Source organism: Amycolatopsis sp. NPDC104863 (genome assembly GCF_055582965.1).
The window spans coordinates 1407576-1628209 of sequence record NZ_JBVJOW010000001.1; the positions used below are offsets into that span (position 1 = coordinate 1407576).

General features: G+C 72.5%; 216 protein-coding genes and 3 pseudogenes. 110 read left to right on the top strand and 109 right to left on the bottom strand.

Features of this window, described 5'->3' with window-relative positions; translation table 11 throughout:
- Positions 1–136 precede the first annotated feature (136 nt).
- From ACZ63J_RS06150 to mptB, 4 genes and pseudogenes are all read left to right on the top strand, one after another.
- Positions 137–1108, top strand: a pseudogene (locus ACZ63J_RS06150) (ABC transporter permease); the annotation flags it as partial.
- On the top strand, positions 1105–2001 hold the full coding sequence (locus ACZ63J_RS06155) for an ABC transporter permease (protein WP_465304870.1): 897 nt from the start codon (positions 1105–1107) through the stop codon (positions 1999–2001). The pseudogene ACZ63J_RS06150 and the gene ACZ63J_RS06155, both read left to right, overlap by 4 nt.
- Positions 1998–3650 carry a nickel ABC transporter ATP-binding protein NikE gene (nikE, locus tag ACZ63J_RS06160; protein ID WP_465398309.1) on the top strand — a complete coding sequence of 551 codons (1653 nt, stop codon included), beginning with the start codon at positions 1998–2000 and terminating at the stop codon, positions 3648–3650. Before ACZ63J_RS06155 ends, nikE begins: the two co-directional genes overlap by 4 nt.
- 47 nt (positions 3651–3697) lie before the next feature.
- Complete coding sequence (gene mptB / locus ACZ63J_RS06165; RefSeq protein WP_465398310.1) at positions 3698–5233, top strand: polyprenol phosphomannose-dependent alpha 1,6 mannosyltransferase MptB; 1536 nt, start codon at positions 3698–3700, stop codon at positions 5231–5233.
- Between the two features lie 220 nt (positions 5234–5453).
- On the opposite strand, the gene ACZ63J_RS06170 is transcribed toward mptB, so the two are convergent.
- The 3 genes from ACZ63J_RS06170 to ACZ63J_RS06180 are packed head-to-tail and all read right to left on the bottom strand — an operon-like array spanning position 5454 to position 8670.
- Positions 5454–5855, bottom strand: coding sequence for a TIGR03668 family PPOX class F420-dependent oxidoreductase (locus ACZ63J_RS06170; protein WP_465398311.1), 402 nt, complete (start codon positions 5853–5855; stop codon positions 5454–5456).
- Positions 5852–6751: a S66 peptidase family protein gene (locus ACZ63J_RS06175; RefSeq protein ID WP_465398312.1), complete on the bottom strand. Its 900-nt coding sequence runs from the start codon at positions 6749–6751 to the stop codon at positions 5852–5854. Before ACZ63J_RS06175 ends, ACZ63J_RS06170 begins: the two co-directional genes overlap by 4 nt.
- Positions 6748–8670 carry a prolyl oligopeptidase family serine peptidase gene (locus tag ACZ63J_RS06180; RefSeq protein WP_465398313.1) on the bottom strand — a complete coding sequence of 641 codons (1923 nt, stop codon included), beginning with the start codon at positions 8668–8670 and terminating at the stop codon, positions 6748–6750. The genes ACZ63J_RS06175 and ACZ63J_RS06180 overlap by 4 nt, the downstream gene beginning before the upstream one ends.
- A 76-nt stretch (positions 8671–8746) precedes the next feature.
- Between ACZ63J_RS06180 and ACZ63J_RS06185 the strand changes: the two genes are divergently transcribed.
- From ACZ63J_RS06185 to ACZ63J_RS06215, 7 genes are all read left to right on the top strand, one after another.
- Positions 8747–9322 carry a DUF3090 domain-containing protein gene (locus ACZ63J_RS06185; RefSeq protein ID WP_465304883.1) on the top strand — a complete coding sequence of 192 codons (576 nt, stop codon included), beginning with the start codon at positions 8747–8749 and terminating at the stop codon, positions 9320–9322.
- 2 nt (positions 9323–9324) lie between these two features.
- The gene (locus ACZ63J_RS06190) at positions 9325–10140 is read left to right on the top strand and encodes an SCO1664 family protein (RefSeq protein ID WP_465339479.1); all 816 of its coding nucleotides are present in this window, start codon (positions 9325–9327) and stop codon (positions 10138–10140) included.
- Complete coding sequence (locus tag ACZ63J_RS06195; protein ID WP_465398314.1) at positions 10125–11009, top strand: aminoglycoside phosphotransferase family protein; 885 nt, start codon at positions 10125–10127, stop codon at positions 11007–11009. The genes ACZ63J_RS06190 and ACZ63J_RS06195 overlap by 16 nt, the downstream gene beginning before the upstream one ends.
- Before the next feature lie 51 nt (positions 11010–11060).
- On the top strand, positions 11061–11873 hold the full coding sequence (locus ACZ63J_RS06200; protein WP_465339481.1) for a DUF3097 domain-containing protein: 813 nt from the start codon (positions 11061–11063) through the stop codon (positions 11871–11873).
- An 84-nt stretch (positions 11874–11957) separates the two neighbouring features.
- A complete protein-coding gene (locus ACZ63J_RS06205) occupies positions 11958–12392 on the top strand; it encodes an NfeD family protein (protein ID WP_465398315.1) in 435 nt (144 codons plus the stop codon).
- Positions 12389–12877 (top strand): SPFH domain-containing protein, encoded by a 489-nt coding sequence (locus ACZ63J_RS06210; protein WP_465339482.1) that lies wholly within the window; start codon positions 12389–12391, stop codon positions 12875–12877. The genes ACZ63J_RS06205 and ACZ63J_RS06210 overlap by 4 nt, the downstream gene beginning before the upstream one ends.
- A gap of 16 nt (positions 12878–12893) precedes the next feature.
- On the top strand, positions 12894–14336 hold the full coding sequence (locus tag ACZ63J_RS06215) for an SPFH domain-containing protein (RefSeq protein WP_465398316.1): 1443 nt from the start codon (positions 12894–12896) through the stop codon (positions 14334–14336).
- 52 nt (positions 14337–14388) lie between these two features.
- Here ACZ63J_RS06215 and ACZ63J_RS06220 read toward each other — a convergent pair whose 3' ends face one another.
- The 3 genes from ACZ63J_RS06220 to ACZ63J_RS06230 form a co-directional block, all read right to left on the bottom strand.
- A complete protein-coding gene (locus ACZ63J_RS06220) occupies positions 14389–15735 on the bottom strand; it encodes an MFS transporter (RefSeq protein WP_465398317.1) in 1347 nt (448 codons plus the stop codon).
- 82 nt (positions 15736–15817) lie between these two features.
- Positions 15818–16267: a hypothetical protein gene (locus ACZ63J_RS06225; RefSeq protein ID WP_465398318.1), complete on the bottom strand. Its 450-nt coding sequence runs from the start codon at positions 16265–16267 to the stop codon at positions 15818–15820.
- Positions 16268–16750, bottom strand: a complete 483-nt coding sequence (locus ACZ63J_RS06230) for a MarR family winged helix-turn-helix transcriptional regulator (RefSeq protein WP_465398319.1) — start codon at positions 16748–16750, stop codon at positions 16268–16270.
- A gap of 76 nt (positions 16751–16826) precedes the next feature.
- On the opposite strand from ACZ63J_RS06230, the gene ACZ63J_RS06235 reads away from it, so the two are divergent.
- The 6 genes from ACZ63J_RS06235 to ACZ63J_RS06260 all read left to right on the top strand — a co-directional run bounded on the left by ACZ63J_RS06235 (position 16827) and on the right by ACZ63J_RS06260 (position 20842).
- On the top strand, positions 16827–17441 hold the full coding sequence (locus ACZ63J_RS06235; protein ID WP_465398320.1) for a TetR/AcrR family transcriptional regulator: 615 nt from the start codon (positions 16827–16829) through the stop codon (positions 17439–17441).
- Between the two features lie 79 nt (positions 17442–17520).
- Positions 17521–19050, top strand: coding sequence for an FAD-dependent monooxygenase (locus tag ACZ63J_RS06240; RefSeq protein ID WP_465398321.1), 1530 nt, complete (start codon positions 17521–17523; stop codon positions 19048–19050).
- Between the two features lie 26 nt (positions 19051–19076).
- On the top strand, positions 19077–19463 hold the full coding sequence (locus ACZ63J_RS06245; RefSeq protein ID WP_465398322.1) for a VOC family protein: 387 nt from the start codon (positions 19077–19079) through the stop codon (positions 19461–19463).
- The gene (locus tag ACZ63J_RS06250; RefSeq protein WP_465398323.1) at positions 19463–19783 is read left to right on the top strand and encodes a metalloregulator ArsR/SmtB family transcription factor; all 321 of its coding nucleotides are present in this window, start codon (positions 19463–19465) and stop codon (positions 19781–19783) included. Before ACZ63J_RS06245 ends, ACZ63J_RS06250 begins: the two co-directional genes overlap by 1 nt.
- Entirely contained in the window at positions 19780–20256 is a 477-nt protein-coding gene (locus ACZ63J_RS06255) for an SRPBCC family protein (protein ID WP_465398324.1), read from the top strand. The genes ACZ63J_RS06250 and ACZ63J_RS06255 overlap by 4 nt, the downstream gene beginning before the upstream one ends.
- Positions 20237–20842: a TetR/AcrR family transcriptional regulator gene (locus tag ACZ63J_RS06260; RefSeq protein ID WP_465398325.1), complete on the top strand. Its 606-nt coding sequence runs from the start codon at positions 20237–20239 to the stop codon at positions 20840–20842. Before ACZ63J_RS06255 ends, ACZ63J_RS06260 begins: the two co-directional genes overlap by 20 nt.
- Here the strand turns inward: ACZ63J_RS06260 and ACZ63J_RS06265 are convergent.
- Positions 20822–21598: an SGNH/GDSL hydrolase family protein gene (locus tag ACZ63J_RS06265; RefSeq protein WP_465439338.1), complete on the bottom strand. Its 777-nt coding sequence runs from the start codon at positions 21596–21598 to the stop codon at positions 20822–20824. The genes ACZ63J_RS06260 and ACZ63J_RS06265 overlap by 21 nt on opposite strands.
- 73 nt (positions 21599–21671) lie before the next feature.
- On the opposite strand from ACZ63J_RS06265, the gene ACZ63J_RS06270 reads away from it, so the two are divergent.
- From ACZ63J_RS06270 to ACZ63J_RS06285, 4 genes are all read left to right on the top strand, one after another.
- Positions 21672–22460 carry an LLM class flavin-dependent oxidoreductase gene (locus tag ACZ63J_RS06270; RefSeq protein ID WP_465398327.1) on the top strand — a complete coding sequence of 263 codons (789 nt, stop codon included), beginning with the start codon at positions 21672–21674 and terminating at the stop codon, positions 22458–22460.
- 8 nt (positions 22461–22468) lie between these two features.
- Positions 22469–23341, top strand: coding sequence for an alpha/beta fold hydrolase (locus ACZ63J_RS06275; protein ID WP_465398328.1), 873 nt, complete (start codon positions 22469–22471; stop codon positions 23339–23341).
- A 100-nt stretch (positions 23342–23441) separates the two neighbouring features.
- A complete protein-coding gene (locus ACZ63J_RS06280; RefSeq protein ID WP_465398329.1) occupies positions 23442–23921 on the top strand; it encodes a class I SAM-dependent methyltransferase in 480 nt (159 codons plus the stop codon).
- Positions 23922–24068: 147 nt separating this feature from the next.
- A complete protein-coding gene (locus ACZ63J_RS06285) occupies positions 24069–24773 on the top strand; it encodes an SRPBCC family protein (RefSeq protein WP_465398330.1) in 705 nt (234 codons plus the stop codon).
- Here the strand turns inward: ACZ63J_RS06285 and ACZ63J_RS06290 are convergent.
- Positions 24770–25279, bottom strand: coding sequence for a CGNR zinc finger domain-containing protein (locus tag ACZ63J_RS06290; protein ID WP_465398331.1), 510 nt, complete (start codon positions 25277–25279; stop codon positions 24770–24772). The genes ACZ63J_RS06285 and ACZ63J_RS06290 overlap by 4 nt on opposite strands.
- A gap of 26 nt (positions 25280–25305) precedes the next feature.
- Between ACZ63J_RS06290 and ACZ63J_RS06295 the strand changes: the two genes are divergently transcribed.
- Positions 25306–25476: a hypothetical protein gene (locus ACZ63J_RS06295; RefSeq protein WP_465304925.1), complete on the top strand. Its 171-nt coding sequence runs from the start codon at positions 25306–25308 to the stop codon at positions 25474–25476.
- A gap of 6 nt (positions 25477–25482) precedes the next feature.
- On the opposite strand, the gene ACZ63J_RS06300 is transcribed toward ACZ63J_RS06295, so the two are convergent.
- Positions 25483–26526 (bottom strand): site-specific integrase, encoded by a 1044-nt coding sequence (locus ACZ63J_RS06300; RefSeq protein WP_465339497.1) that lies wholly within the window; start codon positions 26524–26526, stop codon positions 25483–25485.
- 97 nt (positions 26527–26623) lie between these two features.
- On the opposite strand from ACZ63J_RS06300, the gene ACZ63J_RS06305 reads away from it, so the two are divergent.
- Both ACZ63J_RS06305 and ACZ63J_RS06310 read left to right on the top strand, forming a co-directional pair.
- Positions 26624–26968, top strand: coding sequence for a YciI family protein (locus tag ACZ63J_RS06305; protein WP_465398332.1), 345 nt, complete (start codon positions 26624–26626; stop codon positions 26966–26968).
- Positions 26965–28152, top strand: coding sequence for an RNA polymerase sigma factor (locus ACZ63J_RS06310; RefSeq protein ID WP_465398333.1), 1188 nt, complete (start codon positions 26965–26967; stop codon positions 28150–28152). The genes ACZ63J_RS06305 and ACZ63J_RS06310 overlap by 4 nt, the downstream gene beginning before the upstream one ends.
- A 3-nt stretch (positions 28153–28155) precedes the next feature.
- On the opposite strand, the gene ACZ63J_RS06315 is transcribed toward ACZ63J_RS06310, so the two are convergent.
- On the bottom strand, positions 28156–28539 hold the full coding sequence (locus tag ACZ63J_RS06315) for a RidA family protein (protein ID WP_465398334.1): 384 nt from the start codon (positions 28537–28539) through the stop codon (positions 28156–28158).
- Between the two features lie 288 nt (positions 28540–28827).
- Here ACZ63J_RS06315 and ACZ63J_RS06320 point away from each other — a divergent pair, with 288 nt between their 5' ends.
- The 7 genes from ACZ63J_RS06320 to ACZ63J_RS06350 all read left to right on the top strand — a co-directional run bounded on the left by ACZ63J_RS06320 (position 28828) and on the right by ACZ63J_RS06350 (position 40973).
- Positions 28828–30579, top strand: coding sequence for a non-ribosomal peptide synthetase (locus ACZ63J_RS06320; RefSeq protein WP_465398335.1), 1752 nt, complete (start codon positions 28828–28830; stop codon positions 30577–30579).
- 59 nt (positions 30580–30638) lie between these two features.
- Positions 30639–36695, top strand: coding sequence for an amino acid adenylation domain-containing protein (locus ACZ63J_RS06325; protein WP_465398336.1), 6057 nt, complete (start codon positions 30639–30641; stop codon positions 36693–36695).
- A 17-nt stretch (positions 36696–36712) separates the two neighbouring features.
- A complete protein-coding gene (locus ACZ63J_RS06330; protein WP_465398337.1) occupies positions 36713–37552 on the top strand; it encodes an alpha/beta fold hydrolase in 840 nt (279 codons plus the stop codon).
- Positions 37553–37563: 11 nt separating this feature from the next.
- Positions 37564–38730, top strand: a complete 1167-nt coding sequence (locus ACZ63J_RS06335) for an MFS transporter (protein WP_465398338.1) — start codon at positions 37564–37566, stop codon at positions 38728–38730.
- A 393-nt stretch (positions 38731–39123) separates the two neighbouring features.
- The gene (locus tag ACZ63J_RS06340) at positions 39124–40167 is read left to right on the top strand and encodes a hypothetical protein (protein WP_465398339.1); all 1044 of its coding nucleotides are present in this window, start codon (positions 39124–39126) and stop codon (positions 40165–40167) included.
- Positions 40168–40206: 39 nt separating this feature from the next.
- The gene (locus ACZ63J_RS06345) at positions 40207–40545 is read left to right on the top strand and encodes an ArsR/SmtB family transcription factor (RefSeq protein ID WP_465398340.1); all 339 of its coding nucleotides are present in this window, start codon (positions 40207–40209) and stop codon (positions 40543–40545) included.
- Positions 40542–40973 carry an SRPBCC family protein gene (locus ACZ63J_RS06350; protein ID WP_465398341.1) on the top strand — a complete coding sequence of 144 codons (432 nt, stop codon included), beginning with the start codon at positions 40542–40544 and terminating at the stop codon, positions 40971–40973. The genes ACZ63J_RS06345 and ACZ63J_RS06350 overlap by 4 nt, the downstream gene beginning before the upstream one ends.
- Positions 40974–40977: 4 nt before the next feature.
- Here ACZ63J_RS06350 and ACZ63J_RS06355 read toward each other — a convergent pair whose 3' ends face one another.
- Positions 40978–41910 carry an AraC family transcriptional regulator gene (locus ACZ63J_RS06355; protein WP_465398342.1) on the bottom strand — a complete coding sequence of 311 codons (933 nt, stop codon included), beginning with the start codon at positions 41908–41910 and terminating at the stop codon, positions 40978–40980.
- Between the two features lie 82 nt (positions 41911–41992).
- Between ACZ63J_RS06355 and ACZ63J_RS06360 the strand changes: the two genes are divergently transcribed.
- Positions 41993–42817, top strand: a complete 825-nt coding sequence (locus tag ACZ63J_RS06360; RefSeq protein ID WP_465398343.1) for a Rossmann-fold NAD(P)-binding domain-containing protein — start codon at positions 41993–41995, stop codon at positions 42815–42817.
- Positions 42818–42834: 17 nt separating this feature from the next.
- Positions 42835–43290: an anthrone oxygenase family protein gene (locus tag ACZ63J_RS06365; RefSeq protein WP_465339516.1), complete on the top strand. Its 456-nt coding sequence runs from the start codon at positions 42835–42837 to the stop codon at positions 43288–43290.
- Here ACZ63J_RS06365 and ACZ63J_RS06370 read toward each other — a convergent pair whose 3' ends face one another.
- The 5 genes and pseudogenes from ACZ63J_RS06370 to ACZ63J_RS06390 form a co-directional block, all read right to left on the bottom strand.
- Positions 43291–43776 carry a GyrI-like domain-containing protein gene (locus tag ACZ63J_RS06370; RefSeq protein WP_465398344.1) on the bottom strand — a complete coding sequence of 162 codons (486 nt, stop codon included), beginning with the start codon at positions 43774–43776 and terminating at the stop codon, positions 43291–43293. It abuts the gene before it with no gap.
- Positions 43776–44111, bottom strand: a complete 336-nt coding sequence (locus ACZ63J_RS06375; protein WP_465398345.1) for a YciI family protein — start codon at positions 44109–44111, stop codon at positions 43776–43778. The genes ACZ63J_RS06370 and ACZ63J_RS06375 overlap by 1 nt, the downstream gene beginning before the upstream one ends.
- 1 nt (position 44112) lies before the next feature.
- Positions 44113–44877 carry an alpha/beta fold hydrolase gene (locus tag ACZ63J_RS06380; protein ID WP_465398770.1) on the bottom strand — a complete coding sequence of 255 codons (765 nt, stop codon included), beginning with the start codon at positions 44875–44877 and terminating at the stop codon, positions 44113–44115.
- Positions 44878–44889: 12 nt separating this feature from the next.
- Positions 44890–46146 (bottom strand): annotated as a pseudogene (locus ACZ63J_RS06385) (RNA polymerase sigma factor); the annotation flags it as partial.
- Between the two features lie 63 nt (positions 46147–46209).
- Positions 46210–47253 (bottom strand): TetR/AcrR family transcriptional regulator, encoded by a 1044-nt coding sequence (locus ACZ63J_RS06390; protein ID WP_465398346.1) that lies wholly within the window; start codon positions 47251–47253, stop codon positions 46210–46212.
- Positions 47254–47339: 86 nt separating this feature from the next.
- Between ACZ63J_RS06390 and ACZ63J_RS06395 the strand changes: the two genes are divergently transcribed.
- Positions 47340–48509, top strand: a complete 1170-nt coding sequence (locus ACZ63J_RS06395; RefSeq protein WP_465398347.1) for a cytochrome P450 family protein — start codon at positions 47340–47342, stop codon at positions 48507–48509.
- Here ACZ63J_RS06395 and ACZ63J_RS06400 read toward each other — a convergent pair.
- On the bottom strand, positions 48492–49268 hold the full coding sequence (locus tag ACZ63J_RS06400) for a TetR/AcrR family transcriptional regulator (RefSeq protein ID WP_465398348.1): 777 nt from the start codon (positions 49266–49268) through the stop codon (positions 48492–48494). The genes ACZ63J_RS06395 and ACZ63J_RS06400 overlap by 18 nt on opposite strands.
- A gap of 79 nt (positions 49269–49347) precedes the next feature.
- Between ACZ63J_RS06400 and ACZ63J_RS06405 the strand changes: the two genes are divergently transcribed.
- The 4 genes from ACZ63J_RS06405 to ACZ63J_RS06420 are packed head-to-tail and all read left to right on the top strand — an operon-like array spanning position 49348 to position 54741.
- Positions 49348–50277 (top strand): ATP-binding cassette domain-containing protein, encoded by a 930-nt coding sequence (locus ACZ63J_RS06405; protein WP_465398349.1) that lies wholly within the window; start codon positions 49348–49350, stop codon positions 50275–50277.
- Complete coding sequence (locus ACZ63J_RS06410; RefSeq protein WP_465398350.1) at positions 50274–51056, top strand: ABC transporter permease; 783 nt, start codon at positions 50274–50276, stop codon at positions 51054–51056. The genes ACZ63J_RS06405 and ACZ63J_RS06410 overlap by 4 nt, the downstream gene beginning before the upstream one ends.
- Before the next feature lie 44 nt (positions 51057–51100).
- The gene (locus ACZ63J_RS06415; RefSeq protein WP_465398351.1) at positions 51101–53632 is read left to right on the top strand and encodes a DEAD/DEAH box helicase; all 2532 of its coding nucleotides are present in this window, start codon (positions 51101–51103) and stop codon (positions 53630–53632) included.
- Entirely contained in the window at positions 53629–54741 is a 1113-nt protein-coding gene (locus ACZ63J_RS06420) for an SWIM zinc finger family protein (RefSeq protein WP_465398352.1), read from the top strand. Before ACZ63J_RS06415 ends, ACZ63J_RS06420 begins: the two co-directional genes overlap by 4 nt.
- Before the next feature lie 260 nt (positions 54742–55001).
- On the opposite strand, the gene ACZ63J_RS06425 is transcribed toward ACZ63J_RS06420, so the two are convergent.
- Positions 55002–56216 (bottom strand): FAD-dependent monooxygenase, encoded by a 1215-nt coding sequence (locus ACZ63J_RS06425; RefSeq protein ID WP_465398353.1) that lies wholly within the window; start codon positions 56214–56216, stop codon positions 55002–55004.
- A gap of 76 nt (positions 56217–56292) precedes the next feature.
- Here ACZ63J_RS06425 and ACZ63J_RS06430 point away from each other — a divergent pair, with 76 nt between their 5' ends.
- Complete coding sequence (locus ACZ63J_RS06430) at positions 56293–56826, top strand: TetR/AcrR family transcriptional regulator (RefSeq protein WP_465398354.1); 534 nt, start codon at positions 56293–56295, stop codon at positions 56824–56826.
- Here ACZ63J_RS06430 and ACZ63J_RS06435 read toward each other — a convergent pair.
- From ACZ63J_RS06435 to ACZ63J_RS06445, 3 genes are read right to left on the bottom strand one after another with little or no spacing between them, the layout of a single operon-like run.
- On the bottom strand, positions 56823–58445 hold the full coding sequence (locus ACZ63J_RS06435) for an acyl-CoA dehydrogenase family protein (protein ID WP_465398355.1): 1623 nt from the start codon (positions 58443–58445) through the stop codon (positions 56823–56825). The genes ACZ63J_RS06430 and ACZ63J_RS06435 overlap by 4 nt on opposite strands.
- Complete coding sequence (locus ACZ63J_RS06440; RefSeq protein ID WP_465398356.1) at positions 58429–59034, bottom strand: TetR/AcrR family transcriptional regulator; 606 nt, start codon at positions 59032–59034, stop codon at positions 58429–58431. The genes ACZ63J_RS06435 and ACZ63J_RS06440 overlap by 17 nt, the downstream gene beginning before the upstream one ends.
- Positions 59035–59063: 29 nt before the next feature.
- Positions 59064–59324, bottom strand: a complete 261-nt coding sequence (locus tag ACZ63J_RS06445) for a hypothetical protein (protein ID WP_465398357.1) — start codon at positions 59322–59324, stop codon at positions 59064–59066.
- Between the two features lie 52 nt (positions 59325–59376).
- On the opposite strand from ACZ63J_RS06445, the gene ACZ63J_RS06450 reads away from it, so the two are divergent.
- Together ACZ63J_RS06450 and ACZ63J_RS06455 are read left to right on the top strand one after the other, a co-directional pair.
- Positions 59377–59805, top strand: coding sequence for a TetR/AcrR family transcriptional regulator C-terminal domain-containing protein (locus ACZ63J_RS06450; protein WP_465398358.1), 429 nt, complete (start codon positions 59377–59379; stop codon positions 59803–59805).
- Between the two features lie 108 nt (positions 59806–59913).
- On the top strand, positions 59914–60891 hold the full coding sequence (locus ACZ63J_RS06455) for an SDR family NAD(P)-dependent oxidoreductase (protein ID WP_465398359.1): 978 nt from the start codon (positions 59914–59916) through the stop codon (positions 60889–60891).
- Here ACZ63J_RS06455 and ACZ63J_RS06460 read toward each other — a convergent pair.
- A complete protein-coding gene (locus ACZ63J_RS06460; protein ID WP_465304977.1) occupies positions 60878–61519 on the bottom strand; it encodes a DUF1345 domain-containing protein in 642 nt (213 codons plus the stop codon). The genes ACZ63J_RS06455 and ACZ63J_RS06460 overlap by 14 nt on opposite strands.
- Positions 61520–61668: 149 nt before the next feature.
- Here ACZ63J_RS06460 and ACZ63J_RS06465 point away from each other — a divergent pair, with 149 nt between their 5' ends.
- The 4 genes from ACZ63J_RS06465 to ACZ63J_RS06480 all read left to right on the top strand — a co-directional run bounded on the left by ACZ63J_RS06465 (position 61669) and on the right by ACZ63J_RS06480 (position 64382).
- Positions 61669–62103 carry an SRPBCC domain-containing protein gene (locus ACZ63J_RS06465; protein WP_465398360.1) on the top strand — a complete coding sequence of 145 codons (435 nt, stop codon included), beginning with the start codon at positions 61669–61671 and terminating at the stop codon, positions 62101–62103.
- Positions 62100–62432 carry an ArsR/SmtB family transcription factor gene (locus ACZ63J_RS06470; RefSeq protein WP_465339542.1) on the top strand — a complete coding sequence of 111 codons (333 nt, stop codon included), beginning with the start codon at positions 62100–62102 and terminating at the stop codon, positions 62430–62432. Before ACZ63J_RS06465 ends, ACZ63J_RS06470 begins: the two co-directional genes overlap by 4 nt.
- Before the next feature lie 2 nt (positions 62433–62434).
- Positions 62435–62875 carry an SRPBCC family protein gene (locus ACZ63J_RS06475; RefSeq protein WP_465398361.1) on the top strand — a complete coding sequence of 147 codons (441 nt, stop codon included), beginning with the start codon at positions 62435–62437 and terminating at the stop codon, positions 62873–62875.
- A gap of 532 nt (positions 62876–63407) precedes the next feature.
- Positions 63408–64382, top strand: coding sequence for a tyrosine-type recombinase/integrase (locus ACZ63J_RS06480; RefSeq protein WP_465398771.1), 975 nt, complete (start codon positions 63408–63410; stop codon positions 64380–64382).
- A 209-nt stretch (positions 64383–64591) separates the two neighbouring features.
- On the opposite strand, the gene ACZ63J_RS06485 is transcribed toward ACZ63J_RS06480, so the two are convergent.
- Positions 64592–64978, bottom strand: coding sequence for a hypothetical protein (locus tag ACZ63J_RS06485; RefSeq protein ID WP_465339544.1), 387 nt, complete (start codon positions 64976–64978; stop codon positions 64592–64594).
- 66 nt (positions 64979–65044) lie between these two features.
- On the opposite strand from ACZ63J_RS06485, the gene ACZ63J_RS06490 reads away from it, so the two are divergent.
- The gene (locus ACZ63J_RS06490) at positions 65045–65827 is read left to right on the top strand and encodes a glycerophosphodiester phosphodiesterase (RefSeq protein ID WP_465339545.1); all 783 of its coding nucleotides are present in this window, start codon (positions 65045–65047) and stop codon (positions 65825–65827) included.
- Between the two features lie 10 nt (positions 65828–65837).
- Here ACZ63J_RS06490 and ACZ63J_RS06495 read toward each other — a convergent pair whose 3' ends face one another.
- Positions 65838–66506: a transglycosylase family protein gene (locus tag ACZ63J_RS06495; protein WP_465398362.1), complete on the bottom strand. Its 669-nt coding sequence runs from the start codon at positions 66504–66506 to the stop codon at positions 65838–65840.
- 244 nt (positions 66507–66750) lie between these two features.
- Between ACZ63J_RS06495 and ACZ63J_RS06500 the strand changes: the two genes are divergently transcribed.
- The 3 genes from ACZ63J_RS06500 (at position 66751) to ACZ63J_RS06510 (ending at position 69505) form a co-directional block, all read left to right on the top strand.
- Positions 66751–68151: an MFS transporter gene (locus ACZ63J_RS06500; protein ID WP_465398363.1), complete on the top strand. Its 1401-nt coding sequence runs from the start codon at positions 66751–66753 to the stop codon at positions 68149–68151.
- Between the two features lie 22 nt (positions 68152–68173).
- Entirely contained in the window at positions 68174–68932 is a 759-nt protein-coding gene (locus tag ACZ63J_RS06505; RefSeq protein WP_465398364.1) for a thymidine kinase, read from the top strand.
- A 225-nt stretch (positions 68933–69157) separates the two neighbouring features.
- Positions 69158–69505: an RNA polymerase-binding protein RbpA gene (locus ACZ63J_RS06510; protein ID WP_003081521.1), complete on the top strand. Its 348-nt coding sequence runs from the start codon at positions 69158–69160 to the stop codon at positions 69503–69505.
- A 93-nt stretch (positions 69506–69598) separates the two neighbouring features.
- On the opposite strand, the gene ACZ63J_RS06515 is transcribed toward ACZ63J_RS06510, so the two are convergent.
- Positions 69599–70210: an NUDIX domain-containing protein gene (locus ACZ63J_RS06515; protein ID WP_465304995.1), complete on the bottom strand. Its 612-nt coding sequence runs from the start codon at positions 70208–70210 to the stop codon at positions 69599–69601.
- A 48-nt stretch (positions 70211–70258) separates the two neighbouring features.
- Here ACZ63J_RS06515 and ACZ63J_RS06520 point away from each other — a divergent pair, with 48 nt between their 5' ends.
- The gene (locus ACZ63J_RS06520) at positions 70259–71008 is read left to right on the top strand and encodes a DeoR/GlpR family DNA-binding transcription regulator (RefSeq protein ID WP_465339550.1); all 750 of its coding nucleotides are present in this window, start codon (positions 70259–70261) and stop codon (positions 71006–71008) included.
- On the opposite strand, the gene ACZ63J_RS06525 is transcribed toward ACZ63J_RS06520, so the two are convergent.
- Positions 70941–71735: a PIG-L deacetylase family protein gene (locus ACZ63J_RS06525; RefSeq protein ID WP_465398365.1), complete on the bottom strand. Its 795-nt coding sequence runs from the start codon at positions 71733–71735 to the stop codon at positions 70941–70943. The two genes, ACZ63J_RS06520 and ACZ63J_RS06525, sit on opposite strands and share 68 nt — an antisense overlap.
- A 35-nt stretch (positions 71736–71770) precedes the next feature.
- Here ACZ63J_RS06525 and ACZ63J_RS06530 point away from each other — a divergent pair, with 35 nt between their 5' ends.
- The gene (locus tag ACZ63J_RS06530; protein ID WP_465398366.1) at positions 71771–72517 is read left to right on the top strand and encodes a class I SAM-dependent methyltransferase; all 747 of its coding nucleotides are present in this window, start codon (positions 71771–71773) and stop codon (positions 72515–72517) included.
- On the opposite strand, the gene ACZ63J_RS06535 is transcribed toward ACZ63J_RS06530, so the two are convergent.
- The 3 genes from ACZ63J_RS06535 to ACZ63J_RS06545 are packed head-to-tail and all read right to left on the bottom strand — an operon-like array spanning position 72504 to position 76539.
- The gene (locus ACZ63J_RS06535) at positions 72504–73271 is read right to left on the bottom strand and encodes a polyprenol monophosphomannose synthase (RefSeq protein WP_465398367.1); all 768 of its coding nucleotides are present in this window, start codon (positions 73269–73271) and stop codon (positions 72504–72506) included. The two genes, ACZ63J_RS06530 and ACZ63J_RS06535, sit on opposite strands and share 14 nt — an antisense overlap.
- A gap of 26 nt (positions 73272–73297) precedes the next feature.
- The gene (gene lnt, locus ACZ63J_RS06540) at positions 73298–74932 is read right to left on the bottom strand and encodes an apolipoprotein N-acyltransferase (protein WP_465398368.1); all 1635 of its coding nucleotides are present in this window, start codon (positions 74930–74932) and stop codon (positions 73298–73300) included.
- 11 nt (positions 74933–74943) lie between these two features.
- Positions 74944–76539 (bottom strand): amidohydrolase, encoded by a 1596-nt coding sequence (locus ACZ63J_RS06545; protein WP_465398369.1) that lies wholly within the window; start codon positions 76537–76539, stop codon positions 74944–74946.
- A gap of 131 nt (positions 76540–76670) precedes the next feature.
- Between ACZ63J_RS06545 and ACZ63J_RS06550 the strand changes: the two genes are divergently transcribed.
- Positions 76671–78059: a KamA family radical SAM protein gene (locus ACZ63J_RS06550; protein WP_465339556.1), complete on the top strand. Its 1389-nt coding sequence runs from the start codon at positions 76671–76673 to the stop codon at positions 78057–78059.
- 42 nt (positions 78060–78101) lie between these two features.
- Here ACZ63J_RS06550 and ACZ63J_RS06555 read toward each other — a convergent pair whose 3' ends face one another.
- The 3 genes from ACZ63J_RS06555 to ACZ63J_RS06565 all read right to left on the bottom strand — a co-directional run bounded on the left by ACZ63J_RS06555 (position 78102) and on the right by ACZ63J_RS06565 (position 84147).
- Entirely contained in the window at positions 78102–80924 is a 2823-nt protein-coding gene (locus ACZ63J_RS06555; RefSeq protein ID WP_465398370.1) for a type 2 lanthipeptide synthetase LanM family protein, read from the bottom strand.
- Positions 80925–81008: 84 nt separating this feature from the next.
- On the bottom strand, positions 81009–81203 hold the full coding sequence (locus ACZ63J_RS06560; RefSeq protein WP_465305013.1) for a DUF6229 family protein: 195 nt from the start codon (positions 81201–81203) through the stop codon (positions 81009–81011).
- Positions 81204–81387: 184 nt separating this feature from the next.
- The gene (locus tag ACZ63J_RS06565; protein ID WP_465398371.1) at positions 81388–84147 is read right to left on the bottom strand and encodes an ATP-binding protein; all 2760 of its coding nucleotides are present in this window, start codon (positions 84145–84147) and stop codon (positions 81388–81390) included.
- Positions 84148–84211: 64 nt separating this feature from the next.
- On the opposite strand from ACZ63J_RS06565, the gene ACZ63J_RS06570 reads away from it, so the two are divergent.
- The gene (locus ACZ63J_RS06570; RefSeq protein ID WP_465398372.1) at positions 84212–85684 is read left to right on the top strand and encodes an AAA family ATPase; all 1473 of its coding nucleotides are present in this window, start codon (positions 84212–84214) and stop codon (positions 85682–85684) included.
- Positions 85678–86316 carry a tetratricopeptide repeat protein gene (locus ACZ63J_RS06575; protein WP_465398373.1) on the top strand — a complete coding sequence of 213 codons (639 nt, stop codon included), beginning with the start codon at positions 85678–85680 and terminating at the stop codon, positions 86314–86316. Before ACZ63J_RS06570 ends, ACZ63J_RS06575 begins: the two co-directional genes overlap by 7 nt.
- 8 nt (positions 86317–86324) lie before the next feature.
- Here ACZ63J_RS06575 and ACZ63J_RS06580 read toward each other — a convergent pair whose 3' ends face one another.
- The 5 genes from ACZ63J_RS06580 to ACZ63J_RS06600 form a co-directional block, all read right to left on the bottom strand.
- Positions 86325–87524: a hypothetical protein gene (locus ACZ63J_RS06580; protein ID WP_465398374.1), complete on the bottom strand. Its 1200-nt coding sequence runs from the start codon at positions 87522–87524 to the stop codon at positions 86325–86327.
- Between the two features lie 187 nt (positions 87525–87711).
- Positions 87712–89295: an RNA polymerase sigma factor gene (locus tag ACZ63J_RS06585; protein WP_465439341.1), complete on the bottom strand. Its 1584-nt coding sequence runs from the start codon at positions 89293–89295 to the stop codon at positions 87712–87714.
- The gene (locus ACZ63J_RS06590; protein WP_465398376.1) at positions 89219–90340 is read right to left on the bottom strand and encodes an epoxide hydrolase family protein; all 1122 of its coding nucleotides are present in this window, start codon (positions 90338–90340) and stop codon (positions 89219–89221) included. Before ACZ63J_RS06590 ends, ACZ63J_RS06585 begins: the two co-directional genes overlap by 77 nt.
- A 47-nt stretch (positions 90341–90387) precedes the next feature.
- Positions 90388–90885 (bottom strand): hypothetical protein, encoded by a 498-nt coding sequence (locus ACZ63J_RS06595; RefSeq protein WP_465398377.1) that lies wholly within the window; start codon positions 90883–90885, stop codon positions 90388–90390.
- A 15-nt stretch (positions 90886–90900) separates the two neighbouring features.
- Positions 90901–92316: an amidohydrolase family protein gene (locus ACZ63J_RS06600; protein WP_465398378.1), complete on the bottom strand. Its 1416-nt coding sequence runs from the start codon at positions 92314–92316 to the stop codon at positions 90901–90903.
- A 133-nt stretch (positions 92317–92449) separates the two neighbouring features.
- Between ACZ63J_RS06600 and ACZ63J_RS06605 the strand changes: the two genes are divergently transcribed.
- The 5 genes from ACZ63J_RS06605 to ACZ63J_RS06625 all read left to right on the top strand — a co-directional run bounded on the left by ACZ63J_RS06605 (position 92450) and on the right by ACZ63J_RS06625 (position 97106).
- Positions 92450–93259: an IclR family transcriptional regulator domain-containing protein gene (locus ACZ63J_RS06605; RefSeq protein WP_465398379.1), complete on the top strand. Its 810-nt coding sequence runs from the start codon at positions 92450–92452 to the stop codon at positions 93257–93259.
- Between the two features lie 67 nt (positions 93260–93326).
- On the top strand, positions 93327–94487 hold the full coding sequence (locus tag ACZ63J_RS06610) for a CaiB/BaiF CoA transferase family protein (RefSeq protein ID WP_465398380.1): 1161 nt from the start codon (positions 93327–93329) through the stop codon (positions 94485–94487).
- Positions 94480–95274, top strand: coding sequence for a citryl-CoA lyase (locus tag ACZ63J_RS06615; RefSeq protein WP_465398381.1), 795 nt, complete (start codon positions 94480–94482; stop codon positions 95272–95274). The genes ACZ63J_RS06610 and ACZ63J_RS06615 overlap by 8 nt, the downstream gene beginning before the upstream one ends.
- 11 nt (positions 95275–95285) lie before the next feature.
- Positions 95286–96146 (top strand): dioxygenase family protein, encoded by an 861-nt coding sequence (locus tag ACZ63J_RS06620; protein ID WP_465398382.1) that lies wholly within the window; start codon positions 95286–95288, stop codon positions 96144–96146.
- A 48-nt stretch (positions 96147–96194) separates the two neighbouring features.
- Positions 96195–97106: a quinone oxidoreductase family protein gene (locus ACZ63J_RS06625; protein WP_465398383.1), complete on the top strand. Its 912-nt coding sequence runs from the start codon at positions 96195–96197 to the stop codon at positions 97104–97106.
- Here ACZ63J_RS06625 and ACZ63J_RS06630 read toward each other — a convergent pair.
- Together ACZ63J_RS06630 and ACZ63J_RS06635 are read right to left on the bottom strand one after the other, a co-directional pair.
- Positions 97103–97636, bottom strand: coding sequence for a carboxymuconolactone decarboxylase family protein (locus ACZ63J_RS06630; RefSeq protein ID WP_465305045.1), 534 nt, complete (start codon positions 97634–97636; stop codon positions 97103–97105). The two genes, ACZ63J_RS06625 and ACZ63J_RS06630, sit on opposite strands and share 4 nt — an antisense overlap.
- A gap of 104 nt (positions 97637–97740) precedes the next feature.
- A complete protein-coding gene (locus ACZ63J_RS06635) occupies positions 97741–99423 on the bottom strand; it encodes a glycosyl hydrolase family 18 protein (RefSeq protein ID WP_465398384.1) in 1683 nt (560 codons plus the stop codon).
- A gap of 332 nt (positions 99424–99755) precedes the next feature.
- On the opposite strand from ACZ63J_RS06635, the gene ACZ63J_RS06640 reads away from it, so the two are divergent.
- The 4 genes from ACZ63J_RS06640 (at position 99756) to ACZ63J_RS06655 (ending at position 104141) form a co-directional block, all read left to right on the top strand.
- Positions 99756–102338 carry an FtsX-like permease family protein gene (locus tag ACZ63J_RS06640; protein WP_465398385.1) on the top strand — a complete coding sequence of 861 codons (2583 nt, stop codon included), beginning with the start codon at positions 99756–99758 and terminating at the stop codon, positions 102336–102338.
- Positions 102331–103023, top strand: coding sequence for an ABC transporter ATP-binding protein (locus ACZ63J_RS06645; RefSeq protein ID WP_465398386.1), 693 nt, complete (start codon positions 102331–102333; stop codon positions 103021–103023). The genes ACZ63J_RS06640 and ACZ63J_RS06645 overlap by 8 nt, the downstream gene beginning before the upstream one ends.
- A complete protein-coding gene (locus tag ACZ63J_RS06650; RefSeq protein ID WP_465398387.1) occupies positions 103020–103706 on the top strand; it encodes an ABC transporter ATP-binding protein in 687 nt (228 codons plus the stop codon). Before ACZ63J_RS06645 ends, ACZ63J_RS06650 begins: the two co-directional genes overlap by 4 nt.
- 84 nt (positions 103707–103790) lie before the next feature.
- Positions 103791–104141, top strand: coding sequence for a VOC family protein (locus ACZ63J_RS06655; protein ID WP_465339581.1), 351 nt, complete (start codon positions 103791–103793; stop codon positions 104139–104141).
- A 4-nt stretch (positions 104142–104145) separates the two neighbouring features.
- Here the strand turns inward: ACZ63J_RS06655 and ACZ63J_RS06660 are convergent, their stop codons facing one another.
- Complete coding sequence (locus ACZ63J_RS06660; RefSeq protein ID WP_465439343.1) at positions 104146–105204, bottom strand: aldo/keto reductase; 1059 nt, start codon at positions 105202–105204, stop codon at positions 104146–104148.
- Positions 105205–105320: 116 nt separating this feature from the next.
- Between ACZ63J_RS06660 and ACZ63J_RS06665 the strand changes: the two genes are divergently transcribed.
- A complete protein-coding gene (locus tag ACZ63J_RS06665) occupies positions 105321–106160 on the top strand; it encodes a helix-turn-helix transcriptional regulator (protein WP_465439345.1) in 840 nt (279 codons plus the stop codon).
- Here the strand turns inward: ACZ63J_RS06665 and ACZ63J_RS06670 are convergent.
- Positions 106129–106974, bottom strand: a complete 846-nt coding sequence (locus ACZ63J_RS06670) for an oxidoreductase (protein WP_465398391.1) — start codon at positions 106972–106974, stop codon at positions 106129–106131. The genes ACZ63J_RS06665 and ACZ63J_RS06670 overlap by 32 nt on opposite strands.
- A gap of 96 nt (positions 106975–107070) precedes the next feature.
- On the opposite strand from ACZ63J_RS06670, the gene ACZ63J_RS06675 reads away from it, so the two are divergent.
- The gene (locus ACZ63J_RS06675; protein ID WP_465398392.1) at positions 107071–107973 is read left to right on the top strand and encodes a LysR family transcriptional regulator; all 903 of its coding nucleotides are present in this window, start codon (positions 107071–107073) and stop codon (positions 107971–107973) included.
- On the opposite strand, the gene ACZ63J_RS06680 is transcribed toward ACZ63J_RS06675, so the two are convergent.
- Entirely contained in the window at positions 107970–108599 is a 630-nt protein-coding gene (locus ACZ63J_RS06680) for an FMN-dependent NADH-azoreductase (protein WP_465398393.1), read from the bottom strand. The two genes, ACZ63J_RS06675 and ACZ63J_RS06680, sit on opposite strands and share 4 nt — an antisense overlap.
- A 62-nt stretch (positions 108600–108661) precedes the next feature.
- Here ACZ63J_RS06680 and ACZ63J_RS06685 point away from each other — a divergent pair, with 62 nt between their 5' ends.
- The 3 genes from ACZ63J_RS06685 (at position 108662) to ACZ63J_RS06695 (ending at position 111309) form a co-directional block, all read left to right on the top strand.
- A complete protein-coding gene (locus ACZ63J_RS06685; RefSeq protein WP_465398394.1) occupies positions 108662–109309 on the top strand; it encodes a TetR/AcrR family transcriptional regulator in 648 nt (215 codons plus the stop codon).
- A 46-nt stretch (positions 109310–109355) separates the two neighbouring features.
- A complete protein-coding gene (locus ACZ63J_RS06690; protein ID WP_465398395.1) occupies positions 109356–110165 on the top strand; it encodes an SCO4651 family lipoprotein in 810 nt (269 codons plus the stop codon).
- 64 nt (positions 110166–110229) lie between these two features.
- A complete protein-coding gene (locus ACZ63J_RS06695) occupies positions 110230–111309 on the top strand; it encodes a GDSL-type esterase/lipase family protein (protein ID WP_465398396.1) in 1080 nt (359 codons plus the stop codon).
- Positions 111310–111395: 86 nt separating this feature from the next.
- Here ACZ63J_RS06695 and ACZ63J_RS06700 read toward each other — a convergent pair whose 3' ends face one another.
- Genes ACZ63J_RS06700 through ACZ63J_RS06715 form a run of 4 tightly spaced genes read right to left on the bottom strand, consistent with a single transcriptional unit; the run spans position 111396 to position 113547 of the window.
- Positions 111396–111695, bottom strand: a complete 300-nt coding sequence (locus ACZ63J_RS06700) for a hypothetical protein (RefSeq protein ID WP_465305072.1) — start codon at positions 111693–111695, stop codon at positions 111396–111398.
- A complete protein-coding gene (locus tag ACZ63J_RS06705) occupies positions 111682–111906 on the bottom strand; it encodes a hypothetical protein (protein WP_465305073.1) in 225 nt (74 codons plus the stop codon). Before ACZ63J_RS06705 ends, ACZ63J_RS06700 begins: the two co-directional genes overlap by 14 nt.
- 46 nt (positions 111907–111952) lie before the next feature.
- The gene (locus ACZ63J_RS06710) at positions 111953–112408 is read right to left on the bottom strand and encodes an Lrp/AsnC family transcriptional regulator (RefSeq protein WP_247023285.1); all 456 of its coding nucleotides are present in this window, start codon (positions 112406–112408) and stop codon (positions 111953–111955) included.
- A complete protein-coding gene (locus tag ACZ63J_RS06715) occupies positions 112405–113547 on the bottom strand; it encodes a M24 family metallopeptidase (protein WP_465398397.1) in 1143 nt (380 codons plus the stop codon). The genes ACZ63J_RS06710 and ACZ63J_RS06715 overlap by 4 nt, the downstream gene beginning before the upstream one ends.
- Before the next feature lie 452 nt (positions 113548–113999).
- Here ACZ63J_RS06715 and ACZ63J_RS06720 point away from each other — a divergent pair, with 452 nt between their 5' ends.
- Positions 114000–114947 (top strand): 5'-3' exonuclease, encoded by a 948-nt coding sequence (locus tag ACZ63J_RS06720; RefSeq protein WP_465305078.1) that lies wholly within the window; start codon positions 114000–114002, stop codon positions 114945–114947.
- On the opposite strand, the gene ACZ63J_RS06725 is transcribed toward ACZ63J_RS06720, so the two are convergent.
- From ACZ63J_RS06725 to ACZ63J_RS06740, 4 genes are all read right to left on the bottom strand, one after another.
- Positions 114944–116161 (bottom strand): GNAT family N-acetyltransferase, encoded by a 1218-nt coding sequence (locus tag ACZ63J_RS06725; RefSeq protein ID WP_465398398.1) that lies wholly within the window; start codon positions 116159–116161, stop codon positions 114944–114946. The two genes, ACZ63J_RS06720 and ACZ63J_RS06725, sit on opposite strands and share 4 nt — an antisense overlap.
- Positions 116162–116211: 50 nt before the next feature.
- Positions 116212–117414, bottom strand: coding sequence for a GNAT family N-acetyltransferase (locus tag ACZ63J_RS06730; RefSeq protein ID WP_465398399.1), 1203 nt, complete (start codon positions 117412–117414; stop codon positions 116212–116214).
- A gap of 77 nt (positions 117415–117491) precedes the next feature.
- Positions 117492–118259 (bottom strand): DUF4333 domain-containing protein, encoded by a 768-nt coding sequence (locus ACZ63J_RS06735; RefSeq protein ID WP_465305084.1) that lies wholly within the window; start codon positions 118257–118259, stop codon positions 117492–117494.
- A 160-nt stretch (positions 118260–118419) separates the two neighbouring features.
- Positions 118420–121197: a DEAD/DEAH box helicase gene (locus ACZ63J_RS06740; RefSeq protein ID WP_465398772.1), complete on the bottom strand. Its 2778-nt coding sequence runs from the start codon at positions 121195–121197 to the stop codon at positions 118420–118422.
- A gap of 208 nt (positions 121198–121405) precedes the next feature.
- Between ACZ63J_RS06740 and ACZ63J_RS06745 the strand changes: the two genes are divergently transcribed.
- On the top strand, positions 121406–121987 hold the full coding sequence (locus ACZ63J_RS06745) for a hypothetical protein (RefSeq protein ID WP_465398400.1): 582 nt from the start codon (positions 121406–121408) through the stop codon (positions 121985–121987).
- Here ACZ63J_RS06745 and ACZ63J_RS06750 read toward each other — a convergent pair.
- The 7 genes from ACZ63J_RS06750 to ACZ63J_RS06780 form a co-directional block, all read right to left on the bottom strand.
- Entirely contained in the window at positions 121984–122865 is an 882-nt protein-coding gene (locus tag ACZ63J_RS06750; protein ID WP_465398401.1) for a diacylglycerol/lipid kinase family protein, read from the bottom strand. The two genes, ACZ63J_RS06745 and ACZ63J_RS06750, sit on opposite strands and share 4 nt — an antisense overlap.
- Positions 122865–123836 (bottom strand): twin-arginine translocase subunit TatC, encoded by a 972-nt coding sequence (gene tatC, locus ACZ63J_RS06755; protein ID WP_465398402.1) that lies wholly within the window; start codon positions 123834–123836, stop codon positions 122865–122867. The genes ACZ63J_RS06750 and tatC overlap by 1 nt, the downstream gene beginning before the upstream one ends.
- Before the next feature lie 86 nt (positions 123837–123922).
- Positions 123923–124219 (bottom strand): Sec-independent protein translocase subunit TatA, encoded by a 297-nt coding sequence (tatA, locus tag ACZ63J_RS06760; protein ID WP_465398403.1) that lies wholly within the window; start codon positions 124217–124219, stop codon positions 123923–123925.
- A 61-nt stretch (positions 124220–124280) separates the two neighbouring features.
- Positions 124281–124493 (bottom strand): bacteriophage holin, encoded by a 213-nt coding sequence (locus ACZ63J_RS06765; protein ID WP_465305092.1) that lies wholly within the window; start codon positions 124491–124493, stop codon positions 124281–124283.
- A 10-nt stretch (positions 124494–124503) separates the two neighbouring features.
- Positions 124504–125484 carry a helix-turn-helix transcriptional regulator gene (locus tag ACZ63J_RS06770; RefSeq protein ID WP_465398404.1) on the bottom strand — a complete coding sequence of 327 codons (981 nt, stop codon included), beginning with the start codon at positions 125482–125484 and terminating at the stop codon, positions 124504–124506.
- Complete coding sequence (locus ACZ63J_RS06775; protein ID WP_465398405.1) at positions 125481–126464, bottom strand: helix-turn-helix transcriptional regulator; 984 nt, start codon at positions 126462–126464, stop codon at positions 125481–125483. Before ACZ63J_RS06775 ends, ACZ63J_RS06770 begins: the two co-directional genes overlap by 4 nt.
- Before the next feature lie 10 nt (positions 126465–126474).
- Positions 126475–126906 (bottom strand): winged helix-turn-helix transcriptional regulator, encoded by a 432-nt coding sequence (locus ACZ63J_RS06780; RefSeq protein WP_465398406.1) that lies wholly within the window; start codon positions 126904–126906, stop codon positions 126475–126477.
- Between the two features lie 106 nt (positions 126907–127012).
- Here ACZ63J_RS06780 and ACZ63J_RS06785 point away from each other — a divergent pair, with 106 nt between their 5' ends.
- On the top strand, positions 127013–127915 hold the full coding sequence (locus ACZ63J_RS06785) for an NADP-dependent oxidoreductase (protein ID WP_465398407.1): 903 nt from the start codon (positions 127013–127015) through the stop codon (positions 127913–127915).
- A 20-nt stretch (positions 127916–127935) separates the two neighbouring features.
- Positions 127936–128634, top strand: coding sequence for an SDR family oxidoreductase (locus ACZ63J_RS06790; protein WP_465398408.1), 699 nt, complete (start codon positions 127936–127938; stop codon positions 128632–128634).
- On the opposite strand, the gene ACZ63J_RS06795 is transcribed toward ACZ63J_RS06790, so the two are convergent.
- Both ACZ63J_RS06795 and pafA read right to left on the bottom strand, forming a co-directional pair.
- On the bottom strand, positions 128631–129656 hold the full coding sequence (locus ACZ63J_RS06795; protein ID WP_465398409.1) for a WD40/YVTN/BNR-like repeat-containing protein: 1026 nt from the start codon (positions 129654–129656) through the stop codon (positions 128631–128633). The genes ACZ63J_RS06790 and ACZ63J_RS06795 overlap by 4 nt on opposite strands.
- 65 nt (positions 129657–129721) lie before the next feature.
- Entirely contained in the window at positions 129722–131080 is a 1359-nt protein-coding gene (gene pafA, locus ACZ63J_RS06800; protein ID WP_364567011.1) for a Pup--protein ligase, read from the bottom strand.
- A gap of 199 nt (positions 131081–131279) precedes the next feature.
- On the opposite strand from pafA, the gene ACZ63J_RS06805 reads away from it, so the two are divergent.
- The 3 genes from ACZ63J_RS06805 (at position 131280) to ACZ63J_RS06815 (ending at position 134790) form a co-directional block, all read left to right on the top strand.
- Positions 131280–132707: a phosphatase PAP2 family protein gene (locus tag ACZ63J_RS06805; protein WP_465339822.1), complete on the top strand. Its 1428-nt coding sequence runs from the start codon at positions 131280–131282 to the stop codon at positions 132705–132707.
- Positions 132708–132809: 102 nt separating this feature from the next.
- Positions 132810–133988 carry an alpha/beta hydrolase gene (locus ACZ63J_RS06810; RefSeq protein WP_465339611.1) on the top strand — a complete coding sequence of 393 codons (1179 nt, stop codon included), beginning with the start codon at positions 132810–132812 and terminating at the stop codon, positions 133986–133988.
- Positions 133989–134019: 31 nt separating this feature from the next.
- A complete protein-coding gene (locus ACZ63J_RS06815) occupies positions 134020–134790 on the top strand; it encodes a class I SAM-dependent methyltransferase (protein ID WP_465398410.1) in 771 nt (256 codons plus the stop codon).
- Positions 134791–134838: 48 nt separating this feature from the next.
- On the opposite strand, the gene prcA is transcribed toward ACZ63J_RS06815, so the two are convergent.
- The 4 genes from prcA to dop form a co-directional block, all read right to left on the bottom strand.
- Positions 134839–135642 carry a proteasome subunit alpha gene (prcA, locus tag ACZ63J_RS06820; protein WP_465398411.1) on the bottom strand — a complete coding sequence of 268 codons (804 nt, stop codon included), beginning with the start codon at positions 135640–135642 and terminating at the stop codon, positions 134839–134841.
- A gap of 54 nt (positions 135643–135696) precedes the next feature.
- Entirely contained in the window at positions 135697–136551 is an 855-nt protein-coding gene (gene prcB, locus ACZ63J_RS06825) for a proteasome subunit beta (RefSeq protein ID WP_465305113.1), read from the bottom strand.
- Between the two features lie 135 nt (positions 136552–136686).
- A complete protein-coding gene (locus tag ACZ63J_RS06830) occupies positions 136687–136881 on the bottom strand; it encodes a ubiquitin-like protein Pup (protein ID WP_013226725.1) in 195 nt (64 codons plus the stop codon).
- Positions 136882–136967: 86 nt separating this feature from the next.
- Positions 136968–138470, bottom strand: coding sequence for a depupylase/deamidase Dop (gene dop, locus ACZ63J_RS06835; protein WP_465305115.1), 1503 nt, complete (start codon positions 138468–138470; stop codon positions 136968–136970).
- A gap of 42 nt (positions 138471–138512) precedes the next feature.
- Here dop and ACZ63J_RS06840 point away from each other — a divergent pair, with 42 nt between their 5' ends.
- Positions 138513–139031 (top strand): NUDIX domain-containing protein, encoded by a 519-nt coding sequence (locus ACZ63J_RS06840; protein ID WP_465339615.1) that lies wholly within the window; start codon positions 138513–138515, stop codon positions 139029–139031.
- Here ACZ63J_RS06840 and ACZ63J_RS06845 read toward each other — a convergent pair.
- The 3 genes from ACZ63J_RS06845 to ACZ63J_RS06855 form a co-directional block, all read right to left on the bottom strand.
- A complete protein-coding gene (locus ACZ63J_RS06845; protein WP_465398412.1) occupies positions 139022–139621 on the bottom strand; it encodes a hypothetical protein in 600 nt (199 codons plus the stop codon). The genes ACZ63J_RS06840 and ACZ63J_RS06845 overlap by 10 nt on opposite strands.
- A gap of 67 nt (positions 139622–139688) precedes the next feature.
- Positions 139689–140618, bottom strand: coding sequence for an aldo/keto reductase (locus ACZ63J_RS06850; RefSeq protein WP_465398413.1), 930 nt, complete (start codon positions 140616–140618; stop codon positions 139689–139691).
- A complete protein-coding gene (locus tag ACZ63J_RS06855) occupies positions 140615–140953 on the bottom strand; it encodes a hypothetical protein (protein WP_465305123.1) in 339 nt (112 codons plus the stop codon). The genes ACZ63J_RS06850 and ACZ63J_RS06855 overlap by 4 nt, the downstream gene beginning before the upstream one ends.
- 47 nt (positions 140954–141000) lie before the next feature.
- On the opposite strand from ACZ63J_RS06855, the gene ACZ63J_RS06860 reads away from it, so the two are divergent.
- Both ACZ63J_RS06860 and ACZ63J_RS06865 read left to right on the top strand, forming a co-directional pair.
- Complete coding sequence (locus tag ACZ63J_RS06860; protein ID WP_465339620.1) at positions 141001–141339, top strand: ArsR/SmtB family transcription factor; 339 nt, start codon at positions 141001–141003, stop codon at positions 141337–141339.
- A gap of 67 nt (positions 141340–141406) precedes the next feature.
- Positions 141407–142291: a TIGR03620 family F420-dependent LLM class oxidoreductase gene (locus tag ACZ63J_RS06865; protein WP_465398414.1), complete on the top strand. Its 885-nt coding sequence runs from the start codon at positions 141407–141409 to the stop codon at positions 142289–142291.
- On the opposite strand, the gene ACZ63J_RS06870 is transcribed toward ACZ63J_RS06865, so the two are convergent.
- Complete coding sequence (locus ACZ63J_RS06870; protein ID WP_465398415.1) at positions 142268–143119, bottom strand: DUF3626 domain-containing protein; 852 nt, start codon at positions 143117–143119, stop codon at positions 142268–142270. The two genes, ACZ63J_RS06865 and ACZ63J_RS06870, sit on opposite strands and share 24 nt — an antisense overlap.
- Positions 143120–143217: 98 nt before the next feature.
- On the opposite strand from ACZ63J_RS06870, the gene ACZ63J_RS06875 reads away from it, so the two are divergent.
- Positions 143218–144144, top strand: a complete 927-nt coding sequence (locus ACZ63J_RS06875) for a DMT family transporter (protein ID WP_465398416.1) — start codon at positions 143218–143220, stop codon at positions 144142–144144.
- Between the two features lie 51 nt (positions 144145–144195).
- Here the strand turns inward: ACZ63J_RS06875 and arc are convergent, their stop codons facing one another.
- Positions 144196–145998, bottom strand: coding sequence for a proteasome ATPase (gene arc / locus ACZ63J_RS06880; protein WP_465305133.1), 1803 nt, complete (start codon positions 145996–145998; stop codon positions 144196–144198).
- A gap of 360 nt (positions 145999–146358) precedes the next feature.
- Between arc and ACZ63J_RS06885 the strand changes: the two genes are divergently transcribed.
- Together ACZ63J_RS06885 and ACZ63J_RS06890 are read left to right on the top strand one after the other, a co-directional pair.
- Positions 146359–147276 (top strand): hypothetical protein, encoded by a 918-nt coding sequence (locus ACZ63J_RS06885; RefSeq protein ID WP_465398417.1) that lies wholly within the window; start codon positions 146359–146361, stop codon positions 147274–147276.
- Positions 147277–147286: 10 nt separating this feature from the next.
- Entirely contained in the window at positions 147287–147736 is a 450-nt protein-coding gene (locus tag ACZ63J_RS06890; RefSeq protein WP_465305137.1) for a hypothetical protein, read from the top strand.
- 1 nt (position 147737) lies between these two features.
- On the opposite strand, the gene ACZ63J_RS06895 is transcribed toward ACZ63J_RS06890, so the two are convergent.
- Positions 147738–148568 (bottom strand): tRNA (adenine-N1)-methyltransferase, encoded by an 831-nt coding sequence (locus ACZ63J_RS06895; protein ID WP_364622923.1) that lies wholly within the window; start codon positions 148566–148568, stop codon positions 147738–147740.
- Positions 148569–148640: 72 nt separating this feature from the next.
- Positions 148641–149798 (bottom strand): site-2 protease family protein, encoded by a 1158-nt coding sequence (locus ACZ63J_RS06900; protein ID WP_465305139.1) that lies wholly within the window; start codon positions 149796–149798, stop codon positions 148641–148643.
- A gap of 251 nt (positions 149799–150049) precedes the next feature.
- Between ACZ63J_RS06900 and ACZ63J_RS06905 the strand changes: the two genes are divergently transcribed.
- The 3 genes from ACZ63J_RS06905 to ACZ63J_RS06915 all read left to right on the top strand — a co-directional run bounded on the left by ACZ63J_RS06905 (position 150050) and on the right by ACZ63J_RS06915 (position 152746).
- On the top strand, positions 150050–150952 hold the full coding sequence (locus ACZ63J_RS06905) for a RecB family exonuclease (RefSeq protein ID WP_465339631.1): 903 nt from the start codon (positions 150050–150052) through the stop codon (positions 150950–150952).
- Positions 150952–151743 carry a thioesterase family protein gene (locus ACZ63J_RS06910; RefSeq protein WP_465398418.1) on the top strand — a complete coding sequence of 264 codons (792 nt, stop codon included), beginning with the start codon at positions 150952–150954 and terminating at the stop codon, positions 151741–151743. Before ACZ63J_RS06905 ends, ACZ63J_RS06910 begins: the two co-directional genes overlap by 1 nt.
- Positions 151744–151807: 64 nt before the next feature.
- Complete coding sequence (locus ACZ63J_RS06915) at positions 151808–152746, top strand: ParA family protein (protein WP_465339634.1); 939 nt, start codon at positions 151808–151810, stop codon at positions 152744–152746.
- Positions 152747–152776: 30 nt separating this feature from the next.
- Here the strand turns inward: ACZ63J_RS06915 and hisG are convergent, their stop codons facing one another.
- The 6 genes and pseudogenes from hisG to metH form a co-directional block, all read right to left on the bottom strand.
- Positions 152777–153622, bottom strand: coding sequence for an ATP phosphoribosyltransferase (gene hisG / locus ACZ63J_RS06920; protein WP_465305147.1), 846 nt, complete (start codon positions 153620–153622; stop codon positions 152777–152779).
- Between the two features lie 33 nt (positions 153623–153655).
- On the bottom strand, positions 153656–153919 hold the full coding sequence (locus tag ACZ63J_RS06925) for a phosphoribosyl-ATP diphosphatase (protein ID WP_285996397.1): 264 nt from the start codon (positions 153917–153919) through the stop codon (positions 153656–153658).
- Positions 153920–153985: 66 nt separating this feature from the next.
- The gene (locus ACZ63J_RS06930) at positions 153986–154495 is read right to left on the bottom strand and encodes a methylated-DNA--[protein]-cysteine S-methyltransferase (RefSeq protein WP_465398419.1); all 510 of its coding nucleotides are present in this window, start codon (positions 154493–154495) and stop codon (positions 153986–153988) included.
- A gap of 16 nt (positions 154496–154511) precedes the next feature.
- Positions 154512–156015: pseudogene (locus ACZ63J_RS06935) on the bottom strand (AlkA N-terminal domain-containing protein).
- Between the two features lie 58 nt (positions 156016–156073).
- Positions 156074–156736, bottom strand: coding sequence for an HAD family hydrolase (locus ACZ63J_RS06940; RefSeq protein ID WP_465398420.1), 663 nt, complete (start codon positions 156734–156736; stop codon positions 156074–156076).
- A 17-nt stretch (positions 156737–156753) separates the two neighbouring features.
- The gene (metH, locus tag ACZ63J_RS06945; RefSeq protein ID WP_465398421.1) at positions 156754–160317 is read right to left on the bottom strand and encodes a methionine synthase; all 3564 of its coding nucleotides are present in this window, start codon (positions 160315–160317) and stop codon (positions 156754–156756) included.
- Between the two features lie 38 nt (positions 160318–160355).
- Between metH and ACZ63J_RS06950 the strand changes: the two genes are divergently transcribed.
- Positions 160356–161261, top strand: a complete 906-nt coding sequence (locus ACZ63J_RS06950) for a PAC2 family protein (protein WP_465339642.1) — start codon at positions 160356–160358, stop codon at positions 161259–161261.
- Positions 161262–161264: 3 nt separating this feature from the next.
- Here the strand turns inward: ACZ63J_RS06950 and ACZ63J_RS06955 are convergent, their stop codons facing one another.
- Positions 161265–162200, bottom strand: a complete 936-nt coding sequence (locus ACZ63J_RS06955) for a phosphotriesterase family protein (protein WP_465398422.1) — start codon at positions 162198–162200, stop codon at positions 161265–161267.
- A gap of 38 nt (positions 162201–162238) precedes the next feature.
- On the opposite strand from ACZ63J_RS06955, the gene ACZ63J_RS06960 reads away from it, so the two are divergent.
- On the top strand, positions 162239–162784 hold the full coding sequence (locus tag ACZ63J_RS06960) for a CGNR zinc finger domain-containing protein (RefSeq protein ID WP_465398423.1): 546 nt from the start codon (positions 162239–162241) through the stop codon (positions 162782–162784).
- Here the strand turns inward: ACZ63J_RS06960 and ACZ63J_RS06965 are convergent.
- Genes ACZ63J_RS06965 through ACZ63J_RS06975 form a run of 3 tightly spaced genes read right to left on the bottom strand, consistent with a single transcriptional unit; the run spans position 162779 to position 165422 of the window.
- Positions 162779–163612: a metallophosphoesterase family protein gene (locus tag ACZ63J_RS06965; protein WP_465398424.1), complete on the bottom strand. Its 834-nt coding sequence runs from the start codon at positions 163610–163612 to the stop codon at positions 162779–162781. The genes ACZ63J_RS06960 and ACZ63J_RS06965 overlap by 6 nt on opposite strands.
- Positions 163576–164838 carry an MFS transporter gene (locus ACZ63J_RS06970; RefSeq protein WP_465398425.1) on the bottom strand — a complete coding sequence of 421 codons (1263 nt, stop codon included), beginning with the start codon at positions 164836–164838 and terminating at the stop codon, positions 163576–163578. Before ACZ63J_RS06970 ends, ACZ63J_RS06965 begins: the two co-directional genes overlap by 37 nt.
- Positions 164835–165422 (bottom strand): ArsR/SmtB family transcription factor, encoded by a 588-nt coding sequence (locus ACZ63J_RS06975; protein ID WP_465398426.1) that lies wholly within the window; start codon positions 165420–165422, stop codon positions 164835–164837. The genes ACZ63J_RS06970 and ACZ63J_RS06975 overlap by 4 nt, the downstream gene beginning before the upstream one ends.
- 147 nt (positions 165423–165569) lie before the next feature.
- On the opposite strand from ACZ63J_RS06975, the gene ACZ63J_RS06980 reads away from it, so the two are divergent.
- Together ACZ63J_RS06980 and ACZ63J_RS06985 are read left to right on the top strand one after the other, a co-directional pair.
- Positions 165570–166049, top strand: a complete 480-nt coding sequence (locus tag ACZ63J_RS06980) for a MarR family winged helix-turn-helix transcriptional regulator (protein ID WP_465398773.1) — start codon at positions 165570–165572, stop codon at positions 166047–166049.
- A gap of 158 nt (positions 166050–166207) precedes the next feature.
- Positions 166208–167839: an ABC-F family ATP-binding cassette domain-containing protein gene (locus ACZ63J_RS06985; protein ID WP_465398427.1), complete on the top strand. Its 1632-nt coding sequence runs from the start codon at positions 166208–166210 to the stop codon at positions 167837–167839.
- A 55-nt stretch (positions 167840–167894) separates the two neighbouring features.
- Here the strand turns inward: ACZ63J_RS06985 and mshC are convergent, their stop codons facing one another.
- Both mshC and ACZ63J_RS06995 read right to left on the bottom strand, forming a co-directional pair.
- On the bottom strand, positions 167895–169133 hold the full coding sequence (mshC, locus tag ACZ63J_RS06990; protein WP_465398428.1) for a cysteine--1-D-myo-inosityl 2-amino-2-deoxy-alpha-D-glucopyranoside ligase: 1239 nt from the start codon (positions 169131–169133) through the stop codon (positions 167895–167897).
- A gap of 71 nt (positions 169134–169204) precedes the next feature.
- Positions 169205–169963, bottom strand: a complete 759-nt coding sequence (locus ACZ63J_RS06995; RefSeq protein WP_465398429.1) for a MerR family transcriptional regulator — start codon at positions 169961–169963, stop codon at positions 169205–169207.
- 127 nt (positions 169964–170090) lie between these two features.
- Between ACZ63J_RS06995 and ACZ63J_RS07000 the strand changes: the two genes are divergently transcribed.
- Positions 170091–171428 carry a hypothetical protein gene (locus tag ACZ63J_RS07000; protein ID WP_465398430.1) on the top strand — a complete coding sequence of 446 codons (1338 nt, stop codon included), beginning with the start codon at positions 170091–170093 and terminating at the stop codon, positions 171426–171428.
- 6 nt (positions 171429–171434) lie between these two features.
- Here ACZ63J_RS07000 and ACZ63J_RS07005 read toward each other — a convergent pair whose 3' ends face one another.
- Together ACZ63J_RS07005 and ACZ63J_RS07010 are read right to left on the bottom strand one after the other, a co-directional pair.
- The gene (locus ACZ63J_RS07005; RefSeq protein ID WP_465398431.1) at positions 171435–173399 is read right to left on the bottom strand and encodes a vWA domain-containing protein; all 1965 of its coding nucleotides are present in this window, start codon (positions 173397–173399) and stop codon (positions 171435–171437) included.
- Entirely contained in the window at positions 173396–174793 is a 1398-nt protein-coding gene (locus tag ACZ63J_RS07010; RefSeq protein ID WP_465339655.1) for an ATP-binding protein, read from the bottom strand. The genes ACZ63J_RS07005 and ACZ63J_RS07010 overlap by 4 nt, the downstream gene beginning before the upstream one ends.
- A gap of 100 nt (positions 174794–174893) precedes the next feature.
- Here ACZ63J_RS07010 and ACZ63J_RS07015 point away from each other — a divergent pair, with 100 nt between their 5' ends.
- Positions 174894–175691 carry a hypothetical protein gene (locus ACZ63J_RS07015; RefSeq protein WP_465398432.1) on the top strand — a complete coding sequence of 266 codons (798 nt, stop codon included), beginning with the start codon at positions 174894–174896 and terminating at the stop codon, positions 175689–175691.
- Here ACZ63J_RS07015 and ACZ63J_RS07020 read toward each other — a convergent pair.
- Positions 175688–176731 carry a ferrochelatase gene (locus ACZ63J_RS07020; RefSeq protein WP_465398774.1) on the bottom strand — a complete coding sequence of 348 codons (1044 nt, stop codon included), beginning with the start codon at positions 176729–176731 and terminating at the stop codon, positions 175688–175690. The two genes, ACZ63J_RS07015 and ACZ63J_RS07020, sit on opposite strands and share 4 nt — an antisense overlap.
- A gap of 87 nt (positions 176732–176818) precedes the next feature.
- Between ACZ63J_RS07020 and ACZ63J_RS07025 the strand changes: the two genes are divergently transcribed.
- Both ACZ63J_RS07025 and ACZ63J_RS07030 read left to right on the top strand, forming a co-directional pair.
- A complete protein-coding gene (locus ACZ63J_RS07025; protein ID WP_465339657.1) occupies positions 176819–177400 on the top strand; it encodes a TetR/AcrR family transcriptional regulator in 582 nt (193 codons plus the stop codon).
- A 67-nt stretch (positions 177401–177467) separates the two neighbouring features.
- The gene (locus ACZ63J_RS07030) at positions 177468–178628 is read left to right on the top strand and encodes a Cmx/CmrA family chloramphenicol efflux MFS transporter (protein ID WP_465398433.1); all 1161 of its coding nucleotides are present in this window, start codon (positions 177468–177470) and stop codon (positions 178626–178628) included.
- Between the two features lie 3 nt (positions 178629–178631).
- Here ACZ63J_RS07030 and fabI read toward each other — a convergent pair whose 3' ends face one another.
- Both fabI and fabG read right to left on the bottom strand, forming a co-directional pair.
- Positions 178632–179399 (bottom strand): enoyl-ACP reductase FabI, encoded by a 768-nt coding sequence (gene fabI, locus ACZ63J_RS07035; protein ID WP_465305190.1) that lies wholly within the window; start codon positions 179397–179399, stop codon positions 178632–178634.
- Positions 179400–179439: 40 nt separating this feature from the next.
- Positions 179440–180144, bottom strand: coding sequence for a 3-oxoacyl-ACP reductase FabG (fabG, locus tag ACZ63J_RS07040; protein WP_465339660.1), 705 nt, complete (start codon positions 180142–180144; stop codon positions 179440–179442).
- A gap of 184 nt (positions 180145–180328) precedes the next feature.
- On the opposite strand from fabG, the gene ACZ63J_RS07045 reads away from it, so the two are divergent.
- From ACZ63J_RS07045 to ACZ63J_RS07075, 7 genes are read left to right on the top strand one after another with little or no spacing between them, the layout of a single operon-like run.
- On the top strand, positions 180329–181645 hold the full coding sequence (locus ACZ63J_RS07045) for an MFS transporter (protein WP_465398434.1): 1317 nt from the start codon (positions 180329–180331) through the stop codon (positions 181643–181645).
- Between the two features lie 7 nt (positions 181646–181652).
- Complete coding sequence (locus ACZ63J_RS07050; RefSeq protein WP_465398435.1) at positions 181653–182321, top strand: response regulator transcription factor; 669 nt, start codon at positions 181653–181655, stop codon at positions 182319–182321.
- Positions 182322–182325: 4 nt separating this feature from the next.
- Positions 182326–183717, top strand: a complete 1392-nt coding sequence (locus tag ACZ63J_RS07055; protein WP_465398436.1) for a sensor histidine kinase — start codon at positions 182326–182328, stop codon at positions 183715–183717.
- Positions 183714–184658, top strand: a complete 945-nt coding sequence (locus ACZ63J_RS07060; RefSeq protein ID WP_465398437.1) for a TAXI family TRAP transporter solute-binding subunit — start codon at positions 183714–183716, stop codon at positions 184656–184658. Before ACZ63J_RS07055 ends, ACZ63J_RS07060 begins: the two co-directional genes overlap by 4 nt.
- Positions 184659–184675: 17 nt before the next feature.
- Positions 184676–185101 carry an acyl-CoA thioesterase gene (locus tag ACZ63J_RS07065; protein WP_465305202.1) on the top strand — a complete coding sequence of 142 codons (426 nt, stop codon included), beginning with the start codon at positions 184676–184678 and terminating at the stop codon, positions 185099–185101.
- A 3-nt stretch (positions 185102–185104) separates the two neighbouring features.
- On the top strand, positions 185105–185566 hold the full coding sequence (locus tag ACZ63J_RS07070) for a tRNA (cytidine(34)-2'-O)-methyltransferase (RefSeq protein WP_465398438.1): 462 nt from the start codon (positions 185105–185107) through the stop codon (positions 185564–185566).
- 23 nt (positions 185567–185589) lie between these two features.
- On the top strand, positions 185590–186099 hold the full coding sequence (locus ACZ63J_RS07075) for a hypothetical protein (RefSeq protein WP_465398439.1): 510 nt from the start codon (positions 185590–185592) through the stop codon (positions 186097–186099).
- 1 nt (position 186100) lies between these two features.
- Here the strand turns inward: ACZ63J_RS07075 and ACZ63J_RS07080 are convergent, their stop codons facing one another.
- The 5 genes from ACZ63J_RS07080 to ACZ63J_RS07100 all read right to left on the bottom strand — a co-directional run bounded on the left by ACZ63J_RS07080 (position 186101) and on the right by ACZ63J_RS07100 (position 190523).
- On the bottom strand, positions 186101–187081 hold the full coding sequence (locus tag ACZ63J_RS07080; RefSeq protein WP_395935926.1) for a VWA domain-containing protein: 981 nt from the start codon (positions 187079–187081) through the stop codon (positions 186101–186103).
- Positions 187078–188022 carry a DUF58 domain-containing protein gene (locus tag ACZ63J_RS07085; protein ID WP_465339668.1) on the bottom strand — a complete coding sequence of 315 codons (945 nt, stop codon included), beginning with the start codon at positions 188020–188022 and terminating at the stop codon, positions 187078–187080. Before ACZ63J_RS07085 ends, ACZ63J_RS07080 begins: the two co-directional genes overlap by 4 nt.
- A 7-nt stretch (positions 188023–188029) precedes the next feature.
- On the bottom strand, positions 188030–189103 hold the full coding sequence (locus ACZ63J_RS07090; protein ID WP_360181304.1) for an AAA family ATPase: 1074 nt from the start codon (positions 189101–189103) through the stop codon (positions 188030–188032).
- A 156-nt stretch (positions 189104–189259) separates the two neighbouring features.
- On the bottom strand, positions 189260–189802 hold the full coding sequence (gene mobA, locus ACZ63J_RS07095; protein ID WP_465398440.1) for a molybdenum cofactor guanylyltransferase: 543 nt from the start codon (positions 189800–189802) through the stop codon (positions 189260–189262).
- A 10-nt stretch (positions 189803–189812) separates the two neighbouring features.
- Positions 189813–190523 carry an SAM-dependent methyltransferase gene (locus ACZ63J_RS07100; RefSeq protein ID WP_465398441.1) on the bottom strand — a complete coding sequence of 237 codons (711 nt, stop codon included), beginning with the start codon at positions 190521–190523 and terminating at the stop codon, positions 189813–189815.
- Positions 190524–190583: 60 nt separating this feature from the next.
- Here ACZ63J_RS07100 and ACZ63J_RS07105 point away from each other — a divergent pair, with 60 nt between their 5' ends.
- Positions 190584–190985, top strand: a complete 402-nt coding sequence (locus tag ACZ63J_RS07105; RefSeq protein ID WP_465398442.1) for a DUF1801 domain-containing protein — start codon at positions 190584–190586, stop codon at positions 190983–190985.
- 7 nt (positions 190986–190992) lie between these two features.
- Here the strand turns inward: ACZ63J_RS07105 and ACZ63J_RS07110 are convergent, their stop codons facing one another.
- Entirely contained in the window at positions 190993–192315 is a 1323-nt protein-coding gene (locus tag ACZ63J_RS07110; RefSeq protein WP_465398775.1) for an NlpC/P60 family protein, read from the bottom strand.
- Positions 192316–192645: 330 nt separating this feature from the next.
- On the opposite strand from ACZ63J_RS07110, the gene ACZ63J_RS07115 reads away from it, so the two are divergent.
- Positions 192646–195477 (top strand): aconitate hydratase, encoded by a 2832-nt coding sequence (locus tag ACZ63J_RS07115; protein ID WP_465398443.1) that lies wholly within the window; start codon positions 192646–192648, stop codon positions 195475–195477.
- Positions 195478–195592: 115 nt separating this feature from the next.
- On the top strand, positions 195593–196324 hold the full coding sequence (locus ACZ63J_RS07120; RefSeq protein ID WP_465398444.1) for a dienelactone hydrolase family protein: 732 nt from the start codon (positions 195593–195595) through the stop codon (positions 196322–196324).
- Positions 196325–196328: 4 nt separating this feature from the next.
- On the opposite strand, the gene ACZ63J_RS07125 is transcribed toward ACZ63J_RS07120, so the two are convergent.
- Both ACZ63J_RS07125 and ACZ63J_RS07130 read right to left on the bottom strand, forming a co-directional pair.
- The gene (locus ACZ63J_RS07125; RefSeq protein ID WP_465398445.1) at positions 196329–197036 is read right to left on the bottom strand and encodes an MgtC/SapB family protein; all 708 of its coding nucleotides are present in this window, start codon (positions 197034–197036) and stop codon (positions 196329–196331) included.
- 203 nt (positions 197037–197239) lie between these two features.
- Positions 197240–198094 (bottom strand): alpha/beta fold hydrolase, encoded by an 855-nt coding sequence (locus ACZ63J_RS07130; protein ID WP_465398446.1) that lies wholly within the window; start codon positions 198092–198094, stop codon positions 197240–197242.
- Between the two features lie 90 nt (positions 198095–198184).
- On the opposite strand from ACZ63J_RS07130, the gene ACZ63J_RS07135 reads away from it, so the two are divergent.
- Positions 198185–198763: a TetR/AcrR family transcriptional regulator gene (locus tag ACZ63J_RS07135; protein WP_465398447.1), complete on the top strand. Its 579-nt coding sequence runs from the start codon at positions 198185–198187 to the stop codon at positions 198761–198763.
- Positions 198764–198809: 46 nt separating this feature from the next.
- Here ACZ63J_RS07135 and ACZ63J_RS07140 read toward each other — a convergent pair whose 3' ends face one another.
- The 7 genes from ACZ63J_RS07140 to ACZ63J_RS07170 all read right to left on the bottom strand — a co-directional run bounded on the left by ACZ63J_RS07140 (position 198810) and on the right by ACZ63J_RS07170 (position 206426).
- Complete coding sequence (locus tag ACZ63J_RS07140) at positions 198810–200414, bottom strand: alpha/beta hydrolase (protein ID WP_465398776.1); 1605 nt, start codon at positions 200412–200414, stop codon at positions 198810–198812.
- A gap of 142 nt (positions 200415–200556) precedes the next feature.
- The gene (locus ACZ63J_RS07145; protein ID WP_465398777.1) at positions 200557–200979 is read right to left on the bottom strand and encodes a nitroreductase family deazaflavin-dependent oxidoreductase; all 423 of its coding nucleotides are present in this window, start codon (positions 200977–200979) and stop codon (positions 200557–200559) included.
- Positions 200980–201025: 46 nt separating this feature from the next.
- On the bottom strand, positions 201026–202003 hold the full coding sequence (egtD, locus tag ACZ63J_RS07150) for an L-histidine N(alpha)-methyltransferase (RefSeq protein WP_465398448.1): 978 nt from the start codon (positions 202001–202003) through the stop codon (positions 201026–201028).
- On the bottom strand, positions 202000–202764 hold the full coding sequence (gene egtC, locus ACZ63J_RS07155; protein WP_465398449.1) for an ergothioneine biosynthesis protein EgtC: 765 nt from the start codon (positions 202762–202764) through the stop codon (positions 202000–202002). The genes egtD and egtC overlap by 4 nt, the downstream gene beginning before the upstream one ends.
- A gap of 5 nt (positions 202765–202769) precedes the next feature.
- Complete coding sequence (gene egtB, locus ACZ63J_RS07160; RefSeq protein ID WP_465398450.1) at positions 202770–204113, bottom strand: ergothioneine biosynthesis protein EgtB; 1344 nt, start codon at positions 204111–204113, stop codon at positions 202770–202772.
- Entirely contained in the window at positions 204110–205378 is a 1269-nt protein-coding gene (locus tag ACZ63J_RS07165; RefSeq protein WP_465398451.1) for a glutamate-cysteine ligase family protein, read from the bottom strand. Before ACZ63J_RS07165 ends, egtB begins: the two co-directional genes overlap by 4 nt.
- A gap of 121 nt (positions 205379–205499) precedes the next feature.
- A complete protein-coding gene (locus ACZ63J_RS07170) occupies positions 205500–206426 on the bottom strand; it encodes a LysR family transcriptional regulator (RefSeq protein WP_465398452.1) in 927 nt (308 codons plus the stop codon).
- Between the two features lie 121 nt (positions 206427–206547).
- Between ACZ63J_RS07170 and ACZ63J_RS07175 the strand changes: the two genes are divergently transcribed.
- Positions 206548–207747: a Glu/Leu/Phe/Val dehydrogenase dimerization domain-containing protein gene (locus tag ACZ63J_RS07175; protein WP_465398453.1), complete on the top strand. Its 1200-nt coding sequence runs from the start codon at positions 206548–206550 to the stop codon at positions 207745–207747.
- 35 nt (positions 207748–207782) lie between these two features.
- Here the strand turns inward: ACZ63J_RS07175 and pip are convergent, their stop codons facing one another.
- The 5 genes from pip to ACZ63J_RS07200 are packed head-to-tail and all read right to left on the bottom strand — an operon-like array spanning position 207783 to position 211949.
- A complete protein-coding gene (gene pip, locus ACZ63J_RS07180) occupies positions 207783–208724 on the bottom strand; it encodes a prolyl aminopeptidase (RefSeq protein ID WP_465398454.1) in 942 nt (313 codons plus the stop codon).
- A 51-nt stretch (positions 208725–208775) separates the two neighbouring features.
- A complete protein-coding gene (locus ACZ63J_RS07185; protein WP_465398778.1) occupies positions 208776–209504 on the bottom strand; it encodes an ESX secretion-associated protein EspG in 729 nt (242 codons plus the stop codon).
- Between the two features lie 34 nt (positions 209505–209538).
- Complete coding sequence (locus ACZ63J_RS07190) at positions 209539–210900, bottom strand: WXG100 family type VII secretion target (protein ID WP_465398455.1); 1362 nt, start codon at positions 210898–210900, stop codon at positions 209539–209541.
- 3 nt (positions 210901–210903) lie between these two features.
- Positions 210904–211539, bottom strand: coding sequence for a DUF3558 domain-containing protein (locus tag ACZ63J_RS07195; protein ID WP_465398456.1), 636 nt, complete (start codon positions 211537–211539; stop codon positions 210904–210906).
- Between the two features lie 14 nt (positions 211540–211553).
- Complete coding sequence (locus tag ACZ63J_RS07200; protein ID WP_465398457.1) at positions 211554–211949, bottom strand: hypothetical protein; 396 nt, start codon at positions 211947–211949, stop codon at positions 211554–211556.
- A gap of 185 nt (positions 211950–212134) precedes the next feature.
- Between ACZ63J_RS07200 and ACZ63J_RS07205 the strand changes: the two genes are divergently transcribed.
- From ACZ63J_RS07205 to ACZ63J_RS07230, 6 genes are all read left to right on the top strand, one after another.
- Positions 212135–212716: a TetR/AcrR family transcriptional regulator gene (locus ACZ63J_RS07205; RefSeq protein WP_465305244.1), complete on the top strand. Its 582-nt coding sequence runs from the start codon at positions 212135–212137 to the stop codon at positions 212714–212716.
- 22 nt (positions 212717–212738) lie between these two features.
- The gene (locus tag ACZ63J_RS07210) at positions 212739–213305 is read left to right on the top strand and encodes a TIGR03086 family metal-binding protein (protein ID WP_465398458.1); all 567 of its coding nucleotides are present in this window, start codon (positions 212739–212741) and stop codon (positions 213303–213305) included.
- A 214-nt stretch (positions 213306–213519) separates the two neighbouring features.
- A complete protein-coding gene (locus ACZ63J_RS07215) occupies positions 213520–214857 on the top strand; it encodes a hemolysin family protein (protein ID WP_465398459.1) in 1338 nt (445 codons plus the stop codon).
- Positions 214854–215897, top strand: coding sequence for a hemolysin family protein (locus tag ACZ63J_RS07220; RefSeq protein ID WP_465305250.1), 1044 nt, complete (start codon positions 214854–214856; stop codon positions 215895–215897). The genes ACZ63J_RS07215 and ACZ63J_RS07220 overlap by 4 nt, the downstream gene beginning before the upstream one ends.
- On the top strand, positions 215894–216775 hold the full coding sequence (locus tag ACZ63J_RS07225; RefSeq protein WP_465398460.1) for a 3-methyladenine DNA glycosylase: 882 nt from the start codon (positions 215894–215896) through the stop codon (positions 216773–216775). The genes ACZ63J_RS07220 and ACZ63J_RS07225 overlap by 4 nt, the downstream gene beginning before the upstream one ends.
- A gap of 503 nt (positions 216776–217278) precedes the next feature.
- Positions 217279–218895: a hypothetical protein gene (locus ACZ63J_RS07230; protein ID WP_465398461.1), complete on the top strand. Its 1617-nt coding sequence runs from the start codon at positions 217279–217281 to the stop codon at positions 218893–218895.
- On the opposite strand, the gene ACZ63J_RS07235 is transcribed toward ACZ63J_RS07230, so the two are convergent.
- Positions 218892–219668 (bottom strand): aldo/keto reductase, encoded by a 777-nt coding sequence (locus tag ACZ63J_RS07235; protein WP_465398462.1) that lies wholly within the window; start codon positions 219666–219668, stop codon positions 218892–218894. The genes ACZ63J_RS07230 and ACZ63J_RS07235 overlap by 4 nt on opposite strands.
- 52 nt (positions 219669–219720) lie before the next feature.
- Entirely contained in the window at positions 219721–220530 is an 810-nt protein-coding gene (locus ACZ63J_RS07240; RefSeq protein ID WP_465398463.1) for a helix-turn-helix domain-containing protein, read from the bottom strand.
- Between the last annotated feature and the right edge of the window lie 104 nt (positions 220531–220634).

The following is a 220634-nucleotide window of genomic DNA, read 5'->3' on the forward strand; positions in this document are numbered from 1 at the left end:
TATCCCCCCCCTCCCCCCCCCCCCCCCCCCCCCCCCCCCCCCCCCCCCCCCCCCCCCCCCCCCCCCCCCCCCCCCCCCCCCCCCCCCCCCCCCCCCCCCCCCCCCCCCCCCCCCCCCCCCCCCCCCCCCCCCCCCCGGGACCGGCACCGGCCGGTTCTTCCTCCGGAAGCTCCTCGAAGCCGTCATCAGCATCGTGCTGGTGGTCGTGCTGTTCTTCTTCCTCTTCCGCATGCTGCCCGGCGACCCGGTCGCCGCCATGACCCGCGACCGCGCCACCAGCCCCCAGCAGATCGCCGAGCTGCGCGAGAAGATGGGCGTCGACAAGCCCATCTTCGTCCAGTTCGGCCAGTACTTCTGGAACCTGCTGCACGGCGACCTCGGCGAGTCCCGGCTGCTCAACAACGGCCGCCCGGTCGCGGACATGATCGGCGAACGGCTCTGGCCGACCATCCTGCTCGTCGGCAGCGCCACCATCCTCGCCGTGCTCATCGGCCTGTGGCTGGGCATCCGCGCCGCCTGGCGCCGCGACAGCTTCTTCGACCGCGCCCAGACGGGGATCGCGCTGACGCTGTGGTCGGTGCCGCAGTTCTGGCTCGGCCTGATGCTGCTCGTGGTCACCGGCGGCCTGTTCCCCAGCCGCGGCATGCACTCCCCGGACGCCGCGCCGGACGTGCTCTCCCAGACCGTCGACGTCCTGCACCACCTGGTGCTGCCGTGCGTGACGCTGCTGGCGGTGTTCTACGCCCAGTACATGCTGATCATGCGGTCGTCGCTGCTGGGGGAGATGAACGCCGACTACCTCACCACCGCCCGCGCCAAGGGCCTGCGCGACGACCTCGTCCGCCGCCGCCACGCCGTCCCCAACGCCCTGCTGCCGACCACCACGCTGGTGTTCATGCAGTTCGGCCAGGTCGTCGCCGGCGCGGTCACCGTCGAAGCCGTGTTCAGCTGGCCCGGCCTCGGCCAGCTGACCTACGACGCGCTGCACGGCCCCGACCTGCCGGTGCTGCAGGGCGTGTTCACCGTGCTGGCGAGCGCGGTGGTGCTGATGAACCTGCTCGCGGAGCTGCTCTACCGCGTGCTCGACCCCAGGGTGCGTACCTCATGACCACCGCCGAGACCCCGCGGCAGATCGCCTGGAGCCGCCGCCGCGCGTCGCTCGCCCGGACCTGGCGCGAGTTCGCCTCCCAGCGCGCCGCGCTCATCGGGCTGGTCCTGCTCGCCGCCACCGTGGTCGTCGCCCTGCTGCTGCCGCTGATCAGCGACGAAAGCGGCCTCGACGTCACCAAGGCGGCCGGGCAGCCGCTCAGCCCGCCCACCGGCGACTACTGGCTCGGCACCGACAACTTCGGCCGGTCGGTGCTGCTCATGACGATCTGGGGCAGCCGGATCTCCCTGCTCGTCGGGTTCTCCGCGGCGCTGCTGTCGGTCGTCATCGGCACCGTCATCGGTATCACCGCAGCGCACTTCGGCGGCTGGGTGTCGGCGACGCTGCTGCGGTTCACCGACTTCTTCCTCGTCCTGCCCTCGCTCATCCTGGCGATCGCGCTCTCGGCGGTGCTGCCCAAGGGCGTCGGCACGATCATCGTCGCGATCGGCCTGACCGCGTGGCCCAGCACCGCCCGCCTGGTCCGCGCCCAGACGCTGACCATCGAGAGCCGCCCGTACATCGAGCGCGCCCACGCCCTCGGCGGCGGCCACCTGCACGTCATCGGCAAGCACGTCCTGCCCGGCGTGATGCCGCTTGTGCTGGCCAACACCACCCTCGTCGTCGGCAACGCCGTCATCGCCGACGCCACCCTGTCGTTCCTCGGGGTCGGCGACCCCAACTCCGTCACCTGGGGCCTGGTGCTGGAAAACGCCCTCAACAACGGCGCCATCAGCCGCGGCGCGTGGTGGAACGTGCTCCCGCCCGGCATCGCGATCGTCCTCGTCGTCCTCTTCTTCACCCTGGTCGGCCGGGGCCTGGAGACCGTGCTCAACCCGAGGTTGAAGAAGTGACCACCCCGCTGCTGCAGCTCGACGACCTGACCGTCACCTACACCGTGGGCGAGCAGGACATCCCCGCCGTCCGCGGCGTCTCCCTCGGCCTCGACCCCGGCGGCACCCTCGGCATCGCGGGGGAGTCGGGCTCGGGCAAGTCGACCGTCGCGATGAGCGTCCTGCGGCTGCTGCCCCGCACCGCGAAGATCACCGGCGAGATCCTCCTCGACGGCGAAGACGTCACCGCCATGAAGTGGGGCCGCCTGCGCGCGGTCCGCTGGGCGGAGGCGTCGGTGGTCTTCCAGGGCGCCATGCACGCGCTCAACCCGGTCCGCAAGATCGGCGACCAGATCGCCGAGCCCCTGCGGCTGCACCCGCCCGAAGGCGGCAAGGCGCTCACCGACGCCCAGGTCGACGCGCGGGTCGCCGAGCTGCTCACCCAGGTCGACCTGCCGCCGAGCCGCGCCGGCGCCTACCCCCACGAGCTGTCGGGCGGGCAGAAGCAGCGCGTCATGATCGCGATGGCCCTGGCCTGCTCACCCCGGCTGATCATCGCCGACGAGCCGACCACCGCCCTCGACGTCATCGTGCAGGCCCAGGTCCTCGACCTGCTCTCGCGGCTGGTCGCCGAACAGGACATCGGCCTGATCATGATCAGCCACGACCTGTCGGTGCTCGCCGCCACCTGCAAGCGCATCGCCGTGATGTACGACGGGCAGATCGTCGAGGAAGGTCCCAGCGCCGAGGTGATGGGCTCGCCCCGGCACGAGCACACGCGGGCGCTCGCCGCGGCGTTCCCGACCGTCGGCGACCCGGTGTCGCGCTTCGCCCCCGCCACCAGCACCCCGCTGCCGCCCGAACCGGCGGAACGGGTGGCGGGCGAGCCGCTGCTGGCCGCGGAGAACCTGCGCGTGTCCTTCCGCGACCGCACCGGCAAGCGCATCAACGCCGTCGCCGGGGTCGACCTCACGGTGGCGCGCGACGAGATCGTCGCCCTGGTCGGCCAGTCCGGCTCCGGCAAGACCACCCTTGCCCGCACCCTGCTCGGCCTGCAGAAACCCGACTCCGGCGTGGTCCGCTACGCCGGGGACTCGGTGCCCACCGGCGGCGCCGGGCTCAAGGCCTACCGCCGTCAGGTGCAGCTGGTCCTGCAGGACCCGACCAGCGCGCTCAACCCGGCCCACACCGTCTACGAGGCCGTCGCCGAAGGCCCCCGCATCCACAAGCTGGCCGACGAGCGCGTGGTCGTCCACCGGGCCCTGGAGGCCGCGGAGCTGCGGCCGGCGGAGAAGTACGCCGACCGGCTCCCGCACCAGCTCTCCGGTGGGCAGCGCCAGCGCGTCGTCATCGCCGGGGCACTGGCGCTCGAGCCGTCGGTGGTGGTGGCCGACGAGCCGGTCGCCTCCCTCGACGCGTCCGTGCGCGGCGAGATCCTGGGGCTGCTGCTGCGGCTGCGCCGCGAGCTCGGCCTCGCCGCGCTGGTGATCACCCACGACCTGGGCCTGGCCTGGAACATCGCCGACCGCGTCGCCGTGATGTACCGCGGCGAGCTCGTCGAAACCGGGACGGTGGAACAGGTCCTGCTCGACCCGCGGCACGAGTACACGAAGTCCCTGCTGGCCGCCCTGCCCGGCGGCACCGCCCAGCGCCGGACCGTCGAAACCTGACACTGCGGGAACCCCGCCCGAGCGCAGTGTGTAACCTCCGAACGGAAATGGCGACCACCACCGACCCCGCGCAGAAGCCCTCGACCGGACTGGCCGAGCGGCTCCTCACGCCTTCGCGATTCCCGTACCGCACGATCGCGATGGGCACGGTCGGGAGCACCCTGCTCATGCTCGCCGCCTTCGGCGCCGGCGGCATCCTGATCAAGGACCCCGTGCTCGGCCACGGCCCGATCTCGTGGATCCGCTACGGCCACGGGCGCATGCTCGCCAACGCCGTCCTCTACACCGGCTTCGGCCTCGTCGTCTGGGCCTGGGTCCGGCTCGGCCGCTACGTGCTGGCCGGCCGCATCGGCAGCCGCCCCATCCTGGTCGCCGCCGGCTGCTGGATGGCCCCGCTGCTGGTCTCGCCGCCGCTGTTCACCCGCGACGTCTTCTCCTACCTCGGCCAGGGCGCCCAGCTGCTCTACGGGCTCGACCCGTACGCCAACGGCCCCGCCGAGCTCGACGTCCTGCCGAACGTCGTGCAGAACGTCCACCCGCTCTGGCAGACCACCCCGGCGCCGTACGGGCCGCTGTTCCTGCTGATCTCCAAGGGCGTCGTCTCGGTCAGCGGCGACAACATGATCCTCGGCGTCATCCTCATGCGCCTCGTGCTGCTGGTGGGGCTCGCGGGCACGCTGTGGGCGCTGCCGCGGCTGGTCAAGCACCTCGGCGGCAAGCTCCCGGTCGCGCTGTGGCTCGCGGTCGCCAGCCCGATGATGGTCATCCACCTCTTCGGCGGCCCGCACAACGACCTGATGATGCTCGCGTTCCTCACCATCGGCGTCCTGGCCGCCCTGGAGCGCAAACACGTCGTCGCGGTCGTCCTGGTGACGATCGGCATGCTGATCAAGCCGACGGCCGCGATCGCGCTGCCGTTCATCGTCTGGATGTGGGCCAACCACATGGCGGGCGAGTCGAAGGTCCGCAACTTCCTGCGCGCCGGAGCGGCGTCGGTCGGGCTGTTCCTGCCGGTGTTCGTCGCCGGCACGTGGATCTCGCTCGGCTCGCTCAACCTCGGCTGGTGGTCCGGGCTCAAGGCCCCGCAGCTCATCGCGAACTGGCTGAACATCCCCACCGGCATCGGCGAGGTGTTCTACAACCTGGTCCACCTCGTGGTGGACGTCCAGGTGTCCCCGTTCGTCACGGTCGCCCGCGCGGCCGGCATGCTCCTGCTGATCGGCTTCGGCATCCGCCAGTGGTGGCTCGGCCGCGGCGGCGGCACCGAGGCCGTCTACCGCGCCGGGATCTCGCTGCTCGCGGTGGCGATCCTCATGCCGCCCACCCTGCCGTGGTACCTGACCTGGGGTTTTGTGCTCCTGTCGGCGTTCAAGTGGCAGCCGCGACACCTCGCGCTGGTGGTGGCGGTCTCGGTGTTCGTGACGCTGGTCTACTACCCGACTGGCGAGCAGGCCCTCTACGACTGGTGGTTCATCGCGCTGGTCGTGGTGGCGAGCCTGTACTCGGCGGCGTCCCTGCTGCGCCCGGACCCGCTGGGCCTGATCGACGCGTGGCGCCGGCCGGAGAAGTTCCTCCGCGACTGAGAGCCGGCCCGGCAGGTCGTTTGAGCAGCACGGCGACCTCGACGGCCTGCCCCTGGCCGAAGCTCGGGGCGAGCGTGGTGAAGGCCTCCCCAGCCGAGCCTGTACGTCCGGACCTGCTACTCCGCGAGTTCGTCATGTGATCAACTCTGGCCCAGCCGCAACGGCCTCAACGGTACAGCCCGGACGATGCCACACCGGTCCGCCGCGGGGACAGCCGATTTCAGGCGCCCGCCCAGCCGCTCCACTTGCGCACCCGCGTGACCACCACCGCGTGCTCCGGCGGCCTTTCCGCGTACTGCTCGTATTTCGCGACCAGCCACGAAACCGGCTCCGCGCCCGGCGGCAGGACCCGTGCCGAACCGTCCGCGCGGGCCCACCACAGCCGCGACCAGTCCTCGTCGTAGCCGTCGGCCAGGAAGCACACTGCCGGGTTCTCCGCGATGTTCGCGAGCCGCCGCAGCGCCACCGTCGACTTCGGCTTGTGGTCGACCGCGAACGCCACCTCGTCGCCGCGCACCGCGAATGTCACCGGCACCAGGTGCGGGATCCCGGCAGCCGAGACCGTCGCCAGGCGCGCCACCCGTGCCGCGGAGAACCGCTCCCTGGCTTCTTCGGGGGTCATGTCAGCGCGGGGGAGTCGAAGGTCAGCGTCCCCAGGTCCGCGTCCAGCGTCACCGGCACCCCCAGCGGCAGCGTCGGCGACGACGCCACGTGCCCGAACCCGAACTCCTCCACCATCGGCACCCCCAGCGGCCCCAGCCGCTCCAGCAACAGCGCCCGCACGTCCGACGGCGCGCCGCACGCCGCCCACGAACCCAGGACGATCCCTCGCACCCCGGTGAACCAGCCGCTGCGCAGCAGCTGCGTCAGCATCCGGTCCAGCCGGTACACGCTCTCGGTGACGTCCTCCAGCAGCACCACCGCGTCCCGCGCGGACCCCTGCTCCGGCGTCCCCAGCCCCGCCGCCAGCAGCGACAGGTTCCCGCCCGTCAATGTCCCCGACGCGCGGCCCGGCACCAGCGGCGAACCGCCGCGCACCACCAGGTTCCGCTCGGGGTCGAACAGCGACCGCCGCAGGTGCTCCACCGCGAAGTCGTCGAACAGCACGCTCGCCGGCATCGGCGAGAACAAACTGGACAGTCCCAAGTGGACGTTCACCGCCCGGTGCAGCGCGGTGACGTCCGACGACCCGGCCAGCACCTTCGGGCCCGCTTCCCGCAGCGCCGCCCAGTCCACCAGGTCCAGCATCCGCTGCACGCCGTAACCGCCGCGCGCGGCCAGGACACATCGGACACCGGGGTCGAGCCACGCCTCGGTGAACTCCGCCGCCCGGGCGGCGTCCGAACCGGACAGGTACGGCGGCGACCCCGGCTCGGCCGTCACGCACGGCCCGACCCGCACCTCGACGCCCCAGCCGCGCAGCACCGGCAACGCCTTCTCCAGCAGGTCCGCCGGCACCGGCCCGGCCGGCGCGACCAGCGCCAGGGTGTCGCCCGCGCGCAGGCGTGGCGGCCTCATCGCCGCAGCTCCAGCCGCGCGACGTCCGGCGTCTCGAACCCGAGCACCTGGCCGTAGAAAGACAGCTCCGCCGCCAGGGCCGCCTCGATCGTCGCGGCCTGCCGGAACCCGTGCTGCTCGCCTGGGAACCGCTGGTAGGCGTACGGGATCCCGAGGCCGGCGAGGCGCGCCACGAACCGGTCCGCCTGCTGCGGCGGGCAGATCCGGTCCTCCAGGCCCTGCTGGAGCAGCACCGGCCCGGCCAGGGTGGCGGCGTTGGCCAGCGGCGAGCGTTCGACGTACTGCTGTCTCGCCGCGGGCAACGGCCCGACCAGCCCGTCCAGGTAGTGCGACTCGAAGTCGTGGGTCTCACCCCCGCCGCCGGCCCAGTCGGCCAGGTCCAGCACCGGGTACATCACCGTGCCCGCCTTGTAGGTCTTCGTCGTGGTCAGCGCCGCCGCGGCGGTGAACCCGCCCGCGCTGCCGCCGCGGATCGCGAGCCGGTCACGGTCGGCCAGCCCGGCCGCCACCAGCGCCTCGGCCACCGCGGCGCAGTCCGCGACGTCGACCACGCCCCACTGGCCGCGCAGCCGCTCCCGGCGGGCCCGCCCGAACCCGGTCGACCCGCCGTAGTTCACCGCCGCGACGGCGAGGCCACGGCTGGTGAAGTAGGCGATCTCCAGGTCCAGCGTCGCGTGGTGCTGCCCGGTCGGGCCGCCGTGGACGTGCACCAGCACCGGCGGAAGCTCACCCGCGGGCGCCGCGAACTCCGGGTTCGCCGGCGGGTACAGCACCACCGGCACCGGCTCCCCGTCCGCCGCGCTGAACACCCGCTCCTGCGGCACCGGCAGGAACGCCGCCGGCAGCTCGGGCTGCGGCGTCAGATCCGTCAGCTCGCCGCTGTCGAGCGCGACGTGGACCACGGCGGACTCGCGCAGCGGACCGGCCGCGACCCCGGCGACCCCGCCGCCGTGCGCGGCGAACCCGGTGCTCGACCAGGCCGTCAGCTCCTCGGCGACCGGCGTCACCGAGCCGTCCGCCTCGTCGAGCACCGCCAGCCGGCCCGACACCAGCACCGCGTGACGGCCGCCGCCCAGCGGCACGAACCACCGCGAGCCCGCCTTCCACAGCGGCCCGCCCAGCTCCCGCTCCACCGGCGCCAGGTTCACCACCGAGCCGTCCAGCCCGATCCGGTGCAGGTTCCACCAGCCGTCCGGGTCCAGCAGCGCCAGCAGCGTTGTCGCCGTCTCCCACTCGACCTGGCACACGGCGACGTCCGGGCCGCCGGCCACGACGCGGTGCGGCCCGAACGATCCGTCCTCGGCCACCGGAGCCACGCACAGCTCGGTGCCGTCCCACGGCATCGCCGGGTGGTCCCAGCCGAACCAGGCGGCGTGCCGCCCGTCCGGCGCCAGCTTCGGCACGGTCAGGAAGTGGTGACTCGCGGCCAGCACCCGCTCGGCGCCGCCGTCCAGCGCGATCGACACCAGCTCCCGCTCGACGTCGGTGGGACGCGAGCCCACCGACCGCTCGCGCACCGCCCACACCTCACCCGGCCGACCCTCCCGGAGGTCGCCGTAGCGGACGCTCTGGGGCCGCGCGGGCTCCGGTGTCAGCGGCGCCACACCGGTTTCGCTCACCGCGTAAACCCGCTGATCCGCCCAGTGCGTGAACACCACCACACCCCCGGCGACCACCCACGGCCGGCCGCCGTACTCGTGCAGCCGGTTGCGGACGCTCCACGGCGCCGGCAGGACGTCCTCGGTGCCGCCCGGCACCGCCCGCACCAGGGCGACCCGCCCCTGCTCACCGGGCCGCGCCTCGGCCCACCACACCTCGTCCCCGACGACGTCGAGCCACTGCGGGCCGCCGCCGGCGGCGGCCACGGCGGCGGCGGTGATGGGCGAAGACCAGGTTCCGTACGGGGCGATCCGAGACACCCCCAGAGGCTAGCGGCCCGCGAAGGTGGGGCGGCGGATGCCGATCATGCGCCGGTGGCCTAGGGTCGTCGGTGCTATGTCTCGCGTAATCCACGTCTTCCGCCAGCCGGATCGGTTCGTCGCCGGCACCGTCGGCGAGCCCGGCGATCGCACGTTCTACCTCCAGGCCTCCGAGGACGTGCGCACCATCAGCGTCACCATCGAAAAGCAGCAGGTCGTCGTCCTCGCGGAACGCCTCAGCTCGCTGCTCGAGGAGGTCGCCAGCCGCTTCGGCGCCGACGTGCCCGAGGACGTCCCCGACGACCTCGTCGACGTCGACCCCCTGACCGTGCCGGTCGAGGAGGAGTTCCGGGTCGGCACCATGGGCCTGGGCTGGGACGCCGACAGCAGCGCCGTCGTCGTCGAGCTGCTCGCCATCACCGAGGGCGAGGTCGACGAGACGGTCGTGCTCGACGACACCGAGGAGGGCCCGGACGCCGTCCGCGTGTTCCTCACCCCGGCCGCCGCCCGCGCGTTCGCCGAGCGGGCCGACCGGGTCGTCAACGCCGGCCGCAAGCCGTGCCCGCTGTGCGGGGAGCCGCTCGACCCGGCCGGGCACATCTGCCCCCGGCAGAACGGCTACCGGCGCGACACCGACGCGGGCGAAGACTGACCATGGCCGACACCCCGGCGGACCAGCCGGACCCGGCCGACCCGGCGTCGCGCGAGCTGGTCACCCACGGCCGCATCGACGTCGAAGGCCGGCTCGTCGACGCCTCCAACGTCACGCTCTTCTGCGCCATCGAGCTCGACGGCGTCACCGGGCGCGTCGTGTACAAGCCGGTGTCGGGGGAGCGGCCGCTGTGGGACTTCCCGGACGGCACGCTCGCCGGGCGTGAAGTCGCCACCGCGATCGTCGCCGACGCCGCCGGCCTCGGCGCGATCCCGCCGACCGTGCTGCGCGACGGCCCGTTCGGCCCCGGCATGGTCCAGCTGTGGGTCGAGACCACCGAAGACGACGTCGTCGAGGTCCTCCCGCCCGACGAGGTCCCCGAGGGCTGGCGCGTCGTGCTGCACGCCCACGACCGGCTCGGCGAGCCCGCGGTGCTGGCCCACGCCGACCACCCCGGGCTGCGCGACCTCGCCGCGCTCGACATCGTCGTCAACAACACCGACCGCAAGGGCGGGCACCTGCTCCCGGGTGTCGACGGGCGCGTCTACGGCGTCGACCACGGCATCTGCCTGCACACCGACCCGAAGCTGCGGACCGTGCTGTGGGGCTGGATCGGCGAGCCGGTGCCGCCGGACACCGTCGAGAAGCTGCGCAAGCTGCGTTCGGAGCTCGACGGCGGCCTCGGCACGACGCTGTCCGAGCACATCACGAAGTTCGAGATCCGCGCACTGGCCGAACGCACCGACGTCCTGCTCGCCGAAGGCATCTTCCCCGAGCCCGGCGACGACTGGCGCGCCATCCCGTGGCCCCTGTTCTAGTCGACGACGCCGCCCGCGCCCGCCTGGTCGACCGCTTCGGCGCGGAACTGGCCGAGCCGTGGTGCGACACGCTCCCGGACCTGGTCGCCCGGCTCACGGCCACCTGGAACCTCGAAGTCCGCGAAGCGCGGCCGGGCAACACCGGCCGCACCCTGCTGTGCACCGGACCGGGCGGTGACCTGCGCGTTCTCAAGCTGACGCCGGACCCGGAAGTCGCCCGGCTCGAGCTCACCGGGCTGAGCGCGTGGGCCGGGTGCTCGCGGGTCGTCCAGGTGCTCGACGCCGACCTCGACGCCCACGCGATCCTCCTCGAAGGCCTGGTCCCGGGCACGCAGGTGGACGGCGACGTCCCCTGGGCGCAGCTCGGCGAAATGCTCGACCAGCTGCACGCGGCCGAACCGGCCGGGCAGGTCCGGCGGCTGGCCGAGGGCATCGACTTCATCTTCACGCTGTCGGAACGCCGTCGCCGCGAGTCCCCGGCCGCGGCGCACCTGAGCGCCGAGACGCTGCAGAAAGGCCGGGAGCGGGCGCTCGAGCTGGCCGGCAGCGGCCCGGTCACGCTCATCCACGGTGACCTGCACCCCGCCAACGTCCTCGACGCCGGACCCGCGCGCGGCGCCGTCGCCATCGACCCGCGCCCCGGCCTCGGTGACCCGGCGCTCGACGCCCTCGACTGGATGTTCGTCCCGGTGGCACGCGGCGGCACGATCGAAGACGGCCTCACCGCCCTTGCCCCGCACGTCGCGGGCTTCGACGCCGACCGCGTCCGCGCCTGGTGCGTCGCGATGGCCCCGTTGGTCGCCCTCGGGCCGCTGCGCCGCGGCGAACCGTCGCCGTTCACCGACGCCGTCCTGCAGATGGCGCGCTGACCGGCGTGGCGTCACCCGCCCGGGTCGCCCGGGCCACTAGCGTCGCTGGCCGTGCGCTCCCATTCCTATGACGACGTGCTCGCCGGCCCGCGCCGCAAGAAGGTGCCGGAGGTCCCCGCCGAACCCGGCCTGGTGGTCGAGGACCCGGCCAGCGGGTTCTGCGGCGCCGTGATCAAGATCGAGTACGGCAACGTCGTGCTCGAAGACGGCAAGGGCCGCCACCGCGTGTTCCCGCTGGCCCCCGCCGGGTTCCTGCTGGAGGGCAAGCCGGTCACGCTCGTGCCGGTCAAGACGGTGAAGGCGCCGGTCAGGCAGGTTTCGGCGTCCGGGTCGGTCAAGGTGCAGGGGCTGCAGGCCCGCGTCGCCCGCGACTCGCGGATCTGGGTGGAGGGCAAGCACGACGCCGAGCTCGTCGAACGCGTCTGGGGCCACGACCTGCGGGTCGAAGGGGTCGTCGTGGAGCCGCTGGACGGCGTCGACGTCCTGTCCGACCGGATCGCGGAGTTCGGCACCGGGCCCGGCCGGCGCCTCGGCGTGCTGGTCGACCACCTCGTCTCCGGCAGCAAGGAGTCCCGGCTCGTCGGCGCGATCCATGACGAGAACGTGCTGGTCACCGGCCACCCGTACATCGACGTCTGGGAAGCCGTGCGGCCCGAGGCGGTCGGCATCCGGGCGTGGCCGAAGATCCCGCGCGGCACCGAGTGGAAGCAGGGGATCTGCGACGCGCTCGGCTGGGGGCAACCTTTTGAAGGCTGGCAACGTGTGCTGAGCGGGGTGAGCAGTTTCCGCGACCTCGAGACCCCGCTCATCGGGGCCGTGGAACGGCTCATCGACTTCGTCACCGAGCCGGCGGAAGAGGCCTGAATGTCCGAATTGTCCAAGGTCACGCGTAGGTCACGTCGAGTCACTGCGCCGGTGCGAACCGGCGCGATCTGAGAGCATTAAGCCATGTCTTGGGCACTGGTCTGGTTGATCGTCGGCATCGCCCTGGTGATCGCCGAGGTCCTCTCCGGCGACTTCGTGCTGATCATGCTGGGCATCGGCGCGCTGTTCGGCGCCGGGGCCGACGTCATCACCGGGAACGTCTTCGTCGACGTCGCGGTGTTCGCCGTCGCGTCCGTCGGCATGCTGATGCTGGTGAGACCCGCGCTGAAGCGGCGGCTGCTCGCCGGCTCGTCGCACCGGACCGGCATCGACGCGCTGATCGGCGCCCGCGCCGTCGTCGTGTCCACAGTGGACTTCGAGGCCGGGCAGGTGAAGCTGGCCGGCGACGTCTGGTCCGCCCGCAGTCTCTCCGAGGCCCACGAGCCGATCGCGCCCGGCACGTCCGTCACCGTCGTCGAGATCTCCGGCGCCACCGCTGTCGTGTCGGCCGAGCCGTGAGCCTGGGCCTCGTCACCGTCCCCGAGGGCCGGGCCGCGGTGATCGAACGCGGCGGGCGGTTCCGCGCCGTGCTCGGCCCCGGCCGGCACTTCGTGCTCCCGTTCGCCGACCGGGTCCGCGCCCGCGTCGACCTCGGCGAGCAGATCCTGTCCGCCCCGCCGCACGCCGTCGAAACCGGCGACGGGCAGGAAGTCCACATCGGCTTCGAAGTCGTCTTCGCGGTCACCGACCCGCGCCGGGCGACGTACGAAACCACCAACCCGGCCATCGCGATCGAACAGCTGACCCGCACCGCGCTGCGGCAGGAAGCCGGGCTCACGACGGCCGAGCGCGCCGTCGCCGCGCCCGGGGACCTGCACCGTACAGTGTGGACGGTCCTGCACGACACCACCGGACGCTGGGGCGTCACCACGCGGGAGCTCAAGCTCGCGGTGCGCCCGCCCGCGGCGCCCGGACCGCCGTCAACCGCGCAAGAATGGTACTAGGTAAGGGGAAGAGCTCTTGACCGGATTTGTGATCGGCCTGGTCATCGTGTTGGCCTTGCTCGTGATCATCACGATCGCCAAGGCGGTCATGGTCGTGCCGCAGGCGCAGTCGGCCGTGATCGAGCGACTGGGCCGGTTCCGCACGGTCGCCTCGCCCGGCCTGAACATCCTCGTGCCGTTCCTGGACAAGGTGCGCGCCCGGATCGACCTGCGCGAGCAGGTCGTCTCGTTCCCGCCGCAGCCGGTGATCACCGAGGACAACCTGACGGTCTCGATCGACACCGTCGTCTACTTCCAGGTGACCGACTCGCGTGCCGCGGTGTACGAGATCTCCAACTACATCGTCGGTGTCGAGCAGCTGACCACCACCACGCTCCGCAACGTGGTCGGTGGCATGAGCCTCGAGCAGACGCTGACCTCCCGCGACTCCATCAACACGCAGCTGCGCGGGGTCCTCGACGAGGCGACCGGCCGCTGGGGCATCCGCGTCGGCCGCGTCGAGCTCAAGGCGATCGACCCGCCGCCCTCCATCCAGGACTCGATGGAGAAGCAGATGCGCGCCGACCGTGAGAAGCGCGCCATGATCCTCACCGCCGAAGGCCAGCGGGAGTCCGCGATCAAGACGGCGGAAGGCCAGAAGCAGAGCCAGATCCTCTCCGCCGAAGGTGCCCGCCAGGCCACCATCCTCGCGGCCGAGGCCGAGCGGCAGTCCCGGATCCTGCGGGCCCAGGGTGAGCGCGCCGCGCGGTACCTGCAGGCGCAGGGCCAGGCGAAGGCGATCGAGAAGGTGTTCGCCGCGATCAAGGCCGGCCGCCCGACGCCGGAGGTGCTGGCCTACCAGTACCTGCAGACGCTCCCGCAGATGGCGCAGGGCGACGCGAACAAGGTCTGGATGATCCCGAGCGACTACGGCAAGGCCCTCGAAGGCTTCGCCCGCGCGCTCGGCGCCCCCGGCGACGACGGTGTGTTCCGCTACGAGCCGCCGAAGGAAGATGACGTCCCGGCCAAGCCCGACCTCGAGGACGAAGAGGTCTCCAGCTGGTTCGAGACGAAGAGCGACCCGAAGGTCGCCGAGGCGGTCGCGGCGGCGGAAGCCGTGGCACGCCAGGAGGTCCCGGCCCTCGGCGTCGCGACCGGAACGCCGCCCGCGCGGCCGCAGATCCCGCGTCCGGCACAGCAGCAGCAGGCGCCGGAGCTGGAAGAGGCGGAGGAGGAGCGCGGCACCGAGGTCGCGCCCGCGCCGCAGCAGCCGTCGACACCGCAGAGCGGGCTGCCCCAGCCGCAGTCGCCGTCCCCGCAGCAGCCGCCGGCCGGCCCGCCGCCGGGTGGCCAGTACCAGGGCCCGCCGCCGCAGTCCCCGCCGCCGGGCCAGTTCGGCGGGCCGCAGCAGAACCCGGGCAGCGGGCCGTTCCCGCAGCAGCCCCCGTTCGGCGGCCCCCAGGGCGGCCCGCGCCGCTGACGTCAACGCCGTGAAGGCCTCCCACCACGCGGTGGGAGGCCTTCACGGCGTTTCAGGCTCGCTGATAGACGCTCGCGTCGTCGATGTCCACCTTGGACCGGTCCTTCAGCCAGATCACGCACAGGACCGAAACCACCGCCGACAGCACGATGTACCCCGAGATCGAGTACGGCGTTCCGGTCTGGTGCAGCAGCCACGTCGCCAGGAGCGGCGCCGGGCCGCCCGCGAACACCGACGCCAGCTGGTAGCCCAGCCCCGCGCCGCCGTAGCGCAGGTGCGTCGGGAAGCTCTCGCCGATCAGCGCCGCCTGCGGGCCGTACTGCAGCGCGTGCGGGATGAACGACACCACGACGATGACGAACACCAGCGCGTGGCCACCACTGGTCAGGACCGCGAAGTAGGGGAACGCGATCACGCCGGTGAGCACGACTCCGGACAGGTAGACCTTCTTGCGCCCGTACCGGTCGGACAGCTGCGAGAACAACGGGATCATCAGCAGCTCCAGCGCGGCGCCGACGAGCACCGCGTTGAGCACGAACGTCTTGCTGAACTCGTGCCGCGCCACGACGTAGATCAGCACGTAGCTGGTGAACAGGTAGAACGGCATCTGCTCGCTGAACCGCACGCCGGCCGAGAGCAGGATCTCGCGCCAGTGGTGGCGGATCGCGTCGAGCACCGGCGTCTTCGCGGTCTTGCCGCTCTCGACCAGCTTCGCGAACATCGGCGTCTCGAGGATCTTCAGCCGGATCACCAGGCCGACCGCGACGAGGATCAGGCTGGCCAGGAACGGCAGCCGCCAGCCCCAGGAGTCGAACGCCGCGGGGGAGAGGACCGCCGAGAGCAGCGTCATGCCGCCGGTGCCGAGCACCAGCCCGACCGGCACGCCGATCTGGGCGAAACTGCCGAGCAGGCCCCGTTTCTTCTGGTCGCCCCACTCCATTGCGAGCAGCACCGAGCCGCTCCACTCTCCCCCGATCGCGATGCCCTGGACCAGCCGCAGCAGCACCAGGATCAGCGGCGCGGCAAACCCGATCGCCGCCGTGCCGGGCAGCATCCCGACCACACCGGAGGAGATGCCCATCAGCAGCAGCGTGACGATCAGCGTGGTCTTGCGGCCGATCCGGTCGCCCCAGTGCCCGAAGATCGCGGCGCCGACCGGGCGGGCCGCGAAGCCGACCGCGTACGTCGCGAACGACTGCATCGCCCCCGCGTACGCGCTCGAAGCGGGGAAGAACAGGTGCGGGAAGACCAACGCGGCCGCGGTGTTGTAGAGGAAGAAGTCGTACCACTCGATGGTCGTGCCGATCGCGCTCGCCAGCGCCGCACGCCGTACCTGCACTCGCCCCGTCTTGCTGTCCGGCTCCACCTTGTGAGTGACGCCGTTGTCTCCCAGGACCATCTCGCAACACCTCCGGTGACTGATGTCACACAACAGTGTGACGCCCGTCGACGAATTCGGCGATCGATGACCGTGATCGTGGCTAACGCGTGAAGAACCGCCGGGCGGCCCGCGGCGCCCACAGCAGGCCCACGACGGCGACCTGGATCGCGCCGACCACTGGGATCACCGCGTGGAACATCGGCGACGACGACCACGAGTAGACGCTGAACACCACCGACAGCAGCTGCGACACCGTCGTCAGCCGGCGCGTCCACGGCCGTGCCCGGGCCAGCTTCACCACCAGCAGCAGGCAGACCAGCAGCAACAGACCGTGGAACACGGCACCGGAGACAACGGCGATGTCGGCCGAACGCGCCACCTCGGCCGCTCCGAAGTCCGGGTGCCGGCCGGCGATGACGTCCCGCAGCGAGCCCTCGCCGGCCGCCATGACGATCGGCACCACGAGGTGGCTGAGCGCGACGAGCACCAGCAGTCCGCGGGCCAGCTGGACGGCCGGCGGCACCCGGCGGCCGGTGGAAAGGGTGGTCATCTAGTCCTCCTCGATCCGGCGGGTCCGGCGCCACCGCGGCCCGGATGAGGGAGCCGGCCGCGCGGTGCGGCGGCCCCAGGCCTCGGTCAAGCGGGTGATCAGCACCCGTGCGGTCACGACGTCTTCGTCCGGCCAGTCGGCGACGACCTCCGCGAAGACCGCCGACCCGGCTTCGACGGCCGAGTCGAGCTCGCCCTGTCCCGACTCCGTCGCCCGCACCAGGAACGTGCGCTGGTCGGCCGGGTCCGGCTCGACGGCGATCCGGCCGGCCCGTTCCAGCGCGGTCAGGTGGCGGCTGGTGGCCGACGCGGTGAGTCCGAGCTCCGCGGCGAGCGTCGCCGGGCGCACCGGTCCCTCGGCCGCGACCGTGCCGAGGATCCGCATCCGTGTCAGGTCCAGGTGCCGCGAGATCCCCCGGTGCCCCTGGTCGATCAGCTCCATCACGGCCCGGGCCAGCTCGGCCCGTTCATTTCGTTGCGCCACGAAACGAGTCTACCGCACGCAAAACCTGCAGATTCGGCAACTTTGCAGACTCTGCAAGTTTTGCTACCTTGGGTTCATGGACACCGACGGCGCCGGGCTCCGGGAGCGCAAGAAGCAGCAGACGCGCATCGCGCTGAGCTGGGCGGCGATCCGGCTGACCGTGGAGCGTGGGTACGACAACGTCCGGATCGAGGACATCGCCGCCGAGGCCGGGGTGTCCACCCGGACGTTCAGCAACTACTTCGGCAGCAAGGGCGACGCCATCGTCGCCCGCCACCACGACCGGGCCCGGGCGATCGCGGCGGCACTGCGCGAGCGCCCGGCCGGCGAGCCGATCTGGGACGCCGTCACCGAAGCCACGCTGGCCGGGTTCGCCCTGGGGCAGCCGGTCGACAAAGGGCGGCCGGCGGACCAGTCGTGGGTCGAAGGGCTTCGCCTGATGGTCGCCGAACCCGCGCTGCAGACCGAGTTCCAGAAAGCCGCCGCGGCGGCCGAAGCCGAGATCGCCCACGTCGTGGCCGAACGCACCGGCGCCGTCGACTTCTACCCGTCGCTGGTCGCGGGTGTCGTCGGCGTCGCGCTGAACGTCGCCACCTGCGAATGGCTCCGCGTCGACCCGCCACCACCGATGGACGAGCTCTTGCGCGACGTGTTCGGCCGGCTCGCCGCCGGCCTGCCCGAACCGCGCTGAACCACTGAAAACTGGGGCGCCCGGCACCCGCCGGGCTGGTTTGTCGTGCCCTTTTCCTTCCACCGCAAGGAGTTCCGTCATGGAAGACGTCGTCATCGCCGGGGCCGGCCCGACCGGCCTCCTGCTCGCCTGCGAGCTCGCCCTCGCCGGCGTCCGCCCGCTGGTCTTCGAGCGGCTGCCCGAACCGGCCCCCGAGAACCGCGCCAACGGGCTCGTCGGCCAGGTCGTGCGCCTGCTCGACCGCCGCGGCCTGCACGAGCGGCTCGCCGGCCCGATCGGCCCGCCCGTGCCGGCGTTTGTCTTCGGCGCGATGCGCCTGGACCTCACCCTCGCCGAGCACAACTCGCTCACCATCCTCGGGGTGCCGCAACGGCAGGTGGAGGCGATACTCGCCGAACGCGCCGCCGAGCTGGGTGTCGAGATCCGGCGCGGCCACGAGCTGACCGGCCTGACCCAGGACGAGGAGAAGGTGACCGTCCAGGTCACCGGCCCGGACGGGCCCCTCGAGGTGACCGCGCGCTACGTGGTCGGCGCGGACGGCGGCAAGAGCGTCACGCGCAAGCTCGCCGGCATCGGCTTCCCCGGCGTCACCGAAGACCGCACCATCTCCTACAGCTCGAGCGCGACCGTGCCCGCGGAGCTCGTCGACCCGGTGTCGGGCGGCCTGAAGGTGCCCGGCCACGGGGTCGTCCCGCCGTTCTTCCACTACCGCACCGAAACCGGCCTCTTCGTCTTCGCGCCGTTCCCCGGCCGGCCGCTCGTCACCACGATGGAGTGGACCGACGACGACAACAACGACGACGACGTCCCGATGACGCTCGACGAGCAGCGCGCGAGCATCCGCCGGGTGCTCGGCTTCGACCTGCCCCTCGGCCCGCCCGAGGGTGACGGGCCGCGCCTGCTGCGCCGGCTGCGGGGCCGCAACACCCGCCTCGCCGACCGCTTCCGCGAGGGGCGGGTGCTGCTGGTCGGCGACGCGGCGCACGTCCACTCCGCGATCGGCGGCCCCGGGCTCAACCTCGGCCTGCAGGACGCCGTCGGCCTCGGCTGGAAGCTCGCCGCCGAGGTGCGCGGCCACGCGCCGGCCGGCCTGCTCGACACCTACGAAAGCGAACGGCGGCCGGTCGCCGAGCGGGTGGTCATGCACACCCAGGCCCAGTCCGCGCTGATCGCGCCGGGCGGCGACGTCACGGCGCTGCGGCAGCTGTTCGGCGAGCTGCTCCGGCAGCCGGGCACGGTGCAGCACATCGCGGACCTGATGTCCGGCGCCGACGTCCGGTACGCGCCGGGCACCGACCACCCGCTCGACGGCCGCTGGGCCCCGGACCTGGTGCTCGACGACGGGACCCGGCTGGCCGAGCTGACGCGGACCGCCCGGCCGCTCCTGCTGGACCTCACCACGAGCGCGTCGCTGGGCGACGAGCTGACGGGCTGGACCGACCGCGTCGACGTCGTCACGGGGAAGGCGTCGGCGCCCGCCACCGCGCTGCTCGTGCGTCCCGACGGGTACGTCGCCTGGGCGTCGAGCTCGGCCGAGCCGGACGAGGGGGACCGCAAGACGCTGCGGATCGCGCTGGAACGGTGGTTCGGCAGCCCCGTTGACATGTAGGAGATATCCTACGTATGGTCGCGGGCATGACGATCACCCACGCGCAGTTCCTGACCCTGCCGGTCGCCGACCACGCCCGCGCGCGCGACTTCTACGTCGGCAAGCTCGGCTTCGAGGCGCTCGTCGACCGCCGCACGCCCGAAGGCGGCCGGTTCGTGATGGTCGCGCCGAAGGGCGCGCAGACCGGGATCGTGCTGACCGACCAGCCGATCACCGGCATGGAGCCGGGTCCGCGGCACTTCCAGCTGCAGACCACCGACCTCGACGCCGACGTCGCCGCGCTGCGGACCGCCGGAGTCGAGGTCGCCGACCCGGACCACCGGCCGTGGGGCCGCGCGACGTCGTTCACCGACGTCGACGGCCACACCCTCGGCCTGCTGGAGCCGTCGGACTTCGGCACTGTGCCGAGCTGATGCCGGTCAACGACGACGTCTTCGCCGCCCTGGCCAGCCCGGCGCGGCGGCAGGTCCTGCGCCTGCTGCTGGACGGCCCGATGGCCGCCGGCGCGATCGCCGAGCGCTTCGCGATGGCCCGGCCCAGCCTCTCGGAACACCTTCGGGTGCTGCGCGAGGCGGGCCTGGTCACCGAGCAGCGTCAGGGCCGCAACCGCGTCTACCGGCTGGACGCGGCCCCGCTCGAAGAAGTCGCGGACTGGCTCACCCCGTATGAGCGCTTCTGGCGGACCAAGCTCACCAACCTGCGTGACCTGCTCGACGAGGAAGAGGACCTGTGACCGACGAAGACCCGACCGCCATCCACGTCGACCAGTTCCTCGCCCACCCGGCCCGCAAGGTGTGGCGCGCGCTCACCGAACCGGACCTGCTCGAGCGCTGGATAAACATGCCCAACGACATCAAACCCGTGGTGGGACATCGGTTCGAGCTGCTGGCCGAGCCGGTGCCCGCGGCCGGGTTCGCCGGCGGGCCGGTGGCGTGCGAGGTCCTCGAGGTCGAGCCCGAGCGCAAGCTGAGCATCCGCTGGGGTCCGCAGTGGACGGTCACCTGGCGGCTCGAACCCGAGGGTGACGGCACCCGGCTCTTCCTCAGCCACGAAGGCTTCGACCCGGACGACGAGCTCCAGCGCGTCTCGCGCCGGATCATGGGCGGCGGCTGGCGCTCCCACGTGCCACGCGCGCTCGCCCGCTTGCTCGACACCCTGCCCGATCCGGCCCCGTTACGATCGGGAGGTGAACCCCGCCGCCGCTGAACCCGCCGAGCCGAAACCGCTGCGCGCCGACGCCCGGCGCAACCGGGCGCGCGTGCTGGAGGCGGCCGAAAGCGTGTTCGCCGCCAAGGGCACCGGGGCGCCCACCGAAGAGGTCGCCCGTGCCGCCGGGGTCGGCATCGGCACCGTCTTCCGGCACTTCCCGACCAAGGAAGCCCTGCTCGAAGCGGTGCTGGTCGCCCGGCTGCGCCGGTTCGTCGACGAAGCCGAAGCCGTCGTCGCGGCCGACTCGGCGGACCCCGGTGACGCGTTCTTCGCCTTCCTGACCAGCTGGATCGAGATGTCCAGCGCCAAGAACGCCTACTTCGAAGCGCTCACCGCGGCCGGCGTGACCGTGCCGGTCTCGAAGTCCGACATCGGCGCCCGGCTGCTCGAATCCCTCGGGGTGCTGCTGTCACGAGCGCAGGACGCCGGCGCGGTGCGCAAGGACCTCGTCGTCGGCGAGCTGATCACCGTGATCATCGGGGTCGCGAAAGCCGCCGAATACGCCAAGGACGCGCACCTGCGCGACCGGGCCGTCACGATCCTGTTCGACGGCCTCCGCCCGTCAGCGGGGGACCGGCGCTGAGCCGACCGGCTCCAGCGTCGGGCGCTTCGCGGTCAGCGTGTCCCCGGAGGACTCACCCTTGACGCGCCGCCGCACCCACGGCAACGCGTGTTCGCGCGCCCACTGCAGGTTCTGGCTGCGACGCTCGGCCGGGCTCAGCACCACCCGCGGCGCCGGCTCCGGGTTGGTCAGCGGGTGCTCGACGCCGAGGACGCGCAGCACCTCGATGGCGACCTCGGTGTGGCCGAGCGCGTTGAGGTGCAGGCGGTCCGGCGCCCAGAACCGCCGGTCGCAGAGCTGCCGCATCGACCACAGGTCCACCAGCAGCGCGTCGTGCCGGGCCGCGATCCCGCGCACGAGCTCGTTGTAGATCGCCACCCGGCCGCGGATCGCGCGGAACAGCGGGTCCTCGACCCCGTCGACCCCGGTGAACAGGATCAGGCGGACGCCGGTCGCGCGGATCCGGGCGACCGCGGCCTCGTAGTCGACGAGCAGCGCGTCGATGTCGACCTTGGGCCGCATCAAGTCGTTCCCGCCCGCGTAGAGGGAGACGAGGTCGGGTTCCAGCGCCAGCGCCGGCTCCAGCTGCTCGGCGAGCACCTGCGGCAGGAGCTTGCCGCGGATGGCGAGGTTGGCGTACCGGAAGCCCGGCTCGCGCGCGGCGAGCTGTTCGGCGGTGCGGTCGGCCCAGCCGCGCACGCCGTTCGGGGCGGCCGGGTCGTCGTCCCCGACGCCTTCGGTGAACGAGTCCCCCACCACCACTAAGCGCTTGCTCATGTCTGCAGTCTAAGCAGGCGCCCGCGGAAAAAGGATCACACCCCTGGGCCGCGGGTGGATTACGGTGACGGGCATGGCCGATGTTCGTGTGGGTGTGGTGTTCCGTCCGCAGTCGCCGCCGGAGGAGCTGCGGGAGACCGTGATCGCGGCCGACCGGGCCGGCATCGACGAGCTCTGGCTGTGGGAGGACTGCTTCCGCGAAGGCGGCCTCACGACGTCCGCGGCCGCGCTGGCGTGGAGCGAACGCCTCACGGTCGGCATCGGGCTGCTGCCGGTGCCGCTGCGCAACCCGGCGCTCGCCGCGATGGAGATCGCGACGCTGGCGCGGATGTTCCCCGGCCGCTTCGTCCCGGCGGTCGGGCACGGCGTGCTCGACTGGATGGCGCAGGTCGGCGCCCGGGCCGCGTCCCCGATGACGTTGCTGCGCGAGCACACCGACGCCGTCCGGCGGCTGCTGCACGGCGAGACCCTCAGCGTGACCGGGCGGTACGTGCAGCTCGACAACGTGGCGCTGGACTGGCCGCCGGACCAGGTGCCCCCGCTGGTCGTCGGCGCGCGCGGGCCGAAGACGGTCGCCCTCGCGGGCGAGGTCGGCGACGGCGTGCTCCTGGACTCCTTTCTGGTCACCCCGAAGTACGTCGCTTCGGAGACGGCTCGAGCCACCGAGGCGGCAGAGGCCGTTGGCCGTCCGGCACCGCAGGTCATCGTCTTCACGGAGATCGAACCGAACGTGCCCGCCCTCGGCGACCGCGCCCGCGACCTGATCGCCGAGCTGGCCGCCGCCGGCGCGACGTCCGTGATCTTGCAGTGCCCTTCCGACCACCCCGACCCGGGCCCGCTGATCGCCGCCCTGAGCCGCTGACGGCGACCGTGGGCAAATCCGTCACCACACCGCTGCTGGACATCGCGTACGAAGAGACGGGTTCGCCGGAGGGGGTCCCGGTCGTGCTGCTGCACGGCTTCCCTTACGACGTCCGCAGCTACGACGAGGTCGCCGCCCGGCTCCCCGATGCCCGGGTGCTGGTGCCGTACCTGCGTGGCTTCGGCGGCACGCGGTTCCGCTCGGCCGAGACGCCCCGCTCCGGTCAGCAGGCCGCGCTCGCCCAGGACCTGCTGGACTTCCTCGACGCCCTCGGCGTCGAGCGGGCCGTCGTCGGCGGTTACGACTGGGGCGGCCGCGCGGCGTGCTTGCTCGCCGCGTTGTGGCCCGAGCGGGTGCGCGGGCTGGTGTCGGTCGACGGTTACAACGTCCAGCTCCTCGCCCACGCGGGCGAACCGGCGCCGCCGGAGTGGGAGCGGACCTACTGGTACCAGTACTACTTCCACGCCGAGCGCGGCCGCCGCGGGCTGGAGCGCAACCGCGAAGAGCTGTGCGAACTGCTGTGGCGCACGTGGTCCCCGACGTGGGCGGGCGCGGCGGAGGCGTTCCGCGCGAGCGCGTCGAGCCTGCACAACCCGGACTTCGTCGACGTGGTGATCCACTCCTACCGCCACCGCTTCGGCCTGGCCGAGGGTGATCCCCGCTACGACCGGCTGGAGGAGCTGATCGCGCGGGAGCCGCGGATCACCGTGCCGACGGTGGTGCTGGAACCCGGCGCCGACGGCATCGGCGGTCCCAGCGCGGCCGAGGACCGCGAGTACTTCACCGGCCCGTACGAGCACCGCGTGGTGCCGGACGTCGGGCACAACGTGCCGCAGGAAGCTCCCGAGGCGTTCGCGGAAGCGGTGCGCGCACTGCTCTGACGTTCCGCCGCAGCATGACGGCCTACGACATGATCGCCGACTGGTACGAGACGACGTTCCTCGCCACCCAGCGCGAAGGCCCCTTGGCCTCGGCCCGGCTTTGCGGGAGTTGCTCGGCCCCGGTTCCGGGCCCTGCCTCGAGCTCGGCGGCGTCCACGCGGGCCGCGTCCAGGACCTCGGCTGGTCGCCACTCGGGGTCGACGCGGGCATGCTGCGCCACGCGACCGGACGGCTGCCCGTCGTGCGCGGGGACGCCACGGCGCTGCCGTTCGCCACCGGGTCGGTGCCCACGGTCGTCGCGATCATGGTCCACACCGACATGCCGGCCTACCCGGCCGTGCTGGGCGAAGCGGCCCGCGTCCTCGCACCCGGCGGGGTGTTCGTGCACCTCGGCGTGCACCCGTGCTTCTGTGGCGGGTTCGCCGACCGCTCCGACGACACGGCCGTCGTGCTCCGGCCCGGCTACCGCAAACCCGGCTGGACGACGGCGTCTGGACCGACCGGGGCCTCCGCGACAAGGTCGGCGCCACCCACCTGCCCCTGCCCGAGCTCCTCCACGCCGTCCTCGACGCGGGCCTGACCTTCGAGCGGTTCGCCGAGGGCGGCGAGCCCACCCCGACGGTCCTCGGCTGGCGGGCGAGAAACTTCCGCGGAGTTTGTCGAATCCGGCCCACCCCGGTTGACGCCCTCACAAGAGCGCGGACCACACCGAGGGAGCTGAACAGCGATGGCGAAGGAATTCGAAGTCGGTTTCGAGGGCACACTGGCCGCCACGGCGGAAGACTGCTGGCGGGCGATCACCGTCGACGCGGGGAGCTGGTCGTGGCCCATCTCGTACGAGCCGCGGGTCGGCGGCCGGGAGTCCGGGCTGACCTTCCACGGCGGCGAGGTCACCGTCTGGCAGCCGGGCGAGCACTTCGCCACCCGCTGCGAACGGGACGGCTGGTTCAACCAGCTCGACTACACCTTCGCCCGCCGGGACACCGGGACGCACCTGAAGTTCGTGCACCGCGGGGTTTTCCTCGACGACTGCGACAACAACTACGACGCCTGTCGGCAGCACACCGCGTTCTATTACCACTCGCTCGGCGAGTACCTCACGCACTTCGCCGGCCGCACCGCCACCTACGCGATGACCGAGGCGCCCGCGGTGTCCGCGGCGGCCGACGGCTTCACCAAACTGACCAAGGCGCTCGGTGTGCCCGAAGGCGTCCGGGTCGGGGATCCCGTGTCGGTGCGGGGCGTCGCGGGGGTCGTCGACTACACCACGCCGAACTTCCTCGGGGTCCGGACCGCGGACGCGCTCGTCCGCTTCTACGGCCGCAACGCCTTCGGCTGGCCGATCGGCGTCGGGCGGCACCACTTCGCCGCCGTCGACGTCGAGGCAGAGGAACGCGCCTGGGCGGAGTGGCTGGCGGAGGTCTTCGCCTAAGCGGTCAGCTGCCGCGCCCGGTGCTCGGCGACGTGGACCCGCGTCGCGCAGCGCGTCGAGCAGAACCGGCGGCGGCCGTTGCGCGAGGTGTCGACGTACGCCGTCTCGCAGTCTTCGCGGCCGCAGATGCCGAGGCGGTCCGGGGCTTCGCAGACCAGGTGCGCGAGGCCGCCCGCGGTGTAGGCGCGGACCCGGCCGACCGGCCCCGCGTCCTCGGCCGAGTAGTGCAGGTGGGGCGGCTTGCCGTCGTGGGTCGTGATGTACGGCCGGCACGCCGCCTCGGTGAGCAGGCCGTTGACCAGGTCGGGCCGCTGCGCGGGCTCGGCGGCGAACACCGGGCGCAGCCGCCGGGCCCACGCGGCGATCCAGGCCGCCTCGTCGTCGTCGAGCGCCGGGATGGACATGCCGTTGCGGACCATCCCCTCCAGCAGCTCGCTCGCGGAGCCCGCGTTCACCAGGTCGGCGGCCACCAGAGCGGCCGGCCCGCCGTAAGGGTTGAAGTGCATAAAGCCATTACACCACGATCGGGGGTATGCCCACGAACCGTTGCCCCCGCTGCGGCTGGCCGCTCGCCGAACTGCCGGCGACGGCGGCCCGGCCCGCCACCCACCGCCTCGACTACGTGCGCTGCGTCTGCGGCAGCTGGCTGGCCCGGCTCGACGGCGAAGTCGTCGGCGCCACCCGCGACCGGCTCACCCGGTGAGGCCGCTCAGAGGTCGAGCACACCCGCGGCGTTGTCGTCCCACTGGTCGACGCGGCGGATGTACTCGTACAGCGCGCGGCTGCCGCGCACCCAGCGCCCCTGGTCGGCGATCGCGAGGTCGTCGGCGCCCGCCCGGCGGGCCTCGGTGGCGAACCCGGAGCGCAGCGAGTGCCCGGTCACCGGGTACGGCAGGTCCGCCCGGACGCCGGCCCGGGTGAGGATCTGGTTGACGCCGGTGGTGCTCAGCGCGGGCTCGCCGACGTTGCCGTGCCGGTCGACCCGGCGGAACGCGGGCCCCTCGGTGATGCCCGCACCGGAGCGCCACGCGAGCCACGCCCGCACCGGGTCGGTGTCGGGGTTCTCACGGCGCGGGACGACCATGTCCCCGGTGCTCTTGCCGTGCCGCACGGTCACCGACAGACCCCGGTCGTCGACCCGCTCGACGTCGGTGACCAGCAGGTTCGCCAGGTCCGAGCACCGCGCGGCGATGGGGAACCCGATCAGCAGCATCGCCCGGTCGCGGGCCCCGGCGAGGGTGTCGGGACACGCTCGCGACATGGCCCGCAGATCGGTGAGGGTCACCATCGTGGCCTTGCCGCGGCCGCGCTGGATGCCGTCCCGGGCGAGCCGCTGCCGGTACCCCTTCAGCGCCCGCCACGCGGCCCGGCTCGCTTCGGGGTCGACGACGACCTTGTGGTGACGCAGCCCGGCGAGAGCACCGGTCAGCCGCCGTTCGATCGTCGACGGCGCCGCCGGGGCGGCCCGTTCCGGGACCTCGGCGACGGCGCGTTCGTCCGGCCGCAGCGTCCGCCCGCGCTCCAGCCAGACGACGAACCCGGTCAGCGCGCCGATCGACGCCGCCAGCGGCGGGATCCCGGCTTCGGCGGTGTAGTCCTGCCACACCTGCCAGTCCTGGGCGTAGGCCTTGAGCGTGTTGGGCGGCCGTTGCCCGTCGACGTGGCGGGCCGCGGCCTCGTCCAGCAGCGCGAGCCGGTCCTGCGGGCTCGCGGCGGCCAAGACCGCGTCGGTCACCGGTTCCAGGTCGGGCACGCGCCGAGGTTAGTGGATGATTCGTCCGGGACGCTGTCGATCCGGCCGGGCGCCGTTCGTGTCAGCGGTGAACGCACCGACCGGCGAAGGAGACGACGTGAAGCAGTACTTGCTCAGCATCTACCAGCCCGACGGCCCGATCCCGCCGCCGGACGTGCTCGACGAGGTGACGAAGAAGCTCGACGCGCTGAACGCCGACCTCCAGGCCGCCGGGGCCTGGGTGTTCGCCGGCGGCCTGCACCCGCCGTCGAGCGCCACCGTGCTGCGGGCCGCCGACGGGGACACGCTCGTCACCGACGGCCCCTTCACCGAGGGCCGCGAACACCTCGGCGGGTTCACGATCATCACCGCGCCCGACCTCGACGCGGCCCTGGCCTGGGGCAGCCGCCTCGCCGACGCCGTCGCCCCGCTGCCGGTCGAGGTGCGGCCGTTCAGCGGATGAGCGTCGAGGAGGTCTTCGCCGCGGAGTACGGCCGCGCGGTGTCGGTCCTCGTGCGGGTGTTCGGGAGCATCGACATCGCCGAGGAAGCCGTCCAGGACGCGTTCGCCGAGGCGGTCCGGCGCTGGCCGGCCGCCGGGCTCCCGCCGAGCCCGGCCGGCTGGATCATCACCACCGCCCGCAACCGCGCCGTCGACCGCCTGCGCCGGGAAGCCGCCCGCGAAGACAAACACGCCCAGGCCGCCTTGCTGCACCTGGAATCCGAGCCCGTCGAGGAGGGCGCCGTGCCCGACGAACGGCTCCGGCTGATCTTCACCTGCTGCCACCCCGCGCTGGCCCGGTCCAGCCAGGTCGCGCTGACGCTGCGGCTGCTCGGCGGCCTGACCACCACCGAGATCGCGGCGGCGTTCCTGGTCGCCGAGGCCACGATGGCCCAGCGGATCGTCCGCGCGAAGAACAAGATCCGCGACGCGGGCATCCCGTACCGCGTCCCGCGGGACGCCGACCTGCCCGCGCGGCTGGCGGCGGTGCTGGCCGTGCTGTACCTGATCTTCACCGAGGGGTACACGGCCAGCGCGGGGGAGGACCTGGTCCGCGACGACCTGTGCCACGAGGCGATCCGGCTCACCCGCGTCCTGGCCGGGCTGATGCCGGACGAGCCGGAGGTCTGGGGCCTGCTCGCGCTGATGCTGCTCGTCCACGCCCGCCGCGCCACCCGCACCACCGCCGACGGCGACCTCGTCCTGCTCGCCGACCAGGACCGCGCGCGCTGGGACCCGGCGCTGATCAGCGAAGGCCAGGAGATCGTCCGGCGCTGCCTGCGCCGCAACCAGCCGGGCCCGTACCAGATCCAGGCGGCGATCCAGGCCGTCCACAGCGACGCGCCCACGGACTGGACGCAGGTCAAGGCGCTCTACGACCAGCTCCTGGCCGCCACACCGACCCCGGTGGTGGCGCTGAACCGGGCGGTCGCGGTCGCCGAGGTCGACGGTCCCGCCGCGGCGCTGGGCCTGCTCGACGGCCTCGACCTCGAGGGTTTCCCGCTGTACCACGCGATTCGCGCGGATCTGCTGGCTCGCCTGGGCCGCACCGAGGACGCGGCTTCGGCGTACCGGCGGGCGATCGAGCTGACCCGCAACCGCGCGGAGCGGGAACTGCTCGAGCGCAAGCTGGCGCGCCTGAGCTGAGGGTCAGCCCGCGGCGAACGCTTCGATCTCGACGCGGAACCGCGGGTCCACCAGGCCACGCACCTGCACCAGCGAACACGCCGGCAACCGGTCCGGGTCCAGGTATTCGTCGCGCACCGCGCGGAACGCCGGCAGGTCGGCGAGATCGGTGAGGAAGACCGTCAGCTTCACGATCCGGTCGAGCCCGGAGCCGGCCGCGGCGAGCGCGGTCGCGAGGTTCTCGAACACCTGCCGCACCTGCGCGTCCGCGCCGTCCCCGGCGAACTCCCCGGCGCCGCTGACCGGAACCTGGCCGGAAACCGCGACGAGCGGCCCGTCGAAGGTCACGGCGTGGCTGTATCCGTTCACCGGGGGCAGCCCGTCCGGTCGCACCAGGTATTCCGCCATGGGTTTCCTCCCCTTCTCGATCACCCCACCGTATCGCCGCACGATCAACGCACACGAACGGGGTGGCGGCAAGCGAAAATCCGTTCACCCGACCGGCGGTGTCTCGGCAACGAGAAGGCCTCATAAGGTGGGGAAGCTTGACAGGGGAGATCAAGTCACTTCGGCATGTATTCCATGGGGGAATCGTTGTCACATTCACGCAGCCGTGATTTCGCGCGCCAGAAAAGCGTTTACGCCGCGGCGGACAACAGGGAAACAATCGGGGAAATCGAAACCGACGACCGCGGGGTGGCCGATCTGGTCGCCGCGCACGTCCGGATCCGGCCGGGCGCGCTCGCGGTGGCCGAGCCCCGCGGCGGCGAACGGCTGACGTACGCGCAGCTGTGGGAACGCTCCGGCTGGCTCGCCGCCGAGCTCGCCGCGGCCGGGATCGCGCGGGGTGACCTGGTCGCCGTAGATTCGCCGCGGTCCGCGGACCTCGTCGTCGCGCTGCTGGGCGTGATCCGTGCCGGCGCCGCCTACCTGCCGCTGGACGCGCAGGCGCCGGCGGACCGCGTCACCGGCATCCTCGCCGAGTCCGGCGCCCGCGCCGTCGTCTGCGGAGCGGGCGGCAGCCGGGTTCCCGCCGGTGCGGCCCAGGTGGTCAGGATCCCGCGCCACGCACCGGAAACACCTGTCCCGGACGTGCACGCCGGCGGAGACGACCCGGTCTACGTGACGTTCACCTCGGGCTCGACCGGCCGTCCCAAGGGTGTGGTCATCCCGCACCGGGCCGTCGTGCGGCTCGTCGCGGCGCCGAACTACTGCCCGGTCGGCCCCGGCGACCGCGTCGCCAACACGTGCAACCCGGCCTTCGACGTCACCACCTCCGAGCTCTGGGGCGCGCTCGCGGCGGGCGCCACCGTGGTCCCCTTCCCGGACCTCACCGGGCTGGGCATGGCGGCCTGGCTGGACCTGCTCCCCGGCGAAGACATCACCACGATGTTCCTGACGACTTCGCTGTTCCACACGGTCGCCTGGGACCGGCCGGACGCGTTCGCCACCCTGCGCGACCTGGTCGTCGGCGGGGAACAGCTCGACCTGGCCGCGGTCCGGCGGACCCTCGCGGCCGGCCCGCCGCAGCGGCTGGTGAACGGCTACGGGCCCACCGAAGGCACCTCGTTCGCCACCTACTTCGAGTGCACCGAGGACAGCGTGCGCGACGTCGAGCGCGTCCCGATCGGCCACGCGCTGCAGGACACCGAGCTGTTCGTGCTGGACGACGTGCTGCAGGCGGTCGCGCCGGGCACGGTCGGCGAGCTGTGCCTCGGCGGCCCCCGCATCGCCACCGGCTACCTGCACCGGCCCGAGCTGACCGCCGAGCGGTTCACCGTCGAGCCGGTCAGCGGCACCCGGATCTACCGCACCGGCGACCTGGTGCGACGCCTGCCGTCCGGCGCGCTGGAGATGCTCGGCCGGCGTGACCGGCAGGTGAAGCTGCGCGGGTTCCGCATCGAGCTCGAGGAGATCGAACGGGCGATCACCGCCACCGGCCTGGTCGACGCCGGCTTCGTCGAGAAGACCGGCGATGGCTCGACCGAGCAGCTCGTGGCCTTCGTGCTGCCCCCGCGCTCGGCGCCGGAGCCGGACGCGCTGCCGATCCGGCTGGCGGAGCTGCTGCACGACCGCCTCCCGGGGTACATGGTCCCGAGCCGGTGGCTCGTGCTCGACACCCTCCCGGTCGGGCCCACCGGCAAGGCCGACCGGGCCGCGATGGCCGCGCTGCTGGCCACCCCAGCGGCGCGCGAAGAGAGCGGCGACTGGGCCGACGAGGCCTTCACCCCGGTGCGCGCGATCGTCGAGGAAATGCTCGGCGTGCCCGCGGTGTCCCCTTCGGACAATTTCGTGGAGCTGGGCGGCAATTCGATTCTGGCGGTCCGCATCGCCCACCGCGTGCGCGAACGCCTGTCACTTCCGGTTCACCCCGGCGACGTGTTGCGCGCCGAATCGATGGCGCAGTTCGCCGAACGCGTCAGCGTGCTGGAAACGCAACCCGCCTGAACCGCACCTTCCGCATTCCGGCGCGATTCCCGCGCCCACATTCCGGAGGAACTCCGTTCATGACGAACGAATCCGACCTGTCCACGCACGCCGTTTCGGCCACCCAGGAGAGCCTGTGGCTGGTCGATTCGGTGGCCCGCCGGGCCGGGGCGCCGGTGTACCACGAGCCGCTGGCGTTCCGGATCACCGGCGACCTCGACCCGGCCCTGCTGCGCACGGCGCTCGCCGAGGTCGTCGCGCGGCACGAGACCCTGCGCACGTCGTTCTCCAGCACGTCCTCGGGACTGCACGCGACCGTGCACCCCACGGCCCCGGACGTGCTCTCGGTCGTCGACCTGCGCGACGAGCCGGCCGAGGCGGCCCGCACCCGGGGCGACGAGCTGCTCGCGGCGGACTACCGCCGCCCGTTCGACCTGGCCACCGGCCCGCTGGTCCGCGCGGTCTGCGTGCTGCTGCCCGGGGCGGAGGCCCTGCTCGGGCTGACCCTGCACCACCTCGCCACCGACGGCTGGAGCAACACCGTCGTCGTCGACGAGCTGGGCCGCCACTACCGGTCCCTGGCCACGACCGGAAAACCGGCCACGCTGCCGCCGCTGAAGACCCGGTTCGCCGAGCACGTGCGCCGCGAACAGGAGGCAGGCGAGGCCGGCGCGTACGGCGAAGCGATCGAGCACTGGCGCAAGGCCCTGCGCGACGGGCCGGAGCTGCTGCGCCTGCCGCTGGACTTCCCGCGCCCGGCGACGCAGACCTTCGCCGGCTCCGGGACGACCCTGCGAGTGCCGCGCGCGGAGCTCGCCCCGGCACTCGAGCGGTGCCGCGCGGCGTGCCGCAGCACGGACTTCACCGTCCTCCTGGCGGCGTACGCGCTGCTGCTGCACCGCTACAGCGGCCAGGACGAGGTCACCGTCGGCACGACGGTGCTCAACCGGCCCAGCGAAGCCGACCTCGACGTCGTGGGCTGCTTCGTCAACACCGCCGCGCTGCCGGTCCGCGTCGACGAGGGCATGACCTTCCGCGAGCTGCTCGCCCACACCGGCGAAACCGCGGGCGCGGTGCTCGACCACGGCCACGTGCCCTACCCCCGGGTGCTGGAGAACCTCGACGTCCGGCGCGACCCCAGCCACAACCCGGTGTTCCAGACCATGCTCACCGTGCTGGGGCGGCGTCCGGAGCCGGCGCTCGGCGACGGTCTCACCGTCCGGCGCCACGAGATCCGCCGGGCCGCGGCGAAGTTCGAAATCCTGCTCTACGTCGCCGAGACCGAGGACGGGTTCGAGCTCGAAGCCGAGTACGACACCGGGCTCTTCACCGCGTCGACCGTCGAGCGCCTGCTGCGCCACTACGTCCGGCTGCTGACCGCGCTGCCGGACCACCTCGACACCGCCGTCTCCGACATCCCCTTCCTGCCCGACGAGGAACGCACGCAGATCCTCGACGACTGGAACGCCACCGAGCGCGACTACCCGTGGACGACGGTCGTCGACGCGTTCGAGGCGCAGGCGCGCACGACCCCCGACGCGATCGCGGTGGACTACGCCGGACGCACGCTCACCTACCGCGAGCTCGACCGCTTCACCAACCGGCTCGCCCGCCGCATCCTCGACCGCCGGGCCGGCGCCGAGGCCCCGTTCGTCGGTGTCTACCTGGACCGGTCCCTCGAGATGGTCGCCGCTCTGGTGGCGATCGTGAAGGCCGGCTGCGCGTACGTGCCGATCGATCCGGAGTACCCGGCCGACCGGGTCGCCTTCATGATCGAGGACTCGGCCCCGTCGCTCGTGCTCACCCAGGAGCACCACCACGCGCGGCTGGCCGGCGGCGCGGCGCAGGTGCTGGTCGTCTCCGCCGACGAAGAGCTGCCGGAGAACGATTCTCCCGTCGAACGGCACCTCACCGGCGACTCGCCGGTCTACATGATCTACACGTCCGGGTCGACCGGCCGCCCCAAGGGCGTGGTCAACCGGCACGTGTCGCTGTTCAACCGGCTCTACTGGATGCAGGAGGAGTACGGGCTGACCGGCGAGGACCGGGTCCTGCAGAAGACGCCGTTCAGCTTCGACGTCTCGGTGTGGGAGTTCTTCTGGCCGCTGATGTTCGGCGCCCGGATCGTCGTCGCGAAGCCGGGCGGCCACAAGGACACCGACTACCTGAAGCGGCTCATCGCCGAGTGCGGGGTCACCACCGTCCACTTCATCCCCTCCATCCTCAACGTCTTCCTCGAAGAGGAGGGGCTGGCCGCGCACTGCGGCTCGCTGCGCCGAGTGATCTGCAGCGGGGAGGCCCTGCCGTTCGCGGCCGTCGAGAAGTTCGAGCACCTGCTGTCCTGCGGGCTGCACAACCTCTACGGCCCGACCGAAGCCGCCATCGACGTGTCGTACTGGCCGTGCACCACGGACTACCCGGGCTCGGTCGTGCCGATCGGCCGTCCGATCGCGAACGTGCGGCTCTACGTCCTCGACCGCAGCGGCGGGCTCGCCCCGATCGGGGTGCCGGGCGAGCTGTGCATCGGCGGGGTCGGCGTCGCCGCGGGCTACCACAACCGTGACGAGCTCACCGCGGAGAAGTTCGTCCCGGACCCGTACGGCACCACGCCCGGCGCCCGGATGTACCGCACCGGCGACCTCGCGCGGTTCCTGCCCGACGGGCAGCTGCAGTACCTCGGCCGGATCGACAACCAGATCAAGCTGCGCGGCGTGCGGATCGAGCCCGAGGAGATCGCGGCGGCGCTGCTGGAGCTGCCGGGGGTCCGGGACGCCACGGTCGTGCTGCGGGAGTTCGGCGCGAGCCGGGCCCTGGTCGGGTACGTCGTGGCCGACGACCCCTTCGACGCCGCCGCGGCCAAGGAGGTCCTGGCCGGGCGGCTGCCGGAGTTCATGGTCCCGCAGGCGGTCGTGGTGCTGCCGGCGCTGCCCACGACGGCGAACGGCAAGCTCGACCGCAAGGCCCTCCCGGACCCGCGCGTGCTCACCGCGCCCGTCGAAGAGCCCGCCGAGCCACCCGCGACCGTTCGCGAGCGCGAGCTGGCCGCCGTCTGGGCCGAAGTCCTCGGCTCGGACACGATCGGGGTCGAGGCGAACTTCTTCCGCCACGGCGGCGACTCGATCCTCAGCATCCGGGTGACCGCGCTGCTGCGGGAGCGCGGCTACCCCGTGCAGGTGCACGACCTGTTCGCCCATCCCACGATCCGGCAGCTGGCGAAGGTGCTCGAACCCGCCGGGGTGGCCCCGGCGGAGAACACGGCGCCGTTCTCGCTCGTCGGCCCGGCCGACCGGGCGGCCCTGCCCGCCGACGTCGTCGACGCATGGCCGTTGACCACGCTGCAGGCCGGGATGATCTACCACACGATGCGGCACGAGGACTCGCCCGTCTACCACGACGTCTTCACCTACGAGCTGAGCGGCGACGTGCGGCCCGAGCTGCTGCGCCAGGCCGTCGCGGAGGTCGTGGACCGGCACCCGCAGCTGCGCTCCGGCATCGATCTCGCCACCTTCGGCGAGCCGCTGCAGCTGGTGCGCGCGGGAACGGTCCCGGCCGAGGTCACCGACCTGTCCGGCCGGCCCGTCGCGGAGCAGGACACCGCCGTCGCCCAGTGGGCGGCGCGGGAACGGCAGCGGCCGTTCGACCTCGTCACCGGGCCGCTGGTGCGGTTCGCCGTCCACGTCCGCTCGGCCACGGCCGCCACGCTCGGGCTCTCGTTCCACCACGCCGTGCTCGACGGCTGGAGCGTGGCACTGGTCGTCGACGAGATCCGCGGCCGGTGCGCGCAGCTCGCGGCGGGCACCGGGACCGTGCTCCCGCCCGAGCCGGGTTCGTACGCCACTTACGTCGACCTGGAACGCAAGGCGGTCGCCGATCCCGCGCACCAGGCGCACTGGGCCGGCCTCGCGGCCGGGGTGACGCCGACCCTGCTGTCCACTGTGGACGACACCGGCGGCGTGGCCGGAACCGCGACGACCGGCCGGATCGTGCCCGTCGAGCTGGAGCGGGCCGTCGACACCTTCGCCGCCGGCCTCGGCGTGCCGGTCAAGAGCGCCCACCTGGCCACCCACCTGACCGTGCTGGCCCGGCTGACCGGGCGGAACGCGGTGGTGACCGGGCTGGTCTCGGCCGGGCGGCCGGAGACCACCGGCGGCGCCGAGCAGGCCGGGCTGTTCCTCAACAGCCTGCCGCTCCCGCTCCGGCTGCGGGCCGAAAGCCGGGCGGCGCTGACCCGCCGGGTGCTGGCCGCCGAGCAGGCTTCCCTGCCGTTCCGGCGGTTCCCGCTGGCGGAGATCCAGCGGCTCGCCGGCGGCACCGACCTGTTCGACACCGTCTTCAACTACACCGACTTCCACGTCCACGACGCCGCGGCGGCCGGGGTGCGGATCACCGGGGCGGACTACTTCGAGCAGACCAGCTTCCCGGTGGTCGTGCACGTGCACCGCGACCACTTCGCGGGCCGGCTGCGCGTGTTCGTCAACCACGACACCGCCCGCGTGCCGGCCGAGGTCGTCGAGCGCTACCTGGACGGGTACCTCTCGGCGCTGGCCGAGCTCGCCGCCGGAGACGACCGGCCGGCCGAGGACGGCGCGGGCACCGACCTGGAGCGCCGGGTCGCCGCCGTGCTCGCCGAGGCGGTCGGGGCCAGCGGCCTCGCGGGTGACGAGGACTACCTGGACCTCGGTCTGGACTCGATCTCCGCGATCCGCGTGGTGGCCCGGCTCCGCAAGATCGACCGGTCGGTCAGCATGGCCGACGTCTTCGACGCGCGGACTGCCGGCGCACTGGCGGCCCGGCTGGGCACGGAGACGTCCGCCGTGGCGGACGAACCGGAGCTGCGGCCGTTCGAGCTGGCCGGCGGCGTCGCCGGGGAACCGGGCGTCGCCGACGCGTACCCGGCGACCGCGCTGCAGCTGGACATGATCCGGGCGACCGACCGGGACCTGGCCCAGGCGGCGTTCCACGACGTCTTCACCTACCGGGTGCCGCTGCGGTTGCGGGAAGAGCCGCTGCGCGCGGCGCTGCGGCGGACGCTCAACACGCACGAGGTGTTCCGGACGTCCTTCCGGCTGGACCACGCTCCGGCGCTGCAGGTGGTGCACGACTCGGTCGAGCCGCGTCTGGACGTGGTCAAGGACGCCGACGCCTGGTTCGAAGCCGAACGGGCCCGCGGGTTCGCGTGGGCGGAGCCGGGGCTGATCCGGTTCGCCGCGCAGCCGGCCGGGGAGGCGGAGTTCCTGCTGGTCCTCGGGTTCCACCACGCGATCCTCGACGGCTGGAGCCTGTCGCTGTTCGTCCGCGAGCTCGTCACCGCGTACCGAGCGGAGCTGGCCGGGGAGCCGATGACCGCGACGAGTCGGCCGCCGGTGCGCTTCCGCGAGCACGTCCGCGCCGAGCTGACGGCGGCGGCGTCACCGGAAAGCCGTGACTTCTGGACCGGCCTGCTGGCCGGCGCGCCGGAGGCGACGTTCCCGGCACCGGCTCCGCAGGCGGAGACGGTGCGGTGGAGCGAGGAGAAGCTGGTCATCGGCGAAGCGCGGCACCAGGCGCTGACCGCGGCGGCCGCGCGGTGCCACGTCTCGCTCAAGCACGTCCTGCTCGCGGCCCACCTGCGGGCCCTCGGGCTGCTCACCGGGCAGGACGACGTCGTGACCGGCGTGTTCACCCACGGCCGCCCGGAAACCGACCGGGCCGAGGAGATCCTCGGGATGTTCCTCAACTTCCTCCCGCTGCGGCAGGAAGTGGCCGGCCGCCCGTGGGCCGAGCTCGCCCGCGGCGCCTTCGACGCCGAACGGCGGGCCCTGCCGCACCGGCGCTTCCCGCAGGCCGCGATCCGCGCGGCGACCGGCCGGGAGCGGCTGTTCCCGGCGCTGTTCAACTACACGCGGTTCACCGCCTACCAGGGCGTGGTGACCGGCGGCCGGTGGTTCGAGCACGTCGACGTGCCGCTGCTGGTCAACGCCGGGCACGACCTCGACGGCGAGCACCTCGTGCTGACCCTCAACGCCGACGGGCGCGTGTTCCCGCCGGCTCGCCTGGCCCTCGTGGCCGAGCTCTACGACGAAGTCCTGACCGCACTGGCGGCCGGTGTCCCGGCCGCGTCCCGGGGCATCACCGCCCTGCTCGGCGAGATTCGCTGACCCAGAAAGGAACAGCCATGCAGATCGGCACGTTCGACCAGGCCGACGGGTACGTGACGCACTACCGGCAGTGGGGCGCCGAGCGCGGTGACGACGTCATCGTCATGCTCCACGGCGGTATGAGCCACTCGGGCTGGCAGGCCCCGCTGGCCGAGGCGCTCGAGGGTGCCCCCGTCACGTTCGTCGCGACCGACCGCCGCGGCTCCGGGCTCAACGACGGCCGCGGCCACCTGCCCGACCGCGACCAGGCCGTCGAAGACACCGTGGAGTTCCTGCGGTCTCTGGCCGGCCGGTTCACCCGGATCCACCTGGCAGGCTGGTGCTTCGGCGCCCAGGTGGCGACCGCGGTCGCCGCGCGGGTCGCGGGGGAGGGGCTCGTGACCAGCATGCTGATGATCTCGCCCGGGTTCTTCTTCAACGAGCGCTACAGCGACGTGCTGTCCTTGTCGGTGAACGCGGCCGAAGCGGCGCCGCGAGAGCTCGGCCTCGAGCCGCCCCGCGACCGCGCCTATATCCGGGTTCCGTTGCAGCCGCGGGACTTCACGCTGCTGGAGAACTGGCACGAGTACATCCAGGCCGACGACCTGCGGCTGACCACCGTCACCGAGGCGACCGTCGCGGTGTGGGGCGAGCTGGCGGAGCTGGCCGAGAAGTCCTACCCGGGCATCGGCGACGTCCCGGTGCTGGCCGTGATCGGCCGGCACGACCGGCTCGTGGACAATGACCGCGTGGTGGAGTTCCTGACCGGCGTGCGGACGGTGACCGTCGAGTACTTCGACACCGGGCACGCGGTCCACTTCGAGCAGGCGGACAAGCTGGCGAACCTGCTGACCGGGTTTGTGGCGGCCGCCAGGTGAGCGACCCGGCGATGACGGAGGCGGTCCCGGACCGGCAGACGCGGTCCTCGTGGTGGCTGCTGCCGCTCACCCTCGCGACGTTCGCGGTGGGCACGGACAACTTCGTCATCGCCGGGCTCCTGCCCGCGATCGCGCACGACGTCGGTGTTTCGATCTCGGCGGCGGGCCAGCTCGTCACGTTCTTCGCGCTGACGTTCGCGGTGTCGGCGGCTGTGCTGGGCGCGGCGCTGAGCGGCCTCGACCGGCGAGCCGCCCTGCTGGTCGCGCTCGGCCTGTTCGTGGTGGGCAACGTGGCGACCGCGCTCGCCGGCGACTACGCATGGATGATGGTCTGCCGGGTGCTGACCGCGATCGGCGCGGGCACGATCACGTCGACGGCGTCGGGCACGGCGGTGGCCCTGAGCCCGGAGGGGCGCCGCGGCTGGGTGATGTCGGTGGTGCTGGGCGGCCTCAGTGCGGCGACGACGATCGGCCTCCCGCTAGGCACGCTCATCGGCGGCGTCGACTGGCGGGTGACGTTGTTCGCGGTGGCGGGGCTCGGCCTCGTGGCGGCGGCCGGGGTGGCGCTGCAGCTGCCCCCGGTGCGCCTCCCGTCGGTGGGCCTGCGCCAGCGGCTCGCCCCGCTGCGCAACGGGTGGACGGTGCTCGTGCTGGTCACGACGGTGTTGTTGTTCAGCGGCACGTACACGGTGTACACCTACCTCGCGGCCGTGGTGACGGGCGCAACCGAGGGGTCGATCGGCCGGCTGACGCTGGTGCTTCTGGTGTTCGGCGCGGGGTGTTTCGCGGGCACGTTGGTGTCCGGACGGCTGTCGGACCGGTATCAGCCGGAGCGGGTCGTGGTGGTGACCCTGCTGGGGGCGATCGTGGTGCTGGCGATCGGGCCGCTGGTCGTGGCCGATCTGGCGGCGACGTTGGTGTGGGTGGCGGTGTGGGGCGCGGTCGCCTCGGCGGCCACGGTGCCGCAGCAGCACAAGCTGGTGACATCGGCCCCGGCGTCGGCGCCGGTGTTGCTGGGGTTGAATTCTTCGGCGATCTATCTGGGTATCAGTTTGGGTGGTGCGGTGGGTGGGGTGCTGTTGCCGCTGATCGGCGCCGGGCATCTGGCGTGGGCGGCGGGGCTTCTCGTGGTGGCGGCGGTTGTGCCCGCTCTTCGGCGGCCGCGCCCCGTCGGCTGAGTTCGGCTGTCGGCGTGGCCGCGCTTCGGCTGTGGCGGAGTCCCGTGGCCTCGCCCGTCGCCTGACCCCGGCTGTCGCGCGCCCGCGTTGCATGGACCGAGTTTCGCTGTTGCGGAGTGCCGCGATCTCGCCCCCGTCCGCTGTTCCGGCCTCGCGCCGCCCCCACGCGGCCGTCTCCCGGGTCGGGCGCGGACCCAGTCCTCGCTGCGGGCCTCCGGGCTTGCCCGGCGGGGGCTCCTAGTTTTTGCACCCCCTGAATCCGCCTGAGGAAGCCATCCGGTGTTCTGAGTTCGGATATGTGACCTTATCCAAACCCAGAGTCCTCCTAACATACCTTCTAATCAGAACTAGATGCTTCTAGTTCTGATTAGAAGCCTTGATAGAGTCTCGGTCATGACGGAAGATGCTGGTCAGGCCCGAATCTGCGAGTACCGCCGCTGCGGAGCACCGCTGCCACCCGCAGTAGGCCGGGGGAGCCGGGCGCGGTTCTGCCAGGACGGGAAGACCTGGGGCCGCCGGAACCTCACCTGCCGCGACGCCGAAGCCGTCCTGTCGGACGCCGAGTCGCTACGAGAGAACGACACCCAACTCGACGACACCGCCGTCACCGCCCTGGCCGGCCACGTAGACCGGGTGCTCGAACCGGCACAAGGACTCGTCGAGACGCTCACAACGCTGCGCCACCAGCTCGAAGCGACCACCGCCACCGCACTCACCGAACGGGACGCGGCGCTCGCCGAAGCCGACGACCACCGCCGTCAGCGAGGTCTCGCCGAAGCCGAAGCCACGCAAGCCCGGGAGACCGCCGAAGAAGCCTCCACGACCGCAGCCACCGCCGAGAAAGAGAAGTCCGCCGCCATCCGGGAGCGAGACGCGGCCCGCGGCGCTCAGCGAGAGGCGCTCCACGAGCGTCAGCGCGCCGAAGGGCAGCTGGCCGCGATCCGCGACGAGCTGGCACGGGTTACCGAACGCGCCGAGGCGACCGCGACCCTCGCGGGCGAACGAGCCTCGACGATCGCCACGTTGACCGCGGAGCTCGCCGCCACCCGCGCCGCCCTCGACGAGGAACGCCGTCGCGGTCAAGCCGCCGCCACTAGGGCCGAGACCGCCGAAGCCCGCGCCGAAACGGCGGCCGGACGGCTCGACGCGGCCCGCGAAGAGCTGACCAAGGCAGCGGCTGCCCACCAAGCGGCACAGGAACGAGCACGGGAGGACACCGAGCGCCTCCGCGCCGGGTTCGACCAGCGGCTGGCCGAGCTGCAGGCGACCCACGAGCAGACGGTCCGGTCCATGCACGAGACCACCACGAACCTGGGCGCCGAGCTCCGCGCCGCCCTCACCCGCGCGGACACCGCCGAACACACCCTGACCAGGGTCCTCACCGTGCTCAAGGAAACGCCGGACCTCCCCGACGCCGTCACCGCGATGGTTAAGTAGTTACTTGACTATCGAAACGACTCGGCATAACTTAAGTACATGCTTGACCATGACCTGGACCTGGTGTTCCGCGCCCTGGGTGACCGCACCCGGCGGGCGCTGGTGGAACGTCTCGTGCGCGGTCCGGCGTCGGTCAGTGAGCTGGCCGAGCCGCTGACCATGTCGCTCGCCGCCGTCGTTCAGCACCTCCAGGTGCTGGAAGCCGCCGGGATCGTGCGGTCGGAGAAGACCGGCCGCGTTCGCACCTGCCGGATCGAACCGGACCTCCTGCGCGCCGGCGAGCACTGGCTGGGGCGGCAGCGCACCACGTGGGAAAGCAAGCTCGACCGGCTCGGCGACCTCCTGGCCGAGCCGCCTGAGGAAGGGAGCACGACATGAGCGTCATCCACACCACCTTCACCCTCGAACGGACCTACCCGGTGGCCCCGGAGCGCGTGTTCGCCGCCTGGGCGGACCCGGCGGCGAAGGAGGCCTGGTTCGTCTCCGAGGGGACGCACGAGCTGGACTTCCGCGTCGGCGGCGAGGAGACCATCAACGGGCTCACCCCGGACGGCGGCGTCCTGGCCCTCGTCTCGACCTACCACGACATCGTGCCCGGACGGCGGATCGTCTACGCATCCACGCTCAGCGGCGGCGGCAAGCTGGCCACGCTGTCGACGACCACCGTCGAGCTAGCCGACGAAGGCGACGGCACCCGGCTGACCCTGACCGAGCAGGACACCTTCCTTGATGGCGCGGAGAAGCCGGAGTGGCGTGAGCAGGGCACCGGTGACTGGCTCGACCGGCTGGGCGAAGCGCTGAAATGACCGTTCACGCCGTCCGGTACTGCTGGGGACTGACCCCGAACTCGCGTTTGAAGGCCGCGCTGAGCGCGAACGCGCTGCCGTAGCCGACCTGGTGGGCGACCGAGCCGATCGTGGCGTCCGGTTGCTGGCGCAGCAGGTCCGCGGCGAGCGCGAGCCGCCAGCCGGCGAGGTAGGCCATTGGCGTCTCGCCGACGGTGACGGCGAACCGCCGGGCCAGCGCGGCCCGGGAGACCCCGGTGTTGGCGGCGAGCTTCGCGACCGTCCACGGTTCGGCGGGCTGGTGCTGCAGCAGCCGCAACGCCTGGCCGACGACCGGGTCGTCGTGGGCGCGGTACCAGGCGGGCGCGCTGGTGTCGGGCCGGTCGAACCAGGTCCGCAGCGCGGCGATCAGCAGCAGGTCGAGCAGCCGGTCCAGGACGGCTTCCTGGCCGGGCACGTCCTTGCCGATCTCGGCGGCGAGCAGCCCGACCAGCGGGGTCGGCCAGTCGTCCGCGCGCAGCACGATCAGCACCGGCAGCGCCGCGAGGAGCCGTTTGCTGAGCTCGCCTTCCATGCCGTAGGTGCCGGTGAGCAGCACGACCGGCCCGTCGGTGCCGTGGCCCCAGGTCCGGACGCCGAGGTCGGCGTAGTCGGTGAGGTGCCCGCCGTCGGGGGTGCGGCACTCCTGGCCGGGCAGGATGATCGCCTGCGGTGGCGTCGCCGGGTGGTCGGCGACGAGGTACGGGTCCGGGCCGCGCGCGATCGCGACGTCGCCTTCGCGCATCAGGACGGCTTCACCGCCGTCGGGCACGATCCACGCTTCGCCGCGGACGACGGAGACGACGGTCAGGGGCGCCTCGTCCTCGATGTGCAGCGCCCACGGCGGCGTCAGCACCGAGCGGAGCAGGAACGCGCCGTGGGCGCGGGGGCCGTCGAGAAGCGCGGCGAGCGGATCCATGCCGCCAAGTGTAGACGATGAAACATGCGATCAAGGCTTTGAACTATGGAGAGTCTCACTCGGAGCCGGTTGACTCACTGCCATGACAACAACGAACTTCCTGGTGGTGGGCGGCACCGGCAAGACCGGACGCCGCGTGGCGGACCGGCTGCGGGAGCGCGGCCTGCCGGTGCGGATCACGTCGCGGCGCGGCGCGCCGCCGTTCGACTGGAGTGACCGTGAGACCTGGGCGCCGGCCCTCGACGGGGTCGGCTCGGTCTACCTGACCTACTACCCCGACCTGGTGGTGCCCGACGCGGCCGGCGACATCCGCGCGTTCACCCAGCTCGCCGTCGCCCAGGGGGTGCGGCACGTGGTGCTGCTCTCCGGCCGCGGCGAGGAAGAAGCCGAGGCGTGCGAACGGATCGTGGCCGACGCGGGCACCGGCTGGACGGTCCTGCGGTGCAGCTGGTTCGCGCAGAACTTCAGCGAGCACTTCCTGCTCGACGCGGTGCGCGGCGGGGAGATCGCGCTGCCGGCGGGCACGGTGACCGAGCCGTTCGTCGACGTCCGCGACATCGCCGACGTCGCGGTGAAGGTGCTGACCGAGCCTGGGCACACGGGACGGCTCTACGAGCTGACCGGTCCGCGGTTGCTGAGCTTCGCCGACGCCGCCGCGGACATTTCGGCCGCGTCCGGGCGGGATGTCCGCTATGTTCCGGTTTCCGCCGAGGACTACGCGGCCGCGGCCGTCGGGTACGGCGTCCCGGAGGACGAGGTGGGAGCGCTCACCGAGCTGTTCGCCCGGGTGCTCGACGGGCGCAACGAGTCGGTGACGCACGACGTGGCGAAGGTGCTGGGCCGCCCGGCGACGGATTTTGCCGAGTTCGCCCGGGACGCGGCGGCCACCGGGGTCTGGGCGCGGTGAAGGGGAAGGAGAGCTCGATGTCCACTGTGGTGCTGGTGGCCGCGCTGGTCGCGGCCGGGTTGATCGCGGGGTTGTTCTACGCCTACGCCTGCTCGGTGATGCCGGGGCTCGCTCGCGGCGACGACAAGACGTTCGTGGAGGCGATGCGGGGCATCAACGTCGCGATCGTCAACCCGGTCTTCATGCTGACGTTCCTGGGCGCGCCGGTGCTGGCCGGCGTCGCGGTGTTCGTCAACCTGGGGTCGCGGCCGTTGCCGTGGATCATCGCCGGGTTCGTGTTCCTGCTGGCGATGGTCGTGATCACGGGGGTGGTGAACATCCCGCTCAACAACGCGCTGGAGAGCGGCGGTGACGACTACGCCGCGGTGCGGGCGGCGTTCGAGGCGGTCTGGGTGCGCTGGAACGTCATCCGCGCCCTGGTGAGCACGGCGGGCTTCGGCTGCCTGGTCGCCGCCGTGCTCACCCGGAGCTGATCAGTCGGCGAGGCGGAACAGCAGGTCGGTGACCCACTGGGTGGGGTCGGGCTGTTCGAGGGGGTTGGTGCGCAGGACTTCCAGGCGGCCACCCCATTCCTCGCCGTCGGGGCCTTCGGTGACGTCCCACGTGAGGCCCTCGGCCGCGCCCCAGGCCAGGACCTCGGCGGTGGCGGCGGCAAGGCCGTCGGGGGCGCCGACGTAGGTCTCGAGGACGTACTTGCCGGCTGGGACCTCACCGAGGAAGGCGGGTTCTTCCGGCGTGAAATCACCCTCGATCGGGACGCCGGCCTCGACGGTGAACCGCATGCCGGGGTGCAGCACGCGGTAGCGGAAGAACGGCGCTCCGGCGGGCACGACCCCGTGGCCGGCGAGGGCGCCGATGAGCGGGGGCAGCCGGTCGGCGATGCGCGGGAACTGCTCGATCCCCAGCGTCGCGCGTTCGGCGACGTAGCGCTGGGCGGGTCGATCCACTGTGGACGGCATCAGGCGGGCTCCTCGGGGACGAACATCGGGCGCACCTCGATGCTGCCGTAGGTGGCGGCGGGGTGCTTGGCGGCGAGCTCGAGGGCTTCGTCGAGGTCGTCGCAGTCGAGGATGACGAACCCGCCGATCTGTTCCTTGGCTTCGGTGAACGGCCCGTCGGTGAGCAGGACCTCGCCGTCGCGGACCCGGATCGTGGTGGCTTCCGACGGCGGGCGCAGGCCACCGCCGCCGCGGATCTTGCCGCGGCGGGCCAGGTCTTCACTCCAGCCGCCGCACCCGTCGTCCTGGTGTTCTTCGGCAGTCTCGTCGCCGGCGATGATCAGCAGGTACTGCATGTCAGTGTCCTTCCAGTACTTCGCGCAGGCGCGCGGCGAAAGCTTCCGGTTCGGTGGCGAACCCGCCGTGGTCGCCGGGGAACTCGACGGCGGTGAGCTCGAGACCGGCGGCGAACCCGAGGGCGGCTTCGCGGGCCGTCGTCCCGGCGGACTTCTCGCCGACGGCGACGACCAGCCGCGCGGGTGTCGCCCGGAGCGCGTCGAGGTCGGGTTGGTAGCCGCCGGTGGCGGCCATCAGGTGGCGGAAGAAGTAGGTGAAGTTGCCTTCGCCCCGGGGGTCAAGCGGGGGCGCGGGGTCGACACCCACGAGCGCCATGAACGCGGCGAAGGCCGCGTCGAGGCCTTGGTCGCGGAAGAGGGCCGGGATGTCGGGGCCGTCGAGGGCGGCGGCGGGCAGGTAACGGCTGACGGGCGGTTCGTGCAGCACGAGCGTGCGGACGTCGCCAGGGTGCCGCCGGACGTGGTCGAGCATCGTGATGGCGCCGCCGCTGCTGGCGAAGACGTCGGCGGGGCCGACTTCCGTGAGCAGGCGGTGCACGTCGTCGGCGTGCTCGCGGATGACGTCGTCCCCCGGTTCGCCGTCGAGGGGGCTGCGGCCGAGGCCGCGCGGGTCGTAGGTGACCACGGTGTGGTCTTCGGCCAGCAGCGGCCGGATGTGGGTGAACACCGCGGCGTCGGCCGGGCCGCCGGGGACCAGCAGCAGCACGGGTCCGTGGCCGGTGACGTCGTAGGTGATCGTGGCGCCGGGGACGGCGAGGGTGGGCATGGGCTCCTCCGGTGGTCGGGGTTCACCCGACCGACGAACGGGCCCGTCCGGGACCGACAGCACCTCGGACATTCTTCGGGCGAGGTAGTCGCGCTCGGCGTCGGTGGGCGCGAGGTCGCGGGCTTTCGCGTACCACTCGGCGGCTTCGGCATGGCGGCCAAGACGGCGCAGGAAGTCCGCGCGGGTGGCCGGGAGCAGGTGGTAGCCGGTCATCGTCAGGCCCTCGAGCTGCACGAGCCCGGCCTCGGGACCGTCGGCCATGCCGACCGCAACCGCCCGGTTCAGCTCGACGACCTCGCTGGGGACGTGTTTGCGCAGCTCACCGTAGAGGCCGGCGATCTGGGCCCAGTCGGTGTTCGCGGGCGTCACGGCGGTGGCGTGACAGGCCGCGATGGCGGCCTGGATCTGGTACGGCCCGGGCCGGCGTCGGCGCAGCGCGGTCTCCAGGACCTGGGTGCCTTCGGTGATCTCACCCGCGTCCCAGCGGCTGCGGTCCTGCTCTTCCAGCGGGACCAGTTCGCCGTGCACGCCGGTGCGGGTGGCGCGGCGGGCGTGCTGGAACAGCAGCAACGCGAGCAGCCCGAGGACTTCGGGTTCGTCCGGCATCAGCCGGGCCAGGACGCGGGCGAGGCGGAGGGCTTCGGCGGCGAGGTCGGGGCGCAGCAGGTCGGGCCCGGCGCTGGCGGAGTAGCCCTCGTTGAAGGTCAGGTACAGCACGCCCAGCACGGCGGTGGTGCGTTCGGGCAGCAGGTGCGCGGGCGGGACGCGGTAGGGGATGCCGGCGTTGCGAATCTTGCGCTTCACCCGCACCAGCCGTTGCGACATGGTCGCTTCCGGCACGAGGAACGCGCGGGCGATCTCGGCGGTGCTCAGCCCGGCGAGGGTGCGCAAGGCGAGCGCGACCTGCGCTTCGGTGGCCAGGGCCGGGTGGCAGCAGGTGAAGATGAGCCGCAGCCGGTCGTCGGTGACGCCGCTGTGGTCGGTGTCGGGGTCGTCGGGGACGTTCACGAGGCCGGCCTCCCGGAGCTTGGCGGCGCCGAGGGCGTCGCGGCGGAGCCGGTCGGTGGCGCGGTTGCGGGCGGCGGTGGTGAGCCAGGCGCCGGGCCGGCGTGGCACGCCGTCGCGGGGCCAGGTGCGCAGGGCCAGCGCGAAGGCCTCCTGGGCGCACTCCTCGGCGAGGTCCCAGTCGCCGGTGATCCGGATGAGCGTGGCCACGACCTGGCCCCACTCCTCACGGAACGCCTCGGCGACCGCGCTCTCGACGTCCACCACCCGTACCTCCCCACGTTTCCGGTCACCCCGCCGACGAACGGCGGGCGCCGGGACCGACACCTAGCCGGTCGCCGCCGCGTGACAGGCGCCGAAACCTTCGGCCCGCACGACGATCCGGCCGTTTTCGACGCGGACGGCCGCCTCGGTGGCGTCGCTGACCGCCGTGACGCCGGCGGCCGCGGCGAGCTCGCCGGTGGTGTCGCAGACGATCCGCAGCCGGGGCCGGGCCGGCGGGGTGATCGCCTGGTCGAGGCAGCCGCGCAGGTCGGCGACGGCGAGCCGGGCCAGCGGGGCGAGCTCGCCGGGGTCGCTGGTGACGAGCACCGCGGTGACGTCGGCGCCGGTGCGGACGGCTTCTTCGAACGCGGCCGCGCGGTGCAGGCCGAGCACGGTCACGACGCCGTCGCCGGGCCGGATCGTCTCGCCGGTCAGCAGGTCGGTGCCCGCGGGCGGACGCCACGGCTCGTCGACGGGCTTGGCCTGGCTGGTGATCGGCGGGGTCGCGGGCCAGTCGTCGCTCAGGCCGAGGTCGAGCAGGGCGGCGCAGGCGGTGACGACGTGGAACGGCTCGCCGAAGCCGGGCGCGGCGGCGGCGAGCTGGCTCGCGCCGTGCAGGGTGGTGAGGGCGGCTTCGGCGACGCGGACCAGGCGCCGTCCGGGGCGACGGCGTTCGAGGGCGAGCCCGAGCAGGATCGCCTCGACGCGCATGAGCTGCGCGAACGGCCGCCGGGTGTGCTCGTCGGCGAGGATCTCGGGCAGCAGGTCGCGGCCGAGGCGGGCCTCGTCGCTGTCGGTGTCGGTGGCCAGGGGGAGCCGGGCGACCCAGGCGCGGGCGAACGCGGCCAGCACGTCGGACGCGCTCGCGTCGGGCGGCGGGGTCGCGGGCCGGGGCGCGCGTTCGGCGAGGTCGGCCAGCACGGCGAAGTAGAGGGCTCGTTTGCCGGGGAAGTTGGAGTAGACGGCGCCGCGGGTCAGCTCGGCGCGTTCGGCGATGACGTCGATCTTCGCCTCGCGGAAGCCGCGGCGGGCGAACTCGTCGCGGGCGGCGGTGAGCACCTTCGCGCGGTTGCGCTCCTGGGTCTCTGCCCTGCTGAGCCTGACCATCGTCCTCCTTGCCGTGGTGTCGCGAGTCAAGATACCGTGACCACTGAGATGATAAGAACATCTGATTTGAACATCTGGAGTGGTGGATGATCCCCGAAATCGACCTGACCGACCTCAAGGTCCTCACCGACCCGTTCACCGCCTACGACCACGCCCGCGAAGCCGGCGCGCTGGCCAAGCTCGTGATCCCCGGCTTCGGCCCGTTCTGGGCGCTGACCCGCTACACCGAGGCGCGCGCGATGCTCGTCGACCCGCGGTTCGAGGTCCGCGCGGAGAGCTTCATGCGCCCGCCGGGCATCCCCGAGCACTGCCTGGAGTACATGCGGACGATGGCCGAGCAGGACGGGCCCGAGCACCTGCGGCTGCGGCGCCTGGTCGCGCCGGCGTTCACACCGAAACGCGCGGCGCAGCTCCGGCCCCGGCTCGCCGCGCTCACCGAACGGCTGCTCGACGAGCTGCCCGCCCACGCCGACGACGGTGTGGTCGACCTGATCCCGCACTTCGCCCGGCCGCTGCCGATGGACGTCATCTGCGAGCTGGTGGGCATTCCGGAGGCCGACCGGCCGCGTTGGCGGCAGTACGGCGCCGCGGTCGCCAGTGGGATGGGCCCGGACTTCACCGCCGCGATCCCGGAGATCATCGCGGGCGCGAAGGAGGCGGTGGCGCGCAGCCGGGCCGAGCCGGGTGACGACCTCATCGGCGACCTCGTGCGCGCCGAGGACGACGACCGGCTCACCGACACCGAGCTGGTCACCCTGGTCTGGCACCTGGTGCTGGCCGGGCAGACACCGGTGAACCTCCTCGCCAACGCCGTCGAAGCCCTGCTGCGGCACCCGGACCAGCTCGCGGCCCTGCGCGCGGATCCGACGTTGTGGCCGGGCGCGGTCGAGGAGCTGATGCGTTTCTGCAGCCCGCAGCTGCTGACCACCCCGCGGTTCGCGCGGGAAGACGTCGAGATCGGCGGCGAGGTGATCCGCGAGGGCGAGCGCGTGACGGCGGCGATGGTGGCGGCCGACCGCGACCCGCGGGTGTTCGCCGACGCGGACCGCCTGGACGTCACCCGTGGCGGGCCGGCGCAGCTGGGGTTCTCGCACGGCCCGCACTTCTGCCTGGGCGCGTCGATCGCCCGGGTCGAGGCGGAGGTGGCGCTCTCGGCGCTGTTCGCGCGCTTCCCGGATCTGGCGCTGGCCGGTGACGTGCCGCGCGCGCCCGACGGCGGGACGTGGCGGCCCGCGGAACTACCGCTGACGCTCTGAGATCAGCGCTTCGATGCCGTCGAGGACCCGGGCGAGGCCGAACCGGAAGGTGTAGGCCGGGTCTTCGGCGGCGTTGTGGGCCTCACCCGCGGCCTGCCCGACGCGGGAGGCGAGGGGGTAGTTGGCCGCGTCGGCGGCCGGGATGCCGGCCAGCACCGGCGCGGCGCGTTCCCACCACTGGGCGTCGGTCAGGCCGCTGGTGCGGACCAGGCGGGCGGCGTCGAGCGAGCTGCGCGCGGTCGTCCGGACCAGGCCGGTGACCAGGCCGACGGCGGCGTCCATCTCGACGTCGTCCAGGCCGATGCCTTCGACGGCGCGCAGTTCGTGCTCGTACTTGGCGAAGCTGTTCGGGCCCAGCGCCGAGCGGCTGGTGGTGGCCTGCAGCAGCCAGGGATGCCGGTGGAACAGCGCCCACTGCCCGTCGGCGACCGCGGTCAGTGCCGCGCGCCAGCCGAGGCCGGGTTCGGGGGCGGGCAGCTCGCCGTGGGCGTGGTCGACCATCAGGTCCAGCAGCTCCGTGCGGCCGGGCACGTAGGTGTAGAGCGACATGGGGGAGACGCCGAGGTGCTCGGCGACGCCGCGGATGGTGACGGCGTCGAGCGTGTCGGCGTCGGCAAGGGTGATCGCCGCGCGGACGACGTCGGCCGTGGTCAGCTTCGGTTTCGGGCCGCGTCGCGGGGGTGCCGACACGCCCCAGAGCAGCTCGATCGCGCGTCGCGGGTCACCGCCGCCGGTCTCCTCCGTGGTCACGCCGCCCATTCTGCCCACCCGATTCTCGTACAACGTACAGAGTTGTGCTAACCTCTTCTTTGTACACAGTACAGAGTAAAGGGGGACGATGACCCTGCAGATCCAGGCCGAGGGACTTCGCAAGCGCTACGGCGCCGCGTACGCCCTTGACGGGTTCGCTCTTTCCGTCCCGGCGGGCACGCTCCACGGCCTGCTGGGACCCAACGGCGCGGGCAAGACGACCGCCGTCCGTGTGCTCTCCACCCTGCTGCGCCACGACGAGGGCCTCGCCCGGGTCGCGGGCTTCGACGTCGCCACCGAACCGGCGAAGGTCCGCGCGTCGATCGGGCTGGTCGGGCAGCAGGCCGCGGTGGACGAGCTGCTGTCCGGACGCCAGAACCTGGTGCTGTTCGGCCGGCTGCACCACCTGGGCCGGCGCGAGGCCGCCCGCCGCGCCGACGACCTGCTGGACCGCTTCGGCCTCGCCGACACCGGCGCGAAGCCGGTCTCGGCGTACTCCGGCGGCATGCGGCGGCGGCTCGACCTGGCCGCGTCCCTGCTCGCCGCGCCGCGGGTGCTGTTCCTCGACGAGCCCACCACCGGCCTCGACCCCCGCAGCCGCGCCGAGGTCTGGCGGGCGGTGCGGTCACTGGTCGCCGACGGCACGACCGTGCTGCTCACCACCCAGTACCTCGAGGAGGCCGACCGGCTGGCCGACCGGATCTCGCTGGTCGAACACGGGCGCGTCATCGCCGAAGGGACCCCGGCCGAGCTGAAGGACTCACTCGGCGCGACCCGGATCGAGCTGACCCTGCCCGACCCGGACGTCGTCGCCCCGGCGGCGGCGCTGCTGGCCCGCGTCACCGGGACCGAGCCCGTCACCGAAGAACTGCGGGTCAGCGCCCCGGCCGAGCCGTCGATGCTGACCGACGTCGTGCGCGAGCTGGGCGCGACCGAACTGGTGGTCGCCGACGTCGCGCTGCGGCATCCGACGCTCGACGAGGTGTTCCTGGAGCTGACGGGGAAGGTGGCGCGATGAGGTGGGCCCTCGAAGACGGCTGGACGCTGACCGGGCGCTACCTCGCGCACCTGGCGCGGCGCCCGGCCCGGCTGGCCACGGTGGTGGCGTTCCCGATCCTGATGGTGCTGATCTTCGCCTACCTGCTCGGCGGCGGCATGACCGTGCCCGGCGGCGGCTCCTACCGCGAGTTCCTGATGCCGGGGATGTTCGCCATGACCATGGCGTTCGGGCTGTCGGGGACGATGATCTCGGTGCTCGACGACGCCACCAAGGGTGTCACCGACCGGTTCCGGTCGTTGCCGATGGCGCCGTCGGCGGTGCTCACCGGCCGGGTGGCCGCGGACCTGGTGAACGCGGTGCTCGCGCTGGCGGTGCTGCTCGGCTGCGGGTTCGCCGTCGGGTGGCGCCCGCACGGCAGCCTCGGGGAGACGCTGGCCGCGGTGGTGCTGCTGCTCCTGCTGCGCACGGCGCTGGTGTGGGCGGGGATCTACCTGGGGCTGCTGACGACGGATCCGTCGATGGTGACGCTCGCGCAGACGCTGGAGTTCCCGTTCGGGTTCCTCTCCAGCGCGTTCGTGGCGACCGCGACGATGCCGGCGTGGCTGGGAACCGTGGCGGAGTGGAACCCGTTGTCCTCCACGGTGACGGCGGCGCGGGTGCTGTTCGGCAACCCGGGGGCGGCGGGGACGTCCTGGGTGAGCGAGCACGCCGTGCTGATGGCCGTGGTGTGGCCGCTGGTGCTGCTCGCGGTGTTCGTGCCGTTGTCCGTGCGCCGATACGGGAGGCTGGGGAACTGACCACCGATTTCCTGCCGGGTGAACCGCCACGAGCGGGCCGCCTGGTGCTCGACGACCGGGAACTGTCCATAACGGACGGTCTGACGGAGTTGCTCGCGTGGACGGATCCCGATCCGTCCACGCTGTTCTGGGCCACCGCGGCGAAGGCCGCGCTGCGGCTGGTCGCGGCGGGACGGCTGCTGCCGGGGGTGACCGAGGCCGGGCACGACGCCTGGCGCGTCGGGCCGCTCGAACCGGCGGAAGCCGCGTGGCTGCGGGATCTCGCGGCGGCGATGCCCGCGGGCGAGCGGGCGCCGGGGCCGCTGCTGCGGGCGTTCCTCGACGCCGTCGCCGACACGCTGCCGCGCATGCCCGCCGCGGCGAAGGCGGCCGGGACGCGGTTGTTCGCCGCGGTCGCGCCGCAGCGGGCCGAGACGGTGCGGGACTGGGCCGACGAGCTGGCCGCCGGGCTCGACTCGGGCATCCGGGTGTCCCTGCGGCTCGAGGCGCCCGGCGGGTTCGACACCGGCCGCTTCGACGCCGTGGTGCAGGTGCACAGCCTCGCCGACCCCGGCCGGGTCGCCGATGCCGTCGAGCTGTGGGAGACGGGCCGGTTCGGCCCGCGCGCCCGCATCGACGTCGTGCTGGCCCTGCGGCGGGGTGCGCAGGTGTGGCCGGCGCTGGGGCCGTTGCTGACCTCGGCCGTGCCGGACCGGCTGGCGCTCGGCGCGGACGAGGTGACCGAGCTGCTCGCGGCCGCGGCGCCGCGGCTGGCGGCGGCCGGGATCGACGTGCACTGGCCGGCCGAGCTGGCCGGGGCGCTCACCGCGCGGGCGGTCGTGCGGGCCGGGGACGCACCCGGTGACCTGCCGGCGTTCTTCGGCGGCGGCCGGGCGATGGCGTTCGACTGGCAGCTGGCCCTGGGTGGCGAGGTGCTGACCGAGGCGGAGCTGGACGCCCTGGCCGAGGCCCGCCGTCCGGTGGTGCGGCTGCGCGACCGCTGGGTGCTGGTCGACCCGGCGCTGGCGGCGAAGGCGCGGGAGCGGACGTTGAAGCCGCTCACGCCGGTCGACGCGCTCGGCGCGGTGCTGTCGGGCACCACCGACGTCGACGGCGAGCCGGTCGAAGTGGTCACCGACGGCTGGCTGGCGCGGCTGCGGGAACGGCTGTCCGAGCCCCCGGAGCCGCAGGCGCCGCCGGCCGGGCTGGCCGCGTCGCTGCGGGACTACCAGCTGCGCGGGCTGCAGTGGCTGGCGACGGTGACCGGGCTCGGGCTGGGTGGTTGTCTCGCCGACGACATGGGGCTGGGCAAGACGGTCACGCTGATCGCGTTGCACCTGCACCGCGCGGCCGGGCCGACGTTGGTGGTGTGCCCGGCGTCGCTGCTGGGCAACTGGGAACACGAGATCCGCCGGTTCGCCCCGGGGGTGCCGGTGCGGCGCTTCCACGGCGGCGCGCGCTCGCTGGACGAGCTCGACGGGTTCGTGCTGACGACCTACGGCACCCTGCGCGCCGATCCCGCGCCGCTGGCCGGGATCCGGTGGGGGCTGCTGGTGGCCGACGAGGCCCAGCACGTGAAGAACCACCGGTCGGGCACGGCGAAGGCGTTGCGGCTGGTGCCCGCCGACGCGCGGGTGGCGTTGACCGGCACGCCGGTGGAGAACACGCTCTCGGAGCTGTGGGCGATCCTCGACTGGACGGCGCCGGGTCTGCTCGGGTCGCTGGCGGAGTTCCGGGCGCGCTGGGCGAAGCCGATCGAGGCGGGCAGTCCCGGGGCGGCGGAGCGGCTGGCGCGGTTGCTGCGGCCGTTCCTGTTGCGGCGTCGCAAGTCCGACCCGGGGATCGCGCCGGAGCTGCCGGCGAAGACCGAGACGGACCGGCCGGTGACGCTCAGCCCCGAGCAGGCGGCGCTGTACGAGGCGGTCGTGCGGGAGATGATGGCCGAGATCGCCGGGAGTGACGGAATGGCGCGGCGCGGCCGGATCGTGAAGCTGCTGACGGCGTTGAAGCAGATCTGCAACCACCCGGCGCAGTACCTCAAGGCTCTGTCTCTTCAAGAGGGCGGCGGCCGGTCGGGGAAGCTGGAGCTGCTCGACGAGCTGCTGGACACGATCCTCGCCGAGGGCGGCGCGGTGCTGGTGTTCACCCAGTACGTCGCCATGGCCCGGCTGCTGGAAAAACACCTGGCGGCACGCGGGATCGGCACGCAGCTGCTGCACGGCGGCACCCCCGTGCCCCGTCGCGAAGAGCTCGTCAAGCGGTTTCAGGACGGTGAGGTGCCGGTGTTCCTGTTGTCGCTCAAGGCCGCGGGCACCGGGCTGAACCTGACGCGCGCCGACCACGTTGTGCACTTCGACCGCTGGTGGAACCCGGCGGTGGAGGACCAGGCGACCGACCGGGCGTACCGGATCGGGCAGACCCGGCCGGTGCAGGTGCACCGGCTCGTCACCGAAGGCACGGTCGAAGACCGGATCGCGGCGATGCTGCGGGAGAAGCGCGCGCTGGCCGACGCCGTGCTGGCCGGCGGCGAGGCGGCGTTGACGGAGCTGACCGACACCGAGCTCGCGGAGCTCGTCGAGCTGAGGAGCCGCGGATGAGCGACGAGCGGGTGCGCGGGTTTCCCGCGTTCGGCGCGACGGGGACACGCGGGCGGTTCGCGACGTCGTGGTGGGGGCGGGCGTGGGTGAGCGCGATGGAGGACACCGCGCTGGACCTGCGTCAGCTCAAGGCGGGCCGCCGGTACGCCGCGGCCGGGCTGGTCGGGCCGATCACGGTGAGCCCGGGCCGGATCGCGGCGGTGGTCGACGACGCCGACGGCGGCCCGTACCGGACCGAGCTGCGGCTGGCGGAGCTGTCCGAAGCGGACTGGACGCGGTTCCTGGACCGGGTCGCCTCGCGCGCGGGGCACCTGGCGGCGTTGCTGGACCGGGACATGCCGCACGACCTGGTGACCGCGGCCGACGACGCCGGGGTCCACCTGCTGCCGGGGATCGGCGACCTCGACCCGGAGTGCGACTGCCCGGGCTGGGAGCTGCCGTGTAAGCACGCGGCGGCGTTGTCGTTCCAGGCGTCGTGGCTGCTGGACGCGGACCCGTTCGTGCTGTTGCTGATGCGCGGGCTGGGTGAGCGGGAGATCCGGGCGGAGCTGGAGAGCCGGACCGCGCCGCGGGACGACTTCCCGGCCGTCCCGGTGGACCGGACGCCGGGTGAGCTGCCGGACCTGGCGCTGTTCGAGCCGTCGGGGGCGCCGTCGATCCCGACGGCGCCCGGGGTGCCGGCCGAGGCGTTCGCCCTGCTGGCGGCGAACGCGTCGGGGCAGGCGCGGGCGCTGCTGGCGGGGGAGCCGTGGCCGGGACGCCGGCACGACGCGGTCCGGCTGGCCGCGCAGTTCCCGGCGGTGGCGGAGCGGCTGGGTGAGGGAAGCGGCTTCCGGCGGGCGGTCGCGGCCTGGAGCTACGGCGGGCGGGACGGTCTTGAGGTCCTCGAATCGTCGTGGTCCCCGCCCAAGGCGGCGCTGGCGGCCGCGCGGGTCGCGCTCGCCGACGTCACCGACGAGGAGCCGCTGTTCGAGCGCAACCACTGCACGGCCGGCGCGGTCCAGTTGCGGCTCGACCACCGAGGCCGCTGGCACCCGTACCGGCTCGAGGACGGCACGTGGTGGCCCGCGGGTCCGCCGGAGACCGACCCGGGGTTGCTGCCGGGCTGAAACCCGCCGGGATTCCCGGTATCCAGCGTGGTCCCCGCTGTCTCCTGTGCGTTGACGGCGGGGTTCCGCCGGGCCCACTGGGGGTGGGGGGGGGGGGGGGGGTTGTTGCCCCCCCCCCCCCCCCCCCTCTTCCCCCCCCCCCCCCCCCCCCCCCCCCCCCCCGCCCGGCTCGATGGTGTCCACGTCGGCGCCCCGCTGTCCCGGGGTTTGCCGGTGCCCGGCGCCCACCACCGCTGAGCGGCACGCGGCTTCGACCGGGCTCAGCCCACGGGCGTGACGGTGTAGTCCTTCACCCGCATCGAGTCGTGCATCCGGGCGCCGCTGCTGTTGAGCTTCGCCAGCGTCCGGCTCACCCCCGCCGGCAGGGCCGAGATCAGCTGCCCGCCGCGGGCCAGGGCCCACGCGCCAGTGCGCGTCGCCGGGATCAAGGTGCGTGCGGCGCCTTCGGCGAACGCGCGGCTCTTGCGCACCAGGTCGCCCATTTCCCTTTCATACGCGGCGAAGGCGCGCTCGTGGTCGCCGCCCGCTGCGGCCAGTTCGCCGGCCAGGACGTACGCGCCGAGCACCGCGAGGCTGGTGCTGCCGCCGACGGCCGGGCCGGGGCAGTACCCGGCGTCGCCGACGAGGGTGACGCGTCCGCGGGACCAGGAGTCGATCCGCAGCTGGGTGATCGAGTCGAAGTAGAACGGGCCCGGGCCGTCCAGCTCGGCCAGCCAGGCGTCGACGTGCGGGTGCATTCCGGCGTAGGCCTGGCGCAGCAGCTCCTTCTGCCGCGGGACGTCGCGGTGGCCGTAGTCGAGCTGCTCGTCGCGGCGGAACAGGAAGACCGCGCGGGCGTCGGTGATGTGGCGGGCGCTGTAGAACCCCGCGGTGCGGCCGGCGCCGAGGTGGATGACGGTTTCGCCGTCGTCGAGGCCGAGGGTGTCGGGCAGGGACAGCACGGCCAGGTAGGCCCCGATGAACTTGGTCAGCCCGGCTTCTTCGCCGAAGACCAGCCGGCGCACGTTCGAGTGCAGCCCGTCGGCGCCGACGACGACGTCGAAGGTGCGCGGCGCGGCGTGCTCGAAGGTGACGTCGCCGTCGGGGGAGAGGGCGGTGATCGAGTCGCCGAAGAGGTACTCGACGTCTTCGCGGCCGGCGTCGTAGTAGATCTCGCTGAGGTCGTCGCGCATGATCTCGACGTGCCGGTCGGAGGCGGCCCGGAAGATCTTCGCCAGGTCGATCCGCACCGGCCGCCGCACGCCTTCGCGGTGCATGGTCAGCCGGGTGGAGCCGGTGGCCACCGCCTCGACGCGCGGCAGCACCCCCATCCGTTCGGTGATGTCCATGGCGGGCCGGAACAGGTCGACGGCGTGGCCGCCGGTCTTGCGCAGGGTGGGGGCGCGTTCGACCACCGTGACCGCGAAGCCGTGCCTGGACAGCCAGTACGCCAGCACCGGACCCGCGATGCTGGCGCCCGAGATCAGAATCCGCATGAGTGCCTCCCTGACTTAACGGTAGGTAAGTTGTACCACGAGTCTTACCTACCGTTAAGTCAGTTATGCTGGGCGCGTGGCCAAGCCGTCAGACACCAGGCAGCGCATCCAGGATGTCGCACGCACGCTCTTCGCGACCCAGGGCGTGCAGCGCACCAGCCTGCAGGACATCGCCGACCGGCTGGGCATCACCAAACCCGCGCTGTACTACCACTTCTCGTCGCGCGAGGACCTGGTCCGCAGCATCGTCCAGCCGCTGATCGACGACGGCGAGAAGTTCCTGCTCGACTACGAAGCCCGCGGCGACACGCCCGCGCGCGAGCTCGTCGAGGGCTTCTTCGACGTCAACTACCGCAACCGGGCGAACTTCATCATGCTGCTCACCGAGATGCCGACGCTGGCCGACCTCGGGCTCGTCGACAAGGCCCTGGCCTGGCGGACCCGGCTCACCGCGCTGATCTGCGGACCCGACCCCACCCTCGAACAGCAGGCCCGCGCGATCCTCGCCCTCGGCGGCCTGCAGGACGTCTGCATGCAGTTCCCCGACGCGCCCATGGAGGAGCTGAAGGCCGCGGCCGTCGCCGGGGCCCTCGACGCCATCGGCCGCTAACGCACCGCGGCGCGATCGATGATCGCGGCCGTGTCCACCCCGGCCGGCAGCGTGCCGAACGCGATGCCCCAGTCCCCGCCGAAGCGCGACGCGCAGAACGCGTCCGCGACCGCCGGGTGGCCGTGGCGCACCAGCAGCGAGCCCTGCAGCACCAGCGCCATCGCCTCGACCAGCCGCCGCGCCCGGTACTCGATACCTTCGAGGTCGGTCAGCTCCTTGCGGACGCGGTCCACAGCGTCGTCCAGGCGCGCGTCACCCCCGGCCGCCTGCTCGACCTCGGCGAAGAACGCCGCGACCGACTCCGGCTGCTTACCCATGGCGCGCAACGCGTCCAGCGCCGCGACGTTGCCCGAGCCTTCCCAGATCGACGACAGCGGCGCCTCGCGGTAGAGCCGCGGCATGCCCGACTCCTCGACGTACCCGTTGCCGCCGAAGCACTCGAGAGCCTCCGCCGCGTGCATCGGCGCCCGCTTGCACACCCAGTACTTCGACACCGCCAGGCCGAGCCGCCGGAACGCCTGCTCCTGCTCGTCGCCGGGCCGGTCACCCGCCGCGGCCAGCCGCATCGCGACCGTCGTCGCCGCTTCGGACTCCAGCACCAGGTCGGCCAGCACATTGGCCATCAACGGCTGGTCGACCAGCGCCTTGCCGAACGCGTGCCGGTGCGTGGCGTGGTGAATCGCGCGCACCGCGCCCAGCCGCATCCCGGACGCGCTGCCGAGGGTGCAGTCGAGACGGGTGTTGTTGACCATCTCGATGATCGTGCGGACCCCGCGGCCCTCCTCGCCGACGAGCCAGCCCACGGCGTTGTCGTACTCGATCTCCGAAGACGCGTTCGACCGGTTGCCCAGCTTGTCCTTCAGCCGCTGCAGCCGGATCGGGTTGCGGGAGCCGTCGGGCAGCACGCGGGGGAGCAGGAAACAGGAGAGCCCGCCGGGGGCCTGGGCCAGCGTCAGGAACATGTCCGACATCGGCGCGGAGGTGAACCACTTGTGCCCGACGAGGGTGTGGCTGCCGTCGGCGTTCGGCGTCGCGGTGGTGGTGTTGGCGCGGACGTCGGAGCCGCCCTGCTTCTCGGTCATCGACATGCCCGCGATCAGCCCGCGCTTGGTGGACGGCTCCCGCAGCCCGAAGTCGTACTCGGTCGCGGCCAGCAGCGGCTCGTACCGCGCCGCCAGCTCCGGGTTGGCCCGCAGGGCCGGGATCGCCGCGTAGGTCATCGAAATCGGGCAGCTGTGCCCGGCCTCGACCTGGCCCCAGACGTAGAACTTGGCCGCACGGGCGGCGTGCGCGCCCTCGCGGGAGTCCTGCCACGGTGTGCCGTGCAGGCCGTGGGACACCGCGACGTCCATGAGGTCGTGCCAGTGCGGGTGGAACTCGACCTCGTCGATCCGGTGGCCGTAGCGGTCGTGGGTGCGCAGCACCGGCTCGTTCTCGTTGACCAGCCGGCCCCACTCCTGGGCCTGCTCGCTGCCGGCCAGCCGGCCCAGCCCGTGCACCTCGTCCGACGCCCAGCCGGCCCCGGCCCGCGCCAGGCCGTCCAGCAGCGCCGGGTCGGCCCCGACGTCGTGGCCGGCCAGCGGCGGGACCTGGTTGACGACCTCATGCGTGGCGGGCATCGGAACCTCCTAGAGCGCGGACGACAAACGTGCGGAGCTCGGCGACGTCACCGGCGTTCCCACTGGTCAACGGGCCGATCAGAACTTCGGCGGCAGCCCCCACCAGCGCGGCGGCGGTGAGCCGGCCGTCCTGCGGCGGCAGCGCGCCCGCCCGGACCCCGGCCGCGACGTGCTCGGCGACGACCTCGGTGAACGCCCGCCGGTACTCCAGGCGTTCGGCGTCGATGAGGGCGTCGACCGGCTCGGCGAGCAGCGCGTACGCCTGGCGCGGCGCCTTGAGCGCGCGCTGGGCGAAGGTCTCGAACACCGCCAGGACCCGTTCGGCGGGCTCGCCCGGCTGCGCGGACGCCGCCCGGACGGCCTCGACCTCCCGCGTCACGACCTGCCGGAACACGTGCACGACCAGGTCGGCCTTGGTGGGGAAGTGTTTGTAGACGCTCCCGACGGCCACGCCGGCCCGCTCGGCGACGGCGGCGACGGAGCAGCCGCTGTAGCCGTGTTCGGCCAGCTGGCGCGTCGCCGCGACGACGATCGTCTCGCGCTGGGCGTCCAGGCGTTCCTGCACCTTCGGGGTGCGGCGGTAGGGCACGTCAAGAAGTGAAGCACTGATTCATTGCTTCAGTCAACGCTCTCCAGCAGCCGCTTCGCGCCCCGCACCTCCGCCTCGACGTCGGCCCGCAGCTTCCGCCGCAGGACCGGCTCGACCAGCCGGCGCAGGGGAGCGGCGAACCCGAACACGATCCGCCGCGTCACCCGGATCCCGCCGGGCACCAGCACGCACCCGAAGCTCGCCTCGAACGTCGAGAACCGCCGGGCCAGCCGGTTCTCCCGCCGGTCGGGGAGCCGGACGTCGACCCGCTCGCCGGGCGTCAGCGTCATCCGGGACACCACCTTCGGCCCCGGTCCGAGCCCGGGCAGCGCCGACGCGGCGGTGCACGACAACCTCGAGCGCCTCGCCGCCCGCACGGCCGAAACCGCCGACGCCGAGCTGCCCGACGACCCCCGCGAAGCCCTGCGCGTGTTCGCCGACGTCGTCTGGGCGTTCCTCGCCGCCGACCGCGACCTCGTCCGGCTGATGATCCGCGAGTTCACCGGCTTCCCGGAGCTGTTCGAAGCGATGTGGCAAGGCGTCGTCGCGACCGTCTACCGGCGCGGCACGGAATGGATCACCACCCTGCGCGACCAGGGCCGCGCGAACGTCACCGACCCCGAAGCCACCGCGGCCGTGCTGGTCGCCTCCCTCACCTACTACCCGATCCTGGACGTCCTCATCGGACACACCCCGGGCGACCTCGCCCCCGACCGCTTCCTCGCGGCATGGACCGACCACGCCGTCGCGTCCCTCAACCTGCGCGGCTGAATCGGACGCCTCGAGCGCCCGCCGTACCCCAGCACCAGCACCCGCTCCACCCCGCCATCCTCCCGCGGGGTTGCGCTGGAGCGCACTCCAGCTCCTACGGTCGAAGGCATGACCACACCCCAGCACCAGATCGGCTCCGGCTTCGGCGCCACGAGCACCACCACGGAGGTCCTCGACGGCATCGACCTGACCGGCAAGCTCGCCCTCGTCACCGGCGGCTACTCCGGCATCGGCCTGGAGACCACCCGCGCCCTGGTCAGCGCCGGCGCGCACGTCGTCGTCCCGGCCCGCCGCCGCGCCACCGCCGAAGAAGCCCTCGCCGGCCTTCCCGGCGTCGAAATCGACGAACTCGACCTCGGCGACCTCACCAGCGTCCACGCCTTCGCCGACCGCTTCCTCGCCACCGGCCGCCGCCTCGACCTCGTCATCACCAGCGCCGGCATCATGGCCGCCCCCGAAACCCGCGTCGGACCCGGCTGGGAAGCCCAGTTCGCCACCAACCACCTCGGCCACTTCGCCCTGGTCAACCGCCTCTGGCCGGCCATCGCCGACGGCGCCCGCATCGTCGCCGTCTCCTCCCGAGGCCACCACTTCTCACCCATCCGCTGGGACGACCCCCATTTCGAGACCGGCTACGACAAGTGGCTCGCCTACGGCCAGGCCAAAACCGCCAACATCCTGTTCGCCGTCCAGCTCGACCGGCTCGGCCGGGACCGCGGCGTGCGCGCGTTCGCCCTGCACCCCGGCTCGATCCTGACCCACCTCGCCCGCCACATCCCGCAGGAAGAGCGCGTCGCGCAGGGCTGGGTCGACGAGAACGGCAACCCCAGCGGCTACTTCAAGACCCCCGAAGCCGGCGCCGCCACCCAGGTCTGGGCCGCCACCTCACCCCGGCTCGACGGCCTCGGCGGCGTCTACCTCGAAGACTGCGACATCGCCGAACTCGCCCCCGAAGGCGACGGCGTCGCCGACGTCGGGCTCCGCGTCGGCGTCCGCGAATACGCCATCGACCCCGACCAGGCCGCCCGCCTCTGGACCCTCTCGGCCGAGCTCACCGGCGTCGACGCCTTCGCTACTTCCCGGTGATCACCCCGACCGCGATCCCCAGGATCGCGGTGTTGTAGACGAACGACAGCACACTGTGCGTCAGCACCGTGTACCGCAGCGGCCGAGCCTGAACCTCCACATCGGACGTCGCGAACGAAGTCCCCACCGTGAAGGCGAAGTACGCGAAGTCGAGCAGGTTCGGCCGCTCCGTCGCCGGGAACCGCAACCCCGGCCCCGGAGCGGCCCGGTGGTGCAGGTGCGCGTACCGGTCGGCGTACCCGAAGTGCAGCAGGATCCACGCCGCCAGCACCGCCGGCACCGCCCCGATCTGCAGCACGAACGCCGTCTCGTCGTCGTCCTCGGCGATCACGTTCGCCACCAGGATCAGCCCACCGGCCGACATCCCGACCACGCTCACCACCAGCGTCGCGACGAAGCTCGACCGGCGGCCCAGCAGGCTGTGCAGCCACGTCGGCTCGGCGTCACCCAGCAGCCGGTAGCGGCGGATCCGCAGCCACCGCGTCACGATCACCGCCGCCGCGACCGCGTCCCACGCCAGCAGGAACACCACGTCCAGCCCGGTGTCCGGCGCGATCAGCCACCCCAGCCCCAGCAGCACCAGCAGGAACTCCGCGCACTGGTACCAGATCCTCCGCAGACGCCGCATCGCGCGAAGCTACTGCGGGCCGGTGCCGGGGGCACCCCGGATCACCTGGTCAGGTGGCCCGGCTCACGCCTTCCTGCAACAAAAGGTTGCACATGCTCGCCGGGCGAGCTAACGTGACACGCAACCAAACGTTGCAGAAAGGCCGGAGCATGGACCACGGAACCATCGAACGGGAACTCCACATCAACGCCACCCCCGACACCGTCTTCGACGTCGTCAGCAGCCCCGAACACCTCCGCGAATGGTGGCCCGACGAAGCCGAATACCCCGTCGAACCCGGGGGAGAGGGCCGCATCGGCTTCGGCGGCAACTGGGTCCGCTTCACCGTCGTCGACGCCGTCCCGCCCAAACTCTTCTCCTTCCGCTGGACCCACACCGCGGGGGAGGCCGCCGCACCCGGCAACTCCTTCCTCGTCGTCTTCGAGCTCGAACCCGCCGGCACCGGCACCCGTCTGCGCATGACCGAAACCGGCTTCCGCGAACGCGGCTGGGACGAAGCCAAGATCGCCGCCGAATACGCCGACCACGTCAGCGGCTGGGACCACTTCCTGCCCCAGCTCCCGCCGTACGCCGCCGCCCGGTGAGCACCACCGTGGACGACGACCTCTGGTCCGCCGTCGGCGACCCCACCCGCCGCCGCCTGCTCGACCTCCTGCTCACCGAAGGCGGCGGCACCGCCACCAGCCTCAGCGAACACCTCCCGGTGACCCGCCAAGCCGTCACCAAGCACCTCGCCGTCCTCGACCGCGTCGGCCTCGTCCACGCCACGACCGCCGGCCGCGAAAAGCAGTACCGCGTCGACGAAACCCAGCTCGCCCGCGCCGTCGCCCAGCTCGCCGAAGTCGGCGCCGCCTGGGACGCCCGGCTCGGCCGCATCAAGCGCATCGCCGAACGAATCGAAAGGAACCGTTAGCCATGGACATCCTGCACCGCATCGGCACCCGGAACACCACACCCGGCCAGGTCTACAACGCGATCACGACCCTCGACGGCCTCTCCGCGTGGTGGGCCCACAAAACCGTGGGGGACACCGAAGTCGGCGGCGTCATCGCGTTCCGCTTCACCGCCGGCGGGTTCGACATGAAGGTCACCGAGCTCGACCCGGGACGGCTCGTCCGCTGGGAGGTCGTCGACGGCCCGCCCGAGTGGGTCGGCACGACGATCCGCTGGGACCTCGAACAGCGCGGCGAGTACACGATCGTCCTGTTCAAGCACGAAGACTGGCGCGAGGCGGGCGAGTTCATGCACCACTGCAGCACCAAGTGGGCCATCTTCCTCATGAGCCTCAAGCAGCTCCTGGAGACCGGGGAGGGCGCCCCGGACCCGCGGGACGTGTCCATCAGCGACTGGCACTGACGTTACTTGACATAATGTACATTATCGGCACTTGGTGACCAGCTGGGCCGAGGGCCGAGAGGGGCGGAAGATCCGCATCCGCCGGGGTGGAGTTCGTCAGGACGGCTTCTCCTGAGGAACGCGCGAGCACGGCGAACCTGGAGCCCGGACGGGAGCCAAGTCAGCTCCTGGAGGCTCGCGGGAGGCCGGGAGAACATCCCCTGGAGCCGCGGATTCGACGTCCTGCCACCCGACCTTAAAACGTCACGGTGACAAAACTAGAGTGGGCAATCTTGCCCTGAGAGCCGACGGTCCGTCGGCAGTTGGTCCCTGGTGACCCTCTCCAGAGGTCTCGTCAGGCCTCCTGACAGCCATCTCGGCCGCATCGAACATGCGTGCGATTCCCCGAAAGGCGTCTCAGAAGGCTCCGAGAGGCTCGAACCGCCGCGCCCGGATCCCCCGGGAGCGGACTCCCGGTGATTCCGACATTTCATGCATAATGGCAATTATGCATGAAATGGGATCGACCCCGGCCGCCGAAACTGTCGGTGGTGTGCGGTACAAGATCCACATGAAGGTTTCCGAGGCCCAGCAAGCCTTCTTCGCCGCCCGCCGGCCGCGCAAGGACTCGCCGCACACCACCGACGCCTACCGCCGTGACCTCGCCGGGATCACCACTCTCCTGGTTTCGGAGCTGGGCCGGGAAGACCTCGAGGTGGCCGACCTGACCGGGACGGCGCTGCGGTCGGCGTTCGGGGTGTTCGCGGACGGTCATGCGAAGAGCTCGGTGCTGCGGGCCTGGTCGACGTGGAACCAGTTCCTCACGTTCTGCGTGGCGGACGGGCTGCTGGCGGGCAACCCGATGGGTGCGGTGGCGCGACCGCGGACGCCGGCGTTGACGCCGAAGCCGTTGCGGGGTGAGGAAACCCCGGAGCAGCTGCTGTCGGCGGCGGCCGCGGGTTCCCGGCGCGCGCGGGACCCGTGGCCGGAGCGGGACGTGCTGGTGATCGCGCTGGGGCTGGTGGCGGGGTTGCGGGCGGCGGAGATGCGGGCGCTGACGTCGCGGTCGCTGGTGGGGCGTGCCGGTGAGCTGCGGTTGCACGTGAAGGGGAAGGGCAGCCGGGACCGGTCGATCCCGGTGCAGCCGGTGCTGGCGGAGCTGATCGAGCGGTACCGGGAGTCGTGCCGGGTGCGGTTCGCGAACGCGCGGTTCTCCCCTGGTTCGCCGTTGCTGCTGGATCGGTCGGGTGAGCCGATCGGGCGGGGCGCGCTGGAGTACCTGGTGAAGTCGTGTTACCGGGGTGCGGGGTTGCACGACCGGGTGCCGGCGGGGGCGAACCTGCACGCGTTGCGGCACACGTTCGCGACGCGGCTGGCGGAGGACGGGGCGACGGCGTCGGAGATCATGGCGTTGCTGGGGCACGCGAGCTTGGCGACGAGCCAGAACTACATCGAGGCGACGGGCCGGGAGCAACGAGCGGCGGCGGCGAGCAACCGGACATACCGGGCCCTGGACGGCCTGGGCTGACCGGTCCCGCTGTACCGCACCGGACGACTCGCGTACCTGAGTGGACGACACGCGTACCTGACTGGACGACACGCGTACCGGGATGGACGACACGGGCCGGGGTTCCACGGCGTGCCGTGTCGTCCGGCGGTGTACGCGTGTCGTCCGGCTGGGTACGCGTGTCGTCCGGTGGTGTGCGGGTGTCGTCCGTTCCGGTAGGCCGGCCGGGGTCAGCGGAGTTGTTCGAGGTCCTTGGCGGCGCGGGCGATCTCGTCGGCGAGTCCGCGCAGCTCGCTGAGGTCGGCGCCGTCGTCGGCGGCGGTGACGATGTCTTCGGCGGCGCAGCGGAGCTGGAAGAGCCGGTCCTGGAGGGCGGCGACTTCGCCGTCGGAGAGGACGACGGCGTCTTCGGGGAGCCCGCTGCGCTGCAGTGCGGTCCGGCGTTCGTAGGCGCGCTGGCGGCAGGACTGGCCGCAGTAGCGCCGTCGGCGGCCGACGTTGCCGCCTTCGGGGAGACGTCGTCCGCACCAGCCGCAGTGCTTGGGCGCGCCTCGGCGGCCCGGGCCCGGGGTGAGCTCGAGCGGGGCGGGCTGGGCCAGTTCGGCGGTTTCCCTCACCCGGGAGACCCTAGCTGGCCACCGCTCGCTCATGCCGAGGTCATGGCCGGAGGGCACAATCGGGGTATGCAGTCGTCGTTCCCGTACCTGGCCGATCCGCTCCCCCGTGCTTTCGCCCACCGTGGCTGGCACCTGGACGAGCTGGACGGGCTGGAGAATTCGCTGCCCGCGTTCCGGCGGGCGTGTGCCGAGGGTTACCGGTACCTGGAGACGGACGTGCACGCGACGTCGGACGGTGTGGTGGTGGTGCACCACGACGCGAGCCTGGACCGGACGACGGACGGCTCGGGGGCGATCGCGTCGCAGACGTGGGAGCAGCTGAAGAACGTCAAGGTCGGGGGGAAGGCTCCCCTGTCGCGGCTGGAGGACGTGCTGGAGGAGCTGCCGGACGCGCGGTTCAACATCGATGTGAAGGCCGAGCAGGCGGTGAAGCCGTTCGTCGAGGTGCTGGAGCGGACGGGGGCGCACGACCGGGTGGCGGCGGCGTCGTTCTCGGATGCGCGGCTGGCGCGGTTGCGGAAGCTGGCGGGGCCGAAGCTGGTGACGGCGATGGGTCCGCGGTCGGCGTTCGCGTTGTGGGCGCGGGGGAAGCTGCCGCTGCTCCCCCTCGGGCGGCTGGTGCTGGGGGCGATGGCGCAGGTGCCGGTGCGGCAGGGTGCGCTGCGGGTGGTGGACAAGGCGTTCGTGTCGATCGCGGGGCGGTCCGGGATCGAGGTGCACACGTGGACGATCGACGATCCAGCGGAGATGCGGATGCTGCTGGACCTGGGGGTGCACGGGATCGTGACGGACCGGCCGGACCTGCTGCGTGCGGTGTTGATCGAGCGGGGCACCTGGCAGCAGGCCTGACCGGCGGGCGTCAGCGGGGTGGTTTGCCGCTCCAGGCGGCTTCCCAGGTCTTGGGGCCGAGCAGGCCGCTGTCCTTGATGCCGTTGGCGCGCTGGAGGTCGAGGACGGCGGTCCTGGTCTTGTCGTAGTAGCAGCCGGTGCCGGTGAAGCCGTAGCCGAAGGCGTTCATGCGGAGCTGGAAGGCCTTGAGCGGAGCGGCGCAGTCGCCGTAGGCGTAGACGACGCCGGGCCACGGCGGTTTGCCGCTCGGGGGCGGCGGGGTGGGCGCCGGCGCGGGTCCGCCGCCGATGTAGGCGGCTTCGGCGTAGGTGGGGACGCGCTTGCTGCGGGCGTCGGCGTCGCCGGCGAGCTTGAGCATGCCGGCGCACTGCCAGGGTTGCCAGCCGCGCATGCGGTAGAGGTAGAGGGCTCGGTAGTCCTGTTCGGCGGGGGCGGCCTGGTCGGGGCGGCCGGCGCCGCCGACGCTGCGCCAGGTGGGCAGGTCGAACTGGTAGGCGCCGTAGTAGCCGTTGCCGGTGTTGGTGGCGTAGCGGCCGCTGGACTCGCACATGCGGAGCTTGGCCCAGGCCGTCGGCGCGGGGTCCGCGGCGGCGACGGCGGGGATGGTGAGCGGCAGACCCCAAGCGGCCACGGCGAGAAGCAGGAGTCTCGCGACGGTTCGTCTCCGGTTGTGGATCATGCGAGCACAGTAGGAGCGTGCCCCTTTGACCACAAGAGACACGCTGCCCGCACGAGTCTCACACGAAACACTGTTCACTCGTGTCAGCGACACGCCGTGAAGGCCGAACCGTGATTGCCACGGAAGTGGCGCATGATCACGAAGCGACAAAGCGGACACGGTTTGCGAGGTGCGGTGTCCGGTGCCGCTACCTCCCAGTAGTCTCCGCGCTGACCTGGACGTTCTTGAGCATGAGGAGCCGTGGATGACGCTGGCCGGGACGCGCTCGACCAAGCGCGAGCGGTGGGGCTGGTATTTCTACGACTGGGCTAATTCGCCGTTCTATTCGTCGACGACGACGGTGTTCGGCGCCCTCTCGATGAGCACGATCGCGGCCGAGGACGCGAAGTCGAACTTCACCCTTAACGGGGACCACGCGTGCGTGAACGCGTCCGGTGCGGTGGACACGCTCCACAACTGTGACGTGACGTTGTTCGGGCTGCAGTTCCCGGCGGGTTCGGTGTGGGGTTACCTGCTGTCGGTGGCGACGGTGGTGCAGGTGCTGGTGCTGCCGATCGCGGGTGCGGTGGCCGACCGCAGCCACAACAAGCGCCGGATCCTGGCCGGGTTCGCGTTCCTGGGCGCGGCGGCCGCGGCGGCGATGTTCTTCTTCGCCGGTTCGGACTGGCAGCTGGGCGTGGTGCTGTTCATCGTCGCGAACATCGGGTACGGCGGTTCGCTGGTCGTCTACTACTCGTTCCTGGTCGACATCGGCGGGCCGGACGAGCGGGACGACATCTCGGCGAAGGGCTGGGCGTTCGGGTACCTGGGCGGTGGGCTGGCGCTGGCGTTGCAGCTGGGGTTCTACCTCGGTCACGACGCGTTCGGGGTCAGCCAGGGCCTGGCGGTGCAGATCTGCTTCCTGACCTCGGGGTTGTGGTGGGCGCTGTTCACGATCCCGGCGGTGCGGGCGCTCCCCCGGCGGCACACGCCGGTGGACGTCGCCCCGGGGGCGTCGGTGCTGCGTGCGGGCTTCACGGAGCTGAAGCAGACGATCGTGGCGGCGAAGGCGTACCCGTTGACGCTGGCCTTCCTGGGCAGCTACCTGGTCTTCACCGACGGCATCAACACCGTGGTGACGGTGTCGGCGCAGTACGGCAAGGACGAGCTGAAGTTCGGCAACGAGGTGCTGATCGTGACGATCCTGGTGATCCAGTTCGTCGCGTACCTGGGTGGCACGCTGCACGGGCTGGTGGCGCGGCGGGTCGGGGCGAAGCGGACGATCCTGGGCAGCCTGGTGCTGTGGGTGGTCGTGCTGGCCGGGGCGTACTTCGTGCAGCCGAAGCAGCTGGCGCAGTTCCTGGCGGTGGCGGTGGGGATCGGGCTGGTGCTGGGCGGGACGAACGCGCTGTCGCGGTCGTTGTTCAGCCAGATGATCCCGGCGGGCAAGGACGCGCAGTACTACTCGCTCTACGTCGTGGGTGAGCGCGGGACGTCGTGGCTGGGGCCGTTGCTGTTCGCCGGGGTCGGGCAGGCGACGGGGTCGTTCCGGCTGGCGATCATCGCGCTGGTGGTCTTCTTCGCGGCGGGTCTGGTGCTGGTCTGGCTGGTGCCGGTGCGGCGCGCGATCGTGGCGGCGGGCAACCGTCCGCCGGAGGTGTTGTGAACGACCGATAGGGTCGGGCGTCGTGACCTTGGTGAATCCGGCCGGCCCCGACCCGACCGACGCGCTCTCCTCCGTTCCCGCGGCCGGATCGCGGCGCGGGACGCCGCCGGTGGGCAGGCTGAAGTTCTGCTACGGGCCGATGGACTGCGGGAAGTCGACGCTGGCGCTGCAGATCGACCACAACCACGCGCGGCAGGGCCGGCGGGGCCTGGTGCTGGTGCGCCACGACCGTTCGGGCGCGCCGCAGATCTCGAGCCGGATCGGGCTGACCCGGCAGGCGGTGGAGGTCGGTGAGGACACCGACGTGCGGGACCTGGTGCGGCAGGAGTGGTCGCGGGGGCAGCACGTGGACTACGTCGTGGTGGACGAGGCGCAGTTCCTCTCCCCCGGGCAGGTCGACCAGCTGGCGGAGCTGGCCGACGAGGTTCAGATCGACGTCTACTGCTTCGGGATCGCGACGGACTTCCGGAGCCGGTTGTTCCCGGGGGCCGCTCGTCTGTTCGAACTGGCGGACGAGCTGCAGCCGGTCCAGGTCGAGGTGTTGTGCTGGTGCGGGCTGGCCGGGCGGTTCAACGCGCGGGTGCTCGACGGGGAGGTTGTGCGGGAGGGGGACACTGTTGTGGTCGCAGATACCGAACAATCCGTAGTTGAAACTTCAGCTTCAGCGCGTTTTGAGGCCGAATCTGCTACCGTGCGTTATCAGGTATTGTGTCGCCGCCACTATCGAGCGGGTGACTTGGGACCGGTTACTGCCCATCACGGTCAGTTACGGTTGACCTGACCTGGGCGCGAGTAGCCCATCCGGGGGATATCAGCACTAAGAAGGCCGTATTGACGTCACGCCGGAGCGCGAAACGCGTCCTACTAGAGGAAGCTGATGCCGGCGGGTGACGCAGCTCATCGTGAGCAACGACATGGTGTCCCGGGAATCCTCGGGGGCCCCGAGTCGTTGCATAGGGTGAGCAACACCCTGGCTCCACCCGGAGCTGACTGAAAGGACCCCATCATGGCCGACCGTGTTCTTCGTGGAAGCCGGCTGGGAGCGGTCAGCTACGAGACCGACCGCAACCACGACCTCGCTCCGCGCCGCACCGTGCGCTACGCCTGCCCGAAGAACCACGAGTTCGAGGTGCCGTTCTCCGACGACGCCGAGATCCCGACGGTCTGGGAATGCCGGCTGCACGGCAGCGAGTCGGAGATCGTCGACGGCGGGCAGCCCGAGCAGAAGAAGGTCAAGCCGCCGCGCACCCACTGGGACATGCTGCTCGAGCGGCGCACGATCCCCGAGCTCGAGGACCTGCTCAACGAACGTCTCGCCGAGCTGAAGGGGCGGCGGACCTCCCGGTCCGCTTGACCCCGGGAGCTCGGCTCGTAGCCACCGCTCCCACCACAACGGAAAGGCCCCCGCGACCTCCCCCCGCGGGGGCCTTTCGCATGCCCGGGACAGCTAGCTGAACGGGCCCTCCAGAGCGGCCCACTGCAGGAGCATGATCGTCTTCGCGTCGGCGATCCGGCCGTCGCGCACCATCGCCAGCGCCTCGCGGAAGGGCAGCTCGACCACCTCGATGTACTCCCCCTCCTCCGCGAGCCCGCCGCCCGTGCCGCGGTCCGAGGGGTCGTACGGCGCGGCGTAGCAGAAGAGGCGCTCGGTGACCGAGCCCGGGCTCGTGTAGACGTCGAAGACCAGCTGCAGCTCGCCGATGTGAACGCCGGTCTCCTCCTGCGCCTCGCGGCGGATGGCCGTCTCCGCGTCGTCGGCGTCCAGCAGGCCCGCCGCGGTCTCGAGGAACATGCCGTCCGGGTGGTCGTTGACGTAGACCGGGTAGCGGAACTGGCGGGTCAGCAGCACCGTGGCGCGGGTGAGGTCGTAGAGCAGGACGGTGGCGCCGTTGCCGCGGTCGTAGGTCTCGCGCTGCTCGGTCGTCCAGCGGCCGTCGCCGTGCTGGTACTCGAACGTCGTGCGGCGCAGGACGTGCCAGGCCGAGGCCAGCACCTCCACGTCGGTGATCCGGACCCGCGGGTTGCGGTCCGGGCCGAGGGCGCTTGTCGAAGAGGTCATGCCCCGACCATAATGTGCATGACTCGGAAGCAACAAGGAGGATCGTGCATGTTGGTCGGGGAACGCCGTGACCTGCTGCTGGCCCGGCTGGCCGCCGAGGGCAAGGTGCTCGCGAAGGACGTCGCGGCCGAGCTCGGCGTCTCCGAGGACAGCATCCGCCGCGACCTGCGCGACCTCGCCGCGGCCGGGCTCTGCCAGCGCGTCTACGGCGGAGCGCTGCCCGTCTCCCCCGCCGTCGCCGACTACACGAGCCGGACGTCGATCGCCGTGGCCGGCAAGGACCGCGTCGCCACCGTCGCCGCCCGGCTGGTCCGGCCCGGCTCGACGGTCATCCTCGACGGCGGCACCACTACCCTCGCCGTCACCCAGGCCCTGCCGAAAGACCTGGCGGCGACCGTCGTCACCCACAGCCCGACCATCGCCGCCGCGCTGCTGGACCACCACGGCATCGACGTCTTCCTGCTCGGCGGCCGGCTCTTCCGGCACTCCGCGGTCACCTGCGGCGCGGCCGCCGCCGAGGCCGCCCAGGCGATCAGCGCCGACGTCTTCCTGCTCGGCGTCACCGGGGTGCACCCCGAGGCCGGTCTCACCACGGGCGACGCCGACGAGGCCGCGATGAAACGCACCCTCGCGCGGCGGGCCGCCGACACCTACGTGCTGGCCAGCGCCGAGAAGCTCGGCGCGGCGTCGCGGTTCACCGTGCTGCCCTTCGCCGACATCGCCGGCCTCATCACCGACGCGGACGAGTCCGACCAGAACGTGCAGAAACTTGCAGCGATGGGCGTGGTCCTCCGCTGACCTCGGTGTACCACTCGTGGCCCGCCACCAGCGCGAACACCGGCTTCGGCAGCCACACGAGCACCCGCAGCACCGCCGAGAGCCGTCCGGTCCCCCGGACGTCGGACACGTGCGCCGCGAGCGCGGCCTGCTTGCGCCCGGCGAAGCGCCGCACGGTGAAGCGGTGGGTGATGGCCGACGCCGGGCTGTACAGCCGCCCGAGCGCGGCGGTGTCGTAGCGGACCGGGATCCGCAGGGCCCGGGCCGCCCGGGCGAGCAGGACGACGACGTCGCGCGGCAGGGTGGCTTCCAGCAGCCGCGTCCCGGTCAGCCGGGACGCCCGGCGAGCGACCTGGTGCACCTTGACGTGGTCGCGGTGGCCGTACCCGCCGCCTGCGTCGTACCCGAGCAGCAGGTCGGCCTTCTCCTCCTGCAGCACGGCGGCGAGCCGGTGCGCGGCCTCCTCGGTGTCGGCGCGGGCGAACCGCTGCCGGCCGGGCGGATCCGGGTACAGCTCGGGCCCGTGCCCGCTGTCGGCGTACCCGAGGTGCACGACCCGCCGGACGCCGAGGATGGCCGCGCTCGCCTCCAGCTCGGCCCACCGAGGGGTCGGGTGCTGCGCGGACATGCCGTCGGTGGCCACCACGACCACCACCCGGTGCCCGTCGGCCGCCGCGCGGGCGAGGGTGCCGCCGCTGAGCAGCACGGGGTCGTCGGCGTGGGCGTGGAAGGCCACGATGGTCGTCATCGGCCCCATGATGGCCGAGAACAGGAGAAATCGGCATGAGTGAACACCGGGTCCGGTTCGCGGCGCTGTTCGACGCCGAGGTGCGCCCGCACAACGAGCGGTTCCGCGCCGCGGCGGCCGTCCGGCCGGGTGAGGACGTCCTCGACGTCGGCTGCGGCACCGGCGAGTCCACCCGTGAAGCCGCTCAGGCGGGCGCGACGGCGCTGGGGGTCGACGTCTCGGAGCAAGCCATCACCAAGGCACGCGAACTCGGCGGGGCGAGCTTCGAGGTGGCCGATGTGCAGACCCACGAGTTCCCGCCCGCGGTGTTCGACGTCGTGCTGTCCCGGTTCGGGGCGATGTTCTTCGCCGACCCGCCCGCGGCGTTCGCCAACCTCGCCCGCGCGCTGCGGCCCGGCGGCCGCCTGGTGCTGCTCGTGTGGCAGGAGCGGGACCGCAACCAGTGGTACTCGGTGCTGCACGACGCCGTCGCTCCCGGCACCACCGCGCCACCCGCCGGGCCGCACTTCTCCCTCGGCGACCGAACCCACACCAACGCGCTGCTGCGGACCGCGGGCTTCACCGACGTCGAGTTCACCGAGCTGCGCGAACCCGTCTGCTACGGGCCCGACGCCGCGACGGCGTGCGAGTTCGCCCTCGGCCTCAAGGACGTCGAGGAGCTGCGGCCCACCGCGGAGGCCCCAAGCCGCCTGCGGGCCGCCTTCGCCGCGCACGAAACCCCGGACGGCGTGCTGCTGGGCGCCCGGACGTGGATCGTGACCGCGCGGGTCAGCCGCGCTTGAGCAGCCGCCGGACCTGCTGCCAGCGGCGCTGCGCGCCCCACGACGCCACCCGCAGGAACGCCTCGCGGATGATCGAGCCGTCCATCTTCGACTCGCCGATCTCGCGCTCGGTGAAGGTGATCGGCACCTCGACGATCTCGAACCCGGCGTCGGCCGTGCGGATGGTCAGGTCGATCTGGAAGCAGTACCCGTGCGAGTTGACCTCGTCGAGCGCCAGCTTCTCCAGCACCGGACGCCGGTAGGCGCGGAAGCCCGCCGTGATGTCACGCGTGCGCATGCCCAGCGCGATCTGCGAGTAGACGTTGGCGCCGCGCGAGAGCACCTGGCGCTTCAGCGGCCAGTTGACGACGCTGCCGCCCGGGACATACCGCGAGCCGATGGCCAGGTCCGCGTCGCTGACGGCGTCCAGCAGCCGCGGCAGGTCCTCCGGGGCGTGCGAGCCGTCGGCGTCCATCTCGACGATCGTGCCGTACTCGCGCGCCAGGCCCCAGCGGAACCCGGCGATGTAGGCCGCGCCCAGCCCGGCCTTCTCGGTCCGGTGCATGACGTGCACGTTCGGGTTCGCGGCCGCGCGCTCGTCGGCGAGCTTCCCGGTGCCGTCCGGGCTGCCGTCGTCCACCACGAGCACGTGCACGTCCGGAAGTGCCTTGTGCAGGCGATCCAGGATCGGGCCGAGGTTCTCCCGCTCGTTGTAGGTCGGGATCACCACCAGCACCGGCTCGATTTCCCGGGCCCCCCGCGGCGCCTGCGACATCCGTGCTCCTCCGATATCCCCGGCGGTCAGTCCGCCGTGTCCCCTGCTGCCGTGCCGGCGCTGGTGCGCCGGGTGCGAAAACGGAGTACGAGCCCGCCGGCCACCCCGGCGATCGCCAGTGCCAGCAGCCCGTACTCCGTCCACGCACCGAGTCGATCCGACAGCGTAGTCTGCGTCCGCAGCGGGACGCGCCCGACCAGGGAATCCGCGGTGAAAAGGCCCGTTGAGCTGGTAACCGTTCCGTCGGGGGCGACGATCGCGCTCACTCCTGAGACGGCGGACACCACCACCGCGCGGCCGTGTTCGACCGCGCGCAGCCGGGACATGGCCAGCTGCTGCACGCTCATCTCGCTCTCGCCGTACCAGGCGTTGTTGGTCGGCACCACGAGCAGCTCGGCGCCGTCGCGCACGGCGTCGCGGCCCGGGTAGTCGAACGCGGCCTCGTAGCAGACGAACACCCCGACCCGCGTGCCCGCGACGTCCAGCGCCTGGTTGGCGCCGTCACCGGGGAGCATGTCGACGGTCTCCTGGTCGATGAACGGCGTGACGAGCTTGGCGAGCTTCCGCGCGGGCACGTACTCGCCGAAGGGCACCAGCTGCTGCTTGGCGTAGCGCTGCCCGGGCCCGGTGTGCGGGTCCCAGGCGATGACGGAGTTCTGGAGGTGGCGGTCGGGCAGCTCGTAGAGCGCGCCGACCAGCGCGGGCACACCGAAGGCGGCGACGAGCTGGTCGACCTGCGGGTCGGGGCCGGTGACGGTGGTCGCGCTTTCGGGCCACAGCACCAGGTCCGGTTTCGGGACCTTCCCGGCGTGGATCGCGTCGAGGAGGCGCTCGCTTTCGGCGATGGTGTTGCGGCGCAGCACGTCCCGCTCGCCCTGCAGCGCGAGCCCGATGTCGGGGGCGTTGCCCTGGACGGTCGCGACGGTCCGCTCGCCGTCCTGCGCGCCGGTGCCGATGGTGGGCCACAGCGCCAGCCCGGCGACGATCGGCAGCAGCGTGACGACGGCGGCCAGGATGGTCCGCCGGGCCCGCAGCGTGGCCTTCAGCGCGTCACGCGCGTCCCACAGCCGGCCGGCGAGCGCGGCCAGGCAGAAGCCGGTCAGGACGACGGCGAGGCCGACCAGTGGCGCGCCGCCGATCGAGGCCAGCGGCAGGAACGCGCCTTCGGGCTGGCTGAAGGCGACGCGGCCCCAGGGGAAGCCGCCGAAGGGGAACCATGCGCGCGGGGTCTCCATCGCGACGAAGATCAGTGCGCCCCACAGCGGCGCGAGCGGCAGCCGCGCCACCCACGTGAAGAGGCCGCCGGCGAGGCCGTAGTACAGCGCCAGCGCGAAGGACAGGCCGAGCCACGGCCACGGGCCGAAGTCCGGGCCCAGGAAGTCCAGCAGCCAGGTCAGCAGCGGCAGGAAGAAGACGAAGCCGAACGCGAAGCCGTAGCCGAACGCGCCCCGGAAGCTGCGGCCCCGCAGGACGAACGCGAACCCGGCGAAGGCGAGCGGGGCGAGCCACCACAGCGGGCGCGGCGCGAAGCTCAGGTAGTAGGCGAAGCCGGACACCAGCGCCGTGGCCAGCCTCAGCAGCCAGGCGCGGGGGAAGCTTCGCCGGGTTCGGGCGGGTTGGTGCGGGGCGCCCGGTTCGGGGTCCGCCACGGTGACTGCCACAGGTGACAACTCTAGGTGATGGCGTTGTGGAGGACCGCACCCGAGCGCACGGTGCGCAGGCATCGCGGCAGCGCGGCGTCCGGTTCCAGCCGCGGCAGCGGTGGCACGCCGGCCCGCGGGTCGGTGGACCAGCGCTGCACGCGGCTGTCCGGGGTGGCCACGACGAGGTCGGTCGCGTCCCAGATCGCGTAGTGCGCCGGCGCGCCCGGGACGAGGCTGCCGGTGACGCCGTCGTTGACACCGGCAGCGCGGTGCCCGGCGCGGGTGTGGGCAGTGAACGCGGCCCGCGGGGACAGGCCCGCGCCCGGCGTGCGGTGGTAGGCGGCCGCGCGGACGCTGGCCCACGGGTCCAGCGGGGTGACGGGCGCGTCGGACCCGAAGGCCAGCACAACGCCTTCCGCGGCCAGGACGGAGAACGGGTTGAGCCCGGCCGCGCGGTCCACGCCGAGCCGTTCGGCGTACATGCCGTTCTCGCCGCCCCAGAGCGCGTCGAACAGCGGCTGCATCGAGGCGACGACGCCCCAGCCGGCCAGCAGCTTCGCCTGCTCGGCGGTGACCATCTCGAGGTGCTCGAGCCGATGGTGACGGGCGGCGAGCGCGCGCTGCCCCACCTGCTTTTCGGCCAGGCGGAAGCCTTCGACCACCTCCGCGACGGCGGCGTCGCCGATGACGTGGAAGCCGGCCTGCAGCCCGGCTTCGGTGCAGGCGGCCAGGTGCTCGCCGATGCGTGCGGCGTCGAGGTAGCGCGTCCCGGAGCCGTCGTGGTCGGCGTAGGGCTCGCTCAGGGCGGCGGTGCGGGAGCCGAGTGCGCCGTCGACGAACAGGTCGCCGGCCAGGCCGCGGGCGCCGAGCTCGCGTGCGGTGTCGACGGCGTCGAGCTCGCCCCAGTAGCCGACGACCTCGGGGGTGTCCGGTCCCGCGAGGGTGAGCAGGGCGGCCAGGTCGTCGCGGCCGGAGATGTCGGGGCCGGCGCATTCGTGCACGCTCACCACGCCCCGGGCGGCGGCCTCGGCCAGGAACGCGCGCTGGGCGCGGTCACGCTGCTCCGGCGTGACCGCGGCGCGCACGGCCGCGCGGACGGCGTGGTGGGCGGCCCGGGTCAGCGGGCCCTCGGGTGACCAGCCGTCGGCGGCGCGGGCGGCCGGGGCCAGCTCGACCAGCGCGGTGGAGACCAGCGCGGAGTGGACGTCGACGCGGCTGAGGTAGACCGGGGCGCCGCCGGCGGCGTCGTCGAGCTCGGTGCGGCTGGGCAGCCGCGGGTCGGTCCAGCCGCTCTCGTCCCAGCCGTGGGCGAGCAGGACCTGCCCCGGAACGACGGCGTCGCGGACGCGGGCGAGCAGCTCGGCGCGGTCGTGGACGCCGGTGAGGTCGAGGCCGGTCAGGTGCAGGCCGGTGGCGGTGGCGTGGACGTGCGCGTCGACGAACGCGGGCGCCACGAACGCGCCCTGGAGGTCGACGATCTCGGCGTTCGCGTGCAGCGCGCGGGCCGGGGCGTCCTGCCCGACCCAGACCACGGTGCCGCCGGTGACCGCCATCGCCGTGGCGTCCGGGCCGGCGGGGGTGTAGACGCGTCCGCCGAGCAGGAGCGTTGTGTGTTCGTCCGTCACGTCGTTGAGTTTGCCCCGCGTCTCCCGGCTTCCTCCACCTGGGGGAAGGCACGCCAGCAGGCAGGAAGATTTACTCCGTGAGAACGTTATGACAGGATATTTTAACGCGTTCCCGACGACTAGGAGTACAAGTGACTGCGACCCAGGAACCTGTGACGCCTGCCGCCGCCTTCGACCAGCCCTACGAGTACGCCCGCGCCGAGCTGGTGGAACCCGACTGGCGCCGCTTCCCGGGCTGGCACGACGTGACCGAGGCCGAGTGGCGTGACGCGCAGTGGCAGCGAGTGCACTGCATCCGCAACGCCAAGCAGCTGCGCGCCCTGATGGGCGACCTGCTGGAGGAGCGTTTCTACGACGACCTGCTCGCCGACCAGCGCGAGCTGGCGACGATGTCGATGCTGCTGCCGCCGCAGATGATCAACACGATGGCGCCGACGGCGGGCACCGACCCGGCGAAGGTGACCGAGGCGTTCTACGCCGACCCGATCCGCCGCTACATGCTCCCGGTCAAGAGCGACCGCGACTCGACGTGGCCGAGCCACCCGCACTCGGAGCGCGACTCGCTGCACGAGGCCGAGATGTGGGTCGTGGAGGGCCTGACCCACCGCTACCCGACGAAGGTGCTGGCCGAGATGATCTCGACCTGCCCCCAGTACTGCGGGCACTGCACCCGCATGGACCTGGTCGGCAACTCCACGGAGACGGTCGAGAAGCACAAGCTCACCCTCAAGCCGGTAGACCGCCAGGACGCGATGATCGCGTACCTGAAGAAGACTCCGGGTGTGCGTGACGTGGTCGTCTCGGGCGGCGACGTGGCGAACGTGCCGTGGCCGCAGCTGGAGTCGTTCCTGATGCGCCTGATGGACATCGACACGGTCCGCGACATCCGCCTGGCGACCAAGGCACTGGCGGCGCTCCCGCAGCACTGGATCCAGCCGAAGGTCGTCGAAGGCCTCGAGCGCGTCGCGGTGACGGCCCAGCGCCGCGGCGTCAACCTGGCGATCCACACCCACGTCAACCACGCCCAGTCGGTGACCCCGCTGGTGGCCGAGGCGGCCCAGACGGCGCTGAACGTGGGTGTCCGCGACGTCCGCAACCAAGGCGTGCTGATGCGCGGGGTCAACGCGACGCCGGCGCAGCTGCTGGACCTGTGTTTCGCGCTGCAGGGCGAGGCGAACATTCTGCCGTATTACTTCTATATGTGCGACATGATCCCGAACGCGGAGCACTGGCGGGTTTCGGTGCACGAGGCGCAGGAGCTGCAGCACTCGATCATGGGGTACCTGCCGGGGTATGCGACGCCTCGCATCGTGTGCGACGTGCCGTATGTCGGGAAGCGGTGGGTGCACCAGCTGGCTGACTACGATCGGGAGCTGGGGATTTCGTACTGGACGAAGAACTACCGGACCGGTATCGAGCTGGACGACCCGGAGGCGCTGCAGCGGCGTTACCCGTACTACGACCCGATCTCGACGCTGCCCGAGGCCGGGCGGACCTGGTGGGCGAACCAGCCCCGCTGACGCCGTTGAGGGGGTGCCGCGTTCGCGGCACCCCCTCAACGCTCAGTCCAGCAAAAGCGGCGAAGGCAGCTCGTGCCCCGGGTGCATCCGCAGCAGGCCGTGCACCACACCGGCCAGTCCCGACATCAGGCTCGGGGCGAACGCCTCGCGGGCCAGGCCGCCGACCGGGCCGCGTTGTTCGAGGCTGGTCAGCAGCTCCGCGTCGATCTCGTCGCGGCTCGGGCCGTCCCACGTGGGGTCCGCCGGCCGGATCGCCTCCAGCATCTCCCACAGGCCGATGTCGCCGTGGCACAGCGTGTGGCTCCAGCCGAAACCCTCGGCCGCACTCGCGCGGGCGGCGCGGACCGCCATCTCGAGCCGCCGGGGGTCGCCCGTGCGGTGGTGCAGGTCGAGCATTGCCAGTCCGATGCCCGCGCTGCCGTGGCACCAGCTGGTGAAGAAGTCGTCCTCGCTGCCGATCCGGGCGTCGAACCAGTTGCCGGCCTCCGGCCGGTAAAGCCATTCCTGATAGGCGAAAGCCTGCTCGGCCAGCTCGTGCCAGGCGGCCCGTTCCGCCGGCGTGCCGGCTTCGCTGAGCGCGAGCCGCGTCAGCGTCCAGCCGATTCCGGTGGCGCCGTGGGCGAACCCGCCGATGCCCTCGGGGTTGAGCCGGGTGGGCCAGCGCGCGCCATGGTCCTCGCGGACCGCCAGCTCCCCCAGCCGATTGCCCACCGCCGCGGCCACCGGCAGCCACTCCGGCCGGCCGGTCGCGGCCAGGCCGAGCAGCGGGACCGCCGCGCCCGCGACGCCGTTGAGCAGGTCGACCTCGCGGTCCTCGGCGATCATGCGCCCGTCGGAGAACTGCCCGGCGCGCTCGGCCGCCCGGTCCAGCAGCCAGTCCCAGCCCAGCACCCGGTGCAGCGCGAGCCACGTCCACACCTGCGACGCCGCCCCGCTGAACGCCCCGGCCGACGGCGTCTCGGTCAGCTCCTCGACGCTCTTGAGCACCCGCAGCGCGCCGTCGAAGCACTCCTGCACTCCGGGGACTTCGTCGGCGCGGCCGGCGCGGACCTCGGCCAGGTATTCGGCCAGCGTGAGCACCACGCCGCCCTGGCCGGTGTAGAGGTCGGCGGGCAGGACCCGGATCGACCAGCCCGCCGGGGTGAACACCGGGCTGACCCAGGTGACCGTCCCGTCCGCGCCGCGGACCGCGCCGTCGCACAGCCGCCGGACCAGCTGCGCGGCCAGCGCCCGGCGGCGGCGTTCCCGGTCGCGGCAGTGCGGGTCGCGGGCGGGGTACTGGCGGCGTGAGGGCAGGGTCCGCTCGTTGAGGTAGGCCCCGACCAGCGCGTCCTGGATGATCGACTCCTCGAACGGCAGGTCGGCCTCGCGCCAGTCGGCCACCGACGCCGCGATCGCCGCGCGGTCCACCTCGAAGCTGAACAACGGGACGTCGCCGGCCTGCAGGTCGGCGATCTCCGCGTCGATCGTCGCGCGGTCCTGGGGCGCGCCGTGCAGGACCTTCGCGTTGCGCAGCAGGATGTCGCGCCCCCGCTCGGTCGCGGCCGCCTCGTCGTGCAGCGACGCCGGGTGCCACAGCATCCGGCCGATGTCGACGTAAGCCTGCGTCGGCCGCAGGATCCGGCGGGCCTCGACGCCTTCGAAGTGCCGCAGCAGGTGGAAAGCGTCACCGCCGGGGCGGGTGTCGAGCCGGTGCAGGTGCGCGGTCATCTCGCGGAAGCCCTCGACCACACGGTCCCAGTGCGCGTGCAGCACCGCCGTCGGGCTGGGGTGGTTCCCGGCGGTCGGCATCTCGACCAGGTCGACCTCCAGGCGCGCGGCCGCCGTGCCCGCGCCGGCGATGACCGGCGCCGGGATCCGGGGCTGCTGCCCGGGCAGCGCGCCGAGCCCGGAGATGTCCACCCCGCCGAGCGCGTACCCCGTGCCGCGCACCGGAAGCAGCCCGGTGCGCAGGACCGTGCGGCGGATCGCGGCGGTGGCGACGTCGACGGCGTCACCCTGGCCGCTGGCCGGGAAGTCCGCGGGCGCGTCGAAGAGCGTCTCGGCGTCCACGATGACCGGCACCGGGCCCGCGGCGATCATGTTCTCCGCGTGCATGTCGGTGCCCCCGCACAGCCGCAGGACCGCCAGCCAGTGCCCGATGTTGCGGTAGAAGACGCTCAGCTCGCGCTCGTCGGCGCAGTAGCGCGGCTCGACGAAGTCCGCCCACGCGTAGCCCTCGCGCAGCTGCACCGCGGGCACCCGGATCCGCTCGGCGAGCTCCGGCGCGCCGGGGAAGTCCTCGTAGGCGTCGCGGATCAGGGCCGCGAGCGCGACGTCGATCGCCGAGTTCCGCGGCTTGTACATGACGGTGCCGTCACCGACGTCGACGCGGCTGACCGTCAGGCCGCCCCGGTGGGTGTCGCCGCGCCCGAACGTGACCGCCCGTAGCGGCCCGCGCAGCGCGTCGGCGAACCGCGGCCGGTCCGCGGCGAGCCGGGCGGCGAACCCGGCAACAGCGGCCACCGACAACCTGGCCACTTGCGCGATACGCCGCGGAAGGACCGGGTACCGCCCCTCGAGGGTGGTCAGGTAGTCCTCCCGCGTCGCGTCCTCGACGTACTGCGCCCAGGTCGCGGCGTCGTCCCCCGCGCCGCCGGCCAGCCGCCGGGCGTGCAGCTCGATGAGGAACACGCGGGACACCTTCGCGTGCAGCGAATGGACCAGCGCGTCACTCCCGGCCGCCAGCACGACGGCGCGCTCGTCCGGCGTCAGGCCGGGAATCGCGTCGAGCTCGTCGGCCAGGCCGCCGCGCCACGGTCGCGCGAGAGCGCCGACCGGACCGCCGAACGGCAGGGTTTCGCTTTCCGCTGAATCGAGCAACACCGGCCTCCACCTGTTTGCGACCCGAGCGCGCCCGCGCACCCGGAAACCGGGAAACGCGGGCGCTTTTGGCGAGAACCGAGCTCGTCAGCAGCACCAGCTGCCGTGTGAGCCGCTCGGGCTGGAACAGAACGCGTACAGCATGTCGGTCGGGTCGACCAGCGCGGCTTCGGCGGCGTTTCCGCCGACGTACAGCGGACCGGCGGGGTTCGCCAGGCCGTGCGCCGTTTCCGAACCCGACAGCCAGCCTTCCACAATGGCAGCAGAATCCACAGTGCGCATGGAACCTCCAGGTCGACAAAAGGATGTGAACACGACCTGCGGAGTCTAGACAATCCGCATCACCCGATTCGACGACCATTCGGACGCAACCGGGGGCACATCGGGGAATCCGACCGAAGTCGGTTTTCTCCGGTTTCCGGAATTTGATCACCACGGATGATGACGGCAAAAATACCGTGATTGTTTACGTCGAGCCGAGTTCACGCTCCAGCTCGGCCGCTTCGCCGGCGCCCAGGCTCCGGTAGATCGCGAGAGCGTCGCGGAGCCCTTCTTCGGCCGCCCGGTGCTCCCCCAGTGCTTTCGCCACGCGGGCGAGCCCGGCCAGCGCCGCGGCGCGTTCCAGCGGGCTGGCGATCTCCAGCGCGAGCTCGAGCGCCTCGGTGTAGCGGCGCCGGGCTACGACCGGTTCGCCCGCGGCCAGGTGCCATGCCCCGTAGCTGTTCGAGGTGATGGTCTTGCCGAACCGGTCATCGAGCTTCCCGAAGATGTTCTCGGCCTCGTCCAGCAGCGGCCGCGCGTGCTTCAGCCGTCCGGTCTTCGTGAGGAGGTCGGCGAGTTCCCGGCGCACCGACGCCTTGCCGACGGCTTCGTCGAACGTCTCGTACAGCTCCATCGCCCGACGCAGGACTTCCTCGCCGGTGACGAAGTCGCCGAGGTGGCAGTGCACGATGCCGAGCTCGATCTGCGCCATGGCGGAACCGGCGAGATCACCGAGCTTTTCGTAGAGCTCGATGGCCGTCTCGAAGTCCGTGCGCGCTTCGGTGTACCTCCCCTGCGCCCGGTTCACACTGCCGAGCACCGAAGACGTCTGCCCCTCGCCGAGGACCTGCCCGGCCGCGCGGAAGAGCTCCCGCGCCCGCATCGCCGCGTCACGGGCGCGGGGGTAGTCGTCGGTGAACAGCCACACGTGCGCAAGCCCCTTGAGAGCGGCCGCCTGCCCCAGCCGGTCTTCCAGCTCCTCGTAGATCCCCAGCGCTCGCTCGTTCGCCGCGACGCTCCGCGGGTACTCGTCCTGGAAGTAGTCCAGGTTGGCCAGTTCGACCAGGACCCCGGCTCGCTCCCGCTCCAAACCGTCCTGTTCGCACAGGGCGAGCGCGTCGGTGAACGCCCGGCGCGCGTCGACGTGGTCCCCGGTCTGGATCCAGACTTGGCCGAGGCCGGCCCAGGCGTGCGCCTCGTCGCCGTTGAAGCCCAGCTCGGCGAAGAGCCGGCCCGCGGCGCCCAGGGCGGTCTCGGCCTCCTCGTAGCGGTCGGCGTGGAACTGCGCCTTCCCGAGCTCGAGCAGTGTCCTGGCTTCGGCCTCGGGATCCCCCCAGGCGCGGGCGCAGTCCACCGCCCGCCGGTGGACGCGCACCGTCAGGTCCCACGGTCCGCTGCGTCCCAGGTACGGGGCCAGCACCAGCGAGAAGTCCACGACCGTCTCGGGCGCTTCCGCGCTGTCCAGGCAGGCCAGCAGGTTCTCCCGCTCGGCGTCGAACCAGCTCGCCGCCGCGCGGTCGTCCCCCAGCGGAGGGAGGGATTCGTCGGCCACTTCCGTGCCGTGCGCGAGGCGGCTGTTGGCTGCTGCTCCGCAAGTCAGGTAGAACTCCAGCAGCGACTCCCGGGCCGCCGTGCGGAGACCGGGCTCGTCGTCCTCGACCCGCTCGCGTGCGTACTCCGCGATGAGGTCGTGCATCTGGTAGCGGCCCAGCGTCGGCTCCTCCACGAGGTGTTCGTGGTACAGCTCGTCGAGACGCGCCGCCGCCTCGGACGGGCGGCAGCCGCACAACCCGGCTGCCGCGAACGGTTCGAGGCTGTCGCCGGGGTGCAGACCGAGGAACCGGAAGAAGCGCTGCTGCTCGCCGGAGAGGTCGCGGTACGACAGTTCGAACGCCGCGGCGACGGCGCGGGACTGCGCGCGGATGACGGGCAGCTTGTTCGACGCCTCGGCGAGCTCGTCGGCGAGACGAGCGACGGTGAGCGCCCGTCGGTTCCGGAACCGCGCCGCCAGGATCGCCACGGCCAGGGGCAACCCGCCGGCGAGCCCGACCAGCCGGGTCAGTGCGGCCTGCTCGTTCACCGGACGGCCCGCGAGCCCGCGGAACACCGCCTCGGCTTCTCCGGTCGGCAGCGGCGGCAGATCGATCGACATCGCGTCGAGCTCGCTCAGCCTCCGCCGGCTGGTCACCAGGACCAGGCTGCGGCCCTCGCCGGGCAGCAACGGTTCGATCTGCCGGTGGTCGGCGGCGTTGTCCAGCACCAGCACCATCCGCTTGCCGCCGACCGAGCGCCGCCACAGCGCGGCGCGCCGCTCGGTTTCGGCCGGCAGGTCCAGCGGGTCCACCCCGACCGCGGTCAGCAACGCCGCCAGCGCGTCCCGCGGCGCGACCGGCTCGCGTCCGGGACTGTGGCCGTGCAGGTCGAGGTAGTGGCGGCCGTCGGGGAAGTGCGCGGCGAACCGGTGCGCCGCGTGAACGGCGAAAGCCGTCTTCCCGACGCCGGGCATTCCGTCGATGGCGTGCACGGCCACGACCGCGCCCGTCGGGTGCTCGACGGCGTCGGCGATCAGGCGGAGTTCGGTCTCGCGGCCTTCGAAGGAGTGAACATCCCGGCGCAGTGTGCTCACCGACGCGGGCGGCTCGCTCTCGGCCGGCATGTCGTCGAGGCGCTCGCGCAGGCGGATCAGCTCGTCGAGCGCCTCCGTGACCGCAAGCCGCCGCTCTTCCTTCACCGTCTCGGAACTGGCCATGTCCCGCAGGCACCGGGAGACGTAGTCGACCACGGACTGCCGCTCAGGCGGGTGCTCGCCTTGTCCGTTTTCCCATTTCGAGAGCGTGGTGTCGGAACTCTTCACGTGGCGCGCCACGACGCGCTGGGTCAGCCCGGCATCACGCCGGAGCGCCCCCAGCAACGCACCGAAGTTCCGGTAGCTCGTGTGCCAGACGTCGGCGGGAGTGGCCTTCACCCCTGCACAATCGCGCCCCGGCCGCGGAGTGCTACCACTAGCCTTCGAAACGGAGGTGGGGGCCGTGGACCGTCCGAGCTACCACACGACCGGCAACATCACCCACGACGTCGCCGGCTCGGTCGTCCAGACCGGGGTCGTGCACGGCGACATCCACGTCCACGCCGGCCGCGCGCAGCACGTGCCGCGGCAGCTTCCCCCGCCTCCGGCCCACTTCAGCGGGCGGACCGACGAGCTGCGGACGCTGACCGACGCGCTGGCCGGCAGCGACCGGCCCGGCATCGTGGTCTTGACCGGCCCGGGCGGCGTTGGGAAGTCCGCGCTCGCGGCGCACTGGCTGCACCACGCGCGCGACCGGTACCCCGACGGGCAGCTGTTCGCGGGACTGTCCGCACACGGGCCGGACGGACCTGCCGGGCCGGTCGACGTCCTCGGCGATCTGCTGCACGGGCTGGGCGTGCCGCCGTCGGACCAGCCGGCCGGGGAACCCCAGCGCGCGGCGTTGTACCGCTCACTCACGGCCGGCCGGGCGATCGCCGTGCTGCTGGACGACGCCGCCTCGAGCGCGCAGGTCGTGGCGCTGCTCCCGGGGTCCCCGCGGAGCGCGGTGGTGGTGACCAGCCGACGCCGGCTGAGCGGACTCGTCGCACACGGCAGCGTCGCGGTGCCCGTGGGCGCCTTGCCGCCGGACGCGGCGGTGCAGTTGCTGGGCCGCGCGGTCGGCCGGGAACGGGTGCTCGCCGAGGCGGAGTCGGCGCGCGCGGTCGCCGAACTGTGCGGTGGCATGCCGATCGCCCTGCACATCGCCGCGGCGCGGCTGGTGGTCCGGCCGCACTGGCCGGTGGCGGCCGTCGCCGGGGAGCTCGCCGACGAACGCCGCCGCCTGGGGGCTCTCGTGGACGAGGACGGGGCGCTGTCCGTGGCGACGTGCTTCGATCTCTCCTACCGCGGGCTTCCGCCGGTCGCGGCTCGTCTCTACCGGCTGCTCGGGCTGTACCCCGGACCCGACTTCGGCGGTGGTGTCGCGGCCGCGCTGGCCGGCACGCCGGTGGCGGAGGCGGACCACGTCCTCGGCCTGCTGGTCGACGCGAAAATGATCACCGACATCGCGTTCGACCGCTACCGCCTGCACGACCTGGCGCGCCTGCACGCCCGGCGCTGGGCGGAGCGGGAAGATCCGCCCTCCGACCAGGAGCAAGCCGTGAGGTCGGCCCTCCAGTGGTATCGCGACCGGGCCGCGTCGGCCGACGGCGCGGCGACACCGCTGCGCTCGCGCCTCGCTCCCGTGCCGGAACCGGCGGAGTTCACGGCACGGGGACCGGCGCTGGACTGGCTCGAGCGTGAGCTGCCGAACCTGACCGCCTGCCTGCACACCGCGTTCGCCCGCGGCTGGGACGAGCTGGTGTGCCGGCTCTACGACGCGCTTTGGGGTTGTTCCTCTACCGCGGCCACTACGCGGAGTGGATCTGTGCCGGCGCGATCGCCGTGGAAGCCGCCGCCCGGTCCGGGGACGTCCGGGCCGAAGTGCGCATGGTGAACCAGGCCGCCGCCGTCCACCTGCGCATCGGTGAGCCGGAGCACGCGATGGAGCCCTACCGGCGGGCGGTGACCCTGGCGCGCTCGACCGGCGACTGGGCCGGCGAGGCCACCGCGCTGGAGGGACTGGGCGCCGCGACGCACGCGAGCGGCCGCGTCGCCGAGGCGATCGAGCACTACCGCGACGCCCTCGAGCTGAACGAAGCGCACGGACGGCACCGCGGGACCGCGCTCCTGCTCGGCTACCTCGGCCACGCGCTCGCCGAGCAGGGCAACGCGGACGCCGCCGTCGACCACTTCGAGCGGTCGGCACGGCTGGCGGAGTCCCTCGGGGACTTCCACTGCCAGGCCCAGGCCGTCGCTGGCCTGGGCGCGGTTCACGCAGCCCGCGGCGCCCACGCCGAAGCCGTGTCCGAGCTGCGGCGTGGGCTGCGCTCGCTCCCGTCGTCGGAGGCCGCCGCGCTGCGGGTCCCCGTGCTGGAGAAGCTCGCCGAGGTCCTGGCGGATTCCGGCGACCCCGAAGGCGCGCGGCGGTACTGGGAGGACGCACTCGCCGCGTACGCCGCCATGGACGACCCGCACGCCGAGCGGGTCCGGGCCCGGCTCCGGGCGCTGCCGCCGCGCGCGGACTGAGTGCCGGGTCACCCGATCGGCTCCGGCAGCGGAGCCGGTGACACCGGCACGCCGTGCACCGGCTCGGTCAGGCCGAGCAGGTCGTAACAGGTGCGGCGGAGGATAGCCAGTGACTGTCCGGGCCGGGTGGTGATGGCCCGCACCAGCGTCGCGCGTTCGTCGTCGGTCGGCGGTCGCACCCGGGACACCTGCGGTGCCAGGGGACTGTCGAGGTGCAGCGGGGTCGCGATCCTCGACAGCGCCTCGGCGGGGCTGCCCGGTCGCACACCGGCCGCCGGGCTCATCAAGGTGGGCACGCCGAGCGCGCCCGCGTACTGCAGAACCGAGCCGAAGTCGCCGACCGCGACGTCGGCGGCGACGAGCGCACTCCGCCAGCCCTCTTCCGGCGGCAGCACGACCAGCCCGTGGTCGCGGGCCCGGGCCAGCCAGGCGAGCACCTGCCGGCGGCTGTACGCGTGCCAGATGAAGGGGTGGAGCACCGCCACCACCACGTGTTCCGAGCGCGGCAGCTCCAGCATCAACCGGGCGAAGATCGTCGGATCCGTGCCGAAGAGGGAGTGCTTCGACCAGGTCGAGGTGGCCACCACGACCCGCTGCGCCGGCGACGCGCCGAGCTCCCGGCGGTACCGGTCGCGGTAGGCCCGGCCCGCCAGCATCCGATCGAACGACGGGTCACCCGCGACGACCGCACTCGGCAGCGCCTCGGGACAGGCGTCGGCCAGTGCGAGCTTCTCCTCGTCGGTCGCCAGGGCCAGCGTCGCGGGTACCTCTTCGCCGTGGTAACGGTTGAAGTCACCGTCGTGCCCGGTCCGGGAACCGAGGCTGCTCGCACCGTGGGGCATCAGGAGGACGGGCCCGTCCAGCTCAGCGACCCCCCACCGGCAGGCCGCGAGCACGAGGTCGAACCGCGTGGTCACCGCCTGCCGCCACGGGATGGACAGCCCCCCGAGCCGGCGGACGTACTCGCCGATGCCGGCCCACCGGTACCCCGTCTCCGGGACCGTCAGCAACACCTGGACGCGCATGTCGCTTTCCAGCGCGGGCAGGACGTCCAGCAGTCGCTCCCCCGCCTGGACGTGCGGGACCACGGCGAGCACCCGCTTGACCCCCGGACGGCTTATCCAGTACTCCGCGACGCGGTCGCCGGCGACGATCACCCGGTCGGCGACCGGCGGGTGTGCGTCGAAAGCGGGGTTCGGTGTGGACACGGGGATCTCCTCTGCTCCGGCTGCCCGGAGCGCGGCGTGGCGCCGGGGCAGCGTTGACGGAGGAATCGTGAGGCCGTTCTCGGGGCTGCCGGGCGAGCGCGGGAATTCCCGTGCTCGAAGACCCGTCGTGCCTGGTGGGGGCATTGTCGCCGGCGGACGGCGCGAAAGTTCCGGGAATGGCATGCGTTCAGCCGCCCTTCCCACACGGATGAATCTCGATGCGGCCGAGGCTGGTGACCGTCTTCGCCTCGTTCATGCCGGTGACCTCGACCGCGATGCCGAGCCAACCCTGCGCGTCGATCTCGGGAACCGGGCCGACCCGGCCGGTCCACCGGGTTTTGCCGTCGGAGTCGTGCATCGGCAGCGTGAACGTGCTGCCGGGGGCCGTCACCTGGATCACCGCCGACTTCGCGCGGGGCGAGACGGTCACCCCCACGAGCGAGGAGGTCGGTTCGTTCCCGCACTTGCCGTCGTCCGCCTCGGCGATGCGCCGGTACTGGACCCACGAGCCGGTGACGGCCGGGGGCGCGTCGTCCTCGCCGCTGGCCTCGGGCGCCCCGGAAGTCGGCGGCGTGGTGCCGGTCGGTGACGGCGGCGCCTGGACCGGCGGCGGGGCGGTGCTCGTGCCGGGTGTCGGCTCGGGTGTGGGGGTCGGGCCCGGGCTGGAGGTGGCGGAGAGCGAAGTCGCGGGAGCGGCGATCGGCGGCCGCGGCGCCGGGCTCGGGGACGTGCCGGCCGGAACGAGCACGACCACCAGCGCTACAAGGGACACCCCGGCGGCCATCGTGGCCTTCGGGTACTTGAGCGCGGCCGCCACCCGATCGAGCAGGTGTCCGGCCAACGCGAGGCCGGGGATTCCCAGCAGGAGCCTCAACAGGGCTTTCCGGTCCTCACTGCGTTTCCTGCAGGGTCGGCATTTCCTGAGGTGCTTGCGGATCTCCCGCAGGAGTTCCGGGGAGTCCTTGTACCCCTCGGCGAGTTCGGCCGGTTTCTGGCAGTCGCGTGGCCAGTTGATGAGCACCACGGCCGTGGCGGCCTCTTGGAGCGCTTCCCGGCCCCGGCGGCGTGCATTCTTGAGCTTGGAGAACGGCATGCCGAGCCGGGTGGCCAGTTGGCGTTCCGTGATGCCCGTCAGCGGCACCTCGAAGAAGAGATCGATGTCCTCCTGCGGAACTCCGCCGAGGAAGCTCCAGACCCGGTCGAGCAGCTCGGCGAGCTTGATCCGTGCTTCCCGGTCCGAGCCGGCCGGCAGTTCGACGCGCTCCCAGTCGACGTCGCTCATGACTTTCCGGATCTTCTGCTGCCGCCGCACGAAGTCCTGGGCCGTGGTGATCGCGACGCGGCAGAGCCATGCCGCCGGATCGCGCACGATGCCGACGGGAAAAGTCCGCAGCGCCTTGAGGACGGCGTCGTGAGTCACGTCGTCGACGTCCTGCTCGTTCTTGACGATCCAGAGGCATGCCGCGCGCATGGCGGGCCAATGCTGTTCAATGGCTCGAACGGCTTCGCGGTCCCGAGCGGACCGCGCGTTTTCAGGTGATTCCACAACGTCTAGACGTTGGGAGTCCGCCGCTGGGGCGACTGCGGAAAAAACATCACACCTTAGGCTCGATTTCCGGGCAAGTACGTCACAGCCGTACCCGACACGCTGACGCGTGATCCTTTTCCCGCCACCAAAAGGGTGGTAGTGCCGGTCAGCGGTAGGGACGAAAGAAGTCCCGTAGCTCCTGGGCGTAGATCTCCGGCTCCTCGAACGCCGCGAAGTGCCCACCCCGAGCCGGTTCCGAGACGTGGACGGTGTTCGCCATGCGGTCCAGCCACTCCCGCGGCGGGAGCACGACGTCGCCCGCGAAGAGAGCGAAGCCGGACGGGACCTCGACGCGGCGGGCGAGCTGGGCCGGGGCGATCCGGGCGTTCGCGCGGTAGGTGCGCATCGACGAGCCGATCGTCTCGGTCAGCCAGTACAGCGTCACATTGGTCAGGATTTCGTCGCGGGTGAACGGGAAGCCGTCGCTCCACGCGTGCAGCTTCTCCACGATCCACGCCGCCAGCCCGGCCGGCGAGTCGTTCAGGCCCATCGCGGCGGTCTGGGGTTTTGTGCGGTGGATCGCGGCGTACGCACCTTCGGACGCGCCCCACGCCGCCGCGTTCGTCAGCCACTCGCGCTCCGGTGGGGTCAGCTCCGCCGGATCACCGGAGAACACCGGGAGGCCCGCGTCCGTGCGGTGGACGGCGGCGACCCGATCGGGGTGATCGAGGGCCAGGTAGCGGCTGACGTGGCTGCCCATGTCCCCACCCGCCGCGCCGAAGCGCTCGTACCCCAGCTGCGTCATCAGCTCGGCCCACAGGCCGGCGACGGCGATCGAGTCCAGCGGCGCGCCCGGCCGCTCGGAGTACCCGAAGCCCGGCATGTCCGGCACGACGACGTCGAAGGCGTCGGCGGGGTCACCGCCGTGCGCGGCGGGGTTGGTCAGGAGCGGGACCACCTTGGTGTACCGCCAGAAGGAGTCCGGCCAGCCGTGGCAGAGCACCAGCGGAAGCACGGGCCCGGCCGGCTCGACGGCCCGGACGTGCGCGAAGTGGATGCCGAGGCCGCCGACCGGGGTGCGGAAGCGCGGGATGGCGTTCAGCTCGGCCTCGCGGGCGGGCCAGTCGAAGCCGTCCGCCCAGTAGGCGACGAGCTCACGGAGGTAGCCGAGGTCGGTCCCGATGGACCATCCGGCGTCTTCCGGAGCGTCCGGCCAGCGCGTGGCGCGGAGTCTCGTGCGGAGGTCTTCGAGGACCGCCGGAGCGGTCTGCGGGGCGAAAGTCTCCATGGGACGACTCTACGAGCAGAGCAGGGCTGAACTCCACAGTGGACAACTCAGGTGACGGACCTCAGCAACGCCACCACCGCCGCTGACTTCGTGTCGTCCAGAAAGCGCAGCCCCATGAAATTGTCGCCCGGTGTGAAGCCGGGCAACGCCCAGATCGCTTCGTACGGCATTCCGACGCGCCGGTAGTGACGCAGGCTGTAGACGTTGCTGAACAAGCACTTCCCCGGATCCGGGTTCCACAGCCGCCGCGCGAAGGCCGGGTTGCGGAAGCCGTGTCCGACTTCGGCTGTGGCCTGGACCTGCTTGCGGCCGGTGAACAGCACCACGTCGCCCGTGGTGACGGTGTCCATCCGGCGGTCGTACTTGTCCTTGGCGCCCCAGAACCGCGCCCGGCCGGCGGGGTGCAGCGCGGTCAGGCGCGCGAGGTCCGCCGGGTCCAGCAGGTCGGCGAGCGCGCCGAAGTCCACCGTCTTCTCGAGCGACTCCGCCCCGTAGCGGCGGGCGTCGGGCGTGCCGTAGGACGGCTGGATGAAGACCTGGACCACGGCCCCCTACGGTACTCAGCCGCCGTGGGTGGTTTCGCTCTGGTAGGTCGTGTACGTATACGGGTTGTCCAAGATCTTCGCCTCCGGGATGTCCGGGTTCATCCCCTGCCGCCACGCCTCCTCGCCCAGCTGTCCGCGCAGGTACTCGACCGTCGACTCCACCTCGCGGCGGACCGCCGGCAGATCCACCTCCACCAGACGGCCGTCGCGCTTGACCACGTTGCCGTTGACCAGGACCGTGTGGACGTCGCCGCGCTGGGCCTGGAATGCCACGTGGCCGTACGGGTTCAGCAGGGGGAACGACGCCGGTGAATCCTCGTTCTTCAGCAGCACCACGTCCGCCTTCTTGCCGACCGCCAGGCTGCCGATGTCCGTGCGGCCCAGCGCGGCCGCGCCGCCGCGGGTGGCCCACTCCACCACCTGCTCGGCCCGCAGCGCCGCGTGCGTGACCGTTTCGCCCTTCGCGTGGGCCTCCAGGTGCTCGCGGGACCGGTCCGCGCCCAGTGTCGCGCGCATCGCCGAAAACAGGTCGCCGCTCCACCAGACCGAGGTGTCCATCGACAGGGACACCGGGATGCCGTACTGCCGCAGCGCCCAGGTGGGCGGGTAGCCCTGGCCCGCGCTCTGCTCGCTCTCCGTCGACACCGACACCGACCCGCCGGTCGCGGCGATCCGGTGGTAGGAGTCGGCGGCCAGGGACGCGCTGTGCACGTAGATCGTCGACGGCGTCATGAACCCGTGGTCGTGCATCAGCTTGATGCCTTCGTCACCGGTCGCGCCCCACACGCCCGCGTGTGTCGTCACCGGCACGCCCAGCTCGCGCGCCACCTCGAACGCCGCCTTCTCCGGGAACGCCGGGTCGCCGGTGACGTCGAACGCGAGCTGGAAGCCCAGGTCGCCGCCGGTGCGGCGGGAGACGAAGTCGCGGAACTCCGGGGTGCCGGTCCAGTTCGCCGGTGAGTCCTGGATGTTGCCGTAGGCCAGCACGAACCGGCCGGGCACCGACTCGAGCGCGTCCGCGGCCGCGTCGGCGTGCTGGGTCGTCTGCAGGCCGTGTGACCAGTCCACTGTGGTCGTGACGCCTGCTTCGAGGGCTTCGAGCGCGCCCAGCCGGTTGCCCGCGTAGATGTCCTCGGGGCGGAACACCTTGCCCCATTCGAGGTAGTACCAGACGAAGTACTGCGTGAGCGTCCAGTCGGCGCCGTAGCCGCGCATGGCCGTCTGCCACAGGTGCCGGTGGGTGTCGATCATGCCCGGCATGACGATCCCGCCGGTCGCGTCGATCTCGGTCGTGCCCGGCGGCACCTCCAGCGCGGGCCCGATCGCGGTGATCCGGTCGCCGGTCACCAGGACGTCCTCGCCGGTGAGCACCCGGCGGGTGTCGTCGAGGGTCAAGACTGTGCCGCCTCGCAGGACGATCGATCCGGACATCGCTGCCTCCAGTCGCGTACACTCGTCCGCTCTACGGACACTCGACGGTGGAGACACCCTTGCCCAGTGCCGCGCCGGTGTCAATCCCCACCGCTACGCTGCCGGGAAGGACCGCTGCAGGAGGAGGACGCGCATGCCACGCGAGGGAACGGGGCCCGACTTCATCGAAGCGCTGGCCCGCGGGCTCGAGGTGATCACCGCGTTCCGCCCCCACCAGCGGGAGATGACGCTCGCGGAGGTGGCGAGCGCGGCGAACCTGGCCCGCCCGACCGCGCGGCGGATCCTGCTGACACTGGAAGAGCTGGGTTACGTCCGGGCGAGCGGACGCGGGTACACGCTCACCCCGCGCGTGCTCGACCTCGGCGTCGCCTACGTGCGCTCGACGGGCCTGTGGGACGTCGCCCGCCCGCACCTGGAACGCCTGGTCGCGCGCACCGGCGAGTCGTGCTCGATCGCCCAGCTCGACGGCTCCGACATCGTCTACGTCGCCCGCGTCGCGGTGCCGAAGATCGTCGGGCTCACCGTGCAGATCGGCACCCGGTTCCCGGCCCTGCCGACGTCGCTGGGCAAGGTCCAGCTGGCCGCGCTGCCGCCGGACGAGCTGGACGCGGTGCTGGCCGAGCCGACCCGGTCCGGGCTCGTCGCGCGCTGGCAGCCCGACCGCGCCGAGCGTGACGCCGCGCTGCGGGAGGTCCGGGCCCGCGGCTGGGCGCTCACCGACGAGCAGCTCGCGCTGGGCATCCGCTCGGTCGCCGCGCCGCTGCGCGACGGGTCCGGGCGGGTGATCGCCGGCGTCAACGTCAACTGCCACGCCGCGGAGACGTCCGTGGAGCGGCTCCTGGACCACCACCTGCCGCTGCTGCTGCAGACCGCGGGGGACATCAGCGCCGACTTCGCCCGGCTGGACGAGGTCCCGCACGTCACCGTGCCCGCCGTGTCTTGACCACCGGCGCACTTGAAGAGCAAACTGCGGACAGGAGTCCGTCAGACGGACAGAAGGGTGGTTCCGGGTGGATTCCAGCACAACGGGCCCGTTGTCCGGGCTGCTGGTCGCGGACTTCTCCCGGGTGCTCGCCGGCCCGTACGCCACGATGCTGCTCGCCGACCTGGGCGCCGACGTCGTCAAGGTCGAAGGCCCGCAGGGCGACGAGACCCGCACCTGGATGCCGCCGGTGCGCGGGGACGTCTCCACCTACTACCTCGGCGTCAACCGCGGGAAGCGGTCGATCGCGCTCGACCTGCGCGAGGAAGCCGACGCCGCGGTCGCGCGCGAGCTGGCGGCCCGCGCGGACGTCGTCATCGAGAACTTCAAGCCCGGCGGCCTGGCCAAGTACGGCCTGGACTTCGACGCGGTGAAGCAGGCCAACCCCGCGACCGTCTACGCCTCGATCAGCGGCTTCGGCTCCGGTGAGGGACGGCACGTCCCCGGGTACGACCTCATGGTGCAGGCGATCTCGGGGCTGATGAGCCTGACCGGCGACCCGGACGGCCCGCCGTACCGGGCCGGGATCTCGGTGTTCGACGTGATGGCGGGCAACCACGCGGTGATCGGCATCCTCGCCGCGCTGCGCCACCGCGACACGACCGGCGAGGGCCAGCACGTCGAGGTCAACCTGCTGTCCTCGGCGCTGACCGGCCTGGTGAACCACAGCTCGGCCTACGCCGCCGGCGGGGTCGTGCCGTACCGGATGGGCAACGCCCACCCCAGCGTCTTCCCGTACGAGCCGCTGCCGGCCGCCGACACCGACCTGATCGTCGCCGCGGCCAACGACGGCCAGTTCCGGCGGCTGTGCGAGGTCCTGGAGCTGCCGGACGTGCCGGACGACCCGCGGTTCGCCCGCAACGCCGACCGCACGCGCAACCGCGAGGAGCTGCGGCCGATCCTGGTGGAGCGGCTCGGCCGGAAGACCGCGGTGGAGTGGTTCGACGCGCTCACGAAGGTCGGTGTCCCGTGTGGACCGATCAACACCATCGACGGCGGGTTCGCGATGGCCGAGCGCTTCGGGCTCGACCCCGTCGTCGAGGTCGGCGAGGGCGAGCGGGCGGTTCCCACGACCCGGCACCCGATCCGGTTCTCCGCGACACCCGCGGCCTACCGGCTGCCGCCGCCGGAGCTCGACGAACACGGCGCCGAGCTGCGCGCCTGGCTGACGGAGACCACGGATGACTGACCCCGTTTACGAAACCGCGCTCGGATCGTCCACGAAGGACAAGATCACCCTGCTCGGCCAGGACCTCGCCGAGGACGTGATGGGCACCGTCGGGTTCGGCGAGCTGGCGTTCTGGCTCGCGACCCAACGACGTCCGTCCCAAGGCGAGACCCGGGTCTTCGAAGCGGTGCTGGCGGCGCTGGCCGACCACGGCTTCACCCCCACCGCGATCGTCACCCGGCTGACCTACCTGTCCGCGCCCGACTCGGTCCAGGGCGCGCTTGCGGCCGGGCTGCTGGGCGGCGGGTCGCGGTTCCTCGGCGTCACCGAGGACTGCGGCCGCTTCCTCCACGACGTCCTGTCCGCCGCCGACGAGCAGCCGACCGATGAGCCGGGCTGGGACGCGCTCGCGCTCAAGACGGTGGAAGCCGTTCGCGCGCAAGAGAAGTACGTTCCCGGGCTCGGGCACCACGTGCACAAGGACGGCGACCCGCGCACCCGGCGGCTGTTCGACATCGCCGCAGAGGAGGACCTGCGCGGCCCGCACCTGGAGCTGTTCGCGGCGATCGGCCGGGTGCACCCGCAGGTGCTGGGCAAGACGCTGCCGCTCAACGGCGCGGGGGTCTGCGGCGCGGCGCTCGCCGACCTCGGGCTGCCGCTGCCGCTGCTGCGCGGGTTCGCGCTGCTGGCCCGGACCGCCGGGCTGATCGGCCAGCTCGCCGAGGAGCTGCGTCACCCCGTGGCGAACGACATCTTCCTGTCGGTCGACCTGAACAACCGGCCGGTCGCACCGGACCCGGAACCCTGAGAGGAACGCCGATGCAGCTGGTCACCGAAGACAACATCACCGAGCTCGCCGCGCGGCGCTGGGCGAGCGCGCACGACCCGCGGACCGCGGAGCTCATGGCCGCGCTCGTGCGGCACCTGCATGCGTTCGCCCGCGAGGTCCGGCTGAGCGAGACCGAGTGGATGGCCGCGATGCGGTGGCTCACCGAGACCGGGCAGATCAGCGACGAGAAGCGCGAGGAGTTCATCCTGGCCTCCGACGTGCTCGGCCTGAGCATGCTGGTGGTGCAGATGAACCACGCCTTCGACGCCAAGGCGACCCCGGCCACCGTGCTCGGCCCGTTCCACATCGACGGCTCGCCGGAGAAGGAGTTCGGCGGGGACATGTCCGACGCGCTGCCCGGCACGCCGCTCTACATCACCGGCACCGTCCGCGGTCTCGACGGCTCCCCCGCCGCCGGCGCGGTCCTCGACGTCTGGCAGGCCGACGAGGAAGGCGCCTACGAGTCGCAGATTCCGGACATCGACGAGGCGCGGCTGCGCGCGAAGTACGTCACGCGGCCCGACGGGTCCTACTGCCTGCGCACCATCGCGCCGAAGGGTTACTCGATCCCGATGGACGGCCCGGTCGGCGAGCTCGTCGGTGGCACCGACATCAGCCACTTCCGGCCCGCCCACGTGCACTTCCTGATCAACGCCGCCGGGTACGAGCCGCTGATCACGCACCTGTTCCAGGAGGGCGCCGAGTACCTCGACAGCGACGTCGTGTTCGGCACCAAGCAGGAGCTGGTCGTCGCGTTCGAGCCCCGCGAGCCCGGGCCGACCCCGGACGGTGGCGAGTCGGCCGAGCCGTGGCTCGAGGCGCGGTACGACTTCGTCCTGCAGCCCGTGTGACCGCCGGTGCGCGCGGCGGAGCTCCCCACGGCGGGCGGTTGCCCGGTGGTGACCGAACGAGCTGAGCCCGGGGCGGCACCGGACCGGGTCGCGGTGCGGGTGACGGCGGCGCCGATCACCCCGCTCGACCTGCTCTGCGCGTCCGGCACGTCCTACTTCGACGTGCCGGCGACGCCGTACGTGCCGGGAGTCCAGGGTGTCGGCGTCCTGACGCACCCCACGGCGAGGCACCCGGCCGGGACGCCGGTCTGGTTCGCCACCACCGCGGGCATGCGACCGGGCGACGGCTCCATGGCCGAACACACCACCGTCGCCGCCGGTGACCTCGTCGTCCTGCCGGAGGAGGCCGACCACACGCTCGTCGCGGCGCTCGGCCTGTCCGCGGTCGCGGCGTGGATGTGCCTGATCCGTGCGGGCGGGCTCACCCCGGGTGAGACGGTGCTGGTGCTCGGCGCCGGTGGTGTGGTCGGGCAGGCGGCCGTTCAGCTGGCGCGGCTCGCCGGGGCCGGGCGGGTCGTCGCGTGCGCCCGCTCGGCCGAAGCCCTGGAGCAGGCCACGCGCCTCGGCGCCGACGCGGCCGTCCCGGTCGGCGACGAGGAGGCGCTGCAGGCCGCGGGGCCGGTGGATCTTGTCATCGACCCGGTGTGGGGCGCGCCGGCCGCGGCGGCCCTGCGGACGTTGCGCCCGGGCGGGCGGCTGGTCAACCTGGGCGGGTCGGCCGGGGACCGCTGCCCGGTGGACTCGGCGACGCTACGCAGCCGGTCGCTGCGGATCCTCGGGTACACCAACAACGAGCTGACCCCGGCCGAGCGCGCCGAAGCGCTGCTCGCCGTGGTCGGGCACGCGGTCGCGGGCGACCTCACGGTCGGGTACGAGCGGGTGCCGCTCGCCGACGCCGCCGACGCGTGGACGCGTCAGGCCGCCGGGGCCGCCCGCGGCCGGATCGTGCTGGTGCCCTAGCGGGCGTAGCCGTTTTCGATCAGCCGCTTGCCGATCAGGTCGTAGACGGCCGGGTCCTCCGGCGCGACCGTGGCCAGGCCGTCGACGTACCGGTTGAACAGGCAGAAGGACGCCGCGATCAGGACCGTGTCGTGCAGCTCGAGGTCGGTCGCGCCCTCGGCGCGGGCGGCGGCGACCAGCTCGTCGGTGACCGCGCGGCCCGTCTCCCGCACCGCGAGCGCGATCCACAGCAGCGCCTTGAGCTTCGCCGACACGGGGGCGTCGTCGATCCCACCGCACGCGGCGTCGACCACGGCCTGGCCGCCGTCGAGGGTCTGGGCCGCCACGGCGGAGTGGCTGCCGGTGCAGAACCGGCACTCGTTGCCGTTGGAGACGACTGCCGCGATCAGCTCGCGCTCCCCGACGGTGAGGCTGCTGGGGCCACGCAGCAGCACCTCGCCCAGCTGGCCGAGCGGCGCGGCGGTCTCCGGCCGGTAGGCGAAGAGCGCGCTGATCCCCGGCAGCTGCGGGTCGAGCGGGATGTGCGGCATGCGGTCCTCCTCCAAGGACGGAAGATCTTCTCCTCTCAGTCTTTCGAGTGGCGGCGGCCCGGCCAACCTCCGTCTTGCCCAACCGGGCCGCCACCGAACGCCGGTCAGCCGATGGTGAAGTCGTCGGCGTAGAGGGCACTTTGGCCGTACCAGCCGTGGACGTACACCGTCACCGCGCCCGAAGCGCCGGTGGTGAAGGGCACCGACAGCTGCGTCCAGCCGCTGCTCGAGGTCCACGTGCTGGCGTTCGCGCCGCCGCGGACGCCGACGTAGGCGTAGCTGCCCTGCACCCACGCCTTGAGCGTGTAGGCGTGGTTCGGGGCGAGCGTGACGTTCTGGGCCGCCTCGCCGGTGGCCGACGACGTCGGGACGACCTGCAGCGCGTGGGTGCCCGAATGCGCCGGCGTCGCGACGATCGAGTCACCTGAGGCGCTCCACGGGCTCAGCACGCCGGTTTCGAAGCCGCCGTTGACCACCCCGCCCGCGGGCGGGGTGCCCTTCACGGTGAGGGTGAAGGTGGCGCTGTGGCTGCCGGAGCTCGCGGCGCCGGTGACGGTCAGCGGGTAGACGCCGGGGACGGCCGCCGTCGTGGTGCTCACCGAGAGCGTCGCGCTGCCGCCGGCGGTGACCGAGCCCGGGCTGACCGAGGCCGTGACACCGGCGGGCGCGCCGGTGACCGACAGCGTCACCTGCTGGGCCGAGCCGGACGTCACCGCGGTGCTCACGGTCGCGGTGGCCGAGCCGCCGGGGTCGACCGCGGCCGAGGCCGGGTTCGCCGACAGGGAGAAGTCGTTGCCGGGCACGGAGGTGCCGCCGGTGAAGGGCTCGAAGGCGTGGCTGAAGAACCACGTGTCCTGGGCGATGCCGGAGCAGTTGTCGGCCGCGGCGCCGCCGGGGCAGCTGCCGTTGTCGCGCTGCAGCGCCCAGAACGAGATCTCGTTGATGCCCTTGGACACCGCCCAGTTGTAGACGGTGGCCGCGTCGGCGGTGGTGAAGGTTTCGGCCGGGCCGAAGTCGTCGACGCCGATCATCTCGGTGACCCCGACCATCGCCCACAGCTGGGCCTGGGTCTTGCCCGGGTACAGGCCGGCGAGCTGGGAGACCAGCCCGGTCGCGGCGGTCTGGGTGTCGGTGGCCATCTGGTGGGCGGCGTTGTCGTAGTAGTCGAAGGTCATGAGGTTGGCGACGTCGACGCGGGCGCCGTTGGTGACGGCGTTGCGCAGCACGGCCAGGCCGCTGTCGGCGAGGCCGCGGGTGGTGGTGGGCAGGGTGTAGGAGATCTGCAGCGAGCGCCCGGAGGCCGCGGCCCAGTCCTGGACCTTCTTGATGGCCTTGTTGCGGCGGTCGATCCCGGCGGTGTTGGTGAGCGAGTTGTCCTCGATGTCCATGTCGAGGCGCGGGACGTCGTAGGTGGTGATCACCGATTCGTAGGCGGCGGCGATGGAGTCGACGTTGGTGCAGCTGTCGGCGATCTCGGTGCCGGTGTTGTCGGCGGTGTAGCCGCCGAAGGAGGGGATGACGTCGCCGCCGCGGGAGCGGATCGTGCTGATGTCGGAACCGAAGGTGCCGTTGGAGATCGGCATCCCGGTGTCACCGTTCCAGTACACGGTGCAGGAGCCGCGGGTGGCGGCCTGGATGAACGCCATCGTGAGGTGCTTGGCGCCGGACTGCTGCGCGAGCGCGGCCGGGCTCTCCCCCGTCCACGCTTCGAAGTAGGGCGCGAAGACGTGCGTGGGCAGCGGCGTGGCGGCCTGGGCGGTCCCCGCGGCGGCGACCAGCGAACTCACGGAAACCGCTGCGGCGGTTAGGAAAACGGACATTCGGGCGAAAGGTCTGCGTCGACGCATCTGCGCTCCAGTGCCGGCGGGGAGCCGTGCTGCGGCGTCGCACGGCGGGAACGTCTTCAGGATTGGATCAGACCAATCCGTGCGTCAAGGTCTAGACCACTAAACCGGCCGGATGGCGGTAGGTGTTGCTCGCTGTCCGTAATGTCGGAACCGGCCGCGGGCCGACCACAGCGGGTGATTAACGATCGGAACAAAAACGTGCCAAATCCTGCGGTCTGCCGGTAGCGTGCGCGTCCATGCGGGTGACATGGGGGAAGATTGGACAACGCAGAGTGACCAAGCCGTGGCGGGCGGCCCCGAAGGCCGCCCTCTCCAGCCCGCTGACGCTGATCGTGGCGGCCGTGACCTCGCTGCTGGCCTGTTTCCTCGGCGCGGCCGCGGTCCTGCAGGCGTCCGCGGCCGGCGGCGCGACCGTCGCCTACCAGACCGGGATTACCTGCCCCGACAGCTACGGCCCGGTGTTCGGCAAGGGAAACATCCCCGTGCAGGACATCCCGGCGCTCACGCAGGCCGTCCAGCGCCACGCCCCCGCACACGGCTTCGGCACGCCGGTCGTCGGCCAGTACACGACCGTGCTGTACGGCACCAAGTTCGACGGTGGCCCGGGCTACAAGGTCCGCCTGGCCTCACGTGACCAGGCCGGGCTGGACAACCTGACGCTGCAGCAGGGAACCCGCGCGCCCGGGTGGTGGGTGGGCAACGTCCTGGCCGACGGTGAGCACGTCGGCGTCGGCGCGAAGACCAGCATCGCCGGGATGGCGCTGGCGCCGGTCACCGGCATCTACCGCGACCTGCTCGACCCGCCGCCGCGCTGGTGGTGCTCGCAGCAGTCGGGCGCGGTCGTCGACCGGCTGGCCAACGACCCGATCGACTCGATCGTCTTCGCCACCGACCACAAGACCTTCGACGACGCGATCAAGGCCATCGGCCTGCCCACCATGCAGTACTTCCACATCTCGTTCTACGAACCCCCGCCCACCACCCTCAGCGGCGCCGAAGACCTCCTGCAGCGCTCCCACGACCTGGTCGCCGACGTCCGCACGGACCTCACCGCCCAGGGGCTCGGGAACCTGGTCGCCGCCGACGTCCCGACGTTCGAACGCTCGGTGCAGATCGCGCGCCAGGCCGAGGACAACGTGTTCGTCTCGATCCTGCCGCTGGCCCTGATCAGCGTCCTGGTCGGCTGCGCGGGCCTGGGCACCGTCGCCCTGCAGTGGTACCAGCGGCGGCACGCGCAGCTGCGGCTGCTGTCGGCCCGCGGCAGCGGCCCGGCGGCGCTGGGCGGCCTCGCCGTCGCCGAACTGGGCCTGCCGATCATCCTCGGCGGGGCGGCCGGCGCGGTCGCGGCGCGGCTGCTGCTCGGCGTGTACGGGCCGGCCGGCTCCCCCGACCCCGCGGCGGAGCTGCGCGCCGGCGCCGTCGCGGCCGGGACGCTGCTGGTGTCGCTGGCGCTGCTGGCCCTCGTGGTCGCCGTCCGCGTGCACCGGGAGTTCGAGCTGGGCCGGGTGCGCGGCAAGGGCAACCGGGCGCGGTTGCTGGGCTACTTCCCGTGGGAGCTCGCGACCGCGGGGATGGGCTGGCTCGGCTGGAACCGCCTGACCCACTACGGGACGGCTTCACGCCTCGGAAATCCATTACCCCAGGTCGACCCGCTGGCCTTGACCTACCCGGTGTTCGTCGTGCTGACCGTGGGGCTGCTGACCGCGCGGCTGGCCTGGCTGGCCCTGCACGCCTCCCACCGCGCCCGGCTCTGGTCGCGCCCGGCGCTGCAGCTGGCGATCCGGCGCCTCGCCGGCGCCCGCGCCCCGGTCACCGGGGTGCTCGTGATCGGCACCCTGGCCATCGGCACGCTCGCCACCGGCCTCGGCATCGCCAACGGCCAGGAGGACGCCCTCGACACCAAGTCGGCGATCTTCGTGGGCAGCAACGCCCGGCTCGACACCGACAGCCCGATCGGGATGGGCGAGGTCGCGATGCCGGCGTCGCTGGCCGGGACCAGCACCGTGGTCGGTGAGCTGACCGGCACCGGCAGCGTGGTGCTGGTCGTCGACCCCGCGACGTTCACCCGGGGCGCCGCCGTGGACCACGTGCCCACCGGCGACCTCGGCGGGCTGCTGGCGAAGATCTCGCAGCCGGACCCGCGCGGCACCCCGGTGCTGCGGATCGGGCACACCGCCAAGCAGACCGCGCAGCTGCCGGACGGGCTGCCCGACGCCGTCACCGTCGCCGACCTGCCGGTGTTCCCCATGATCGGCACCTCCGCGGGGTACGTCGTGTCCCGCACGGTGCTGAGCCACGCGCAGCTGGACAGCGTTCCGAAGTGGAGCGTCCTGACGAGCGCGCCGATGGCCGAGGCGACCACCGCGTTGCGCTCAGCAGGGGTGTTCATCCCGAACCGGGTCAGCCGGGAGTCCGCTTTGGACGGTCTGCCGTTCTTCGTGGTGTCGTGGACGTTCTCGTTCGTGGCGCTGCTGGGCGCGGTGCTCGGCGTCGTGGCGATCCTGGCGCTGCTGGTCGCGGTCGAGGTCCGGCGACGGCAGAACGCGCTGGCCGGCGCTTTGGTGCTGCGCATGGGAATGCGGCCGCGGACGCTGCTGGCGAGCCACCTGATGGAGCTGGGCGCGCTGAGCGGGCTCGCGATCGTCGTCGGGGTGGTGTGCGGGATCTCCGTGGCCGGGCTGTCGGTGCCGCGGTTCGACCCCGCGACGTTCCTCGCGCCGCGCTCGGAGCTGCCCGACCCGACGTCGTTCGTGCTGACCGTGCTGGTCATCGGGCTGCTCGTGGTGGGCCTGGCCGGCTGGATCGCGGTGCGCTCGGTGCGCACCGCCCGGACCGCGGAGCTGATCCGTGCCTGAGAAACCGATCTTCTCCCTGCGCGGGGTCGGCGTCGACTACCCGACCCCAGCCGGGGTCGTCACCGGCGTCGACGACGTCAGCATCGACGTCCCCGCGCGCGGGATGACCGTGCTGGCCGGGCCGTCCGGGTCCGGGAAGTCGACGCTGCTGCGGGTGCTGGGCCTGTTCGAGTCGCCCGCGCGCGGCACGCTGACGTTCCAGGGCGCCGACGTGCGCAAGCTCCGGCACCGGGAGCGGCGGGCGTTGCGCCGCCACCACCTGGGGCTGGTGTTCCAGAACCCGTCGGACAACCTGCTGGGCTACCTGAGCGTCGCGGACAACCTGCGCGCGGCCGCCGAAGCCGCAGGCACCGAGTGCGCCCCCGACGACATCCTCGGCCAGCTCGGCCTGCACGGCACCGGCGGCTGGAAGATCTCCGCGCTCTCGGGCGGGCAGCAGCAGCGGCTGGCCTTCGGGTGTGTGCTCGCCGCGCGCTCGACGGTGATCCTGGCCGACGAGCCGACGTCCCAGCTGGACGAGGCGTCGGCGGACCTCGTGCTGGACACCCTGCAGTACCTGGTGGACCAGGACTTCGCGGTGCTGGTCGCCTCGCACGACGAACGCCTCATCGACCTCGGCGCGCGGGTGGCCCGGCTGCACAAGGGCTCGCTCGAAGGTGTCGAAGAACGGGAGCCGCGACGATGACCGCCGAAGCCGCGCCGTCCATGCTGGAAGCCGTCGGGCTGCGCCGCAGCTTCGCCCACCCCAGCGGCGACATCGAGGTGCTGCGCGGGCTGGAGCTGCGGGTGGCCGCCGGTGAGCTGGTGACGGTGTCGGGCCGGTCCGGGTCGGGCAAGAGCGCGCTGCTGGCGCTGCTGTGCGGGTTCGACTCCCCCGACTCCGGCTGCGTGCTGCTGGACGGCGTCCCCATCAGCGGCGCGCCGCCGTGGCACACGTGCGCGGTGCTGCCCCAGGCCCTCGGGCTGGCCAACGAGCTGACGATCGCGGAGAACGTCGCCCTGCCGCTGCGGCTGCGCTCGGACGTGCCACGGCCGTCGAAGGCCGACATCGGGGCGCGGGTCACCGAGCTGCTGGACGAGCTGGGCATCGGCGACCTCGGTGACCGCTACCCGCTGGAGGTGTCGTTCGGGCAGCAGCAACGGGTCGCGCTGGCCCGTGCGGTGGCCGGGCGGCCGCGGGTGCTGCTGACCGACGAGCCGACCGCGCACCTGGACGCCGGTTCGACGCCCCGGGTCCTGCGGTTGCTGCGCCGGTGCGCGGCCGAGGGGGCGGCGGTCATCGTCGCGACCCACGACGACGAGGTGCACCGCATCGCCGACCGCCGCGTCCGCCTGCTCGACGGCGTGCTCACCGCGCTGCTCGACTAACCGATCAGGAATCGAGAAGCACTGGTCAGCGGGGCCGCAATACCGTCGTCGGCGTACCACAACCGACGAACTTCAGGAGCACCGATGAGCACCCAGGGGATCAAGACCGTCCTGCACCCGGTCACCGACGTGGCCGCCGCCAAAGCCGTCTACACCGCGCTGCTGGGCCTCGAGCCGCAGGCCGACGCGCCCTATTACGTCGGCTACGACGTCGCCGGCCAGCACATCGGGCTCGTGCCCAACGGCGCGCAGCAGGGCATGACCGGGCCGGTGACCTACTGGCACGTCGCCGACCTCGAGGCGAAGCTGGCCGAGGTGACCGCCGCGGGCGGGAAGGTCAAGGACGAGCCGAAGGACGTCGGCAACGGCCGCCTCGTGGCGACCTTCACCGACGCCGACGGCAACGTCCTCGGGCTGCTGGAAGACCCCGCGTAAGAGGTCAGCGGCGGCCCTCGACCGTCAGGTCGCCGCGGGTCGCCGCGCGGAGGTGGTCGCCGGCCAGCACGTCGTGCGGGTAGCCGAGGTCGATCGCGCTGACCTCGGCCAGCCGCGCCAGCCGGCCGGCGGTCAGGTCCACCTCCAGCGAGCCCAGGTTGCCCGCCAGCTGCTCGGGCGTGCGCGCGCCCAGGATGGGCGCCGTCACCCCCGGGGTGTGCAGGAGCCACGCCAGCGCGACCTGGGCGGGAGTGTGGCCCACCTCCGCGGCGACCTCCGCCACGACGTCGGCGATCGTGAGGGTCCGCTCGGTGACCATGCCCAGGTTCGTGTTGAAGCTCTTGCGCGAACCGGGTTCCGCGCCCGTCGCGGTCAGGTCGGCGCGGCGGTACTTGCCCGAGAGGATTCCGCCGCCGAGCGGCGAGAACGGCGTCACCCCCAGCCCCATCGCGCGGGCCATCGGGACGAGGTCGCGTTCGGCGGCCCGGTTGACGAGGCTGTACTCGATCTGCAGCGCCACCAGCGGCGACCAGCCGCGCAGGTCCGCGATCGCCTGCATGCGCGAGACCTCCCACGCCGGCACGTTCGACATCCCGACGTACAGGACCTTGCCCTGGCGGACCAGGTCGTCCAGCCCGCGCAGGATCTCCTCGACCGGCGTCGTGAAGTCCCACACGTGCAGGAAGAGCAGGTCGAGGTAGTCGGTGCCCAGCCGGCGCAGGCTCGCCTCCACCGACGCGAACAGGTTCTTGCGGTGCGGGCCCCCGGAGTTCGGGTCACCCGGCGTGCGCAGCGTCGAGTACTTCGACGCCAGCACGAGGCTTTCGCGGCGCCCGCGGACGAACTCGCCCAGCAGGCGTTCGGCGCTGCCGTCGGTGTAGGTGCCGGCGGTGTCGACGAAGTTGCCCCCGCGCTCGACGTAGGTGTCGAACAGCTTGCGGGCCTCCTCCGGCCCGGCGCCCCAGCCCCATTCGGTGCCGAAGGTCGCCGTGCCCAGCGCCAGCGGTGAGACCCGCACCCCGGAGCGACCCAGCAGCCGGTAGGTGTCGAGGGTGAGTGGCATGTGTGACTCCCGTGTTCGTGATCCGGTGCGGCCACCAGCCTGCGACGGCCACGAGCGCGGGGTAAGGGAAGGAGCTTCCTGGGAACACGAGTCCCACCCGGGCGGTTGCACCGGGCATGATCACGCGCACCCAGGAGCTGGCCGCGTTCCTGCGGACACGACGCGAACGGCTGGACCCGGGCCAGGTCGGCCTGCCCTCACGCAAGCAAGCACGGCGCACCCCGGGCCTGCGCCGCGAAGAGGTCGCCGAGCTGGCCGGGATCAGCGTCGACTACGTCGTGCGGCTGGAGCAGGCCCGCGAGCTGCGGCCCTCGGCCGAGGTGGTCGACGCGCTGGCCGAGGCCCTGCGACTGGCCTCGGACGAACGCGCCTACCTCTTCGACCTGACCGGGCAGCGCGCCCGCGACGACGGCAAGCCGGCCACCACCGCGGCGGCGCCGCTGGCCCGCCTGGTGGCCGACCTCGCGCCGCTGCCGGCCATGGTGCTCAACCACCGCTTCGACATCCTCGCCTGGAACCCCGCGATGGCGCGGCTGCTGCTGGACTTCGACACCCTGCCCCCGCCGCAGCGCAACGCCATGTGGCTGTGCCTGAGGCACCCGAAGGCGCGGGACTTCTACGCCGACCGCGACCGCGTCGTCCGCGAAGGGATCGCCCACCTGCGCACGGCCTGGGCCGCGCACCCGGAAGACCGAGTGCTGGGCGAGCTGATCACCGGGTTCCTCCGCGACGACGAGGACTTCGCCCGGCTGTGGGCCGAGCGCGACGTCAAGGTCAACGGCCGTGGCCGCAAGGTGCTGCGCCACCCCGACGCCGGCTCGATCACAGTGGACTTCGAAACGCTCACGCCGCTGCAGGACCCCGACCAGCTGCTGGTCATCCACCGCGCCGCGGACGAGGAGAGCCAGGCCGCGCTGGACCGGCTCAGTGCCGATCCAGCGCCGTCGCGCGGCTGACGTCCTCCCACGCGGCCAGGTCCGCGGCGAGCGCTTCGTGCTGGGCCCGGATCGCGTCCACGGCGTCCGCGCCCAGCGCGAGGTGCAGCGGCGCGTCTTCCGCACCCACCGCGCGGACGATCGCCGCGGCCGCCTTCGCCGGGTCGCCGGGCTGGCTGCCGTCCATCGCCTCGACCGCGTCCCGCGTGCCCGACGTCGACACGCGGTAGGCGTCGATCGTGCGGGAGCGGTGCATGCGCCCGCCGCCGAACTCCGTGCGGAACGCGCCGGGCTCGACGATCAGCACCCGCACCCCGAACGGCGCGACCTCCGCCGCCAGCGCCTCGGACAGCCCTTCCAGCGCGAACTTCGCCGCGCTGTAGGCGCCGAAGCCGGGCATCGACAGCTGCCCGCCCATCGAGCTGATCTGCACCACCGTGCCGCTGCCCTGCGCCCGCAGGTGCGGCACGACGGCCTTGGTCACCGCGACCGCGCCGAAGAACATCACCTCCATCAGGCCCCGCAGCTCCGCCATCGTCAGCTCCTCGACCGCGCCGACCGAGCCGTTGCCGGCGTTGTTGACCACCACGTCGATGCGGCCGAACGCCTCGAGCGCGGTCTTCACCGCCGCGTCGACCTGCCCGGCGTCGGTCACGTCCAGCGCCGCGGTCCGGACCCGGTCACCGCCGCGTTCCTGCAGGTCCGCCAGCGTTTCCGGCCGCCGCGCGGTGGCCAGCACCCGGTCGCCCGCCGCGAGCGCGGCCAAGGCGATCTCGCGGCCGAAGCCGGCGGAGCAGCCGGTGACCAGCCAGACGCGGCCGTCGGTGTTCGTCATGTTCGGTTCCTCCCAGTGGTTTCTCCCTCCCATCCTGGAGACGATCACCGCCGTGCCGCCAACACCGATGTCCTGCCGGGGCTACAGTCTGAGCCTGTGACCCCCGAGCTGCGGCAGCTTCGCTACTTCGTCGCCGTCGCCGACGAAAGCAGCTTCACCCGCGCGGCCGCCGGCCTCCACCTCGCCCAGCAGTCGCTCTCGCAGCAGATCACCGTGCTCGAACGCACCCTCGGCGCGCGGCTGTTCGACCGCGACCCCCGCGGCACCCGCCTGACCGCCGTCGGGCGGCTGTTCCTCCCGGAAGCCCGCGCGGTCCTCGCCCGCGCCGAGGAGGCCGTCGCGACCCTCGGCCGGGCGGTGCGCGGCGAGCTCGGCAGCGTCCGGCTCGCCTTCCTCACCACCACCGCGAACTACCTGCTGCCCCCGGTGGTCCGCGCGGTCCGCGAGCGGTTCCCCGACCTCGTCGTGACCACCGCCGAAGCGGCCATCGCCGAGCTCGTCGACGGCCTGCGCGAAGACCGGTTCGACCTGGCGTTCACCCGGCCCCCGTTGGTCGAGGGCCTGGCGTCACGGACGTTGCTGACCGAGGAGGTGTGCGCGGTACTCCCGGCCGAGCATCCGCTCGCTTCCCGCGACTCCCTGCAGCTGGCCGACCTGGCCGGTGAGCCGTGGGTGCTGACCCCGCGGAGCAGCTGGGAACCCTGGCACCGCAGCTACGACGACGACTTCGCCGCGGCCGGCTTCACCCCGCGGGTCGTACAGCGCGCCGCCACCGTCCAGGGCCTGCTGGGTCTCGTCGCGGCCGGGGTCGGGGTCACCCGCCTGACCCGGTCGTCCCACAGCCTGCGCCGCAGCGGGGTGGCGTTCGTGCCGCTCGCCGGCGACGTCGCCCGGACCGAGCTGGTGTGGTTGCCGGGCAACGACAACCCGGCCCTCCCGGCGATCACCGACGTCGCGGTCGAACTCGCCGCCACCACGGACCTGACCCAGGCGGGCTAGAACGTCTTGGCCGCGTCCCGGGCCGCCTCGTGCGCGATCCGGCCCAGCTCGTCCGCGTCCCCGGTGAGCGTGGGGTGGAAGCGGACCTCGGTGACGTCGTCGATGCCCGCCCAGTTCAGCCAGCCGGTGAAGAACGGCGCCTGGAAGTCCGTGCCGAACTCCTTGCCCAGCCCCGGTCCCCACACCGCGCTCGTGTAGACGACCGCCGCGCGCTTGCCGCGCCCGGCGAGCAGCCGTTGGTAGCCGGTCACCGCGTCGACCCCGAACACCAGCCCCGGCTGGGACACGACGTCGATGAACTGCTTGAGCACGTACGGCACCCCGGAGTTCCACATCGGGACGCTGAACAGGACCCGGTCGGCGGCGTCGAACCGCGCGAACGCCGCCTTCGCCGCGGCCCACGCCTCGGCCTGCTCACCCTGCGGGGTGCCACCACCGAAGACGGTCATCTTGGCGCGCGCGGCGGCCGGGCCGAACGCGGGCAGCGAGCCGTCCCAGAGGTCCCATTCGTCGATCTCGGCGTCCGGGTGGACCGTGCGGTAGGTGTCCAGGAAGGTAGCTGCCAGGCGCAGCGACTGGGAGTCTTCGCCGCGTGGGGACGCGGAAACGTGCAGCAGATCAGGCATGGTGATGCTCCTCGATGGAGTGTCGGCTTCCGCCGGACGAAGAATCGGACTAGAGTCCGCTTATGTCTCCGAACCGTAGCGGACCCGAGTCCGCTTCGTCAACGCCGGTCGAACTGCCCGTCCTCGGCGCCCCCGTCCGCGAACGCGCCGACGCCGCCCGCAACCGCATCCGCGTCCTCACCGCCGCCGAAACCCTCTTCGCCGAACACGGCGTCGACGCCGTCACCATGGACGACGTCGCCGGTGCCGCCGGCGTCGGCAAAGGCACCCTCTACCGCCGCTTCGGCGACAAAGCCGGCCTCGCCATGGCCCTGCTCGACGAACGCGAACGCGAACTCCAGCAACACCTCCTCACCGGCCCCCCACCCCTCGGCCCCGGCGCCGACCCCGCCGACCGCCTCGGCGCGTTCATTCACGCCTACCTCGACCTCCTCGCCCGCCAGCTCGACCTCGTCCTCCTCTCCGAGACCGCCGCCACCGGCGCCCGCTTCCGCACCGGCGCCCACACCCTCTGGCGACGGCACTGCCACCACCTGCTCGAAACCGGCGGCGCACCCGACGCCGAAACCGCCGCCGACGTCCTGCTCGCCGCCCTCTCCGCCGAACAGGTCCGCCACTGGCTCCACGACCGCGAACGCACCGCCCAGACCCTGGCCGAGTCCCTCGTCCGCCTGGTTCGACCCTGGATGCCGGCCGCGTCCGGAAAGTGACCTTCCCCCGATACGGTCCACGCCGAACCGACACCGAGGGAGACCCATGCGGAAAGCCGGCCCCGCCTTCGCACTCACGGCACTGCTCCTGACCGCGTGCGACCCCGGACCCGGCGCCGCCGCGCCGCCACCCACCCCGACCCTCGCCGCACCCGCCACCGACACCACCCAGCTCGTGGCGGCCGTCCGCGCCGGCATCGGCAAAACCCCCACCGCCACCTTCACGCTGAACGCCGAATTCGGCCCCGCCGGCAAAACCGCCACCGGCGCCCTCAAGTTCGACGGCGCCACCAGCAACCTCACGATCACCGTCGACGGCAGCGAAACCCGCGTCCTCGGCAAACGGACCTTCACCCACGCACCGACACCCGGCATCCCCGGCAAACCCTGGATCGGCACCGACCCCGGCAACCCCGACCCGATCGCCCAAGCCGCCGCCGCGGGCGTGCCCGTCGTCGTCAAGCTCCCCGACCTCGGCCGCGCCCTGACCGAGATCGAACGCGCCGGCCGCATCGTCTCCGCCGGGCAAACCTCCCTGCGCGAGCAGCCCGCCACCCACTACCGCCTCGAAATCGACGCCGCCAAAGCCCCCGACCTCTTCCCCGAGTTCGCCAAACCCCCGCTCGACGGCAAACCGGCCGAGCCCGTCACCGCCAAACTGCCCGCCGAACTCTGGCTCGACACCGCACAACGCCCCGTCCAGCTCACCATCGACCTGTCCCCCGGCTTCCCCGCCGGAAACGGCGTCAAGGGCACCACCGACTACCGCGACTGGGGCGACCCGGTCGACATCCTGGTCCCACCCGCCGACCAGGTCGTCGACCTCTCCGAGCTGATGAAGAAGATGGGCACCTGACCCGCCACGTCACGGTCCGTGTCCGGCGTCGGACCCGATCACCCGATCCGTAGAATCAACGGCGATGCGACGTCTTCGGTGGTACTGGGGGGCACTGGTCCTCGTCTGCGTGGCCCTGCTGGTGGGCTTCTTCGCCTTCTTCGGCTCCGAAAGCAAACCCGGGCAACCCCAGCCCCGGCAGGGCCCACCCGGCACCGGCCCGCTCACCGTCGTCGCCATGGGCGACAGCACCGTCTCCGGCGAAGGCGCCGGCCAGTACACCGCCACCACCAACGGCCAGGGCGGCAACTGGTGCCACCGCTCCCCCAACGCCTTCGTCGACAAGATCGCCCTCCCCGGCATCACCGCCCACGTCAACCTCGCCTGCTCCGGCGCCCCCGCCGAACAGGTCGCCCTCGGCGACGTCAAACAGTGGACGGAAGGCTCCCAAGCCCAGCAGCTCGCGGCCCTCGTCAAGGACCACCGCGTCGCCGCCGTCGTGATCGCCGTCGGCGCCAACGACGAACCGAAGTTCTCCAACCAGGTCACCGACTGCTTCAAAGCCTGGTTCAACCCCGGCGGACCCCCGTGCAGCACCGCGCTCAAGCAGACCTGGCAGTCCAAAGTGGACGCCATGGTGCCGAAGGTCGCCACCGCCGTCTCCGACGTCAAGAAAGTACTGGCCCAAGCCGGATACGTGCCCGCCGACTACCAGCTCGTCGTCCAGTCCTACGCCGCCCCCATCGGCCCCGACCTGCCCGAAGACCTGCGCAGCCTCAACGGCTGCCCCTTCCGCGTCGAAGACCTCCGATGGATCTCCCAGACCGGCATCGGCATCCTGTCCTCCGGCCTCAAAACCGCCGCCCAGCAAACCGGCGCACGGTTCCTCGACCTCGCCAAGGCAGGCGTCAAACACGAAGCGTGCAGCGGCGGCGCGAACCCCGCGACCGAATGGTTCACCCGCCTCACCCTGCAGCTGGCCGACCTCGGCCAGGCCGACCGCGCCGGGCACGCGCTGCAGGAGTCGTTCCACCCCAACGCGGCCGGGCACACGGCGATCGCCAACTGCCTGACGGAGTTCCTCGCGGCGCGCGAAGGCAACGCCTCCTGCCTGGCCGGCGCGGACGGGAAGCTCCACTCGGCCCCGGAGGTCGTCGCCCGCTGAGCCGGCCTCCCAGCTCTGCTGCGGGTTTTTGGCTTACTGGACCACGGTTTCTGTACCGTCGCCGGGCGGTATAGGTCGTTATACACTCAAAGGTCGAGTGCGGCGCGCAGTGCGATGTCGATGCGCTCCTGGACGTCCTGGTCGATTTCGGCGATGCGTTCGTCGAACCAGGGCCGGTAGAGCCGGGTGAGGTTGAGCGTCGACACCCAGTAGCGGGCGTCGACCGCCACCCCGAGGATGTCCTGCGGGTCGCGTTCGAGCAGTTCGGTGCCGAGCAGCCAGGGGCGCTCGGACTCGTTCACCCCGTCCGAGGACAGCAGCACGACGGTGCGGTGCCGGGCCGGTTCGGTCGGGGGGTGGTACGTCCAGACTTCACCCCTGCGCACGCAGATCCTTCTCCGCCGCCGTGCGCTCGGCCTCGTCGAACTCCGCGACGGCCGGCTCCGGCTTCTGCGGGGTGTAGCCCGTGCGAACCGCCTCGCGCCTGGCCGCCTTCGACAGCCAGGACGAGACCGAGATCCCGTGTGCCTTCGCGGCGCGTTCGGCGAATTCCAAGGCGCCGCTGTCCAGCGAAAGTGTCACCTTACGTGTTGCCATACCTTTTACCGTACCAGTGCCCCGGTCATCGGGCGGCCCGCCGGGGTCAGAACGTCGGCGAACGTCCCTCGAACGGCGTAGAGAGCACCACCGTCGTGCGGGTCGACACCTTCGCGGCCTCCCGGATCCGCCGCAGCAGATCCTCCAGCGCCAGCGGCGACTGGACCCGCACCAGCAGGATGTAGGACTCGTCGCCGGCCACCGAGTAGCACGACTCGATCTCCTTGATGTGCTGGATCCGCTGCGGGTAGTCGTCCGGCGCGCCCGGGTCGTTGGGCGTCAGCGAGATCAGCGCCGTCAGCGGCAGCCCGATCTGCTCGCCGTCGAGCCGCGCGGTGTACCCGAGGATGACCCCGCGCTGCTCGAGGCGGCGCACCCGCTGGTGCACCGCCGACACCGACAGCCCGACCCGCTCGGCGAGGTCGGTGAAGCTGCGTCGCCCGTCGGCCGCGAGCTCCTGGACGATCGACTGGTCCAGCGGCTCCAGGCCGCCGACGGTCATGCGTTCAGCACGACGAGCTCGTGCGGCTGGTTGTTCACGGACTCGACGCCGTCTTCGGTGACGATCACGATGTCTTCGATGCGGGCGCCCCACCGGCCCGGCTGGTAGATGCCCGGCTCGACGCTGAAGGCCATGCCCGGCTCGAGCGGCAGGGCGTTGCCCGCGATGATGTAGGGCTCCTCGTGCACGTCCAGGCCGACGCCGTGGCCGGTGCGGTGGATGAAGTACTCGCCGAAGCCGGCCTCGGCGATGACCTCGCGCGCGGCGGCGTCGACCTGCTCGGCCGTGACGCCCGGCTTGACGGCGGCGACCGCGGCGGCCTGGGCGCGCTGCAGCACCGCGTAGGTGTCGGCCACGTCGGCGTCACGCGGGGTGCCGACGGCGTAGGTGCGGGTGGAGTCGGAGTTGTAGCCGGCCGGCAGCGGACCGCCGATGTCGACGACCACGACGTCACCCTTCTCGATGACGCGGTCGGAGACGTCGTGGTGCGGGCTCGCGCCGTTCGGCCCGGAGCCGACGATCACGAAGTCGGCCTGGGTGTGGCCCTCCTCGACGATGGCCGCGGCGATGTCGGCGCCGACCTCGGCCTCGGTGCGGCCGGGCCGCAGCCACTCGTGGACCCGCGCGTGCACGCGGTCGATGGCGGCGCCGGCGTCCCGCAGCGACGCGATCTCGGCGGCGTCCTTGCGCATCCGCAGCTCCCGCACGACCGGGCCGGCGAGGGTCTGCTCGGCCTCGCCGAGCGCCGCTCGCAGCGCCAGGACGTGCAGCGCCGGGGTGAAGTCACTGACCGCGACGCGCCCGGGCTTGCCGAGCCGGCCCGCGACGAGCTGGTATGGGTCGTCGCCGTCCACCCAGGTGAGCAGCTCGACGCCGAGCTCGTCGGTCGGCACGTCGGCGTACCCGGGCGCCTCCAGCTTCGGCACGACCAGCGCGGGGGCGCCGTCGGCCGGCACGACGAGGGTGGTGAGCCGCTCGAAGGAGCCACCGGCCTGCCCGATCAGGTAGCGCAGGTCGGAACCGGGCGCGATCAGCAGGGCATCGGTGCCCGCGGCCGCCGCGGCGGCGCGGGCCCGGTCGAGGCGGGCACGAAGGGCTGCGGCGTCGGGGGCAGGCGTGTGGAGGGAACGGCGCGACATGGGCCCGAGCCTAGCCGGGTGGCCCGGCTGATCCACTCGCCCGGTGCCCCGACATGCCGCCCACTCCCCCGGCGGCGCACATCGGCCTAGGAGACGCGGGTGGAATGCGCTCCCGCGCGGCAGCGCGGCGGGGCCGCAGGGCGGGGCCGCGGCGGCGGGGCCGCGGCGGCGCGGCCGCCGCGGCCGGACTCGGGATCGTGGCGGCTGGCGGCGCACTCCCCGCCTGGCGTACGCGGTCGGCAGCGGGCTACCGGGGCGATGGCCGGGTTGCGTGCTCGCTCGCCGCCGCCAAGTCGCGCTGGCGACGCACCTTCCCGGCGCGAAGGCGGGAGCCCGTCGGGCCGAGCCAGCGCACCCCTCCGACCGGACCGGCATCTCCCCCGATGCCCTCCTTCCCCACCCCAGGTGCGTCGCGCCCCCTGTCGGACGGGCTGGCGTGGCAGGCTGTGCGGGTGACCGGACCACTTGCCCTGCTCGACTCCGCGAGCCTCTACTTCCGCTCGTTCTACGCCCTGCCCGACTCGATGCGCGCCGCCGACGGGACGCAGGTCAACGCCGTGCGGGGGTTCGCCGACACGATCGCGCGGATCCTCACCGACCGGCACCCCTCGCGCCTCGTCTGCTGCCTCGACGCGGACTGGCGGCCGAAGTTCCGCACCGACCTGCTGCCCAGCTACAAGGCGCACCGGGTCGCCGAGGAGACCGACGCGAGCAACCCCGACGTCGAAGAGGTCCCCGACACCCTCACCCCGCAGGTGCCGATCATCCTCGAGCTGCTGGAGGCCTTCGGCTTCGCGACCGCGGAGGCGGCCGGCTACGAGGCCGACGACGTCATCGGCGCGCTCGCCACCCGCGAGAAGACCGACGCCGTCGAGGTCATCACCGGCGACCGGGACCTGTTCCAGCTGGTGCGCACCGAGCCGACCCCCACCTCGGTGATCTACGTCGGCAAGGGCTGGGCCAAGGCCGAGGTGCTCGGCCCGGCCGAGATCGCCGAGCGCTACAGCCTGCCCCGCGAGACGGCCGGTCCGGCGTACGCGGACATGTCCATGATGCGCGGCGACCCGTCCGACGGGCTGCCCGGCGTCGCCGGCATCGGCGAGAAGACCGCCGCGAAGCTGATCACGCAGTTCGGCTCCCTGGACGCGCTCCTCGAAGCGTCCGCGGCGAGCGACGCCCGCGTGCCCCTCAAGACCCGCCTGCGCCTGGCCGACGCGGCCGACTACCTTGCGGTGGCGCCGACCGTGGTCCGGGTCGCCGTCGACGCGCCGGTCGAGCAGTCCCGGCCCGACCCGGTCCCCGCGACCCCCGCCGACCCGGACCGCGTCGCCGAGCTGGCGGAGAGGTGGAACCTCGGGAATTCGGTGGAACGGCTGCTGAACGCCCTGCCCGGCAACTAGAACAGCGTGCCGCACCACGGTGCGGTGACCGTGGTGAACAGCTCGTCCGCCCGTGCCAGCGCCGCGGCGTCGTGGACTTCGATCCGGCCGGTGTCCGCCAACGAGGTCGCGCTCCACTGGCCGAGGTAGAGCATGCCCAGCGTGTCGGCATCGAGCGCGAGATCCGCGGCGGCGTCCGTGCGATGGGCGCCGTCCGGGCCGACTTCGTAGTGTCCGGTGTTGGCCGGCAGGCTCCGGTCGGTCACCGCGAGCACCACCGGCTCGGCCGCGCGGTAGGTGCGGGCGGCGAGCGCCGCGGGGACGTCGACCGGGCGCAGCCACAGGTCGTCTTCGACGTCGAGGGTGCGGGCGTGCCGGTGGTCGGTCAGCATCGGGGCGAGCGGCTCGTCGACCGGGCGGTGCCGGGCGTGCACGGCCGACACCAGGTCCACCGACAGCAGGAACCGCCACAGCGCTGCCCACGCGACCGGGCCGGCCGCGTGCAGGTCGCGGACCTTCAGCACGGCTCCCTCGTCCGGCGCGTCGAGGGAGCGCCGCTCGACCGTCTTGTACACGGCGAAACCGTCGTCCCCGTCCGGTCCACTGTGGACGACCACGACGTGGATGCCGTCCCGGTCGACGTGCCGGTCGTGCGAGATCGGCCACCAGACGTCCGGACGCCCGATCATGCCCGCCCGGCCGAGCCCGATCCGCCGGTACAGCCCGGGAATCTCCTTCACGGCCTCCTCGGGCGCGAGCATCCGGACGTCCCCGCCGGCCGGGACGCGCTCGTGCAGCCGGGCGGCGGGCCGCGGCAGCCGGACGGTCTTGCCGAGCGCGGCCGAGCCGTAGCCGAACCGGCCGTAGATCGTCGGTTCGCTCGCGTGCAGCACGGCCAGCGGGACGCCGCGCGCGGCGAAGTCGGCCAGCTGCACGGCCATCATCGCGGTCAGCACCCCGCGCCGGGTCCGATCGGCGCGGACCCCGACGCCGTCGACCGCGGCGACCGGCACGACCCGCCCGCCGGGCACCGCGATCTCGGTGGTGTACGAGCTCGCGATCCCGATCGGGGTGTCCCCGTCGAACGCGCCGAACTTGTGCGCGGCGGGCCAGGAATCCCCGAAACGGGCCCAGGGTTCGTCGGCGACCCGGTTGCCGTGCAGGGAACGGCTCAGCAGGTCGAACGTGCTCCGGCGGTCGTCTTCGGTGACGGGGCGGACGTCGAAGGTGCGCATGCCGCCGATCCTGCCGCCCCGCCCGAACCACGGCATCCCGTTTTTCCGCCTCAGTAGTGGGTGCCGCTCCAGGACGCCACGCGCGTGCCGAAGAGCCGGTCGGCCGCCGCGGGCGCGGCCGGGTCACGCACGACGATGCGGCCGGCCCCGGCCAGCGCGGACGGCCGCCACGTGCCGAAATAAACCATCGCGAGCGTGGTGACGTCGAGGGCGAGCCCGGCCGGCTCGCCGGTGCGCTCGGCGCCGTCCGGCGTGATCCGGTAGGCGCCGCTGTTGCCGGGCAGCACCGGGTCCGTCACCTCGACCACCACCGGCTCGGCTGCCCCGTATTCGCGGGCCGCCAGCGCCTTCGGGACGTCGACGAGCCGGGTCCAGTGCTCGTCCCCGATCCGGTCGACGGTGCTCCGCCGGTGGTCCTCGAGGATCAGTTCGATCGGCTCGTCGAGCGGCCGGGCGTCGGCGACGATCCGGTCGACGAGGTCGATGCCGAGCAGGAACCGCCACAGCCCGGCGAACGCGGCCGGCGTGCCGGGGAAGAGATCCACAAGGTGCAGCTGCTTGGTCCACGGGTGCTTCTGCAGGCCGTCGACGTAGTAGGTGGCGTACCCGTCCGGGCCGTCGGGTCCGTGGTGCACCAGCGCCTTCACCGGCGGGCTGGTGCGCCGCGCGTGGTTCTCGTAGAGCCGCCACAGCACTTCGGGCCGGGTCATCATGCCCGGCCGGAACTCGAGACCGTCGTACACGCGCGGGCACACTTCCAGCGCCTCGTCGAGCTCCAGCAGCTCGACCTCACCGCTCGAAGGAACGTCCGGGTGCAGCCGCGCCCGATGCCGGTCGACGCTGTAGCCACGGCACCGAGTCGCCAGGCCGTACCCGAACCGCCCGTAGATGGGCGCCTCCGACGCGAGCAGGTTCGCGAACACCACACCCCGCGCGGCGAAGTCCTCCAGCTGGGTCGTCATCAACGCCCTCAGCACCCCGCGGCGCGTGCGGTCGGCCCGCACGCCGACCCCGGTCACCCCGGCCATCGGCAGCCGCGCGCCGCCCGGGACTGCCAGCTCGGCGTCGAACGACCGCGCCGTCCCGACGAGCTCCGGATCGAACGCCCCGAGCGTCCCGCCGGGCTGGTAGGCGCGGGCGGCCCGCTCCCAGTCCGCGTCGTCGCTCGGCGCCGCGTGCAGGCTGTCGCGGAAGAGGTTGCTCGCGGCACGGTGCTCGTCGACGCGCAGGGTCCGGATCTCGAAATCGGTCATGCCCGGATCATCGCCGGAACGACCGAGGTCCGGCCACCGGAATACCCCGGTGGCCGGACCTCGGCTCGTGCGCGTGCTTACTTCGCGGCGGGCGGCGACACCTCGTAGTTGCCGCCGTCACCCTTCACCGTGATCGTGATCTGCTGCGGCTTGCCGGCGATGGTCGCGGTGCACTCGAACTTCGCACCGTCCTCGACCTTCTGCTCGGCCGGGCAGGTCACCCCGGTGACCCCGTCGATCTTGTAGGTCTCCGTCAGCAGCTTCTGCACGTCGGTCTGCATCTGCGTGTTGTTGAAGACCTGCGTCTTGAAGAACCCGGGCGCGACAAAACCGAGGATGCCGACCACCGCGACGACCACGACCAGCACCACGATGCCGATCAGCAGGCCCTTCTTGGACTTCTCCGGCTTCTCGCCCTCCGGAGCCGCCCCGCCGGGGAACTGCTGCTGCTGGCCGTAGTCGTACTGACCCGGCTGCTGCTGGCCGTACTGCGGCTGCGCCTGCGGCCCGCTCTGCGGATACGCCCCACCCGGCTGCTGCCCGTACTGCGGCTGGGCCTGCGGGCCGCTCTGCGGATACCCGCCGCCCGGCTGCTGACCGTACGGCGGCGGCTGCTGACCCCACTGCGGCTGCTGCGGCGGGGTGTACCCGCCGGGCTGCTGCCCGTACTGCGGCTGCTGAGGGTGCTGCGGCTGGCCCCACTGCTGTTGCTGGTTCGGGTCGTACGAAGGCGGCTGCTGGCCCCACTGGGGCTGTTCCTGCGGGCCGCTCGGCGGGTACGCGCCGCCCGGCTGCTGCCCGTACTGGGGCTGCTGTGGGTCGTTGCCGCCATACGGCGTGCTCATCGTCTGCCTCCGCCTGCCTCGATCATCTCGCTGTCCACCCCGAAACCGTCGTCAAGCCGCGTACGCACGGTGTTGTTCGCGATCCAACCACAGGTCGGAGCCGAGCACACGTGTCCACGCACATCCCCGCCGCCGCCGGCGAGCAGGCCTGACACGGAGTTCACGCCGCGCCCGCGGCCACCACGCCCCGGCGCAGCGCCTTCACCGCCTCGGCCGCCGCCGCGCCGACCGGGTCGCCCTTGCCGAGCACGTCCCGGATCTGGTCGAGCAGGTCGATCACCTGGCGTGACCAGCGGACGAAGTCCCCCGCCGACAGCTCCTGGCCGTTCGCCTCCGCCGCCGTGAGCACCTTCTCCAGCGACTCACCCCGCGCCCACCGGTAGACCGGCCACGCGAACCCCGCGTCCGGCTCCCGGGTGCGGTCGAGCCGGTGCCGCCGCTCGTCCTCGGTCAGCTCCACCCACAGCCGCGCGGTCTCCTCCCACGCCTCGGGCACCGCGCCGCCGGGCAGCCGCGGCTCCCCGGCGGTGTCCCGGCGCGCCTCGAACACCAGCGTCGAGACGACAGCGGCGAGCTCCGCCGGCCCGAGCTTGCGCCACACGCCGTGCCGGATGCACTCCGCGGCCAGCAGATCGGACTCGCTGTAGAGCCGGGTCAGGCGCCGGCCGTGCTCGGTGACGCGGTCCTCGCCGTCCCCGGCCGACTCCGGCCCCAGGTAGCCGCGCTCCCCCAGCAGCGCCAGGATCCGGTCGAACGCGCGCGCCAGCGAGTGCGTGGTCGCGGCCACCTTCCGTTCCAGCTGCTGGGTTTCCGCCGCCAGCCGCTGGTACCGCTCGACCCAGCGCAGGTTCGCCTCCCGCTCGGCCAGCCCGTGGCCCGGGTGCGCGCGCAGGGCCCGCCGTAGCGCCGCCAGCTCACCGTCCTCGTTCGTGCCGGACCGCCGCTTCTGCCTGCCCGGCAAGGAAATCCCGGCGTTGCGCAGGGTCGAGGCGATGTCCCGGCGGGTCTTGGGCGAGCGCAGCTCGATGTGCTTGGGCAGCTTGATCCGGCCCAACGCCTCCACCGGGGCCGGGAAGTCGGCCACCGACAGCGGTCCGGACCACCGGTCCTCGGTCACCACGACCGGCCGCGGCTCACGGATCGGGTCCAGCCCGGGATCCACGACGACGGCGAGCCCCGCCCGCCGGCCCGCGGGCACGGCGATGACGTCACCCTTGCGCAGCTTCTCCAGCGACTCGGCGGTCCCGGCCCGCCGCACCGCCGTGTTCTGCCGCGACAGCGCCTTCTCCCGCGTCGAGATCTTCGCGCGCAGCTCGACGTACTCGAGCATCTCGTCGAACTCCCCGGTCACGGCGGCGGTGTAGCCCTTCAGGGCTTCCTTGTTCCGCTCGATCCGCCGCGCCGTGCCCACCACCGACCGGTCGGCCTGGAACTGCGCGAACGACTGCTCCAGCAGCTCCCGCGCCGAGCTCGCGCCGACCTGGGCGACCAGGTTCACGGCCATGTTGTAGCCAGGCCGGAACGACGACCGCAGCGGGTAGGTCCGCGTCGAAGCCAGCCCCGCGACCTGCTTCGGGTCGACCCCCGGCTGCCACGCCACCACGGCGTGCCCCTCGACGTCGATCCCGCGCCGCCCGGCCCGCCCGGTGAGCTGCGTGTACTCCCCCGGCGTCAGGTCGACGTGCGCCTCGCCGTTGTACTTCACCAGCCGTTCGAGCACGACCGTCCGGGCCGGCATGTTGATGCCGAGCGCGAGGGTCTCCGTGGCGAACACGGCCTTCACCAGCCCGCGGACGAACAGCTCCTCGACCGTCTCCTTGAACGCCGGCAGCAACCCCGCGTGGTGCCCGGCGATCCCCCGCTCCAGCGCCTCCCGCCACTCCCAGTACCCGAGCACCCCCAGGTCACCCTCGGGCAGCTCGGACGTCCGCTCCTCGATGATCCGGCGGATCTCCTCGACCTCGTCCGGCCCGTTGAGCCGCAGCCCCGACCGCACGCACTGCGTGACCGCGGCGTCACAGCCCGCCCGCGAGAAGATGAACACGATCGCCGGCAGCAACCCCGCCCGGTCCAGCTGCTCCACCACGTCCACCCGGGACGGCGGCCGGAACCGCGGCATCCGCGGCGCGCCCCGCCGCGACCCGCGCGGACCGCGGAACCCCGCGGGCGCGTACTGGCGGCCGATCTCCTCGGTGCGCCGCAGCAGGGTCGGGTTGATCCGCAGCTCGGCGCCGGCCGAATGGACGTCCTCGCCGGCGAACAGGTCCAGCAGCCGGTTCCCGACCAGCATGTGCTGCCAGAGCGGCACCGGCCGGTGCTCGTCGACGACCACCGTGGTGTCGCCGCGGACCTCCACCAGCCATTCGCCGAACTCCTCGGCGTTGCTGACGGTGGCCGACAGCCCCACCACGCGGACGTGCTCGGGCAGGTGCAGGATCACCTCTTCCCAGACCGCGCCGCGGAACCGGTCGGCGAGGTAGTGCACCTCGTCCATGACCACGTACCCGAGGTCGGTGATGGTCGACGACCCGGCGTAGAGCATGTTGCGCAGCACCTCGGTGGTCATCACGACCACCTGGGCGTTGCCGTTGATCGAGGAGTCGCCGGTCAGCAGCCCGACCGCGTCCGAGCCGTAGCGCGCCACGAGGTCGCCGTACTTCTGGTTCGACAGCGCCTTGATCGGCGTCGTGTAGAAGCACTTGCGGCCTTCGGCCAGCGCCAGGTGCACGGCGAACTCGCCGACGATCGTCTTGCCCGCGCCGGTGGGCGCGCAGACGAGCACACCGTGGCCGCCTTCGAGCGCTTCGCACCCGCGGATCTGGAACTCGTCGAACTCGAAGGACGCTTCCGCGGCGAAGCGCGTCAGCTGGGGGTACTTCCCTCGACGCGAGGAGGCCGCGAAGGCCTCGGCCGGGGACTGAGAAGGGCTACTGGCCACCTCGTCAGGGTTCCACATGCCCCCGACAGTTTGCACGCGGTGTGACCGACGGCGTGGCGGCCCGCAGTCACTGCTTCTTTTGCTTCCGGCCGACACGCCGGTGTCGGCTGGAAGCGGCCGCCGTATAGGTCGTTATACACCAAGGTGGCGGGAACCGGTCCGGGCCGGGCGGCGTCGGAGGCTGCATGAGGGCGGGAGGTGGGTGGTGATGACCGAGCCGTGTCCGAGCTGCGGGCAGCTGGACCAGGTGCAGCACGTGCCCGCGGTCTACCACGGCGGGCATTCGTTCTACCGGGGTCAGGGGCCGGTGGTGGCTGTGCCGGCCGGTGACGGGGTCCTGTACACGAGCAGCCAGGTTTCGGGGATCACGGTGTCCGGGGTCGCCCGGGCGCTCGACCCCTTCCCTCCCCCGCGCCGCAGCGGCGGCCTGCTGGCCGCGGTGGTGCTGCTGGCGCTGGTCGGGAGCTGCTTCCTGCTGCTGCCACTGTCGGCGGCCGACGACCCGCCGCCCGGTGGGGCCGGGGCGAAGGTGCTGGGGATCGTGCTGATCTCGCTGCCGTCGCTGTGCGTGTACGTCGCGGCCGGGACGCTGGTGTGGCTCTACGTCCGGCGGGTCCGGGCGCACCGCCGTCAGCGGCGCGGGGTGCCGGCGGCGAAGCAGCTGTGGGAGCAGGGCTGGTTCTGCCACCGCTGCGGCGGGGTGTACTTCGCGGACACGCGCGCCGAGCGGCTGCTGACGCCCGCGCACTTCCGGCAGCTGGTGGCCCGGGCGGGTGGATACGAGCGTTAGGCCAGGACCGTCAGCGCGCCCGGGACGCAGCTGACCGTCACCGGCACGCTCCCCTGCGGCTCACCGTCGGCGTAGGCGGGCCAGGTGTTGCCGGTCAGGGAGACCGAACGGGCGCGCAGCGTGCGGACCGCCGGGTGAGTGAGGTGCTTGCCGGTGCGCAGGCCCGGGAGCATGCGGATCAGGCCGCGGCGGCTGACGTCCCCGACGACGGTGACGTCGAAGACGCCGTCCTCGGGGTCGGCCGTCGGGCAGATCGGGACGCCGCCGCCGTAGAAGCGCGTGTTGCCGACCGCCACCAGCGTCGCGTCGAGCTCCAGGCGCTCGGTGCCGGTGTCGACCACCACCGGCCGGGAGCGGAACGCGGCCAGCTCGGCGAGGATCGCCACGTCGTAGCGGCGCGGCCCGGACGGCCAGCGCATCCGGTTGGCGCGTTCGTTGACACTCGCGTCGAAACCCGCGCACAGCACGGTCGCGAACCAGGTGTCCCCGAGGCGGCCCAGGTCGATCCGCCGCCGGGCCCCCGACTTCAGGGCCGCCACCAGCGCGTCGACCGCCGGCAGCGGCTCGCCGGGCACCCCGAGGGCGCGGGCGAAGTCGTTGCCGGTGCCGGCCGGGACGAGCCCGAGCGCGACGTCGTGGTCGGCGCAGAACTGGACACCCTGGTGGGCGGCGCCGTCCCCGCCGAGCACGATCAGGACGTCGAGGCCCGCGTTGTGGGAGGTCCGCATCAGTTCACGGGACTCTTCGACGGTGTTGGCGACCAGCACGTCGAGGCGGTCGACGGCGGCGCGCAGGCGCTCGGCGACCGTGTCCATGATCCGGGCGGCCGCGCCGTGCCCCGAGGCCGGGTGCACGGCGAGCGCGGCGTGGATCCCCACTACGTGATGTCGTCGGTGCCGGACCGGCCGCCGGAGGTGGTCGGTGTGGACGGCTCGTCGTCGATCTTGCTCGGCGTGTAGTCGAACGGCGCCGCTTCGTCGTCGTCCAGCTGGTCCCAGCCCTCGTCCGCGCGTTCCCGGTCCTTCTTGCGGTCGTGGATACGGGCGAGCTGGACCGACAGCTCGAACAGCACGGTCAGCGCGCCGGCCAGGCCGAGCATCGAGAACGGGTCCGAGCCGGGGGTGACGAACGCGGCGAAGACGAACAGCGCGAACACGATGCCGCGGCGCCACTTCTTCAGCTGCCGGTACTTGACCACGCCGACGCGGTTGAGCATCACCACGAGCAGCGGGAGCTCGAAGCTGATCCCGAAGATGATCAGCAGCGACAGCATGAACGAGATGTACTTGTCGGCGGTCAGCGCCGTGACGAACTCGTCCTGGCCGAAGCCCATCAGCAGCTGCAGGGCGTGCGGGAACAGCATGTACGCGAGCACCGCGCCGGCGGCGAACAGCACCGAGGCGAAGCCGACGAACGTCAACGCGTACTTGCGTTCCTTGGAGTACAGCCCGGGCGCGATGAACGCCCAGACCTGGTAGAGCCACGCCGGCGAGAACAGCACGGCACCGGCCGCGAGGCCGACCTTCAGCTGGATCATGAAGGCTTCGAACGGCACCGTCTGCAGCAGCTGGCAGCCCTGGTAGCCGTTGAGCCGCCGGCTCGGCGGGATGGCGCAGTACGGGTCCTTGACGATCTCGCCGAGCGACGGGATCGGCCCGACCTTGGTGCTGAACCAGAAGAAGCCCAGGATGCCGCCCACGACGACGGCGAGCAGCGCGAAGCCGAGACGGCGGCGGAACTCGTAGATGTGCTCGATGAGCGTCATCGTGCCGTCGGGGTTCTTGCGACGGCTGCGCTTGCTCCGCTTCGACCGGCGGGTGTCGCCGTTTCCGGAGGCGGGTTCCGCCACGGGATGTTCCGTTCTCGTCGGTGTCCGCCGGAGCGCGCCGGCTGGGGCGCGCTCCGTGGACCAGGGACCGGGTGTGGCCTAGCCGCTCAGCTGGCGTTCTTCTGCGGCTGGTCGGCGGACTGCTGCTTCTTCAGCTCGTCGAGCTGCCGCTGGAGTTCGGCGACCTGCTGGTCGGTCGCGGCGGTCGCCGGCGGGGCGACGGGCGTGGCCGGGATCTGCTTGGTCTCGACGGGCTCGGCGTCCTCGGGCGAGGCGCTCTTGTCGCCCGCGAGGTCCTTGGTCTCGGCCTTGAAGATCTTCATGGACTTGCCGATCGACCGCGCCGCATCGGGAAGCCGCTTGGCCCCGAACAGCAGCACGACGAGCAGCACCAAGATGATCAAATGCCATCCTTGCAATCCGTTGGCGAACAAGATGGCCTCCTATCTGCGTCTGGTAGGGATGTTACTGGTTTTCCGGTTTCCGGCGGCGCTCCGCGAAGGCGACGCGCAGCGCGGCCGACCGCGCGCGGAGGAGCCCGGCCCGGTCCTGGGTGTTCGTAGCCACCATGCTTGCGGTCTGCTTGAAACCACGCAAGACCTTGGCGGTCCGCACCAGCAGGACGACGAGCAGCAGCAGGCCGATCGCGGCGAGCACGACGGTGGGCAGGTACGGCACGTCGATCACCCTAGTGGTCGCAGGTTGACGGAAGGTGACGGGCTCGGGCCACCGCGTCGGCCGCCCGGCGTCCGACGTCCGCCGCGAGGTCGGCCGGGCTCTCCACCAGCGCTTCCCCGCCCAGACCCAGCACCAGGCGCACCATCCAGGACTGGTCGGCGTAGCGCATCCGGATGCGGAGCCGGCCGCCGTCGAGCTCGTCGAGCTCCTCGCAGGGGTAGTACTCGGCTACCCAGCGTGCGTCCGGGTCGAGGACGAGCACCGCTTCCCGCTGGTCGGGACGCTCGCGGAAGACGCCGTCGGAAATGTCGGTCGGGTGGGCGTGCGCGGGCGGCCGGGACGGCTCGTCGAGCACCGTCAGCTCGTCGATCCGGTCGAGCCGGAACAGCCGGACGCCCTCGGCGCGGCGGCACCAGGCCTCCAGGTACCCGACGGCCTGCACGATGAGCAGCCGCATCGGGTCGACCGTGCGCTCGGTGACCTGGTCCTTGGACGCGGTGTAGTAGCGGATCCGCAGCGCCCGCCCGTCCTGCAGCGCCTGGGCGACCTGCTCGCGGGTCCGCGCGGTCTTCTTGCCTTCGCGCACGCCCCCGCCGACGACGACGCCGGCGGGCTGGGCCTGCCCGGCGGCGGACTCGATCTTGGCGATGGAACGGCGCACCGCGTCGCCGTCGACCACGCCCGGCGTCTCGGCCAGCGCACGCAGCGCCACCAGCAGCGCGGTCGCCTCGCCGCCGGTGAGCCGCAGCGGGCGGTTCATCCCGGCGTCGTGGGTGACGACGATCGTGTCACCCTCGAAGGACAGGTCGATCAGGTCGCCGGGCCCGTAGCCGGGCAGCCCGCACATCCACAGCAGCTCGAGGTCCTTGCGCAGCTGCTTCGGCGTGACGTCGAAGTCGTGCGCCGCCTCGTCGACGCGGATGCCCGGGCGCGCCAGCAGGTAGGGCACGAGCGCCAGCAGCCGCGGCATCCGGTCGGTGGACCCGCTCACGAAGCGCTCCCCTGCCGGGCCACGACGGCTTCGAGCCGGTCCTGGACCGTCTTGGCCAGCACGTCGGGTTCGAGCACGAGGACGTCGGGGCCCTGGGCGGTGATCCAGTCGGCCGCGGACTCCGGGAAGTACAACCCGATCTCGACGAGGTCGCCCTCTTCGCCGTCGACGGTCTCCCGGCCGATGACCTTCCCGCGGCGGCGGACCCCGGCGGCGCGGCCGTCGGCGACCCAGAGCCGCGCGGTGGTCACCGGGGCCGGTTCGGAGTCACCGGTCACCGACACGAGCTTGAGCAGGTTGACGCCTTCCGGGCGGTGCACGGCGCCGGGCTTGCCGACCGGACGCACCTGGCCGGTGACGCGGGAGAGGCGGAAGCAGCGGGTGGCGCCGCGGTCGCGGTCGTGCCCGACGACGTACCAGCGGGCCTTCCACGACACGACACCCCACGGCTCGAGGGTGCGCATGATGCGTTCGGGCGAGCCGCTGCGGCGGTACTCGAAGCGCACGACCTGGCCGTTCTGCACCGCGGCCAGCAGCGGCCCGAACGCCGGTTCGGCGCGCACGCGCGGCTCGACGATCATCGGCGCCTGGTCGTCGACCTCCAGGCCGGCGGCGCGCAGCTTCACGAGCGCGCCCTGCGCCTGCCCGGTCAGCTCCGGGGAGTCCCACAGCCGGGACGCCAGCGCGACCGCGGCGGCTTCGTCGGGCGCGAGGTCGATCTCGCCGAGCTCGTAGTCGCGGCGGGCGATGCGGTAGCCCTCGATCGCGTCGAAGGCGGAGTTGCGGCCGGTCTCCAGCGGGATGCCGAGCTCGCGCAGCTCGGTCTTGTCGCGCTCGAACATCCGGAAGTAGGCGTCGTCGCTGGCGGCGTCGCCGTATCCGGGCACGATGCCGCGAATCCGCTCGGCAGTGAGGTACTGCCGGGTGGACAGGAGGGCCAGCACCAGATTGACCAGCCGTTCGGCGCGTGCGGTGGACACCCCGTAGAGCCTAGCCCGCGCCGCCCGGCCCGATCGTGAGGTCCGGGGTGCGCGCGTCGTAATCGCCCCTCGCGGCGTCCACGGCGTCGAAGTTCGCCTCGGCCCAGTCCTTGAACCCGGCCATCAGCGCGCGCAGGCTTTCTCCCAGCGGCGTAAGGGAATAGTCGACGCGCACGGGCACCGACGGGGTCACCTCGCGGCGCACCAGGCCGTCGCGTTCGAGCACCCGCAGGGTCTGGGTGAGCATCTTCTGGCTGACCCCGGCGATGCGCCGCGAAAGGTCGCTGTAGCGCTGCGGCCCGTCACCGAGCGCGACCAGGACCAGGCTGACCCACTTGCCGGCGATCTCGTCGAGCAGCTTCCGGGTGGGGCAGGCGGCGAGGTAGGCGTCGTAGGCGGCCTTCTCGTCCTGCCGCCGCTGTTCCGCCGTGCGCGTGGCCACCGGGCGAACCTCCTCGTGCCGTGGGCACCTTCGGGTGCGTACTTCCCGTTGGAGAGTAGCTCCCCATACGTTCGCGAGGAAGGTTCACCTCGCGAAGGAGACGAAGATGCGTGCGATCGTGGTCCGCCGGTTCGGTGGCCCGGAGGTGCTGGAACAGCTCGAAGTGCCGGTGCCGGAGCCGGGTCCCGGGCAGGTGCGGATCCGGGTGGCGGCGGCCGCGGTCAACCCGGTCGACGTCGCGACCCGGGCCGGGATCCTGACCGAGGCCGGGGTGATCCCGCCGCGGGAGGTGCTCGGCCTCGGCTGGGACGTCGCCGGAGAGGTCGACGCGGGCTCCGGCTTCGAGGTGGGCACCGCGGTGATCGGCCTGCGCGACCGGATCGCCCTCCCGCTCGGCGCCTACGCCGACCACGTCGTCCTCGACGCTTCCGCCGTAGCTCCCGCGCCCACCGGCGTCTCCCTCGTCGAAGCGGCCACCCTCCCCCTCAACGCGCTCACCGCCGCCCAGGCGCTCGACCTCGTCGAAACCACCGGGACCGTCCTGGTCACCGGCGCGGCGGGCGCGGTCGGCGGGTACGCCGTCGCCCTCGCGCACGCCCGGAAGCTGCCTGTCGTCGCCGTCGCGGCCGAAAGCGACGAAGCCACCGTCCGGGGCTTCGGCGCGGACCTGTTCGTCCCGCGCGGCCCGGACCTCGCCGAGCGGGTCCGGGCCCTGGTCCCGGGCGGGGTGGACGCCGCCCTCGACACCGCGCTCCTCGGCCTGGACACGCTCGACGCGGTCCGCGGCGGCGGGGAGTTCGTCGCCTTCGCCGCCGGGGCCGCGCCGATCCCCCTGCGCGGCGTCCGCGTGCGGAACGTCTGGATCCGCGCGGACGGCGTGCGGCTGGCCGAGCTGGCCCGGATCCTTCCCCCGCGCGTCGCCGACGTGCTGCCGCTGGCGGACGCGGCAAAGGCCCACGAACGGCTGGAAGCGGGCGGGCTGCGCGGCAGGCTCGTGCTGACGCCGTGAATCGTGCTTAGCCTGGACGCATGGATGATCGTGTTCTTCTCATCACCGGCGCCTCACGCGGGCTCGGCGCCGCCGCCGCGCGGCTGGCCGCCACCACCGGGTTCAAGGTCGCGCTCGTGGCCCGCAAGGCCGAGTCCGCCGCCGCGCTGGCCGCCGAGCTCGGTGAGGACCGGGCGCTGGCGCTCGGCGCCGACGTCGGCGACTGGCCGAGCATCTCGGACGCCGTGAGCAAGGCCGTCGAGCGGTTCGGGCGGCTCGACGCGGCCTTCGCCAACGCCGGCGTCGGCGTCGGGACGTCGTTCTTCGGCAACGGCGGCGACGACCCGGAGCAGTGGGCGGAGATGGTCCGCACCAACGTGCTCGGCGCCGCCTACACCGCCCGCGCGGCGCTGCCCGCGCTCGCGGAGTCGTCGGGGCACCTGGTGATCACCGGCTCGGTCGCCGGCCGGTTCATCCGCAACGCGAGCCTGTACTCGGCGACGAAGTGGGCGGTGACCGGGCTGGCCGGGTCGATCCGCGAGGAGGCCGTCGGCTCCGGTGTGCGGGTCACGCTGGTCAACCCGGGCATCACCGACACCGACATCCTCGACGACGAGATGCGCAAGAAGCCGAAGCTCGAGCCGGCCGACATCGCCCGCGCGGTGCTCTACGCGCTGCAGCAGCCGCCGCACGTGGACGTCAACGAGATCATGGTCCGCCCGACCGGCCAGGTGCTCTAGCGGCTCAGGCGCGCGACGCGGCCCTGGGCGCCGCTGGCCCAGCAGCTCGGTCCGGCACAGTCCACCGAGTCGAAGCTGCCGGTGTCGAACGACGTCCAGTGCCGCCCGCCGTCCGGGCTGTAGTCGCTGCCGCCGGTGCCGACCGCGATGACGCCACCGCCCCGCCAGGCCAGCCCGGAACGGTACCCGGCGGGGTACTGGCCCGGGGTGCGCCAGGTGCGGCCGCGGTCCTTCGTCAGCGCGACGGCCGGGCCGGGCGCGGTCGGGTTCGCGTAGTCGCCGCCGATCGCGATGCCCTCGCCCGGGGTCCGGAACGCGACGGCGAACACGCCGGCGGACGGGCTGCTCGGCAACGGCGTGTCGGACGCCGTCCAGTGGCGGCCGCCGTCGCCGGAGTGCAGGACGCGGGCGGTGGCGCCGCCGCCGGTGGCGAGCCAGGCGTCGAACGGTCCCGACGTGGTGATGCACTGGCCGCTGGCGGCGAACCCGGCCTCGCCGGGCAGTGCGGGCGGGAAGCCGCTGTCGGGCACCGGGCGCCAGCTGCGGCCGCCGTCGAAAGTGGCCTGGACGCGGAAGTGGCCGTCGACGGGGTCGCTCATCGCGAGCCCGCGCCAGGGGTCGAAGAAGGCCAGGCAGTCGTAGAACGCGGTGGCTTCGGTGTTCCGGAACGTCTGGCGCCAGTGCTTGCCGCCGTCGTCGGTCCGGTAGATCCGCGAGTCGGCGCCCGGGCCGATCGAGAGGGTCACGGCGTGGTCGGCGTCGAAGGCCTCGATGTCCCGCAGCTCGAGCGTCTCCGCACCCGGCGGGCCGACGGACTTCCAGCTCGCCCCGCCGTCGGTGGTGCGCAGGACGGTCCCCTGTGTGCCGCTGACCCACGCGACGCGCGCACTGAGCGCGGACAGGCCACGGAACTGAGCGGTGACGCCAGTGGCCTTCACGTCCCACTTCGGCGAGTGCTCCCCCGCCGACGCCGGAGCCGCCACCGAGACCAGCAGGGCGAGCACGAGCAGCACAACACGCATGCGGGAGATCCTGCCGCACCCGCCCGGCGACTTTCGTAGGGAACACCGGGCGGGCGCGCGCGGGACTAGAGCGAGCTGATCAGGCGCTCCACACGCTCGTCGACCGAGCGGAACGGGTCCTTGCACAGCACCGTGCGCTGGGCCTGGTCGTTCAGCTTCAGGTGCACCCAGTCGACGGTGAAGTCGCGCCCGGCGGCCTGGGCGGCGGCGATGAAGTCGCCGCGCAGCTTCGCCCGGGTCGTCTGCGGCGGGGTGTCCTTGGCGGCCTCGATCTCGCCGTCGTCGGTGACCCGGCGGACCAGGCCCTTGCGCTGCAGCAGGTCGAAGATGCCCCGGCCACGGCGGATGTCGTGGTAGGCGAGGTCGAGCTGCGCGATCCGCGGGCTGGACAGGTCGAGGTCGTGCTTGTGCCGGTAGCGCTCGACCAGCCGGTGCTTGATCGCCCAGTCGATCTCGGTGTCGATCTTGCCGAAGTCCTGCTGCTCGACCGCTTCCAGCGCCCGGCCCCACAGCTCGACGACCCGCTCGTTCGCCGGGGTCGAGCCGTTGTCCTTGAGGTGCTGCACGGCACGGGCGTGGTACTCGCGCTGGATGTCCAGCGCCGAGGCCTCGCGGCCGCCGGCGAGGCGCACCTGGCGGCGGCCGGTGAGGTCGTGGCTGATCTCGCGGATCGCCCGGATCGGGTTGTCGAGGGTGAAGTCGCGGAACTGGACACCCGCCTCGATCATCTCGAGCACCAGGTTCGCCGAGCCGACCTTGAGCATGGTCGTCGGCTCGGCCATGTTCGAGTCGCCCACGATGACGTGCAGGCGCCGGTAGCGCTCGGCGTCGGCGTGCGGCTCGTCGCGGGTGTTGATGATCGGCCGTGACCGCGTGGTCGCGCTCGAGACGCCTTCCCAGATGTGCTCCGCCCGCTGCGAGAGGCAGTAGACCGCGCCGCGCGGCGTCTGCAGCACCTTGCCGGCGCCGCAGATCAGCTGGCGGGTGACCAGGAACGGGAGCAGCACGTCCGCGATCCGGGAAAACTCACCCGCGCGGGTCACCAGGTAGTTCTCGTGACACCCGTAGGAGTTCCCGGCCGAGTCCGTGTTGTTCTTGAACAGGAAGATGTCGCCGCCGATGCCCTCGTCGGCCAGCCGCCGCTCGGCGTCGACCAGCAGGTCCTCGAGGATCCGCTCGCCGGCCTTGTCGTGCGTGACGAGCTGGACCAGGTCGTCACACTCGGCCGTCGCGTACTCGGGGTGCGAGCCGACGTCGAGGTAGAGCCGGGAGCCGTTCGACAGGAAAACGTTCGAAGAACGGCCCCACGAGACGACCCGCCGGAAGAGGTAGCGCGCCACCTCGTCGGGCGAGAGCCTGCGCTGGCCGTGGAAGGTGCACGTGACCCCGAACTCGGTCTCGATGCCAAAGATCCGCCGCTGCATTCCACCAGAGTAGGCGCTGCACCCCCTTCGAAGGTGCGCCGTTCGGGCGTCGACACGCCCCCAGTGCGCCACAGACGGTGAAAACTCCCCGAATCAGGCACGATTGAAGCGGCGCTCTTGACGACTTCCGGAAGGCGACTCCTTGACACACCAGCTCATCCAGGCCTTCCGGCGGGTCGGCCGGACCGACCGCGCCCTGATGCGGCGCAGCGCCGCGCTGCCGGCGACGAAGGCCGACGACGCGCTGATGGCGCTGTCGAGATCGGCGAACAAGTCCCGCCTGTGGTGGGGGGTCGCCGCGGTGCTGGCCACGCGCAAGGGCGCGCCCCGCCGCGCGGCGCTGCGAGGCGTCGTCGCGATCGCCGGGGCCAGCGCCGCCGCCAACCTGATCGGGAAGCCCCTGTTCCCCCGCCGCCGTCCGGCCGAGGAGGAGGTGCCCATGCACCGCCGCCTGCGGAAACGCCCGACGTCGTCCTCGTTCCCCTCTGGCCACTCCGCCTCGGCCGCGGCCTTCGTGACGGCGGTGGCGATGGAGTCGCCGCGCGCCGGTCTCGCGGTGGCCCCCCTCGCGCTCGCCGTCGCCTATTCTCGCGTCCACACCGGCGTCCACTGGCCCTCCGACGTCGGGGTCGGCCTGGGCATCGGGGTCGGCGTCGGCCTGGCGACCCGGCACTGGTGGCCGCTGCACGACGACGTCCCGGCCCGCACCGCCCACGACGCGGACGCGCCCGAGATGGTCGACGGCGACGACATGCTCGTGCTGGTCAACCCGAAGTCCGGCATCGACGGCCAGGACCCGACCGAGGACGCCAGGCACGCCTGGCCCAAGGCCGAGATCCTCCACCCGGACCCCGACCAGGACCTGATCGCCCAGCTCGAGAGCGAGATCGACGCCCGCGGGACGGTCCGCGCGCTCGGCGTGGCGGGCGGTGACGGCACCGTGGCCGCGGTCGCCGCGGTCGCCGCGGAGCGCGACCTGCCGCTGGCGCTGATCCCGGCGGGCACGCTCAACCACTTCGCCCGCGACGTGGGTGTCAGTTCCATGGTCGACGCGGACGAGGCGACCGAGATCGGCAACGCCGTCGGCATCGACCTCGGCGAAGTCGAGATCAAGGAGGCGGACGGCGACACGGCGCACCGCTGGTTCGTCAACACCGCGAGCCTCGGCGGCTACCCGGAGATGGTCCGGCTGCGCGAGAAGCTGCAGGAAAAGCACCCCAAGTGGCCCTCGGCCGCGATCGCGCTGACCCGGACGCTGCGGCACGCCAAGCCGCTGACCGTGCGCCTCAACGGCAAGCTCACCCAGGTCTGGCTCCTGTTCGTCGGCAACGGCACGTACGCCCCGAAGGGCTTCGCGCCCAGCCGTCGGCCCGCTCTCGACACCGGTCTGCTCGACGTCCGTTACCTGCGCGCCGACCTGCCCTACTCGCGGGCTCGGTTCCTGCTGGCGATGGTCACCCGCACCCTCGCGGCCAGCCACGTCTACCAGGAGCTCGATGTGGCCGAGCTGGACGTCGAGCTGCTGGACGGGCACCGGCGCGTCGCCACCGACGGCGAGGTGGGCCCGCTCGGCAACCGGTTCCGCTTCCGGTCCCGGCCCAGCGCCCTCACCATCTACCGCCTTTAATCTTTCTTTACTTTTTCTCAACAAACCCACAGCCACCCCTGGCTAGCGTCTTGATCGAGATGCGGGCAACCCTGCCCGCATCTCGGCGACGAACGGGGTGGGATGGATCTGGCGAGCGTGGTGCACCGGGCCGCCACCGACCCCGTGCTGCCCGGTGACGTCACCGCCCGCGCCCGGGACCTCGGGCCGCTCGAGTCGCCGTTCATCTGGCTCGGCCTCGCCTCGGCCGCCGTCGCCGTCCTCGCCGTGGTCGTCGCGCTCGCGCACCGGCGGCGGGTGCGGCGCTGGGGACTCACGGCGTTCGGCGTCCTCCTGCTGCTCGCGGCGGTCACTGCCCTGAACAGCTACGTCGGGTACGTGCGCACCTCCGACGACCTGGCCCGCCTGCTGCAGCGCGGCCCCGGCGTCGCCAACCTCGCCGGCCGCCTGCTCGACGACGGCAAGGAAGCACCGTCGGCACCGCACGCCTCGGGAGGCACCGCGGCCGCCGGGCAGCGGATCGACGTCCTGAACCTGCCCGACCCCGCGCACGGCGTGCCGTCGGGCAGCAACTACGTCGTCCTGCCGCCCGGGTACGCCGCCGACACCGCCCGCCGGTACCCGGTCGTCTACCTGATCCACGGCTACCCGTTCGGCGGCCCGCGCGACTGGCTGACCTCGGGTGACGCGCCCGGCACGCTGCTCGCGCTGCAGCAGGCCGGCGTCATCGCGCCGATGATCGTGGTGAGCGTCGACCTGACCGCGGGCAACCCGGCCACGGACTGGGAGTGCCTCGACGTCCCCGGCGGTCCGCAGCTGGAGACCTACCTCGCGAAAACGGTCGTCCCGGCGGTCGACCAGCGCTACCGCACCCTCGCCGACCGCGGCCACCGGGCGCTGGGCGGCATGTCCGGCGGCGGCTTCGGGGCCCTCAACATCGGCCTCCACCACGTCGACGAGTTCGCCACCCTGCTGATCGCCCTGCCGTACGACGACCTCAACGACTCCGTCGGCGTCCTGAACGGCGACCGGGCCGCGATCGCGGCCAACACCCCGCGCCGCTACCTGCCCACGATGAAGTTCTCCGCGCCGATCTCGGTGATGCTGGCCGTCGGCACCGGCGCGCCCACCGACGTCACGACGGCCCACCGGATCGCCGACGCCCTGCGCGCCCGCGGCCAGAACGCCGTGGTGCACGCCGAACGCGGGTTCAACCACACCTGGCACACCGCCCGGGCGACCCTGCCGTACCTGCTCGCGTTCGCCGACCAGGACTTCCGGGCCTCCCCCGCGACCTCCTGAAACCCGGTTGTGCCGTCCGGGACCCTGAGACATGGACCTCCCGACGCACTACGCCACCGGCCCCGCCGAAGCCGGCAGGCTCACCCGCACCCCGCACGGCCGCCTCGAGTACCTGCGCACCCAGGAACTGCTCCGGCGCTTCTTGCCCGGCCACGAACGGGTTCTCGACGTCGGGGGCGGCACCGGCGTCCACGCGGCCTGGCTCGCCGCCGACGGACATCCCGTCCACCTCGTCGACGTCGTCCCGGCCCACGTCGACCAGGCGGCGACGCTGCCCGGCGTCACCGCCGCGGTCGGCGACGCGCGTGACCTCGAAACGGCCGACGCCAGCTACGACGTCGTCCTGCTGTTCGGCCCGCTCTACCACCTCGTCGACGCCGGCGACCGCGCTCGCGCGCTGGCCGAGGCCCGGCGCGTGCTGCGCCCGGGCGGCCTGCTCGCGGCGGCCGGGATCAGCCGTTACCTCTCCCTGCTGGAAACCGGCGCCACCGGCACCCTCGGCCGCGTCGAACCGGTCCGCGCGGTCATCACCACCGGCGCGTACGACGCCCACGTCGGTTTTGTCCCCACGCACTGGCACACAGCGGACGAACTCCGCGACGAAGTCACCGAAGCGGGCTTCACCGGCACCGCCGTCTTCGGCGTCGAAGGGCCTTCGTGGCCCGCGCTCGACACGGCCGGGCTCTCCCGGTTCGACGACCTCGCCGAATCCGCCCTGCGCGCCGCCCGGATCGTCGAGCGGGACCCGCACCTCGTCAACGCCAGCGCGCACCTGCTCGCCGTCGCCCACCGGCCCGCATGACAAAGGCGGGGGCGCGGTCACCGACCACGCCCCCGCCTTCACCAAGTGCTACTCGCCTTCCGGCTTCTCCTCCGGCTCGTCACCCTGCGGGTCCGGCACCGGCAGCAACGTGTCCAGCGCCGTGCCCGTCAGCCTGCGGAACGAGCGGCGGGGCCGGTCGCGGTCCAGGACCGCCACCTCGAGCTTGATCGGGTCGGCCTCGCCGTTGCCGTTCGCCGACGAAGACGAAGCGGACGAAGACGACGAGGTGCCCGCCGACGAAGACGCCGTCGTCGACGGCTGGATCGGCGTGCGCAGGGCCGCCACGGCCACGCCCAGGGCCGCCTGCAGGTCCAGGCCGTCCTCGAACGTCTCCTTCAGCTTCGCCGCGATCTTCTCGTTCTGGCCGCCCATCACGATGTACTGCGGCTCGTCGAAGATGGACCCGTCGTAGGTCAGCCGGTACAGCTGGTCCTCCGCCGCGCTCGCGCCGACCTCCGCCACGCAGACCTCCACCTCGAACGGCTTCAGCTGCTCGGTGAAGATGCTGCCCAGCGTCGCCGCGTAGGCGTTCGCCAGCGCCCGGGCGCTGACGTCACGACGGTCGTACTGGTAGCCCTTGAGGTCCGCGTGCCGGATGCCCGCCACGCGCAGGTTCTCGAACTCGCTGTAGCGCCCGACCGCGGCGAACCCGATGCGGTCGTAGATCTCGGAAACCTTGTGCAGGGTCGCCGACGGGTTCTCGGCCACGAACAGCACGCCGCCCGCGTACTTCAGCACCACCACGCTCCGGCCGCGCGCGATGCCCTTGCGCGCCAGCTCGGAACGCTCCCGCATCAGCTGCTCGGGAGAGGCATACAACGGCATCGTCACGGTGTGCGCTCCACGTCTTCCGGTGTTGCAACGTTCATAGGTTCAGGCCCCGCGTCAGGAGAGCCGGCTCTGCTGGCGCTCGATCCGCCCGGCCACCACGGCCTCCGCGACGGCCGCAGTCTCCGACTCCGGCAGCTGCACGGCGCCGTGCTCCGCGGTGATCGTCACGACGCTCGGGAAGATCCGGCGCACCAGGTCCGGGCCGCCCGACGCGGTGTCGTCGTCCGCCGCGTCGTACAGCGCCTCGACCGCCACCCGCACCGCGCCTTCGACGTCGGCGTCCGGGTCGTGCAGCTTCTTCAGCGCCGACTTCGCGAACAGCGAACCCGAGCCGATGCCCGCGTAACCGCCGTTCTCCTCGTACCGGCCACCCGCGGCGTCGTACGAGACGATCCGGCCCGCGTGCTTGGCGTCCTCGGCTTCCAGGTCGTACCCGACGAACAGCGGGATCGCGGCCAGCCCGGCCATCGCCATCTCGAGGTTGGCCTTGACCATCCCGGCCAGCTTGTTCGTCTTGCCGTCCAGCGACAGCGAAACGCCCTCGATCTTCTCGTAGTGCGCGAGCTCCACCGCGTACAGCCGCACCATCTCCACGGCCAGCCCGGCCGTGCCCGCGATGCCGACCGCCGAATACTCGTCGGTGACGTGGACCTTTTCGATGTCGCGGCTCGCGATCAGGTTGCCCGACGTCGCCCGCCGGTCACCCGCGATCAGCACACCGCCCGCGAACGTCAGCGCGACGATCGTCGTGCCGTGCGGCACGCCGAGGTCACCGGCGCCGTTGCCCACCCGTCGCTCCGGAAGCAGCTCCGGCGCCTGTACCCGCAAGAAGTCCGAAAACGACGACGTCGCCGACGAGAAGTACGCGGCCGGCAGCGCGGGACCCGAGATGCCCCTGGTGTTGTCCATACGTGCTCAAAAATCCCATCTGTGCGGGCCGCGACCCCACGCCCGGCGACCCGGCCCACCCGGACCACGGTCACCACCACGCAGGGCCCCGGCCGGCGGCTGAACGGTCGGCAAGGGCGCGGACGCCCTGGGCGGCTACTCGCCGCCCTTCTGCACGTAGGCCCGGACGAAGTCCTCGGCGTTCTCTTCGAGCACGTCGTCGATCTCGTCGAGGATCGTGTCCACGTCCTCGCCGAGCTTCTCGCGCCGCTCCTGACCCGCCGCGCCGGTGTCGTCGAACTCCTCGTCGGAGTCGCCGCCGCCGTGCTTTTCGATCTTTTCCTGGGCCATCTCGCCTCCCGGTGTGGCTGATGTTTCCTAGCCTACCCAGCGGCCCCGACATTCGGGGTCACGCCGCCATCGCTGGTGCGTCCCGCCTAGTCCGAACCGGTGAGCGCCTCCACCAGGTCTTCCGCCGTCGCCGACTCGTCCAGCAGCTTGCCGACGTGCGCCTTCGTCCCCCGCAACGGCTCCAGGGTCGGGATCCGGACCAGCGACTCCTTGCCGACGTCGAAGATGACCGAATCCCACGACGCCGCCGCGATCGAGGTCGCGTACTTCTCCAGCGCCCGGCCCCGGAAGTAGGCCCGCGTGTCCGACGGCGGGGTCGTCACTGCGGCCAGCACCTCTTCCTCGGTCACCAGCCGCTTCATCGACCCGCGCGTGACCAGCCGGTTGTACAGGCCCTTCGCCAGCCGAACGTCCGAGTACTGCAGGTCGACCAGCCGCAGCCGCGGCGCGCCCCAGGCCAGGCTGTCGCGCTGCCGGTAGCCCTCGAGCAGCCGCAGCTTCGCCGGCCAGTCCAGCCGGTCCGCGCACTCCTGCGGGTCGCGCGCCAGCGCGTCCAGCACCTCGCCCCAGACCCGCAGGACCTCCTTGGACGCCTGGTCGGCGTCCGTGCGGTCCAGGTTCTGGGAGACGATCTCGTGGTAGGCGAACTGCAGGTCCAGCCCGGTGTACTTGCGGCCGTTCGCCAGCGCGACCTTCGCCTTCAGCGTCGGGTCGTGGCTGATCTGGTGCACCGCCCGCACCGGCTCGTCCAGCTTCAGGTCGTCGAACCGGATCCCGGACTCGATGAGGTCCAGGATCAGCGCCGTCGTCCCGACCTTCAGGTAGGTCGAGTACTCCGACATGTTCGCGTCACCGATGATGACGTGCAGCCGGCGGTACTTGTCCGCGTCCGCGTGCGGCTCGTCGCGGGTGTTGATGATCCCGCGCTTCAGCGTGGTCTCCAGGCCGACCTCGACCTCGATGTAGTCCGCACGCTGGGAGAGCTGGAACCCGGCCTCTTCGCTCTGCTGGCCGATCCCGACCCGGCCCGAGCCGGTCACCACCTGCCGCGACACGAAGAACGGCGTCAGCCCGGCGATGATCGCGGTGAACGGCGTCGAGCGCGCGCACAGGTAGTTCTCGTGCGTGCCGTAGCTGGCGCCCTTGCCGTCGACGTTGTTCTTGTACAGCTGCAGCTGGGGCTGGCCGGGCACGGACGCCGCCTTGAGCGCGGCCTCCTCCATCACCCGTTCGCCGGCCTTGTCCCAGATGACCGCGTCGCGCGCGTTCGTCACCTCGGGCGCCGAGTACTCCGGGTGCGCGTGGTCGACGTACAGCCGCGCCCCGTTGGTCAGGATGACGTTCGCCGCGCCCAGGTCCTCGACGTCGGGGTCGTGGCCCGGCCCGCCGGGGCCGGTCAGGTCGAACCCGCGCGCGTCCCGCAGCGGGGACTCCACCTCGTAGTCCCACCGCGCGCGCCGGGCGCGCGGGATGTCCGCCGCCGCCGCGTAGGCCAGCACGACCTGGGTCGAGGTGAGTACCGGGTTCGCCGTCGCGTCGCCCGGCACGGAGATGCCGTACTCGACTTCGGTTCCCATGATCCGCCGCATGTCCACCACCCTACGGGGTCGCCCTAGTGGAACGATGCACCCATGCCAGGCAGTGACGAACTCGTTGCCCTCTATGACCAGGCCGGCTCCGAAGTGGGCACGACCACCCGCTCCCGGGTCCGCGCGGAGGGCCTGTGGCACGCCGCCGGCGTCGTGCTGGTCCGTTCGGGTGACGGAAGCGCGGTTTACGTGCACCTGCGCACGCCGGAAAAGGACGTGTTCCCGTCCACCTGGGACTGCTGGGCCGGCGGGGTGGTCGCGGCCGGCGAGTCACCGGCCGGGTGCGCCCGCCGCGAACTGGCCGAAGAGCTCGGCGTCCACGGGGTGGAACCCGTTCCGCTGTTCACGAAGGTCTACGACGACGGCCGCAACCGCTGCCACAACTTCGCCTTCGAAGTCCGCTGGGACGGCCCGATCCACCACCAGGCCGAAGAGATCGTCGAAGGCCGCTGGATCCCGCTCGAAGAGCTGCGCGCCTGGATCGACGACCCGGCGCCGGAACTGCCCTTCATCCCCGACGGCCGTGAAGGCGTCCAGGAGTGGTTCCGCCGCTACGGCTGAGCCGTCAGCTTCGCGGCCATCGCGGGCAGCAGCCGCTTCGCCGCGTCGATCGCGCGCGCCGCGGTGCTCGCCGACACGGTCAGCCCGGACACCAGCGTTCCCTTGGCCAGCAACACCGTGCACGTCTTGCCCTCGCACCAGGCGCGCTGGCGCTCGACCCCCGGCTGGGCCGGCACGTCCACCGGCTCCCCGGTGCACACCGTCTTCGCCACGACGTCCGCGCCCGGCTGGTCCGGGTAGACGGCGACCCGGTGCCGCAGCTCCGACCCGCTCGGGTAGCGCCAGCTCGCTGTCCGGCTGGCGACCGACGTCTCCTCGGAGAGGCAACCCGACGCCGCGCCCGACCCGGGCTGCACCCCTTCCTCCGCGACGTCCGCGTCGGTCAGCAGCGCCCGCTCGGCGAGCAACCCGGCGTCCGGCGCCGCCGGCGTCACCGGAGCCGTCCTCGCGGCGGGGGCCGGGGCTGCCGTCGTGGGCGGGGCGACGGTGGCCGTGGGAGCCGGATCGTCGTAGTACGTCTCGAGGTTGTTCGGGTCGGGTCCGTCGCAGCCGGTCAGGCCGACCAACGCGACCGCGGCCAAGGCAACCACCTGGCGATGACGCACCTGCTCCGGCCTCCCGTTGTCCGTCCGTGCCTGCGAAGGGTAGTGCAGCCCGTCAGTGCCACCCCAAAGAGGACCGGTGTCGCCAGTACTCCCCTGCATCCTCCGCCAGCCCGGCCAGCGCCGCTTCCTCGTCTGTGCTCAGGGAAAGCGTGGTGGCGGCCAGGTTCGCGGCCAGCTGGGCCGGGCTCGCCGGCCCGATGACGGCGGTGTCGGCCCAGCCCTGCGCGAGCACCGCCGCCACGGCGACCGCGTCCGGCCCGGTCCCGTGCGCCTCGGCGATGTCGGCCACGACCCGCGGCGCTTCGACGGCGAGCCGGCCGTTGGCCAGGGTTTCCTTGACCAGCACCCGGTTCCCGGCCGCGTGCGCCGCGGCCAGCGCGGGCCCGGCGGACGACTCGAGGACGTTCCAGGTGGACTGCACGGCCGAAAACACCGGCCGCCCGGCCACTTCCAGCGCGAACGCCCGCTCGATCGCCGCCGCCTGCGCCGGCCCGGACGTCGAGAACCCGACCGCGACCCCGTTCGCCGAAAGCTCGGCCAATGCCTCGAGCAACGGCTCGTCGCCGAACAGCGGACTGTCCACAGTGAGCGAATGGACCTGGTAGAGGCTCACCCGATCTCCCAGCAGCGCCAGGGTTTCCGCCCACTGCGCCGCGAACCGCGCGGCCGAGTGCTCCTTCACCTCGTGCACCTCGGCGTCGAGGCGCCAGCCGCCGACGTAGGCGTAACCCCACTTGCTCGAGACGACGACGTCGGTGTGCCCGCGCTCGTCGAGCCAGCCGGCGAGGAACTCCTCCGAAAGCCCGTAGGACCGGGCGACGTCGACCCGCCGGACACCGGCGCTGTAGGCGTCGTCGAGGACGGTGAACGTCGCGGCCCGCATCGACTCGACGTCGCGCACCTTCGGCAGCGCGTCGTCACGGCCGAGGTTGATGTAGGCGGGGCGGCCGAGCGCCGCCAGCCCGAGGGCGATGCGGTTCACGCCGTCTGCTTGTGCCGGAGGATGGCGAGCCACTGACCGGAGTTCTGGGCCTGCCGGTGGAGCTTCTCGAGCCGCGCGGCCGGGGCCCGGACGTACCCCTTGCCGAAGACCGGGGCGATCTGACGGAGGCTCGCGCCGCCTTCGCGGGCGGCGAGCAGCGCCCAGTCGGACGCGTCGGCGCAGGCCGCGGAAGCGCGGCGGAGCTCGCCCAGGATGTCGATGAGGTCCTGGGCGGGGACCTCCCCCGCCTCGACGGCGGCGGCGGTCGTCTCCAGCCAGGCCAGGACGTCGGACTCGGTGATGGGCGCGCGGGGCCGCCGGCTTTCTTCGCTCACAGCCGGTGAGTATAGGTCGTTATACGTCGATATACTCGGTGGCAGCCATGACGACACGCGCCGAATCCCAGCCGGAGGTCGAGCAGCTGCTCGACGTCTTCAAGGCGCTCGCGAACCCGGTGCGGCTGCAGGTGCTGCAGTGGCTGCGTGAGCCCGCGAAGCACTTTCCCGTGGAGCGGGCCATCGCCGACCCGGTCGAGGTCGGCGTCTGCGTGAGCCACATCCAGGAGAAGACGGGGCTCGCGCAGTCGACGGTGTCGGCGTACATGGCCGAGCTGCAGCGCGCCGGTCTGGTGCGCGCGACCCGCGTAGGCAAGTGGACGCACTACAAGCGTGACGAAGCCCGGATCGCCTCGCTCGTCGCCGTGCTGGGCCGCTCTCTCTGACCACTCCCCTCCCCTGTCGCCGGGATCGCCCGTTGACTCATATCGTAAATCTGCGATACTTCGATGCATGAACAAGCCGCGGCTCGGCCGCTACGGGATCTGGACGTTCGACTTCGAGGATCAGCCGGCGAGCCTGATCCGGGACTCCGTGCAGGAGCTGGAAGGGCTCGGCTGGCCGGCCGTCTGGATCCCGGAGACCACCGGCCGGGAAGCCCTGACCCACGCCGGGTTCCTGCTGTCGGTCACCGAGCGCCTCGCCGTCGTCAACGGGATCGCGCAGATCTGGTCGCGCGGACCGCGCTGGACCCACGGCGCGGCCCTGCTGCTGGCCGACGCGTACCCGGACCGCCACCTGCTCGGACTGGGCTTCGGCGGCGGGAAAACCGACGCGAAGCCCCTTCAGGCGATGAACGACTACCTCGACGAGCTGGACGCCGTCACGAGTCCCAACCCCGAGCCGCGGACGCCGATCCGGCGGCTGCTCGCCGCGTACGGCCCGAAGATGCTGGAGCTGGCCCGGGACCGGTCGGCGGGCGCGCACACCTACCACGTGACCCCGGAACACACTGCCCAGGCGCGGGAGGTCCTGGGCGCGGAGTCGTTCCTCGGCGTCGAGCACGCCGTCCTCTTCGAGACGGACGCGGCCAAGGCGCGGGAGATCGCCCGCGGCCACCTGCACCGGTACCTCACCTCGCCGTACAACGTCGCGAAGTTCCGGCGGCTCGGCTACACCGAAGCGGACATCGACGGCGGCCGCGGCAGCGACCGGCTCGTGGACGACCTGGTGTTCTGGGGTGACGTCGACACGATCACCGGCAAGCTGCACGCCCACCTCGACGCGGGCGCCGACCACGTGGGCGTCCAGGTCATCGGCGTCGCGCCGGGCACCTCGGCCATGCCGCAGTGGCGGCGGCTGACCGAGGCGCTGCTACCGGCCGGGGCCGTCGTGTAGGCCGAACCGCGCGGTGCAATGCCAGACGCGCTTGAGGACCTGGGGATCGTGCCGGCCGGCGCGCACGGCTTCGCCGATGACCCGCGCGTCGAGCCAGCCGTCCTCGGCGATCTCCACACCGGCGCGGACGACGTCTTCACCGCGAAAGTCGGCGTGTTCGGCCAGCAGCGCGGTCGAGAGCCGGAACCCGTGGTGCCAGTACGCCGGGAACGGCAGGGCGGCGGCCGCCGCTTCGATGTCGGTGCCCCGGAACGCCGGGTCCAGCACCAGCGCCTCGACGTCGTTCGCGAGCACGAGCGGACCGTGGACGTGGGCTTCGATGTGGTCGTCGAGCTCGTCCTGGTGGTCGGCTTCGGCGAGCGGCAGCAGCGGCAGGTGCGCCGCCGTGCCGAAGTCTTCGGGCTCGGCGAAGCTGTCCGGGTAGCAGAACGTCGTCCGCCGCAGCACTTCCCGCTTCAGCCGAAGGTGCGAGGAGCCGAACCGGACGGACCCGCCCGCCGGGCGGCGGCGGTAGTTGAGCGAGCCGTACTTCGGCCGGGCCGACGGCGGCAGGGCGTCGTAGGCGCCACCGAAGATGCGGTGCTCCCAGCGCCAGCGGTCGCCGCCGGGGTACGCCGTCAAGCCGCCGTTGCTCGTGCCCGTCTCGAACTGCGAGCGGTAGACGCCGTCGGTGGCCCAGTGCCGCAGCAGCGGCACCTCCCCCACGAGCCGGTCCGGGTGGAAGTGGACGGTGACGTCCAGGTCCTCCGGCAGCGGCGGGCCCTCGACCCGGCCCGCGACGTGCCGGACGGCTCGTGCCCACGCTTCTTCTCCGGTCCCCCTGGCCATGCGTCTCAGCCTACCCGGGCGGTATAGGGCGTTATACACACAGAACGACGTCCGAAACCCGCTGGCTCCGCGGGTGGTCCGCCAGCTTGACTGCGGCCATGCGGTTCGGTGGGTTCGGGGTCACGGTGCGGTTCGCGCTGCTGGCCGTCGTGTGGGGTGCGAGTTTCCTGTTCATCAAGGTCGGGCTCGGCGGGCTTTCCCCCGCCCAGGTCGCCCTGGCCCGCGTCGCGCTGGGCGCGCTGGCGCTGGGCTTCGTCCTGGCGGTGCGCCGGCGGCCACTCCCCCGGGATCCCGTGCTGTGGGGCCATCTCGCGGTCGTGTCGGTGCTGCTCTGCGTGGTGCCGTTCCTGCTGTTCTCGTGGGCGGAACAGTACATTTCGTCCGGTTTGGCCAGCATCTTCAACGCGACGACACCGCTGATCACGATGCTGCTCGCCGCCGCGGCGCTGCCCGAGGAACGGTTCACGCCGCCACGGGTGCTCGGCCTGCTGCTCGGTTTCCTCGGGGTGCTCACGATCGTCGGCGTGTGGCAGGGCGTCGACGTCTCCCACCAGCTGACCGCGCAGCTCGCCTGCCTCGGCGCCACCACGTGTTACGGCGCGTGTTTCGTCTACATGCGCCGGTTCGTCTCGCCCCGCGGGGTGGATCCGGTGGTCGTCGCGTTCGGGCAGACCGGCTCCGCGACGGTCATCCTCGCCCTGCTGGCCCCGGCGATCGCCGCCACGCCGGTGCACCTCGACCTGGCGGTGGTGGCGAGCATGCTCGCGCTCGGGGTCTTCGGCACCGGCATCGCCTACGCGTGGAACGTCCGGATCATCGCGGCCTGGGGCGCCGCCAACGCCTCCGCGGTGACCTACCTCACACCGGTCGTCGGCGTCCTGCTCGGTGTGGTCGTGCTGGGCGAGCCGGTGAGCTGGAACCAGCCCGCCGGCGCGGTGCTCGTGGTGCTGGGCATCCTCGCCGCGCACGGCCGCCTGCGCCGGACGGCGAAACCCGTGCCCGAAGCCGAACTGGTCCGGGACTAGAGACGCCGATGGGGCGGTCGCCGAAGCGGCCGCCCCATCGTGCGCAGCGAACTACAGGTACTGACCGGTGTTCGTGGCGGTGTCGATCGCCCGCCCCGAGTCCTGGTTCTTGCCGGTGACGAGCGTGCGGATGTAGACGATCCGCTCGCCCTTCTTGCCGGAGATCCGGGCCCAGTCGTCCGGGTTGGTGGTGTTGGGCAGGTCCTCGTTCTCCGCGAACTCGTCGACGATCGCGTCCAGCAGGTGCTGCACGCGCAGGCCGGGCTGGTTGGTCTCCAGCACGGACTTGATGGCCGACTTCTTCGCCCGGTCCACGATGTTCTGGATCATCGCGCCCGAGTTGAAGTCACGGAAGTACAGGACCTCCTTGTCCCCGTTGGCGTAGGTCACCTCGAGGAACCGGTTCTCGTCGCTCTCCTCGTACATGCGCTCGACCGTGTGCTGGATCATCGCGTCGAACGTCGCCTTCGAGTCCCCGCCGAACTCGGCGAGGTCGTCGGCGTGGATCGGCAGACCCTCGGCCAGGTACTTGGAGAAGATGTCCTTCGCGCCTTCGGCGTCCGGACGCTCGATCTTGATCTTGACGTCGAGCCGGCCCGGCCGCAGGATCGCCGGGTCGATCATGTCTTCGCGGTTGGAGGCGCCGATGACGATGACGTTCTCCAGGCCTTCGACACCGTCGATCTCCGACAGCAGCTGGGGCACGATCGTGGTCTCCACGTCGGACGAGACGCCCGAGCCACGGGTCCGGAAGATCGAGTCCATCTCGTCGAAGAACACGATCACCGGGGTGCCCTCGGAGGCCTTCTCCCGCGCCCGCTGGAAGATCAGGCGGATGTGCCGCTCGGTCTCCCCGACGAACTTGTTGAGCAGCTCGGGACCCTTGATGTTCAGGAAGTAGGACTTCCCGTCCTCGTTGTCGCCCCGCGCCGCCGCCACCTTCTTGGCCAGCGAGTTCGCGACCGCCTTGGCGATGAGCGTCTTGCCGCAGCCCGGCGGGCCGTAGAGCAGGACGCCCTTGGGCGGGCGCAGCTGGTACTCCTGGTACAGGTCGGCGTGCAGGAACGGCAGCTCGACCGCGTCCCTGATCTGCTCGATCTGCCGGGTGAGGCCACCGATGTCCTCGTAGCGGACGTCGGGCACCTCCTCCAGCACCAGGTCTTCGACCTCCGCCTTCGGCACGCGCTCGTACGCGTAACCGGCCTTGGAGTCGACCAGCAGCGAGTCGCCCGGCTTGAGCGGCTGCTCGGCCAGCAGATCGGAGAGCAGGACCACCCGCTCCTCGTCCGCGTGCCCGACCACCAGCGCCCGCGGGCTCGCGCCCTCGGAGTCCGGTGCGAGCACCTCACGCAGCGCGCACACCTCGCCGGTGCGCTCGAAGCCGCCGCCCTCGACCACGGTGAGCGCCTCGTTGAGCCGCAGCGCCTGGCCACGACGCAGCGAAGAGACCTCGACCGCGGGCGAAACCGACACCCGCATCTTGCGGCCCGCCGTGAAGACGTCCACCGTGTTGTCCTCGTACGCCTCCACGAAGACGCCGTACCCGGACGGTGGCTGGGCCAGCCGGTCGACCTCCTCGCGCAGCGCGAGGAGCTGTCCCCGGGCTTCACGCAGGGTTTCGACCAGTTTGGTGTTCCGCTCGGTGAGCTGGCTCACCCTTTCCGAGGCCTCGGCGAGTCGTTGTTCGAGAACTCGGTTCTGCCGTGGCGAGTCGGTCAGTTTGCGGCGCAGCAGCGCCACTTCCTCCTCGAGAAAACGGATCTGCCGAGCCTGCTCGTCCGCCGTCGTCCCAGCTCCGGATGTTGCTGAAGGGTCGGCCTCCTCGCGCCGACCTCCGGGAAGGTCATGATGCATCGGGCACCTCCTCGGAGTGCTTTTCATTCCACGGTACCGGCGATCACCGACAAGAAAAGGCCTTTCCGGATCACAAGATCGGCGCGTCGCGGTTTCAGCACCTCGTCCAGCACGGACATTCCCGCAGCACAAGGGGCCATTTGTGTGCCGTGGCCCTGGCGTGTCGCGGGGTCATCCTGGGCTGGACGAAGCAAGCACGTCGGGAGTACCCAGCCCTTGACGGCCCCAATCGCGCTGCGCCCGGGCGATTCGGGCCAGTTCCGCCCTAACCGCGCGGCGGGCACGCCCGGTGGCTAGCATCGGGCCGACGCCGGCCGCCCCATGGCCGGCCTCTCCGAAGGACGCTAGGGGGCACCACCCATGACCTACCCGCCGCAGCAACCGGGCGGCTACGGCCAGCAGCCCGGCGGCTACGGGCAGCAGCCCGGGCCCTACGGACAGCCCCAGCAGGGCGGCTACCCCCAGAGCGGACAACAGCCGCAGCCCGGCTACGGCGGCACCCAGCAGTTCGGGCAGCCGGACCCCTACGGCCAGCCCCAGCAGTACGGGCAGCAGGATCCCTACGGCCAGCCCCAGCAGGGCGGTTACCCGCCCCAGACGGGCGCTGGGCCCCAGCAGGGCTATCCCCAGTACGGGCAGCAGGACCAGTGGGGCCGGCCGCAGCAGGGCGGCTACGACCAGCAGCAGGGCTTCGGCGGCTACGACCCGTACGGAGGCGGCGGCTTCGGTGACGCGCCCCCGCCCAAGAAGAAGAAAACCGGGCTCATCGTCGGCATCGCGGCCGCCGCGGTGATCCTCGTCGGCGGCGGTGTGACCTGGTTCGTCCTGGCGAACGGCGATGACAACAACGCCGCCGCGCCGCCCGCGAGCAGCAGCTCCCAGGCCCCGACGTCCGCGCCGAAGACGTCCACCCCGAAGAGCAAGAGCAGTTCGCCGACCAGCCCCTCGACGAAGAGCACGAAGCCCGTCGGCGGGCCCGCCCCCGGCGGGAAGCCCAGCTCCCAGGAACTGTTCGACTCCGTTGCCGCCGCCTACAACGCCAAGAGCGCCAAGGACCTCGACGCGGCCATCTGCCGCAGCGTCCACCAGGACGGCTCCGTCGGCGAGGTCACCGGCGAGATCTCGCTCAAGCTGGACGGCGCACCCCAGGACACCGGCACCTCGTCCACGGTGCACTGGACCAACAGCGTGAACGGCCAGACGGCCAAGGGTGTCTTCACCGGCAAGAACGAAGCCGGGCTGTGGTGCCTCCTGGACGTCAAAAAGGACCCGAAGTGACCGTCCAGCGGTGAACCGCGTGCTGGCCGCCGGGCTGGTGCTGATCGGCGTGGCCGGCGCGGGGGTGGTGCTGGGGCTGCTGCTCGTCGCGCCGTCGGGCTCCGCGCCCGCGCCGTCCGGCAGCACCCCGCCGGCGACCCGCGCCTCGACGTCCACCGTGCCGAGCGCGGTGGACACGGCGGCGGTGAACGTGCTGGCCAAGGCGATCGTCAACGCGATCACCGCCCACGACTCCGCCGCCTTCGGCAAGCTGACCTGCCGCCCGCAGACCGCCGAGGCGCTGGCCGGCCTGCAGCGGACCTGGGACGCCGCCGGGCCGGTCACGGCGACGCTGCGGCAGCTCCCCCAGGTCCGCGGCGAGTCCGCGACCGCGCTCGTGCACGTCGAAGCGGCGGGCGGCACGAAGGACACGCCGTTCCCGCTTCACAAGGAGAGCGGCCGCTGGTGCGTGCCGGGCTGACTCAGCCCTTGCCCTTGGCGGGACGCCGGGACACGCGCGGGGAGACGGTGCCGTCCGCGAGCCGCCGGGCGGTGAGCAGGAACGCCGTGTGCGCGACCATCCGGTGGTCGGGGCGGACCGCCAGGCCCACCACGTGCCACGGGCGCATCAGCGTTTCCCACGATTCGGGCTCGGTCCAGCACTGCTGCTCGCGCAGCGACTCCGTGACCCGCGAAAGCTGCGTGACGGTCGCGACGTAGACCGTCAGCACCCCGCCCGGCACCAGGTGGGCGGCCACGTTCGGCAGCTGGTCCCACGGCGCCAGCATGTCCAGCACGACCCGGTCGACCTCGCCTTCGTGCGAGGCCAGGTCGGCGACGGTGAGCGACCAGTTGGCCGGCTTCTCGCCGAAGAACTTCACGACGTTGTGCTCGGCGTGGACGGCGTGGTCGTCGCGGATCTCGTAGGAGTGCACGCTCCCGGCCGGGCCCACCGCACGCAGCAGCGAGCACGTCAGGGCGCCGGAGCCGGCGCCCGCCTCGAGCACGCGCGCGCCCGGGAAGATGTCGCCCCACATCACGATCTGCGCGGCGTCCTTCGGGTAGATCACCTGCGCGCCGCGGGGCATCGAAAGCACATAGTCCGGCAGCAGCGGGCGCAGCGCGAGGTAGGTCGACCCGCCCGCGGACGTGACCACCGACCCCTCGGGACGGCCGATCAGGTCGTCGTGGGCCAGGCCGCCGCGGTGGGTGTGGTACTCACCGCCGTCGGCCAGCGTCAGGGTGTAGTGCCGCCCCTTCGAGTCGGTCAACTGCACCCGATCACCCGCGCGAAACGGTCCGCTGACCGACAACACTTCCTCCAGTACCCCGAATGGCCGACGACAGATCTTCGCAGGCCGCCCGGGCCGCGAACGCAGCGGGTCTCAGCCTCGGCGGGCGCGGCGGTTCAGCGCGGCGCGCAGGTCGTCGCGGCGCAGCACGCCCGCCGGGCGGCCTTCGTCGTCGACCACGAGGAACTGCCACGCCGGGGTCTCGCGGACCCGCTCGACGATGTCCTCCCCCGGCTCCGAGGCCAGCAGCACGGTCTCGGCGCGGATCGGCTCGGCCGCCAGCTCAGCCGGCGCGTGCGGGGACGAGCCTGCGAGCCTTTCGGCCGCGCCTTCGTCCAGCAGCCCGGCGGCGACCCCGTCCGCGCGCACCAGCACCACACCCCGGCCCGCCGACGCGGCCAGCGCGTCCGAGACCGGGCTTTCGGCCGGCAGCTGCAGCACCGGCCGGACCAGCTCGCCCAGCACGAGGCCCTCGGGCCAGCCACGACGCCGTTCGGCCGCCAGCTCCGAGCGCGCGCCGAGGATGACGAACCACGCCGTGACGACGCAGACGCCCAGCCGCAGCCAGCGGTCCGGGCTCGCCGTCGCCAGGCCCCACAGCGCCCACACGAGCAGTCCGGCGGCCACCACGGCGCCGCCGGCGACCGCGGCGCGCGTGCCTTTCGCGCGGATGCCGGTGGCCGCCCAGACGCCGGCGCGGACCAGCCGGCCGCCGTCGAGCGGCAGGCCGGGAAGCAGGTTGAACACGCCGACCGCGAGGTTCGCCACCGCGCACTCGGCGACCAGCAGCCAGACGGCGCCGTCCGGCGGCACGGCGAACATCAGCAGGCCGCAGAACCCGCCGAGCAGCAGCGACACCGCTGGGCCGGCCGCGGCGACGAGTCCTTCGTCACCCGGGCGCTTCGGCGTGCGGGCCACTTCGGACAGACCACCGAGCAGGAACAGGCGCAGCCGCCGGACCGGGATCCCCAGCCGCAGCGCGACCAGGCAGTGACCGAGCTCGTGCAGCAGCACCGACAGCCCCAGCAGCAGCGCGAACGCGCCGGCCAGCAGCCACGACGTCGCCGCCGAGGCGTCCGGGAGCAGCCGCCCGACCAGCGGCGCATACAGGACCACGACGATCAGCGACCCGATCCACCAGGACGGCGCGAGCAGCACCGGCACCCCGGCGACCCGGAACAGCACGAGACCGCCGTCCGGGCGGACGGCCTGCCGGGCGCCCCCGGTGCCCTGTTCACTGGTCGCGGCCATGCCGGAGAGCCTAGAGCCCCCGGTGTGGGTCCCGGGTGATCCGGCCCCGGCCGCAACCGGGTCGTGTCACGGCTCACCCGCGTACCTGGCCAGACGACACGCGTACGCGAACGGACGACTCGCGTACCCGGACGGACGACACGGCTGGCCGGGGCCGCGTCGTCCGGCTGGGTACGCGAGTCGTCCGGCTGGGGCGGGGCTCGGGCGTTGCGGTCGCCGGAACTGTCGTACCCCGGCGTTACGCTCTGCCCATGCCCGACGCCGACACCGTCACCACGGATCCCCCCGCCGCTTCCGCCGTCGCCACCCAGGTGCGGCGGCGGCCCGCGTTGTCGCCGTCCCGGGCCAGCGACTTCAAGCAGTGCCCGCTGCTCTACCGGTTCCGCGCGGTCGACCGGCTGCCGGAGGTCCCGACGAAGGCGCAGCTGCGCGGCACGCTCGTCCACTCCGTCCTGGAGCGGCTCTTCGCGCTGCCCGCCGCCGAGCGTGTGCCCGCGCAGGCGCGGGAGCTGCTGGGTCCGGCGTGGACGGAGCTGTCCGCGGACCGTCCGGAATGGACGGAGCTGTTCGACGGCGAGAAGCCGGACGAGCACGCGGACTGGTTGCGCTCGGCGGAAAAACTGCTCGACGCCTACTTCGGGCTCGAGGACCCGCGGCGGCTCGAACCGGAGGCGTGCGAGCTGCACGTCGAGATCGAGCTCGGCTCCGGGGTGCTGCTGCGCGGCTACATCGACCGCGTGGACGTCGCGCCGACCGGTGAGATCCGGGTCGTCGACTACAAGACCGGCGCCGCGCCGCGTGAAATCGGCGAAGCCAAGGCGATGTTCCAGATGAAGTTCTACGCCGTGGTGCTGTGGCGGCTGCGCGGGATCGTGCCGCGGCAGCTGAAGCTGATGTACCTCACCGACGGCCAGTCGCTCGCCTACACCCCCGACGAAGCCGAGCTGATCCGCTTCGAACGCACGCTGGAAGCCATCTGGCAGGCCATCCTCAAGGCGGGCAAGACCGGCGACTTCCGGCCGAACAAGAGCAAGCTGTGCAACTGGTGCGACCACCAGGCGCACTGCCCCGAGTACGGCGGCACCCCGCCGGAGTACCCCGGCTGGCCGGAGCCCGACGCGGGCGACGAGACGCCGCTGGACCGGGCCGACTGATGGCCGACGCGTTCTACGTCCCCCTCGGCGGTGACCGCTTCGCCGCGACCGCCCACACGGCCGGACCCTGGTCTTCCGATTCGCAACACTTCGGCCCGCCTTCGGCGTTGCTGGTGCGCGCCCTCGAAAACGTCGAACCCGCCTACCCGGCGCAGCTCGCGCGCGTGACCGTCGAGATCCTCGGCCCGGCGCCGGTCGCCGAGCTCACCGTGCGGGCGCGCGTGGAGCGGCCCGGCCGGTCGGTCGAGCTGCTCCAGGCGGAGCTGGCGAGCGCGGAAAGGGTTGTCGCGCGAGCGTCCGCCTGGCGGCTCGCGACGTCGGACACGGCCGAGGTCGCCACCGACGCCGGCCCGTTGCTGCCCGCGCCGGACAGCGTCACCGAGTCGCCGTGGCCCGAGGGCTGGCAGGCCGGCTACCTCGACGCGGTCGAGTGGCGCGCCGTCCGCGGCGGCATGGACGTGCCCGGCCCGGCGGCGGTCTGGGCCCGTCAGCGCGTCCCGCTGGTCGACGGCGAGGAGCCGAGTGGCCTGCAGCGGCTGTTCACCGTCGCCGACTCCGGCAACGGCGTGTCCAACTTCCTCGACCCGCGCCGGTGGTGGTTCATCAACTCCGAGCTGACCCTGCACCTGCGGCGGCCGCCGTCGGGCGAGTGGATCGGCCTCGACGCCGTCACGCTGGTCGGGGCGGCCGGCATCGGCACGGCGACGAGCATCCTGCACGACGCCGGCGGCCCGGTCGCCACCGGCGCGCAGGCCCTGCTGGTCCGGCCGCGACAGGCCGGGGGCGGATAGCCACCCACAACGGGCCCGCATCCAATAACCTTCGCGGAACGACCGACATGAGGAGCGCTCCGGCATGCAGATCACCTCGGTGGTCAACCAGAAGGGCGGGGTCGGCAAGACCTCGCTGAGCGTCGGCACCGCGGCCGCACTGGCCGAACAGGGCCGGCGGGTGCTGCTGGTCGACCTCGACCCGCAGGGCCACGCGACGACCGAAATGCTCGGGTTGTCCGAAGTGCCGGCGGACCGGCCCAGCCTGGCCAAGGCGCTGGCGAAGACGTGGAAGGGCTCGATCGAAGAGCTCGTCGTCCCGCACCCGCGCAGCAACCTCGGCAAGGGCGGCGCGCTCGACGTCGTGCCGACCTCACCGGGGATGTTCGACCTGATCCGGCGGCTCGACTCGTTCCGTGTGCCCGGCTGGCAGCTGGCGCGGGTCATCCAGTTCGCGAACTACGACCACTGCGTCATCGACTGCCCGCCCGCGCTGGACGTGCTGACGAACAACGCGCTGGCGGCGTCGCACGGGATACTGGTCCCGGTCCAGCCGGACAAGACGAGCATCCGCGCGCTGCGGCTGCTGGCCGACCAGGTCCGGTACGTCGAGCAGACGGTCGGGCGGCAGCCGCTGTCGTGGTTCGGCCTGGTGCCGAGCCTCTACCGGCGCCCGATCTCGCACTACGCGGCCGCGGCGCTGCAGGAGATGTACGAGTTCGGCATCCCGATGCTCTCGCACCTGCCGCTAGGCGTGGTGATGAACGAGGCGGCGGCCCACGGCGTCCCGGTCACGACCTACGCCCCGGAAACCCTGCAGGCGCTGTCGTTCCGCGAGATCGCGACGACGCTCGACAGCTACCTGGAGCAGAACCAGGCGCCCGCGGTGGTGCCCGCCGACGAGGAGTTCGTCTTCGAGGACTTCATCTCCGAGGTGGCGGTGGCGCGCAACGTCAACGACAACGGTGCCCGCAAGGGGCTCTACGACCTGCTGCCGAAGAAGCCGAACCGCCCCCGGTCGTGAGGTCCGCCCGGACCCCACGACCGGCGCGGGTCAGAGGCGGCAGGAACGGATGTCGGAGGCCAGGATCGCCTTCGCGCCCACTTCGGCGAGCTCGTCCATCACACGGTTGACGTCCTTGCGCGACACCATCGCGCGCACCGCGACCCAGTCGTCGTCGGCCAGCGGGGCGACCGTCGGCGACTCGAGGCCGGGCGTGATGGCGATCGCGCGCTCGACGAGCGTGCGCGGGCAGTCGTAGTCCAGCATCAGGTACTGCTGGGCGAAGACGACCCCGCGCAGGCGCGCCGCCAGCTGCGACTTCGCCTTGCTCTGCTCGGTGCCCTTCCGCTGCAGCAGCACGGCTTCCGACACGCAGATCGGGTCGCCGAACGCCACGAGGTTGTTCTGCCGCAGCGACCGGCCGGACTCGACGACGTCGGCGATCGCGTCCGCGACCCCGAGCTGGATCGAGATCTCGACCGCGCCGTCGAGGCGGATCACCTCGGCGGTGACGCCGTGACGCGCGAGGTCGTCACGCACCAGCCGCGGGTACGACGTGGCGAGCCGCTTGCCCTGCAGGTCGGCCGGCTTCCAGTCCTGGCCCGCCGGGGCGGCGTAGCGGAACGTCGAGCCGCCGAAGCCGAGCGCTTGGAGCTCCTCGACCGGGGCACCCGAGTCGAGGGCGAGGTCGCGGCCGGTGATGCCGAGGTCGAGGTCACCGGACCCGACGTAGATCGCGATGTCCTTGGGGCGCAGGAAGAAGAACTCGACCTCGTTGACCGGGTCGAGCACGGTCAGGTCGCGCTGCTCATGCCGCTTCCGGTAGCCCGCCTCGCCGAGCATCTCCGTCGCCGCGGCGGCGAGGGCTCCCTTGTTCGGCACGGCAACACGCAGCATTTCGCTTCTCTCCTCGTATCTTCGAGCGACCCGTCACAGGTAGCGGTAGACGTCCTCGGTCGACAGACCGCGGCCGAGCATCAGCACCTGCAGCCGGTACAGCAGCTGGGAGATCTCCTCGGCGAGGCGCTCGTCGGACTCGTGCTCGGCGGCGATCCACACCTCGCCCGCTTCCTCGAGCACCTTCTTGCCCTGGGCGTGCACCCCGGCGTCCAGGGCGGCGACGGTGCCGGACCCGTCGGGACGGGTACGCGCGCGCTCGGCAAGCTCCGCGAACAGCTCATCGAAGGTCTTCACGGTCTGCAGATCCTTCCATCCCGGACCGGCGAGCGCCGCCCCGGCCCGCCGCGGATGCCGCCGATCTCACACCGAAGTGGACAAGGCCTCCCGAGTACTGGGACGGCGTTCGAAGTCGAGGAGGTACTGCTTCCGCTCCAGGCCGCCGCCGTAGCCGGTCAGCGAACCGGTCGAGCCGATCACCCGGTGACACGGGACGATGATCGAGATGGGGTTCTTGCCGTTGGCGAGGCCGACCGCCCGCGCGGCCGACGGCTTGCCGAGCAGCTGCGCCAGCTCGCCGTAGGACGCGGTTTCGCCGTACGGGATCTCGAGCAGGGCGGCCCAGACCGAGCGCTGGAACGGCGTCCCGCGGAAGGTCAGCGGCAGGTCGAACTCCCGGCGTTGCCCGGCGAAGTACTCCCCGAGCTGGCGCTGGGCGCGGTCGAAGATCTCCGCGCCGGTGCTGGGTTCGCCGAACACCGTCTCGGCCGGGCGGTGACGCTGCTGATGCATGTACAGCCCGAGCAGGGCGCCGTCCTCGGCGACGAGGGTCAGCGGGCCGCAGGGGCTGTCCACGACGAGGTGGGAAGGCATGGTTCTCCAGACGGGGTCAGGCGGCGGGCATCCGGTTGATCGCGTGGTCGCCGGTGGCCCACAGGTGCTGGGTGGCGTAGGCGCGCCACGGGCGCCACGCCTCGGACCGGGCGACGACGGCGGCCTGGCCGCCGAGGCCGAGCGCTTCCGCCGCGTACTTGATGCCGAGGTCGGTGGGCAGGAACGCGTCCGGGTCGCCGAGGGCGCGCATCGTGATGCTTTCGACGGTCCACGGCCCGAAGCCGGGCAAGGCGGTCAGCGCGGCCCGCGTCTCGCCCCAGTCGCTGCCCGCGCCGAGGTCGAGCCCGCCGGTCAGGGCTTCGACGAGCGCCAGCAGCGTCCGGCGGCGGCTGCGGGGCATGGCCAGCGTCTCCGGGTCCAGCGAAGCCAGGGCCTCGGGGGACGGGAACAGGTGCGTCAGGCCGCCTTCGGGGTCGTCGACCGGCTCGCCGTGCGCGACGACGAGCCTCGCCGCGTGCGTCCGCGCGGCCGCCGTCGACACCTGCTGGCCGAGCACCGCGCGGACGGCGAACTCGGCGCCGTCGACCGTGCGCGGGACCCGGCGGCCCGGCGCGGCCGCGACCAGCGGCGCCAGCAGCGGGTCGGTGGCCAGCTGCTCGTCGACGGCGACCGGGTCGGCGTCGAGGTCGAGCAGGCGGCGGCAGCGGCTGGTGGCCGAGGGGAGGTCCCGCAGGTCGGTCAGGCTGAGCCGGCAGGCTATGTAGCCGGCAGCGGGGTCCCCGGGGCGTAGCGCGACGACGCCGTGGCCGCGCGGCAGCCGCAGCGTCCGGCGGTAGGCACCGTCCCGCCACTCCTCCACACCCGGCACGCCGGTGGCCACGAGGTGCCCGAACAGGTTGTCCGGGCACAGCGGCTTCCGGTAGGGCAGCCGCAGGACGATCGACCCGGCCGCGGCCGAGGGCGTGCCCTTCGCGCGGCTGCGCAGCTCGGTGGGCGAGAGCGCGAACACCTCGCGGACGGTGTCGTTGAACGTCCGGATGCTGCCGAACCCGGCCGCGAGGGCCAGCTCGGTCATCGGCAGGGTGGTCGTCTCGATGAGGGTCCGCGCGGTCTGCGCGCGCTGGGCCCTGGCCAGCGCCAGCGGGCCGGCGCCCAGCTCGGCGAGCACCTGGCGCTCGACCTGCCGGACGCTGTAGCCGAGCCGGGAGGCCAGGCCGCGGACGCCTTCGGTGTCGACGACGCCGTCCGCGATCAGCCGCATCGCCCGCGCGACGAGGTCGGCGCGCTCGTTCCACAGCGGCGAGCCGGGGCTGGCGTCCGGGCGGCAGCGCTTGCACGCCCGGAAGCCGGCCTGCTGAGCCGCCGCGGCGCTCGGGTAGAAGCTCATGTTCCGCGGTTTGGGCGGCACCACCGGGCAGCTGGGCCGGCAATAGATCCGGCCCTCGGCGACGTCAAACAGTGGACGGAAGGGTCGTCACGACCGCGGTGTAGAACCACCCGTCGAACCGGGCGTCCTTCGCCTGCACGGCCCGCACGCACCGCTCGAAGTCCTCATGCACCCCACCAGCATCGCCGAGCGCGGCGGCGAGGGCTAGCGGAAAAGCGACATGGGCGTGGTCAGCCGAGCAGGGCCGCCAGCGCCGGCACGTCGACCCCGACGAGCGAGTCGCGGAACACCCGCCGCTCCCCCGGCTCGACCGCGACGTCGTTCGGGACCACCAGCACCGTGCAGCCCGCCGCGACCGCCGACGCCGTGCCCGGCGGGGAGTCCTCCACCGCCACGCACCGCCGCGGGTCGACGTCGAGCAGCTCGGCCGCCTTGAGGTAGGGGCGCGGGTGCGGCTTGTTGAAGCCCTCGACCTCGTCGCCGCACACGGTGACGTCGAAGAACTCGCGGCCGATCGTGTTGAGCGCCAGCTCGGTGAGGTCCCGTTCCGTGGACGTCACGAGCGCGGAGCGCAGGCCGGCTTCGCGCACCGCGGTCAGCGCCTCGCGGGCGCCGGGGCGCCACGGCAGCGCGTCGTCGAACAGCCCGGCGGTGCGGCGGCGGATCTGCTCCCCGGTCGAGGCGACCGCCTCCGGCGTCACGGGCTGGCCGACGACCTCGAGCAGGTACGCCGAGGTGTCGTCCATGTTGGACCCGACCAGCGTCATCCGCTGCTCCTCGGAAAGGGTGCCGCCGAGGGCTTCCGCCGTCTCGTAAAGCGCGACGTCCCACAGCTTCTCGGAATCGACGAGGGTGCCGTCCATGTCCCACAGCACGGCGACGAGTCCGTCCACAGTGGATCCCTCCAGGGTCAGGTGGTGAAGTACTTGGCTTCCGGGTGGTGGCAGACGATCGCGTCGGTCGACTGCTCGGGGTGCAGCTGGTACTCCTCGGACAGCTTCACGCCGATGCGGCCCGGCTCGAGGAGCGCGACGATCTTCGCCCGGTCCTCGAGATCGGGACAGGCGCCATAGCCCAGTGAGAACCGTGCCCCACGGTAGCCGAGCTTGAAGAACTCCTCGACGTCGTCCGGGTCCTCTGAGGCGACCGCCACACCGCCCGGGAGGGTCAGCTCGCCCCGGATGCGGCAGTGCCAGTACTCGGCGAGCGCTTCGGTGAGCTGGACACCGAGGCCGTGCACCTCGAGGTAGTCGCGGTAGGCGTCGGCGGCGAAGAGCTCGTTCGCGTAGTCGGCGATGGGCCGGCCCATGGTCACGACGGTGAACGGGACGACGTCGACCACACCGTCCGAGACGGCTTCCCGCGGCCGGTAGAAGTCGGCCAGGCAGAGGCGGCGGTCCCGGCGCTGGCGCGGGAAGGTGAATCGCAGCCGCTCCGGCGCGTCGGGCGACGGCTCGGTCAGCACGACCAGGTCGTCCCCTTCGGCGACACACGGGAAGTAGCCGTAGACGACGGCCGCGTGCGCCAGGACGCCGTCGGCGGTCAGCCGGTCGAGCCAGTACCGCAGCCGCGGCCGGCCCTCGGACTCCACCAGCTCGTCGTAGGTCGGACCGCTGCCGCCGCGGGCGCCCTTGAGCCCCCACTGCCCCATGAACGTCGCCCGCTCGTCGAGCATCGCGGCGTAGTCGGCGAGCGCGACGCCCTTGACCACCCGGGAACCCCAGAACGGCGGTGTCGGCAGCGGGACGTCGGTGGCGACGTCCGAGCGGGCGGGCGGCGGGCCTTCGAGGGCTTCCTCCTCGGCCTTGCGGGCCTTGCGGGCCTCGGCGATCCGCAGCGAGCGCTCCCGGCGTTCCTTGCGCTCACGGCGTTTCCCGTCCGCCTCGGCGTCCACAATGGGCGACTCCCCGCGCTTGGCGGCCATGATCGCGTCCATCAGCCGCAGGCCCTCGAAGGCGTCCCGCGCGTAGCGGACGTCGCCGAGGTAGAGCTCACTCAGGTCGTTCTCCACGTACGACCGGGTCAGCGCCGCGCCGCCGAGCAGGACGGGCCAGCGCGCGGAGACGCCCCGGGAGTTCATCTCCTGGAGGTTCTCCTTCATGATCACCGTGGACTTGACCAGCAGCCCGGACATCCCGATCGCGTCGGCGCCCTGCTCCGCGGCCGCGTCGAGGATGGTCGTGATGGGCTGCTTGATGCCGAGGTTGACCACCTCGTAGCCGTTGTTGGACAGGATGATGTCGACCAGGTTCTTGCCGATGTCGTGCACGTCGCCGCGGACGGTGGCCAGCACGATCCGGCCCTTGCCCGAGTCGTCGCCGGTTTCCATGTGCGGTTCGAGGTGCGCGACGGCCGCCTTCATCACCTCGGCGGACTGCAGCACGAACGGCAGCTGCATCTGCCCGGACCCGAACAGCTCGCCGACGGTCTTCATGCCGGCCAGCAGCGTGTCGTTGATGATCTCCAGAGCGGGCCGCTGCTCCAGCGCGCTGTCGAGGTCTTCGGTGAGGCCGGTGCGCTCGCCGTCGACGATCCGCCGTTCCAGGCGTTCGAACAGCGGCAGCGCGGCCAGCTCCTCGGCCCGCGACGCCTTCGACGACGCCGCGCTGACCCCCTCGAACAGGGCCATCAGCTCCTGCAGCGGGTCGTACCCCTCGCGGCGGCGGTCGTGGACGAGGTCGAGGGCCACCGCGCGCCGGTCGTCGGGGATCCGGGCCATCGGCAGGATCTTCGACGCGTGCACGATCGCGGTGTCCAGCCCGGCCTGGACGCACTCGTGCAGGAACACCGAGTTGAGCACCTGCCGCGCGGCCGGGTTGAGCCCGAAGGAGATGTTCGAGAGGCCGAGCGTGGTCTGGACGTCGGGGTGGCGCCGTTTGATCTCGCGGATCGCTTCGATCGTCTCGATGCCGTCGCGCCGGGACTCTTCCTGGCCGGTGGCGATGGTGAAGGTGAGGGCGTCGATGATGATGTCGGACGTCCGCACGCCCCACTTCCCGGTGATGTCGCCGATCAGCCGGGACGCGATGTCGGCCTTCTTCCGCGCGGTCCGCGCCTGGCCCTCTTCGTCGATGGTGAGGGCGACCACGGCGGCGCCGTACTCGCTGACCAGCTCCATGACCTGGGTGAACCGGGACTCGGGGCCGTCGCCGTCCTCGTAGTTGACGGAGTTGACCGCGCACCGGCCGCCGAGGCGCTGCAGCCCGGCGCGCAGGACCGGGACCTCGGTCGAGTCGAGCATGATCGGCAGGGTGGACGCGGTGGCGAGCCGCCCGGCGAGCTCCGCCATGTCGGCGGTGCCGTCGCGCCCGACGTAGTCGACACACAGGTCCAGGAGGTGGGCGCCGTCGCGGGTCTGCTCGCGGGCGATCTCGACGCAGTCGTCCCAGCGGCCTTCCAGCATCGCGGTGCGGAACGCCTTGGAGCCGTTCGCGTTGGTCCGCTCGCCGATCATCAGCACACTGGCGTCCTGCTTGAACGGCACCGCCTGGTAGAGCGACGACACGCCGGGCTCGGGCCGCGGCCGCCGCGGGACCGGAGCGGTTCCGGCGACGGCGGCCGCGAGCTGCCGGATGTGCTCGTCGGTCGTCCCGCAGCAGCCGCCGACCAGCCCGACGCCGAACTCGCGCACGAACCCCGTAAGCGCTTCGACCAGGGCCTCCGGGCCGAGCGGGTACACCGCGCCGGTCGGGCCCAGCTCCGGCAGGCCGGCGTTCGGCATCACCGACAGCGGCACCCGGGCGTGCTTGGCCAGCTGCCGCAGGTGCTCGCTCATCTCGGCCGGGCCGGTGGCGCAGTTGAGCCCGATGACGTCGATGCCCAGCGGCTCCAGCGCGGCCAGTGCGGCGCCGACCTCGGTGCCGAGCAGCATGGTGCCGGTGGTTTCGACGGTGATCGAAGCGAGGATCGGGACGTGCCGGCCCTCGGCGGCCATCGCGCGTTCGGCGCCGATGATCGACGCCTTCGTCTGGAGGATGTCCTGGGTGGTCTCGACGATCACCGCGTCGGCGCCACCGGCGAGCAGGCCGCGGACCTCCTCGCGGTAGGCGTCGCGCAGCGTGGTGAACGGCGCGTGGCCGAGCGTCGGCAGCTTGGTGCCCGGGCCGACCGAGCCGAGCACGAACCGCGGGCGCTCCCGGGTCGTGAACTCGTCGGCCGTCTCGCGGGCCAGGCGGGCGCCGGCCTCGGCGAGCTCGAAGATCCGGTCCGCGATGTCGTATTCGGCGAAGTTGGCGAAATTGGCCCCGAAAGTGTTGGTTTCGACGGCGTCCGCCCCGGCTTCGAGGTAACCGCGGTGGACCGACCGGACGACGTCCGGCCGGGTGACGTTGAGGATCTCGTTGCAGCCTTCGAGGCCGCCGAAGTCGTCCAGGTTCAGGTCGTGGGCCTGCAGGGCGGTGCCCATCGCCCCGTCGGCCACCAGGACGCGCGAGCTGAGGGCTTCGAGCAACGGTGACGACCCGCGATCGGACATGCTGAACAGCGTAAGGCCGGTGGTCGTAGGCTGGTCCGGTGAGTGAGCCCGTCGACGAGACCCCGCGGCCGCCCGGCGACCGCCCCGAACCCTCCCGGCCCTTGATGGTGGTCGCCTTCGAAGGCTGGAACGACGCAGGTGACGCGGCCAGCCGGGCCGTTGAGCACCTGCAGCTCAACTGGGACGCCACTCCACTGGCCGAGCTGGAGCCCGACGACTACTACGACTTCCAGGTCAGCCGGCCCACGGTCCGGATGGTCGACGGCGTGACCCGCCGCGTCGACTGGCCGACGACGACGTTGTCGGTGTGCCGTCCCGACGGGTTCGACCGCGACGTGGTGCTCGTCCAGGGTCCCGAGCCGAACATGCGCTGGCGCGCCTTCTGCGCCGAGCTGCTGGAGCACATCAAGCAGCTGGACGTCGCGACCGTGGTGACGCTCGGTGCGCTGCTCGCCGACACCGCGCACACGCGGCCCGTCCCGGTCACCGGGACGGCGTACGACAAGGACACCGCGTCGCTCTACGGGCTCGAGATGAACAACTACCAGGGCCCGACCGGCATCGTCGGGATCCTGCAGGACTACTGCGTGCAGGCGGGCATCCCGGCCGTGTCGATCTGGGCCGCGGTGCCGCACTACGTGTCGCACCCGCCGTCCCCGAAGGCGACGCTGGCGCTGCTGCACAAGCTGGAGGACATCCTCGACGTCGAGATCCCGCTGGGCGCGCTGCCGGAGCAGTCCGAGGAGTGGCAGCGCACGGTCAGCGAGATGGCCGACGAGGACGAAGAGATCAGCGAGTACGTCCGCAGCCTCGAAGAGCGGGGTGACGCGCAGACCGAGGTCGCGGAACAGGACGTCAGCGGGGACAAGATCGCCGCCGAGTTCGAGCGCTACCTGCGCCGCCGCGGCCGGGGCGGCGGACAGGAAGGCTTCGGCCTCCGCTGAGGGCTACTTGAGCCAGCTGGTGGCAAACGCCCGGGCGGGGTTCGCCACCAGCATGGCCGTGACGACGTCACCGCCGAGCCGCCGGGTCAGCCGTGGCGCCAGGGTCGTGAGCAGGTAGGACGCGCCGGGCTCGTGACGGGCCGCCGCGGTCGTCGTGTCGCCGCCGAGCAGGATCTGCCCGCCGTGCCCCGCCTCGACCAGGGCTTCGAGGCCGTCGAAGAGCCGCCCGTCGGTGGCGTGGTTGGCCCGCGACGGCCCGTCGAAGCCCAGGAACACGCCGGTCTCGGCGATCTCCCGCTGGATCCGCGGGTCCGGGTTGCGGTTGAGGTGCCCCAGGATCACCTGGTCGGGCGGCACGTCGAGCTGCCCGCACAGCAGCTCGGCGGTTTCGAGACCCGCCGTGCCCAGCTCGAGGTGCACGGCGATCGGCGCGCCGGTCTCCTGGTGCGCGACCGCGGCGGCCGTCATCGTCAGCCGGGCGTGGGAGTCGATCGTGTGGAACGCGCCGGCGACCTTGACCAGCCCGGCCCGCGGGCCGTCGCGTGGCTCGTCCGGCAGGTCCGCCGGCTGCGTGCCTTCGGTCAGGTCGGCGACGAACTCCCGCACCAGGCCGTCGACGACCCGGCCGAGGATCGACGGCGCGTAGTGCTCCGCGCGGTGGAGGCCCGTGGCCGCGACGACGTGGACCTCGAGCTCCTTCGAAATCCAGGCGAGCTCCCGGGTCCGGCGTGTGAGGCCGTACGGCGTCCACTGGACCAGCGCCGACCCGCCCGCGGTCCGGAACGCGAGCAGCGCGTGCGCGGCCTCGGTCGGGTCGTCCAGCTCCTGGCCGGGCAGCAGCTTCGAAGCGAAGAAGAGGTGGTCGTGCGCGTCGGTCACGCCCAGCTCGGCCGGGTCGATGTCGCCCAGCACCGTCCGGACCCGCGGTTCCCCAGTCACAAAACCGAGTGTAACGCCTCAGCCGTTACGATGGGGCGGTGTCCGAAGACTTCCGCCTCGACCTGGGCGCCCCTTGGCTGAACCTGCTCGCCACCCGCGGCCGCCACTTCGGGGCGAACCCGACCGAGCGGATGCCGACACCGGAGCGGCTCGCCGAGTGGCTCGCCGCGGTCGGCCTGACTCCCCTGTCCCGGATCACCGGCGCCGACCTCGACGCGGCACACCGGCTCCGCGAAGCGCTGCGCGAACTGGCGCTCGGCGCGGTCGACGGAATCACCCCGAAAGCGGACCAGGTCCGGGCGCTGACGGCGTTCTTCCGGACCGAACCGGTCCACCTGGCCGCGCTCGACCGGCTGCACCGGAGTGCGCCCCCGACGGCTGCCGAGGCGTTGAGCAGGCTTGCCCTCCAGGCGGCCGACTGGCTCACCGGCCCGCTGCGCGAAGACCTGCGCGTCTGCCCGGAGCAGGACTGCCGCGGGGTGTTCGCCGACCCGGGCGGCCGGCGGCGCTGGTGCCCGTCACCGGCGTGCGCCAGCCGAGGCCGGGTCCGCGCGCTCAGGGAGCGTCGGCGAGCCGAGTCATGACGGCCAGATGATCCGGCGCATCGGCACCGCGCCCCGGGCGCGCTTGCGCCACTCGCGCGGGTAACCCAGCGAAACCTCTTCGAAGCGGACGCCGTCCGCCTCGGTGGTCCGCGGGATGTGCAGGTGGCCGTAGACGGCGATTTCCGCGCGGTAGCGGACGTGCCAGTCCTCGGTCTTCGTCGTGCCGCACCACATCGCGAACTCCGGCCAGTACAGCGGCGCGGTCGGGTGGCGGTGCAGCGGCCAATGCGACATCAGGATCGTGCCGTGGTCCTCGGGGATCGCGTCGAGCCGCTCGGTGCTGAGCTTCAACCGGTCTTCGCACCACGCCTGGCGGCTCGGGTACGGGTCCGGGTGCAGGAAGTACTCGTCGGTGCAGACCACGCCGGCCTCCCGCGCCTGGCGCAGGGCCTCCTCCAGGGACTTCCCCTCGGCCTGCGGGGTCCGCCAGCTGTAGTCGTAGAGCAGGAACAACGGCGCGATCGTCAGCGGCCGCGGGCCGTGGCCCCAGACCGGGTACTCGTCTTCGGGCGTCAGCACGCCGATCTCGCGGCACCGCTCGACGAGGTGCTCGTACCGGGCCTGGCCGCGCAGCTGGCAGTCGTCGGTGTTCGTCGTCCACAGCTCGTGGTTGCCCGGCACCCAGACGACCTTCGCGAACCGCTCACGCAGCGTCTTCAGCGTCGAGATGGTGGCTTCGGCCCGCTCGGCGACGTCTCCGGCGACGAGCAGCCAGTCCTCGGGCGTCTCCGGGACGACGGAGTCGAGGATGGGCCCGTTGCCCTCGTGGGTCACGTGGAGGTCGCTGGTGGCGAAGAGATGTGGCACCCCTCCACCGTAACCACCGCCCGAGTGGGAATTCGCCGGAACCGGGTGTTGCCGGCCAGCACCAGCACTCCGGCGAGGACGTAGACGCCCGCCTGGACGTTCAGCAGCACCGCGGACCCGGTCGTCGCGACGAGCGTGCCCGCGAGCAGTGCACCGACCGTGGTGAAGGTGGCGATGACCGCGAAAGTCGTGCTCAGCACACGTCCGGCGCGTTCCGGTGTGACCGCGCTCTGGATCTCCGACAGCACTCCGGCGCCGACGACCACCCCGGGCGCGCCCACCAGCACGAACAGCCCGACGTACACGCCCATCGCCGTGGTCACCGCGGCCAGGTTCCAGATCACGGCGGACAGCAGGCCCAGCACCAGCGAGCCCCAGCCGAGCAGCGCGACCGGCGCCACCCGCCGGGCCACCGTGGCGATGGCGAACCCGGCGGCCAGGCCGCCGAGCGCCTGCACACCGCGCAGCAGGCCCGCGTCGGCTTCGCTGCCGCCGAGCACGTCCAGGACGTAGACCACGAACAACACGAGGAACATGCCCTGCGCCACCGAGGTGAACACCAGCGCGAGGCCGGTGCGCCACAGTCGCCGGTTGTGCGTGAGCTCGCGCAGGCCGTCGAGCCAGGCCCGCACCACCGGTTCGCGGGCCGCGACCGGCGCCGGGGCGGCCACCCGGCGGAACGGCTTGGCCAGCAGCGCCGCGGCCACGACCAGCACCGCGAGGTACCCGGTGATGACGTCCGCGAGCCCGCCGAAGCCCAGCAGTGCGCCGCCCACCCAGCCCCCGGCCAGCCGGGCGACACTGCCGTTGACGCTCATCAGCCCGTTCGCGCCGGTCACGTCCGCGACGCCGACCAGCTCCGGGACGAGCGCGTTGCGCGCGGGTTCGAACACCGACGCGAGTGCCGCCTGCGCGGCCATCACGCCGTACACCACGGTGACGCCCGGCTCGGCCAGCAGCGGCAGCGCGACGACGGCGAGCCCGCAGCAGACGCCGAACAGCACCGCGCGGCGGTTCCACCGGTCGGCCACCACACCGGCGACCGGGCTGAGCAGCACCGCGGGCAGCAGGCCGAGCACGATGCTCAGCGCCGTCGTCGCGGCGGAGCCGGTGCGCTGGAACACGTAGACCGGCAGCGCGACCTGCAGCATCCACTCGGCCGTCTCGCCGAAGAAGGCGGCCACCCACAGCCGGGCGAACGCCGGCACCCCCAGCAGCTGCTTCATTCCTCCGCCTTCCCCGAGTGCTCGATGCGCGGGAACGCCCGCAGGCCGACGTGCACCGGGCGCGCGTCCGGCGGCGCGTCCGTCCGGATCGGGCTCACGTACGGCCGGACCAGGGCGTCGATTGCCTCGGTCAGCCGGGTCAGCTCGTCGGGTGTGACGCGCAGCGTGTAGGTGCTCAGCCCGGACGCCGCGCGCCAGGCCGGGTCGAGACCGTCGAGCGAGTCCAGGTACCGCTGGGTCAGCTCCTGCTCGTGCCCGAGGGTCGCGCCGACCACGCCGAGCTGGGCGGCCCGGTGCGCCGGCTCGTCGGCCAGCTCCCCCAGCTCGAGCCCGACCTGCCGGGCGCGCCACGGCCGTTCGCGCCCGTCTTCCCCCTCGGCCCGCTCGACCAGGCCGTACTGGGCGAGCTGCCGCAGGTGCCAGCTGCAGTTGGACGCGGTCGAGCCGACGGCTTCGGCGCACTCGCTCGCGGTGCGCGGGCCGACGGCGGTGAGGTGGTTGAGTAGGGCCGAGCGCAGCGGGTGCGCCAGGGCGCGCAGCAGCTCGACGTCCTCGATCCGCTTGCGCGGCGGCAGCTCGGCCATCGGTCGTCCCTATCTGAAAGAGTCATTTCGAAAGTTCTCTTTCATAGTTGGTCCCGCCCGCGGGTTTGTCAACCGGCTCCGCTAACGTTCGCGGGGCAGCGGCTGCGCCGAGCAGTGACTGCGTCGTCACCCGACCTTGGATGGATGTTGCCCGACCAGCGCGAACTCGCCACCGCCGCCGCCCTCGCCCTCCCCCGGTTCGTGGGCTCGACCGCGCTGTTCCACGCGGCCGTCGCCGAGCGGATGGCCGTCACCCCCACCGAGCTGCACTGCCTGCACCTGCTGCACGGCGGGGTGAGCGACTCGCCGACCGAGCTCGCCCGGCTGCTCGGGGTGACCACCGGCGCGTTCACCCGGCTGCTCGACCGGATGGAGCGGCACCGGCTGGCCGAGCGCGCCAAGGACCCCGCGGACCGCCGCCGGCTCGTCGTCCGGCCGCTGCCCGACCGGATGGCGGAGCTCGCCGAGCTGTACGCGCCGATGGCCCTGTTCGTCGGCGAGCGGCTCGCGCACCTCGACCGCCGTCAGCTGACCGCCCTGCTCGAGTTCCTCACCGACGGCACCACCGCGGCCGAGCAGTCGACCCTCCAGCTCCCGGACGATGTGACCCACGCCATATCCAATTGACTAACTCTACGAATGTTGCGTTAGAGTGGTCGCACTATGAGGAACTGAACCGCGCCCATCCCGCTTCCGAGGCGGCACCCGGTCGAGCCTGACGCTCCCGCGTGCCACGACGCCCGGCGGGATTTCCGCTTCTTCTCATCCGGGCCCGGTGATCGCACATGTCTCCCCTCTTTCCCTTGCAGGCCAAGGACGTCGTCTTCGGCTACGGCACCCGCGTCGTCCTCGACGGCGTCTCGCTGACCGCGTCCGCCGGGCAGCGGCTCGGCCTGGTCGGCGAGAACGGCACCGGCAAGTCCACCCTGCTGCGGCTGCTCGCCGGGCTCGAAGAACCCCGCTCCGGCGAGGTGCGGCGCGGCCCGGACGTCGGGTTCCTGCTGCAGGAGCTGCCGTTCGCCCTGGACGCGACCTTCGCCGACGTAATCGACGACGCACTCGCCGAGATCCGCGCCGCCACCGCCCGGCTCGACGAGCTGACCACCGCCATGACCGACCGCCCCGACGACGCGGACGTGCTCGAGGAGTACGGCCGGGTCCTGGAGTGGGCCCAGGCCCACGACCTCTGGGACGCCGACCGGCGCGCCAAGCTCGTCTGCGACGGGCTCGGCCTCGGCGGGGTCGAATCGGACCGGCGGCTCGGCACGCTCTCGGGCGGGCAGCGGTCACGGCTCGGCCTGGCCGCGCTGCTGGTCCGGCGACCGGAAACCCTGCTGCTGGACGAGCCGACCAACCACCTCGACGACACCGCGATGGACTTCCTGGAACGCCACCTCACCGAGCTGACCGGGATCGTGGTGCTGTCGTCACACGACCGGGTGTTCCTCGACGCCGTCTGCACCGACATCGTCGACCTCGACCCGGCGGCGGCCGACCGCCAGGCCGGCGGCGCCGTCCGCTACGGCGGGACCTACACCGACTACCTCGGCCACAAGAAGGCCGAGCGCGCCCGCTGGGAGCAGCGGTTCACCGAAGAGCAGGAGGAGCTGAAGGAGCTGCGGGAGACCGTCGCGGTCACCGCGCGGAACGTCGCCTACGGCCGCGGCCCGCGGGACAACGACAAGTTCATCCACCACTTCAAGGGCGCCCGCGTCCAGAAGACGATCTCCCGGCGCGTGCGCGACGCCGAGCAGCGCCTGGAAAACCTCGAACGCGACCAGGTGCGCAAACCCCCGGCGCCGCTGCGGTTCCGGGCCGAGCTCACCGGGCACGCGACCGGTGACGGGCCCGCGATCTCGGTGCGCTCGCTGGAGGTGCCGGGCCGGCTGAGCCTGCCCCGGCTGGACGTCGACGGCGCGGCGCGGCTGCTCGTCACCGGCGGCAACGGCGCCGGGAAGTCGACGCTGCTGTCGGTCCTGGCCGGGCGGCTGGCCCCGGCCGGCGGGAGCGTCCACTTCGGACACGGGGTGCGGGTCGGGTTGCTCGAGCAGGACGTCGTGTTCGCCGATCCGGAGCGGACGGCGGCCCGGGTGTACCGCGACGCGCTCGGCGAGGACGCTCCCCCGCTGAGCCACCTCGGCCTGCTCGCGTCCCGGGACCTGCGGCAGCCGGTGGGTGCGCTGTCCGTGGGCCAGCGGCGGCGGCTGGCGCTGGCGGTGCTGCTCGCCGAGCCGCCCGACGTACTGCTGCTGGACGAGCCGACGAACCACATTTCGCTGACCCTGGCGGAAGAACTGTTCACGGCGCTGGAGACGGCGCCGGGCGCGGTCGTCATCGCGTCCCACGACCGGTGGCTGCGCCGGGACTGGGCGGGTGAGCACCTGGAGCTGGCCGCCGGCCGACCGGCCGCGGTATAGGTCGTTATACACCCATCAGGGCGGAGCTTTCCCGGGAAAGCTCCGCCCTCGGTGGTCAGAGGGTGATGCCGAGGAGAGCGTCGACGGCGATGCGGATGAGGCCCGGCGCCGCCGGGTCCGTGCCGTCCCGGCGCAGGGCTTCGGTCGCCCACGCGTCGATCGCCGCGAGCGCCTTCGGCGTGTCGAGGTCGTCGGAGAGGTGGTCGCGCAGCCGCGTGACGGTGTCCTCCGCGGACGGTCCCGTGGCGAGCGAGACGGCCTCGCGCCAGCGGGCCAGCCGCGTCTCGGCCTCGGTGAGCAGGCCGGCCGTCCACGCGCGGTCGGCGCGGTAGTGGCCGGCGAACAGGGCCAGCCGGATCGCGCCCGGGTCGACCTTGTCGGCGCGCAGCCGGGAGACGAACACCAGGTTCCCGCGCGACTTCGACATCTTCTCGCCGTCGAGGCCGATCATCCCGGCGTGGACGTAGTGGCGGGCGAACTGCCCGTCCTTGGCGACGGCTTCGGCGTGCGCCGCGCTGTATTCGTGGTGCGGGAAGATCAGGTCCGACCCGCCGCCCTGGAGGTCGAACCCGAGGCCCAGCCGGTTGACCGCGATCGCGCTGCACTCGATGTGCCAGCCCGGCCGGCCGGCGCCGAGCTCGGACTCCCACGACGGCTCGCCTTCGCGGGCGACGCGCCACAGGAGCGCGTCGAGCGGGTGGCGCTTGCCGGCGCGGTCGGGGTCACCGCCGCGCTCGGCGAAGAACTTCGCCATGGTCGCCTCGTCGTAGTTCGACTCGTAGCCGAACTTCCCGGTCGCCGTGTGGTCGAAGTAGACGTCCGGGAACTCCGGGTCGTCGGCCCGGTACGCGCTGCCGTTGGCCAGCAGCTTCGCGATGACCTCGACGATCTCCGGGATGCTCTCGACGGCGCCGACGAACTGCTTCGGCGGCAGCACCCGCAGGGCGACCATGTCCTCGCGGTACAGCGCGGTCTCGCGCATGCCGAGCACGACCCAGTCGTCGTGGTCGCGCTCGGCGCGCTCCAGCAGCGGCTCGTCGATGTCCGTCACGTTCTGCACGTAGTGGACCTCGTGCCCGTTGTCCCGCCACACCCGGTTCACCAGGTCGAAGGTGAGGTACGTGGCGGCGTGGCCCAGGTGCGTCGCGTCGTAGGGCGTGATGCCGCAGACGTACATCCGGGCGGTGGCGCCGGGCGCGGTCGGGCGGATCTGCCCGGTGGCCGTGTCGTGGAGCCGCAGCGGGCGGGGGGTGCCGGGAACGCGGGGCACGTCGACCGATGACCAAGTCTGCATACCCTCGACTGTAAGCGTTCGTTCCGGCGCCCTCCCGCCCGGTGGGAGTCGTCCCCCACGTGGAGCAGTGGCTACTCCCGGCGTGCTGCGTTCGCCCTGATCGCGTCGCGGACGAAGACGCCGGTGCCCGGCTGCTGTTCGGCTTCGCGGACCAGGAACGCGAGCTGCGCCGGCTCTGTGACGTACAGCTCACCGATCCGCCGCTGCGTCGTGTACGAGCACTCCCCCATGACCCGGCTCAGCATCGTCCGGTGCTCCTCGGCGAGGTCCATCGCCTCGGCGCCGTCCGGGGCGCCGCCCGCGTCGAGGAGCGCGGTCAGCCGCCGCACCCAGTCCTGGCGGGCCGCCTCCCCCGCCGCCAGGTCCTCCTTGGACGGTGTGGCCGCGCCCTGCCACTCGGGGGTGTTCCCCCACCGCTGCGCGGCTTCCTCCGCGTAGCCGGCCGGTTCCGTGAACCCGCCGAACACTTCGAACTTCTCCTCGGGCGTCAATGCGTTGCCCATGGCTCTCGCCTCCATCACACGATCGACGGCCGCGACCATCCGCCCGAGCTCCCCGATGCGCTCGACCAGCAGCTCCCGCTGGCGTTCCAGGTGCGCGTCGGCGTTGATGCCCGGGTCGTCGACGAGGGTCGCGATCGTCTCGAGGGGGAACCCGAGCTCCCGGTAGAACAGGATGCGCTGCAACCGGTCGAGATCGTCGTCGCCGTAGCTGCGGTACCCCGACGGCGTCCGCCCGCTCGGGCTGAGCAGGCCGATCTCGTCGTAGTGGTGCAGCGTCCGGACGGTGATCCCGGCCAGCGCGGCGACCTTGCCCACGGGGTGGCCCATCGTTGCCCCTCCTCTTCCGGCCGGTGTGGCCCTTGCGGTGCCCACCGTGGTGCCTCACGCGACGTGAGGGTCAAGCGTCACCCTTCCGTAGCCGTCGTCGCGCGGCGGGCGCGGTTAGCCTGTCCCGATGAGCACGGAGGTCGCGGTGGGCAGCGCGGGCGTCGTGTTCGTGCTGGTCGCGGTGGTCCTCTTTGGTCTGCGGCGCCGGAGGCGGCGGCCGGTCCCCGGCACCCGGGCGGTCTTCGGCTCCCTCCCGCGTGAACCACTCTCCGCCGTGCGCCGCGCCGCGCTGCTGTCCCGGATCGAGGACGCCTTCGCGGCCGGGCGGTTCTGCGTCCTGCTCGGCGGCAGCGGCGTCGGCAAGAGCCACCTGGCCGCCGCGTTCGCCCGTGAGAGCCGCTCTCCCGTGGTGTGGATCGCCGCGGAGGACCCGGGGAACGCCGTCCTGACGTACGCGGAGCTGGCCGACGCCGGACCGGACGCCGAGGCGGCCGCCCGCGCGGGCCTGGCCTGGCTCGACGGCCTCGACGACGCGCTCGTGGTCTTCGACGGCGCCACCGACCCGGACGCGCTCAACCGGTGGCTGCCCGCGCGGGCCCGGGTGCTCGTGACGACGACCGTGCCGGACTTCGAGGTCCTCGGCGGCACGGTCCCGGTCGGCGGCTTCGCCGAGGCCGAGGCGAAGCGCTTCCTCGACGCGCGGACGGGCGGGGAGTCCACTCCGGACGTGGTCCAGGAGCTGAGCTGCCTGCCGCTCGCGCTGGCCCAGGCGGGCGCGGTGCTGCGGCGGCACGGCCTCGCGGGGTACCTCGACCGGCTGCCGCACACCCCGCCGCTGGAGCGCGAGCCGGGTGAGGCCCTCCCGGCCCGCGTCGAGGACACCACGCTCGCCGCACTGCGGATGGTGGCCACACGGGACAGCCGCGCGCTGGTCGTCGCGGAGCTGCTGGCGGTGCTCGCGTCGCGGGGCGCGCGCCGCACGCTGGTGCACCGCGCCGGACCGGACCCCGTGGCGGTCGACGCGGCGCTCGCCGGCCTCGCCGAGGCGTCGCTGGTGGAGTTCGACGTCCGCGACGAGGTCGTCGTGATGCACCGCCTGACCCAGCGGGCGGTGCTCGGCCGATTACACGCGGAAGAGCGGCTCGCGCCGGCTCTCGACCGGGCGTTCGCCGTGGTCGAGGCGGGTGACCCGGACGTCGACCTGGTGGGGCATTCCGCGGCCCTGTGGCGGCACTTCCGCGCGCTGCCCGCCGCCGAGCTGACCCCGCGGCTCGGCCGGATCCTGCGGCTGCGCCGCCGCGCGGTCGAGGTGCTGGCCGAGGCGGGCGCGCTCGCCCAGGCCCGCACGCTCGGCCGCGAGGTGCTCGCCGACCACCACGCCTACCTGCCCACCGGCCACGAGGACACCGCCCTCGCCGCGCGGTCGCTGTACCGCGCGGGCGAGCGGGTGCCCCGGGCCGGGTGACGCGGGTCAGCGCCGCCGGGTGCGGAGGTAGTCCCCCACCACAGCCGCGCCGAGACCGTCGAGATCCGGCGCCACCACCCGGCCACCCGACCGGCGGGCGATGACGTCGACGAACGCCGTCAGCCGGGGGTCGTCACCCAGGCGGAACACCGTGATCGACGCGCCCAGCTTGGCCAGCCGGTCCACTTCGGACAGTGTCTTGTGGAGGGTCCGGGGCTGGGGCGGGTAGTCGAAGACCGCTTCGCCGTCCGGTTCCAGGTGCGCCGTCGGCTCGCCGTCGGTGACCATCAGGACCACCGGCTGGGCATCCGGGTGACGCCGCAGGTGCTGACCGGCCAGCAGCAGCGCGTGATGGGCGTTCGTGCCCTGCTCCCACGCGCCTTCCAGCCCGACCAGCTCCGGCAGCTCCACGGACATCGCGTGCCGGCCGAAGGTGATCAGCTGCAGCGCGTCGTTGCGGAAGCGCGTGCTGATCAGCTGGTGCAGGGCGAGCGCCGTGCGCTTCATCGGCAGCCAGCGGCCTTCCTGGACCATCGACCACGACGTGTCGACCAGCAACGCCACCGCGGCGCGGGAGCGGTGCTCGGTCTCCACCACCTCGACGTCCTCGACGTCCAGCCGGACCGCGCTCTCCCCCACCGACACCGACCGCAGCACGGCGTTGCGGATCGTCCGCGGCACGTCCCAGGGTTGCATGTCCCCGAACCGCCACGGCCGCGACGCACCGGTCGGCTCCCCGGCCGCGCCCGCCGACTCGGTCTCGCGGTCGCCGGTCTTGCCGCGCAACGCGTTCACGATGTCGGACAGCGCCGTCTCGCCGAGGCGCCGCAACGCCTTGGGCGACAAGCGAAGCGTGCCGTCGGCGGCCCGTTCGAACAGGCCCTGGCGGCGCAGCTCACGCTCCAGTTCGGACAGTCGCCGCGCGTCGACCCCGGCGTCCTTGCCGAGCTGGCGCTCGAGGGATTCGAGGTCGATGTCCTCCAGCCGCGCGCCCGGGTAGGACTGGCTGAGCTGCTCGGCCAGCGCGTCCAGCTCGGCGAGGTCGGCCATCGCCTGGGCGCCTTCGCCCATCCCCAGCGGATTCTTGCCGCGGAAGCGCTCGGAGCCGGTCCAGTCCTCGCCCGGCCGCGCGGCCCGCAGCTGACTGTCCAGCTGGGACAGCTGCTGCGCGAGCCGCGGGTCGCCGAACGCCTGCTGGGTCAGCTCGGCCAGCTCCGCACGCTGCTCGGCGGACATCGAGTTGAGCATCCGCTGGGCCGCGGCGGACCGCTCGGCGAGCGCGTCGATCAGCTCCTCGACGGTGCGCGGGTTCTCCGGGAAGAACTCGCCGTGCTTGCCCATGAAGTCCTCGAAGCGCTCCTGGATGTCTTCGGCGCCCTGGGCGTGCGCGGCGAGCAGGTCGTTGAGGTCGGAGAGCATCTCGTTAATCCGCTCGACGTCCTCCGGACCGGCGTTCTGCAGGGCCTGCTTCATGCCCTGGAACCGCGACTCCATCAGCTCCTGGCCGAGCAGGTCGCGGATCTGCTGGTAGTTCTCCCGGCCCTGCTCGGACCGCCAGTCGTAGTTCGCCAGCTCGTTGACGGCCGCGGCCGTGCCCGGCGGAAGCGCGTCCAGCTGCGCCTCGCGGAAGCGCGCTTCGTCGTCCGGGTCGGGGAACAGCTCACGCCGCTCCGCCTCGAGGGCCTCCTGCAGCAGGCGCTGGACCTCCTGCAGGGTGCCGTCGAGGTTGTTGCGCCGCTGGATCTGCGACCGGCGCTGCCACAGGCGCCGGGTGAGCTCGTCCAGGCCCGAGGTGCGGTCGGTGCCGCGCCGCAGGAGCTCCTCCAGCGCGGACCGCGGTGACGACCCGGCCATCACCTCGCGGCCGATCTCGTCGAGCGCGTCCCGCAGGTCGGCCGGCGGCGCGAGCGGGTCCGGCCCGTCGTGCCACGGGCCGTAGGAGTAACCGTCGGGAAGCGGGACCGCGGTCATCGGCCGTAGACGGTGGTCGTGTCGTCGGAGTCCTTGGCCAGGCGCCGGGCCAGGAACAGCGATTCCAGGGCGAGTTCGACGGCCGCCGCGATGCGCCCGGCCGGTTCGTCGGCCTGGACGCCGGCGCGCAGGGCGACCTCGTGCAGCACCGGCAGCTCCGGCAGGGCTTCGAGGACGTCCTTGCCCGGGACGCGCTCGCCGGTGGCGACCAGGTGGCCCTCGGCGACGGCGTCGGCCAGCGGCCGCAGGTCCAGCCCGGCGAACCGCTCGCGCGCGGTCTCGGCGACGGCGCGGCGCAGCAGGTGCACGAGGTGCTCGATCTCGCGGCCTTCCTCGCCGGGCTCGAACTCGATCTTGCCGCGCAACACCGACGGGACGGCGTCGAGGTCGACCGGCCGGGCCACGGGCGGCTCTTCCCCGGTCAGGGCCGAGCGGCGCAGAGCGGCGGCCGCGACGGTTTCGGCCGCGGCGACGGCGAAGCGCGCCGACACGCCGGAACGCTGGTCGATGACCGGCGATTCGCGGAGGTTCCGGACGAACCGGGCGAGGACCTCCAGCAGCGGCTCGCCGACCTCGGCGACCAGGTGGGCCTCCTGCCGGACGACGGCCACCTCGGACTCGACGTCCAGCGGGTAGTGCGTCCGGATCTCGGCGCCGAAGCGGTCCTTCAGCGGGGTGATGATCCGGCCGCGGTTGGTGTAGTCCTCGGGGTTCGCGGTCGCGACGAGCAAGACGTCCAGCGGCAGCCGCAGCGTGTACCCGCGGACCTGGATGTCACGCTCCTCCATCACGTTGAGCAGCGCGACCTGGATGCGCTCGGCGAGGTCGGGCAGCTCGTTGATGGCGACGATGCCGCGGTGGGCGCGCGGGACCAGGCCGAAGTGGATGGTCTCCGGGTCGCCGAGACTGCGGCCTTCGGCGACCTTCACCGGGTCGACGTCGCCGATCAGGTCACCCACCGAGGTGTCCGGCGTGGCGAGCTTCTCGGTGTAGCGCTCGGACCGGTGGCGCCAGGCGACCGGCAGGTCGTCCCCGAGCTCGGCCGCACGGCGGATCGACGCGGGCGTGATCGGCTGGAGCGGGTGTTCACCCAGCTCGGAGCCCTCGATGACGGGGGTCCACTCGTCGAGCAGGCCGGCGAGGGTGCGCAGCAGGCGGGTCTTGCCCTGGCCGCGTTCACCGAGCAGGACGACGTCGTGGCCGGCCAGCAGCGCGCGCTCGAGCTGCGGCAGCACGGTGCGGGAGAACCCGACGATGCCGGGCCAAGCGTCTTCGCCCGTCTTCAGGGCGTTCAGGAGGTTGTCGTGGATCTCTTGCGCGATGGGCCGCGGCTCGTACCCGGCCGCGCGCAGGGCCCCGGCGGTGCGGGGAAGAGCGTCTGGAACAGCGTTCACCCGTTCGACGCTACTGCCGGATCGGCGGCCCGTCGATGTGGAGCGACTCCAGCGTGGGCGCGCACCCGCGGCGGGAGGCGGCCCGGTAAAATAGGGCGTCGTGTGCCGACCCAGTGCGACCTTCGCCGTCTGGTCCAGTGCGTGGCTGAACGGAGCCGCCGCGTCCGACGATGTGCTCGACGCCCTGCTCGCGTGGGGTGAAGCCCATGACGTCGTCGCCGCCGACGCGGCCGCGGCGGAGGCGTTCACCCTCCCGCTGGCCTTCAACCGGGCGGCCACCCCGGTCCAGCTGCTGATGGCCCTGCGTTCGCAGGGAGCGAAAAGCATGCAGCTGGTCCTCCCCGTCCCGGGCGACGTCCGCGGCCTCGGCGGCGGCGGGCCGTTCACCGAAGCGGCGTTGCGCGCCGGCGACGCGCTGGTGCTCGCCGACCTCGGTTTCGGGCTGGTGCCGGAGCCGATCGCCGAAGGCCTGGTGCGCTGGACGGTGTATTCGGTCTCGGCGGCGCCCGCGCCGGAGTTCATCGGGCTCGCGGAGGCCGAGCACGGCCTCACGGACGCGATCCGCAACAGCGCGGGCGCGCTCCAGGCGCTGAACGTGGCTTCCGACCGGCCAGGCGTCCGTGCGGAGCTGTCGGCGCACCTGCGCTCCCGCCCGGACGTCGACTGGCCGGCGGGCACGCCCGGGCGCGCGTTGCGGGTGCTGCAGCGCGCGGAGGAGATCGCGGCGATCCTCGCGATCGCGTCGTCGGACGACCCGGGCGGCGCGTTGTCGGCGTCGGCGTCGAACCTGCGCGCGCAGGCGCTGCGGCCGCTGTCGGACGCGGTGCGGACGGCCCAGTGCGCGGCGGTGAACGAGGCCGTCCGGGTCTTCGCGGAGCAGACGGCCCGCGAGGGTTAGCGCGCCGGGCGCTTCGCCGGTTCGCAGCAGCCCACCGCGCACGGCGCCCCGTTGACCGTGCAGCCCGCTGCCGGGAACGGGGACAGCTTCCGCGGCTTCACCCCGTGCGTGTGCTCGCGGATCAGCTCGACCACCAGCTCCGCGAACCGCGGGTCGCTGCCCGCCGTCGCCGCGCGGGCGAACGCCATGCCGTGCTCGGCCGCACGCTCGGCCGCCTCGTTGTCCAGGTCCCAGATCACCTCGAGGTGGTCCGACACGAACCCCACCGGCGAGACGACCACGCCCGGGACCCCCGCCGCGTGCAGCGCGTCGATGTGGTCGACGATGTCCGGCTCCAGCCACGGCACCTGCGGCGGCCCGGACCGCGACTGCCACACGACGTCGTACTCCTCGATGCCCGCTTCGGCCGCGACCAGGCGGGCTGCCTCCGCGATCTGGCGGGAATACCGACCGCCGCCCTCGGCCGGGGGGCCCGACGCCCGGTCTGCGCTCGACGGGACCGAATGCGCCGTGAACACCGTGCGGATGCCCGGTGCGTTCCCGAGTGACGCGTGGGCCGCGCGGACGCCGTCCGCCACCGCCGACACGAACAGCGGGTGGTCGAAGAACTGGCGCAGCTTCACCAGTTCGGGTGCTTCGGAGCCGACCGCGGCCCGGGCGCGCTCGATGTCCTCGTCGTACTGACGGCACGCCGAGTAGCCGCCGTACGCGCTCGTGGGGAAGACCAGGATCCGCTGGGCGCCCGAAGACGTCAGCGATTCGAGGGTGTCCTCGACCATCGGGTGCCAGTTCCGGTTGCCGAAGTGCACCGGCAGGTCCATCCCGGCGGCCGAGAGCTGCTTCTCGACCGCGGCGATCGCGTCGCGGTTCAGCTTGGTGATCGGCGAGACCCCGCCGAAGTGCCGGTAGTGCTCGGCGACCTCGAGCAGCCGCTCGCGAGGAACGCCCCGGCCCCTGGTCACGTTCTCGAGGAACGGCATGACGTCTTCGGGCCCTTCCGGACCGCCGAACGAAAGCCACAGCAACGCGTCGTATCCCACCCCTGCCATCTTGCCGATGTGGCGGCCCGCACGCTGACGCGGGCCGGTTATGAATCGACCGGTCCAAAACCCTGGTACGGTGGTCGCATGGCCAGGCCACGGGAGTTCGACGAGTCCGCCGCCGTCGAGAGCGCGATGAACGCGTTCTGGGACCGCGGCTACGAGGCGACGTCGACGCAGGACCTCTGCGAGGCCACCGGGCTCGGGCGAAGCAGTGTCTACAACACCTTCACCAGCAAGCGGGCCCTGTTCGGGCGCACGTTGGCGCACTACAGCGCCCGCGGGCTGGCCGGCCGGAAAGCCGTCCTGGACGGTCCCGGCACCGTGACCGAACGCATCGCGGCGATGTTCGGCGAGATCATCGAGGAAGAGCTCGACCACGGCCGCCGCGGCTGCCTGGTCGTGAACACGCTCGCCGAGCTCGGCACTCCCGACGACGAGATCGGCGAAGCCCTGCATCGCGACACCGCCCACCAGCTCGCCCTCCTCGCCGAGTGCGCGCGGGAAGGCGTCCTCGACGGGAGCCTGCAGCCCGGCCGTGACCCGGCCGACGTCGCGGAGTACCTGTTGAGCACCATTTCCGGGCTGCGCCTGATGTCCCGCCGGGGCGCGAGCGGCGAAGCCATGCACGCCGTCGCGGACCTCGCCCTCGCCGCCGTCACTCGCTGAGCCCGCCTGACGACCGTCCAGTCGTGCCGCAGTTTTGAACTGCCCGATACAGAATTGAGGAGACCCCGTGCCCCTGGCCGTCTTCGTCCTCGGGCTCAGCGTGTTCGCGCTGGGCACGTCCGAGTTCATGATCACCGGCCTGCTCCCCGGCATGGCCACCGACCTCGGCGTGAGCATCCCGGACGCCGGGCTGCTGATCTCCGCGTTCGCCATCGGCATGGTGGTGGGCGCGCCGCTGCTGGCGATCACCACGCTGCGGCTCCCCCGCCGCCGGACGCTGCTGGCGCTGCTCGCCGTCTTCCTCGGCGCCCACGTCGTGGGTGCACTTGCCACCGGGTACGCGCTGCTGTTCGCGACGCGGGTCGTCGCGGCGCTCGCGTGCGCGGGCTTCTGGGCCGTCGCGGTGGCGACGACGATCGCGCTGGTCCCCGTCGAGCGGCGCGGGCGCGCGATGGCGGTGCTGGTCGGCGGGCTGACCGTGGCGAACATCGCCGGGGTGCCCGCCGGCACGTTCATCGGCCAGCACGCGGGCTGGCGGACGGCGTTCTGGGCGGTGGCGGCGGTGACCCTGCTGGCGGCGGCCGGGGTGGCCGCGCTGGTGCCGGAGACGACCGGTGGCGGGCTGGACGTCCGGACGGAGCTGCGGCTGTACCGGCGGGGCCGGGTGTGGCTCGCGCTGGGCGTGATCGCGTTGTGCCAGGCCATGATCTTCGCCGCGTTCAGCTACCTCGCGCCGCTGCTGACCGAGACGGACGGTCTGCCCCAGGCGTGGGTCCCGGGCGTCCTCGCGCTGTTCGGCGTCGGTGCGCTCATCGGCATCACGGCCGGCGGGCGGCTGGCCGACCGGCACCCGTTCGCGACGCTCTACGGCTGCATCGGGCTGGCGCTGGTGTCCCTGCTCGTCCTCGCGCTGACCACCGACCCGGTGGTCGCCGTCGCGGCCGTGCTCGTCTTCGGGGCCGCCGGGTTCGGCGCGAACCCGGCGTTGAACGTGCGGACCTACGCCGTCGCCGGCGGCACGTCGACGCTCGTCGGCGCCAGCACGACGGCGGCGTTCAACGTCGGCAACACGATCGGGCCGTGGCTGGGTGGTGTCGCGATCGGCGCCGGACTGGGCTTCCCCAGCGTGGCGTGGACCGGGATCGCCCTCGGCGCGGCGACGGTGGTCGCCCTCACGGTCGCGGTCGCCGTCCAGCGGAACGACGACCGCGAGCCGATCACCGTGTGAGGCTCAGATGCCGAGGGCGTGGACCCCGCCGTCGACCATGATCATCGAGCCGGTCGTGGCCGGGAGCCAGTCCGACAGCAGCGCGCAGACGCTCTTCGCCGTCGGGTCCGGGTCCGAGCTGTCCCAGCCGAGCGGCGCGCGGTCGCCCCAGCCGTCTTCGAGGTCCGAGAAGCCCGGGATCGACTTCGCGGCCATGGTCTTCATCGGGCCCGCGCTGACCAGGTTGACGCGGATGCCCTGCGGGCCCAGCTCCTTGGCCAGGTACCGGTTGACCGACTCCAGCGCGGCCTTCGCGACGCCCATCCAGTTGTAGACCGGCCACGCGACGCGGGCGTCGAAGTCCATGCCCACGATCGAGGAACCGCGCCCCAGCAGCGGCAGGCACGCCTTCGACAGCGACATGAACGAGTACGCCGAGACGTCGATGGCGACCTTGACGTCGTCGGCCGGGGCGTCGAGGAACGGCGCGCCGAGGCAGCTCTGCGGCGCGAAGCCGATCGAGTGCAGCACGCCGTCGAGGCCGTCGACGTGCTCGCGGATGTTGTCCGCGAGGGAGTCGAGGTGCTCCTGGTTGGTGACGTCCAGCTCGATCACCGGCGCGGGCTGGGGCAGCCGCTTCGCGATGGTCTTGACCAGCGACATCCGGCCGAAGCCGGTGAGCACGACCGTCGCCCCCTCCTGCTGCGCGATCTTGGCCGCGTGGAAGGCGAGCGAGGCGTCGGTGATGATGCCGGTGATCAGCAGGCGCTTGCCTTCGAGCAGTCCGGGCACGGGTCCTCCAGGTCTTGGGTTCGGGAAAACTAGAGAAAGGTCAGTGGCCGAGGCCGAGGCCGCCGTCGACGGGCAGCACCGCGCCGTTGACGTAGCCGGCTTCGTCCGAGGCCAGGTAGCGCACGGCGGCGGCGATCTCCGACGGCTCGGCGTACCGGCCGGAGGGCACCTGCGCGAGGATCTGCTTCTTGCGGTCCTCGGACAGCTCGTCGGTCATGTCGGTGTGCACGAACCCCGGCGCGACGACGTTCGCGGTGATGTTGCGGGAGCCCAGCTCACGGGCCAGCGAGCGGGCGAAGCCGACCAGCCCGGCCTTGCTGGCCGCGTAGTTGGCCTGGCCGGCCGAACCCGAGAGGCCGACGACGGAGGAGATGAAGACGAACCGGCCCCACTTGCCGCGCAGCATCCCGCGCGAGGCGCGCTTCGCGACCCGGTAGGCGCCGGTCAGGTTGGCGTTGATCACGCGTTCGAACTGGTCGTCGCTCATCCGCATCAACAGCGTGTCATCGGTCAGGCCGGCGTTGGACACCAGCACCTCGACCGGGCCCTGGTGCTCCTCGACCAGCTTGAACGCGGCGTCGACCTGCTCGGAGTCGGTGACGTCCGCCTGGACCCCGAAGAGCCCTTCGGGGGCGCCCGAACCACGGTGCGTGACGGCGACCTGGTGTCCCTGCTCCGCGAGGTCCCGGGCGATCGCCAGACCGATGCCCCGGTTGCCCCCGGTGACCAAGACCGACCGTCCCACTGTGTTCTCCCTCTTCGTCGACCGTGCGCGGCTGTCGGGCACGAGGTTATCGGCAGCTCCGCCGGGCCGCGCACCCGCGCCCGGGGTGTCCGCGACCGTCCTAAGCGGGTGTTAGGAACTGCCCTCCGACCTTGCTGGTTACCCGCTGGTTGGTCACCGTGAGTCGCAACACAGGAGGTCGACGATGACAACCCGGATCAGCGGCGCCACCACGGGGGCCGTCAGCGAGAAACGCGTGATCGGCAACGTGCTGCGCGGCTCCATCGGCAATCTGGTCGAGTGGTACGACTGGTACGCCTACGCGGCGTTCACCACGTACTTCGCCAAGTCGTTCTTCCCGACGACCGACACCACGGCCGCCTTCCTCGGCACCGCCGCGGTGTTCGCGGTCGGGTTCCTCATGCGCCCGCTCGGGGGCTGGATGCTCGGCCGGTTCGCCGACCGGTTCGGCCGCCGTAGCGCGCTGGTGCTTTCGGTCACGCTGATGGCGGGCGGGTCCCTGCTCATCGCCGTCACGCCGAGCTACCACACGATCGGCCTGGCGGCGCCGATCCTGCTGCTGGTCGCCCGGCTGATCCAGGGCCTGTCGGTCGGCGGTGAGTACTCGACCTCGGCGACGTACCTGTCCGAAGTGGCCACGCCGGGCAAGCGCGGGTTCTACTCCAGCTTCCAGTACGTGACGCTCTACGGCGGCCAGCTGCTCGCCCTGGGCCTCCAGCTGATCCTGCAGGGCCTGCTCACCGAGCAGCAGCTGACGGCGTGGGGCTGGCGGATCGCGTTCGGCGTCGGCACGGTCGCCGCGCTCAGCGTGATGTGGCTGCGGCGCGGGATGGACGAGTCCGAGAGCTACACGCGTGAAGCGGACGAAGCCAAGACGACCGGCGAACGCGGCACGTTGCGCGCGCTGGCCAAGTACCCCAAGGAGATCGCGCTCGTCGTCGGCCTGACGCTCGGCGGCACCGTGGCCTTCTACACCTTCGCCACCTACAGCCAGAAGTTCCTCGAGAACACTGCCCACATCCCGCGGCGCACGGTCACGATCATCCTGTTCTCGGCGATCCTGCTGGCGGCGATCCTGCAGCCGCTGGCGGGCAAGCTGTCCGACCGGATCGGCCGCCGCCCGCTGCTGCTGTTCTTCGGCATCGCGGGCACGCTGCTCACCGTGCCGATCATGACGCTGATGGGCTCGACCCGGAACCCGGTCGGCGCGTTCCTCCTCGTCCTGGCCGGGCTCGTCGTGGTGGCGGGGTACACGTCGATCAACGCGATCGTGAAGGCCGAGCTGTTCCCGACGAAGATCCGCGCCATCGGCGTCGGCCTGCCCTACGCGCTGACCGTCGCGATCTTCGGCGGCACCGCGGAGCTCATCGCGCAGGCGCTGAAGAGCGCCGGGCACGAGTCGGTGTTCTTCTACTACGTCGCGGGCTGCGTCCTCGTTTCCCTGATCGTCTACGGCACAATGCGGGAAACTTCGAAGACGTCCGAGCTGGAAGAGCGCTGAGAAAGGGATGACCGTGCGCGTGCTCCTCGTCGAAGACGACGCCGGGGTAGCCGCCGCGCTCGCCGAGTCGCTGCAGGCGCGCGGTCATCCCGTCACCAGCGTCGGCCGCGGGGCCGACGCCCTGCACGGCCACCGCGACGCCGACCTCGTCCTGCTCGACCTGGGCCTGCCCGACATCAACGGGCTGGACGTGCTGCGCAAGATCCGCGCGGTCTCGCCGGTGCCGGTGATCGTGCTGACCGCCCACGGTGACGAGCGGTCCGTGGTGCGCGGCCTGCGTCTCGGCGCGGACGACTACCTGGTCAAGCCGGTGCGGCTGGCCGAGCTCCTGGCCCGGATGGACGCCGTAGTGCGGCGCGCGATCGCCCGCGACGCGCCGGCCGGCGACGTCGTCCGGTTCGAGGACGTCGAGATCGACCTGCGCGCCCGCCGGGTCCGGGTCGCCGGGAACGACATCTCCCTGACGCACAAGGAGTTCGAGGTGCTGGCCGTGCTCGCCGCGCGGCCCGGCACCGCGGTCAGCCGCCAGCAGCTGATGGACGAGGTGTGGGGTGACGCCTACCTCGCGGTGTCGCGCTCGCTCGACGTCCACCTGACCGGGCTGCGCGCGAAGCTGGACCGGCCGGGGCTGCTCACCACGATCCGCGGCTTCGGCTACCGGCTCGGCCGGGACTGACCCCGTGCGCGCCCGCCTGCTCGTCGTCCTGGTCGCCCTCGCGCTCGCGGTGGTCGCCGCGTTCGCCGTGCCGCTGCTGACGTCGACGGCCGAGCAGCGGACGCAGGAGCTGGTCATCTCCCGCACCGCCGACGTCGACCGGTTCGTCGTGCTGGCCCAGCAGGCCGTCGACACGCGCGACCCGGCGGCGCTCGCCGCCGACGCCGCCCGCTACGCCGAGCTGTACGGCGAAGGCGTTGTCATCGTCGACGCCCGGCGGGTGCCGCTGGTGCAGGCGGGCGGGCTGACCGCGGCCGACCCGGCGGTGCACGCGCTGGTCGAGGCGACGATGCGCAACGAGCCCGCGCCCCGCGTCGACCGGCTCGGCCCGTGGTCGGCCGAACCGGCCTACTTCGCGCGGCCGGTCGGCACCGGCACGCGGGTGTCCGGTGTGGTCGTGCTGCGGGCGTCGGTGACGGCGGCGGCCGCGGACGTCGCCACCCGCTGGGGCACCATCGGCGCCGGCGCGCTGCTGGTCGCGGTGGTGTTCGTGCTGTTCGCCGTGGTGCTGGCCCGGTGGATGGTGCGGCCGCTGCACGAACTGGAGACCGGGGTGCTGGCCGTCGCCGCCGGGCACCGCGCGCACGTCCCGGAACGCGCCGGGCCGCGTGAGCTGCGGTCGCTGGCCGGGGAGGTCAACCGGATGTCCGAGGCCGTGCTCGAAGCCGCCGACCAGCAGCACCGGCTGGTCGCCGACGCCTCGCACCAGCTGCGCAACCCCTTGGCCGCGCTGCGGCTGCGCGTCGACTCGCTCGCCGGGCGGGTCGAAGGTGACGAGGCCACCTACCGCGCGACCGTCGCCGAGGTCGAACGCCTGGAGAAGCTCCTCGACGGGATGCTGGCGCTCGCGCTGGCCGAGAGCACCGCCACCCGCGTCGCGGCCGGGGGCGCGGACGAGTCCTGCGACCTGGCGTCCGTGCTCGCCGAACGGGTCGACGCGTGGCGGCCCGTCGCCGACGAAGCCGGTTCGGCGCTCGTCCCGCCGCCGGGCCACGAGGAGCCGGTGACCGTCCGCTGCCCCGAGGGCGAGCTCGCGCAGATCCTCGACGTGTTGCTGGACAACGCCGTCCACTACGCCGGGCGCGGCGCGAAGATCACCACGGACTGGGAGGCGGGCGCGGACACCGCGACGCTCGTCGTCCGCGACGACGGGCCCGGTCTGTCCACTGAGGACAGAGCACGGGCCACCGAACGGTTCTGGCGCGCGGGTGGCGAGGGCGCGCCGCGCGGCACCGGGCTCGGGCTGGCCATCGCGCAGCAGCAGGTGCGCACCCGGGGCGGGGTCCTGGACCTGCGCCCGGCCGAGCCGCACGGCCTCGAAGCCCGCGTCACGCTGCCGCTGCGGGAGGCGCGATGACCTTCACCCGCCGCACCGCCCTGCTCGGCGGCCTGGGCCTCGCCCTGGCCGGCTGCTCGACGTCCGGCTACACCGGCGCCGAGCGCGCGGTGACGATCGCGGCCGGCGAGCGCGGCGGGTTCTACCTGGCCTTCGCCGAGCTGCTGGCCACCGAGCTGAGCCACGCGGAGCCGCTGCTGCACGCCACCGCCGTGCCGACCGAGGCGAGCGTCGCCAACGTCGGCCTGGTGCAGCGCGGGCAGGCCGACCTCGGGCTGGTGCTCGCCGACGTCGCCCAGACCGCGCTCGGCGGCGGCGCGCCGTTCGGGACGCGGGTGCCGCTGCTCGCGCTGGGCCGCGTCTACGAGAACTACCTGCAGCTCGTGGTGCGGGCGGACGGGCCGGTGCGCCAGCTCGCCGACCTGGCGGGCAGGCCCGTCTCGCTGGGCGCGGGCGGCTCCGGCGCGGCCCAGCTCGGCGAGCGCCTGTTCGCGAAGGCCGGCGTCACCGTGGACGCCCGGCACCTGCTGTTCGACGACGCCGTCCAGGCGCTGGCCGGCCGCCGGATCGACGCCATGCTGTGGTCCGGCGGCGTGCCGACCCCGAAGCTGGCCGACCTCACCCGGACGACGCCGATCGCGCTCCTCCCGCTCGACACGCTGGTCCCGCCGCTGCGGGCGGCGTACGGACCGGTGTACGACCAGGTCCAGGTGCCCGACGGCGCGTACCGCGGGGTCGGGGCGCTCGGCACGATCGGCGTGGCGAACCTGCTGGTGTGCTCCCCCACCCTGCCCGCCGACGTCGCCGCCGCGGTGGTGCGGCTGCTCGTCGAGCGCGCGACCGCCCTGGTGCCCGCGGAGGCCGTCGGGACGCAGTTCCTCGAGGTGCGGACGCTGATCGGCACCCAACCGGTGCCCCTGCACCCGGGCGCGGCGGCCACCTACCGGGCCCTGCACGGCTGACCGCTAGATTGGCCTTCGTGACCGCACCCCGCCGCCCGATCGTCGAGATGCCGCTGCGTGTGCGCTACCACGAGTGCGACGGCCAGGGCATCGTGTTCAACGCCCACTACCTGGCCTATGTGGACATGTGCGCGTTCGAGACGGAGAAGGCGCTGTTCGGCTCGCACGAGGAGTTCCTCGCCCAGGGCACCGACGTCGTGGTCGCGGAGGCGAACCTCAAGTACCGCGCGCCCGCCCGCTACGACGAAGAGCTGGTCGTCTCCCAGTACCTGAGCCACCTCGGGACGACGTCGATGATCTTCGACTTCGAGATCCGCCGCGCCGGGACGCTCGTGCTGGCGGCGAACATCCGGTACGTGTTCATCGACCCGGCGACACTGCGGCCGGCGGCGCCTCCCGACGCCGTCCGCAAGGTCTACGCGGCCCTGCTGCCCGAGGCCTGAGCCGTGTTCCGCGTTCTCTTCTACCAGCCGGAAATCCCGCCGAACACGGGCAACGCGATCCGCCTCGCGGCGAACACGGGGTGCGAGCTGCACCTCGTCGAGCCGCTGGGGTTCACGCTGGAGGACAAGCAGCTGCGCCGGGCCGGGCTCGACTACCACGACCTCGCGCGGGTGCGGGTGCACGCGTCGCTGGCGGAAGCGTGGGAAGTGTTGCTGCCGGCGAAGGTCTACGCGTTCAGCGCGTCGGCGACCCGGCTGTACACGGACGTTTCGTACGCGGCCGGGGACGTGCTGCTGTTCGGGCCGGAGTCGGTGGGCCTGCCCGACGCGGTCCAGCAGGCGCCGGAGGTGACCGACCGCGTCCGGCTGCCGATGCTGGCGACGAGCCGCTCGCTCAACCTGGCCAACACCGCGGCGATCACGGTCTACGAAGCGTGGCGGCAGAACGGCTTCGCGGGCGCGTGATCACCGTCCGGTAGGTTCGCCCGATGCGACAGCAGTTCCTGGGGGCGCTCATCGGCGCCGCGTTCGGCACCGTGTTCGTCCTGGTCAACTCCGGCCTCCCGGTGCCGGCGGCGCTCGCCTGGGTGCTGCGCGCCCTCGCCGTGCTGGCGCTGGCGGCCGTCGTAGTCCTCGGCGTCCGCGCCGGCGGCCGCCCGACGCTCGAAGGCCGGCCGATGTTCGGGCCGAGCTACCGGGTGATCGTGATCGGCGAAGTGGTGCTGCTGGTCGCCGGGTTCTTCGTGCTCAGCCTGCTGGACGCGCCGGTCCAGGCGAACGTGGCGTGGATCGTGACCATCGTCGGGCTCCACTTCGTCGCGCTGGCGTCGGCGTGGAAGACCCGCTCGATCCTGGTGGTCGGGGTTGTGCTGACGGTGCTCGGCGTGGTCGGTCTCGCCCTGCTCGGCAGCGCGGCGGAGTGGGTCCCGTTCGTGAGCGGCGTGCTTTCCGGAGTGACCCTGCTCGGCGGAAGCCTCTACGGCGTCCGCCGAGCCTGAGTCACGGGAGTCTCTGGCCGAAGAACAGGCTGGCCGCCGCGCCCATCATCAGGATGAGCGTGCCGACCACCACCCACGGCTTGCTCGCGTCGGCGTCCTTGATCTCGTAGCCGATCTGCTCGCCGAGGTCGCCGTAGACCTTCTTCAGCTCCTCGGCGCTCGCCGCCTTGTAAAAGTCGCCGCCGGACAGGCGGGCGATTTCGCGCAGGGACTCGTCGTCGACGCTCACCGGCTGGGCCTTGCCGTCGATGTCGACCGAGCCGTGCGTGGTGCCGAACGAGATCGACGAGATCGGGACGCCGGCCTGCTTCGCCGCCTGGGCCGCCGTGTAACCGCCGCGGGCCGCGTACAGGTCTTCGGGCACCGTCTGCTTGCCGTCGGACATCAGCACTATGCGGGCCGGGGGCGGGCCGTCGGCGCCGCCGACGACGCTGGAGAAGCTCTCCACCGACTGCAGGGCCGCGAAGATGCCTTCGCCGGTCGCCGTCGACTGGGCCAGCTTGAGGTTCTCGATCGCCTTGATCACGCCGTTGCGGTCGGTCGTCGGGTTGACGAGCACCGTCGCCGTGCCCGCGAACGAGATCAGGCCGAGGTTGATGCCCGGGGTCATGTTCTGCGCGAACTGCGTCGCCGCGTCCTGCGCCGCCTTCAGCCGGGTCGGCGCGACGTCGGTGGCCTCCATCGACAGCGACACGTCGATCACCAGCATCACGGTCGCCCGGTTGCGCGGCACCTTCTGCTCGGCGGTCGGCCCGGCCAGCGCGACGGTGAGGATCAGCAGCGACAGCACGATCAGCACCGCCGGCAGGTGCCGCACCCAGCCCTGGCTCTTCGGCGCGACCTTCTCCAGCAGCGCCAGGTTCGCGAACCGCATGGTCCGCTTCCGGCGCGCGCGCTGCGCGAGGACGTACCCGATGGCGACCGCCGCGACGGCGATCAGCAGCAGGAACCACCACGGCGCGGTGAACCCCGTCAGACTCACGCGACACCCCCCGACCAGCGCCGCTTGCGGGCCACGACGAACCGCACCATGTCGGCGATCCAGTCGGCGTCGGTGCGCAGCGTCAGGTGGGCCGCGCCCGCGCGGCGCAGGCCGGCCGCCACCAGCTGGCGGTGGGCGTGGGCCGCGGCCCCGAACTCCTTGCGCAGCAAGGCCGACGCGTGCACTTCGCGCTGTCTTCCTGTCTCCGGGTCGGCCAGCACGACGGTGCCCACCTCGGGCAGGTCGATGTCGCGCGGGTCGAGGACTTCGATCGCGATCAGCTCGTGGCGCCCGCCCAGCGCGCGCAGCGGCCGCTCCCAGGTCGGCTCCCCGAGGAAGTCGGAAATCACCACGGCCAGGCCACGCCGCCGCGGCGGACGGCGCAGGGCCTCCAGCGCCTCGGCGAAGTCGCCCCGGGTGCCTTCGGGCGCCCGCGGCGTCTGGACGACCTTGCGGATCAGGCCGCGCGCGTGCGCCAGGCCGCCGCGAGCCGGGATACGGGTGGTCTCCGCGCCGTTCGACAGCAGCGCGCCGATGCGGTTGCCGCCGCCCCCGGTCAGGTGCGCGACCGCGGCGACCGCGCAAACGACCAGGTCACGCTTCTCGCAGAGCGCCGTGCCGAAGTCGAGGCTCGCCGAGAGGTCGGCGACGACCCACGTCTCCAGCTCGCGGTCGGCGACGGTCTCGCGGATGTGCGGGGTCGTGGTGCGGGCGGTGACGGCCCAGTCCATCCGGCGCACGTCGTCGCCGGGCTGGTACGGCCGCGCCTCGCCGGGCTCGGACCCCGGCCCCGGCACCAGGCCGAGGTGGTTGCCCTGCAGCAGCCCGTCGAGCCGGCGGCGGACGTCGAGCTCCAGCGTGCGGAGCCCGGCCTCCATCCGGTCGCCGCGCAGGATCGGCGGCGCCCACGAAGGGCGCTCGCCCTTCTCGTTCTTCGCCATCGCCGGGTTACCTGACCGGCGCGCCCGCCGGGACCGGGCCGCCCTGGCCGGCCCCGCCCTGCGGCCGGGCCGAGACCTGCGGCAACGGCACGGTCTGCAGCACGCGCGTGATGATGTGGTCGATGGGGACGCCGTCGGCGAGCGCGTCGTAGGACAGCACGAGCCGGTGGCGCAGCACGTCCGGCACGACGTCGACGACGTCCTGCGGCAGCACGTAGTCGCGGCCGCGGACCAGGGCCAGCGCCCGGGCGGCGGCGATGATGCCGAGGCTCGCGCGCGGCGAGGCGCCGTAGGACACCCAGCCGGCGACGTCGGCGAGGCCGTGCTCGTTCGGCGTCCGGGTGGTCAGCACCAGGCGCACGACGTAGTCGACGAGGGCGTGGTGCACGAACACCTGCGCCGCGACGCCCTGCAGCCGGACCAGCTCGCCCGGGCTGAGCACCTCGTGCGGGGTGGGCGGGGTGACGCCCATCCGGTAGATGATCTCGCGCTCCTCCTCGGCGGAGGGGTACTCCACGAGGATCTTGAACAGGAAGCGGTCACGCTGCGCTTCCGGCAGCGGGTACACGCCTTCGTTCTCGATCGGGTTCTGCGTGGCGAGCACGAGGAACGGGTCGGGCATCGGGAACGTCTGCCCGCCGATCGACACGTGCCGCTCGGCCATCACCTCGAGCATCGCCGACTGCACCTTGGCGGGCGCGCGGTTGATCTCGTCGGCGAGCACGAAGTTCGCCACGACCGGGCCGAGCTCGACGTCGAAGCGCTCGGCGCCCTGGCGGTAGATCCGGGTGCCGAGGATGTCGGCGGGCACCAGGTCGGGGGTGAACTGCACGCGGGAGAACGACCCGCCGACGACCCGGGCGAACGTCTCCACGGCCAGGGTCTTCGCGACGCCGGGCACGCCTTCGAGCAGCAGGTGGCCCTTGGCGAGCAGGCCGACGAGCATCCGCTCGACCAGGCGGTCCTGGCCGACGATGATCCGCTTGACCTCGAACACGGTCCGCTCCAGCAACTGGGCGTCCCGGGCCGGCGTCGCGGGCTGCTGCCCGTTCCCGCCCTCGGCGTAGCCGGGCTCGGTCACTCTGCCTCCTCAAATCCGTGCGCCGCCCCCGCGACGGTGATCACGCGGTGCGACCGTACTGCGTCCCCCGGGCGTTCGTCCGTCCGGCACGCGGACGCGCTGCTGGCCCGTGGGTAGCCAACACCTTCCCCGGTGTGACATCTGTGAAGCAGGCGCTCAGCGGTGGTGCTCGAGGTCTTCGGGCGTGTCGATGTCCGCTTCGCCCCGTTCGGCGGGGACGTCGGTGATCCGCAGCGCGGCGAGGGTGTGGCGCAGGGCGGCGTTTTCCAGCTCCGCGGGCAGGGCGTCCCGCAGTGCGGACACCCGCCACGCGCCGAGCAGCCACTGCCGCGCCCCGGCGGCGTCCACGAGCACCGCGCCGTCCCCGTCGCCGATCGCCGCCACCAGCCGGTCCACTGTGGACCGGCGGACGCCCGGCAGGTCGGCGGCCAGCACGGCGACCGCCTCGACGTCGCCGGGCACGAACGCGAGCCCGGCGGCCAGCGCCGCCACCGGGCCGCTGCCGGGCACCGGTTCCCGGGTCCACACGACGTCGAACCCGGGCCGCCGCGGGCCGACCGCGATGACGCGCTCGGCGCCGTCGAGGGCGTGGATCGCGCGGGCCAGCAACGGTTTCCCGCCCACCGGCAACGCCGGCTCGTCCACACCGGACAGCCGGCGGGCCGAGCCGCCGGCCACCACGATCCCCGCGTAGCGCATCCGGAGAACCCTAGCGGCCCAGCACGAGGTAGGTGAAGCCCAGCACGCCCCGGTAGTGCCCGACGTACTCGCGCAGCCGCCGGTCCAGCCACGCCCGCACGTCGCCGGCCCGCGGATCCCCGGGGTGCGCCGACAGCCACTCCCCCCACCCGGCGCGCGAGGTGGACTCGAAGTCGTCCCATTCGAGCTGGTCGGCGGTGCTGAGGTGGTGCACGTGCCAGCCGGCCGCGCCGGCGGCGTCGACCAGCTCCGGCAGGGTCAGCATGTCCGGGCCGAAGATCTCCAGCGCGGCCGGGTTCGGCGGGGCGGCCCAGAAGCCGTCGCCGTAGAGCAGCCGGCCGGACGGCACGACCCGGGCGAGCCCGTCGAGGGCCGCCTTCGTCGAGCCAAAGATGTGGGCGGCCCCGATGCAGAAGGCCCGCTCGGCGGGACCGTCCCAGGTCGCGGCGTCCGCCTCGGTGAAGTCCACCGCCAGGCCACGCTCGGCGGCCGCGGCCCGCCCGCGCTCGAGACCGGTGACGTCGGTGTCGACGCCGGTCACGCGCAGGCCGGGCGCGCGAGCGGCCGCCCGAAGGAGCAGCTCACCCCAGCCGCAGCCGAGGTCGGCCAGGTGTCCCTCCCCCAGCGCCATCCGGTCGAGCAGCAGCTCGGCGTGGGCCTCGGACAGGGGTGTGTTCCAGCGCATCCGGGTGCGCCGCAGCGCGTTCAGTTCGTCGTCCATCGGGCGATCCTGGGGCCCGGACGGCGACGGCGTCGACCGAGTTTCAGGCATACTCGGCCGGTGACCTACACCGTCGAGCCGCGGGTCGACGCCTACATCGACGCCCTGCCCGCGTGGCAGCAGGCGATCTGCCGGGAGGTCCGCGAGCTGGTGCACGCGGCGGACCCCGAGGTGGTCGAGACGATCAAGCGCACCCGGCAGCCGTACTTCGTCCTGGACGGCAACATCTGCGCCCTGCTGGCGGCGAAGGACCACGTCAACGTCTTCGTCTACGACGGCGGCATCGTCCCCGACCCCGAGGGCATCATCACCGCCGGGCACGAGAACAAGACCGCCCGGACGGTCGCCTTCCGCGAAGGCGAGCCGATCAACGCGCCCGCGCTCACCGCCATGTTCCGGCAGATCATCGCGAACAACCGGGCCGGTGGCTGGCGCAAGCTCAAGCGCGAGCAGGCGGGCTGACCGGTGCTCAGCCGACGAGCCGGGTCGCGTACGGCATGATCCCGCCGTAGCGCACCGGCGCGATCCGGACCCGCAGGCCGGACTGCGGCGCCTCGACCATCTGGCCGCCGCCGAGGTAGAGCGCGACGTGGTGGATGCCGCCCGCGCCGCCCCAGAAGAGCATGTCGCCGCGGCGCATCTGCGACAGCGGGACCCGGCGGCCCGCGGTGTACTGGTAGCCGCTGTAGTGCGGCAGGCCCCGGACCCCGGCGAACGCGTAGATCATCAGGCCGGAGCAGTCGAAGCCGATCTTGTTATAGTCGCCGTAGCGGTCGGCGACACCGCCGTCGCGGATGCCGCGGGTCGGGCCGCTCGCGTTGCCGCCGCCCCACGCGTAGGGCAGGCCGACCTTGGACAGCGCCCGGGCGATGACCGCCTCGATCGACGTTCCAGCCGAGCCGGTCGGCCCCGCCGCCGGCTTGCTCGCCGGGCGGCCACCGCCGCCACCGGAGGAACCGAGCGCTGCTTGTCGGGCGCGCTCGTCGTCCTCCCGCTGCTTCTGCGCGAGCCAGTCCTGGTAGCGCTGCCGCTGGCCCTGCAGGCCGCTGACCTTGGCCTGCGCGGTGTAGAGCTGCTGCTCGACGTCGGACTTGTTCTTCTCGAGCTGGGTGTTCTGCGTCGCCTGGCTGTCCTGCGCGCTGATCGCCCTGGCCTGCGCGGAGTCCGCGCTGTTCTTCGCCTCGCGCGCGGCGTCCTGCTTCTGCTGCGCGATCTCGGCGGCCTTGCGGGCCGCGGAGTCCTTGTTCGACTTCTCGGTTTGCGCCTGCTGGAGCCGGTCGAGGGCGTTGAGCCGGTCGCCGCCGACGGCGTCGAGCAGCTGCGCGCGGGCGAGCATGTCCTTGGGGCTGTCGGCGCTGAGGTACGCCGAGAGCGAGCCGACCGTGCTGCCCTGCTGGAAGCTGGCGGCGGCGAAGGTCCGGAGGTCCGCGCGGGCCTTCTCGATCGCGCCGGCCGCGGCGTCGGCCTCGGTCCGGGCGGCCTTGGCGTCGTTCTCCGCCTGGGTCGCCGCGTCCTGGGCGGACTGCAGGTCGACCAGGGCCTTGTTGGCCTCTTCCTGCTTGAGCTCGACGTCGTCCTGCAGCTGTGACAGCTTCTGCTCGGCCTGGGCGAGCTGGTTGGTCAGCTTGCCGACTTCACCGGCCTTCGCGTTCGCCTGGGCCTTGCTGGAGTTCAGCTCCGAGTCGCTCGGGTTGGGCGGCGGCGGGGGCGCGGCCAGGCCGGTGCCGCCCGCGCCGAACAAGATCACCAGGACCAGGGTGCTCACGGTCAGTCCACGGCGCCCGCTCGGCACACACCAGCCCCTGCGCCGTTCCGGCACGACCGCCACCTCCGCTCACCTGCGCACATCGCGCGTCACTGCAGTCACACCACTATCACAAGCATCACCGGAAACTTACACACCGTAGGCACCAATTCCCCTTATTGAGGGACCCCCGGCGCGGATGGCGCAGCCCACACCGCGTGTCGTCTTGAACCCCAAACAGGACACGCGTACTGTTTGAAGCACCGCGAGGTGTGCCATCCCGAATCCGGTCCTACGGTGGGGGTGCGCAAGACTCGCCAGCACCGAACCCGACCGAACTGACCTCAGGACTCGACCGCCGCACCGGCGCGGAAGTCCATGCCACTGGAGTTAGACGTGACCGCACCTGCCAGCAAGGACAGCTTCGGCGCCAAAGACACGCTGAAGGTCGGCGACGCCTCGTACGAGGTGTTCCGCCTGAACAAGGTCGAGGGCGCCGAGCGCCTGCCGTACAGCCTGAAGGTCCTGCTCGAGAACCTGCTGCGCACCGAGGACGGCGCGAACATCACCGCCGACCACATCCGCGCGCTGAGCTCGTGGGACCCGAAGGCCGACCCGTCGATCGAGATCCAGTTCACGCCGGCGCGCGTGATCATGCAGGACTTCACCGGTGTCCCCTGCGTCGTCGACCTCGCCACCATGCGCGAGGCCGTCACCGACCTCGGCGGCGACCCCGACAAGGTCAACCCGCTCGCCCCGGCCGAGCTGGTCATCGACCACTCGGTGATCATCGACGTCTTCGGCCGCCCCGACGCCTTCGAGCGCAACGTCGAGATCGAGTACGAGCGCAACCGCGAGCGTTACCAGTTCCTGCGCTGGGGCCAGGGCGCCTTCGACGAGTTCAAGGTCGTCCCGCCGGGCACCGGCATCGTGCACCAGGTCAACATCGAGCACCTCGCCCGCACGGTGATGTCCCGCAACGGGCAGGCCTACCCCGACTCCTGCGTCGGCACCGACTCGCACACCACCATGGTCAACGGCCTGGGCGTGCTGGGCTGGGGCGTCGGCGGCATCGAGGCCGAGGCCGCCATGCTGGGCCAGCCTGTCTCCATGCTCATCCCGCGCGTCGTCGGCTTCAAGCTGACCGGCGAGATCCCGGCCGGCGTCACCGCCACCGACGTCGTCCTCACGATCACCGAGATGCTGCGCCGCCACGGCGTGGTCGGCAAGTTCGTCGAGTTCTACGGCGAGAGCGTGGCCGCGGTGCCGCTGGCCAACCGCGCCACCATCGGCAACATGAGCCCGGAGTTCGGCTCCACCGCGGCGATCTTCCCGATCGACGAGGAGACCGTCCGCTACCTCAAGCTGACCGGCCGCTCGGCCGAGCAGGTCGCGCTGGTCGAGGCCTACGCCAAGGAGCAGGGCCTCTGGCACGACCCGTCGCACGAGGCGGTCTACTCCGAGTACCTCGAGCTGGACCTCTCGACGGTCGTCCCGTCGATCGCCGGCCCGAAGCGCCCGCAGGACCGCATCGAGCTGACGGACGCGAAGTCGTCGTTCCGCAAGTCGATCCACGACTACGTGGACGGCGAGGACGCCACGCCGCACACCAAGATGGACGAGGCCTCCGAGGAGTCCTTCCCGGCCAGCGACTCCCCGTCGCTGTCGTTCGCCGAGGACGACGCCGCGCCGGTCACCAGCTCCGCCGCGAACGGCGCGTCGGGCCGCCCGAGCAAGCCGGTCAAGGTCTCGACCTCCGACCGCGGTGAGTTCGTCCTCGACCACGGCGCCGTGGTGATCGCCTCGATCACGTCCTGCACCAACACCTCGAACCCGTCGGTCATGCTCGGCGCCGCGCTGCTCGCGCGCAACGCCGTGGACAAGGGCCTCGCGGTGAAGCCGTGGGTCAAGACGTCGATGGCGCCGGGCTCGCAGGTCGTCACCGACTACTACACCAAGGCCAACCTGTGGCCGTACCTGGAGAAGCTGGGCTACCACCTGGTCGGCTACGGCTGCACCACGTGCATCGGCAACTCGGGCCCGCTCTCGGACGAGATCTCCGCGGCGATCCAGGAGAACGACCTCACGGCGGTCTCGGTGCTCTCGGGCAACCGGAACTTCGAGGGCCGGATCAACCCCGACGTGAAGATGAACTACCTCGCGTCGCCGCCGCTGGTCATCGCCTACGCGCTGGCCGGCACGATGGACTTCGACTTCGCGAACCAGCCGCTGGGCCAGGACAGCGACGGCACGGACGTCTTCCTCAAGGACATCTGGCCGACGGCGCAGGAGATCCAGGAGACCATCGACTACGCGATCACGCAGGAGATGTTCACCAAGGACTACGCCGACGTCTTCGACGGTGGCGAGCGCTGGAAGGCGCTGCCCACCCCGGAGGGCAAGACCTTCGAGTGGGACGCCGAGTCCACCTACGTCCGGAAGCCCCCGTACTTCGAGGGCATGACGCCGGAGCCGGCGGCGGTCACCGACATCTCCGGCGCGCGCGTGCTCGCGAAGCTGGGCGACTCGGTCACCACCGACCACATCTCCCCCGCCGGCGCGATCAAGCCGGGCACCCCGGCGGCGCAGTACCTCACCGAGCACGGCGTGGAGAAGAAGGACTTCAACTCCTACGGCTCGCGGCGCGGCAACCACGAGGTGATGATCCGCGGCACCTTCGCGAACATCCGGCTGCGCAACCAGCTCCTGGACGACGTGCAGGGCGGCTACACCCGCGACTTCACCCAGGACGACGCCCCGCAGTCGTTCATCTACGACGCGGCGCAGAACTACGCGGCGCAGGACATCCCGCTGGTCGTGCTGGGCGGCAAGGAGTACGGCTCCGGCTCGTCGCGTGACTGGGCGGCCAAGGGCACGTCGCTGCTGGGCGTGCGCGCGGTCATCACCGAGTCGTTCGAGCGCATCCACCGGTCGAACCTGATCGGCATGGGCGTCATCCCGCTGCAGTTCCCGGCGGGCGAGTCGGCCGAGTCGCTGAACCTCGACGGCACCGAGACGTTCGACATCTCGGGCATCACGGCGCTGAACGACGGCGACACCCCGCGCACCGTGCACGTCACCGCGACCAAGCAGGACGGCAGCAAGGTGGAGTTCGAGGCGGACGTCCGCATCGACACCCCGGGTGAGGCGGACTACTACCGCAACGGCGGCATCCTGCAGTACGTGCTGCGGAAGATGACGCAGGCGTAAGGGTTTCCGCGCTTGTGAAGGCCTCCCCGCTCCCGGAGCGGGGAGGCCTTCGCTCGTTTCCGCCCGCGGTGAACACGGGCCCGGCCGGGCTCGGCGATCACTACAGTCGCCTCCCATGGGGACGATCACGACACGCACCGTCGAATACCCGGCCGACGGCCTGACGATGGTCGGGCACCTCGCGGTCCCGGCCGGCGACGGCCGCCGTCCCGCGGTGCTCGTCGGGCCCGAAGGACCAGGGCTCAACGACTTCCAGCGCGGCCGGGCCGACGCCCTGGCCGAGCTGGGGTACGTGGCGCTGGCCTTCGACCTGCACGGTGGCCGCTGGTTCACCGACCCGCAGGAGATGCTGGCGCGGTGCATGCCGCTGCTGGACGACCCCGACCGGCTCCGGGACATCGGCTTCGCCGCGCTCGACGTGCTGAGCGCCGAACCCCGGACCGACCCCGACCACGTCGCCGGCATCGGCTACGGCACCGGCGGCGCGGTCGTGCTGGAGCTCGGGCGCGCCGGGGCCGGCCTGCGCGCGATCGCGACGGTCAACGGCCTGATCACCGGCCGGCCCGGGGAGGCGGCGCGCATCCGCTGCCCGGTGTGGGCCGGGGTCGGGTCCGAGGACCCGATCCAGTCGCCCGCGCACCGCGAGGCGTTCGCCGCCGAGATGCAGGCCGCGGGCGTCGACTGGCGCCTGGTCACCTACGGCGGCGCCGAGCACGCCTTCCACCACCCGCCGCTCGGGACCGGCCAGACCGTGCTCCCCGGCGTCGGCTACCACGCCCGGCACGCCGAGCGTGCCTGGCGCGACGTCCTCGCCCTGCTCGCCGAATGCCTGCCCGCAGCCGGGTGAGCCGCTAGGCGGGCACGGCTTCCCAGCGCACGCTGGAAACCGAGGGCTCCAGCGAAAGCCGCGACACCGCCGACTCCATCTGGGCGTCGTCGCGCTGGTCGGCGGCCAGCTCGGCGCGGACCTCGACCGTGCGGCTCTCCGGCTGGTCCGTGCTCAGCACCGACAGCAGCCGGAAGTCCGTGCGGGCCAACGCCTGCACGAGCAACGCCCGCACGTGCGCCTCCGAGTCGTCGCGGGTCACCGCCTGGAACTCGTAGCGGGCGGGGGTTTCCTCGCCCGAGTCGGGGCGGCGGTCGACGACCCGGCCCAGCGGCCGCAGCACCACGTTCACCCCGACCACGACGGCGGTCCCGGCCGCCGCGACCACGAACAACCCGGCGCCCGCCAGGGATCCCACCGCGGCAGAGCACCACAGCGTCGCCGCCGTGTTGAGGCCACGGACGTTGAGGCCGTCGCGCATGATCACACCGGCACCGAGGAAGCCGATGCCGGAGACGATCTGCGCGGCCACCCGGGTCGGGTCGGCGTCACCGCTACCGGACAGGCCGCCGAACCCGTGGGCGGACAGCAGGACGAAGAGGGTCGCGCCGACGGCGACCAGGGCGTTGGTGCGCAGCCCGGCCATGCGGGCGCGGAACTGGCGCTCGAACCCGATGACGGCGCCCAGGCCGACGCCGGCGCCGACGCGCAGCAGCATTTCGAAGATGGTCATGTCCGACTCGTTTCCGGCGTGCGTGCACTGCCGGACAGGAGGAGACCGGACGCGATCAGCCCAGCCGGAAGCCTCCGGTGAGCGCACGCCCGGTCGTCCGCTGACTGTCCGCTGGCATGTGCCGCTCACCTCGCTTCCGTTGCTCGTGGTTGATCAACCGCACCACTGTAACCGAAACCTGCGGGTCAGGGCTGTGATGATCACTACGCCCAGTGCCGGCGCAGGTGCGGCACGAGGTCTTCGGGCCGCTCGTCGGGGAAGAACAGCTTCGCGCCGGGCACCTCGACGACCTCGGTGACACCCGGGACGGCGTCGCGGAACCGGTACGCCCACTCGATCCCGAAGTTCGGGTCGCCGGTGCCCCACACCAGGAGCGTCGGCACGCGGAACTCCTTGAGCAGCGGCTCGATCGCGTCCAGCTCCTCGCCCCGGACCGACGTCAGCAGGCGCTCGAACTGCCGGGCCGCGTCGAGGGTGCCGAACACCGGGCGGACGAAGGCGTCCAGGACCTCGTCCGGCACCCGGTCCGGGTGCTCGTAGCCGCCGCCGAGCGCACCGGTCCGGGCCCGCTGCGGGTCGGCGGCGAGCCGGACCGACAGCGGCGCGAGCTGCCCGTGCTCGGCCAGCTCGACGACCGGGCGGAACGCCTCGGGCGGCAGATTGCCCTGCGTGTCGCAGTTGGTCAGAGTGAGCGTCCGGAGCCGGTCCGCCCGGCGCACGGCGAAGACCTGCGCGACGGCGCCGCCGGTGTTGTTGGCGACGACGTCGAGGTCGCCGAGTTCCAGGGACGCGCAGAAGTCTTCGAGCAGCCGCGCCAGCCCGTTCAGGCTCAGGTCCTGCTCGGGCGTCACCGGCGAGGCGCCGTGCCCCGGCAGGTCGGGCGCGATGCACCGCCGCTCCCCCGCCAGCTCGGTGATCACCTTGCGCCACAACAGGTTGTTCGTCCCCGCGCCGTGCACGAACAGCGCGACCGGTCCTTCGCCGACGTCGACGTAGCTCACGTCGCCGGACGCCGTCGACACGCGCCCGCGCTGGTCCTCCCAGGTTCGCAGATCCATCGGTACAGTCCCTCCAGAAGTAAACCGACTGACGGTCTAGTATGAACAGACCGTCAGTCGGTTTGTCAACGACGGAGGCTGCCGACCCGCATGAACAAGAAGATCGACCGCGGCCAGGCGACCCGCGAGCACCTCGTCGCGGTCGCCACCGGCCTGTTCACCGAGCACGGCTACGACGGCACCTCGATCGAGGCCGTCCTCCGGGCCGCCGACGTCAGCCGGGGCGCGCTCTACCACCACTTCCCCGGCAAGGACGCGCTGTTCGCCGCGGTCCTGGACACCGTCTACGACCGGGTCGGCGCGGAGGGGGCGCGGGCCGTCGAGGGCCTGGACGACCCGGTGCCGGCGTTGCGCGCCGCGTGCCTCGCGTGGATCCGGAGCACCCGGGACCCCGTGGTGCGTCAGGTGATGCTCATCGACGCGCCGGCCGTGCTGGGCTGGCAGCGCTGGCGGGAGCTCGACGAGGTGCGCACGCTCGGCCGGATCAAGGCGGCCCTCCGACGCGACGGCCGGATCCCCGCCGCGCGCGTGGACCTCTTCGCCCACGTGCTGCTCGCCGGAATGAACGAGATCGCGTTGCTGGTCGCCCGGGCCGACGACCACAAAACCGCGGTCGCCGAAGCCGAGGCCGCCGCCGGGGACCTGCTGGACCGGCTGCTCGGGACATGAGAACGGGCCGGGGCGACAGCGTCACCCCGGCCCGGTCACATCGGGCTTACGGCGTTTCGAACGGCTGGACGTTCGGCTGGAAGACCTGGCCGTTGGCCGGGACCTTCAGGTCGATCAGGTAGTCCGCCACGGCCTTGTCGACGCCGAGGGCGTCACCGAGGATGCAGTGGCCGAACGCGTCGACCGACAGCAGCCGGGTGTTGCCCAGCTGCGCCGCCATCCGCTGGGCGAACTTGTACTGCGTCGCCGGGTCGTAGTAGTTGCCGACCACGACGACCGGGACGTCGGTCTTCGCCTGCCACGGCCCGCGGTAGGCGTCCGGCTTCTTCGCCGGCCACACCGGGCAGGCCGCCGTGTCGGCGAAGGCCTGGTAGCGGCCGAAGGTGCGCGACTCGCGCTCCCACTTCGCGGCGATGTCCGGCACCTGCTCCTGCTTGATCTTGAACGGCTTGTCGGCGCAGTTGACGGCGAAGTACGAGTCGTCGCTGGTGTAGGGGCTGTCCGGGGCCAGGTCGGCGAGGCCCTGCTGGCCGCCGGTGAGCGCCTTCAGCCCGCGGGCCTGCAGCGTCTGCGCCTGCGCGCCGGCCGGGTGGATCGCGGTGTAGAGCACCTGCAGGTCCTCGGCCAGGGCGGGGAACCTCGACGGCGAGTACAGGATGCTCGAGACCGCGCCGGTGAACGCGTTGATGTCCAGCGGCTCGCTGCCCGGGAGGGTGATCGGCTGCTTGCGCAGGTACTCGCGCAGCTCGTCGAACTTCGCCCGCGGGGTGCCGTCGCTGAACGCGCACTTCGGGCCGGCCTGGTCGCACCGCTTCAGGAAGCCGTCGAGCGAGATCTCGAAGCCCTGCGCGCGCTGCCGGTCGTACTCGACGCCGTCGCTCGTGCGCAGCTTCGGGTCGACGTTGCCGTCGATGACGATCGCCCGGGACTGCTTCGGGAACATCGAGGTGTAGGTCGAGCCGATCAGCGTCCCGTACGAGAAGCCGACGTAGGTCAGCTTCCGGTCGCCGACCGCCGCGCGCAGCGTGTCGAGGTCACGCACGACGTCCTTGGTGGACATGTGGTTGAGCAGCGAGCCGGCGTTGTTCTTGCAGAACTGGCCGTAGTCGCGGTAGCTGGCGAGGGTGGCGGAGATCTGGGGGCGGCTCAGCGGCACCGCGACCTGGGCGCCGAAGACCTCGTCCGCGTCCTCCTGGGTGGTGAAGCAACGCAGCGGGTTGCTGTCCCCGACCCCGCGCGGGTCGAACCCGATCAGGTCGAAGCGGTCGAGCACCGGCGGCTGGAAGATGAACGGGCCGCTGATCGGCATCCGCAGCCCCGAGCCGCCGGGGCCGCCGGGGTTGAGGAACAGCGAGCCGACGCGGGCGGCGGGTGTGCGGGCCGCGCGCTTGAGCAGGGCGATGTCGATGGTGCCCAGCGACGAGTTGTCGTGGTCGATCGGCACGCGGTAGCGCGCGCAGCTGTAGAACTTCACCTCGTCCGCGGGCACCCCGGCGAGGGTCGCGGACGGGCAGGCGCCCCAGCTCACCGGGGCGGTCGCGCCGACCACGGCCGGCTTGGCGGCGGCGTCGGTCGCGGCGGCGGCGGTGCCGGTGGCCCCGGCCACGCCGAGCCCGGCCACGAGTGCCCCCACCAGCGCGAACGAGCGCACCCGGCCCTTTGTGGATCTCCGCACGACGTCTCCCTCCCTAGGTCACGCACTCGCCGCGCGTTCAGGACGTCACGGCGCGTTACCCGGGTGAGACTGGCACAAATCGGTGAATACCGTCACCGTCCGAAAGGATGGTGGAAACCTATCGAGTGATGCGGTCCAGGAGGAAAACGGGCAACGGGCGGCCCGCCTCCTTCTGCTCCATCGCGTAGCCCGGCCAGAAGGCGAGGAGCTCCCGCCACATCGCGGTGTATTCCTCGCCCGTCAGCTCGCGCGCGACCACCTCCGCCGGGCGGCCCGCCAGCGCGACCGAGGCCTTCGGGTTCGTGCGCAGGTTGAGCGCCCAGGCCGGGTCGTTCGGGCGGCCCCAGTTGGACGCCGTCAGCACGAAGCCCTCGCCGTGCGGGTAGTAGAGCAGGTTGGTGCTGCGGGGCAGCCCGCTCCTGCGGCCGGTCGTCGTGAGGCGCAGGGACGGCAGCCCGGCGAGCGCGACGAGGCTCACCCGGCCGCCGAACGCCCGGTGCAGTTTTTTGTCCGCCCACACGACAAACCGAGCCGAACGCATCAGCCACGGCTTCGTGCCGACGGCCCGGGCCAGCGCCCGGAGAGGATTAGCCACGCACAGATCTTGCCAGGCTCACCCCGAACCGCTGCTGGGAGTCGGTCCACCACCGCTCGAGCGCGAACCCGGCCGCGGCCAGCTCGGCTTCGACCCCGGCGGGCCGGAACTTGGCCGAGATCTCGGTGCGGATGTGCTCCCCTTCGGCGAAGGCCACCGTCAGGTCCGCGCCGGGGATGTCCACGGTCAGCGCGCGCGGCGCCCGCAGGCGCATCTCGATCCACTCGTTCTCCGCGTCCCAGTGCGAGACGTGCTCGAACTCGTCCGGGTCGAAGTTCGCGCCGAGCCGGGTGTTGATCACCCGCAGCACGTTCTTGTTGAACTCGCCCGTCACACCGGCCGCGTCGTCGTACGCGCGCTCGAGCACGCCCGGGTCCTTCACCAAGTCGGTGCCGAGCAGCAGCCACTCCCCCTCGGCCAGGACCTCCCGCACCGACCGCAGGAACGCCGTGCGGTCGGCGGGCAGGAAGTTGCCGATCGTGCCGCCGAGGAAGGCCACCACCCGCGGCGGCCCGCCGGGCAGCAGGCCGAGGTGCTGGGTGAAGTCGCCGACAACCCCGCGGACCGTCAGACCCGGGTAGTCCTTCGAGATCGCCTCGGCGGCTTCGGCGAGCGCGGACTCGGAGACGTCGAGCGGGACGAACGCTTCGAGCGTCCCGCCCGCGGTCAGCGCGTCGAGCAGCAGCCGGGTCTTCTCGCTCGACCCGGACCCGAGCTCGACGAGCGTGTGCGCGCCGGTCAGCTCCGCGACGTCACCGGCGTGCGCGGCCAGCACCTCGCGCTCGCTGCGGGTCGGGTAGTACTCCGGCAGCTGGGTGATCTTCTCGAACAGCTCACTGCCGTCGGCGTCGTAGAACCACTTGGGCGGCAGCCACTTCTGCGCGGCGGTGAGCCCGGCGACGACGTCCGCGCGCAGCTCCGCGGTGACGGCGTCGCCGGAACGGTGGTGGTCGAGATCGACTTCGGTCATCGGGACAGGCCTTCCAGGTTCAGGGGAAGCAGTTCGACGGGCCGGCCGCGCCGGACGCGCACCGCGTGGTGGTCGGGAACGGGATTCCAGCGCGGATCGCCGTCACACGGTTCGGACGCCAGCAGCACACCCGTGGGTGTCTCCAGCACCGACAGCGCGTGCGTCCAGGTCGTGCCGATCAGCGTTTCGCCGTCGGTGAGCAGGAAGTTGAGCCGGGAGCCGGGTGCGGCCGCCTCGACGGCGGTGGTCAGCCCGGCCACCGCCGTCAAAGGGTCTTCCCCGGCCGCGAGCCGGGCCCGCAGCAGGACCCAGAGCACAACCGAGTCCGTCGGCGCCTCCAGGGTCAGCAGCTCGGTGACCGGCAGGGTCTTGGCCAGTTCGGCCAGCGAGTCCGGGAAGCCGCGGACGACGCCGTTGTGGCTGAACAGCCACCGGCCCGTGGTGAACGGCGCCGCGGCCGCCTCGGTCACCGGCAGGCCGGTGGTGCCGTTGCGGGCCGCGGCGACGAACGCGTGCGCGGTGAGCGCCGCGGCCAGCGGCGGCAGCGACTCGTCCGTCCACAGGGGTGTCGAGCGACGGTGCCGCAGGGGCACCGCGCCCGGTTCGAGGTACCAGCCGAGCCCGAAGCCGTCGGCGTTCACCGTGCCGCCGCCCCGCATGTCCGCCGGGGCGTAGGACTGCACCAGCAGCGAATGCGGCGCGCGGAAAACGGCCTCGGCGGGGGAAACGGGCTCGCCGAGGTAGGCGATGTGCCTGCACATGGCGCCTAGCCCACCTCGCTCCGGGCCGCGTCACGTGCCGTGCGGAAGCCGGCGAAGATCTGCCGCCGGATCGGGTAGTCCCAGTTGCGGAACGTGCCGCGGACCGCCGCCGAGTCGGTGCCGAACGAGCCGCCGCGCAGCACCTTGTACTCCGGCCCGAAGAACACCTCCGAGTACTCCCGGTACGGGAACGGCGCGAAGCCCGGGTAGCCGTGGAAGTCCGTGCTCGTCCACTCCCAGACGTCGCCGATCAGCTGGTGCACCCCGGTCGGCGACGCGCCGGCCGGGTACGCGCCCGCGGGCGCCGGGCGCAGGTGCCGCTGGCCCAGGTTCGCGTGCTCGGCGCCCGGTTCCTCGTCACCCCAGGGGAAGCGCCGCGACCGGCCGGTCGCCGGGTCGAACCGCGCCGCCTTCTCCCACTCCGCTTCGGTGGGCAGCCGCCGGCCGGCCCACGCGGCGTACGCCTCGGCCTCGTGGAACGAGACGTGCACCACCGGCTCCTCGGCCGTGACGCGCTCGTAGACGCCGAACCGGGTCCGCCACCAGCCGTCCTGTTCCCGCTGCCAGAACCGCGGGGCGGTGACGCCGCTCTCGCGCAGGTAGGCCCAGCCGGCCGGGCTCCACCACCGCTCGTCGTCGTAGCCGCCGCTGTCGAGGAACTCGGCGTAGGCCCCGCACGTGACCGGCACCGTGTCCATCCAGAACGCCTCGACGGCCGTCTCGTGGGCCGGCCGCTCGTTGTCCAGCGCCCACGGCTCGGCCGACGTGCCCATCGTGAACACCCCGCCCGGCACCAGCACCTCCGCCGGCAGCGAGCCCGACCGCGCGGGCGGTGGCTCCGGCGCGTGCAGCACCGGCTCGCCCGTGCGCAGCTGGTGGGTGGCCAGCATGGTCTCGTCGTGCTGCTGCTCGTGCTGGGTGATCATGCCGAACGCGAAGGCCCGCTCGGTCAGCCGCCGCCCTTCCAGCGGCGCGTGTTCCAGCACGTCGAACGCCTTTTCACGGACCTGCTTGACGTAGGCCCGCGCCTCCGCCGGGCCCAGCAGCGGCAGCTCGGGCCGGTCGGCCCTCGCGTGCTGGAAGGCGTCGTAGATGTCGTCGATCTCCGGACGCAGCGGCTCCCGGCCGCCCACGTCGCGGACCAGCCACAGCTCCTCCTGGACACCGATGTGCGCCAGGTCCCAGACCAGCGGCGACATCAGCTTGGAGTGCTGGCGGACGAGGTCCTCGTCGTCGACCGCGTCGGTCAGCGCGACGCTGCGGGCCCTCGCCCGCGTCAGCGCCTCCGCGGCCCGGGCGCGCAGGTCCTGCGCGCTCAGCTCGGAAAGTGCGTCGGCCTCGGTGCTCATGCGTTGCTCCTCGATCGGTACGCGCGCCCCTGCACGCTCTCGCTGATCTCGGTGATCGACTGTTCCGTCAACCCGGTGGCCGCCAGCTCGGCGCAGCCGAGGTCGGCCAGCGCGGCCGCGGCGGCCGCGAGCTCCGGGTCGGCGAGGCCGGCCCGGGCCGCCGTGGTCCACCGGCCCGCCACCGGCGCGCACAGGTCGAGGACCTTGTCCACAGTGGACGGACGGGCGAGCAGCGCCGTGACCAGGGCCACCGGCGGCAGCCACTGGCCCGGCGGCTGCGCGTCGAGGTACCGGATCTCCAGGTACCCCTGCGGGCGGACCGGGGTGAACATCGTCGTGAGGTGGTAGTCGAGGTCCGCCGACGTCGGCTTCGGCAGCAGGGCGCCCGCGCCCCTGCCGTCGATCCAGTCGCCGAAGGTCAGCCCTTCCGGCGCGTCCCACGGCCGGTTGCCGCGCGGCAGCACCATCAGCGGGGTGTCCATCAGGCGCGCGGCCCACTCCGCCGCCGGGTCGCGCGCCACGCGGGCCGTCCTCGTCCGGACCGCCTCGGTGTCGTGCACCGCGAGCCAGCGGGCCGAGGCGAACCCCGTGTCCCGCCCCGCGTGGACGCGGGAGTTGGCGAAGAGGGCGAGCAGCGGCGGCCCCATCGCGTGGGCGGCCGCCCAGCGGAACGCGTACTGGTCGGCCTCCCCCGCGTCGACGCACACCTGCAGGCCCGCGGTGCTGCACATCATCGTGAGACCGCCGGGCCCGATCGGCGCGAACCGGCGTTCCATGGCCGCGTACCGCGGCGTGCGCAGGAGCCGGCTCGGCGCGCGGTGCGCGTCGATGCCGGATTCACCGAGCTGGAGCCCGTGGCGGGCGAGGAGTTCACCCAGGTGGCGGAGATCGGCCGAGACGGCTGCGTCGAGCTCACGCAGTGTGGCCTGGGGAAGGGCGGAGACTTCGACCTGGCACCCGGGTTCGAGACTCACGGGGTTGCCGGCCGGGAGGGGCGTGGCGGGGCTGTCGGGGCGGAGTGTCCGCGGGGTGTGCGGACCCAGCGCCGTGGCCAGGAGATCGGGATCGAGCGGTCTTGCCGGGTCGTCGGCGTGGTGCACGGTGAACTCCAGCTCGACGCCGGTCAGGCGCGGTGGTCCGTGCTTGAAACACACCGATGCGACGTACGCCTCGCCGGCCGCGCGGTCCGCGAGGACCCGCGCGGTCTGGTTGGACGCACTCCCCGACTTCTCGGGGAAGTCGTGCACCGTGGATGCTTCCGTCATGTCCGTTCCTTGTTCCGTGTGATGGAACTTCTTGACTTCGGACGCTACACGCGGGGTACGACAAAATCAGGGCTCGTCCTGCGCAGCGGGAGCCGATCACCACTTCGTAAGAACTCCCGGATCAGGGCAAAGCGGACTCGGTGCCCAGACCGAGCTCGGCCGCCGACGCCCGGACGGCCTCGATCACCAGGTGCAACGCGGGCCGGCGGAACGCGGTGCGCCGGTAGGCGATCGACACCGTCCGCAGCAGCGGCGTGGTGAGCGTGACGACGTCGATCCCCGGCGGCCGCAGCAGCCGCAGGCCCAGGTCGGAGACGAGGGTGACGCCGAGGCCGGCCCCGACCATCGCCATCGCCGTCGACTGCTCCTCGACCTCGTGGTTGATCTTCGGGGCGAAGCCGTGGCGCTTGCAGGCCGTCCGCATCGCCCGGCCGAAGTGCGACTTCGGGCTGGCCAGGATCCACGGGTGCTCGGCGAGCTCGTCCAGCGACGCCGACCCCGACGGCACCGCGCCCCGCGGCACCGCCGCGTGCAGCCGCTCCACGGCCACGACCGCGCGTTCCAGCCCGCCGTCCCAAGCGGTCGGGGCGTCCGAATAGTCGATCACGAACGAGAGGTCGAGCGTGCCGTCCCGGACCGCTTCGGCGGTGTCCTCGGGCGCCAGCTCGCGGGTCCGCACCTCGATGCCGGGGTGCTCGCCGGCGAGCGCCGTGAGGGCCGTCGGCAGCAGTCCCGAGGCCACCGACGCCCACACTCCGGCCGTCAACCGGACCGTTCGGGCGTCCTGCGCCTCCTCCAAAGCGAGGGTCGCCCGTTCCACCGAACCGAGGATCTCCTCGGCGTGCTCGGTCAGCAGGGTGCCGAGCTCGGTCAGCTGGACGCGCCGCCCGAGCCGTTCGAACAGCTTGGCGCCCACGTCCCGTTCGAGCTGTGCGAGCTGCTGGGACACCGCCGAGGCGGTGTAGTGCAGCGCCGCGGCGGCCGCCGTGACGGTGCCCCGGCGGTGCAGCTCGCGCAGCATCCGCAAGCGGTGCAGCGAAAGCTCCATACACCAAACCTAAACGAGATCGTGCAGCAGCGTTAAATGGACGCGAGGACCACCCGGGGCGCACTCTCGTGGAGGCGGTCGGCGAGACCGCCCCCGACTTCCCTGGAGGTGAGTGGCCCCGATGACCCCCCGCAACGCCGAGCCGCTGATGCGACTCACGTGGACCGATCCCGTCACCGGCGCGCACGGCTACCTGGTCGTGCACAGCCTGGTCTCCGGCGTCGCCACCGGGGGCACCCGGATGCGGGCGGGCTGCACGATGAGCGAGGTCGAGGACCTCGCCCGGGGCATGGCCAACAAGACCGCCACGTTCAACCTGCCGGTCGGCGGGGCCAAGGGCGGCATCGACTTCGACCCGAAGGACCCGCGTGCCTTCGACGTCCTGAAGCGGTTCTGCGCGTTCCTGCGGCCGTGGCTGGACGCCCACTGGGTGACCGCCGAGGACCTCGGCGTGCCCCAGCACCTGATCGACGAGGTGTTCGCGGAGCTCGGCCTCGAGCAGTCGTACCACGCGGCGATCCGCCGTTCGGCCGATCCCGCGCGCACGCTGCGCCGGGTCCAGGCCGGCCTCAACGCGCCGGTCCCCGGCGGGCTGCTGCTCGGTGACGTCGTCGGCGGCTACGGCGTGGCGCAGGCGTGCCTCGGCGTCGCGGCGGCGTGGGACTGGGACGTGCGCGAGACGACCGTCGCGATCCAGGGCATCGGCACCATGGGCGGCGGCGCGGCCTGGTACCTGCACGAAGCCGGGATGAAGGTGGTCGCGGTCGCCGACGCGGCGGGCACGCTCTACGACCCGGTGGGGCTCGACGTCCCGGCACTGCTGGAGCTGCGCGACCGCTTCGGCGAGGTCGACCGCTCCCGGCTGCCGGCCGGGGTCCGGGTGCTGCCGCGCGAGACGATCGTCGGGATCGACGCGGACGTCTTCGTGCCGGCGGCGATCTCCTACGCGCTGCGGCCGGACAACGAGAACCTGGTCAAGGCCAAGGTCGTCGTCGAAGCGGCCAACGCGGCGACCACCCCGGAAGCCGAAGCGGCGCTTTCCGCGCGCGGAGTCGCGGTGGTGCCGGACTTCGTCGCCAACGCCGGCGCGGCCGCCTGGGCGTGGTGGCTGCTGCTGGGCGAGGTCGGCGCCGACCCGGCCGACTCGTTCCTGCGGCTGCGCACCGAGATGCAGGCCAAGGTGGCGCTGCTGCTGACCGAGTGGAACATGGACCGGCTGCCGCTGCGCATCACCGGGCTGCGGCTGGCCGAGACCACCCGGGCCCAGCGCGCCGAAGCGGCGCTGACGCCGGAAGGCGAGCCGGCGCTGCTCATCCCGTGAGCCGGCTCGGAAGCCCCGCCCGGGGCTTCCGCCCGTCAGCGGGCGAAGCGGTCGGTCGCGCCGACCAGGACGTCCTGCATCGACGCGTCCTGCGTGCTGTGGCCGACGTCGCCGAGCAGGACCAGCTCGCTGGCCGGCCAGCCGCGGTGCAGCAGCCAGGGCGTGCCGACGATGTTGCTCGTGTCGAGCACGCCCTGCGCCAGCACCGCCGGGATGTCGGCGAGCTTGCCGAGCTCGCGCAGGATCTCGCCGTCGGGCAGAAAGGCCCGGTTGCTGAAGTAGTGCGTGACCAGCCGGGCGAAGCAGAGCCGGAAGGCCGGGTCCTCGAAGGACTTGTGCGGGGGCACGCCCGGAAGCATCGCGTCCTCCCAGGCGCTCCAGTCGTCAGCCGCCTTGAGATGGACCGCCGGGTCGGGATCCATCAGCAGCCGGTGGTAGGCGGCGGACAGGTCGCCGTCACGCTCGCTCTCCGGCACTCCCCGGCGGAACTTCTCGAACGCCTCCGGGAAGTACGCGCCGAGGCCGCGGATCAGCATCTCGACTTCGAGGAACCGGTCGGTGGCGAGGCCCATCAGGACCAGTTCGCTGACCCGTTCGGTGTGCCGCAGGGCGTAGGTCAGGCTCAGCACGCACCCCCAGGAACCGCCGAGCAGCAGCCACTTCTCGATCCCGAGCCGGGTGCGCAGCAGCTCGAAGTCCGCGACGAGGTGGTCGGTCGTGTTCGCGGAGAGGTCAGCGACCGGCGCGCCGGCGTGCGGGAGGCTGCGGCCGCAGCCGCGCTGGTCGACGAGCACCACCCGGTACTTCGCCGGGTCGAAGTACCGGCGGAGGTTCGTCGAGCAGCCCGAGCCCGGGCCGCCGTGCACGACCAGCGCCGGCTTGCCGTCCGGGTTTCCGCAGATCTCCCAGTAGATCTCGTGCCCGTCACCGACGTCGAGCAGGCCGTGCTCGTACGGTTCGATCTCGGGGTACAGCATCAGCGCGTCCTTCCTGCCCCACGGAATACAACAGCGCTGTCACATTAGCGGTCAAACGAGGGCGCCGGCCAGCTCCATGAGCGTGTCGGCCAGTTCACGCGGGCCCGCCGGCCCGATGTGGATGACCGCGTCCTCGCCCGCGCCGGAGGTGTAGCTGAGGTAGCGGCCCCAGTCCGTGTCGGCGTAGTGCAGGGGCTGCTGCAGGCAGGTGTGCCGCCCGACGTCGTCACGGCGGCCGACGTAGAGCTCCCCGCTGCCCTGCACCGGCCGCTGGACCAGGCTGATGACGTCGGCGATCGCCGGGGCCAGCGGGTAGGCGTCCTGCCCGAGGCGGGCGGCCTCGGTCAGGTCCGCGACGCGGACCGAGCGCGGGTGACCGCCGCCCGGGCCGACCGGCGGCAGCTGCTCGACGAGGGACTCGGCGAGCCGGTTCCGGTCGATCTCCTGCACGCCGACGTGCGTGCCGTCGGAGACCGCCAGGATCGCCTGCAGCCCTTTCGCCGCCGCCAGCACGCCGTAGGTCTGCCCGTCCGCGCCGACCCAGCCGTAGAACTCCCGCGCCGGGTTCACCAGCAGCGGCAGCCAGTCGAGGAAGTCGACGGTGGCGCGGCCGCGCGCGTCGACCAGGCCCGCCTCCGCCAATGCGGCCTCGACCCGCTTGTCCGCTTCGTCGCGCTCCGCGTCCGAAAGCCACAACGGCTCCGGACGCAGGGTGATGTGCAGCTGCCCGACCTGTTCGCGCTCGGCCAGTGCGGCCAGCGCCTCGACCGGAACGTCCACCCGGCCTGTGACCACGTCCACCCGCTTACTCGCTCTACTCGCCGATGACCGGCGGGCTGGTCCGCTGGTCGGTGCCGAAGATCGCGTCCGGGTCCGCCTCGATCAGGAAGTCCGGCCGCTGGTGTTCATCATCTTCCTCACCCTCGCCCCGGCGGCCGCCGGCACCCATGGGTCCCATCTGCCCGGAGCGCCCCCCGGCCGACCGCGCGGCGGCGGCCTCCGCGGCGGCGGCGTTGCCGAGACTGCCCATGCCGGACCCGCGCCCGCTGCCGAGCCCGCGCTCCCCCGCGGCGCCGGCGCCGCTGCCGGTCCCGCCGCTGCCGCCGCCCCCGATCGGGCGACCATTGGAGTCGAGCAGCCGCCCGCCCGCCGAGCCACTGCTCGGCCCGCGGCCGCCGGTGCTCGAGTACGGGTCGTTGCCGAAGGTGTTCGAGTAGTTGTTGCCGCCGCCCCCACCGCCGGTGTTGGTCGGGTAGAAGTCGATCCCGTCGGTGCCGACGGGCGTCTTACCCGGCCGGTCGGTACTCGGCGGAAACGGCCGCGTCGTGGTCGGCCGGGTGGTGCTGGTCGGGCGCGTCTCGTCCTCGGACCGCGGGACGACGACCGGCCGGTTCGGGTCCGTGGGCCGGTTCGGGTCCGTGGGCCGGTTCGGATCGGTGGGCCGGTTCGGGTCCGTCGGCCGGTTCGGGTCCGTGGGCCGGTCGGTGCTGCCGGGCTTGTCGGGGTTCCCGGTGTGGGTGGTGTCGACGCTCGTGGTCGAGGTGTGGTCGTCGTCGCCACCGGGCGGGTTCGGCTTGAGCTCGTGTTCGTTGATGATGAGCGGCCTGATCGGCGGCGGGCCACCACCTCGGTTGACGGAGATCGCCGCGCCGTCGGACTCCAGCACGCCGTAGTCGGTGGGGAGCGCCGACCGGGTGCTGTCGGTCGCGCTGCTGTACTGGTCCATCACGCGGACGTTGGTCTCGTTCGCCGCGTTGTACTTCGCCATGCCCTCCTGGTAGTTGTCCAGGTCGTTCTGAGCCATGAAGGGCCCGGCGATCGGGACCGCGGCCTTGAGGCCGATGCTCCAGGGACTGGGCTTGTCCGGCTTCGGCGGCACCTGGACGACGGTCTTGCTCGAGTCCTCGAACACCGCGGCCTGGGTCTTGACCGAGTCGGTGGTCGCGTCCAGGGGCGCCGCACTGTCCCGGAAGGCCATCTCCATGGGGCCGGCGCCCGCGTTCGCCGCGTCCGCCGCGTCGCCGCTCCAGGAGTTCACCATGCGTGCCTGCAGCGCCTTGATGCTCGCGCCGTGCTCCATGTAGGACTCGGACAGCTGCCGGACCGTGTCCGCCACCTGCTGGAGCCCTTTGGTGTCACCCTGGGTGAAGTTGTCGAAGATCTGCTTGCCGTCCACTCGTCAAGCCCCCTTGAGTGTCTTGATGATGCCCGCGGCAACCTGGTTCGCCGCTCCGCAGGAGTCGTCCTGCCCCTGGTAGCCCTGGGCGTACACGTCGAACGTGAGATCGTCGGCGATGCCGACGTCCATCCCGCAGTTACCCCTCGGCCGTTCGTCCACGATCCCCCAGTAGACGGCCGGATAGCCCGCTACGTCCGGAGCGCGCTCGAGGTACCGGATGAAGGTCTTGTTCTGGTAGCCGTTGTAGATCCCGGCCAGGCCACCGGCTCCCCGATCACGGTTCCCCGTCCCGAGTGTCACGGACACGCCGATGCCTTCACCGCGCAGCTTCCACGAGCAGGACGGGCCCGCCTGGGTGAACGGCGAGTCGCCCTTCGCCTCGAAATCCCCCGGGTCGGTGTAGCGCAACGGCGCGAGAACGTCCTGCGGGACGATCGCGCAGGTGTCGGAGACGTACTTGCTCACGTCCAAGGGAGCAGCGACCTTCGGCACGTCCGGATCCGCCGACGGCGCGTCCGACGCCGACGATCCGGTCGTCGACGGGGAGGCCGTGCCGCCGGTCGTCGTGGTGCACGCGGTCGCGAGTCCCGCGGCGACGGTCACGAGAGCCGCCAGGACACCCAGTTTGCTTCGCAACAAGTTCGGCTCGCCTATGCCTTGAAGGTGTCGGACAGGTCCTGGTCGGTAACCACGGTCTTCGACTGCGCGGCCTTGAGCTTCTTGATGTAGTCCTGCGCGTACTGCCGCATCGACGTGTTCTGGTTGAGCAACGCGAGGATCGAGTCGGAGCTGGTCGATGCGAAGCTTCCGCTGGCGGGGTCCTTGCCGGGCGCGGCTCCGCTGACCACGAGGAGGTGCTGGATCTTGTTGCCATCGTCGGTGATCTTGTCCAGGACGTCTTCCCACTGGCCGATCACCGCGTTGAGCTCGTCGGGGTCCATCTTGAACTGGCCGCCCTTGCCCCCGCCGCCGTACACGCGGCCCAGGCCGGTCAAGGCGTCACCCCAGAGCGCCTGCGCCGCCTGCCCGGCTTCGCCGATGATCACGTCCCGCACCTGCCCCTCAGTTCACCCACCGTGATGATGCAGAGACTAGCCAACTGTCTCAAGCCGTGTCAGCGAATCGCCGCAACGTTCCGACGATGGGGGCCGGGGTCCGGTTCCCGGCACTCCGGGTCACAGTACGTACGTACGGATTGCGAGAAGCCGGTCCGCGGTGCCAGGATTTCAGGATGCCACGCGTAAGCCAGGATCACCTCGACGCACGACGGCGCCAGATCCTCGACGGCTCGCGCGTGTGCTTCGCCCGCTACGGCTACGAAGGTGCCACAGTCCGGCGCCTGGAGGAAGCCACCGGCCTGTCCCGCGGGGCCATCTTCCACCACTTCCGCGACAAGGAGTCGCTCTTCCTCGCCCTCGCGGAGGACGACGCCGTCCGGATGGCCGACGTCGTCGCCGAGCAGGGCCTCGTGCAGGTGATGCGGGACCTGCTGGCCGGCGGCGACCACCCGGCCGACTGGCTGGGCACCCGCCTCGAGGTCTCCCGGCGGCTGCGCACCGACCCCGAGTTCCGCGGCCGCTGGGCCGAGCGGTCCGAGCAGCTGACCACGGCGACCCGGCTGCGCCTGCTGCGGCAGCGGGAGGCCGGGAAGCTGCGCGACGACGTCGACGTCGACGTGCTCACCGCCTTCCTCGAGCTCGTCCTCGAAGGACTCGTCTCGCACCTGGCCATGGGACTACCGGCCGCCGGGCTCGGGCCGGTGCTCGACCTCGTCGAGGAAACCGTGCGGCGGCACCGGCCCGGCACGGCCTGATCCGGCGTGGTCCAATGGCCGCGTGGATCTTCTCGAGGCGCACGGCCAGGCGTTGCGCGCCTTCGGCGACGCCGTGCACAGCGCCGCGACCACCGACTGGGACCGCCGGACGCCGTGTACCGAATGGACCGTCCGCGCCCTGGTGAACCACGTCGTCGCCGAGCAGCTGTGGGCGCCTTCGGTGCTCGCCGGCGCCACCCTCGACGACGTCGGTGACCGCTTCGACGGTGACGTCCTCGGCGAAGACCCGGTCGCCGCCTGGGACGCGGCCGCCGAGGCCGCCCGGGAGGCCTTCCTCGACGACGGGGTGCTCGAACGCGCCGTGCACCTCTCCCACGGGCTCGTGCCGGCCCGCGAGTACGGCTGGCAGATGACGGTCGACGCCGCCGTGCACGCCTGGGACCTCACCACCGCGCTGGGCCGGCCCGGACCGGTCGCCGAGCCGCTGGCCGAACGGCTGCTCGACGTCGTCCGGCCGTGGGTGGACGACTGGCAGGGCCTCGGCCTGTTCGACCCGCCGGTCGCGGTGCACCGCGGGGCGGGGGCGGCCGCCCGGCTCGTCGCCCTGCTCGGACGCGAACCGCGCTGAGCCACCGGGTCAGGTGAGCGCGCCGACACACCGGAACTGCCGCGACAAGCGCCAAGAACACGTTAAGATTGCGACATCTTCGCAGTACACGCCCATTCACTACTAGGAGTGACCGTTTCGTGCGCGCAGCGCCGTCACCTGGTGACAGTACCGAGCCGGGTGACCGACCCGGCTGTCCGATAGGTTCATCCCCCGCCGCCAGGGCGGGTGCGGAATGACCCAGATCCTCTTCGCCGTGCTCGGCGTCCTCCTCTTCGTGCTGCTGACGGTCGGCACCGGGCTCGCCGTCGCGGCCGAGTTCTCCCTGACCGCGCTCGAGCGCAGCACGGTGGACGCCAACGTCCGCCAGGTCGGCGACCGCCGGGCGTTGACCGTCCAGAAGGCCCACCGGACGCTGTCGTTCCAGCTCTCCGGCGCCCAGGTCGCGATCACGCTGACGACGCTGATCACCGGTTACCTGGCCGAGCCGCTGATCGGCGAGCTCGTCCGGCCACTGCTGACCGGCATCGGCCTGCCGACCGGGTTCGCCGAGGGCGCTTCGATCGTGCTCGCCCTGGTCATCGCCACCTCGCTGTCGATGATCCTCGGCGAGATGGTGCCGAAGAACCTCGCGATCGCCCGGCCGCTGCCGACCGCGCGCGCGGTCGCCGGCTACCACTCACGGTTCTCCGCGCTGTTCCGCTGGCTCATCACGATCATGAACAACAGCGCGAACTTCCTCGTCCGCAAGTTCGGCGTCGAGCCGCAGGAGGAGCTGCGGTCCGCGCGCTCGCCGCAGGAGCTGGGCTCGATCGTGCGGTCCAGCGCCGAGAGCGGCACGCTCGACACGTCCACCGCGGAGCTGCTGGACCGTTCGCTGCGGTTCGGCGAGCGCACCGCGGAGGAGCTGATGACCCCGCGGGTGCAGCTCGAATCGCTCGCCGTGGGCGACACGATCGAGGACCTCATCGACATCTCGCGCCGCACCGGGTTCTCCCGGTTCCCGGTACACGCCGAGGACCTCGACGACGTCCGCGGCGCCGTGCACGTCAAGCAGGCCTTCGCCGTGCCCGCCGCCGAGCGCGCCGCCGTGCCGATCGGCTCGGTGATGCGGCCGGTGCCGACCGTGCCGGAGTCGCTGCCCGGCGACGACCTGCTCGACCGCCTGCGCGACTCGCGCTTCCAGCTCGCGATCGTCGTCGACGAGTACGGCGGCACGGCCGGGCTCGTGACGCTGGAGGACGTCGTCGAGGAGATCATCGGCGACGTCCGCGACGAGCACGACGACCGCGAAGCGCCGGCTTCGCAGCAGGTCGGCACCGACAGCTGGCTGGTCTCCGGCCAGCTGCGCGCCGACGAGATCACCGACGTCACCGGGTTCCGGATGCCCGACGGCGACTACGAGACCATCGCCGGGCTGATCCTCGAACGGCTGGGCAAGATCCCCGCCGAAGGGGACGCCACTGAGGTCGACGGCTGGCGGCTCACGGTGACCACGATGGACAAGCGCCGGATCGCCGAGGTCGAGGTGGCCCCGGTCCGGGCGCCGGTGGAAGCCGAGGTGGCCTCGTGAGCGACTGGTTGAACATCGCCCTCGTGGTGGTCCTGCTGCTCGCCAACGCCTTCTTCGTCGGCGCGGAGTTCACCCTGATCTCCTCGCGGCGGGACAGGCTCGAAGCGTTGCTGGAGCAGGGGAAGACCCGCGCGAAGATCGTGATCAACGCGAGCAAGCACGTGTCGCTGATGCTGGCCGGCGCACAGCTGGGCATCACCATCTGCTCGCTGCTGCTCGGCCGCCTCGGCGAGCCCGCGATCGCGCACCGGCTGTCGGCGTTCTTCGACCTGCTGGGCCTGCCCGAGACGCTGCTGCACGCGGTTTCGTTCGCCATCGCGCTGGCGTTCATCACCGTGCTGCACGTCCTGATCGGCGAGATGGTGCCGAAGAACCTCGCCATCGCCGAGCCGGAGAAGCTGGCGCTGTGGCTGGTGCCGGTGCACGTCGGCTGGGTCAAGCTCGCCAACCCGTTCATCTGGCTGCTCAACTTCGTCGCCAACTCGCTGCTGCGCGCGGTGAAGGTCGAGCCGAAGGACGAGCTGGAGACGGCCTACACGTCCGACGAGCTGGCCGAGCTGCTCAGCGAGTCGCGCCGGGAGGGCCTGATCGACCAGTCCGAGCACCGGCGGCTCACCCAGACGCTGTCGTCGGTGCAGAAGACGGTGGCCGACGTGCTGGTGCCGACGGCCGAGCTGACCACGCTGCCATGCGGGCCGACGGTCGGCGACGTCGAGCGGGCGGTGTCGTCCACCGGCTTCTCACGCTTCCCGGTGTGCACCGACGACGGGCGGCTGACCGGCTACATCCACGTGAAGGACGTCCTCGACCTGGCCGGCCACGACCCCGCGACGATCGTGCCCGCGGCGAAGACCCGCGCGCTCACCGAGCTGCGGGCCGACGCACGGCTCGACGTCGCGCTTTCGGCCATGCGCAAGGAAGGCAGCCACCTGGCGCGGGCGCTCGACACGGGTGGGAACGCCGTCGGGGTCGTCGCCCTCGAGGACCTCGTCGAGGAGTACGTGGGCACGGTGCGCGACGGAACCCACGTCGGCGCATGACCGCCGTCGAAGTGCTCGCCGAACCGGACTGGCTGGCCCGGGAGGCGGCGCACGCCGAGCGGATGCGGAGGTGGACGGTCCCGCACCAGGAGCGCCGGTCGCGGGGCGAGAAGCACCCGGTGCTGGACTTCCTGTTCACCTACTACTCGTACCGGCCGTCGCACCTCGAACGGTGGCAGCCCGGGCCCGGCGTCGCGCTCGCCGGGCCCGCGGCGCGGCGCTTCCTGGATCGCAAGGGCTACGTCTCGACGCCCGACGGCGTCCGGCTGGATCCGTCGGGAGTTCCCGAAGGAAAGAGGCGGACGGCGGAGTTCGTCCTCGGCCTGCTGACGGCGACGGCGTCGCGCTCCCCGCGGCTGAACTGCTTCGGCCTCCACGAGTGGGCCATGGTCTACCGCGAGCCGGCGGATTCGGTGCGCCACGACCAGGTCCCGCTCCGGCTCGGCTCCGCGGGCACCGACGCGGTGGTGGAGTCGCTCGACATCCGGTGCGGGCACTTCGACGCGTTCCGCTTCTTCACCGGACCGGCGCGGCCCCGCAACGAGCTGACGCCCACGAGGGAGACGCAGGTCGCACTCGAGCAGCCGGGGTGCCTGCACGCGAACATGGACCTGTTCAAATGGGCGTACAAGCTCGACCCGTTCGTGCCCGCGGAGCTCGTGGCGGACTGTTTCGAGCTGGCGGTCGAGATCCGGACGCTCGACATGCGGGCCAGCCCGTACGACCTGGCCGGGCTCGGATATCCGCCGGTGCGGATCGAAACCGCCGCGGGAAGAGCCGAATACGCCCGCTCCCAGGGCGGTTTCGCCCGCCGGGCCGCGCCGGTGCGTCATCGCCTGATTGCGCTTTGCCATCGCCTGGTCAGCGCAGCACCCTGAGCGCGGGCAACTGTGAGTCAGATTATTCTCTCTCCGATACTCACCTGTTAGGGTGATAACGGTTTGATTGCATCGCAGCGCGTGCTTGGCATGCGCTCACCCCCGAAAGGATGACGATGGGGCGACACGCACGGGACGAGGAGCCGGTGCCGCACCCTCAGGACCGCACGCCGCGCGAGGGCCGGCCGGCCACCCCGGGCCCCGGCGAAGCCTCGGGTTCGTACCCGGCCGCTCGTCGTGGCGAGGCCTCCGGCGCCTCTCGGACTCCCAAGCGCAGCTCCATCTCCGAAGCGTTCGGCATCGCGGGCCGCGGCGCCTCACGGGCTCCCGGTCGAGGCGAGGCTTCCGGTTCTTATCCCGTCACCCGTTCTGGTGAAGCATCTGGCTCGTACCCTGTGGCCCGTCCCGGTGAAGCTTCCGGCTCCTACCCCGCGGCAGGTCGCGGTGCGGCCGCCGACGCCCAGCCCACTGGACGCGGCGAGGCCTCGGGCAGCTACCCGGCTGTGAGCACCGGTTCCCACCCCGCCGGCCGCAGCGAAACCTCGGGCAGCTACCCCGTGGCGAGCCGCGGTGCCGCCGCCGCCCCGCTTACCGGCCGCAGCGAAGCCTCCGGCAGCCACCCCGCCGCGGGCACCGGGTCCCATCCCACCAGCCGCGGCGAAGCCTCCGGCAACTACCCGGCCGCGAGCACCGGTTCCCAGCCCACTGGACGCGGCGAGGCCTCGGGCAGCTACCCGGCCGCGAGCACCGGATCCCACCCCACCCCTCGCGGGGAAGCCTCCGGCGCGTACCCGGCCGTCCGCCGGGGCGAAAGCTCCGGCTCCTACCCCGTCGCCGGTCGCGGCGAGACCACTGGCGCCCACCCCACCGGCCGGGGCGAGGCCTCCGGGAGCTACCCGGCCGCCCGTCGCGGTGAAAGCTCCGGCTCCTACCCGGTCACGGCTCGCCGCGATGGCGCCTACCCGGCCCGTCGCGGTGAAGGTCCCCGCGGCGCGGTGCAGAACGAAACCGCGGCCGAGCGAACCGAGGTCATCACCCGGCACGGTGAGGCCTCCGGCAACTACCCGATCACCGCGCGCAGCGACCAGTCCGGCTCCTTCCGCACCGTCGGCCGCGGCGAAGACCCGAGCCGCGAAGACACCGCTTCCCGCGGCGAAGGCACCCGGTCGCGCCGGAACCCCGCCGGCGGTGACACGCCCCAGACCACCGGCCGCCGCGAAAGCGCGCGTGCCGCCCGCCGGGCCGCGAACGGCGAAGACGGCACCGCCTCCCGCCGGAGCCGCGGCCGCAGCGAGAACACCGGTCCGCACCGGACCGCCGGCGCGAGCGAGCCGACCGGCTCCCACCGCACCGCGGGCGCCAGCGAATCCACCGGATCCCAGCGCGTCGCCGCCGCGAGCGAAGCCACCGCCTCCACTCGCGTCGCCGCCGCGAGCGAGTCCACCGGCTCCCACCGCACCGCCGGCGCCGGCGAATCCACCGGCTCCCACCGCACCCTCGGCAAGGGCGAGGCGACCGGCTCGCACCGCATCGTCGGCAAGAAGGCCCCCCGCCGCCGGATCGCCGGGTGGCCCATCGCCTGTCTGGTGCTCGCCGCCCTGATCGGGCTCGGGGTGGTCGGGTGGAACTGGGCCGACAGCGAGCTCAACAGCCGCGCCGAGGCCCAAGCCGCCAGTTGCTCCACCGGCACCTCGCACATGCGGATCATCGTCACCCCGAGCGCGCAGAAGCCGCTCACCGCCGCGGCCGACCGGTGGAACGCCGCCGCCACCGTGGTGCACGGCCAGTGCGTGCACGTGATGATCGAAGCCAAGCCCTCGTCGCAGGTGCTCGACGCGCTGGTCGGCCGGTCCAACCTGGACGCCATCGGCGGTCTCCCGGCGGCCTGGCTGCCCGAGTCGTCGTACTGGGTCAGCGAGCTGACCACCAAGAAGCCCGAAATGATCGGCTCGCCCGCCCAGTCGGTGGCGAACGCCCGGTCGGCGGACTACCCGTTCATCGGGCTCTCGGGCACCGGCATCGACGACACCGTGCTGCGCGCCGCCCAGACGTTCCGCGAGTTCCTCGAGCAGCCCGCCCAGCAGGCGGACTTCGCCGCCGCGGGCATCAAACCGGCCTAGACGCGGGTGCCGTTGTCGAGCTCGGCCACCACGGCGAGGTCGTCGTCGGCCAGCTCGAAGTCGAAGATCCCGAAGTTCTCGCGGATGCGGGTCGTGGTGGCCGACGCCGCCACCGCGACCGTGCCGTCCTGCAGGTGCCAGCGGAGCACGATCTGGGCCGGTGTCTTGCCGTACTTCGCCGCGAGCGCGGTGACCGTCTCGTCCGCCAGCAACGCGCCGTTCGCGGCCGGGCTCGACGCGGCCGTGACGATGCCGCGCTCGGCGTGGAACTCGCGCAGCGGCAGCTGCTGCAGCCACGGGTGCAGCTCCACGACGTTGACCGCGGGGACCGCGCCGGTGGCGTCGGCCAGCCGGCGCAGCTCGGAGACGCCGAAGCCGGCCACGCCCACCGCGCGGACGCGGCCGTCGGCGCGCAGCCGGCTCAGCGCGCGCCACGTGTCGGTGAACGAGCCCTGCGTGCCGTCCAGCAGGCACAGGTCGGCCTGGTCGACCTGGAGCGCGGCCAGCGCGTCGTCGGCGGCGCGGCGCGCGGTGTCGTAACCCCGGGCGGGCACCTTGACGCTGAGGAAGAGCTCCTCGCGCGGCACCTCGGCCGCGGCGAGGGCCGTGCCCACCGCCGGCGCGGTTTCGGGTGAGGTGTCGATGCCGCGGTAGCCGGTGTCGAGGGCGATGCGGACGGCCCGGCCGGTTTCGGCCGGCATCAGCCCCGCGACGCCGAACAGCAGCTGCGGGATGCGGACTCCGTCGGACAGGGCGAGCGAAGGAACGGCCATCTACCGCTGAACCTCACTTCGGGTGCTGCTGCGCGGGGCTTCCGGAACCCCATCATTCCACCCGGGCGGCCCGCTCGCGCAGATAACCGGCCGTCGCCGGGTCGGCCGGGAAGAACGACTCGATCACCAGTTCCGCGACGGTGATGTCCAGCGGGGTGCCGAAGGTGGACACCGTGCTGAAGAACGTCAGGTCGACGCCCTCGTGGCAGAACTTCAGCGGCACGAAGATGTCACCCGGTCCGGGGACCTCCACCTCGGGCACCGGCTGATCGCACGGATAGCCGCGCAGCTCCTCCAGGAGGTCGGCGAGCCCGGGGTCGGCGGTCTGGCCCACCTGCCGCCGCAGCCGGCCGAGGAGGTGGGCCCGCCACTCCCCCAGGTTCACCACGTGCGGGGCCATGCCGTCCGGGTGCAGGGTCGCGCGCAGCACGTTGGTGGTCAGCTCGGGCGGGATCCCGGCGACGAACAGGCCGGTGGCGGCGTTCGCGTCGACGAGGTTCCAGTTCCGGTCGACGACGGCGGCCGGGTACGGCTCGTGGCCGGCGAGCAGCAGTCGCACGGCCTGCCGGACGGAGCTCATCTCGGGGTCCCCCAAGGCGTTCTCGGTGTAGGCCGGCGCGTACCCGGCGGCCAGCAGCAGCCGGTTGCGCTCCCGCAGCGGCACGTCGAGGTGCTCGCCGAGCCGCAGCACCATGTCCCGGCTCGGCTGGGAGCGACCGGTCTCCACGAAGCTGAGGTGGCGGGTGGAGATGTCCGCCGAGATCGAAAGGTCGAGCTGGCTGATCCGCCGCCGGTCGCGCCATTCCCGCAGCAGCTCCCCGACCGGCCGCTGCCGCGCGGCCGCCTGCACCGTAGTCGTCACCCGGGCGACGCTACGGCGATCACCGGGCCGCTGCCATTACTTCCGGGGTAATACCCGCGGCGGCGCGCCCGCATTACCTCCCGCGTAATCGACGGGCGGCCGCG

Excerpts from the sequence above, each read along its gene's own strand:
- ACZ63J_RS07130 (WP_465398446.1), bottom strand. The coding sequence starts at position 198,094 with ATGGATCTGCGAACCTGGGAGGACCAGCGCGGGCGCGTGTCGACGGCG.
- prcB (WP_465305113.1), bottom strand. The coding sequence starts at position 136,551 with ATGGACAACACCAGGGGCATCTCGGGTCCCGCGCTGCCGGCCGCGTAC.
- ACZ63J_RS06875 (WP_465398416.1), top strand. The coding sequence starts at position 143,218 with ATGCGGTTCGGTGGGTTCGGGGTCACGGTGCGGTTCGCGCTGCTGGCC.
- ACZ63J_RS06735 (WP_465305084.1), bottom strand. The coding sequence starts at position 118,259 with ATGAGCACGCCGTATGGCGGCAACGACCCACAGCAGCCCCAGTACGGG.
- ACZ63J_RS06285 (WP_465398330.1), top strand. The coding sequence starts at position 24,069 with ATGGCGAAGGAATTCGAAGTCGGTTTCGAGGGCACACTGGCCGCCACG.
- ACZ63J_RS06375 (WP_465398345.1), bottom strand. The coding sequence starts at position 44,111 with ATGCAGTACCTGCTGATCATCGCCGGCGACGAGACTGCCGAAGAACAC.
- ACZ63J_RS06650 (WP_465398387.1), top strand. The coding sequence starts at position 103,020 with ATGACCGCCGAAGCCGCGCCGTCCATGCTGGAAGCCGTCGGGCTGCGC.
- ACZ63J_RS06725 (WP_465398398.1), bottom strand. The coding sequence starts at position 116,161 with ATGCGCACCTTCGACGTCCGCCCCGTCACCGAAGACGACCGCCGGAGC.
- egtB (WP_465398450.1), bottom strand. The coding sequence starts at position 204,113 with ATGAGCACCGAGGCCGACGCACTTTCCGAGCTGAGCGCGCAGGACCTG.
- ACZ63J_RS06915 (WP_465339634.1), top strand. The coding sequence starts at position 151,808 with ATGCAGATCACCTCGGTGGTCAACCAGAAGGGCGGGGTCGGCAAGACC.
- ACZ63J_RS06830 (WP_013226725.1), bottom strand. The coding sequence starts at position 136,881 with ATGGCCCAGGAAAAGATCGAAAAGCACGGCGGCGGCGACTCCGACGAG.
- ACZ63J_RS06435 (WP_465398355.1), bottom strand. The coding sequence starts at position 58,445 with ATGCCCGCCACGCATGAGGTCGTCAACCAGGTCCCGCCGCTGGCCGGC.
- ACZ63J_RS06295 (WP_465304925.1), top strand. The coding sequence starts at position 25,306 with ATGCCCACGAACCGTTGCCCCCGCTGCGGCTGGCCGCTCGCCGAACTG.
- ACZ63J_RS07115 (WP_465398443.1), top strand. The coding sequence starts at position 192,646 with ATGCCACTGGAGTTAGACGTGACCGCACCTGCCAGCAAGGACAGCTTC.
- ACZ63J_RS06360 (WP_465398343.1), top strand. The coding sequence starts at position 41,993 with ATGACAACAACGAACTTCCTGGTGGTGGGCGGCACCGGCAAGACCGGA.
- ACZ63J_RS07175 (WP_465398453.1), top strand. The coding sequence starts at position 206,548 with ATGACCCCCCGCAACGCCGAGCCGCTGATGCGACTCACGTGGACCGAT.
- ACZ63J_RS07135 (WP_465398447.1), top strand. The coding sequence starts at position 198,185 with ATGAACAAGAAGATCGACCGCGGCCAGGCGACCCGCGAGCACCTCGTC.
- ACZ63J_RS06405 (WP_465398349.1), top strand. The coding sequence starts at position 49,348 with ATGACCCTGCAGATCCAGGCCGAGGGACTTCGCAAGCGCTACGGCGCC.
- ACZ63J_RS06330 (WP_465398337.1), top strand. The coding sequence starts at position 36,713 with ATGCAGATCGGCACGTTCGACCAGGCCGACGGGTACGTGACGCACTAC.
- ACZ63J_RS07235 (WP_465398462.1), bottom strand. The coding sequence starts at position 219,668 with ATGGCCGTTCCTTCGCTCGCCCTGTCCGACGGAGTCCGCATCCCGCAG.
- ACZ63J_RS06410 (WP_465398350.1), top strand. The coding sequence starts at position 50,274 with ATGAGGTGGGCCCTCGAAGACGGCTGGACGCTGACCGGGCGCTACCTC.
- ACZ63J_RS06220 (WP_465398317.1), bottom strand. The coding sequence starts at position 15,735 with ATGGTCCTGGGAGACAACGGCGTCACTCACAAGGTGGAGCCGGACAGC.
- ACZ63J_RS07060 (WP_465398437.1), top strand. The coding sequence starts at position 183,714 with ATGACCTTCACCCGCCGCACCGCCCTGCTCGGCGGCCTGGGCCTCGCC.
- ACZ63J_RS06515 (WP_465304995.1), bottom strand. The coding sequence starts at position 70,210 with ATGACCTCTTCGACAAGCGCCCTCGGCCCGGACCGCAACCCGCGGGTC.
- ACZ63J_RS06205 (WP_465398315.1), top strand. The coding sequence starts at position 11,958 with ATGTCTTGGGCACTGGTCTGGTTGATCGTCGGCATCGCCCTGGTGATC.
- ACZ63J_RS06660 (WP_465439343.1), bottom strand. The coding sequence starts at position 105,204 with ATGCCACTCACCCTCGACACCTACCGGCTGCTGGGTCGCTCCGGGGTG.
- ACZ63J_RS06590 (WP_465398376.1), bottom strand. The coding sequence starts at position 90,340 with ATGGAGACTTTCGCCCCGCAGACCGCTCCGGCGGTCCTCGAAGACCTC.
- ACZ63J_RS07075 (WP_465398439.1), top strand. The coding sequence starts at position 185,590 with ATGCGACAGCAGTTCCTGGGGGCGCTCATCGGCGCCGCGTTCGGCACC.
- ACZ63J_RS06475 (WP_465398361.1), top strand. The coding sequence starts at position 62,435 with ATGGACATCCTGCACCGCATCGGCACCCGGAACACCACACCCGGCCAG.
- ACZ63J_RS06270 (WP_465398327.1), top strand. The coding sequence starts at position 21,672 with ATGGCCGATGTTCGTGTGGGTGTGGTGTTCCGTCCGCAGTCGCCGCCG.
- ACZ63J_RS06605 (WP_465398379.1), top strand. The coding sequence starts at position 92,450 with ATGCCACGCGAGGGAACGGGGCCCGACTTCATCGAAGCGCTGGCCCGC.
- hisG (WP_465305147.1), bottom strand. The coding sequence starts at position 153,622 with ATGCTGCGTGTTGCCGTGCCGAACAAGGGAGCCCTCGCCGCCGCGGCG.
- ACZ63J_RS06340 (WP_465398339.1), top strand. The coding sequence starts at position 39,124 with ATGACGGAAGATGCTGGTCAGGCCCGAATCTGCGAGTACCGCCGCTGC.
- ACZ63J_RS06370 (WP_465398344.1), bottom strand. The coding sequence starts at position 43,776 with ATGCCGTCCACAGTGGATCGACCCGCCCAGCGCTACGTCGCCGAACGC.
- ACZ63J_RS06240 (WP_465398321.1), top strand. The coding sequence starts at position 17,521 with ATGGAAGACGTCGTCATCGCCGGGGCCGGCCCGACCGGCCTCCTGCTC.
- ACZ63J_RS07215 (WP_465398459.1), top strand. The coding sequence starts at position 213,520 with ATGACCCAGATCCTCTTCGCCGTGCTCGGCGTCCTCCTCTTCGTGCTG.
- ACZ63J_RS07120 (WP_465398444.1), top strand. The coding sequence starts at position 195,593 with ATGGGGACGATCACGACACGCACCGTCGAATACCCGGCCGACGGCCTG.
- pip (WP_465398454.1), bottom strand. The coding sequence starts at position 208,724 with ATGCTGTACCCCGAGATCGAACCGTACGAGCACGGCCTGCTCGACGTC.
- ACZ63J_RS06500 (WP_465398363.1), top strand. The coding sequence starts at position 66,751 with ATGACGCTGGCCGGGACGCGCTCGACCAAGCGCGAGCGGTGGGGCTGG.
- ACZ63J_RS07045 (WP_465398434.1), top strand. The coding sequence starts at position 180,329 with ATGACAACCCGGATCAGCGGCGCCACCACGGGGGCCGTCAGCGAGAAA.
- ACZ63J_RS06350 (WP_465398341.1), top strand. The coding sequence starts at position 40,542 with ATGAGCGTCATCCACACCACCTTCACCCTCGAACGGACCTACCCGGTG.
- ACZ63J_RS06930 (WP_465398419.1), bottom strand. The coding sequence starts at position 154,495 with ATGCCTTCCCACCTCGTCGTGGACAGCCCCTGCGGCCCGCTGACCCTC.
- ACZ63J_RS06510 (WP_003081521.1), top strand. The coding sequence starts at position 69,158 with ATGGCCGACCGTGTTCTTCGTGGAAGCCGGCTGGGAGCGGTCAGCTAC.
- ACZ63J_RS06265 (WP_465439338.1), bottom strand. The coding sequence starts at position 21,598 with ATGAGCAAGCGCTTAGTGGTGGTGGGGGACTCGTTCACCGAAGGCGTC.
- ACZ63J_RS06745 (WP_465398400.1), top strand. The coding sequence starts at position 121,406 with ATGACCGAGCCGTGTCCGAGCTGCGGGCAGCTGGACCAGGTGCAGCAC.
- ACZ63J_RS06970 (WP_465398425.1), bottom strand. The coding sequence starts at position 164,838 with ATGAAGCAGCTGCTGGGGGTGCCGGCGTTCGCCCGGCTGTGGGTGGCC.
- ACZ63J_RS06795 (WP_465398409.1), bottom strand. The coding sequence starts at position 129,656 with ATGCGTGTTGTGCTGCTCGTGCTCGCCCTGCTGGTCTCGGTGGCGGCT.
- mptB (WP_465398310.1), top strand. The coding sequence starts at position 3,698 with ATGGCGACCACCACCGACCCCGCGCAGAAGCCCTCGACCGGACTGGCC.
- ACZ63J_RS06390 (WP_465398346.1), bottom strand. The coding sequence starts at position 47,253 with ATGGTCAGGCTCAGCAGGGCAGAGACCCAGGAGCGCAACCGCGCGAAG.
- ACZ63J_RS06790 (WP_465398408.1), top strand. The coding sequence starts at position 127,936 with ATGGATGATCGTGTTCTTCTCATCACCGGCGCCTCACGCGGGCTCGGC.
- arc (WP_465305133.1), bottom strand. The coding sequence starts at position 145,998 with ATGCATCATGACCTTCCCGGAGGTCGGCGCGAGGAGGCCGACCCTTCA.
- ACZ63J_RS06730 (WP_465398399.1), bottom strand. The coding sequence starts at position 117,414 with ATGACCGATTTCGAGATCCGGACCCTGCGCGTCGACGAGCACCGTGCC.
- ACZ63J_RS06810 (WP_465339611.1), top strand. The coding sequence starts at position 132,810 with ATGGATCTGGCGAGCGTGGTGCACCGGGCCGCCACCGACCCCGTGCTG.
- ACZ63J_RS06400 (WP_465398348.1), bottom strand. The coding sequence starts at position 49,268 with ATGGGCGGCGTGACCACGGAGGAGACCGGCGGCGGTGACCCGCGACGC.
- egtD (WP_465398448.1), bottom strand. The coding sequence starts at position 202,003 with ATGACCGAAGTCGATCTCGACCACCACCGTTCCGGCGACGCCGTCACC.
- ACZ63J_RS06245 (WP_465398322.1), top strand. The coding sequence starts at position 19,077 with ATGACGATCACCCACGCGCAGTTCCTGACCCTGCCGGTCGCCGACCAC.
- ACZ63J_RS06805 (WP_465339822.1), top strand. The coding sequence starts at position 131,280 with ATGCGGCGCAGCGCCGCGCTGCCGGCGACGAAGGCCGACGACGCGCTG.
- ACZ63J_RS07225 (WP_465398460.1), top strand. The coding sequence starts at position 215,894 with ATGACCGCCGTCGAAGTGCTCGCCGAACCGGACTGGCTGGCCCGGGAG.
- ACZ63J_RS06335 (WP_465398338.1), top strand. The coding sequence starts at position 37,564 with ATGACGGAGGCGGTCCCGGACCGGCAGACGCGGTCCTCGTGGTGGCTG.
- ACZ63J_RS06860 (WP_465339620.1), top strand. The coding sequence starts at position 141,001 with ATGACGACACGCGCCGAATCCCAGCCGGAGGTCGAGCAGCTGCTCGAC.
- ACZ63J_RS07005 (WP_465398431.1), bottom strand. The coding sequence starts at position 173,399 with ATGACCGCGGTCCCGCTTCCCGACGGTTACTCCTACGGCCCGTGGCAC.
- ACZ63J_RS06885 (WP_465398417.1), top strand. The coding sequence starts at position 146,359 with ATGACCTACCCGCCGCAGCAACCGGGCGGCTACGGCCAGCAGCCCGGC.
- ACZ63J_RS07145 (WP_465398777.1), bottom strand. The coding sequence starts at position 200,979 with ATGCGTTCGGCTCGGTTTGTCGTGTGGGCGGACAAAAAACTGCACCGG.
- pafA (WP_364567011.1), bottom strand. The coding sequence starts at position 131,080 with ATGCAGCGGCGGATCTTTGGCATCGAGACCGAGTTCGGGGTCACGTGC.
- ACZ63J_RS06465 (WP_465398360.1), top strand. The coding sequence starts at position 61,669 with ATGGACCACGGAACCATCGAACGGGAACTCCACATCAACGCCACCCCC.
- ACZ63J_RS06190 (WP_465339479.1), top strand. The coding sequence starts at position 9,325 with ATGGCCGACACCCCGGCGGACCAGCCGGACCCGGCCGACCCGGCGTCG.
- ACZ63J_RS06445 (WP_465398357.1), bottom strand. The coding sequence starts at position 59,324 with ATGACGCTGACGCCCGGCGAGCGGGTCGACGTCCGGCTCCCCGACCGG.
- ACZ63J_RS06560 (WP_465305013.1), bottom strand. The coding sequence starts at position 81,203 with ATGCGCACTGTGGATTCTGCTGCCATTGTGGAAGGCTGGCTGTCGGGT.
- ACZ63J_RS06365 (WP_465339516.1), top strand. The coding sequence starts at position 42,835 with ATGTCCACTGTGGTGCTGGTGGCCGCGCTGGTCGCGGCCGGGTTGATC.
- ACZ63J_RS06290 (WP_465398331.1), bottom strand. The coding sequence starts at position 25,279 with ATGCACTTCAACCCTTACGGCGGGCCGGCCGCTCTGGTGGCCGCCGAC.
- ACZ63J_RS06315 (WP_465398334.1), bottom strand. The coding sequence starts at position 28,539 with ATGGCGGAATACCTGGTGCGACCGGACGGGCTGCCCCCGGTGAACGGA.
- ACZ63J_RS06910 (WP_465398418.1), top strand. The coding sequence starts at position 150,952 with ATGGCCGACGCGTTCTACGTCCCCCTCGGCGGTGACCGCTTCGCCGCG.
- ACZ63J_RS06250 (WP_465398323.1), top strand. The coding sequence starts at position 19,463 with ATGCCGGTCAACGACGACGTCTTCGCCGCCCTGGCCAGCCCGGCGCGG.
- ACZ63J_RS06985 (WP_465398427.1), top strand. The coding sequence starts at position 166,208 with ATGTCTCCCCTCTTTCCCTTGCAGGCCAAGGACGTCGTCTTCGGCTAC.
- ACZ63J_RS06695 (WP_465398396.1), top strand. The coding sequence starts at position 110,230 with ATGCGACGTCTTCGGTGGTACTGGGGGGCACTGGTCCTCGTCTGCGTG.
- ACZ63J_RS06395 (WP_465398347.1), top strand. The coding sequence starts at position 47,340 with ATGATCCCCGAAATCGACCTGACCGACCTCAAGGTCCTCACCGACCCG.
- ACZ63J_RS06680 (WP_465398393.1), bottom strand. The coding sequence starts at position 108,599 with ATGCCTGATCTGCTGCACGTTTCCGCGTCCCCACGCGGCGAAGACTCC.
- ACZ63J_RS06615 (WP_465398381.1), top strand. The coding sequence starts at position 94,480 with ATGACTGACCCCGTTTACGAAACCGCGCTCGGATCGTCCACGAAGGAC.
- ACZ63J_RS06705 (WP_465305073.1), bottom strand. The coding sequence starts at position 111,906 with ATGGCAACACGTAAGGTGACACTTTCGCTGGACAGCGGCGCCTTGGAA.
- ACZ63J_RS07170 (WP_465398452.1), bottom strand. The coding sequence starts at position 206,426 with ATGGAGCTTTCGCTGCACCGCTTGCGGATGCTGCGCGAGCTGCACCGC.
- ACZ63J_RS06815 (WP_465398410.1), top strand. The coding sequence starts at position 134,020 with ATGGACCTCCCGACGCACTACGCCACCGGCCCCGCCGAAGCCGGCAGG.
- ACZ63J_RS07050 (WP_465398435.1), top strand. The coding sequence starts at position 181,653 with ATGACCGTGCGCGTGCTCCTCGTCGAAGACGACGCCGGGGTAGCCGCC.
- ACZ63J_RS06490 (WP_465339545.1), top strand. The coding sequence starts at position 65,045 with ATGCAGTCGTCGTTCCCGTACCTGGCCGATCCGCTCCCCCGTGCTTTC.
- ACZ63J_RS06665 (WP_465439345.1), top strand. The coding sequence starts at position 105,321 with ATGATCACGCGCACCCAGGAGCTGGCCGCGTTCCTGCGGACACGACGC.
- ACZ63J_RS06620 (WP_465398382.1), top strand. The coding sequence starts at position 95,286 with ATGCAGCTGGTCACCGAAGACAACATCACCGAGCTCGCCGCGCGGCGC.
- ACZ63J_RS06455 (WP_465398359.1), top strand. The coding sequence starts at position 59,914 with ATGACCACACCCCAGCACCAGATCGGCTCCGGCTTCGGCGCCACGAGC.
- ACZ63J_RS06170 (WP_465398311.1), bottom strand. The coding sequence starts at position 5,855 with ATGACCCCCGAAGAAGCCAGGGAGCGGTTCTCCGCGGCACGGGTGGCG.
- ACZ63J_RS07165 (WP_465398451.1), bottom strand. The coding sequence starts at position 205,378 with ATGACGGAAGCATCCACGGTGCACGACTTCCCCGAGAAGTCGGGGAGT.
- ACZ63J_RS06600 (WP_465398378.1), bottom strand. The coding sequence starts at position 92,316 with ATGTCCGGATCGATCGTCCTGCGAGGCGGCACAGTCTTGACCCTCGAC.
- ACZ63J_RS06175 (WP_465398312.1), bottom strand. The coding sequence starts at position 6,751 with ATGAGGCCGCCACGCCTGCGCGCGGGCGACACCCTGGCGCTGGTCGCG.
- ACZ63J_RS06865 (WP_465398414.1), top strand. The coding sequence starts at position 141,407 with ATGAACAAGCCGCGGCTCGGCCGCTACGGGATCTGGACGTTCGACTTC.
- ACZ63J_RS06225 (WP_465398318.1), bottom strand. The coding sequence starts at position 16,267 with ATGACCACCCTTTCCACCGGCCGCCGGGTGCCGCCGGCCGTCCAGCTG.
- metH (WP_465398421.1), bottom strand. The coding sequence starts at position 160,317 with ATGTCCGATCGCGGGTCGTCACCGTTGCTCGAAGCCCTCAGCTCGCGC.
- ACZ63J_RS06420 (WP_465398352.1), top strand. The coding sequence starts at position 53,629 with ATGAGCGACGAGCGGGTGCGCGGGTTTCCCGCGTTCGGCGCGACGGGG.
- ACZ63J_RS06690 (WP_465398395.1), top strand. The coding sequence starts at position 109,356 with ATGCGGAAAGCCGGCCCCGCCTTCGCACTCACGGCACTGCTCCTGACC.
- ACZ63J_RS06325 (WP_465398336.1), top strand. The coding sequence starts at position 30,639 with ATGACGAACGAATCCGACCTGTCCACGCACGCCGTTTCGGCCACCCAG.
- ACZ63J_RS06535 (WP_465398367.1), bottom strand. The coding sequence starts at position 73,271 with ATGTCGCAGGCGCCGCGGGGGGCCCGGGAAATCGAGCCGGTGCTGGTG.
- mobA (WP_465398440.1), bottom strand. The coding sequence starts at position 189,802 with ATGCGCTACGCGGGGATCGTGGTGGCCGGCGGCTCGGCCCGCCGGCTG.
- ACZ63J_RS06900 (WP_465305139.1), bottom strand. The coding sequence starts at position 149,798 with ATGGCCGCGACCAGTGAACAGGGCACCGGGGGCGCCCGGCAGGCCGTC.
- ACZ63J_RS07125 (WP_465398445.1), bottom strand. The coding sequence starts at position 197,036 with ATGACCATCTTCGAAATGCTGCTGCGCGTCGGCGCCGGCGTCGGCCTG.
- ACZ63J_RS06380 (WP_465398770.1), bottom strand. The coding sequence starts at position 44,877 with ATGCCCACCCTCGCCGTCCCCGGCGCCACGATCACCTACGACGTCACC.
- ACZ63J_RS06185 (WP_465304883.1), top strand. The coding sequence starts at position 8,747 with ATGTCTCGCGTAATCCACGTCTTCCGCCAGCCGGATCGGTTCGTCGCC.
- ACZ63J_RS06715 (WP_465398397.1), bottom strand. The coding sequence starts at position 113,547 with ATGTCGCGCCGTTCCCTCCACACGCCTGCCCCCGACGCCGCAGCCCTT.
- ACZ63J_RS06975 (WP_465398426.1), bottom strand. The coding sequence starts at position 165,422 with ATGGCCGAGCTGCCGCCGCGCAAGCGGATCGAGGACGTCGAGCTGCTG.
- ACZ63J_RS06355 (WP_465398342.1), bottom strand. The coding sequence starts at position 41,910 with ATGGATCCGCTCGCCGCGCTTCTCGACGGCCCCCGCGCCCACGGCGCG.
- ACZ63J_RS07085 (WP_465339668.1), bottom strand. The coding sequence starts at position 188,022 with ATGGCGAAGAACGAGAAGGGCGAGCGCCCTTCGTGGGCGCCGCCGATC.
- egtC (WP_465398449.1), bottom strand. The coding sequence starts at position 202,764 with ATGTGCAGGCACATCGCCTACCTCGGCGAGCCCGTTTCCCCCGCCGAG.
- ACZ63J_RS06345 (WP_465398340.1), top strand. The coding sequence starts at position 40,207 with ATGCTTGACCATGACCTGGACCTGGTGTTCCGCGCCCTGGGTGACCGC.
- ACZ63J_RS06630 (WP_465305045.1), bottom strand. The coding sequence starts at position 97,636 with ATGCCGCACATCCCGCTCGACCCGCAGCTGCCGGGGATCAGCGCGCTC.
- ACZ63J_RS06870 (WP_465398415.1), bottom strand. The coding sequence starts at position 143,119 with ATGGCCAGGGGGACCGGAGAAGAAGCGTGGGCACGAGCCGTCCGGCAC.
- ACZ63J_RS06235 (WP_465398320.1), top strand. The coding sequence starts at position 16,827 with ATGGACACCGACGGCGCCGGGCTCCGGGAGCGCAAGAAGCAGCAGACG.
- ACZ63J_RS06520 (WP_465339550.1), top strand. The coding sequence starts at position 70,259 with ATGTTGGTCGGGGAACGCCGTGACCTGCTGCTGGCCCGGCTGGCCGCC.
- ACZ63J_RS06495 (WP_465398362.1), bottom strand. The coding sequence starts at position 66,506 with ATGATCCACAACCGGAGACGAACCGTCGCGAGACTCCTGCTTCTCGCC.
- ACZ63J_RS06785 (WP_465398407.1), top strand. The coding sequence starts at position 127,013 with ATGCGTGCGATCGTGGTCCGCCGGTTCGGTGGCCCGGAGGTGCTGGAA.
- ACZ63J_RS07025 (WP_465339657.1), top strand. The coding sequence starts at position 176,819 with ATGGCCAGGCCACGGGAGTTCGACGAGTCCGCCGCCGTCGAGAGCGCG.
- ACZ63J_RS07205 (WP_465305244.1), top strand. The coding sequence starts at position 212,135 with ATGCCACGCGTAAGCCAGGATCACCTCGACGCACGACGGCGCCAGATC.
- ACZ63J_RS06710 (WP_247023285.1), bottom strand. The coding sequence starts at position 112,408 with ATGACCGTCGGCGGCCTGGAGCCGCTGGACCAGTCGATCGTCCAGGAG.
- mshC (WP_465398428.1), bottom strand. The coding sequence starts at position 169,133 with ATGCAGACTTGGTCATCGGTCGACGTGCCCCGCGTTCCCGGCACCCCC.
- ACZ63J_RS06670 (WP_465398391.1), bottom strand. The coding sequence starts at position 106,974 with ATGACGAACACCGACGGCCGCGTCTGGCTGGTCACCGGCTGCTCCGCC.
- ACZ63J_RS06995 (WP_465398429.1), bottom strand. The coding sequence starts at position 169,963 with ATGGGCCACCCCGTGGGCAAGGTCGCCGCGCTGGCCGGGATCACCGTC.
- dop (WP_465305115.1), bottom strand. The coding sequence starts at position 138,470 with ATGCGGCGGATCATGGGAACCGAAGTCGAGTACGGCATCTCCGTGCCG.
- ACZ63J_RS06310 (WP_465398333.1), top strand. The coding sequence starts at position 26,965 with ATGAGCGTCGAGGAGGTCTTCGCCGCGGAGTACGGCCGCGCGGTGTCG.
- ACZ63J_RS06460 (WP_465304977.1), bottom strand. The coding sequence starts at position 61,519 with ATGCGGCGTCTGCGGAGGATCTGGTACCAGTGCGCGGAGTTCCTGCTG.
- ACZ63J_RS07100 (WP_465398441.1), bottom strand. The coding sequence starts at position 190,523 with ATGGACGACGAACTGAACGCGCTGCGGCGCACCCGGATGCGCTGGAAC.
- ACZ63J_RS06685 (WP_465398394.1), top strand. The coding sequence starts at position 108,662 with ATGTCTCCGAACCGTAGCGGACCCGAGTCCGCTTCGTCAACGCCGGTC.
- ACZ63J_RS06155 (WP_465304870.1), top strand. The coding sequence starts at position 1,105 with ATGACCACCGCCGAGACCCCGCGGCAGATCGCCTGGAGCCGCCGCCGC.
- ACZ63J_RS06655 (WP_465339581.1), top strand. The coding sequence starts at position 103,791 with ATGAGCACCCAGGGGATCAAGACCGTCCTGCACCCGGTCACCGACGTG.
- ACZ63J_RS06575 (WP_465398373.1), top strand. The coding sequence starts at position 85,678 with ATGGTGAACCAGGCCGCCGCCGTCCACCTGCGCATCGGTGAGCCGGAG.
- ACZ63J_RS07000 (WP_465398430.1), top strand. The coding sequence starts at position 170,091 with ATGAGCACGGAGGTCGCGGTGGGCAGCGCGGGCGTCGTGTTCGTGCTG.
- ACZ63J_RS06905 (WP_465339631.1), top strand. The coding sequence starts at position 150,050 with ATGCCCGACGCCGACACCGTCACCACGGATCCCCCCGCCGCTTCCGCC.
- ACZ63J_RS06425 (WP_465398353.1), bottom strand. The coding sequence starts at position 56,216 with ATGCGGATTCTGATCTCGGGCGCCAGCATCGCGGGTCCGGTGCTGGCG.
- ACZ63J_RS06840 (WP_465339615.1), top strand. The coding sequence starts at position 138,513 with ATGCCAGGCAGTGACGAACTCGTTGCCCTCTATGACCAGGCCGGCTCC.
- ACZ63J_RS06530 (WP_465398366.1), top strand. The coding sequence starts at position 71,771 with ATGAGTGAACACCGGGTCCGGTTCGCGGCGCTGTTCGACGCCGAGGTG.
- ACZ63J_RS06525 (WP_465398365.1), bottom strand. The coding sequence starts at position 71,735 with ATGACGACCATCGTGGCCTTCCACGCCCACGCCGACGACCCCGTGCTG.